This window comes from Shewanella oneidensis MR-1, from assembly GCF_000146165.2.
Classification (GTDB): domain Bacteria; phylum Pseudomonadota; class Gammaproteobacteria; order Enterobacterales; family Shewanellaceae; genus Shewanella; species Shewanella oneidensis.
In genome coordinates this window covers 57672-288357 of sequence record NC_004347.2, presented here as the reverse complement: position 1 = coordinate 288357, position 230686 = coordinate 57672, and the positions used below count along the sequence as shown (strand labels likewise).

General features: G+C 47.2%; 201 protein-coding genes, 7 tRNA genes, 6 rRNA genes, 4 pseudogenes and 1 riboswitch (2 of these 219 only partly in view). Of the genes and pseudogenes, 63 read left to right on the top strand and 155 right to left on the bottom strand.

Going from position 1 to position 230686, the window contains the following annotated elements; genetic code table 11:
- Window positions 1-2305, top strand: partial view of a penicillin-binding protein 1A gene (locus tag SO_RS01350; protein ID WP_011070652.1) — the 3' portion only. The gene continues 215 nt to the left of window position 1, outside the view; the window shows 2305 of its 2520 coding nt (coding positions 216-2520); the start codon falls outside the window, past its left edge; it ends in the stop codon at window positions 2303-2305.
- Between the two features lie 74 nt (window positions 2306-2379).
- Here the strand turns inward: SO_RS01350 and argH are convergent, their stop codons facing one another.
- The 5 genes from argH to argC form a co-directional block, all read right to left on the bottom strand.
- Window positions 2380-3747: an argininosuccinate lyase gene (gene argH, locus SO_RS01345; RefSeq protein WP_011070651.1), complete on the bottom strand. Its 1368-nt coding sequence runs from the start codon at window positions 3745-3747 to the stop codon at window positions 2380-2382.
- A 91-nt stretch (window positions 3748-3838) separates the two neighbouring features.
- Complete coding sequence (locus SO_RS01340) at window positions 3839-5062, bottom strand: argininosuccinate synthase (RefSeq protein WP_011070650.1); 1224 nt, start codon at window positions 5060-5062, stop codon at window positions 3839-3841.
- Window positions 5063-5121: 59 nt separating this feature from the next.
- Window positions 5122-6027, bottom strand: a complete 906-nt coding sequence (locus SO_RS01335) for an ornithine carbamoyltransferase (RefSeq protein ID WP_011070649.1) — start codon at window positions 6025-6027, stop codon at window positions 5122-5124.
- 12 nt (window positions 6028-6039) lie between these two features.
- Window positions 6040-6822 (bottom strand): acetylglutamate kinase, encoded by a 783-nt coding sequence (gene argB / locus SO_RS01330; protein ID WP_011070648.1) that lies wholly within the window; start codon window positions 6820-6822, stop codon window positions 6040-6042.
- Window positions 6823-6853: 31 nt separating this feature from the next.
- A complete protein-coding gene (gene argC / locus SO_RS01325) occupies window positions 6854-7834 on the bottom strand; it encodes an N-acetyl-gamma-glutamyl-phosphate reductase (protein WP_011070647.1) in 981 nt (326 codons plus the stop codon).
- A gap of 674 nt (window positions 7835-8508) precedes the next feature.
- Between argC and ppc the strand changes: the two genes are divergently transcribed.
- Window positions 8509-11178 carry a phosphoenolpyruvate carboxylase gene (ppc, locus tag SO_RS01320; RefSeq protein ID WP_011070646.1) on the top strand — a complete coding sequence of 890 codons (2670 nt, stop codon included), beginning with the start codon at window positions 8509-8511 and terminating at the stop codon, window positions 11176-11178.
- Window positions 11178-11723: a YceB family lipoprotein gene (locus tag SO_RS01315; RefSeq protein WP_011070645.1), complete on the top strand. Its 546-nt coding sequence runs from the start codon at window positions 11178-11180 to the stop codon at window positions 11721-11723. The genes ppc and SO_RS01315 overlap by 1 nt, the downstream gene beginning before the upstream one ends.
- A gap of 96 nt (window positions 11724-11819) precedes the next feature.
- Here SO_RS01315 and SO_RS01310 read toward each other — a convergent pair whose 3' ends face one another.
- From SO_RS01310 to SO_RS01275, 8 genes are all read right to left on the bottom strand, one after another.
- Window positions 11820-13094, bottom strand: a complete 1275-nt coding sequence (locus SO_RS01310; protein WP_011070644.1) for a CinA family nicotinamide mononucleotide deamidase-related protein — start codon at window positions 13092-13094, stop codon at window positions 11820-11822.
- A 391-nt stretch (window positions 13095-13485) separates the two neighbouring features.
- Window positions 13486-13601 (bottom strand): 5S ribosomal RNA (rrf, locus tag SO_RS01305).
- A 205-nt stretch (window positions 13602-13806) separates the two neighbouring features.
- A 23S ribosomal RNA gene (locus SO_RS01300) occupies window positions 13807-16700 on the bottom strand.
- A 310-nt stretch (window positions 16701-17010) separates the two neighbouring features.
- Window positions 17011-18553: ribosomal RNA gene (locus SO_RS01295) — 16S ribosomal RNA — on the bottom strand.
- Together the 16S, 23S and 5S rRNA genes form the textbook arrangement of a ribosomal RNA operon.
- Window positions 18554-19084: 531 nt before the next feature.
- Window positions 19085-19669, bottom strand: a complete 585-nt coding sequence (locus SO_RS01290) for a TlpA disulfide reductase family protein (RefSeq protein ID WP_011070643.1) — start codon at window positions 19667-19669, stop codon at window positions 19085-19087.
- Window positions 19666-20145, bottom strand: a complete 480-nt coding sequence (gene nrfF, locus SO_RS01285) for a heme lyase NrfEFG subunit NrfF (RefSeq protein WP_011070642.1) — start codon at window positions 20143-20145, stop codon at window positions 19666-19668. The genes SO_RS01290 and nrfF overlap by 4 nt, the downstream gene beginning before the upstream one ends.
- The gene (locus SO_RS01280) at window positions 20142-20696 is read right to left on the bottom strand and encodes a DsbE family thiol:disulfide interchange protein (protein WP_011070641.1); all 555 of its coding nucleotides are present in this window, start codon (window positions 20694-20696) and stop codon (window positions 20142-20144) included. The genes nrfF and SO_RS01280 overlap by 4 nt, the downstream gene beginning before the upstream one ends.
- 11 nt (window positions 20697-20707) lie before the next feature.
- Window positions 20708-22687, bottom strand: coding sequence for a heme lyase CcmF/NrfE family subunit (locus SO_RS01275; protein ID WP_011070640.1), 1980 nt, complete (start codon window positions 22685-22687; stop codon window positions 20708-20710).
- A 398-nt stretch (window positions 22688-23085) separates the two neighbouring features.
- Between SO_RS01275 and ccmI the strand changes: the two genes are divergently transcribed.
- On the top strand, window positions 23086-24333 hold the full coding sequence (gene ccmI, locus SO_RS01270) for a c-type cytochrome biogenesis protein CcmI (RefSeq protein WP_011070639.1): 1248 nt from the start codon (window positions 23086-23088) through the stop codon (window positions 24331-24333).
- A gap of 80 nt (window positions 24334-24413) precedes the next feature.
- On the opposite strand, the gene scyA is transcribed toward ccmI, so the two are convergent.
- Window positions 24414-24713, bottom strand: a complete 300-nt coding sequence (gene scyA, locus SO_RS01265) for a monoheme cytochrome c5 ScyA (RefSeq protein ID WP_011070638.1) — start codon at window positions 24711-24713, stop codon at window positions 24414-24416.
- A gap of 325 nt (window positions 24714-25038) precedes the next feature.
- On the opposite strand from scyA, the gene ccmA reads away from it, so the two are divergent.
- Genes ccmA through ccmE form a run of 5 tightly spaced genes read left to right on the top strand, consistent with a single transcriptional unit; the run spans window position 25039 to window position 27817 of the window.
- On the top strand, window positions 25039-25689 hold the full coding sequence (ccmA, locus tag SO_RS01260) for a cytochrome c biogenesis heme-transporting ATPase CcmA (protein ID WP_011070637.1): 651 nt from the start codon (window positions 25039-25041) through the stop codon (window positions 25687-25689).
- Window positions 25690-25700: 11 nt separating this feature from the next.
- Window positions 25701-26387: a heme exporter protein CcmB gene (gene ccmB / locus SO_RS01255; RefSeq protein ID WP_011070636.1), complete on the top strand. Its 687-nt coding sequence runs from the start codon at window positions 25701-25703 to the stop codon at window positions 26385-26387.
- A 1-nt stretch (window position 26388) separates the two neighbouring features.
- Window positions 26389-27135, top strand: a complete 747-nt coding sequence (locus SO_RS01250) for a heme ABC transporter permease (protein WP_011070635.1) — start codon at window positions 26389-26391, stop codon at window positions 27133-27135.
- Complete coding sequence (gene ccmD / locus SO_RS01245; RefSeq protein WP_011070634.1) at window positions 27135-27335, top strand: heme exporter protein CcmD; 201 nt, start codon at window positions 27135-27137, stop codon at window positions 27333-27335. Before SO_RS01250 ends, ccmD begins: the two co-directional genes overlap by 1 nt.
- Entirely contained in the window at window positions 27332-27817 is a 486-nt protein-coding gene (gene ccmE / locus SO_RS01240; protein ID WP_011070633.1) for a cytochrome c maturation protein CcmE, read from the top strand. The genes ccmD and ccmE overlap by 4 nt, the downstream gene beginning before the upstream one ends.
- Before the next feature lie 39 nt (window positions 27818-27856).
- Here the strand turns inward: ccmE and SO_RS01235 are convergent.
- The 46 genes and pseudogenes from SO_RS01235 to SO_RS01010 all read right to left on the bottom strand — a co-directional run bounded on the left by SO_RS01235 (window position 27857) and on the right by SO_RS01010 (window position 61554).
- Window positions 27857-29075, bottom strand: a pseudogene (locus SO_RS01235) (transposase family protein).
- A gap of 94 nt (window positions 29076-29169) precedes the next feature.
- The gene (gene rplQ, locus SO_RS01230) at window positions 29170-29565 is read right to left on the bottom strand and encodes a 50S ribosomal protein L17 (protein ID WP_007644470.1); all 396 of its coding nucleotides are present in this window, start codon (window positions 29563-29565) and stop codon (window positions 29170-29172) included.
- Between the two features lie 40 nt (window positions 29566-29605).
- Window positions 29606-30595 (bottom strand): DNA-directed RNA polymerase subunit alpha, encoded by a 990-nt coding sequence (locus tag SO_RS01225; RefSeq protein WP_011070632.1) that lies wholly within the window; start codon window positions 30593-30595, stop codon window positions 29606-29608.
- 24 nt (window positions 30596-30619) lie between these two features.
- A complete protein-coding gene (rpsD, locus tag SO_RS01220) occupies window positions 30620-31240 on the bottom strand; it encodes a 30S ribosomal protein S4 (RefSeq protein ID WP_011070631.1) in 621 nt (206 codons plus the stop codon).
- Window positions 31241-31271: 31 nt separating this feature from the next.
- Entirely contained in the window at window positions 31272-31664 is a 393-nt protein-coding gene (gene rpsK, locus SO_RS01215; protein ID WP_006083577.1) for a 30S ribosomal protein S11, read from the bottom strand.
- A 14-nt stretch (window positions 31665-31678) separates the two neighbouring features.
- On the bottom strand, window positions 31679-32035 hold the full coding sequence (gene rpsM / locus SO_RS01210) for a 30S ribosomal protein S13 (RefSeq protein WP_011070630.1): 357 nt from the start codon (window positions 32033-32035) through the stop codon (window positions 31679-31681).
- 114 nt (window positions 32036-32149) lie between these two features.
- Entirely contained in the window at window positions 32150-32263 is a 114-nt protein-coding gene (gene rpmJ / locus SO_RS01205; RefSeq protein ID WP_006083579.1) for a 50S ribosomal protein L36, read from the bottom strand.
- 21 nt (window positions 32264-32284) lie between these two features.
- Complete coding sequence (secY, locus tag SO_RS01200; protein WP_011070629.1) at window positions 32285-33625, bottom strand: preprotein translocase subunit SecY; 1341 nt, start codon at window positions 33623-33625, stop codon at window positions 32285-32287.
- 7 nt (window positions 33626-33632) lie between these two features.
- Window positions 33633-34067: a 50S ribosomal protein L15 gene (gene rplO / locus SO_RS01195; RefSeq protein WP_011070628.1), complete on the bottom strand. Its 435-nt coding sequence runs from the start codon at window positions 34065-34067 to the stop codon at window positions 33633-33635.
- A 3-nt stretch (window positions 34068-34070) separates the two neighbouring features.
- Entirely contained in the window at window positions 34071-34253 is a 183-nt protein-coding gene (rpmD, locus tag SO_RS01190; RefSeq protein WP_006083582.1) for a 50S ribosomal protein L30, read from the bottom strand.
- 6 nt (window positions 34254-34259) lie between these two features.
- The gene (gene rpsE / locus SO_RS01185; protein ID WP_007644438.1) at window positions 34260-34763 is read right to left on the bottom strand and encodes a 30S ribosomal protein S5; all 504 of its coding nucleotides are present in this window, start codon (window positions 34761-34763) and stop codon (window positions 34260-34262) included.
- Window positions 34764-34775: 12 nt separating this feature from the next.
- The gene (gene rplR, locus SO_RS01180) at window positions 34776-35126 is read right to left on the bottom strand and encodes a 50S ribosomal protein L18 (RefSeq protein WP_011070627.1); all 351 of its coding nucleotides are present in this window, start codon (window positions 35124-35126) and stop codon (window positions 34776-34778) included.
- 10 nt (window positions 35127-35136) lie between these two features.
- Complete coding sequence (gene rplF / locus SO_RS01175) at window positions 35137-35670, bottom strand: 50S ribosomal protein L6 (RefSeq protein WP_011070626.1); 534 nt, start codon at window positions 35668-35670, stop codon at window positions 35137-35139.
- Between the two features lie 10 nt (window positions 35671-35680).
- Window positions 35681-36073 (bottom strand): 30S ribosomal protein S8, encoded by a 393-nt coding sequence (gene rpsH, locus SO_RS01170; RefSeq protein ID WP_007644434.1) that lies wholly within the window; start codon window positions 36071-36073, stop codon window positions 35681-35683.
- Between the two features lie 24 nt (window positions 36074-36097).
- Entirely contained in the window at window positions 36098-36403 is a 306-nt protein-coding gene (rpsN, locus tag SO_RS01165) for a 30S ribosomal protein S14 (RefSeq protein ID WP_011070625.1), read from the bottom strand.
- A 10-nt stretch (window positions 36404-36413) separates the two neighbouring features.
- Window positions 36414-36953, bottom strand: a complete 540-nt coding sequence (gene rplE / locus SO_RS01160; RefSeq protein WP_011070624.1) for a 50S ribosomal protein L5 — start codon at window positions 36951-36953, stop codon at window positions 36414-36416.
- 12 nt (window positions 36954-36965) lie between these two features.
- Window positions 36966-37280 (bottom strand): 50S ribosomal protein L24, encoded by a 315-nt coding sequence (gene rplX / locus SO_RS01155; RefSeq protein ID WP_011070623.1) that lies wholly within the window; start codon window positions 37278-37280, stop codon window positions 36966-36968.
- Window positions 37281-37291: 11 nt separating this feature from the next.
- Window positions 37292-37660: a 50S ribosomal protein L14 gene (gene rplN / locus SO_RS01150; RefSeq protein WP_006083590.1), complete on the bottom strand. Its 369-nt coding sequence runs from the start codon at window positions 37658-37660 to the stop codon at window positions 37292-37294.
- Window positions 37661-37837: 177 nt separating this feature from the next.
- Entirely contained in the window at window positions 37838-38086 is a 249-nt protein-coding gene (gene rpsQ / locus SO_RS01145) for a 30S ribosomal protein S17 (RefSeq protein ID WP_011070622.1), read from the bottom strand.
- On the bottom strand, window positions 38086-38277 hold the full coding sequence (gene rpmC, locus SO_RS01140) for a 50S ribosomal protein L29 (RefSeq protein WP_007644429.1): 192 nt from the start codon (window positions 38275-38277) through the stop codon (window positions 38086-38088). Before rpmC ends, rpsQ begins: the two co-directional genes overlap by 1 nt.
- The gene (gene rplP / locus SO_RS01135) at window positions 38277-38687 is read right to left on the bottom strand and encodes a 50S ribosomal protein L16 (protein ID WP_006083593.1); all 411 of its coding nucleotides are present in this window, start codon (window positions 38685-38687) and stop codon (window positions 38277-38279) included. Before rplP ends, rpmC begins: the two co-directional genes overlap by 1 nt.
- Before the next feature lie 11 nt (window positions 38688-38698).
- Window positions 38699-39391, bottom strand: a complete 693-nt coding sequence (rpsC, locus tag SO_RS01130) for a 30S ribosomal protein S3 (RefSeq protein ID WP_011070621.1) — start codon at window positions 39389-39391, stop codon at window positions 38699-38701.
- Window positions 39392-39400: 9 nt separating this feature from the next.
- Window positions 39401-39733, bottom strand: coding sequence for a 50S ribosomal protein L22 (gene rplV / locus SO_RS01125; RefSeq protein ID WP_006083595.1), 333 nt, complete (start codon window positions 39731-39733; stop codon window positions 39401-39403).
- 15 nt (window positions 39734-39748) lie between these two features.
- On the bottom strand, window positions 39749-40027 hold the full coding sequence (gene rpsS / locus SO_RS01120) for a 30S ribosomal protein S19 (RefSeq protein ID WP_006083596.1): 279 nt from the start codon (window positions 40025-40027) through the stop codon (window positions 39749-39751).
- Between the two features lie 14 nt (window positions 40028-40041).
- A complete protein-coding gene (rplB, locus tag SO_RS01115; RefSeq protein ID WP_011070620.1) occupies window positions 40042-40866 on the bottom strand; it encodes a 50S ribosomal protein L2 in 825 nt (274 codons plus the stop codon).
- Between the two features lie 16 nt (window positions 40867-40882).
- Window positions 40883-41185, bottom strand: a complete 303-nt coding sequence (gene rplW / locus SO_RS01110; protein WP_037421480.1) for a 50S ribosomal protein L23 — start codon at window positions 41183-41185, stop codon at window positions 40883-40885.
- Entirely contained in the window at window positions 41185-41790 is a 606-nt protein-coding gene (gene rplD, locus SO_RS01105) for a 50S ribosomal protein L4 (RefSeq protein WP_011070618.1), read from the bottom strand. The genes rplW and rplD overlap by 1 nt, the downstream gene beginning before the upstream one ends.
- Before the next feature lie 17 nt (window positions 41791-41807).
- Window positions 41808-42446: a 50S ribosomal protein L3 gene (gene rplC, locus SO_RS01100; protein ID WP_011070617.1), complete on the bottom strand. Its 639-nt coding sequence runs from the start codon at window positions 42444-42446 to the stop codon at window positions 41808-41810.
- Window positions 42447-42473: 27 nt separating this feature from the next.
- Window positions 42474-42785 carry a 30S ribosomal protein S10 gene (gene rpsJ / locus SO_RS01095; protein WP_011070616.1) on the bottom strand — a complete coding sequence of 104 codons (312 nt, stop codon included), beginning with the start codon at window positions 42783-42785 and terminating at the stop codon, window positions 42474-42476.
- A gap of 331 nt (window positions 42786-43116) precedes the next feature.
- Window positions 43117-44301: an elongation factor Tu gene (gene tuf / locus SO_RS01090; protein WP_011070615.1), complete on the bottom strand. Its 1185-nt coding sequence runs from the start codon at window positions 44299-44301 to the stop codon at window positions 43117-43119.
- A gap of 71 nt (window positions 44302-44372) precedes the next feature.
- On the bottom strand, window positions 44373-46469 hold the full coding sequence (gene fusA, locus SO_RS01085) for an elongation factor G (RefSeq protein WP_011070614.1): 2097 nt from the start codon (window positions 46467-46469) through the stop codon (window positions 44373-44375).
- 78 nt (window positions 46470-46547) lie between these two features.
- Window positions 46548-47018 carry a 30S ribosomal protein S7 gene (gene rpsG / locus SO_RS01080; protein ID WP_011070613.1) on the bottom strand — a complete coding sequence of 157 codons (471 nt, stop codon included), beginning with the start codon at window positions 47016-47018 and terminating at the stop codon, window positions 46548-46550.
- 80 nt (window positions 47019-47098) lie between these two features.
- Complete coding sequence (gene rpsL / locus SO_RS01075) at window positions 47099-47473, bottom strand: 30S ribosomal protein S12 (RefSeq protein WP_011070612.1); 375 nt, start codon at window positions 47471-47473, stop codon at window positions 47099-47101.
- 179 nt (window positions 47474-47652) lie between these two features.
- Window positions 47653-51870 (bottom strand): DNA-directed RNA polymerase subunit beta', encoded by a 4218-nt coding sequence (rpoC, locus tag SO_RS01070; RefSeq protein ID WP_011070611.1) that lies wholly within the window; start codon window positions 51868-51870, stop codon window positions 47653-47655.
- Window positions 51871-51953: 83 nt separating this feature from the next.
- Entirely contained in the window at window positions 51954-55991 is a 4038-nt protein-coding gene (gene rpoB, locus SO_RS01065; protein WP_011070610.1) for a DNA-directed RNA polymerase subunit beta, read from the bottom strand.
- Between the two features lie 242 nt (window positions 55992-56233).
- Entirely contained in the window at window positions 56234-56602 is a 369-nt protein-coding gene (rplL, locus tag SO_RS01060) for a 50S ribosomal protein L7/L12 (RefSeq protein ID WP_007644333.1), read from the bottom strand.
- A 54-nt stretch (window positions 56603-56656) separates the two neighbouring features.
- On the bottom strand, window positions 56657-57157 hold the full coding sequence (rplJ, locus tag SO_RS01055) for a 50S ribosomal protein L10 (protein WP_011070609.1): 501 nt from the start codon (window positions 57155-57157) through the stop codon (window positions 56657-56659).
- Between the two features lie 265 nt (window positions 57158-57422).
- On the bottom strand, window positions 57423-58124 hold the full coding sequence (gene rplA, locus SO_RS01050) for a 50S ribosomal protein L1 (RefSeq protein ID WP_011070608.1): 702 nt from the start codon (window positions 58122-58124) through the stop codon (window positions 57423-57425).
- A 4-nt stretch (window positions 58125-58128) separates the two neighbouring features.
- The gene (rplK, locus tag SO_RS01045; RefSeq protein ID WP_011070607.1) at window positions 58129-58557 is read right to left on the bottom strand and encodes a 50S ribosomal protein L11; all 429 of its coding nucleotides are present in this window, start codon (window positions 58555-58557) and stop codon (window positions 58129-58131) included.
- A gap of 127 nt (window positions 58558-58684) precedes the next feature.
- Complete coding sequence (gene nusG, locus SO_RS01040; RefSeq protein WP_011070606.1) at window positions 58685-59236, bottom strand: transcription termination/antitermination protein NusG; 552 nt, start codon at window positions 59234-59236, stop codon at window positions 58685-58687.
- 9 nt (window positions 59237-59245) lie between these two features.
- A complete protein-coding gene (secE, locus tag SO_RS01035; protein WP_011070605.1) occupies window positions 59246-59617 on the bottom strand; it encodes a preprotein translocase subunit SecE in 372 nt (123 codons plus the stop codon).
- Between the two features lie 276 nt (window positions 59618-59893).
- Window positions 59894-61078, bottom strand: coding sequence for an elongation factor Tu (gene tuf, locus SO_RS01030; RefSeq protein WP_011070604.1), 1185 nt, complete (start codon window positions 61076-61078; stop codon window positions 59894-59896).
- Between the two features lie 115 nt (window positions 61079-61193).
- Window positions 61194-61269 (bottom strand) — tRNA-Thr (locus SO_RS01025).
- Between the two features lie 9 nt (window positions 61270-61278).
- A tRNA-Gly gene (locus tag SO_RS01020) sits at window positions 61279-61352 on the bottom strand.
- Window positions 61353-61386: 34 nt separating this feature from the next.
- Window positions 61387-61471: transfer RNA gene (locus tag SO_RS01015), tRNA-Tyr, on the bottom strand.
- A gap of 7 nt (window positions 61472-61478) precedes the next feature.
- Window positions 61479-61554: transfer RNA gene (locus SO_RS01010), tRNA-Thr, on the bottom strand.
- Between the two features lie 234 nt (window positions 61555-61788).
- Between SO_RS01010 and coaA the strand changes: the two genes are divergently transcribed.
- Complete coding sequence (gene coaA / locus SO_RS01005) at window positions 61789-62739, top strand: type I pantothenate kinase (protein ID WP_011070603.1); 951 nt, start codon at window positions 61789-61791, stop codon at window positions 62737-62739.
- A 2-nt stretch (window positions 62740-62741) separates the two neighbouring features.
- On the opposite strand, the gene birA is transcribed toward coaA, so the two are convergent.
- Together birA and murB are read right to left on the bottom strand one after the other, a co-directional pair.
- Window positions 62742-63701, bottom strand: coding sequence for a bifunctional biotin--[acetyl-CoA-carboxylase] ligase/biotin operon repressor BirA (gene birA / locus SO_RS01000; protein WP_011070602.1), 960 nt, complete (start codon window positions 63699-63701; stop codon window positions 62742-62744).
- Window positions 63694-64719: a UDP-N-acetylmuramate dehydrogenase gene (gene murB, locus SO_RS00995; RefSeq protein WP_011070601.1), complete on the bottom strand. Its 1026-nt coding sequence runs from the start codon at window positions 64717-64719 to the stop codon at window positions 63694-63696. The genes birA and murB overlap by 8 nt, the downstream gene beginning before the upstream one ends.
- A gap of 277 nt (window positions 64720-64996) precedes the next feature.
- Here murB and SO_RS00990 point away from each other — a divergent pair.
- Window positions 64997-66023 (top strand): annotated as a pseudogene (locus SO_RS00990) (IS630 family transposase).
- Between the two features lie 164 nt (window positions 66024-66187).
- Here SO_RS00990 and rrf (SO_RS00985) read toward each other — a convergent pair.
- The 5 genes from rrf (SO_RS00985) to SO_RS00965 form a co-directional block, all read right to left on the bottom strand.
- Window positions 66188-66303, bottom strand: a 5S ribosomal RNA gene (gene rrf / locus SO_RS00985).
- A 205-nt stretch (window positions 66304-66508) separates the two neighbouring features.
- Window positions 66509-69401, bottom strand: a 23S ribosomal RNA gene (locus tag SO_RS00980).
- A 274-nt stretch (window positions 69402-69675) separates the two neighbouring features.
- Window positions 69676-69751 (bottom strand) — tRNA-Ala (locus tag SO_RS00975).
- Between the two features lie 138 nt (window positions 69752-69889).
- Window positions 69890-69966 (bottom strand) — tRNA-Ile (locus tag SO_RS00970).
- A 70-nt stretch (window positions 69967-70036) separates the two neighbouring features.
- A 16S ribosomal RNA gene (locus tag SO_RS00965) occupies window positions 70037-71579 on the bottom strand.
- Between the two features lie 673 nt (window positions 71580-72252).
- Here SO_RS00965 and SO_RS00960 point away from each other — a divergent pair.
- Window positions 72253-72717, top strand: coding sequence for an RNA recognition motif domain-containing protein (locus SO_RS00960; protein ID WP_011070600.1), 465 nt, complete (start codon window positions 72253-72255; stop codon window positions 72715-72717).
- Between the two features lie 6 nt (window positions 72718-72723).
- Here the strand turns inward: SO_RS00960 and murI are convergent, their stop codons facing one another.
- The gene (gene murI / locus SO_RS00955) at window positions 72724-73545 is read right to left on the bottom strand and encodes a glutamate racemase (RefSeq protein WP_011070599.1); all 822 of its coding nucleotides are present in this window, start codon (window positions 73543-73545) and stop codon (window positions 72724-72726) included.
- 142 nt (window positions 73546-73687) lie between these two features.
- Here murI and trmA point away from each other — a divergent pair, with 142 nt between their 5' ends.
- Window positions 73688-74788, top strand: a complete 1101-nt coding sequence (trmA, locus tag SO_RS00950; RefSeq protein WP_011070598.1) for a tRNA (uridine(54)-C5)-methyltransferase TrmA — start codon at window positions 73688-73690, stop codon at window positions 74786-74788.
- A 9-nt stretch (window positions 74789-74797) separates the two neighbouring features.
- On the opposite strand, the gene SO_RS00945 is transcribed toward trmA, so the two are convergent.
- The 6 genes and pseudogenes from SO_RS00945 to fabR all read right to left on the bottom strand — a co-directional run bounded on the left by SO_RS00945 (window position 74798) and on the right by fabR (window position 79867).
- Window positions 74798-75190, bottom strand: coding sequence for a hypothetical protein (locus SO_RS00945; protein ID WP_238560540.1), 393 nt, complete (start codon window positions 75188-75190; stop codon window positions 74798-74800).
- Window positions 75191-75473: 283 nt separating this feature from the next.
- Window positions 75474-76133: a BON domain-containing protein gene (locus SO_RS00940; protein ID WP_011070597.1), complete on the bottom strand. Its 660-nt coding sequence runs from the start codon at window positions 76131-76133 to the stop codon at window positions 75474-75476.
- A gap of 135 nt (window positions 76134-76268) precedes the next feature.
- Window positions 76269-76973, bottom strand: a complete 705-nt coding sequence (locus SO_RS00935) for a hypothetical protein (protein WP_164925587.1) — start codon at window positions 76971-76973, stop codon at window positions 76269-76271.
- Window positions 76974-77031: 58 nt separating this feature from the next.
- On the bottom strand, window positions 77032-77550 hold the full coding sequence (locus tag SO_RS00930; RefSeq protein WP_202950645.1) for a DUF1269 domain-containing protein: 519 nt from the start codon (window positions 77548-77550) through the stop codon (window positions 77032-77034).
- A gap of 418 nt (window positions 77551-77968) precedes the next feature.
- Window positions 77969-79128 (bottom strand): annotated as a pseudogene (locus SO_RS00925) (IS3-like element ISSod15 family transposase).
- 124 nt (window positions 79129-79252) lie between these two features.
- Window positions 79253-79867, bottom strand: a complete 615-nt coding sequence (gene fabR, locus SO_RS00920; RefSeq protein WP_011070594.1) for an HTH-type transcriptional repressor FabR — start codon at window positions 79865-79867, stop codon at window positions 79253-79255.
- Window positions 79868-80010: 143 nt separating this feature from the next.
- Here fabR and SO_RS00915 point away from each other — a divergent pair, with 143 nt between their 5' ends.
- From SO_RS00915 to mnmH, 3 genes are all read left to right on the top strand, one after another.
- Window positions 80011-81117, top strand: coding sequence for an acyl-CoA desaturase (locus SO_RS00915; RefSeq protein WP_011070593.1), 1107 nt, complete (start codon window positions 80011-80013; stop codon window positions 81115-81117).
- A 96-nt stretch (window positions 81118-81213) separates the two neighbouring features.
- Window positions 81214-82272, top strand: a complete 1059-nt coding sequence (gene selD / locus SO_RS00910; protein WP_011070592.1) for a selenide, water dikinase SelD — start codon at window positions 81214-81216, stop codon at window positions 82270-82272.
- Window positions 82272-83402, top strand: a complete 1131-nt coding sequence (gene mnmH, locus SO_RS00905) for a tRNA 2-selenouridine(34) synthase MnmH (protein ID WP_011070591.1) — start codon at window positions 82272-82274, stop codon at window positions 83400-83402. The genes selD and mnmH overlap by 1 nt, the downstream gene beginning before the upstream one ends.
- A 77-nt stretch (window positions 83403-83479) precedes the next feature.
- Here the strand turns inward: mnmH and SO_RS00900 are convergent, their stop codons facing one another.
- From SO_RS00900 to SO_RS00850, 11 genes are all read right to left on the bottom strand, one after another.
- On the bottom strand, window positions 83480-85342 hold the full coding sequence (locus tag SO_RS00900; RefSeq protein ID WP_011070590.1) for an MFS transporter: 1863 nt from the start codon (window positions 85340-85342) through the stop codon (window positions 83480-83482).
- Window positions 85333-85944 (bottom strand): TetR/AcrR family transcriptional regulator, encoded by a 612-nt coding sequence (locus SO_RS00895; RefSeq protein WP_011070589.1) that lies wholly within the window; start codon window positions 85942-85944, stop codon window positions 85333-85335. The genes SO_RS00900 and SO_RS00895 overlap by 10 nt, the downstream gene beginning before the upstream one ends.
- A 235-nt stretch (window positions 85945-86179) precedes the next feature.
- The gene (locus tag SO_RS00890; protein ID WP_011070588.1) at window positions 86180-86623 is read right to left on the bottom strand and encodes a GNAT family N-acetyltransferase; all 444 of its coding nucleotides are present in this window, start codon (window positions 86621-86623) and stop codon (window positions 86180-86182) included.
- Window positions 86624-86630: 7 nt separating this feature from the next.
- Window positions 86631-87443 carry a 3'(2'),5'-bisphosphate nucleotidase CysQ gene (gene cysQ / locus SO_RS00885; protein ID WP_011070587.1) on the bottom strand — a complete coding sequence of 271 codons (813 nt, stop codon included), beginning with the start codon at window positions 87441-87443 and terminating at the stop codon, window positions 86631-86633.
- A gap of 69 nt (window positions 87444-87512) precedes the next feature.
- Window positions 87513-88064, bottom strand: a complete 552-nt coding sequence (gene nudE / locus SO_RS00880; RefSeq protein WP_011070586.1) for an ADP compounds hydrolase NudE — start codon at window positions 88062-88064, stop codon at window positions 87513-87515.
- A 237-nt stretch (window positions 88065-88301) separates the two neighbouring features.
- On the bottom strand, window positions 88302-95870 hold the full coding sequence (locus SO_RS00875; protein ID WP_011070585.1) for an Ig-like domain-containing protein: 7569 nt from the start codon (window positions 95868-95870) through the stop codon (window positions 88302-88304).
- 14 nt (window positions 95871-95884) lie between these two features.
- Complete coding sequence (locus tag SO_RS00870) at window positions 95885-96976, bottom strand: TIGR03032 family protein (protein ID WP_011070584.1); 1092 nt, start codon at window positions 96974-96976, stop codon at window positions 95885-95887.
- Window positions 96977-96978: 2 nt separating this feature from the next.
- Window positions 96979-98202: a S8 family peptidase gene (locus tag SO_RS00865; RefSeq protein WP_011070583.1), complete on the bottom strand. Its 1224-nt coding sequence runs from the start codon at window positions 98200-98202 to the stop codon at window positions 96979-96981.
- Window positions 98203-98257: 55 nt separating this feature from the next.
- Window positions 98258-98803: a phage tail protein gene (locus tag SO_RS00860; RefSeq protein ID WP_011070582.1), complete on the bottom strand. Its 546-nt coding sequence runs from the start codon at window positions 98801-98803 to the stop codon at window positions 98258-98260.
- Window positions 98804-98831: 28 nt separating this feature from the next.
- A complete protein-coding gene (locus SO_RS00855; RefSeq protein WP_011070581.1) occupies window positions 98832-99362 on the bottom strand; it encodes a phage tail protein in 531 nt (176 codons plus the stop codon).
- 39 nt (window positions 99363-99401) lie between these two features.
- Entirely contained in the window at window positions 99402-99953 is a 552-nt protein-coding gene (locus tag SO_RS00850; RefSeq protein ID WP_011070580.1) for a phage tail protein, read from the bottom strand.
- Window positions 99954-100038: 85 nt separating this feature from the next.
- On the opposite strand from SO_RS00850, the gene SO_RS00845 reads away from it, so the two are divergent.
- On the top strand, window positions 100039-100521 hold the full coding sequence (locus tag SO_RS00845; protein WP_011070579.1) for a GNAT family N-acetyltransferase: 483 nt from the start codon (window positions 100039-100041) through the stop codon (window positions 100519-100521).
- On the opposite strand, the gene SO_RS00840 is transcribed toward SO_RS00845, so the two are convergent.
- The 4 genes from SO_RS00840 to SO_RS00825 form a co-directional block, all read right to left on the bottom strand.
- On the bottom strand, window positions 100518-100805 hold the full coding sequence (locus SO_RS00840; protein ID WP_011070578.1) for a DUF6916 family protein: 288 nt from the start codon (window positions 100803-100805) through the stop codon (window positions 100518-100520). The genes SO_RS00845 and SO_RS00840 overlap by 4 nt on opposite strands.
- Window positions 100806-100916: 111 nt before the next feature.
- Window positions 100917-102044: a sulfotransferase family protein gene (locus SO_RS00835; RefSeq protein WP_011070577.1), complete on the bottom strand. Its 1128-nt coding sequence runs from the start codon at window positions 102042-102044 to the stop codon at window positions 100917-100919.
- Entirely contained in the window at window positions 102044-104053 is a 2010-nt protein-coding gene (locus SO_RS00830) for a phytanoyl-CoA dioxygenase family protein (protein ID WP_011070576.1), read from the bottom strand. The genes SO_RS00835 and SO_RS00830 overlap by 1 nt, the downstream gene beginning before the upstream one ends.
- Window positions 104031-104630 (bottom strand): aspartyl/asparaginyl beta-hydroxylase domain-containing protein, encoded by a 600-nt coding sequence (locus SO_RS00825; protein WP_164925807.1) that lies wholly within the window; start codon window positions 104628-104630, stop codon window positions 104031-104033. The genes SO_RS00830 and SO_RS00825 overlap by 23 nt, the downstream gene beginning before the upstream one ends.
- A gap of 130 nt (window positions 104631-104760) precedes the next feature.
- On the opposite strand from SO_RS00825, the gene yrfG reads away from it, so the two are divergent.
- On the top strand, window positions 104761-105423 hold the full coding sequence (yrfG, locus tag SO_RS00820; RefSeq protein WP_011070574.1) for a GMP/IMP nucleotidase: 663 nt from the start codon (window positions 104761-104763) through the stop codon (window positions 105421-105423).
- Window positions 105424-105482: 59 nt separating this feature from the next.
- Here yrfG and SO_RS00815 read toward each other — a convergent pair whose 3' ends face one another.
- The 12 genes from SO_RS00815 to gspC all read right to left on the bottom strand — a co-directional run bounded on the left by SO_RS00815 (window position 105483) and on the right by gspC (window position 117008).
- Window positions 105483-106244, bottom strand: coding sequence for a type II secretion system protein N (locus SO_RS00815; RefSeq protein WP_011070573.1), 762 nt, complete (start codon window positions 106242-106244; stop codon window positions 105483-105485).
- Window positions 106245-106258: 14 nt separating this feature from the next.
- Window positions 106259-106735 carry a type II secretion system protein M gene (locus tag SO_RS00810; protein WP_011070572.1) on the bottom strand — a complete coding sequence of 159 codons (477 nt, stop codon included), beginning with the start codon at window positions 106733-106735 and terminating at the stop codon, window positions 106259-106261.
- Window position 106736: 1 nt separating this feature from the next.
- The gene (gene gspL, locus SO_RS00805; protein WP_011070571.1) at window positions 106737-107924 is read right to left on the bottom strand and encodes a type II secretion system protein GspL; all 1188 of its coding nucleotides are present in this window, start codon (window positions 107922-107924) and stop codon (window positions 106737-106739) included.
- 48 nt (window positions 107925-107972) lie between these two features.
- Entirely contained in the window at window positions 107973-108971 is a 999-nt protein-coding gene (gene gspK / locus SO_RS00800) for a type II secretion system minor pseudopilin GspK (RefSeq protein WP_011070570.1), read from the bottom strand.
- Window positions 108968-109735, bottom strand: coding sequence for a type II secretion system minor pseudopilin GspJ (gspJ, locus tag SO_RS00795; RefSeq protein ID WP_011070569.1), 768 nt, complete (start codon window positions 109733-109735; stop codon window positions 108968-108970). The genes gspK and gspJ overlap by 4 nt, the downstream gene beginning before the upstream one ends.
- Window positions 109716-110084 (bottom strand): type II secretion system minor pseudopilin GspI, encoded by a 369-nt coding sequence (gspI, locus tag SO_RS00790; RefSeq protein ID WP_011070568.1) that lies wholly within the window; start codon window positions 110082-110084, stop codon window positions 109716-109718. The genes gspJ and gspI overlap by 20 nt, the downstream gene beginning before the upstream one ends.
- Entirely contained in the window at window positions 110071-110643 is a 573-nt protein-coding gene (gene gspH, locus SO_RS00785; protein WP_011070567.1) for a type II secretion system minor pseudopilin GspH, read from the bottom strand. The genes gspI and gspH overlap by 14 nt, the downstream gene beginning before the upstream one ends.
- 1 nt (window position 110644) lies before the next feature.
- Complete coding sequence (gene gspG, locus SO_RS00780; protein WP_011070566.1) at window positions 110645-111079, bottom strand: type II secretion system major pseudopilin GspG; 435 nt, start codon at window positions 111077-111079, stop codon at window positions 110645-110647.
- Between the two features lie 74 nt (window positions 111080-111153).
- Entirely contained in the window at window positions 111154-112377 is a 1224-nt protein-coding gene (gspF, locus tag SO_RS00775; RefSeq protein WP_011070565.1) for a type II secretion system inner membrane protein GspF, read from the bottom strand.
- Window positions 112378-112380: 3 nt separating this feature from the next.
- Window positions 112381-113946, bottom strand: coding sequence for a type II secretion system ATPase GspE (gspE, locus tag SO_RS00770; protein ID WP_011070564.1), 1566 nt, complete (start codon window positions 113944-113946; stop codon window positions 112381-112383).
- Window positions 113943-116057, bottom strand: coding sequence for a type II secretion system secretin GspD (gene gspD / locus SO_RS00765; protein WP_011070563.1), 2115 nt, complete (start codon window positions 116055-116057; stop codon window positions 113943-113945). Before gspD ends, gspE begins: the two co-directional genes overlap by 4 nt.
- A 24-nt stretch (window positions 116058-116081) precedes the next feature.
- A complete protein-coding gene (gene gspC / locus SO_RS00760) occupies window positions 116082-117008 on the bottom strand; it encodes a type II secretion system protein GspC (protein WP_011070562.1) in 927 nt (308 codons plus the stop codon).
- A 251-nt stretch (window positions 117009-117259) separates the two neighbouring features.
- On the opposite strand from gspC, the gene hslR reads away from it, so the two are divergent.
- The 4 genes from hslR to SO_RS00740 all read left to right on the top strand — a co-directional run bounded on the left by hslR (window position 117260) and on the right by SO_RS00740 (window position 122100).
- On the top strand, window positions 117260-117658 hold the full coding sequence (gene hslR / locus SO_RS00755) for a ribosome-associated heat shock protein Hsp15 (protein WP_011070561.1): 399 nt from the start codon (window positions 117260-117262) through the stop codon (window positions 117656-117658).
- Between the two features lie 25 nt (window positions 117659-117683).
- On the top strand, window positions 117684-118544 hold the full coding sequence (hslO, locus tag SO_RS00750; protein ID WP_011070560.1) for an Hsp33 family molecular chaperone HslO: 861 nt from the start codon (window positions 117684-117686) through the stop codon (window positions 118542-118544).
- Window positions 118545-118745: 201 nt separating this feature from the next.
- The gene (locus tag SO_RS00745) at window positions 118746-120287 is read left to right on the top strand and encodes a phosphoenolpyruvate carboxykinase (protein WP_011070559.1); all 1542 of its coding nucleotides are present in this window, start codon (window positions 118746-118748) and stop codon (window positions 120285-120287) included.
- Window positions 120288-120540: 253 nt separating this feature from the next.
- Window positions 120541-122100, top strand: a complete 1560-nt coding sequence (locus SO_RS00740; RefSeq protein WP_011070558.1) for an AbgT family transporter — start codon at window positions 120541-120543, stop codon at window positions 122098-122100.
- Between the two features lie 164 nt (window positions 122101-122264).
- Here the strand turns inward: SO_RS00740 and SO_RS00735 are convergent, their stop codons facing one another.
- Window positions 122265-122621 carry a DUF7716 domain-containing protein gene (locus SO_RS00735; protein WP_011070557.1) on the bottom strand — a complete coding sequence of 119 codons (357 nt, stop codon included), beginning with the start codon at window positions 122619-122621 and terminating at the stop codon, window positions 122265-122267.
- Between the two features lie 476 nt (window positions 122622-123097).
- Between SO_RS00735 and SO_RS00730 the strand changes: the two genes are divergently transcribed.
- The 3 genes from SO_RS00730 to SO_RS00720 all read left to right on the top strand — a co-directional run bounded on the left by SO_RS00730 (window position 123098) and on the right by SO_RS00720 (window position 128117).
- A complete protein-coding gene (locus SO_RS00730; protein WP_011070556.1) occupies window positions 123098-124336 on the top strand; it encodes a dicarboxylate/amino acid:cation symporter in 1239 nt (412 codons plus the stop codon).
- A gap of 531 nt (window positions 124337-124867) precedes the next feature.
- Window positions 124868-125992: an FUSC family protein gene (locus SO_RS00725; protein WP_011070555.1), complete on the top strand. Its 1125-nt coding sequence runs from the start codon at window positions 124868-124870 to the stop codon at window positions 125990-125992.
- A gap of 133 nt (window positions 125993-126125) precedes the next feature.
- Window positions 126126-128117 carry a M14 family metallopeptidase gene (locus SO_RS00720; protein ID WP_011070554.1) on the top strand — a complete coding sequence of 664 codons (1992 nt, stop codon included), beginning with the start codon at window positions 126126-126128 and terminating at the stop codon, window positions 128115-128117.
- Between the two features lie 25 nt (window positions 128118-128142).
- Here the strand turns inward: SO_RS00720 and SO_RS00715 are convergent, their stop codons facing one another.
- Window positions 128143-128910, bottom strand: a complete 768-nt coding sequence (locus tag SO_RS00715; protein WP_011070553.1) for a class I SAM-dependent methyltransferase — start codon at window positions 128908-128910, stop codon at window positions 128143-128145.
- Window positions 128911-129181: 271 nt separating this feature from the next.
- Between SO_RS00715 and SO_RS00710 the strand changes: the two genes are divergently transcribed.
- Window positions 129182-129958, top strand: a complete 777-nt coding sequence (locus tag SO_RS00710) for a DUF4097 family beta strand repeat-containing protein (RefSeq protein WP_011070552.1) — start codon at window positions 129182-129184, stop codon at window positions 129956-129958.
- A 1193-nt stretch (window positions 129959-131151) separates the two neighbouring features.
- On the opposite strand, the gene SO_RS00705 is transcribed toward SO_RS00710, so the two are convergent.
- From SO_RS00705 to SO_RS00695, 3 genes are all read right to left on the bottom strand, one after another.
- Entirely contained in the window at window positions 131152-131298 is a 147-nt protein-coding gene (locus tag SO_RS00705; protein WP_011070551.1) for a hypothetical protein, read from the bottom strand.
- 59 nt (window positions 131299-131357) lie between these two features.
- A complete protein-coding gene (locus SO_RS00700; protein WP_238560539.1) occupies window positions 131358-131927 on the bottom strand; it encodes a hypothetical protein in 570 nt (189 codons plus the stop codon).
- Window positions 131928-132157: 230 nt separating this feature from the next.
- The gene (locus SO_RS00695) at window positions 132158-132643 is read right to left on the bottom strand and encodes a hypothetical protein (RefSeq protein ID WP_011070549.1); all 486 of its coding nucleotides are present in this window, start codon (window positions 132641-132643) and stop codon (window positions 132158-132160) included.
- A 344-nt stretch (window positions 132644-132987) separates the two neighbouring features.
- Here SO_RS00695 and SO_RS00690 point away from each other — a divergent pair, with 344 nt between their 5' ends.
- Entirely contained in the window at window positions 132988-134202 is a 1215-nt protein-coding gene (locus tag SO_RS00690) for an IS4-like element ISSod3 family transposase (RefSeq protein ID WP_011070548.1), read from the top strand.
- A 110-nt stretch (window positions 134203-134312) separates the two neighbouring features.
- On the opposite strand, the gene SO_RS00685 is transcribed toward SO_RS00690, so the two are convergent.
- Complete coding sequence (locus tag SO_RS00685) at window positions 134313-134693, bottom strand: GIY-YIG nuclease family protein (protein WP_011070547.1); 381 nt, start codon at window positions 134691-134693, stop codon at window positions 134313-134315.
- A gap of 10 nt (window positions 134694-134703) precedes the next feature.
- Complete coding sequence (locus SO_RS00680) at window positions 134704-136839, bottom strand: S9 family peptidase (RefSeq protein WP_011070546.1); 2136 nt, start codon at window positions 136837-136839, stop codon at window positions 134704-134706.
- Between the two features lie 231 nt (window positions 136840-137070).
- A riboswitch (FMN riboswitch) is annotated at window positions 137071-137307 on the top strand.
- 194 nt (window positions 137308-137501) lie between these two features.
- Between SO_RS00680 and ribB the strand changes: the two genes are divergently transcribed.
- Window positions 137502-138155 carry a 3,4-dihydroxy-2-butanone-4-phosphate synthase gene (gene ribB / locus SO_RS00675; protein WP_011070545.1) on the top strand — a complete coding sequence of 218 codons (654 nt, stop codon included), beginning with the start codon at window positions 137502-137504 and terminating at the stop codon, window positions 138153-138155.
- 363 nt (window positions 138156-138518) lie between these two features.
- Window positions 138519-141752 carry an EAL domain-containing protein gene (locus SO_RS00670; RefSeq protein ID WP_011070544.1) on the top strand — a complete coding sequence of 1078 codons (3234 nt, stop codon included), beginning with the start codon at window positions 138519-138521 and terminating at the stop codon, window positions 141750-141752.
- Between the two features lie 357 nt (window positions 141753-142109).
- Here SO_RS00670 and ftnA read toward each other — a convergent pair whose 3' ends face one another.
- Window positions 142110-142646 carry a non-heme ferritin gene (ftnA, locus tag SO_RS00665; RefSeq protein ID WP_011070543.1) on the bottom strand — a complete coding sequence of 179 codons (537 nt, stop codon included), beginning with the start codon at window positions 142644-142646 and terminating at the stop codon, window positions 142110-142112.
- Between the two features lie 304 nt (window positions 142647-142950).
- Here ftnA and moeA point away from each other — a divergent pair, with 304 nt between their 5' ends.
- Genes moeA through SO_RS00645 form a run of 4 tightly spaced genes read left to right on the top strand, consistent with a single transcriptional unit; the run spans window position 142951 to window position 146006 of the window.
- Window positions 142951-144204 (top strand): molybdopterin molybdotransferase MoeA, encoded by a 1254-nt coding sequence (gene moeA / locus SO_RS00660; RefSeq protein WP_011070542.1) that lies wholly within the window; start codon window positions 142951-142953, stop codon window positions 144202-144204.
- An 11-nt stretch (window positions 144205-144215) separates the two neighbouring features.
- Window positions 144216-144977, top strand: a complete 762-nt coding sequence (gene moeB / locus SO_RS00655; protein ID WP_011070541.1) for a molybdopterin-synthase adenylyltransferase MoeB — start codon at window positions 144216-144218, stop codon at window positions 144975-144977.
- A gap of 49 nt (window positions 144978-145026) precedes the next feature.
- Window positions 145027-145689 (top strand): Bax inhibitor-1 family protein, encoded by a 663-nt coding sequence (locus SO_RS00650; RefSeq protein ID WP_011070540.1) that lies wholly within the window; start codon window positions 145027-145029, stop codon window positions 145687-145689.
- A gap of 26 nt (window positions 145690-145715) precedes the next feature.
- Window positions 145716-146006 carry a putative hemolysin gene (locus SO_RS00645; RefSeq protein ID WP_011070539.1) on the top strand — a complete coding sequence of 97 codons (291 nt, stop codon included), beginning with the start codon at window positions 145716-145718 and terminating at the stop codon, window positions 146004-146006.
- 42 nt (window positions 146007-146048) lie between these two features.
- Here the strand turns inward: SO_RS00645 and rlmF are convergent, their stop codons facing one another.
- The gene (gene rlmF, locus SO_RS00640; protein WP_011070538.1) at window positions 146049-147146 is read right to left on the bottom strand and encodes a 23S rRNA (adenine(1618)-N(6))-methyltransferase RlmF; all 1098 of its coding nucleotides are present in this window, start codon (window positions 147144-147146) and stop codon (window positions 146049-146051) included.
- 59 nt (window positions 147147-147205) lie between these two features.
- Window positions 147206-147616 carry a flagellar basal body-associated protein FliL gene (locus SO_RS00635; RefSeq protein WP_011070537.1) on the bottom strand — a complete coding sequence of 137 codons (411 nt, stop codon included), beginning with the start codon at window positions 147614-147616 and terminating at the stop codon, window positions 147206-147208.
- 101 nt (window positions 147617-147717) lie between these two features.
- Between SO_RS00635 and SO_RS00630 the strand changes: the two genes are divergently transcribed.
- Entirely contained in the window at window positions 147718-148287 is a 570-nt protein-coding gene (locus SO_RS00630; protein ID WP_011070536.1) for a chorismate--pyruvate lyase family protein, read from the top strand.
- Between the two features lie 56 nt (window positions 148288-148343).
- On the opposite strand, the gene SO_RS00625 is transcribed toward SO_RS00630, so the two are convergent.
- Together SO_RS00625 and SO_RS00620 are read right to left on the bottom strand one after the other, a co-directional pair.
- Entirely contained in the window at window positions 148344-151151 is a 2808-nt protein-coding gene (locus SO_RS00625) for an immune inhibitor A domain-containing protein (protein WP_011070535.1), read from the bottom strand.
- 303 nt (window positions 151152-151454) lie between these two features.
- Window positions 151455-152048 carry a YhgN family NAAT transporter gene (locus tag SO_RS00620; RefSeq protein ID WP_011070534.1) on the bottom strand — a complete coding sequence of 198 codons (594 nt, stop codon included), beginning with the start codon at window positions 152046-152048 and terminating at the stop codon, window positions 151455-151457.
- 295 nt (window positions 152049-152343) lie between these two features.
- On the opposite strand from SO_RS00620, the gene SO_RS00615 reads away from it, so the two are divergent.
- Window positions 152344-153984: a metal transporter gene (locus tag SO_RS00615; protein ID WP_011070533.1), complete on the top strand. Its 1641-nt coding sequence runs from the start codon at window positions 152344-152346 to the stop codon at window positions 153982-153984.
- Window positions 153985-154046: 62 nt separating this feature from the next.
- Window positions 154047-154847 (top strand): NRDE family protein, encoded by an 801-nt coding sequence (locus tag SO_RS00610; protein ID WP_011070532.1) that lies wholly within the window; start codon window positions 154047-154049, stop codon window positions 154845-154847.
- A gap of 21 nt (window positions 154848-154868) precedes the next feature.
- On the opposite strand, the gene SO_RS00605 is transcribed toward SO_RS00610, so the two are convergent.
- Window positions 154869-155318: a YybH family protein gene (locus SO_RS00605; protein ID WP_011070531.1), complete on the bottom strand. Its 450-nt coding sequence runs from the start codon at window positions 155316-155318 to the stop codon at window positions 154869-154871.
- A gap of 127 nt (window positions 155319-155445) precedes the next feature.
- Between SO_RS00605 and SO_RS00600 the strand changes: the two genes are divergently transcribed.
- Together SO_RS00600 and SO_RS00595 are read left to right on the top strand one after the other, a co-directional pair.
- Entirely contained in the window at window positions 155446-156006 is a 561-nt protein-coding gene (locus SO_RS00600) for a lysophospholipid acyltransferase family protein (protein ID WP_011070530.1), read from the top strand.
- 26 nt (window positions 156007-156032) lie between these two features.
- The gene (locus SO_RS00595) at window positions 156033-156656 is read left to right on the top strand and encodes a LysE family translocator (RefSeq protein WP_011070529.1); all 624 of its coding nucleotides are present in this window, start codon (window positions 156033-156035) and stop codon (window positions 156654-156656) included.
- Here SO_RS00595 and SO_RS00590 read toward each other — a convergent pair.
- Window positions 156653-157921, bottom strand: coding sequence for a mechanosensitive ion channel family protein (locus SO_RS00590; protein ID WP_011070528.1), 1269 nt, complete (start codon window positions 157919-157921; stop codon window positions 156653-156655). The two genes, SO_RS00595 and SO_RS00590, sit on opposite strands and share 4 nt — an antisense overlap.
- Window positions 157922-158129: 208 nt before the next feature.
- On the opposite strand from SO_RS00590, the gene SO_RS00585 reads away from it, so the two are divergent.
- Window positions 158130-158708, top strand: coding sequence for a hypothetical protein (locus SO_RS00585; RefSeq protein WP_011070527.1), 579 nt, complete (start codon window positions 158130-158132; stop codon window positions 158706-158708).
- A gap of 17 nt (window positions 158709-158725) precedes the next feature.
- On the opposite strand, the gene SO_RS00580 is transcribed toward SO_RS00585, so the two are convergent.
- The 4 genes from SO_RS00580 to SO_RS00565 form a co-directional block, all read right to left on the bottom strand.
- The gene (locus SO_RS00580) at window positions 158726-159118 is read right to left on the bottom strand and encodes a DUF1090 domain-containing protein (RefSeq protein ID WP_011070526.1); all 393 of its coding nucleotides are present in this window, start codon (window positions 159116-159118) and stop codon (window positions 158726-158728) included.
- 260 nt (window positions 159119-159378) lie between these two features.
- Complete coding sequence (locus tag SO_RS00575; protein WP_011070525.1) at window positions 159379-160251, bottom strand: hypothetical protein; 873 nt, start codon at window positions 160249-160251, stop codon at window positions 159379-159381.
- 648 nt (window positions 160252-160899) lie between these two features.
- Window positions 160900-161877, bottom strand: coding sequence for a transposase (locus SO_RS00570; RefSeq protein WP_011070524.1), 978 nt, complete (start codon window positions 161875-161877; stop codon window positions 160900-160902).
- A 178-nt stretch (window positions 161878-162055) separates the two neighbouring features.
- Window positions 162056-163033, bottom strand: a complete 978-nt coding sequence (locus SO_RS00565; protein WP_011070523.1) for a transposase — start codon at window positions 163031-163033, stop codon at window positions 162056-162058.
- 319 nt (window positions 163034-163352) lie between these two features.
- Between SO_RS00565 and SO_RS00560 the strand changes: the two genes are divergently transcribed.
- Together SO_RS00560 and SO_RS00555 are read left to right on the top strand one after the other, a co-directional pair.
- A complete protein-coding gene (locus SO_RS00560) occupies window positions 163353-163964 on the top strand; it encodes a DUF3157 family protein (protein ID WP_011070522.1) in 612 nt (203 codons plus the stop codon).
- 123 nt (window positions 163965-164087) lie between these two features.
- A complete protein-coding gene (locus SO_RS00555) occupies window positions 164088-165092 on the top strand; it encodes a DUF481 domain-containing protein (protein ID WP_238560538.1) in 1005 nt (334 codons plus the stop codon).
- Here SO_RS00555 and SO_RS00550 read toward each other — a convergent pair whose 3' ends face one another.
- Window positions 165093-165716 carry an MliC family protein gene (locus SO_RS00550; RefSeq protein ID WP_011070520.1) on the bottom strand — a complete coding sequence of 208 codons (624 nt, stop codon included), beginning with the start codon at window positions 165714-165716 and terminating at the stop codon, window positions 165093-165095.
- A 281-nt stretch (window positions 165717-165997) separates the two neighbouring features.
- Here SO_RS00550 and SO_RS00545 point away from each other — a divergent pair, with 281 nt between their 5' ends.
- Together SO_RS00545 and SO_RS00540 are read left to right on the top strand one after the other, a co-directional pair.
- Window positions 165998-166612, top strand: a complete 615-nt coding sequence (locus tag SO_RS00545) for a hypothetical protein (RefSeq protein WP_011070519.1) — start codon at window positions 165998-166000, stop codon at window positions 166610-166612.
- A 115-nt stretch (window positions 166613-166727) separates the two neighbouring features.
- On the top strand, window positions 166728-168071 hold the full coding sequence (locus SO_RS00540) for a M48 family metallopeptidase (RefSeq protein ID WP_011070518.1): 1344 nt from the start codon (window positions 166728-166730) through the stop codon (window positions 168069-168071).
- 92 nt (window positions 168072-168163) lie between these two features.
- On the opposite strand, the gene yedF is transcribed toward SO_RS00540, so the two are convergent.
- The 3 genes from yedF to fdhD all read right to left on the bottom strand — a co-directional run bounded on the left by yedF (window position 168164) and on the right by fdhD (window position 170573).
- The gene (yedF, locus tag SO_RS00535) at window positions 168164-168397 is read right to left on the bottom strand and encodes a sulfurtransferase-like selenium metabolism protein YedF (protein WP_011070517.1); all 234 of its coding nucleotides are present in this window, start codon (window positions 168395-168397) and stop codon (window positions 168164-168166) included.
- Window positions 168397-169611 (bottom strand): selenium metabolism membrane protein YedE/FdhT, encoded by a 1215-nt coding sequence (yedE, locus tag SO_RS00530; protein ID WP_011070516.1) that lies wholly within the window; start codon window positions 169609-169611, stop codon window positions 168397-168399. The genes yedF and yedE overlap by 1 nt, the downstream gene beginning before the upstream one ends.
- 125 nt (window positions 169612-169736) lie before the next feature.
- Window positions 169737-170573 (bottom strand): formate dehydrogenase accessory sulfurtransferase FdhD, encoded by an 837-nt coding sequence (gene fdhD / locus SO_RS00525; protein ID WP_011070515.1) that lies wholly within the window; start codon window positions 170571-170573, stop codon window positions 169737-169739.
- Between the two features lie 141 nt (window positions 170574-170714).
- Here fdhD and SO_RS00520 point away from each other — a divergent pair.
- Window positions 170715-170809 (top strand) — tRNA-Sec (locus SO_RS00520).
- Between the two features lie 69 nt (window positions 170810-170878).
- On the opposite strand, the pseudogene selB reads toward SO_RS00520, so the two are convergent.
- From selB to hutC, 9 genes and pseudogenes are all read right to left on the bottom strand, one after another.
- Window positions 170879-172696, bottom strand: a pseudogene (gene selB, locus SO_RS23475) (selenocysteine-specific translation elongation factor); the annotation flags it as partial.
- Between the two features lie 2 nt (window positions 172697-172698).
- A complete protein-coding gene (gene selA / locus SO_RS00510; protein ID WP_011070513.1) occupies window positions 172699-174120 on the bottom strand; it encodes an L-seryl-tRNA(Sec) selenium transferase in 1422 nt (473 codons plus the stop codon).
- Window positions 174121-174177: 57 nt separating this feature from the next.
- Window positions 174178-175086 (bottom strand): formate dehydrogenase accessory protein FdhE, encoded by a 909-nt coding sequence (fdhE, locus tag SO_RS00505; RefSeq protein ID WP_011070512.1) that lies wholly within the window; start codon window positions 175084-175086, stop codon window positions 174178-174180.
- The gene (locus SO_RS00500; protein WP_011070511.1) at window positions 175086-175727 is read right to left on the bottom strand and encodes a formate dehydrogenase subunit gamma; all 642 of its coding nucleotides are present in this window, start codon (window positions 175725-175727) and stop codon (window positions 175086-175088) included. The genes fdhE and SO_RS00500 overlap by 1 nt, the downstream gene beginning before the upstream one ends.
- The gene (fdxH, locus tag SO_RS00495) at window positions 175724-176638 is read right to left on the bottom strand and encodes a formate dehydrogenase subunit beta (RefSeq protein ID WP_011070510.1); all 915 of its coding nucleotides are present in this window, start codon (window positions 176636-176638) and stop codon (window positions 175724-175726) included. Before fdxH ends, SO_RS00500 begins: the two co-directional genes overlap by 4 nt.
- Before the next feature lie 2 nt (window positions 176639-176640).
- Window positions 176641-179655, bottom strand: a complete 3015-nt coding sequence (fdnG, locus tag SO_RS00490) for a formate dehydrogenase-N subunit alpha (protein ID WP_011070509.1) — start codon at window positions 179653-179655, stop codon at window positions 176641-176643.
- Between the two features lie 625 nt (window positions 179656-180280).
- The gene (hutH, locus tag SO_RS00485; RefSeq protein WP_011070508.1) at window positions 180281-181822 is read right to left on the bottom strand and encodes a histidine ammonia-lyase; all 1542 of its coding nucleotides are present in this window, start codon (window positions 181820-181822) and stop codon (window positions 180281-180283) included.
- A 64-nt stretch (window positions 181823-181886) separates the two neighbouring features.
- Window positions 181887-183557, bottom strand: a complete 1671-nt coding sequence (hutU, locus tag SO_RS00480) for a urocanate hydratase (protein ID WP_011070507.1) — start codon at window positions 183555-183557, stop codon at window positions 181887-181889.
- Between the two features lie 126 nt (window positions 183558-183683).
- Complete coding sequence (hutC, locus tag SO_RS00475; RefSeq protein ID WP_011070506.1) at window positions 183684-184391, bottom strand: histidine utilization repressor; 708 nt, start codon at window positions 184389-184391, stop codon at window positions 183684-183686.
- Between the two features lie 206 nt (window positions 184392-184597).
- Between hutC and hutI the strand changes: the two genes are divergently transcribed.
- From hutI to SO_RS00455, 4 genes are all read left to right on the top strand, one after another.
- Complete coding sequence (gene hutI / locus SO_RS00470; RefSeq protein ID WP_011070505.1) at window positions 184598-185824, top strand: imidazolonepropionase; 1227 nt, start codon at window positions 184598-184600, stop codon at window positions 185822-185824.
- A 339-nt stretch (window positions 185825-186163) separates the two neighbouring features.
- Window positions 186164-187384: a NupC/NupG family nucleoside CNT transporter gene (locus SO_RS00465; RefSeq protein ID WP_011070504.1), complete on the top strand. Its 1221-nt coding sequence runs from the start codon at window positions 186164-186166 to the stop codon at window positions 187382-187384.
- A gap of 14 nt (window positions 187385-187398) precedes the next feature.
- Window positions 187399-188109, top strand: a complete 711-nt coding sequence (deoD, locus tag SO_RS00460) for a purine-nucleoside phosphorylase (RefSeq protein ID WP_011070503.1) — start codon at window positions 187399-187401, stop codon at window positions 188107-188109.
- A gap of 158 nt (window positions 188110-188267) precedes the next feature.
- Entirely contained in the window at window positions 188268-188864 is a 597-nt protein-coding gene (locus SO_RS00455) for a Crp/Fnr family transcriptional regulator (protein ID WP_011070502.1), read from the top strand.
- Between the two features lie 164 nt (window positions 188865-189028).
- Here the strand turns inward: SO_RS00455 and SO_RS00450 are convergent, their stop codons facing one another.
- Window positions 189029-189571: a protein tyrosine phosphatase family protein gene (locus SO_RS00450; RefSeq protein WP_011070501.1), complete on the bottom strand. Its 543-nt coding sequence runs from the start codon at window positions 189569-189571 to the stop codon at window positions 189029-189031.
- Between the two features lie 271 nt (window positions 189572-189842).
- Here SO_RS00450 and SO_RS00445 point away from each other — a divergent pair, with 271 nt between their 5' ends.
- Window positions 189843-190442, top strand: a complete 600-nt coding sequence (locus SO_RS00445; protein ID WP_011070500.1) for a periplasmic protein — start codon at window positions 189843-189845, stop codon at window positions 190440-190442.
- A gap of 194 nt (window positions 190443-190636) precedes the next feature.
- Here the strand turns inward: SO_RS00445 and SO_RS00440 are convergent, their stop codons facing one another.
- Entirely contained in the window at window positions 190637-191266 is a 630-nt protein-coding gene (locus SO_RS00440; protein WP_238560537.1) for a hypothetical protein, read from the bottom strand.
- Between the two features lie 90 nt (window positions 191267-191356).
- Here SO_RS00440 and SO_RS00435 point away from each other — a divergent pair, with 90 nt between their 5' ends.
- Window positions 191357-191617, top strand: a complete 261-nt coding sequence (locus SO_RS00435) for a hypothetical protein (RefSeq protein WP_164925585.1) — start codon at window positions 191357-191359, stop codon at window positions 191615-191617.
- A 114-nt stretch (window positions 191618-191731) separates the two neighbouring features.
- Here the strand turns inward: SO_RS00435 and SO_RS00430 are convergent, their stop codons facing one another.
- On the bottom strand, window positions 191732-192154 hold the full coding sequence (locus SO_RS00430; RefSeq protein WP_165443311.1) for a hypothetical protein: 423 nt from the start codon (window positions 192152-192154) through the stop codon (window positions 191732-191734).
- Window positions 192155-192529: 375 nt separating this feature from the next.
- Between SO_RS00430 and mtnC the strand changes: the two genes are divergently transcribed.
- The gene (gene mtnC, locus SO_RS00425; protein ID WP_011070497.1) at window positions 192530-193210 is read left to right on the top strand and encodes an acireductone synthase; all 681 of its coding nucleotides are present in this window, start codon (window positions 192530-192532) and stop codon (window positions 193208-193210) included.
- A gap of 57 nt (window positions 193211-193267) precedes the next feature.
- Here mtnC and SO_RS00420 read toward each other — a convergent pair whose 3' ends face one another.
- The 3 genes from SO_RS00420 to SO_RS00410 form a co-directional block, all read right to left on the bottom strand.
- Window positions 193268-193654, bottom strand: a complete 387-nt coding sequence (locus SO_RS00420) for a carboxymuconolactone decarboxylase family protein (RefSeq protein ID WP_011070496.1) — start codon at window positions 193652-193654, stop codon at window positions 193268-193270.
- Window positions 193655-193841: 187 nt separating this feature from the next.
- Window positions 193842-194198: a MerR family transcriptional regulator gene (locus SO_RS00415; RefSeq protein WP_011070495.1), complete on the bottom strand. Its 357-nt coding sequence runs from the start codon at window positions 194196-194198 to the stop codon at window positions 193842-193844.
- A 3-nt stretch (window positions 194199-194201) separates the two neighbouring features.
- Window positions 194202-194597 carry a GFA family protein gene (locus SO_RS00410; protein WP_011070494.1) on the bottom strand — a complete coding sequence of 132 codons (396 nt, stop codon included), beginning with the start codon at window positions 194595-194597 and terminating at the stop codon, window positions 194202-194204.
- Window positions 194598-194744: 147 nt separating this feature from the next.
- On the opposite strand from SO_RS00410, the gene SO_RS00405 reads away from it, so the two are divergent.
- The 3 genes from SO_RS00405 to SO_RS00395 all read left to right on the top strand — a co-directional run bounded on the left by SO_RS00405 (window position 194745) and on the right by SO_RS00395 (window position 196349).
- Window positions 194745-195173: an acyl-CoA thioesterase gene (locus SO_RS00405; protein ID WP_011070493.1), complete on the top strand. Its 429-nt coding sequence runs from the start codon at window positions 194745-194747 to the stop codon at window positions 195171-195173.
- Window positions 195174-195234: 61 nt separating this feature from the next.
- Window positions 195235-195501: a GNAT family N-acetyltransferase gene (locus SO_RS00400; protein ID WP_011070492.1), complete on the top strand. Its 267-nt coding sequence runs from the start codon at window positions 195235-195237 to the stop codon at window positions 195499-195501.
- Window positions 195502-195545: 44 nt separating this feature from the next.
- Window positions 195546-196349: a hypothetical protein gene (locus SO_RS00395; protein ID WP_011070491.1), complete on the top strand. Its 804-nt coding sequence runs from the start codon at window positions 195546-195548 to the stop codon at window positions 196347-196349.
- Here the strand turns inward: SO_RS00395 and SO_RS00390 are convergent.
- The 6 genes from SO_RS00390 to SO_RS00365 form a co-directional block, all read right to left on the bottom strand.
- Window positions 196341-196757, bottom strand: a complete 417-nt coding sequence (locus SO_RS00390) for an acyl-CoA thioesterase (RefSeq protein WP_011070490.1) — start codon at window positions 196755-196757, stop codon at window positions 196341-196343. The two genes, SO_RS00395 and SO_RS00390, sit on opposite strands and share 9 nt — an antisense overlap.
- A gap of 119 nt (window positions 196758-196876) precedes the next feature.
- A complete protein-coding gene (locus SO_RS00385; protein WP_011070489.1) occupies window positions 196877-199363 on the bottom strand; it encodes a toxin-antitoxin system YwqK family antitoxin in 2487 nt (828 codons plus the stop codon).
- Window positions 199364-199503: 140 nt separating this feature from the next.
- On the bottom strand, window positions 199504-201297 hold the full coding sequence (locus SO_RS00380) for an AMP-dependent synthetase/ligase (RefSeq protein ID WP_011070488.1): 1794 nt from the start codon (window positions 201295-201297) through the stop codon (window positions 199504-199506).
- Between the two features lie 128 nt (window positions 201298-201425).
- Window positions 201426-202733: an ABC transporter permease gene (locus SO_RS00375; protein WP_011070487.1), complete on the bottom strand. Its 1308-nt coding sequence runs from the start codon at window positions 202731-202733 to the stop codon at window positions 201426-201428.
- A complete protein-coding gene (locus tag SO_RS00370) occupies window positions 202730-203593 on the bottom strand; it encodes an ABC transporter ATP-binding protein (RefSeq protein ID WP_011070486.1) in 864 nt (287 codons plus the stop codon). Before SO_RS00370 ends, SO_RS00375 begins: the two co-directional genes overlap by 4 nt.
- 40 nt (window positions 203594-203633) lie before the next feature.
- Window positions 203634-204005 (bottom strand): GntR family transcriptional regulator, encoded by a 372-nt coding sequence (locus tag SO_RS00365; protein WP_011070485.1) that lies wholly within the window; start codon window positions 204003-204005, stop codon window positions 203634-203636.
- 92 nt (window positions 204006-204097) lie between these two features.
- On the opposite strand from SO_RS00365, the gene SO_RS00360 reads away from it, so the two are divergent.
- The 4 genes from SO_RS00360 to SO_RS00345 all read left to right on the top strand — a co-directional run bounded on the left by SO_RS00360 (window position 204098) and on the right by SO_RS00345 (window position 207994).
- The gene (locus SO_RS00360; protein ID WP_011070484.1) at window positions 204098-205717 is read left to right on the top strand and encodes an alpha/beta hydrolase; all 1620 of its coding nucleotides are present in this window, start codon (window positions 204098-204100) and stop codon (window positions 205715-205717) included.
- 2 nt (window positions 205718-205719) lie between these two features.
- Complete coding sequence (locus SO_RS00355; RefSeq protein ID WP_011070483.1) at window positions 205720-206454, top strand: ABC transporter ATP-binding protein; 735 nt, start codon at window positions 205720-205722, stop codon at window positions 206452-206454.
- A gap of 97 nt (window positions 206455-206551) precedes the next feature.
- Window positions 206552-207691, top strand: coding sequence for an ABC transporter permease (locus tag SO_RS00350; protein ID WP_011070482.1), 1140 nt, complete (start codon window positions 206552-206554; stop codon window positions 207689-207691).
- Window positions 207692-207748: 57 nt separating this feature from the next.
- On the top strand, window positions 207749-207994 hold the full coding sequence (locus SO_RS00345) for a hypothetical protein (RefSeq protein ID WP_011070481.1): 246 nt from the start codon (window positions 207749-207751) through the stop codon (window positions 207992-207994).
- 24 nt (window positions 207995-208018) lie between these two features.
- On the opposite strand, the gene pbpC is transcribed toward SO_RS00345, so the two are convergent.
- The 6 genes from pbpC to SO_RS00315 form a co-directional block, all read right to left on the bottom strand.
- The gene (gene pbpC / locus SO_RS00340) at window positions 208019-210301 is read right to left on the bottom strand and encodes a penicillin-binding protein 1C (RefSeq protein ID WP_011070480.1); all 2283 of its coding nucleotides are present in this window, start codon (window positions 210299-210301) and stop codon (window positions 208019-208021) included.
- The gene (locus SO_RS00335; RefSeq protein WP_238560534.1) at window positions 210298-216012 is read right to left on the bottom strand and encodes an alpha-2-macroglobulin family protein; all 5715 of its coding nucleotides are present in this window, start codon (window positions 216010-216012) and stop codon (window positions 210298-210300) included. Before SO_RS00335 ends, pbpC begins: the two co-directional genes overlap by 4 nt.
- 678 nt (window positions 216013-216690) lie before the next feature.
- Window positions 216691-217224: a molybdopterin adenylyltransferase gene (mog, locus tag SO_RS00330; protein ID WP_011070478.1), complete on the bottom strand. Its 534-nt coding sequence runs from the start codon at window positions 217222-217224 to the stop codon at window positions 216691-216693.
- Between the two features lie 238 nt (window positions 217225-217462).
- Entirely contained in the window at window positions 217463-218770 is a 1308-nt protein-coding gene (locus tag SO_RS00325; protein ID WP_011070477.1) for a type II toxin-antitoxin system HipA family toxin, read from the bottom strand.
- Window positions 218767-219153 carry a toxin-antitoxin system antidote gene (locus SO_RS00320; RefSeq protein WP_011070476.1) on the bottom strand — a complete coding sequence of 129 codons (387 nt, stop codon included), beginning with the start codon at window positions 219151-219153 and terminating at the stop codon, window positions 218767-218769. Before SO_RS00320 ends, SO_RS00325 begins: the two co-directional genes overlap by 4 nt.
- A 333-nt stretch (window positions 219154-219486) precedes the next feature.
- Entirely contained in the window at window positions 219487-219951 is a 465-nt protein-coding gene (locus SO_RS00315; protein WP_011070475.1) for an NlpC/P60 family protein, read from the bottom strand.
- 264 nt (window positions 219952-220215) lie between these two features.
- Between SO_RS00315 and SO_RS00310 the strand changes: the two genes are divergently transcribed.
- The 4 genes from SO_RS00310 to SO_RS00295 are packed head-to-tail and all read left to right on the top strand — an operon-like array spanning window position 220216 to window position 224059.
- Window positions 220216-221262 carry a sensor histidine kinase gene (locus tag SO_RS00310; protein ID WP_011070474.1) on the top strand — a complete coding sequence of 349 codons (1047 nt, stop codon included), beginning with the start codon at window positions 220216-220218 and terminating at the stop codon, window positions 221260-221262.
- Window positions 221263-221952: a response regulator transcription factor gene (locus tag SO_RS00305; RefSeq protein ID WP_011070473.1), complete on the top strand. Its 690-nt coding sequence runs from the start codon at window positions 221263-221265 to the stop codon at window positions 221950-221952.
- Window positions 221953-221997: 45 nt separating this feature from the next.
- Window positions 221998-222696 carry a potassium channel family protein gene (locus SO_RS00300; RefSeq protein WP_011070472.1) on the top strand — a complete coding sequence of 233 codons (699 nt, stop codon included), beginning with the start codon at window positions 221998-222000 and terminating at the stop codon, window positions 222694-222696.
- Between the two features lies 1 nt (window position 222697).
- Window positions 222698-224059: a TrkH family potassium uptake protein gene (locus SO_RS00295; protein ID WP_011070471.1), complete on the top strand. Its 1362-nt coding sequence runs from the start codon at window positions 222698-222700 to the stop codon at window positions 224057-224059.
- Between the two features lie 111 nt (window positions 224060-224170).
- Here the strand turns inward: SO_RS00295 and SO_RS00290 are convergent, their stop codons facing one another.
- Window positions 224171-224929: a substrate-binding periplasmic protein gene (locus tag SO_RS00290; RefSeq protein ID WP_011070470.1), complete on the bottom strand. Its 759-nt coding sequence runs from the start codon at window positions 224927-224929 to the stop codon at window positions 224171-224173.
- 351 nt (window positions 224930-225280) lie between these two features.
- Between SO_RS00290 and SO_RS00285 the strand changes: the two genes are divergently transcribed.
- A complete protein-coding gene (locus tag SO_RS00285; protein WP_011070469.1) occupies window positions 225281-226996 on the top strand; it encodes a tetratricopeptide repeat-containing protein in 1716 nt (571 codons plus the stop codon).
- Between the two features lie 222 nt (window positions 226997-227218).
- Here SO_RS00285 and SO_RS00280 read toward each other — a convergent pair whose 3' ends face one another.
- The 4 genes from SO_RS00280 to SO_RS00265 form a co-directional block, all read right to left on the bottom strand.
- On the bottom strand, window positions 227219-228403 hold the full coding sequence (locus SO_RS00280; protein ID WP_011070468.1) for a BaiN/RdsA family NAD(P)/FAD-dependent oxidoreductase: 1185 nt from the start codon (window positions 228401-228403) through the stop codon (window positions 227219-227221).
- Window positions 228404-228758: 355 nt separating this feature from the next.
- On the bottom strand, window positions 228759-229775 hold the full coding sequence (gpsA, locus tag SO_RS00275; RefSeq protein ID WP_011070467.1) for an NAD(P)H-dependent glycerol-3-phosphate dehydrogenase: 1017 nt from the start codon (window positions 229773-229775) through the stop codon (window positions 228759-228761).
- A gap of 4 nt (window positions 229776-229779) precedes the next feature.
- Window positions 229780-230253, bottom strand: coding sequence for a protein-export chaperone SecB (secB, locus tag SO_RS00270; RefSeq protein ID WP_011070466.1), 474 nt, complete (start codon window positions 230251-230253; stop codon window positions 229780-229782).
- Window positions 230254-230514: 261 nt separating this feature from the next.
- Window positions 230515-230686 carry the end of a rhodanese-like domain-containing protein gene (locus SO_RS00265; RefSeq protein WP_011070465.1) on the bottom strand. The gene runs 263 nt beyond the window's last position, so only the last 172 of its 435 coding nucleotides appear in the window; the start codon falls outside the window, past its right edge — the gene reads right to left on this strand; it ends in the stop codon at window positions 230515-230517.

Genomic DNA, 230686 nt, shown 5'->3' with positions numbered 1-230686 from the left:
AGAGGTGCCCAAACCGCTGTTACAAGCCTTCCTTGCCACCGAAGATGCGCGCTTTTATGAACATGGCGGTATTGACCCTGTCGGGGTGATGCGTGCCGCAACAGTCATGCTTACAACGGGTGAAAAGAAGCAAGGTGCAAGTACCATTACCATGCAGGTAGCGCGTAACTTCTTCTTAACCCGCGACAAAACCATTATTCGTAAAGTGAAGGAAATTTTTATTTCCTACCATATCGAGCAGTTGTTAACTAAAGATGAGATTTTAGAACTTTACGTTAACCGTATTTATTTAGGCCAAAGAGCCTATGGTGTTGGCGCTGCCGCTCAAGTGTATTTTGGCAAAAACGTCCAAGATCTAACGCTTTCTGAAATGAGTATGATTGCCGGTCTGCCAAAGGCACCTTCAACGCTTAATCCAATTACCTCACCTTCTCGTGCACTCGCACGCCGCAACGTGGTGTTAATGCGGATGAACGAAGTGGGTTATATCAGCAAAGCAGAATACCAAGCCGCGCTTCAAGAGCCGTTGGTTGCCAAATATCATGGTGCCGAGATTGATCTCTACGCTCCTTATATTTCTGAAATGGCGCGGGATTACATGGTGCAAAAATACGGTGAAGAAGAAGCCTATACCAATGGCTATAACGTCTACACCACTATTTCATCCGATCTCCAACTCTTAGCCCAGCAAGCGTTACGCAATAATGTTTATGCCTATGATGAACGTCATGGCTATCGCGGTCCTGCTGCGGCTTTATGGACGGGCGCTAAGCCTGATAATGCGCAAATCCAAGCTGAACTGGCTAAAGTGACTCCTGTCCAAGAGCTTCAACCTGCGGCCGTATTAAGCGTTGAGGGCCAACAAGCGAGTGTACTAACCGCAAAAGGTGAAACCAAAGTCATCAAATGGGATGGGTTGAAGTGGGCGCGCAAATTTATCAATGATAAACGCCAAGGCGCTGTTCCGAAATCAGCCTCGGAGATACTGACCGTAGGTGAGCGCATTTGGATCCGCGACAATGGTCAGCACTTACAATTATCGCAAGTTCCCGAAGTGGCCAGTGCCACTGTGTCACTCGATCCGGAAAATGGCGCCATCCGAACGTTAGTCGGCGGTTACAGCTTTAGCCAAAGCCAATACAACCGTGTGACTCAAGCTAAACGTCAATTAGGTTCGAATATCAAGCCTTTCATCTATGCCGCGGCATTAGAAAAAGGCTTTACCCTCGCAACCTTAATTAACAACGCGCCAATTAATAAACCCGATATAAGCCAAGGTACTGCATGGCGTCCGAAGAACTCGCCCGATATTTATGGCGGCCCAACTCGTCTACGAGTGGGGTTAGCGCAATCGATCAACGTGATGTCTGTTAGGGCCATGCGCCACATTGGTTTAGATGCGGCCATTGCCGAGCTGACTAAGTTTGGCTTCGACCCTAATGACTTACCACGTAACGAGTCATTAGCACTAGGATCTCCTTCGGTGACACCACTGCAAGTGGCAACCGCTTTCAATGTGTTTGCGAACGGCGGCTTTTTGGTTGAACCTTTCTATATTGAGCGGGTAGAAGACTCCTTCGGCAATGTGATTGAAAAAGCCAATCCGACCTTAGCCTGTAAGTCTAACAACAGCCATGTGCAACCTAGCAGCGATCCAATGAGCTTTGGTGAACCAACGGCTCAAACCGATGCAGCTGTTGCCCATTGCTTTGAGCAAACTGGTCGTTATGCACCGCAAATTATCTCTGAGCAAACGGCATTCCTGATCACCGAAGCGCTCAAAAGCGTGATCTGGGGTGGTGGTGATTGGAGCAAAGGTACGGGCTGGCAAGGTACGGCTTGGCGGGCGGCTCAATTAATTAAACGCCATGATATTGCAGGTAAAACTGGTACAACCAACGAATCTCGCGATACTTGGTTCAGTGGTTTTGGCCCGACGCTCACCAGCACTTTCTGGGTCGGATTTGACGATCATGGTCGCCAATTAGGTAGAACCGCTTGGAACGCTAATGGTGAAAAGGATCAGATCACCGGGACCGAGGCTGGTGCAAAGACGGCGGGGCCTGGCTGGAACGAATTTATGAATAACGTGCTGAAAGGCGTTCCTGAAACTACGGCTATCCCACCAGAGGGGATCGTCTCGGTGCGGATCGATCTTGCTACAGGTAAGCTCACCCGTAAAACTGATTATACCAGCGCATTTGAATACTTTATATCGGGCACTGAGCCTAAGGAATACATCAGTGAAACCCAAGATGAAAATAACCTATTCATCGATGCGCCAGCGGATGATTTGTTCCAATAGCCATAAATAACCATAAAAAACGCGACCTTGAGTCGCGTTTTTTATTGCTCACCTAAGATTAACTCACTTCGCCATTAACCCGCTTTTTTAGCCGCAATCGCTTGCTTAACTTGAGTCAACGCAGTGCCACCGAGCACATCACGTTTCGCCAAACAGGCTTCGATGGTGAGGTTGGGATACACATCATCTTCGATGATATCGGCAAAGGTTTTAAACTCGGCGAGCGTAAAACCTTCCAGCGGAATTTTTTTCGCAATTGCTGCAACCACTGCCACACCGACTACATGGTGCGCTTCACGGAACGGCATGCCCTTAGACACTAAATAATCCGCCAATTCGGTCGCGTTAGCGTAACCTTGCTGCGCAGCAAGTAGTGCATTAGGGCGATTGACCACTAAGCCAGATAACACCAGCGCCGCCATATCTAAACAGATTGCCCAGCTATCGACGACATCGAATAGGCCTTCTTTATCTTCCTGCATGTCCTTGTTATAGGCCAGCGGTAGCGCCTTCATAGTGGTGAGAATACCCACTAAACTGCCATACACACGGCCTGTTTTACCGCGGATAAGCTCCAGCGCATCAGGATTTTTCTTTTGCGGCATCAAAGATGAACCTGAAGTCACTTCATCGCTCAAGGAGATAAAGCCTGCTTCACCCGTGTTGAAGAAAATCAAATCTTCTGCCATGCGGCTTAAGTGCATCATGCTGATAGAGGCGGTGGAACACAGCTCTACCACATGGTCGCGATCCGATACGCTGTCCAAACTGTTTAGTGTTGGCGAGGCAAAGTTCAGTGCCAAAGCCAGTGCATGTCTATCCATTTGATAGGCTGTGCCCGCCAGCGCGCCCGAGCCAAGCGGACAAGTATTGGCACGCTTTAGCGCATCAGTTAAGCGGCTAAAGTCACGCTCAATCATCTCAACATAGGCTAAACACCAGTGGCCGAAAGTCACAGGTTGTGCCCGCTGCAAATGGGTATAGCCCGGCATCACCGCATCAAATTCACGTTCAGCCAAAGCGATAAGTTCGCTGCGTAAAGTTTGCAGGCGAGCAACTAATGCCGCACCTTCTGATTGACACCAGAGTTTTAAGTCGGTCGCCACTTGGTCGTTACGGCTACGGCCTGTATGGAGTTTCTTACCCAGATCGCCGACTTTAGCGATCAGCGCCGATTCCACGAAGCTGTGAATATCTTCCGCTCCCGAAGCAAGAATAATCGCAGGATCGCCTTTTACTTCCACCAGCAGCTCGTTCAACGCTTTCTTCAAGTCGCTGCATTCGGTGGCAGTGATAATGCCGACGCTGGCAATCGCATCGGCCCAAGCGATAGAGCCGACCACATCCTGCTCAAACAAACGATAATCCACCGGCAGTGAATCGTTGAATAATTTAAATAGCGCGCTGGTTTCGCCCTGAAATCTTCCACCCCATAAAGCCATGCTCAATCCCCTCGGTCACTCTTTGAATACATTAAAGCCATTAAAACTTAAGATATAAAAAAGGGCGCTAGGCGCCCTTTAAGTCTGCCTATTACTTAGCGTTGAGCGCGCGGATGCGGCTCGCTAACGAGTACAGACGGATAAAACCTTCAGCGTGTTTTTGGTCGTACACTTGGTCTTCACCGAAGGTGGCAAATGCTTCAGAGTACAAGCTGTTTGGCGAGCGCTTCTTAACAGCAATCGCATGACCTTTGTAGAGTTTAACCACAACTTCACCATTAACAGACTCGGCTAATGACTCAGATGCCGCCAGCAGCGACTTACATAGAGGTGTGAACCAACGACCGTCATACACTAAGTGAGCCATTTGTGCGCCCACTTGCTCGCGCCAATTACGGCTGGTTTTATCCAGTACTAACTCTTCAATGGCACGCAGCGCGGCAAACATTACGGTGCCGCCAGGGGTTTCGTAACAACCACGGGACTTCATGCCCACTAAACGGTTTTCGGTAATGTCGATACGACCCACACCGTGAGGAGCCGCAATCGCGTTCAACTTCATCAGTGCCGCATATGGCGTTAAGGCTTCGCCATTCACTTTAGTCACACGACCATTTTCGACTTCCAATGACACATATTCTGCTTGGTTTGGCGCATCTTCTGGATCGGCAGTCAATGTCCACACACCTTTGCTTGGCTCGTTCCATGGATCTTCTAACTCACCACCTTCATGGGAGATGTGGAATGCGTTTGCATCACGGCTGTAGATCTTAGTGGCAGAAGCCGACGTCTTGATATTACGCTCAGCTAAGTAAGCCAATAGATCTTCACGGCTCTGCATGGTCCATTCACGCCATGGGGCAATCACTTTTAAATCAGGCGCTAATGCCGCAAAGCAACCTTCGAAACGCACTTGGTCGTTACCTTTACCGGTACAACCGTGACACAGGGCATCGGCGCCCACTTTACGTGCCACTTCAACCTGCGCCTTAGCGATGATTGGGCGAGCCATTGAGGTGCCGAGTAAGTAAGTCCCTTCGTAAATCGCTCCCGTTGCCATGGTTGGGTAGATATAGTCTTTTACGAATTCTTCTTTCAGATCGACGATATGGCATTCTGATGCGCCAGAGGCTAAGGCTTTTTCAGTCAAGCCAATCAGCTCTTCTTCGCCTTGGCCTACGTCAGCACAGAACGCAATAATTTCGCAGTTATCGTAGTTCTCTTTTAACCAAGGAATAATGGCCGAAGTATCTAGACCACCCGAATAGGCTAAAACGACTTTTTTCACGCCAGTGTTTTTGTTCTCAATAGACATCTTAAATTCCTATAACTCGTTTCTCACCTTGGAGAAAGTGGCTGCTAAACAGGGTTAAATTAACTAAATAGGGTTACCAATACTGCATTTTGAGCGTGCATCCGATTCTCTGCTTGTTGCAGGATCAAGGAGCATTCGCCATCCATCACCGCATCGGTGACTTCAACACCACGATGTGCTGGCAAGCAATGCATAAAGAAGTGAGCACCCGCTTTCGCCATTAACGCATTGTTGACTTGATAAGGTGCAAACTTGTCCTTAATTTCCGCTAACGGTGTTGGATCCCCCATAGAAATCCAGGTATCCGTATAGATAGCATCGTGACCTTCAATCGCATCAATATCTGAGGTCAGCACAATTTTGCCGCCATATCGGCTAGCGAGTTCTTGTACTTCAGCCACAACGTAGCCATCAGGAAAGTGACCCGCAGGGCAGATCACTGTCATGGTGGCACCGAGAATAGCCGCGCAATACATCAATGAGTTAGTGACGTTATTACCATCACCTACATACGCTAACTTAACATCACTGATATTTTCAAAGTGCTCGGCCAAGGTTAAAAAATCGGCCAGCGCTTGGCAGGGATGATACAAATCCGAGAGCGCGTTAATCACGGGCACAGTGCCAAACTCTGCTAATTGTTCGATAGTCGTGTGCGAGTATGTTCTCGCCACAATGGCATCGGCCCAACAGGATAGGTTAGAAGCAAAGTCAGCGACCGATTCCCGCTTACCTAAGGCACCATTTTGCTGGTCTAGGTATAAACAGTGGCCGCCGAACTTGTTAATACCGATATCGAAGCTAACACGAGTACGCAGGGATGGCTTTTCAAATAACATCACCACACTCTTACCATCCAGCGCATGACGATACTCGGCGGGATTCGCTTTGATCGTCTTGGCCAAGGTAATTAGATCCAACAACTGCTGCTGGGTTAACTCTTTTATCGATAGAAAATGCTTCATAACCTACTCCGCTTATGGTTGGATTTGTGTGCCCACGGCCTCACCTTTTGCTAATGCTACTAATTGGCTTGCATCACGCCATGAGGCAACTTGCACCGCCTGCCCCATCCACTGCGCCACTTCGAGCGCAGCTTCAACTTTGACTTTCATTCCCTTTTCGATCACGCCTTGCTTCACCAAATCCGCAATCTGTTGACCATTAAGAGATGGGATTAATTGACCTTTACCATCGAGCACACCTGACACATCCGATAGCAGCACCAACTTGCCACCGACCAACTTAGCTAATACCGTCGCTGCTTGGTCGGCATTCACGTTCAGCATTTGGCCATCGTCCATCATGGCAATTGAGCTACAAATCGGCATCCAACCTTGGGACAAAATAAACTTAAGGTAAGTCGCGTCCTTAGGATAAACCTCGCCCACTAAGCCTAAACGCTCATCTTTAATCTTGGCCGATACCGTGTTGCCATCGGCAAGACACATGCCCACACTCACAATCCCAGCTTTAGTCGCTGCGCCTTGGAGGATCTTGTTTGATGTTCCGGCCAGTGCACCGGCAATAATCGGCATTTGCTCAGGCGGGGTCACCCGCAAACCTTCTAACTTGACGGTTTCCATGCCGTTGGCGGCTAATTGCTCATCGACCAAACAGCCGCCGCCGTGCACCATCAGCACCTGCTGACCATTAGCGATCATTGCTGCGGCGGTATCCATTAAACGCGCCATCCCCATTTCACACTGCAGCAGCGCGCCGCCGACTTTAAGAACTAATACTGAGTTGTTGGTAGACATCTTGACGACTCTCTTAAATAAGGATGAACGGTTAAAGGTTAAAGTGAATCTTTATGCACTGCAGCGCTTGGCTTGCCGCGCCTTTCATCAAATTGTCGATGGCGCTAGCAACCACTAGGTAGCCACTGCTCTCATCAAACTTCCAACCTAAGTGGCAATTCGGTGTCAGCACCACGTCATCCACTTTAGGGAACTGGTTCTGTTTCACCGTCACCAGTGGAGCTTGGTCATACACACTGTATGCCGCAGCCACATCGGCGGTAGTAGTGCCTGGTTTTAGCTGTACCGTGATAGTTGCGAGAATACCGCGCTTAAAGTTGCCAAGGTGTGGTGTGAAAATCACCTCTTGTCCCAGTTGAGTAGCGATTTCGGGCTGATGTCTGTGGCCTAGTACACCGTAGGGTGTGAGGCTGACCTCGCAAAAACTGGTATGTAGCTGCGCCTTACGACCCGCTCCTGTTACACCGCTAACAGCGTTGATCACTGGATAGGCTGAAGTCAGTAAATTCTTTAATGGTTTCAAGGCTGTTAGTGATGCTGTTGGGTAACAACCTGGCACAGCAATCATCTTAGTGGCGGCCACGTCTTTAGCATTCCACTCAGCAAGGCCATATACGGCTTTGGCTAAAACCTCTGGATATTCATGCTCAAAGCCATACCACTTCGGATACTGCGCCACGTCACTGAAACGATAAGCACCGCTTAAATCGAATACCGCTAACCCTTGGCTATAAAACCAAGCCGCTAAATGCAAACTCACAGAATGCTCAGTCGCTAACACCACAGCATCTGCCTCAGCGACGATATTGGCCTTCGCTTCTTCGGTAAGCGGTGATAGGGTTAACTCAATGTGGCTGTAGACAGGGTACAAATCTGCTAAAGCTCTACCTTTATCTAAACTATTTTCAGAGACATACAGACCTTGAATTGATAATTCAGACTCCGCATGGACTAAAGCCGTGAGTTGTGCACCTGTGTAACCACTGGCGCCGATAATGGCGATGTTTTTCATATGTATTTTTATAAACCAAATCAAAGAGACTTAAAGAATAGATGAATAGCGTACACGCAACGGCGTATATCTATGATGACAAGACTATCGTCGTGGGAAATCGTAATGGCTTGTTATTTTATTCACTGACGGATTAACACTATACATCATGATATTTACTCTACAGCTCGCAGACTGTAACTCATCTCAACTGCTGGCTAGACTACCACAAAGATCTATTTATGCAATATATGTGAATATATATTTTTATTAAATTTTGTAATTTATCATCTCTTAAATAGAGTTAGCGGATAACTGATTGCTTCACTAACTACTTAATATTTCAATTATCTCTGATGGAAATGATGGTAAACCAGTCATTTTTGTTAACATCTAAGTCACATACTTGCAAGGCTCAAAATAATGCAGTTCATATTCACTTCCACTAAACATAATAAAATATTGCGTCAGCTCGCATTTATATTGAATATTCCTCAACAATTAACGCGATTAGTTGCATAAAAGGTAAGCCAGTCGTATAAGTTATAAGCTCTGCTGTTGACCATTGCCCTCAGTGGTGGGTATTGTGCTAGCGGGCTATATACCCAAGCTACCTGAAGATACGAGTTTCTTCATCTTCAGGTTGTTTGGGTATATACAAAGCGGATTTTTATGTTTTTCTATTCGGAGTAACTATGGCAGGTAATGTGGCAGACAATGTGACCGACATGTATGCGTCATTGAGATCGAACGTGAGTATGTTAGGTCAGATCCTAGGCGATACGATGCGCACCCACCTCGGCGATTCTTTTTTGGAGAAGGTTGAGCAAATTCGTAAGCTCGCGAAAGACTCCCGCCGAGGTGACGAAGCCGCAAGGGAGCAAATGCTAGAACTGCTCACCGCTCTCCCCGATGAAGAGTTAGTGCCGTTTGCCAAAGCCTTTAACCAATTCCTCAACTTAGCCAACCTATCTGAACAATTTCATACGATTAGCCGCAACTGTGACGAACTAGTTTGCGTGCCCGATCCCGTCGAACAGTTGCTCGGTCGTATGCTCAATGGTCGTGTCGATCAGACCAAAATGTTGGATTGCCTAAAGACGTTAGATATCGATCTCGTGCTCACCGCACACCCAACAGAAATCTCTCGCCGCACGCTGATCCAAAAATATGCCGCAATTGTGGATTGTCTCGCCGAGCAAGAAAACAACCAGTTGTCGGATAGAGAGCGCCAGCAAATTAATTTGCGCCTACGTCAGCTCATCGCCCAGATCTGGCACACCAATGAAATTCGCCGTGAGCGGCCAACGCCGGTGGATGAAGCCCGTTGGGGGTTATCCACTATCGAGGAATCCCTCTGGCATGCTGTTCCCGACTTTTTAAGGCAGCTCAACGATCAGGTGCAAGAGCGCACAGGTCAACAATTGCCAATCGATATCGCCCCTGTTCGCTTCTCCAGCTGGATGGGCGGTGATCGCGACGGCAACCCCTTCGTAACGGCTAAAGTCACTCAAGAAGTGTTAGACCGTAATCGCCATGCCGCGGCACGTTTATTCCTGAAGGATATAGTGCTGCTGGTTGGCGAACTGTCGATGGAAGAAGCCAATGATGAATTAAAGGCTTATACCAACAATAGCTGCGAACCTTATCGCTTTGTCTTGCGGTCATTAAGACAAAAACTGCGCGATACCATAGATTACTTAAACGCTCGCATTGAGGGCCACAATCCCGAGGTGGATAAGTCAACATTGATTTGGCAAGAGAGCGACCTTAAAGCACCGCTCGAAATGCTATATAAAAGCTTGTACGACTGCGGTATGAGGTTGATTGCTAATGGTTTACTGCTCGACATTCTGCGTCGTCTCGCCTGCTTCGGTATTCATATGCTCAGGCTCGATATCCGTCAAGACGCTGGCCGTCACTGTGATGTACTTGCAGAATTAACCCGCTACCTCGGTATGGGTGATTTTAATCACTGGGATGAAACCGAAAAACAAGCCTTCTTGCTACGTGAGCTCAGTAACCGTCGCCCGCTGATCCCAAGCAACTGGCAACCGTCAGCCGATGTAGCCGAAGTACTTAATACCTGTCGCTTAATTGCTAAGCATCCAGCCAAAGCATTAGGTTCGTACGTCATCTCGATGGCGAGCAAACCTTCTGACGTGTTAACGGTTTTACTGTTACTCAAAGAGACTGGCTGCACGCATCCAATGCGTGTTGTGCCGCTGTTTGAAACCTTAAGTGACTTAAACAACGCCGCGGCATGTATTACCGATTTGCTCGATATCGATTGGTATCGTGGCTATACCAAAGGCATGCAAGAGGTCATGATTGGCTACTCAGACTCAGCCAAAGATGCAGGCGTGATGGCAGCCGCATGGGCTCAATACCGCGCACAGGAGCAGTTAGTTGCTGTATGTAATCAAGCGGGCGTCAAACTGACCCTATTCCATGGCCGCGGTGGCAGTATTGGTCGCGGCGGCGGCCCAGCTCATAAGGCCATTCTGTCGCAACCACCCGGTTCGGTTGATGGCCGTATTCGCGTCACCGAACAAGGCGAGATGATCCGCTTTAAATTTGGCCTACCAAAGTTAGCAGTTCAGAGCTTAGCCCTGTACACCTCGGCGGTATTAGAAGCCACCTTGCTACCTCCGCCTGAGCCAAAACAAGAATGGCGCAATTGTATGGAGCGTATTGCTGAGGAGTCAGTAAGTGCTTACCGCGGCATTGTGCGTGAAGAACCTGATTTTGTAGCTTATTTCCGTGCCGCCACTCCGGAGGTTGAACTAGGCAAGCTTCCATTAGGCAGTCGCCCAGCCAAACGTCGCGTTGATGGTGGTATCGAGAGTCTGCGTGCGATTCCATGGATTTTTGCTTGGTCACAAAACCGCTTAATGCTGCCCGCATGGCTCGGCGCTGGCGAAGCGCTGCAAGCGGCCTGTCAACGCGGCGAAATAGGCTTGTTACAGGATATGGAACGCGAATGGCCGTTCTTTAGTACGCGGATTTCGATGCTAGAGATGGTCTATGCAAAGGCAGAACCCAACCTTGCACGCTACTACGAAACCTGTCTGGTATCGACAAATCTGCACCACTTGGGTGAAACCTTGCGCCAACGCTTAGATCTGGGCATTAAAGTCGTGCTTGAGTTGACCAAATCGGATACCTTAATGGCGCATACACCGTGGAATCGCGAGTCAGTCAAACTGCGAAATCCGTATATCGATCCATTAAACTTCTTACAAACCGAGCTGTTAGCTCGTACCCGTAAGGAAACCAGCGAAACGCCCGCCTCCGAACATGTACAGTTAGCGCTAATGCTGACCATTGCAGGTGTTGCGGCGGGCATGAGAAACACAGGTTAATGAAAAAACTCACACTTAATCTTTGCTTGGGATTGACTGTACTGCTTGGCGGCTGCGTCACGCAGTACAGCATCAGCGAGCGCGAAATGGAGCAATATCTCAGCAAAGAGATCCATTTTGAGGTGAAACAAGGCAATCAACTGATCGGTGCCCAAGTGCGCATTAACGACATCAGTGTCAGACTCGGTGAAAAGCCTGACACAATGAGCGTGAGCGCGGCGACACAAGTATCAATTACTAATCCCATTTATCCTTTAAAGGCTCAGCTCTCGGCCTCCTTTGAGGCTAAACCTTGGTATGACAATGCTACCCACAGTGTCTATCTACGCCAGCTTGAATTAGTCAAAGTAGAGTCAACACCAAAGGATATTGAAAAGGCCATTAGTAGCGCCACACCACAAGTGATGAACTATTTACGGCATTTCCTTGAAAGTCAGCCAGTGTATGTACTGGATACAAAGGATAGCAATCAGGCACTGATGGCGAAGATGACCGAAAGCATCCAAGTTGTACCAGGCAAATTAGTGCTTAAGTTCACTAAATAGCAGATTTTTTTATAAACCCTCCGCCATAAAAAATGCTCCCTCGGGAGCATTTTTTTAATCCATCTAGGTACACTTAACTCAATAAGCCTGAAAAAGTTACTTACTGAAACGCCCAATCGACTGATAATCCACAATCACAGCTTCCGACAGTAGCTCACGTCTCAACATATCATAGGCGACCGCTGCACTTAAGCTACGCACTAAATCCCGCGAACGTCTTGGCAACTTAATCATTTGGCTGTAGACACCACTACGGGTCGCCAAGGCAATGGCCACAGTGCCTACGGGTTTGTCTTCGGTTCCGCCATCCGGTCCTGCGATCCCACTGGTAGCTAAGGCAAAATCACTATCTAAAATAGCACGTGCGCCCTTCGCCATTTCTTCAACTGTAGGAATCGACACTGCGCCGTGATCATCTAACGTCGCCGGATTAACGCCCAAGACTCGCACTTTGGATTCATTACTGTAAGTCACTAAACCATGCTGTAAATAGGATGAACTTCCAGGGAAATCCACTAATTGACTGGTAATCATACCGCCAGTGCACGACTCTGCCGCACTCAGGGTCAGACCAGAATTCAGCAGTCTAAAATGAATTTCTTCAGCAAGTGTCGCTTTATCCTCAGCGACGACTGCAGTACCCAACACCATTTTGATATGCCCAGCCACCCGTGGCAGCAGAGCAATCGCCTTTTCACCTCGCGCGAAAATCTTAATTTCGATATGCGGCATTGAAGAGCGATAACCAATAGTAATGCCTTCTGGCAACTCCAACGGCTCAATTTTATCGGCAAGGGCTGATTCGCCATGGCCAATGGTCAGCAGTTTTTTAAGCGCCACCTTAGCGTCGAGATTAAACTCATCACGAATAAAGGGAATAAACTGCTCTTTAACCATATGCTTGAGTTCAAATGGCACACCTGGCGTAAAGAACAACCAAGCTCGATTTAACTTGACCCTAAATCCACAGGCAGTACCGACGGGGTTATCCACCATAACTGCCGATACTGGCAGCATCGCCTGCTTTAAATTACTCACAGGCATCTCGCGATTATTGCGCGTAAACCAATCTTCTAAACGTTGGCGCCACTCGGAATTTTCGACCAGCGATTCCCCCTTGGCCTTAGCCATCGCTTCAGCGGACATATCATCGCTTGTCGGCCCCAAACCACCATTCACTAAAATCACATCGGCATGTAAGCTGCGCTCTTGGAAAACGGCAATTAAATCCTCTAGGCGATCACCCACTGTAACGCGCCTTTGGATCTCAATGCCATGCTCCATCATAGTGCTGGCGAACCAGGCAGCATTGGTATCAACAATCTGACCCGACAGCACTTCTTCTCCAGTACAAATCATCTCTAACTTCATCATAGATCCTTAACTACCCCAAAAAGTTACAGCATAAGGTAAGTAACCTCTGAAGTAATAGCAAGAGCAAAGCTTTAGCCCAGTGTAAGGATAGGTGTGAAGAAAACAGCGCAGTAACAACAGGCTGCTCTCAATAGCCTTTAATGAAACACCTTAAACTTGGGGGGGGTATTTTTGACAATTTGAAGAGTACAACTTGATCAATCTTATCGTTTAACTGTTGGCCTCTTTGTACACCCCACAATGACCGATGCGTATTCATGTGGGGTGAAACCAGATTCTATACACAAATATATCTTTGCTGTTGGTGGCGTTACGCCGAAAAATTTAAAAAAGATAAAAACAAAAAAGCCCTAGCGGTTTATGCTAGGGCTTTTTTGTTTATTTAGGCGCTTGGCGATGACCTACTCTCACATGGGGAGACCCCACACTACCATCGGCGCGATTGCGTTTCACTTCTGAGTTCGGGATGGGATCAGGTGGGACCACAATGCTATTGTCACCAAGCAAATTCGGTATAAACAAGACTCGAGAGCGCACTGCGTGCTGCTAGGTCCTAGAACCTACTCTTGTCTTATTTATTAATTTAGAAAGCTGTATTGAGTATCACTTCTTAAGTGTTTGTATTCGTCTAAGTACTGTACGACCTCCAGGGAAGGAGGAAGTACTGGAAAATGTCTGGAACATTTTCAGTAAAACCCATCTGGGTTGTATGGTTAAGCCTCTCGAGTCATTAGTATCAGTTAGCTCAACGCCTCACAACGCTTACACACCTGACCTATCAACGTCCTAGTCTCGAACGGCTCTTTAGTGGACTTAAAGTCCAAGGGATGACTCATCTTGGGGCTCGCTTCCCGCTTAGATGCTTTCAGCGGTTATCGATTCCGAACATAGCTACCGGGCAATGCCATTGGCATGACAACCCGAACACCAGCGGTTCGTTCACTCCGGTCCTCTCGTACTAGGAGCAACTCCCCTCAATCATCCAACGCCCACGGCAGATAGGGACCGAACTGTCTCACGACGTTCTGAACCCAGCTCGCGTACCACTTTAAATGGCGAACAGCCATACCCTTGGGACCGACTTCAGCCCCAGGATGTGATGAGCCGACATCGAGGTGCCAAACACCGCCGTCGATATGAACTCTTGGGCGGTATCAGCCTGTTATCCCCGGAGTACCTTTTATCCGTTGAGCGATGGCCCTTCCATTCAGAACCACCGGATCACTATGACCTACTTTCGTACCTGCTCGACGTGTCTGTCTCGCAGTTAAGCTGGCTTATGCCATTGCACTAACCGTACGATGTCCGACCGTACTTAGCCAACCTTCGTGCTCCTCCGTTACTCTTTGGGAGGAGACCGCCCCAGTCAAACTACCCACCAGGCACTGTCCTTACCCCAGATAATGGGGCCAAGTTAGAACATCAACACTACAAGGGTGGTATTTCAAGGACGACTCCATCAGAACTAGCGTTCCAACTTCAAAGTCTCCCACCTATCCTACACATGTAGGGTCAATGTTCAGTGCCAAGCTATAGTAAAGGTTCACGGGGTCTTTCCGTCTAGCCGCGGGTATACGGCATCTTCACCGCAATTTCAACTTCACTGAGTCTCGGCTGGAGACAGCGTGGCCATCATTACGCCATTCGTGCAGGTCGGAACTTACCCGACAAGGAATTTCGCTACCTTAGGACCGTTATAGTTACGGCCGCCGTTTACCGGGGCTTCGATCATGAGCTTCTCTTGCGATAACCCAATCAATTAACCTTCCGGCACCGGGCAGGCGTCACACCGTATACTTCCTCTTGCGAGTTTGCACAGTGCTGTGTTTTTGATAAACAGTTGCAGCCACCTGGTATCTGCGACTCCCGTCAGCTTAGAGAGCAAGTCTCATCACCAACAGGAGCGTACCTTCTCCCGAAGTTACGGTACCATTTTGCCTAGTTCCTTCAGCCGAGTTCTCTCAAGCGCCTTGGTATTCTCTACCCGACCACCTGTGTCGGTTTGGGGTACGATTCCTACTAACCTGAAGCTTAGAAGATTTTCCTGGAAGCATGGCATCAACTACTTCATCCCCTTGGGGACTCGTCATCAGCTCTCAGCCTTAAGATTTCCCGGATTTGCCTAAGAAATCAGCCTACCACCTTAAACGCGGACTACCAACGCCGCGCTAGCCTAGCCTTCTCCGTCTCTCCATCGCAGTTAGCAGAAGTACAGAAATATTAATCTGTTTCCCATCGATTACGCCTTTCGGCCTCACCTTAGGGGTCGACTCACCCTGCCCCGATTAACGTTGGACAGGAACCCTTGGTCTTTCGGCGAGGGGGTTTTTCACCCCCTTTATCGTTACTCATGTCAGCATTCGCACTTCTGATACCTCCAGCGTGGGTTACCCCTTCACCTTCAACGGCTTACAGAACGCTCCTCTACCGCGCATCTCTAATGAAATGCACCCGTAGCTTCGGTGGTATGTTTAGCCCCGTTACATCTTCCGCGCAGGCCGACTCGACTAGTGAGCTATTACGCTTTCTTTAAATGATGGCTGCTTCTAAGCCAACATCCTAGCTGTCTAAGCCTTCCCACATCGTTTCCCACTTAACATACACTTTGGGACCTTAGCTGACGGTCTGGGTTGTTTCCCTTTTGACGACGGACGTTAGCACCCGCCGTCTGTCTCCCGAGTAGTACTCATTGGTATTCGGAGTTTGCAAAGGGTTGGTAAGTCGGGATGACCCCCTAGCCTTAACAGTGCTCTACCCCCAATGGTATTCGCTCGAGGCGCTACCTAAATAGCTTTCGAGGAGAACCAGATATCTCCCGGTTTGATTGGCCTTTCACCCCCAGCCACAAGTCATCCGCTAATTTTTCAACATTAGTCGGTTCGGTCCTCCAGTTGATGTTACTCAACCTTCAACCTGCCCATGGCTAGATCACCGGGTTTCGGGTCTACACCTAGCAACTCAACGCGCAGTTAACACTCGGTTTCCCTACGGCTCCGCTATTCGCTTAACCTCGCTACTAAATGTAAGTCGCTGACCCATTATACAAAAGGTACGCAGTCACGGTCTCAAGAACCGCTCCCACTGCTTGTACGTATACGGTTTCAGGTTCTATTTCACTCCCCTCACAGGGGTTCTTTTCGCCTTTCCCTCACGGTACTGGTTCACTATCGGTCAGTCAGGAGTATTTAGCCTTGGAGGATGGTCCCCCCATATTCAAACAGGATGTCACGTGTCCCGCCTTACTCGTTTTCATCAATGGTTAGTTTTCGTGTACGGGGCTATCACCCTGTGCCGCTGGACTTTCCAGACCATTCCACTAACACCCCATTGACTTAAGGGCTAATCCCCGTTCGCTCGCCGCTACTAGGGGAATCTCGGTTGATTTCTTTTCCTAAGGGTACTTAGATGTTTCAGTTCCCCTCGTTTGCCTCATGTCGCTATGTATTCACCACATGATGACCGCTTATGCGGCCGGGTTCCCCCATTCGGACATCGTTAGCTCAAATGCTTGTTACTAGCTCGCCAACGCTTTTCGCAAGTTACTACGTCCTTCATCGCCTCTGACTGCCAAGGCATCCACCGTATACGCTTAGTCGCTTAACCATACAACCCAAATGAGTTTCACATCACTTGCGCTGTTGCGACCAGCTGGTTTTACTTGTCTCATCTTCGACCAAGAAGATGGACTCGCCTTAGACTTGAATATTCAAGACACTTAAAAAGTGTGTTAAGAACTCAATTTTTTCGTATTAACACAACGACAGACATCATTGTATTAATTACTATCAGCTTTCCAAATTGTTAAAGAACAATGCAGACCGGCTCGCGGTGCATGTCGCTCTCCCCTCCCTTACAGGAAGTTCAACAAGCTATCTGTGTGAACACTCAACAAACATCAAGTTAGTCGTATAGGTAAGGAGGTGATCCAGCCCCAGGTTCCCCTAGGGCTACCTTGTTACGACTTCACCCCAGTCATGAACCACAAAGTGGTGAGCGCCCCCCCGAAGGTTAAGCTACCCACTTCTTTTGCAGCCCACTCCCATGGTGTGACGGGCGGTGTGTACAAGGCCCGGGAACGTATTCACCGTGGCATTCTGATCCACGATTACTAGCGATTCCGACTTCATGGAGTCGAGTTGCAGACTCCAATCCGGACTACGACGAGCTTTGTGAGATTAGCTCCACCTCGCGGCTTTGCAACCCTCTGTACTCGCCATTGTAGCACGTGTGTAGCCCTACTCGTAAGGGCCATGATGACTTGACGTCGTCCCCACCTTCCTCCGGTTTATCACCGGCAGTCTCCCTAGAGTCCCCACCATTACGTGCTGGCAAATAAGGATAGGGGTTGCGCTCGTTGCGGGACTTAACCCAACATTTCACAACACGAGCTGACGACAGCCATGCAGCACCTGTCTCACGGTTCCCGAAGGCACAACCGCATCTCTGCAGTCTTCCGTGGATGTCAAGAGTAGGTAAGGTTCTTCGCGTTGCATCGAATTAAACCACATGCTCCACCGCTTGTGCGGGCCCCCGTCAATTCATTTGAGTTTTAACCTTGCGGCCGTACTCCCCAGGCGGTCTACTTAATGCGTTAGCTTGAGAGCCCAGTGTTCAAGACACCAAACTCCGAGTAGACATCGTTTACGGCGTGGACTACCAGGGTATCTAATCCTGTTTGCTCCCCACGCTTTCGTGCATGAGCGTCAGTCTTTGTCCAGGGGGCCGCCTTCGCCACCGGTATTCCTCCAGATCTCTACGCATTTCACCGCTACACCTGGAATTCTACCCCCCTCTACAAGACTCTAGTTGGTCAGTTCGAAATGCGATTCCTAGGTTGAGCCCAGGGCTTTCACATCTCGCTTAACAAACCGCCTGCGCACGCTTTACGCCCAGTAATTCCGATTAACGCTCGGACCCTCCGTATTACCGCGGCTGCTGGCACGGAGTTAGCCGGTCCTTCTTCTGTAGGTAACGTCACAGATAAGTCGTATTAGGACTTACCCTTTCCTCCCTACTGAAAGTGCTTTACAACCCGAAGGCCTTCTTCACACACGCGGCATGGCTGCATCAGGGTTTCCCCCATTGTGCAATATTCCCCACTGCTGCCTCCCGTAGGAGTCTGGGCCGTGTCTCAGTCCCAGTGTGGCTGATCATCCTCTCAGAACAGCTAGGGATCGTCGCCTTGGTGAGCCATTACCTCACCAACTAGCTAATCCCACCTAGGTTCATCCAATCGCGAGAGGCCCGAAAGTCCCCCTCTTTCCCCCGTAGGGCGTATGCGGTATTAGCAGTCGTTTCCAACTGTTATCCCCCTCGACTGGGCAGATCCCTAGGCATTACTCACCCGTCCGCCGCTCGCCACCTCATGAGTAAACTCACTTGTGCTGCCGCTCGACTTGCATGTGTTAGGCCTGCCGCCAGCGTTCAATCTGAGCCATGATCAAACTCTTCAATTAAAGTTTTGTTGTTTCCGAAGAAACGGCTCAATGAATTCTGTCATTTGTTTCCGCCATCTCTTCATAAAGAGAAGAAAGCGAAACCAAAATTATGTACATATTGCTATGAACACTCGTCATCATTGATTTAATTCTTTGATTACTCGCCAAACGGCAGAGTAATTTCGATTAACTCAACACCTGTGAGTGTCCACACAGATTTCTTGTTTAGATTGTTAAAGAGCATCTCAGTCTCATCAGAGAACCTGAGCACCACACTGGGCGATTAACGCTTCCAGTTGGCTAGGGCTGCGTATTCTACGCATTTCCCTTGTCGCGTCAAGGCGTTTTTACAAACTTCTTGAGGCTTTCGAATCAACTGCACATTTTGCATTCGATTCACACTGAAACCGCATCCGCTTTCGCTGCCTGCCGTGTCAGTGGATGCGCATTATAGGCAGCTGAACTTTTTGTGCAAGGGCTTTTTAAAAGAAAAAAGATCGCATGGCGATCTTTTCTACAAACGGGTTCGATTTACACTCAAAATGCTGTTTAATTCAGCTTTTTTGCGCCTTTATCGATAAAAGTTTGGATGAGCGCTACGGCTTTTGCATCATCCCAATCGACAAATGATCGTACAAACGCGATCAACTGACCATTTTGATCGAGAATAAAGGTTGCCGGGATGGTATCAAGTGGAAACACCTGCCCTAGCTTTTGCGTAGGATCATAGTAGGAATTAAAGTTTGCCATTCCTAATGAGGTTAAAAATGGTTGCACTTGCTGCTTGCCATCCACATCGATAGAGATAGGCAATAGAGCAAACTCTTCCGCTTTAAACTTTGTCGCCAATCGCTCAATCGCAGGTAACTCCCTTACGCAGGGAGGGCACCAGGTCGCCCACATGTTAACCATCACGACTTTACCCTTGTATTGGCTAAAGTCGATAGGCTTGCCATTGACGTCACTAAAGGCAACGGGCTCGATAGGAAAGGTTTGAGGCAATACATTAATCAAGTCGGCCGTTGATTCTATCGGTTTATTTGCCTGTTGCATGCCGGGGTACGCATAAGCACTACCAGCTATAGCAACGGATAAACTTGCGAGAATTACAGCCATTAATGCGAGAGACTTCATTTACTGTCACGCTTCAATAAGGCATCTAACGCTTTTTGATCTTCGGCGCTAATCTCTAGCCCAGCAGCACCTGTGATACGTTGCTTACGAATAAAGATAAAGCCAACGATTAACCCTAGTAGCAATAAACCTACAGGACCTAACCACAATATGTAAGTTTTAGTTTCCATTTTAGGTTTGTAGAGTACGAACTCACCATAACGGCTGGTCATAAACTCGATGATCTCATCATCACCTTTACCCTCATCGACCATCTTGAACACTTCAAGACGCAAATCACTGGCAACAGGTGAATTAGAATCAATTAAATTTTGATTTTGACACTGAGGGCAGCGTAAGGAATGCGCCAATTCGAGCGCACGCTTTTGATTTTCAGGCGATTTAAACTCATAAGTGTCTACAGGTGTAGCCATTACGGTTGTCACCATACTCAGCAACAACACTAAACCACCGATGATTTTTGTCAGTGTTCTCATGCTGCACCATCCTTCGCCGCTTCAGCTTGTAGTTGTTGGATCATAGGATAGAGGGTTTCGCTCCATACACGCTGGTCAATAGGACCTGCATAGCGATAACGAATAATGCCATTATGATCAACAATAAAGCTTTCGGGTGCGCCATAAACGCCAAGATCTAAACCTAAACGACCATCTTTATCATAAATATTGATATTGTATGGATCGCCCTGACGTCTTAATTCTTCCAGTGCAGGGATACGCTCGTCGCGGTAGTTAATCCCGTAGATAGGCAGAATATTTTGGCGTTTCAGCATTACTAAGAAAGGGTGTTCATATTTACAAGATGGACACCAAGTCGCCCATACGTTGAGTAATGCCACTTTACCTTTCAGTTGCTCATTGGTAATCATCTCGTTTGGTGTTTCGAGACGTTCCAGTTGGAAAGCCGGAATAGGCTTTCCTTCCAGAGCTGAATCCAGTTTCTGTGGATTTAAAAACAATCCTTTGTATAAAAATACCCCCATGCCAAGAAAAATGACTAATGGGATAAACAGAACCAACTTCTTCATACATTCCCCAATTATTGAGCGGTAGCTAATTTCGCTTTTTCAGCTTGCGGTTTAACGGTAGCCGCGACTTTTGAGCGATAGCGTTTATCCGATGCGGCAAAGAAACCGCCGACCATCATGAATATTGCTCCGAACCATAACCAACGCACAAACGGCTTGTAGTTCAAACGCACAGCAAATTCAGTACTACTAATCGGATCGCCCATCGTCACATACAGATCGCGGAACAGACCCCAATCGATACCGGCTTCGGTCATATCCATAGTACGCACATTGTATTGGCGACGATCGGGTTTGAGCAGTGTCAGTAACTTATCGCCTTTGTAAATCTCAATTTGACCTTGCTGCGCAGTGTAATTAGGACCAACAACGTTTTTAGTTTCGAGATATTTAAAGGTGTAACCCGCTAGCTCTTGGCTTACGCCAGGCCCCATACGCACACTTTTCTCCACTGAGTAGTTAGACACCATAGTGGCACCAATAACAGACACAGCAATACCTAAGTGCGCGATGATCATACCGAGTTGGCTACGGCCCATACGTGCGATGCTTACTTCACCATCTTTAGGCTTAACGATGCTGTAAGCTGCTTTTGCGGTTGCCAAAATAATCCAAGCTGCAGCGGCGATACCGCAAGCAACCCAAGCGTTAAAGGCCCCATCGACGATAAACGGCGTGACAATACCAATCACCAGAGATACTAATGCAGGTACGAGTAACTGTCGCTTCAATTCACCAGCTTTCGATTTTTTCCAACGAATGATTGGACCGACGCCCATAAAGGCAAACAGTACAAGTACTATGGGTACAAACACAGCGTTAAAGTATGGAGGTCCAACAGAAATCTTACCCATGCCTAACGCATCGATCAGCAGTGGGTATAAAGTGCCTAACAGAACAGTACCCGCTGCAACCGTCAGTAACACGTTACAAACTAACAGCATGGTTTCTTTTGATTTCAGCTCGAAGCGTGCAGGGCTGCTCATTTCACTTGCACGGAAGGCAAACAAAGTGAGCGAACCACCGATAGCGAGACCAAGCAATAATAGAATAAACATACCGCGGCTTGGATCGGCTGCAAATGAATGCACTGAAGTCAACACACCAGAGCGTACGATAAAGGTACCGAGTAAACTTAGCGAGAATGCGAAGATAGACAGCAATACCGTCCAGTTACGGAATGCACCGCGCTTTTCCGTCACGATCAGTGAATGCACTAAAGCCGTACCCACTAGCCAAGGCATAAATGAAGCGTTTTCTACTGGATCCCAGAACCACCATCCACCCCAGCCTAATTCGTAATACGCCCACCAAGAACCTAATGCAATACCACCAGTGAGGAAAACCCAAGCGGCTAAGGTCCAAGGACGCGACCAACGAGCCCAAGCAGAATCAAGGTGACCACTCATCAAAGCTGCAATCGCAAATGCAAAACTGACTGAGAAACCCACATAACCCAAATATAACATCGGAGGGTGGAAGATTAAGCCCACATCCTGCAGCATTGGATTTAAGTCGCGGCCTTCAGCAGGCATTGGGAATATACGTTCAAATGGGCTAGAAGTGAGTAACATAAACAAGCTGAAGCCAATCACAATCAATGCCAATACCGCTAACACGCGAGCGGTGAAGACTTCTTCTAAGCCTTTACTGAATAAAGCAACAGAGGCAGCCCAAGTGGATAGCGCGAACACCCAGAATAGCAGCGACCCTTCATGACCGCCCCATACGGCCGCAATCTTAAAGAAGATAGGTAACTGAGAATTAGAGTGATGTGCCACATAGGCCACGGAGAAATCATCAACGGCGAAGCTGTAACCAAGTGATACTACGGATAAAGCGATAAAAAAGAACATTCCGTAGGCTAACGGCCAAGCATACCTCACTAGATATTGGTCTTTACGGGCAACACCTATAAGGGGAACGCTGGTTAATAAGAAGGCAAAAGCCACTCCTATTATCAGCGAAAAGTGTCCAAGTTCTGGGATCATGGGTTTTCCTCAGTCTCTAATAATAAGTTGATTTAGAAAGACTCTAAACCAACGCATAACATTCTGTTCACACAAATGCACGAAATTTGGTTCATTTTAGTATTTGCTATTGTTCCTGTCTGCCTCTTTCATACAAAACTGGGTGACTTGTCTCATTCTCAATTTTTGCCGAAAGAGAGTCACTAAAAGCCTACAGTTTTGCATGTGACAGATAAATGAGCCTTAAGTTTCATACATAAATGACTCGATGGATCAATTTGTGAACCAGTGCCCAACTATCAGTTTTCACACTAATGATGGTCTTATATTACTGTTCAATGAATAATCTTTACGTATAATCTTGCTTCCAAGCCGGCGGTAACACCGCTTTTATGCAAACTAAAGTGAATATAGAAACAATGACGACATTTTGGATTTTTATTGCGCTTGTTATGTTGATCAGCTTAACGCTGATCTGGATCCCGCATTTCAGACAGCAAAAGTTGTTGCGCACTGAAGAAGCTGGCGTTCGCAAACAAACGAACCTCGAATTGTTCAATGAGCGTCTTGCTACCCTTGAGAAAGAACTTCATGAAGAGCTACTCGACCAAGCAGAATTTGATGCGCTTAAGAAAGAACTCGAAATCAGTTTGCTCCAAGACATCAAACAAGCAAGCGATGATTCTCTCGTCAATCAAATCAAGCCTAAGAGCATCCTTTGGCCATCGGTCATGTCGGTCTGCTTGATAGCGATCTCCGGTTATCTTTATCAACATTTAGGTGCCTTTGAAAATATAGGCAACACCCAAGCTGCTAACCCGCATGCAGGTATGGATACAGCTCAAATCATGGCACAACGCGTGCAGATGATGGAAGCCCAAGTACAAGCAGAGCCTGAAAATAGTCAAGCTTGGTTTAGTCTGGGGCATGCTTATATTTCTGCGAACCAATTCGACAAAGCGGTCGCCGCATTCGACAAAGTGATAGATTTAGTAGGTAAGCATGCAGAGTTAATCGGTCCAAAAGCGACGGCATTGTATTACAAAGCTGGTCAGCAAATGACGCCACAAGTTCAAGCTTTGATCGATGAATCGTTAGCATTAGATCCGCAGGATCCGTCAACATTATTGCTAGTAGGTATGGATGCTTTCTTCACAGCTAAGTACCAAAAAGCTATCAATTCATGGCAAACCATTCTCGACAGTAACCGCCCAGATGTAGATCGCGCTGCACTGATGAATGCGATTGAAACAGCTAACTTACGTATTCAAGCCGAAACCTCTGGCATGCCTAACGATGATGTACACAAGCAGGCAAAAGTCACAAGTAAATCAGTGAGTATTGCGATTTCAATCTCACCAGAGCTTGCGGCGAAAGCTGGTCCAGATGACACTATCTTTGTATTCGCCCGTGCAACTGAAGGCCCTAAAGTACCGTTAGCAGCGACCAAGGTCAGCGCAAAATCCTTACCTGTAACGGTGACATTAGATGATAGCACTGGCATGGGGGGCGATGTTAAATTAAGCCAAACAGCAAGTGTTGAAGTCATTGCGGTCTTATCTAAGCATGGCAATATCAAACCACAAGCTGGTGATATCCAAGGAAAGATTAGCAAAGTGAATGTGGGTGAAACCGCAAACTTAGTACTGGATACTCAAGTACAATAAATCATCTACAATAGCGCTAAGTCTTGGCTTAGCGCAGGTATAAAAAAACCGGCTCATGCCGGTTTTTTTATACAGTAAAATTACTTAGCTTTAGACATAAACTCAATCGCAGCTTTGTAATCTTCATCGGTACAATCTGTACACATACCACCTGGTGGCATTGCATTTAATCCAGTTTTTACACTTTTAACTAGATTATCAACACCTTTAGCTAAACGTGGTTCCCAGTCAGCAGTATTGTGGGATTTAGGAGCACCAGCAACACCCATGCTATGGCATACGGTACATGCCTTATTATAAATAGCTTCAGCATCTTGAGCTGAAACGTTGACTGACATAGTCAAAGCGGCGACTGCAGTCATGGCTAACAGTTTTTTCATGTTCAATGTTCCTAATGCAAATACGTACAAAGCTCTCGCTGCCCTTTGAGGCAGACTCATTATAGCGGACTAAGATTACTACAAACTTCAATAAATCTCATCTTTTTGTGATTAGAATCTCAGCATAAATGATATGAGGCGACAAACGTGACAAATTCGTTAATATATTAGCAAGTATTAAAAAAGTTCGATTTGTACGAGAAATATTGCGGTTATTGGAACCATATCAAATTGCTGACATCTAGTCCTAAGCAATTGTAAACCCCGCAATAACGTTTGTGTTAGAATCACTTGTGTTTCCTTCCGGCTTGAGATAGAGGGTTCAGTGACAAATATAATTTCAGTAGACACACTGTTATCAGCGAGCAAGCTGACATGCATCCGCGAAGAACGCATCCTGTTTGATGAATTAAGTTTTGAGATTAATGCGGGCGATATCGTCCAGATTGAAGGCCCTAATGGTGCTGGCAAAACCAGTTTATTACGTATTTTGGCAGGCTTATCTCGACCCTATGCAGGGCAAACCTTTTATGTCAATGAAGACATCAACCGATGTCGCGATGAATATAATGAAGATCTGCTGTATTTAGGCCATCTTGCAGGGGTGAAATCTGAGTTAACTGCTGAAGAAAACCTTAACTTCAATTTAAGAATCAGTGGCTATGATGATTTTGATACATCTGCCATATTGGCAAAAGTGAATTTATCTGGATTTGAAGAAGCCCTTGCAGGGCATTTATCCGCAGGTCAGCATCGCAGAACAGCATTGGCAAGACTCTGGCACAATGATTGTAAAATATGGATCTTGGATGAACCTTTTACTGCGATAGATAAAAGAGGTGTCGAAGAACTTGAACAATTGTTTATTAAACATGCGGATAATGGTGGCTGCGTGATCCTTACCACTCACCAAGATATGGGCATTATCAAAGATGATAGGCTTCGTAAAATTCGTCTAGATTATCGCTTCGTATAAGGTTTGGCATAATGAAAAGAGGCATCAGCTTTACTCAAGCGTTTTTTACATTACTGCAGCGGGATCTAAAAATCGCGATTCGCCACCGCGGTGATATTTTTAACCCATTGTTATTCTTTATTATGGTTGTCACCCTATTTCCACTTGGTATTGGTCCAGAACCGCAAATGTTGGCGCGTATCGCCCCAGGGATTATTTGGGTTGCGGCATTGCTCGCGTCGATGCTATCGCTTGAGCGCCTTTTTAAAGCCGATTTTAGTGATGGCAGCTTAGAGCAGATGCTGCTTAGTCCACAACCGCTCGCCATTTTAGTATTGGCAAAAGTATTAGCTCACTGGTTACTCACGGGTGTCCCACTCATCCTTATCGCACCACTGCTAGCTGTGTTACTGAACTTAGAAGCCAACAGCTATGGAGCCTTGATTGCCACACTGGCTTTAGGCACTCCAGTGTTGTCACTCTTAGGTGCGATTGGCGTAGCATTAACCGTTGGTCTGCGCAAAGGCGGCGTACTGTTGAGTCTACTCATCCTACCACTTTATATTCCTGTGCTAATTTTCGCGACCAGTGCCATTGATGCAGCAGGAATGAATTTACCCTATGACGGTCAGCTCGCTATAATTGGCGCAATGCTGATCGGTTCGTTAACCTTGGCACCTTTTGCAATAGGTGCATCTCTGCGAGTGAGTACTAACTAAAATGTGGAAATGGTTACACCCTTACGCGGATCCTGAACGCGCTTACAAGTTATCAGGAACATTATTTCCATGGTTTGCTATCTTAGCTTGTCTTTTCATTACCGTTGGCACGGTATGGGGCTTATTGTTTGCCCCAACTGATTACCAACAGGGTGACAGTTACCGTATTATCTTTATCCATGTGCCGGCCGCTTCAATGTCAATGGCTGCTTATATGGGCATGGCGACGGCGGCATTTATTGGCCTTGTCTGGCAGGTTAAACTAGCAGACTGGGCAGCGGCTTCTATTGCACCTATTGGTGCAGTCATCACCTTTATCGCTCTCTTTACAGGTGCGACTTGGGGTAAACCTATGTGGGGCACATGGTGGGTGTGGGATGCGCGCCTAACCTCTGAATTGGTCTTACTTTTTCTCTATTTAGGTGTTATTTCGCTCTATGCTTCTTTTGAAGACAAGGTACTTGCGGCACGTGCTGCGGGGATCTTAGCAATCGTCGGCGTAATCAATATTCCGATTATTAAATACTCAGTTGAATGGTGGAGCTCACTGCATCAACCTTCAACTATTCGGATTACTGAAAAATCGACCATGTCGAGCGAAATGTTGTACCCACTTTTAATCAATATTTTAGGTTTCGGGCTTATGATAGGGGCTATCACTATTGTGAGATTTAGAGCAGAAATCTTAGCCAGAAACGGAATGCGCCCATGGGTGCGTGAACTTGCTAAAGCTGAGGAGGTCAAATAATGCAATTCGATTCTATCAGTGATTTTTTCAACATGGGTGGCTATGCCTTTTATGTATGGCTTGCCTATGGCGTGACCTTCTTCTGTTTGTCGACGCTGATCATCACAAGCGCACGCCAAAAGCGCAAAGTGCTTATTGAAATAGCGAAAAAGATGAACCGCGAAGAGCGCCTCAAAGAAACTAGGAGTAACAAATCGTGAACCCAAGACGCAAAAAGAGACTGACATTAGCTGTAGCATTAATCGGTGGCGTTGCCGCAATTGCTTCACTTTTGTTGTATGCGCTGAACTCCAACTTAAACCTATTTTATACACCGTCTGAGATTGTTAACGGCAAAACCGATACTGGTGTAAAACCCGAAGCAGGCCAACGTATTCGTGTGGGCGGCATGGTAACTGTTGGCTCTATGGTGCGTGATCCAAACAGCCTACACGTGCAGTTTGCTGTACACGATTCCTTAGGTGGCGAAATTCTAGTGACCTATGATGATCTATTACCGGATCTATTTCGTGAGGGCCAAGGTATCGTGGCACAAGGCGTATTAGGTGAAGATGGTAAGTTGGCCGCGACTGAAGTCTTAGCCAAGCATGACGAAAACTATATGCCACCTGAAGTTGCCGAGGCTATGGGCCAAAAGCATGAGAAACTTGATTACAGCCAACAGAAATCGGCAACTCAATAACGGCTCTCAATGTCACGTCTTAGGATAAATTGACAATTTCTAGGCCAGCTCCAGTAGCTGGCCTTTTCTATTATGCACCTGATTGGATGTTTCCATATCCAAACTCAGATGCGGTCTCATTTCGTTGATATCGCTATCGATTCTCTAACAAGTCTCTTATGCTCTGCCTGCGTTTTACATCGGTATATAAAAACTGCTGCTACAAATCCCGTTGACTCTTTCTGCTAACGTATTTTGATAGCCATCATAACCGTCTGTCATCGACGGCTGAATAAGGTTTTCCTGCAGTTCATATTAATAACCGGCTGAGCAGTATTCGAACCTTGGTCTGAGTGATGGACCGCATTAGCGCTACTGCGCTTGTCTTTGACCACCATTTTTAGAGCTTTAACTAGGCTTTCTACTTTCATGTCCGCACAAGCGATTGCCAACTATCTTACATGACGTGGCATCGGCCACCAGTGACCCAAAGTGCACGCCTTGATCTGATTCGAGGCAGACAATATCACTAACCAGTACATGCTCGATATCGAGTAGCCCCTCTTCCTTCAGCAGGTAGGGATGCATCTTCATCCAATGCTTGCTGAATGTCATTTTTGTGAAGCTTATCTTGGGCAAAACCCGCAAGCTTCACTTCTCAAGTAGCAATAGAACTGGTCTCGCCCTAGTTTGACATCATGTTCAACCAGCTTAGCTTGTGTCAACTCTAGAGCTTAAGCGTCCCCCATTGCGGCATATATTGACGCTCTTATTGGACCCAGTGTTTGATGGCCGATAGTTCAGCTCTTTGATTCTCCATCCGAGCGACAGCCTGAAAAATAACTTGCCGTGACATAACGATAGCCCGACTAGAAACGGCAAGGTTTATTTCGCTTTAGGTTTTGGTTTGCCTGATATACAGCATAAGAACATTTTTCTAAAGCCGCTCCATATTCACTGTCCATGATATCGACCATCGTATTGAGAATTTGGTTACGCAGTTTCTCTTCGGCTAACTCACGCACAAGGCGCTTGATGGTCTCAGCTGTTTTATTTGAATGAGGGATAAGGGGATACTGAAAGGGTTTAGACTAATCGAGTCTTCTGTGCTTTCTTAGCTATACACGAGTACAGTTTTTTTGCCCTGAATGCCAAAACAAAACTGCGCTTGTTTGTTGTTCATTTCGTCTTTTTAAACACCTTCAACAACGCCTAATTTAAAGGTTAAGGTGAAATTACGTTGAGCACGCTTATGGCTTGAGTTACTTGATGTTGTCATAAGGAAATATTTTTTATAACATATGCCATAACGGGACAGCTAAAAACAAAAAAGCCGAGCTTAGAGCTCGGCTTTTTAAACTTTGTAACCTTAATTACTCAGCAGCTTCAACATCAACAGCTTGAGCAGCTTCTGGACGACCTACTAGCTCGATGTAAGCCATTGGGGCTTTATCACCAGCACGTAAACCGCACTTAAGGATACGGGTATAGCCACCAGGACGTTCCTGGTAACGTGGACCCAATTCAGTGAATAACTTACCTACGACTTCAGCGTCGCGAGTACGTGCAAACGCTAAACGACGGTTTGCAACGCTGTCACTCTTAGCAAGTGTTATCAGAGGCTCAACTACGCGACGCAGTTCTTTCGCTTTAGCTACGGTTGTCTTGATGATCTCATGACGAACCAGTGAGCTTGCCATGTTACGGAACATAGCTTGGCGGTGACTGCTGTTGCGGTTAAGTTGACGACCACTCTTACGATGGCGCATGACCTAATCCTTATAACCTAAATCTGTACAAACCTGAGACTTATAGGTCGTCTGCTAAACTAGCTGGAGGCCAGTTTTCCAAACGCATACCTAACGACAGTCCGCGAGAAGCTAAAACGTCCTTAATTTCAGTAAGAGACTTCTTACCTAAGTTAGGGGTCTTCAGCAACTCAACTTCAGTACGCTGTACCAGATCTCCGATGTAATGAATCGCTTCGGCTTTCAAACAGTTAGCCGAACGTACAGTTAGCTCTAAATCGTCGACAGGACGCAACAGAATCGGATCGAACTCCGGCTTCTCTTCTTTCATTTCTGGCTCAGTCACGTCACGCAGCTCGACAAACGCATCCAGCTGTTCAGCTAAGATGGTTGCAGAACGACGGATAGCTTCCTCAGGATCAATAGTACCGTTAGTGGTCATATCGATAACGAGTTTATCCAAGTCAGTACGCTGTTCAACACGAGCTGCTTCTACATTGTAGGCAATACGTGCGACTGGCGAGAAAGAAGCATCAACCAGCAAACGGCCGATTGGGCGATCATCGTCTTCTGTCTGTGCACGAGCAGATGCTGGCACATAACCACGACCACGCTCAACGCGAATACGCATGCTGATATCATTGTTACCTGTTAAATGACAGATAACATGATCAGGATTCACGATAGTGACATCACCATCATGCGTGATATCTGCTGCGATGACAGGGCCTGCGCCGGACTTGCTTAATGTAAGCATAGCCTCGTCTTTACCCTCGATAGTCACTGCTAAGCCTTTCAGATTTAGCAAGATTTCAAGGATATCTTCTTGTACGCCTTCCTTACTGCTGTATTCGTGCAGTACGCCGTCAATCTCGACTTCGGTAACCGCGCAGCCGGGCATAGACGACAATAGGATGCGACGCAACGCGTTACCTAAAGTGTGGCCGAAACCACGCTCAAGCGGTTCCAAAGTAACCTTGGCACGTGTTGAGTTAACCTGCTCGATATCAACGAGACGCGGTTTAAGAAATTCTGTAACAGAACCCTGCATTGTGTCCTCTCTTGTTTGTTAGCCTTACTTAGAGTAAAGCTCGACGATCAGCTGTTCGTTAATTTCCGCAGACAAATCGCTACGTTCTGGAATACGCTTGAAAGCACCTTCCATTTTCGCGCTGTCGACTTCAACCCATGTAGGCTTCTCGCGTTGAGCAGCCACTTCTAAAGCCGCTTTGATACGAGCTTGAGTGCGTGACTTTTCACGGATGCTTACAACATCATTCGCAGACACTTTGAATGACGGAATGTTAACAACACGACCGTTAACCATAACTGATTTATGGCTTACTAGCTGACGTGATTCTGCACGAGTCGCACCAAAACCCATACGATAAACAACGTTATCTAAACGAGTTTCTAAAAGTTGTAACAGGTTTTCACCAGTGTTACCTTTTAGACGTGCAGCCTCTTTGTAGTAGTTACGGAATTGTTTTTCTAACACACCGTAAATACGACGAACTTTTTGTTTTTCGCGTAACTGTAAACCGTACTCTGACAGACGTGGCTTACGAGCGCCATGCTGTCCTGGTGCAGATTCCAGTTTACACTTAGAATCGATTGCTCTCACACCGCTTTTTAAGAAAAGGTCAGTACCTTCTCGGCGGCTGAGCTTGAGCTTGGGACCCAAGTATCTTGCCATGATCTTTCTCCAACTATCCTAATGAAACGCGTTATACACGACGCTTTTTAGGAGGACGACAACCATTATGAGGGATCGGCGTCACATCGGTAATGTTGGTAATTTTGTAACCAACAGCGTTCAGCGCACGAATGGCTGATTCACGACCTGGACCTGGACCCTTCACAAACACTTCAAGGTTTTTTAAACCGTAGTCTTGAGCAGCAGCACCTGCACGCTCAGCAGCTACCTGTGCAGCAAATGGCGTAGATTTACGTGAACCACGGAAACCTGAACCACCTGAGGTAGCCCATGACAACGCATTACCTTGACGATCTGTAATGGTGACAATTGTGTTGTTGAAAGAAGCATGGATATGAGCCATGCCATCTGCAACCTGTTTACGTACGCGCTTACGCGGAGAACGTGACGGAACTTTAGCCATTGTCTACCTTCCCGTTACTTCTTGATTGGTTTACGTGGACCTTTACGCGTACGCGCATTGGTCTTAGTACGTTGCCCACGAAGAGGCAGGCTACGACGATGGCGGAGACCACGATAACAACCAAGATCCATAAGACGCTTGATGTTCATAGAAATCTCACGACGTAAGTCACCTTCTACTAAGTATTTGGCAACTTCTTCGCGTAGGGTGTCGATTTGAGCTTCGCTCAATTCCTTGATCTTAGCAGTTTCAGCAATTGACGTAGCTGCGCAGATTGCTCTAGCGCGAGTACGGCCGATGCCGAAAATTGCAGTCAATGCGATGACTGTATGCTTTTGATCAGGAATGTTAATGCCAGCGATACGGGCCACTATGCACTCCTTAAGTTAAAGGCCAACTGCGAAAAGCCCGAAAGGATACTCGACAGTTGACAGATTTGCAAACAATATTTGTTCAGCCCAACAGTGGGCTGAACAATTTCACTTTTAGCCTTGACGCTGTTTGTGTTTTGGTTCAACACAGATAACGCGCACAACGCCACTACGCTTGACGATCTTGCAGTTACGGCAGATCTTCTTCACGGAAGCTCGAACTTTCATTTCATCACTCCGTAAAGCTACTTAGCGACCAAAACGATCTAAATTCGCTTTGTTAACTAGGTTAGCTTTCTTCATCACAGACTCATACTGATGTGACATCATATGGGTCTGAACCTGAGCCATGAAGTCCATGATTACGACTACCATAATTAGTAGTGAAGTACCGCCAAAATAGAACTGTACTTTCCACGCAATTAACATGAACTCCGGAATTAAACAGATAAAGGTAATGTATAACGCGCCTGCTAATGTCAAACGGGTCATCACTTTATCAATGTAACGCGAAGTCTGTTCTCCAGGACGGATCCCAGGGATGAATGCACCACTTTTCTTCAAGTTATCTGCTGTTTCACGTGGGTTAAATACCAACGCAGTATAGAAGAAACAGAAGAAAATAATTGCTGCCGCATATAATAATGAGTAAAGCGGTTGTCCAGGAGACACAGCCAGTGAAAAATCACTTAACCATGACATAGACTCATTTTGACCAAACCACTGAGCCAGTGTACCTGGGAACAAAATGATGCTTGACGCAAAAATTGGTGGAATTACACCAGCCATATTTATTTTCAACGGTAGGTGGGTACTTTGCGCAGCGAATACCTTACGGCCTTGCTGACGCTTAGCATAGTTAACAACGATACGACGTTGACCACGCTCCACGAATACCACGAAATAAGTCACAGCGAATATAATTACCGCAAGCAACAACAATACTAACACATTCAGGTCACCTTGACGCGCCTGCTCAGCCGTTTGGCCGATAGCGGAAGGTAATCCAGCAACAATACCTGCGAAAATTAAAATCGAGATACCATTACCTATACCTCGTTCGGTAATTTGCTCACCTAGCCACATCAGAAACATAGTTCCAGTAACTAAACTCACAACGGCAACAAAGTAGAAACCGAATCCAATATTGACCACGAGGCCTGGGACTAAGTTTGGTAACCCTGTTGCAATACCGACCGACTGGAATGTACCCAGCACTAACGTACCCCAACGTGTATATTGACTAATTTTTTTACGTCCTGACTCGCCTTCTTTTTTCAATTCAGCCAGTGCAGGATGCACAACAGTCAATAACTGCATAATAATCGATGCCGAAATGTACGGCATGATACCTAATGCAAAAATGGAAGCACGCTCAAGGGCACCACCCGAGAACATGTTAAACATGCCAAGGATGGTTCCACTTTGCTGAGCAAACAGCTCTGCTAATACAGCTGCGTCAATACCAGGAATTGGTACAAACGAACCGGCCCTAAAGACGATAATCGCACCAATCACGAACAGGAGGCGAGCTTTCAACTCAGAAAGTCCACCTTTCGCGCTTTTTAAATCAAGTCCTGGTTTTGCCATCGACGTATTATTCCTCGATCTTACCGCCAGCAGCTTCAATCGCTGCACGTGCACCTTTGGTTACCTTCAGACCTTTAACGGTCACAGGGCGCTCAATGGTACCTGAAAGAACGATTTTCGCAAACTGGATGTTGCGAGTAATAACGTTCGCATCTTTCAGAGCGTTTAAGTCGATAACATCACCGTTAACTTTAGCCAGTTCGAGTACACGAACTTCAGCTGTTACCATAGCGCGACGCGAGGTAAAACCAAATTTAGGTAAACGGATCTTAAGTGGCATTTGACCACCCTCGAAGCCTGGGCGTACACCGCCACCGCTACGAGATTTTTGGCCTTTATGACCACGACCCGCAGTTTTACCTAAGCCTGAACCCATACCACGGCCTACACGCTTTGGTGCATGCTTAGCGCCTGCAGCTGGAGATAGAGTATTTAAACGCATCTATTAATCCTCCACCTTAACCATGTAGTAGACCTTGTTGATCATACCGCGAACAGAAGGAGTATCTTCTAATTCAACAGTGTGACCAATGCGACGCAAACCAAGACCCGTTAGGGTAGCACGGTGCTTTGGTAAACGACCGATACCACTTTTAGTTTGAGTAACTTTTACAGTTTTAGTTGCCATGGTGCATTACCCCCGAATTTCGTCAACATTCAGGCCACGCTTAGCTGCGATTTGCGAAGGTGACTTCATGTGCACCAATGCATCGACAGTCGCGCGAACGATGTTGATCGGGTTAGTAGAACCGTATGCTTTAGACAGAACGTTATGAACGCCTGCAACTTCCAATACGGCACGCATTGCGCCACCGGCGATAATACCGGTACCCTGTGATGCTGGTTGCATGTATACACGTGAACCAGTATGACGACCTTTAACTGGGTGATGCAGAGTACCTGCATTCAACTCAACGGTCACCATATTACGACGGGCTTTTTCCATAGCTTTTTGAATTGCTGCTGGAACTTCGCGCGCTTTACCATAGCCGTAGCCGACCTTACCATTACCGTCACCCACTACTGTTAGTGCTGTGAAGCTAAAGATACGACCGCCCTTAACTACTTTAGAAACACGATTAACTGCAATTAATTTCTCTTGCAGATCGTCTTTTTGCTGAGCTTCTAATTTAGCCATTTTTATAACCCCTTAGAACTGGAGGCCAGCTTCACGAGCAGCATCTGCTAGAGCAGCTACACGACCGTGATACTTGAAACCAGAACGATCGAACGCAACATTCGTTACGCCTTTTTCGATCGCGCGCTCAGCAACAAACTTACCTACTGCTTTAGCCGCGTCTACGTTACCGGTACTCTTCAGTTGCTCTTTAACCGCTTTTTCCACGGTTGAAGCAGCTGCCACCACCTGAGCTTCAGGATTGATCACCTGAGCATAAATGTGACGCGGTGTACGATGTACAACCAGACGGTTCACGCCCAGCTCTTGGATCTTCTTACGAGCGCGAATAGCGCGACGTAAGCGAGATGTTTTCTTATCCATATCGCGTTACCTACTTCTTCTTAGCCTCTTTACGGCGTACTTCTTCGTCGTCATAGCGAACACCCTTGCCTTTGTATGGCTCTGGTGGACGGTATCCGCGAATCTCAGCAGCGACTTGGCCAATTAACTGTTTATCAACGCCACGTAGGACGATGTCAGTTTGGCTAGGGCACTCTGCAGTAACGCCTGCGGGCAGTTTGTGTACTAACGGATGAGAGAAACCTAAAGTCAGGTCAATGTCAGCACCGACGAGTTTCGCACGGTAACCAACGCCAACTAACTTTAATTTACGCTCAAAACCTTGAGATACACCAACAACCATGTTGTTTACTAATGCACGTGTTGTACCAGCCTGTGCCCAAGCGCCAACAGCGCCCTCAACAGGAAGGAATTTAATCACGCCATTTTCAATAACAACATTGACCGCATTGTTGATCACTCGAGTCAGACTTCCTTTCGCGCCTTTGACGGTCAGGGTCTGTTCGTTTAAGGTCACCTCTACGCCAGCTGGAATAGATACTGGTGCTTTTGCTACACGAGACATTCCTAGCTCCTTATGCTACGTAGCAGATAACCTCGCCACCCATGCCTGCAAGGCGGGCGGCACGATCAGTCATCAGGCCTTTAGAAGTGGACACAATTGCGACACCCAGTCCGCCCATCACTTTAGGAAGTTCGTTTTTACCTTTGTAAATACGAAGACCAGGACGGCTTACACGCTGGATAGTCTCAACGACTGGTTGGCCTTGGAAGTACTTTAACGTAATTTCCAATTCAGGCTTGGCTTCATCTGCTACGGCGTAATCAGCGATGTAACCTTCTTCTTTAAGCAGTTTCGCAATAGCGACTTTCAGCTTAGCAGAAGGCATCTTCACAGATACTTTGTTAGCAGCTTGGCCGTTACGAATACGGGTTAACATATCCGCAATAGGATCTTGCATGCTCATATTAGCTTACTCCGTGACAAGTGCTTACCAGCTAGCCTTACGCAGGCCAGGAACTTCACCACGCATGGTTGCTTCACGTAATTTGATACGGCTTAAGCCGAACTTACGTAGGAAACCATGTGGGCGACCAGTTTGATTACAACGATTGCGTTGACGCGATGCGCTGGAATCACGTGGTAGAGCTTGCAGCTTTAATACTGCATCCCAACGATCTTCATCAGAAGAAGCTGGACTTGCAATAATCACTTTCAGAGCAGCGCGCTTTTCAGCGAACTTAGCTACGAGCTGTGCACGCTTTGCTTCACGTGCTTTCATTGATGTTTTTGCCATTACGCTACCCTTATTTCTTGAATGGGAAGTTAAAAGCGTCTAACAAAGCACGACCTTCTTCATCAGTCTTCGCAGAGGTAGTGATAACAATATCCATACCGCGAATTTTATCGATTTTATCGTAATCGATCTCTGGGAAAATGATCTGCTCACGCACGCCCATCGCGTAGTTACCACGGCCGTCGAACGCTTTAGCGCTCAGACCACGGAAGTCACGGATACGTGGGATTGCGATGTCAACTAAACGCTCTAAGAATTCCCACATACGCTCACCGCGCAGGGTCACTTTACAGCCAATAGGGTAGCCTTCACGGATTTTAAAACCAGCAACTGATTTACGAGCAACAGTTACTACTGGTTTTTGACCAGCAATTGCAGTCATGTCACGAACAGCATGTTCCATAACTTTTTTATCTGCAACGGCTTCGCCAACACCCATGTTCAGGGTGATTTTCTCAATCCGAGGGACTTGCATGACACTGGTATAACCGAACTTTTGAGTCAGTTCAGCGACAACAGTCTCTTGATATTTATCATGCAGTTTCGCCATCGTTTACTCCAGTTACTTAACGAGTTCACTGTTCGATTTAAAGAAACGAACTTTTTTGCCGTCTTCAAATCGGAAACCAACACGATCCGCCTTGCCTGTGACAGGGTTAAAGATCGCAACATTTGATGCTTGAATCGGTGCTTCTTTCTCAACAATACCACCGGCTACACCCAGTTGTGGGTTTGGCTTTTGGTGTTTCTTGACAAGATTGATGCCTTCAACAATTAACTTACCAGTAGGTAATACTTGAGCAACTTTAGCACGCTTGCCCTTGTCTTTACCTGCTAATACGATTACTTCGTCTTGACGACGGATTTTAGCTGCCATTTTGAAGCTCCTTACAGTACTTCTGGTGCCAGCGAGACAATTTTCATAAATTGCTCATTACGCAATTCACGTGTCACTGGTCCAAAGATACGAGTACCAATCGGCTGCAGGTTGTTGTTCAAAAGAACAGCTGCATTCCGATCGAAGCGAATGACAGAACCGTCTGGACGACGTACGCCTTTCTTAGTACGGACTACCACCGCGTTATACACATCACCTTTCTTCGCTTTAGCGCGAGGAATTGCTTCTTTAACAGAAACTTTGATGATGTCGCCGATACCGGCATAACGACGATGAGAGCCACCCAAGACCTTAATACACTGAACTCTGCGTGCGCCGCTGTTACATGCGACGTCAAGAGTCGATTGCATTTGGATCATTTTAAGTGCTCCGCTATCGTTACTACACAATTCCCACTATGGGACTATAAACACCATTTTTGCTTTGAATTTAGTCAAAAATGGGGCGCAAATATAACACCATAAACATGGAATGTATAGTATTAAAAAACAAACGGCCCCAAATACTGGAGCCGTTTACCTAAATACCTAATATGATTAGGCCTTTGATACTACTTCAACCAGGGTCCAAGATTTAGTCTTAGACAAAGGACGACATTCGCGAATCGCGACTACGTCACCTTCATTGCACTGATTAGCTTCGTCATGTGCATGGATCTTAGTCGTACGCTTAATGTATTTCCCATAGATTGGGTGTTTCACTTGGCGTTCGATAGCTACAGTAATGGTTTTATCCATTTTGTTGCTAGTGACACGACCTTGCAAAGTACGGATTTTATCAGACATTATGCACCCGCCTTAGAAGTAATAATGGTCTTAACGCGCGCAATATTACGGCGCACTAATTTCAGTTGATGAGTCTGAGTCAACTGACCAGTGGCGTGTTGCATACGCAGGTTGAACTGCTCACGCAGCAGACCAAGTAGTTCAGCGTTCAGTTCTTCAACGCTCTTTTCTCTTAGTTCGCTCGCTTTCATTACATCACCGTCTTAGTTACGAAGGTAGTCTTGATTGGAAGCTTGGCAGCAGCTAAAGCAAACGCTTCACGAGCGATCACTTCAGAAACACCATTCATCTCATAAAGAACCTTACCAGGTTGAATCTGACATACCCAGTATTCAACGTTACCTTTACCTTTACCCATACGCACTTCAAGAGGCTTAGAGGTAATAGGTTTGTCCGGGAAAACTCGAATCCAAATTTGTCCCTGACGCTTAATGTGACGTGTCATGGCACGACGTGCAGATTCGATCTGACGTGCAGTTAAACGACCACGGCCGACTGCTTTCAGACCAAAAGTACCAAAGCTAACTTCGGTACCGTTCGCTAGACCGCGGTTGCGGCCTTTGAACATCTTGCGAAACTTCATACGTTTAGGTTGCAGCATTGCCGGCTCTCCTATTTACCACGAGGCTTGCGCTTAGGTTGCTGCTGTTTCGGCTCTTCAATCTGTGGCAGCATTCCGTCCAGAACTTCACCTTTGAAGATCCAAACTTTAATACCAATCACACCGTATTGAGTGTGACTTTCAGAGGTTGAATAGTCGATATCAGCACGCAGTGTGTGCAAAGGTACACGACCTTCACGGTACCACTCAGAGCGCGCAATCTCAGCACCGCCTAAACGGCCACTAACTTCAACTTTGATACCTTGAGCACCAATACGCATTGCGTTTTGTACCGCACGCTTCATCGCGCGACGGAACATAACACGGCGCTCTAATTGCTGTGCAATAGAGTCAGCAACTAACTTGGCATCTAGCTCAGGTTTACGGATCTCAGCGATGTTAATTTGAGCAGGAGTGCCAGCCAGTTTTGAAACTGCAGCACGCAATACTTCAACGTCTTCACCTTTCTTACCGATCACAACGCCTGGACGGGCAGTGTGAATAGTAACGCGGATGCTTTTCGCTGGGCGTTCAATAACAATCTTAGATACTGACGCAGCTTGCAGTTTGTCTGCAAGATACTTACGCACTTCCCAGTCGCTGTTCAGGTTATTTGCATAATCTGACTTATCTGCGTACCAGGTAGAGATCCAAGGCTTGGTGATACCCAGACGGATACCATTAGGATGTACTTTCTGTCCCATTGCTCTCTCCTAGCGATCTGATACAACCACAGTGATGTGGCTGGTACGCTTCATGATACGATCAGCGCGGCCTTTAGCACGTGGCATGATACGCTTCATAGTTGGACCCTCGTCAACGAAGACGGCGCCTACTTTTAGCTCATCAATATCCGCGCCTTCGTTGTGTTCGGCGTTTGCGATAGCTGAGTCAAGTACTTTTTTAACCAGTACGGCGGCTTTCTTTGGGCTGAAAGTCAAAATCTCGAGGGCCTTAGCAACAGGCAAACCACGAATTTGATCAGCAACGAGACGAGCCTTCTGCGCAGACGTACGGGCAAAACGATGTTTAGCTAAAACTTCCATCTTATTCCTCCCGTATTAACGCTTCTTCGCTTTCTTATCAGCAGCATGGCCGCGATAAGTGCGAGTTGGTGAGAATTCACCAAGTTTGTGGCCGATCATTTCGTCAGTTACGAACACAGGAACGTGCTGACGACCATTATGGACAGCGATGGTCAAACCAATCATATTTGGAATGATCATAGAGCGACGTGACCAAGTCTTAATAGGCTTCTTGTCACCGGCTTCCATCGCTTTCTCTACCTTCTTCAGCAAGTGCAGGTCAATGAAGGGACCTTTCTTGAGAGAACGTGGCATGGCGAATCCTCTTACTATTTATTACGACGACGTACGATGTACTTGTCAGTGCGCTTGTTACTACGGGTCTTATAACCCTTAGTTGGCACACCCCATGGAGTCACTGGGTGACGACCACCAGAAGTACGGCCTTCACCACCACCGTGTGGATGGTCTACCGGGTTCATTGCAACACCGCGAACTGTTGGGCGAATGCCTCTCCAGCGCTTAGCACCTGCTTTACCTAACTGGCGTAGCATGTGTTCGGCATTACCAACTTCACCAAATGTTGCGCGGCAATCAACTGGCACTTTGCGCATTTCGCCAGAGCGAAGACGTAAAGTTGCATATGCGCCATCACGAGCAACAACTTGCACATAAGCACCCGCTGAACGCGCGATCTGAGCACCTTTACCAGGCTTCATTTCTACAGCGTGCACAACAGAACCTACTGGAATGTTGCGCAGTGGCATTGCGTTACCGGTTTTGATTTCGGCTTCAACACCAGACTGGATTTTATCGCCAGCTTGCATACCTTTGGCAGCAAGAATATAACGACGCTCACCATCCGCATACAGTACTAAAGCGATGTGCGCAGTACGGTTTGGATCGTATTCCAGACGCTCAATTTTTGCAGGGATACCGTCTTTATCGCGTTTGAAGTCGATTAAACGGTAATGCTGCTTGTGACCGCCACCAACGTGACGAACAGTGATACGGCCAGTATTGTTACGGCCACCACTTTTAGATTTTTTTGCCAACAGGCCAGCAAAGGGTTTACCCTTATGCAGGTCAGAGTTCACCACTTTAACTACGTGGCGACGACCTGGAGAGGTTGGCTTACACTTAATAACTGCCATGATAATTCTCCTTTGCTTACTCAGCGCCGCCGACGAAATCGATGTCAGCACCTGCAGCTAAAGTAACGTAGGCTTTTTTCCAATCGCTACGACGACCAGTACGGCCACCAGTGCGTTTAGTTTTGCCTTTGCTCACTAAAGTGCGAACTGACTCAACTTCAACTTCAAATAGCTTAGCAACAGCAGCTTTAATTTCAGCTTTAGTTGCATCGATAGCTACGCGGAAAACAACAGTGTTGTGCTTCTCAGCATTCACAGTGCTCTTTTCAGAGATGTGAGGAGCAAGAATTACTTTTAGCAAACGTTCTTCGCGGATCATCATGCTAGCATCTCCTCGATTTGCTTAACTGCATCAGCAGTCACAAGCACTGTGTTGAACGCGATTAGACTTACTGGGTCTAGACCCGCAACGTCACGAACGTCAACCTTGTACAGGTTGCGAGCTGCTAAGAATAAATTCTCGTCAACTTCTGAAGTCACAATTAACACGTCTTCTAAGTTCATTGCTTTCAGTTTAGCTTTCAGCTCTTTAGTTTTAGGAGCTTCAACGCTGAATGATTCAACAACCACCAGACGGTCTTGACGTACCAGCTCAGACAGAATGCTTTTCAGCGCGCCGCGGTACATCTTCTTGTTTACTTTTTGGCTGTGATCTTGAGTTTTAGCAGCGAAAGTTACGCCACCGCCACGCCAGATTGGGCCCTTAACACCACCCGCACGAGCGCGGCCAGTGCCTTTTTGGCGCCATGGCTTTTTGCCAGAGCCAGTTACTTCCGCACGAGTCTTTTGAGCACGAGTGCCCTGACGCGCGTTTGCAGCGTATGCTACAACTACCTGATGAACCAGTGCCTCGTTAAAGTCACGGCCGAAGGTAGTTTCGGAAACTTCAAGAGCGCTTTGCGCGTCTTTCAATACCAATTCCATTACTATCTCCTCAGACCTTAAGCTTTAACTGCAGGCTTGATGATCAGGTCGCCATTAGTTGCGCCCGGAACAGCACCTTTAACCAGTAGCAGGTTACGTTCAACATCTACACGTACAACGTCTAGATTTTGAGTAGTAACACGCTCGGCACCCATGTGGCCTGACATTTTCTTGCCTTTAAATACGCGACCAGGCGTTTGGTTCTGACCGATAGAACCGTTCGAACGGTGCGACAAAGAGTTACCGTGTGTCATATCTTGAGTACGGAAGTTCCAGCGCTTAACACCGCCTTGGAAACCTTTACCTTTAGATTGACCAGTAACGTCAACTTTCGCTACATCAGCGAAGATACCTACGTTTAGCTCAGCACCAACTTCAATGCCTTCGCCTTCACCGTCTGCCAGACGCAATTCCCACAGTCCACGACCGGCTTCAACGCCGCTCTTAGCAAAGTGACCTGCTTCTGGTTTAGTGATGCGATTGGCTTTTTTGGTACCAGTAGTAACTTGAAGTGCGCGGTAACCGTCAGTTTCTAAAGTTTTCACTTGAGTAACACGGTTGCCAGCAACTTCAATTACTGTAACAGGTATAGAAACACCATCTTCAGTGAAGATGCGAGTCATACCAACTTTACGACCAATAAGACCGATAGCCATCTCTCAAACCTCTTCTAAGGATCTCAATTAACCCAAGCTAATCTGTACGTCGACACCAGCCGCAAGATCTAAACGCATTAGAGCGTCTACAGTCTTTTCAGTTGGCTCTACGATGTCAACCAGGCGCTTGTGAGTACGTAATTCGTACTGGTCACGAGCATCTTTATTAACGTGCGGAGAGATCAAAACGGTATAACGCTCTTTGCGCGTAGGTAGTGGAATAGGACCACGTACTTGGGCGCCAGTACGCTTAGCAGTTTCAACGATTTCCGCTGTAGACTGATCAATTAAGCGATGATCAAACCCTTTTAAGCGGATACGGATTCTTTGGTTCTGCATTGACCAGAGCTCCTAAAATGGACACATAAAAAATCACCCTCTAGCTTCTTCCTTACTGGAAAAGCAGAGCGAGATGATTTAACCGTTCGACTCCCAATCGGAGCCGCTATGATAATGATAAGTTCAAAGACTTATCATTTAATTCGTTAACCTTGGTCAACGAGGGGGCCATTATACTCATCTGAAATCAGATTTCAAGCCCGCTGTGTAAATAGTCATCAAAAACTATTCAACTTCAGAGTGGCGTGCATTTTACACAAATTTCAGAATAACACCAGCCCAAAATAAAAAAGGAAGCCTAGGCTTCCTTTTTTATTAATCACAATTGCTATTAAGCAATGATCTTAGCTACTACACCAGCGCCTACTGTACGGCCACCTTCGCGGATTGCGAAGCGTAAACCTTCGTCCATCGCGATTGGGCAGATCAGCGTTACAACCATCTTAATGTTGTCACCAGGCATTACCATCTCTACGCCTTCTGGCAGTTCGATAGTACCGGTTACGTCAGTTGTACGGAAGTAGAACTGTGGACGGTAGCCTTTGAAGAATGGCGTGTGACGACCACCTTCTTCTTTTGACAGTACGTAGACTTCTGATTCAAAAGTGGTGTGTGGGTTGATTGAACCTGGCTTAGATAATACTTGACCACGTTCCACGTCATCACGCTTAGTACCACGTAATAAAATACCACAGTTCTCACCTGCACGACCTTCGTCAAGCAGCTTACGGAACATTTCAACACCAGTACAGGTAGTCTTAGTAGTAGTACGGATACCTACGATTTCTACTTCATCACCAACACGTACGATACCGCGCTCAACACGACCAGTTACTACTGTACCACGGCCAGAGATTGAGAATACGTCTTCGATTGGCATCAGGAATGGCTTATCGATATCACGCTCTGGTTCTGGAATGTAAGAGTCTAAAGCTGCTGCCAGCTCAAGGATCTTCGCTTCCCACTCTGGCTCGCCTTCTAGCGCTTTCAGAGCTGAACCTTGGATTACGGGTAAGTCATCACCTGGGAAGTCGTATTCTGATAACAGTTCACGTACTTCCATTTCGACTAATTCTAACAGCTCAGCATCGTCAACCATGTCACATTTGTTCATGAATACGATGATGAATGGTACGCCTACTTGGCGAGACAGCAGGATGTGCTCACGCGTTTGTGGCATTGGACCGTCTGTAGAAGCAACTACTAATATCGCGCCGTCCATCTGTGCAGCACCAGTGATCATGTTTTTAACATAGTCAGCGTGGCCTGGGCAGTCTACGTGTGCGTAGTGGCGTGAAGGCGTGTCATATTCGATGTGAGAGGTATTGATGGTAATACCGCGCTCACGCTCTTCTGGAGCGTTATCGATTTGAGAGAAGTCTTTAGCTTCACCACCGTAGGTCTTAGCCAGTACGTGAGAGATAGCTGCAGTCAGAGTGGTTTTACCATGGTCAACGTGACCGATGGTGCCCACGTTTACGTGAGGCTTACTACGTTCAAATTTAGCTTTTGCCACGATATATTCCTTTCTTTTCAGAATAATCCTGCATTCACAGGACCATATTACATTTATGCCGTAACTGGAAATTAGCTACGAGATTCAATAATCGCTTTCGCAATGTTTTGCGGTGCATCAGTGTACTTCAAGAACTCCATAGAGTAAGAAGCACGACCCTGAGTTGCAGAACGCAAATCAGTTGCATAACCAAACATTTCAGAAAGAGGCACTACTGCATGGATTATTTTGATGCCACCAAAGCCATCATCCATACCTTCAATCAAACCACGGCGACGGTTTAAATCACCAACAACATCACCCATGTAGTTTTCTGGAGTAGTTACTTCTACTTTCATGCAAGGTTCGAGCAACACAGGTTTCGCTTCAAGCGCACCCTTTTTGAAGCCCATAGAACCCGCAATTTTGAACGCCATTTCATTCGAGTCCACATCATGATATGAACCATCGAATAGAGTGACCTTCACGTCCAACACAGGGAAGCCGGCGAGAACGCCATTCTTCATCTGTTCTTGGATACCTTTATCAACCGCAGGAATGAATTCACGTGGAACCACACCCCCAACGATTGCATTGATAAATTCGTAACCAGCGCCTTCTTCGTTAGGCTCTAGTTTTAACCAAACATGACCGAATTGTCCACGGCCACCTGATTGGCGCACAAATTTACCTTCAGCCTCAACTGATCCCCGAATGGTCTCACGGTAGGCCACTTGTGGCTTACCTACGTTGCACTCGACACCGAATTCGCGACGCATACGGTCCACGATGATGTCTAAGTGTAACTCACCCATTCCAGAAATCAGTGTTTGTGATGATTCTTCGTCTGTCTCAACCCGGAATGAAGGATCTTCAGCTGCAAGCTTTTGCAGTGCGATGCCCATTTTATCTTGGTCAGCTTTCGACTTAGGCTCAACGGCAATGGTAATTACTGGCTCTGGGAACTCCATGCGTTCCAAGATCACCTTGTGATCGTTATCACAAAGTGTGTCACCCGTGGTCACTTCTTTTAGTCCAATAGCCGCAGCAATATCACCCGCACGCACTTCTTTCAATTCTGTACGGTCGTTAGCGTGCATTTGCACGATACGGCCAATACGTTCACGTTTCTGTTTGACAGAGTTATAAACGCCAGAGCCTGATTCGAGTACGCCTGAGTAAACACGAATAAAGGTCAAAGTACCCACGAACGGGTCTGTAGCAATCTTAAATGCCAACGCCGCAAAGGGGGCATTGTCATCTGATGGGCGCTCAACTTCTTGCTCATTGTCGTCAATGCCCTTAATAGGAGGCACATCAACAGGTGCAGGCAAGAATTCTACTACCGCATCAAGAACCGCCTGAACGCCCTTGTTCTTAAATGCAGAACCACAGGTCGCTAAAACGATTTCATTATTAATAGTACGCTGACGCAGTGCCTTTTTGATCTCTTCTTCTGATAGCGTGCCTTCTTCAAGATACTTATCCATCAGTTCATCAGAGGCCTCGGCGGCTGCCTCAACCAGAAACTCATGCATTTCTTCCGCTTTAGCGGTTAAGTGTGCAGGGATCGCTTCATAAGAGAACGTCATACCCTGGTCCGCTTCGTTCCAGTTAATGGCTTTCATCTTGATTAAGTCGATCACGCCAGTGAAGTTTTCTTCTGCGCCGATGTTTAATTGGATCGGAACACAAGTTGCCCCAAGGCGAGTTCTGATTTGCTTCACTACACGTTCAAAGTCCGCGCCTGCACGGTCCATTTTGTTGACAAATACGATGCGTGGAACGCGGTATTTATCAGCTTGACGCCATACGGTTTCTGATTGAGGCTCAACACCTGAAGCGCCACAAAAAACCACAACAGCGCCGTCAAGAACGCGCAAAGAACGTTCAACCTCAATAGTGAAGTCAACGTGACCAGGGGTATCGATGATATTGATGCGGTGTTCAGTGAATTGAGCATCCATACCACGCCAGAAAGTGGTTACAGCAGCCGAGGTGATAGTAATACCACGCTCTTGCTCTTGCACCATCCAGTCAGTGGTCGCGGCGCCGTCATGCACCTCACCGATTTTATGAGACAAACCGGTATAGAACAGAACACGTTCTGTTGTGGTGGTTTTACCTGCGTCCACATGAGCACAAATACCGATATTACGATAACGCTCAATTGGGGTTGTACGAGCCACGATTATACCCTCTCGACCAAGACGGTTGTCTTGGCAATATCAACAACAATGGTGTGGGCCTAAGCCCACACCATCAGATTACCAACGGTAATGAGCAAAGGCCTTGTTAGCTTCAGCCATGCGGTGCACGTCTTCACGCTTCTTAACAGCAGTACCTTTGTTTTCAGACGCATCTAGCATTTCACCTGCTAGACGTAAAGCCATAGATTTTTCACCACGCTTACGTGCAGCTTCAACTAACCAGCGCATCGCCAGTGCGTTACGACGCACAGGACGAACTTCACATGGTACCTGGTATGTAGAACCACCAACGCGACGAGATTTAACTTCGACTGATGGGCGAACGTTGTCCAGGGCTGCTTCAAGGATGTCTAAATGGTTAGCGCCTTTCTTTTCAGCGATAACATCAAGAGCCTTGTAAATGATTTTTTCAGCAGTCGACTTTTTGCCGTCCTGCATAATGACGTTGATGAACTTAGCCAGCAACTCACTGTGAAACTTTGGATCTGGTAGGATTTTACGTTGTCCTACAACGCGACGTCTTGGCATAACAATTCTCCGTATGCTTCAGGGATTTCCAAAACTGGAATTCTCAAAATAAACTAGCTTGGCCTTACTTAACGGATACGTTAAGACTTAGGACGCTTAGCACCGTACTTAGAACGGCTTTGGCGACGTGAAGTCACGCCTGCACAGTCTAATGCGCCACGAACAGTGTGGTAGCGAACACCTGGTAAGTCTTTAACACGACCACCACGGATCAAAATCACGCTGTGTTCCTGCAGGTTGTGGCCTTCACCGCCGATGTACGAAGTTACTTCGAAACCGTTAGTTAGACGCACACGAGCTACTTTACGTAGTGCAGAGTTAGGTTTTTTAGGGGTAGTTGTGTACACACGTGTACAAACACCACGCTTTTGTGGGCACGCATTCAACGCAGGCACATTAGTCTTGTCGACTTTTGGCGCGCGTGGCTTACGTACCAACTGGTTTACAGTTGCCATGTATAGCTCCGAGTCAGTTGAATCAAACTCAACGATAAGGTGTGAAAAATCTATATCCCACAATGGTGGGACGCGGAATTTTAGAAAGGTAAAGCCTAACTGTCAAGAAATAGCCAACTTTTGCGGCATATTCCAATGAAAAAGGCGCCAACGGCGCCTTTTTGTTACAAACTGATTACTTAATCTTGGCTACCAGCCAGGTTTAAGAGGTCTGCAAGGTTTTGTTCAGCTTCGCTTGCAGTGATCTTATTCACTACAACTGGCTCGTCTTTCTTAGCACGGGCATCGTTACGGGTCTTGTGATAAGCGTAACCTGTACCGGCTGGGATCAGACGGCCAACGATAACGTTCTCTTTTAGACCACGTAAGTTATCTGACTTACCACCTACAGCAGCTTCTGTCAGTACGCGAGTTGTTTCTTGGAACGACGCTGCAGAGATAAACGATTCTGTTGCCAGAGACGCTTTGGTAATACCGAGCAGTTCACGTTCAAAGGTCGCAGGCACTTTACCTTGTTCGACAAGTTCGCGGTTAGCGATCTTAACGCGAGACACTTCGACTTGTTCGCCTTCTAAGAACTCACTGTCACCAGCAGCAGTGATCACGCACTTACGCAGCATTTGACGGATAATCACTTCGATATGTTTATCGTTGATCTTCACGCCTTGTAGACGGTAAACGTCTTGCACTTCGTTCACAATGTAGTTTGCTACGTTGTGGATGCCACGTAGACGCAGAATGTCATGCGCCGCTTCTGGACCGTCAGCAATAACTTCGCCACGTTCGACTTTTTCACCTTCGAACACGTTTAAGTTACGCCATTTCGGGATCATCTCTTCATACTGTTCGCCGCCATCCGCTGGTGTGATCACCAAACGACGCTTGCCTTTGGTCTCTTTACCAAATGAGATGGTACCAGAGATTTCCGCCAGAATTGCTGGCTCTTTTGGCTTACGGGCTTCGAACAAGTCGGCAACGCGTGGCAGACCACCCGTGATGTCGCGTGTTTTAGACGATTCCTGTGGAATACGTGCTAACGCGTCACCCACGGCGATTTGCGCGTTGTCGTCAAGGTTAACGATCGCACTGCCTGGTAAGAAGTATTGTGCAGGCACTTCAGTACCTGGGATCATCAGGTCGCTGCCGTCGGCGCCAACCAGACGGATCATTGGGCGCATTTCTTTACCCGCAGAACCACGTTGACCTACGTCGAGGATTACGATTGATGACAGACCAGTCAATTCGTCTGTTTGACGAGTCATGGTCACACCGTCGATCATATCAACGAACTTAATGCTACCCGCCACTTCAGTAATGATTGGGTGAGTATGTGGATCCCAGTTAGCGATAATATCGCCCGCTTCTACTGATGCTTCTTCTAACTTCTCGAGCACAGTCCCGTAAGGCACTTTATAACGCTCTTTCTCACGACCTAACTCGTCGATGATTGCCAGTTCAGAAGAACGAGAAACGATAACCAGCTTGCCGTCAGTGTTTGTTACGTACTTAGCGTTGTGCAGTTTCAACGAACCAGAGTTCTTCACTTGAACGTTGTTTTCTGCAGACGCACGTGACGCCGCACCACCGATGTGGAACGTACGCATCGTTAACTGTGTACCAGGTTCACCGATTGATTGTGCAGCCACAACACCGATCGCTTCACCGTGGTTGATGATATGACCACGGGCCAAGTCACGACCGTAACAAGCAGCACACACACCAAAATCGGTATCACAGGTAATGACTGAACGAACAATCACTTCATCGATTGAATGCTCTTCTAACTTGTCACACCATGCCTCATCGAGCAGCGTGTTACGTGGAGCAAGAACGTCTTCGGTGCCTGGATAGAACACATCAACTGCAACCACACGACCCAGTACGCGTTCACGTAATGGCTCAACCACGTCACCACCTTCGATCAGCGGCTTCATTGTCAGACCTTCGTGAGTACCACAATCGTCTTCGATGACCACTAAGTCTTGAGCAACGTCAACCAGACGACGAGTCAGGTAACCCGAGTTCGCTGTCTTCAATGCGGTATCGGCTAGACCTTTACGCGCACCGTGGGTTGAAATGAAGTACTGAAGAACGTTCAGACCTTCACGGAAGTTCGCTACGATTGGGGTTTCGATGATCGAACCGTCTGGCTTCGCCATCAGACCACGCATACCCGCTAACTGACGGATCTGTGCGGCACTACCACGAGCGCCCGAGTCGGCCATCATGTAAATGCTGTTGAACGAAGCTTGTTTTTCTTCAACGCCATCACGGTTAATCACTGTCTCAGTTGACAGGTTTTCCATCATCGCCTTAGAAACTTTTTCGTTCGCACTTGCCCAGATGTCGATTACTTTGTTGTAACGCTCACCCGCGGTTACCAGACCTGATTGGAACTGCTCTTGAATTTCGAGCACTTCTGCTTCAGCGTCAGCCACTAAGGTGTACTTCTCAGCTGGGATCACCATGTCGTCGATACCGACAGAGGCACCAGAGATAGTTGCGTAACGGAAACCGGTGTACATCAGTTGGTCAGCGAAGATAACCGTATCTTTCAGACCTAATTGACGGTAACAAGTGTTCAATAGTTTAGAAATCTGCTTTTTGCCCATGTTCTGGTTAACCAGATCAAATGACAAACCTGCTGGCAGAATTTGTGACAGCAGAGCACGACCAACCGTAGTATCTACGATACGGCGTTGTTCGCTGCGCTCACCGTTTTCATCAATGATGGTTTCAGTGATGCGCACTTTCACGCGGGCATGCAGTTCAGCAGCGCCCGTTGCGTAAGCTTTTTCAACTTCAGCAACAGACATAAAGTACATACCTTCACCACGGCCATTGATACGCTCACGGCTGGTGTAGTACAGACCTAATACCACGTCTTGAGACGGAGTGATTACAGGCTCGCCGTTCGCTGGTGACAGAATGTTGTTGGTAGACATCATCAGAGCACGAGCTTCAAGCTGCGCTTCCAGTGTTAACGGTACGTGTACCGCCATTTGGTCACCGTCGAAGTCGGCGTTGTATGCCGCACAAACGAGTGGGTGTAACTGGATGGCTTTACCTTCAATCAGTACAGGCTCGAACGCTTGGATACCGAGTCTGTGCAGTGTTGGTGCACGGTTAAGCATCACTGGATGTTCGCGGATCACTTCATCCAGAACGTCCCAAACTTCCGCCACTTCACGCTCAACCATCTTCTTAGCCGCTTTGATGGTAGTAGCTAAGCCACGACCTTCCAGCTTGCCATAGATGAATGGCTTGAACAGTTCCAGTGCCATCTTCTTAGGAAGACCACATTGGTGCAGACGTAAAGTTGGACCTACGGTAATTACCGAACGACCTGAATAGTCAACACGCTTACCTAACAAGTTCTGACGGAAACGACCTTGCTTACCTTTGATCATATCGGCCAAAGATTTCAGAGGACGTTTGTTAGAACCGGTAATAGCACGACCACGACGACCGTTATCTAATAGCGCATCAACAGACTCTTGTAACATACGCTTTTCGTTGCGTACGATAATGTCTGGCGCAGCTAAATCTAACAGACGCTTCAAACGGTTGTTACGGTTGATCACGCGGCGATACAGATCGTTCAGATCTGACGTCGCGAAGCGGCCACCATCGAGCGGTACCAGCGGACGTAAGTCAGGTGGTAACACAGGCAGTACTTTTAAGATCATCCACTCTGGCTTGTTGCCAGAAGTGTGGAACGCTTCCATCAACTTAAGACGCTTGGTCACTTTCTTACGACGAGTCTCAGAGTTGATTGATGGCAGCTCTTCACGCATTTGTTCGATTTCTTTTTCGAGATCGATTGCGCGTAGCAGTTCTAATACCGCTTCAGCACCCATCTTGGCTTCGAATTCGTCACCGTACTCTTCTAATGCATCCAGATAGGTTTCTTCTGTCAGCATTTGGCCGCGTTCAAGGCTGGTCATGCCAGGCTCGATCACGACAAATGATTCAAAATACAGTACGCGCTCGATATCACGCAACGTCATATCCAGCATTAAACCGATACGGGACGGCAGTGATTTCAAGAACCAAATGTGGGCAACTGGGCTAGCCAGTTCAATGTGACCCATACGCTCACGACGTACTTTAGTCTGGGTAACTTCAACGCCACACTTTTCACAGATCACACCACGGTGCTTCAAACGTTTGTACTTACCGCACAAACATTCGTAATCTTTGACTGGGCCAAAGATACGCGCACAGAACAAACCTTCACGCTCAGGCTTGAAGGTACGGTAGTTAATGGTTTCTGGCTTCTTAACTTCACCAAAAGACCAAGAACGGATCAGATCAGGCGATGCCAGACCAATTTTGATACCGTTAAATTCTTCAGTCTTGCTTTGCTGTTTCAGAAACTTTAATAAGTCTTTCACGTTTCTCTCCTGAAGGAGTTAAACCGGGTGCTCCGCGACTGCGGAGCACCATTCTGTTGCCAAACGTTACCTTAAGGCGACGCTTATTCCTGATCCAACTCGATATTAATACCGAGTGAACGGATCTCCTTCAGTAATACGTTGAAGGACTCTGGCATGCCAGGCTGCATCTGATGGTTACCGTCGACGATGTTCTTATACATCTGTGTACGACCGTTAACGTCATCCGATTTCACGGTGAGCATTTCTTGAAGCGTATAAGCGGCACCGTATGCTTCGAGTGCCCACACTTCCATCTCCCCGAAACGCTGACCACCGAACTGAGCTTTACCGCCCAATGGTTGTTGAGTCACTAAGCTGTACGAACCGGTAGAACGGGCGTGCATCTTGTCGTCAACTAAGTGGTTCAGTTTGAGCATGTACATGTAACCAACAGTTACTGGACGCTCAAATTCGTTACCGGTACGACCATCAAATAACTTCAGCTGACCAGAGGTTGGCAAGCCTGCAAGCTCAAGCATCTGCTTGATCTCTTTCTCTTTAGCACCATCGAAGGCTGGTGTAGCAACTGGGATACCGCCTTTCAGGTTGTTCGCTAAGCGCAGTAACTCATCGTCAGTGAATGAATCGATGTCAACGCGCTGCTGCACTTCGTCACCTAATTCGTACACTTGTTTGATGTAATTACGTACTTCAGCAAGTCCCTTCTCGCGCTGATCTTCCAGCATGGCAGCAATCTTGTGACCAATACCTTTAGCCGCAGCACCTAAGTGAACTTCAAGAACCTGACCGATGTTCATACGTGATGGAACACCTAGCGGGTTCAACACGATGTCCACAGGATTGCCTTGCTCGTCGTACGGCATGTCTTCAATTGGGTTAATCTTAGAGATAACACCCTTGTTACCGTGACGACCCGCCATCTTGTCACCTGGTTGGATAGTACGTTTAACCGCTAAGTAAACCTTAACGATCTTCAGTACGCCTGGTGCCAAGTCATCACCTTGGGTGATCTTGCGGCGTTTGATTTCAAACTTCTTATCGAAGTCTGCTTTCAGCTCTTCATGCTGTTCAGCTAATTGCTCAAGCTCAGTTTGTTTGGCTTCATCGTCAATGACTTGAACCAATACATCTTTACGTGGCAATGCTGCGATTTGTGCTTCAGAGAAACCGGCACTTAATAATAAGTTGCGTGCACGGCTCAATACACCTTCTTCAAGGATCTTGAACTCTTCACCTAAGTCTTTACGAGCTTGGGCAATGTGCATTTCTTCGATTTCAATGGCGCGTTTGTCTTTTTCAACGCCGTCACGGGTAAATACCTGAACGTCGATGATGGTACCTTTAACAGAGTTAGGTACACGCAGTGAGCTGTCTTTCACATCAGACGCTTTCTCACCGAAGATGGCGCGCAGTAACTTCTCTTCTGGAGTGAGTTGTGTTTCGCCTTTTGGCGTCACTTTACCAACCAGAATGTCGCCGCCCTTCACTTCTGCACCGATGTAAACGATACCTGACTCGTCGAGTTTCGACAGCGCAGATTCACCTACGTTTGGAATGTCAGCCGTGATTTCTTCGCTACCCAGCTTAGTATCACGAGCGATACAAGACAGCTCTTGAATGTGGATAGTGGTGAAACGGTCTTCCTGTGCAACACGCTCAGAAATTAAGATCGAGTCTTCGAAGTTGTAACCGTTCCAAGGCATGAACGCGATACGCATGTTCTGGCCAAGGGCTAAGTCACCTAAGTCAGTAGACGGACCGTCTGCTAACACGTCACCACGTACAACTGGCTCACCAACGCTGCAACATGGACGTTGGTTGATACACGTGTTTTGGTTAGAACGGGTGTACTTAGTCAGGTTGTAAATGTCGATACCCGCTTCGCCTGGGCGCAGCTCGTCTTCATTTACTTTAACGACGATGCGGCTCGCATCAACGTAATCGATCACACCGCCACGTTTGGCGGCAACAACTACGCCAGAATCCACAGCGAGCGTGCGTTCAATACCCGTACCTACTAGCGGCTTTTCAGAGCGCAATGTTGGTACCGCTTGACGTTGCATGTTCGCACCCATCAATGCACGGTTCGCGTCGTCGTGTTCTAAGAACGGGATCAGAGACGCAGCAACAGAAATAATCTGTTGTGGCGATACGTCCATGTATTGAATGTCAGATGCGCGCATAAAGGTAGATTCACCTTTGTGACGACATGCGATCTGCTCTTCAACCATGCGGCCTTCAGAGTCAACTTCGATGTTCGCCTGTGCAATTACATAACGACCTTCTTCAATCGCTGACAAGTATTCCACTTCGTCAGTGATCACACCGTCTACCACTTTGCGGTATGGTGTTTCTAAGAAGCCGTATGAGTTAGTACGGGCAAAGCTTGCTAATGAGTTGATTAGACCAATGTTTGGACCTTCAGGGGTCTCAATTGGACATAAACGACCATAATGCGTTGGATGTACGTCGCGGACTTCGAAGCCTGCACGTTCACGGGTCAAACCACCTGGGCCAAGAGCAGAAATACGACGCTTATGCGTTACTTCTGACAGCGGGTTGTTTTGGTCCATGAATTGTGACAGCTGAGAAGAACCGAAGAACTCTTTCACTGCAGCAGAAATTGGCTTAGCGTTGATTAAGTCTTGTGGCATCAGCTCGTTCAGATCGCCTAATGACAGACGTTCACGCACGGCGCGCTCAACACGGACCAGACCAACACGGAATTGGTTTTCAGCCATCTCACCCACAGAACGAATACGACGGTTACCTAAGTGGTCGATATCGTCCACTTCGTCGAAGCCGTTACGGATGTGAATAATGTTCTTCATTACAGCAACGATGTCTTCTTTAGACAATACACCGCTACCTTCGTCATCAGGAATGCTGAGACGACGGTTGAACTTCATACGACCGACTTTAGACAGGTCATAACGTTCTTCACTGAAGAATAAGTTTTGGAACAGTGCTTCTGCTGCATCTTTGGTTGGTGGCTCACCAGGACGCATCATACGGTAGATCTCAACTAACGCTTCTAAGCGGTTAGTGGTTGGATCAATACGCAGAGTGTCAGAGATGTAAGCACCGTGATCCAGCTCGTTAATGTATAACGTGCTCAGCTCTTTGATGCCTGCTAGTGATAACTTCGCTAAGTCTTCTAAGCTGATTTCACTGTTAGCAGAAACCAATACTTCACCTGTATCCGGATCGATGTAATCTTGAGCAGCATATTTGCCCACGATGTACTCAACTGGTACTTCGAGTTCAGTGGTGTTAGTTTTTTCAAGTTGGCGAATGTGGCGTGCAGTCACACGACGGCCCGCTTCTACCAATACAGTACCTTCAGCATCCTTGATGTCGTAGCTGGCGGTTTCGCCACGCAGACGCTCAGGGACTAAGGTCATAACCAGAGTATCTTTCTTGATCTTGAACTCAACACGTTCGAAGAACAGGTCAAGGATCTCTTGAGTAGAGTACTCTAATGCACGCAGAATGATGGTCGCTGGTAATTTACGGCGACGGTCGATACGTACGAATAGTGCATCTTTAGGATCGAATTCAAAGTCTAACCATGAACCACGGTAAGGGATGATACGTGCGTTATACAGTACCTTACCTGATGAGTGGGTTTTACCACGGTCGTGATCGAAGAATACGCCTGGGCTGCGGTGTAATTGAGAAACGATTACACGCTCAGTACCGTTGATTACAAAGGTACCGTTGTCAGTCATCAATGGGATATCACCCATGTAGACTTCTTGTTCTTTAATATCTTTTACAGTGCCGGCCGCTGCTTCACGGTCATACAACACCATGCGTAATTTAACGCGCAGTGGAGCTGAATATGTAACACCACGGATCTGACACTCTTTCACATCAAAAACAGGCTCGCCAAGCTTATAGCTGACGTATTGCAGTTCTGAGTTACCAGAAAAGCTCTTGATGGGAAAAACGCTACGGAAGGCGGCTTCAAGACCGCGCTCACCGGTAGGATCTTGATCGGTGAACTTCTTAAAAGAGTCTAACTGAATAGACAAAAGGTAAGGAATATCCAACACCTGTGGACGCTTACCAAAGTCTTTGCGAATACGCTTCTTTTCAGAATAGGAGTAAACCATGGGTTTCCTCTGCTTACGAGATGTGACCAAGACTGAATCAATAACTTAAGTTATTACATTCAGCACGTTTGCCCATCACCGTTGATGGCAAGAACCTAACCAGTAATCTCTGCTAGGGACTGCAAAATCTGGCGACAAACGGTGAAAAAAAATCGCCGGCGCATATAGCGCAAAAAAGGCCGACGGTTAAAAAACCGCCAGCCTCCACCCAAGTGGCTTGGGTGAGCAAGCTAGATAATAGCTTACTTGATTTCTACTGAAGCACCAGCTTCAACTAGTTCTTTCTTCAGAGCTTCAGCTTCTTCTTTAGAAACGCCTTCTTTAACTGCTACTGGAGCAGCTTCAGACATTGCTTTAGCTTCTTTCAGGCCTAAACCAGTTGCACCACGGATGGCTTTAATAACTGCAACTTTGTTGTCGCCGTGTGCAGTCAGAATTACGTTGAATTCTGTTTGCTCTTCAACAGCAGCAGCAGCTTCGCCACCACCAGAAACAACAGCAGCAGCGGCAGAAACGCCGAACTTCTCTTCCATTGCTTCGATCAGTTCAACAACTTCCATTACAGACATAGCTGCAAAGGCTTCTAAGATTTGGTCTTTAGTGATAGACATAACAAATGTTTCCTATTGTTCTGAATTCAATTCTATTAAGCAGCCAGCTTGAAATTAAGCGGCTTCTTGTTTTTGATCGCGCAGGGCGGCCAGTGTACGAACGAACTTGCCAGCAGATGCTTCTTTCATAGTCATCATTAACTGTGCTAGTGCTTCTTCGTATGTTGGCAGTTTCGCCAAACGATCAATGTCAGCTGCAGGGATGAAATTCCCTTCAAAGGCTGCGCCTTTAACTTCGAAGTTAGCTTGCTCTTTAGCAAAGTCTTTTAACAGACGAGCTGCAGCACCTGGGTGCTCGTTAGAGAAAGCAATCAAAGTTGGGCCAGTGAACGTTTCTGCTAGGCACTCAAATGCAGTACCTTCAACAGCACGACGAGCCAGAGTGTTACGTACTACACGTACATAAACACCAGCTTCGCGAGCTTTTTTACGCAGACCGGTCATAGCACCTACAGTTACACCGCGAGAATCAGCGGCAACTGCAGATAGCGCACCTTTGGCAGCTTCGTTGACTTCAGCAACAATCGCTTTTTTGTCTTCGAGTCTTAATGCCATTGGCTTTACTCCTGGATTCTACCTAGGGTATTCCCTAGTATTTACCATACTAAATACTTATGTATTTAGTGACTTACGGTGCAGATTATCCAGTAAAAAAATTTAGCTGGGGCCTGACACCGTCTACGCAGGAAATTAAGTAAACCGTTAAAGTAAACACCTGCGGTCTTGGACGGAAGCCTAATTAATGATGCTTTAAGCATCAAAAACAGGCTTCAACCCACAAAGTGCGCGCATTATAGACTAATGCGCGTACCTTGTAAAATTAGTTAGCTGTTTCGAGAGAAGCTTGGTCAACAGCAACACCTGCACCCATAGTGGTAGAGATGCTTACTTTTTTCACGTATACACCTTTTGCAACTGCTGGCTTAGCCTTTTTCAGTGCAGAGATTAACGCTTCCAAGTTTTCTTTCAATTGAACTGGTGTGAAATCCACTTTACCGATAGTAGTGTGGATAATACCGTTCTTGTCGTTGCGGTAACGAACTTGACCAGCTTTAGCATTCTTAACTGCTTCAGCAACGTTTGGCGTTACTGTGCCAGTTTTTGGGTTAGGCATTAAACCACGTGGGCCTAAGATTTGACCTAACATACCAACAACGCGCATTGCGTCTGGAGATGCGATAACCACGTCAAAGTTCATTTCACCGGCTTTGATTTTCTCAGCCAGATCATCCATACCAACAAGTTCAGCACCAGCAGCTTTAGCAGCTTCAGCATTTGCACCTTGTGTAAATACTGCAACGCGAACGTCACGACCAGTGCCGTGTGGTAACACAGTTGCACCACGAACGTTTTGGTCAGATTTACGTGGGTCGATACCCAGGTTAACAGCAACGTCAACACTTTCAACGAACTTAGCAGTTGCTAATTCTTTTAACAGAGCAACAGCATCGTTGATTTCGTATAATTTAGTACCGTCAACTTTCTCGCGGATTACGCGCATGCGTTTAGTTAGTTTTGCCATTATATTAACCCTCTACAACCAAACCCATTGAACGCGCAGTACCTTCGATTGAGCGAGTCATCGCTTCAACATCAGCACCAGTCATATCGGCGGCTTTCATTTCAGCAATTTCCTGAATCTTAGCACGAGCGATAGTACCTACTTTCTGAGTGTTTGGACGTGGAGAACCTGATTTCAGGCCTGCAGCAGTCTTCAGTAAGTAAGAAGCTGGTGGAGTCTTAGTTTCGAAAGTGAATGAACGGTCACTGTATACAGTGATCACGACTGGAATAGGCATGCCTTTTTCCATTTTTTCTGTACGAGCGTTAAACGCTTTACAGAATTCCATGATGTTCACACCTTTCTGACCCAGAGCTGGACCAACTGGTGGTGAAGGGTTCGCAGAACCTGATTTCACTTGTAGCTTAATATAAGCATCAATCTTTTTTGCCATCTGACATTTCCTCAGTTTGGGTTCAAACGCATATCAGCGACATGCCAACATGCTCCCCCGAAAACAACGGGTGCAGATTATATAGAAATCCGCACCCGTTGCCAAACGGATTTTGTATTTAATTTAATCAGCCTTTTTCGACCTGACTAAAATCGAGCTCAACAGGTGTAGAACGACCAAAGATCATTACTGACACTTTTACGCGGCTCTTGTCATAATCCACTTCTTCAACAGTACCGTTAAAGTCAGCAAATGGACCATCACATACACGCACCACTTCGCCCGGCTCGAAAATAACACGATGAGTTGGCGAAGCTGTGGTTTCTTGTAAGCGACGCAGAATTGCATCGGCCTCTCTATCTGAAATTGGCGCTGGGCGATCAGAAGTTCCGCCAATAAAGCCTAAAACACGCGGGATGCTTTTGACTAAATGCCAGCTGTCATCGTTCATTTCCATCTGGACCAGAACATAACCAGGGAAAAACTTACGCTCACTCTTACGACGCTGACCTGCACGCATTTCAATAACTTCTTCAGTCGGAACTAATACCTCACCGAAATACTGTTCCATGCCGTGCATTTTAATATATTCAATCAGTGACTTACAAACTCGGCCTTCATAGCCTGAGAATGCCTGCACTACATACCATCTTTTTTTAGCTTCTTTAGCTTCAGTCATTCGAGGTGCCTATACGCCAGTGATAAAATTGACAATTCGCATTAACACGGCATCCATACCCCAAAGGATAAGAGCTAAGATACCAGTTGCAGCAAGGACAATAAAAGTGGTGTTAAGCGCTTCTTGGCGTGTTGGCCATACGACCTTGCGCACTTCAATTTGCGACTCACGCGCGAAAGCTAAGGCTTTTTTACCCTTTTCTGTCTGTAGGACAATAAAACCAGCAATAGCGAATGCAACGATAACAGCTAGTGCACGGATAACAGCACTCGCCTCGCTATACATTTGATTGCCAATAACAGCAGCGGCCAGCAATAGGATTGCTAAACCCCACTTCACGATATCCAGAGAGTTAGTCTGGTTTTCAGTATTTGTTGTCATCGGTTATTCCGTTACTCAATACGGCCTGAGCTTGAGCACAATAATTAGGGGCATACGACCCAGTTACAATACGCTTTAGATACTCTGAATTCCGAATACCCTTAGAAACGCACGTTGCATAAGCTCAGGGTCAAAAATCGGCCATAGATTGTATTCTTATTCGACTTTGTTAGCAAGGATGCACAACGATTGCATCCCACAAAACCCAGTAAATAATCGACTTAAACAAAAAAGGAAGCCTAAGCTTCCTTTTTCAGCACGATAGCTAATTCGCGATTAAGCGAAAATCTTCGCTACAACACCAGCGCCTACTGTACGGCCACCTTCACGGATTGCGAAGCGTAAACCTTCGTCCATCGCGATTGGGCAGATCAGAGTCACTTTCATCTTGATGTTGTCGCCTGGCATTACCATCTCTACGCCTTCTGGCAGTTCGATAGTACCGGTTACGTCAGTTGTACGGAAGTAGAACTGTGGACGGTAGCCTTTGAAGAATGGCGTGTGACGACCACCTTCTTCTTTTGACAGTACGTAGACTTCTGATTCAAAAGTGGTGTGTGGGTTGATTGAACCTGGCTTAGATAATACTTGGCCACGTTCTACATCATCACGCTTAGTACCACGTAATAAAATACCACAGTTCTCACCTGCACGACCTTCGTCAAGCAGTTTACGGAACATTTCAACACCAGTACAGGTGGTCTTAGTTGTAGTACGGATACCAACGATTTCTACTTCGTCACCAACACGTACGATACCACGCTCAACACGACCAGTTACTACTGTACCACGGCCAGAGATTGAGAATACGTCTTCGATTGGCATCAGGAATGGCTTATCGATATCACGCTCTGGTTCTGGAATGTAAGAGTCTAAAGCTGCTGCCAGCTCAAGGATCTTCGCTTCCCACTCTGGCTCGCCTTCTAGCGCTTTCAGAGCTGAACCTTGGATTACGGGTAAGTCATCACCTGGGAAGTCGTATTCTGATAACAGTTCACGTACTTCCATTTCGACTAATTCTAACAGCTCAGCATCGTCAACCATGTCACATTTGTTCATGAATACGATGATGAATGGTACGCCTACTTGGCGAGACAGCAGGATGTGCTCACGCGTTTGTGGCATTGGACCGTCTGTAGAAGCAACTACTAATATCGCGCCGTCCATCTGTGCAGCACCAGTGATCATGTTTTTAACATAGTCAGCGTGGCCTGGGCAGTCTACGTGTGCGTAGTGGCGTGAAGGCGTGTCATATTCGATGTGAGAGGTATTGATGGTAATACCGCGCTCACGCTCTTCTGGAGCGTTATCGATTTGAGAGAAGTCTTTAGCTTCACCACCGTAGGTCTTAGCCAGTACGTGAGAGATAGCTGCAGTCAGAGTGGTTTTACCATGGTCAACGTGACCGATGGTGCCCACGTTTACATGGGGCTTAGAACGTTCAAATTTAGCTTTAGCCATGGTATTGCCTCAATCCAAGAGTCTTGGTGATGAAAACATACATATAGAAAAAATCCGATGCATATAAATGACATCGAACCGATTATTTAGGTATAGGAGCTTAATTTAGAAAGGCTGGTGCTGATAGGCAGATTCGAACTGCCGACCTCACCCTTACCAAGGGTGTGCTCTACCAACTGAGCCATATCAGCAACTAAATTTGGAGCGGGCAGCGGGAATCGAACCCGCGTTATCAGCTTGGAAGGCTGGAGTAATACCATTATACGATGCCCGCGCAACCTACTAAGGCTACCTAACTACCTAGAAAATGGTGGAGGGAGAAGGATTCGAACCTTCGAAGGCGGAGCCGTCAGATTTACAGTCTGATCCCTTTGGCCACTCGGGAACCCCTCCAGTAAAATGGTGCCGGCACCAAGAGTCGAACTCGGGACCTACTGATTACAAGTCAGTTGCTCTACCAACTGAGCTATGCCGGCAAATCATTTCGGAACGGGATATTAGGTAAATGCGTGCCTAAGTGCAAGTAAAAATCGACGATTTGTTTAAAAAAAGCAATCAAATGATGCTTTTTTACCCTTGAACTGACATTGACGGACATTTATTCAGCAAATACGATCAGATGAAATAGAAACAAAGCTTCAGGAATTGATTTTATATTGTCGATACTTAAGTCATGGTGTACTGTGCGATTCCTAAGTCGAGGAAAGCCAATGACGTCAAAGAATCCAATTCAAAAAGCACTCTATCTTGCCTTTGAGCGCGCACAATGGTCTGTTTTGAGGGACGCTGTGCCAATGACGCTGAGTGAGCAAGACTTGGAGAATCTTCGAGGGATTAATGAAAAGGTTTCCCTCTCAGAAGTCACCGATATCTATCTGCCGCTCAGCAGGCTGCTTAACTTAATTGTCAAAGCCAAACAGCAACGAGGTTTAGTCCTCGATGAATTTCTTGGTCAGAAGCCGTCAAGTAGCCCTTATATTATTAGCCTTGCAGGTAGCGTCGCTGTTGGTAAAAGCACCACTGCACGTATTTTACAGGCGTTACTAAGCCAGTGGCCCGAGCATCCTAAAGTCGATTTAGTTACGACTGACGGTTTTCTATATCCGTTGGCCGACTTAAAGCGTAAAGGCTTATTACAGCGCAAAGGCTTTCCTGAAAGTTACGATATGAAGATGTTGGTTGAATTTATTTCGGGCGTAAAATCAGGACAACCTCATGTTAATGCGCCTATCTATTCCCACGTAACCTACGACCGCATTCGTGGCCAGCATCAAACCGTCTCGCAGCCCGATATATTGATCCTTGAAGGTCTCAATGTACTGCAAACTGGATTAGATTCGCCAGTCGATATACGCAGGCCCTTTGTATCTGACTTTGTCGACTTTTCGATTTATGTCGATGCAGAAGAACATTTATTGAAACAGTGGTATCAAGAGCGCTTTTTGCAATTTCGCAAAGGGGCATTTAGTGATGAAAAGTCCTATTTCCATCACTATGCAAGCCTAACCGATGATGAGGCTAATACCATAGCCGCAAAAATTTGGGATACAATCAACGGCCCCAATTTGCAACTCAACATTCAGCCGACAAGAGAACGAGCACATCTGATCCTACAAAAAGGACAAGATCATTTGATGTCCCACGTATTGCTACGTAAATAATCTTATATTGGCCTTAAACTGATTTCTCCGCCGATATAGGCTTGTATGCCATCGGCGTTTTCTAACAATACAGCGCCCTGTTCATCAATCCCACGACAAATACCGTCAAGGTGATTCTCGCCCATCAATAAACGAATTTCTTTACCATGGAACAGATCTGCCTCCTGCCACCGCGTTTTAAAGGCTACCAGCCCTTCACGCTCAAACAACTGTATATCCCTTTTCAACTGTTTGTGTAATGCAATCACCAGGTCCGTTTTATTTGGTATACACGTCAAACCAGATAAGTCGCTCCAAGGCTGATCAATCCCTTTACCTTGGCCTTCTGACATTGCCATATTTACGCCAATACCAATAATCAATTGGCACTCACTATCTGCCTGCCCAGACATTTCAATCAAAATGCCAGCAAGTTTCTTGAAATTAAGATAAATATCGTTCGGCCACTTAACACCAACATTTTCAACACCGAAGGATTTCAGTACCTCAACTAGACTACAAGCCACGACTAAGCTTAAACCCATAGCCTGCGCCATTCCCTGTGGAAATGACCAAAACTGCGAGAAGTACAAATGATGCCCATAGGGAGACACCCAAGTCCGTCCTCTACGTCCTCGCCCTGCAGACTGATACTCAGCGACACATAGATCACCACTCTTAAGCTCACTTGTATGGCCTAACATAAAGCCGTTCGTGCTAGGAATTTCATCAAAGTAAAAGCAGCGGTTATCGATCGCCTGAATTAAACGAGATGAATCAATAAGTGAGATAGGGTTAGCTAACTTATAACCACGGCCTTTCACGCTGAAAATGGCAACACCATAGTCTTCTAGCGTATCTACATGCTTACTGACTGCTGCGCGGGAAATTCCGAGTTGTGTAGCCAACTCTTCACCCGAGACAAAATGCTCATTCGACAACAATCCCAATATTTGGCGTTTTCTTACCCAGTTGTCAGACATGTAGACTCGTCTCCCCATTCAATCCCATTATGCGTGGTTCGGCTTCAAGCATAACCCCAAAAACATCATGCACGCGAGCGATTACATGCAATGCCAATCGGCAAATATCTTGCCCAGTTGCATTGCCCAAATTCACTAACACTAATGCCTGCTTAGCATGTACTCCAGCGTTCCCCAGCACAAATCCCTTAAGGCCTGCATGTTCAATCAACCACCCCGCAGCAAGTTTCACATCACCATTAGCTTGTGCATAACCGACAATGTTTGGAAAACGTTGAGCAAGTTCAACATAAGCTGCTGCACTAATAATAGGATTCTTAAAAAAACTCCCGGCATTACCCAAGATGTGCGGATCAGGTAATTTCTCGCTTCTGACCTCACACACCCGCTCGAAAATATCCCTTGGTGTGACGGTATCTGCAGCAAAAGATTGCAATGGACCATAAGCTAATCTAGGTTGCCAAGTTTTCGGTAAGCGTAATCCAACGGCGGTAATAACAGCTTTGTCACGCAATCTGCCTTTAAAAATCGACTCGCGATAACTGAACTCACACTCGTCCACGGATAGCCTCAGTAAAAGGCCTGAATCAAGATCGAGATATTCAACCCAGTGACAAATATCGCAAAGCTCAACACCGTAGGCGCCGATATTTTGAATAGGTGCAGCACCGACAGTACCCGGGATCAGGGCTAAATTTTCCAGCCCAGCCATATGGTTATTTAGCGTGAATTCCACTAATTCATGCCAATTCTCCCCCGCCTCAATTTCAAGATAAAAATAACTTACATCTTCAGTGACGGAAATCCCTTTAGACAATACTCGCACCACCGTACCATTAAAGTCATCGGTAAAGACGATATTGCTACCACCACCTAAAACTAACATTGGCTGTTTAGACTGATATAACGGTAGACAAATAGCTTGCAGCTCTGCCTTTGAACGCACCTCAATAAGTGATAAGCACGATTGTGTCACTCCGAAGGTATTAAACGACTTTAGCGAGTATGGGAAAGACATGGCGTTGTTCTGCTACGATAAAAGCGCCATTGTAAACGCTTCCCCCTTCAATTGCAGCAAACAGGAGACTCATACATAAAGGATCATAATCTATGTTATCAATACCCGAATTGTAATGGTGATAAACACCATAAAGATAAAAGCAAATTTGCCCAATAAAGAACTGATAAAGGCGAGTAAGAAGCTATTGACGTGAACCACTAACGCACAGCAGGTGTTATACCAATCTCCTTAATTATGTGATCTAATTAGCCAACACTTTCTCAGCTTCCAGCTCATGAGCCATCCAGACATTGCTGCATTAGTTAAATCCGAGAAAAGCGCACGTATACGTATGCGCTACCTTGCCTTGCTCCATTTCAGCGAAGGTCATTCTCGTACCGCTATCGCAAGCATGCTCAAGGTCAGTAGAACCAGTGTGAATCGATGGATATCCACCTATTTAGCTCAAGGTTTGAGTGGTCTAGACGATGCGCCCAATCTGGGCCGTCCTGCGACATTGTCAACCGCACAGCAAGCCAAACTTAAAACGTTTGTACAGCACCAAAGCCTATCTGAACAAGGTGGCAGGTTGGTGGCCAAGGACGTCGGCCATTTTATCCAGACTGAATTTGGCGTGACTTTCAAGCAAACTAATCTCTACCGTTTACTACATCAACTCGGCTTTTCATGGATTACCACTCGCTCTCGCCACCCGAAACAATCCGAAGCGGCATAAGAGGCTTTTGAAAAACTTCCGGATGGCAACGAGCCTTAACATGCCAGGACATGTCGCGCTCGCTCGCATCGATGTTTGGTTTCAAGATGAAGCCCGATTTGGCCAACAGAATACAACCACCCGTATTTGGGCCAAGAAAGGCACTCGTCCACGGGCAGTCAAGCAGCAACAATTTGAATCTGTGTATCTATATGGTGCAGTGTGTCCGGCAACAGGGGCGACACAAGCGATTATTGCTCCGCATGCCAATCGCGACTATATGTACGAGCATTTAAAGCTACTCTCAACCGCAACGGCATTCGGACGCCACGCACTGGTCATCATGGACTGAGCGGGCTGGCATCAACAGGATTTGGCCGATGACTTTGATAATCTCACGCTTCTCAAATTGCCCCCATATTCACCGGAGTTGAATCCGATGGAGCTAGTCTGGCAATGGCTGCGTCAAAATGTATTGGCCAATCGTTGTTTTAGTGGTTATGGCGACATTGTCGAGCAGTGTTCCATCGCATGGAATACCTTCATTGAGAAGAAAGTAAGAGTGATAGAGTTGTGTACTAGACAATGGGCTACTATGACCAGTTAATTAATATAATTGGTATAAAGTCAGGAGATTAAGAAGATAATTTTGCAGAGTCGTAAATGTAAAAATTGAAATAACAAAAACAAAAAAGCCAGCTTATTCAGCTGGCTTTATGCTCTCTTACGAGACTGTTTGTCTTCACGTTTAAAAGTGAAATCAAATTAGGCGCTTGGCGATGACCTACTCTCACATGGGGAGACCCCACACTACCATCGGCGCGATTGCGTTTCACTTCTGAGTTCGGGATGGGATCAGGTGGGACCACAATGCTATTGTCACCAAGCAAATTCGGTATAAACAAGACTCGAGAGCGCACTGCGTGCTGCTAGGTCCTAGAACCTACTCTTGTCTTATTTATTAATTTAGAAAGCTGTATTGAGTATCACTTCTTAAGTGTTTGTATTCGTCTAAGTACTGTACGACCTCCAGGGAAGGAGGAAGTACTGGAAAATGTCTGGAACATTTTCAGTAAAACCCATCTGGGTTGTATGGTTAAGCCTCTCGAGTCATTAGTATCAGTTAGCTCAACGCCTCACAACGCTTACACACCTGACCTATCAACGTCCTAGTCTCGAACGGCTCTTTAGTGGACTTAAAGTCCAAGGGATGACTCATCTTGGGGCTCGCTTCCCGCTTAGATGCTTTCAGCGGTTATCGATTCCGAACATAGCTACCGGGCAATGCCATTGGCATGACAACCCGAACACCAGCGGTTCGTTCACTCCGGTCCTCTCGTACTAGGAGCAACTCCCCTCAATCATCCAACGCCCACGGCAGATAGGGACCGAACTGTCTCACGACGTTCTGAACCCAGCTCGCGTACCACTTTAAATGGCGAACAGCCATACCCTTGGGACCGACTTCAGCCCCAGGATGTGATGAGCCGACATCGAGGTGCCAAACACCGCCGTCGATATGAACTCTTGGGCGGTATCAGCCTGTTATCCCCGGAGTACCTTTTATCCGTTGAGCGATGGCCCTTCCATTCAGAACCACCGGATCACTATGACCTACTTTCGTACCTGCTCGACGTGTCTGTCTCGCAGTTAAGCTGGCTTATGCCATTGCACTAACCGTACGATGTCCGACCGTACTTAGCCAACCTTCGTGCTCCTCCGTTACTCTTTGGGAGGAGACCGCCCCAGTCAAACTACCCACCAGGCACTGTCCTTACCCCAGATAATGGGGCCAAGTTAGAACATCAACACTACAAGGGTGGTATTTCAAGGACGACTCCATCAGAACTAGCGTTCCAACTTCAAAGTCTCCCACCTATCCTACACATGTAGGGTCAATGTTCAGTGCCAAGCTATAGTAAAGGTTCACGGGGTCTTTCCGTCTAGCCGCGGGTATACGGCATCTTCACCGCAATTTCAACTTCACTGAGTCTCGGCTGGAGACAGCGTGGCCATCATTACGCCATTCGTGCAGGTCGGAACTTACCCGACAAGGAATTTCGCTACCTTAGGACCGTTATAGTTACGGCCGCCGTTTACCGGGGCTTCGATCATGAGCTTCTCTTGCGATAACCCAATCAATTAACCTTCCGGCACCGGGCAGGCGTCACACCGTATACTTCCTCTTGCGAGTTTGCACAGTGCTGTGTTTTTGATAAACAGTTGCAGCCACCTGGTATCTGCGACTCCCGTCAGCTTAGAGAGCAAGTCTCATCACCAACAGGAGCGTACCTTCTCCCGAAGTTACGGTACCATTTTGCCTAGTTCCTTCAGCCGAGTTCTCTCAAGCGCCTTGGTATTCTCTACCCGACCACCTGTGTCGGTTTGGGGTACGATTCCTACTAACCTGAAGCTTAGAAGATTTTCCTGGAAGCATGGCATCAACTACTTCATCCCCTTGGGGACTCGTCATCAGCTCTCAGTGTATAGTGACCCGGATTTGCCTAAGTCACCCACCTACCACCTTAAACGCGGACTACCAACGCCGCGCTAGCCTAGCCTTCTCCGTCTCTCCATCGCAGTTAGCAAAAGTACAGAAATATTAATCTGTTTCCCATCGATTACGCCTTTCGGCCTCACCTTAGGGGTCGACTCACCCTGCCCCGATTAACGTTGGACAGGAACCCTTGGTCTTTCGGCGAGGGGGTTTTTCACCCCCTTTATCGTTACTCATGTCAGCATTCGCACTTCTGATACCTCCAGTGTGGGTTACCCCTTCACCTTCTACGGCTTACAGAACGCTCCTCTACCGCGCAACCCTAATGGATTGCACCCGTAGCTTCGGTGGTATGTTTAGCCCCGTTACATCTTCCGCGCAGGCCGACTCGACTAGTGAGCTATTACGCTTTCTTTAAATGATGGCTGCTTCTAAGCCAACATCCTAGCTGTCTAAGCCTTCCCACATCGTTTCCCACTTAACATACACTTTGGGACCTTAGCTGACGGTCTGGGTTGTTTCCCTTTTGACGACGGACGTTAGCACCCGCCGTCTGTCTCCCGAGTAGTACTCATTGGTATTCGGAGTTTGCAAAGGGTTGGTAAGTCGGGATGACCCCCTAGCCTTAACAGTGCTCTACCCCCAATGGTATTCGCTCGAGGCGCTACCTAAATAGCTTTCGAGGAGAACCAGATATCTCCCGGTTTGATTGGCCTTTCACCCCCAGCCACAAGTCATCCGCTAATTTTTCAACATTAGTCGGTTCGGTCCTCCAGTTGATGTTACTCAACCTTCAACCTGCCCATGGCTAGATCACCGGGTTTCGGGTCTACGCCTTGCAACTAAACGCGCAGTTAACACTCGGTTTCCCTACGGCTCCGCTATTCGCTTAACCTCGCTACAAAACGTAAGTCGCTGACCCATTATACAAAAGGTACGCAGTCACGGTCTCAAGTACCGCTCCCACTGCTTGTACGTATACGGTTTCAGGTTCTATTTCACTCCCCTCACAGGGGTTCTTTTCGCCTTTCCCTCACGGTACTGGTTCACTATCGGTCAGTCAGGAGTATTTAGCCTTGGAGGATGGTCCCCCCATATTCAAACAGGATATCACGTGTCCCGCCTTACTCGTTTTCATCAAAGGTTAGTTTTCGTGTACGGGGCTATCACCCTGTGCCGCTGGACTTTCCAGACCATTCCACTAACACCCCTCTGACTTAAGGGCTAATCCCCGTTCGCTCGCCGCTACTAGGGGAATCTCGGTTGATTTCTTTTCCTAAGGGTACTTAGATGTTTCAGTTCCCCTCGTTTGCCTCATGTCGCTATGTATTCACCACATGATGACCGCTTATGCGGCCGGGTTCCCCCATTCGGACATCGTTAGCTCAAATGCTTGTTACTAGCTCGCCAACGCTTTTCGCAAGTTACTACGTCCTTCATCGCCTCTGACTGCCAAGGCATCCACCGTATACGCTTAGTCGCTTAACCATACAACCCAAATGAGTTTCACATCACTTGCGCTGTTGCGACCAGCTGGTTTTACTTGTCTCATCTTCGACCAAGAAGATGGACTCGCCTTAGACTTGAATATTCAAGACACTTAAAAAGTGTGTTAAGAACTCAATTTTTTTCGTATTAACACAACGACAGACATCATTGTGTTAATTACTATCAGCTTTCCAAATTGTTAAAGAACGGGCTTAAAAAAGCCAAAGATAATGTTTAAGTTTATCTTTGGCATCTCTAACCATAATGCAGTAAATGGTGGAGCTATGCGGGATCGAACCGCAGACCTCCTGCGTGCAAGGCAGGCGCTCTCCCAGCTGAGCTATAGCCCCATTTACATGCAGTGCGAGTAAATAAGATGTTCCAAACCTCTTAAAGGATTGGTTTGCCAAATCGAGTTATCCGCGGCAAATTAACGCGACGTTTAGTTCACTAAACGAGTGTTAATTTAACAAAGGAGAACGAAGATTTGGTGGGTCAGAGTGGACTTGAACCACCGACCTCACCCTTATCAGGGGTGCGCTCTAACCAGCTGAGCTACAGACCCATCTTTTACTCTATCTTCTATCAAGCAAATCTGTGTGAACACTCAACAAACATCAAGTTAGTCGTATAGGTAAGGAGGTGATCCAGCCCCAGGTTCCCCTAGGGCTACCTTGTTACGACTTCACCCCAGTCATGAACCACAAAGTGGTGAGCGCCCCCCCGAAGGTTAAGCTACCCACTTCTTTTGCAGCCCACTCCCATGGTGTGACGGGCGGTGTGTACAAGGCCCGGGAACGTATTCACCGTGGCATTCTGATCCACGATTACTAGCGATTCCGACTTCATGGAGTCGAGTTGCAGACTCCAATCCGGACTACGACGAGCTTTGTGAGATTAGCTCCACCTCGCGGCTTTGCAACCCTCTGTACTCGCCATTGTAGCACGTGTGTAGCCCTACTCGTAAGGGCCATGATGACTTGACGTCGTCCCCACCTTCCTCCGGTTTATCACCGGCAGTCTCCCTAGAGTTCCCACCATTACGTGCTGGCAAATAAGGATAGGGGTTGCGCTCGTTGCGGGACTTAACCCAACATTTCACAACACGAGCTGACGACAGCCATGCAGCACCTGTCTCACGGTTCCCGAAGGCACAACCGCATCTCTGCAGTCTTCCGTGGATGTCAAGAGTAGGTAAGGTTCTTCGCGTTGCATCGAATTAAACCACATGCTCCACCGCTTGTGCGGGCCCCCGTCAATTCATTTGAGTTTTAACCTTGCGGCCGTACTCCCCAGGCGGTCTACTTAATGCGTTAGCTTGAGAGCCCAGTGTTCAAGACACCAAACTCCGAGTAGACATCGTTTACGGCGTGGACTACCAGGGTATCTAATCCTGTTTGCTCCCCACGCTTTCGTGCATGAGCGTCAGTCTTTGTCCAGGGGGCCGCCTTCGCCACCGGTATTCCTCCAGATCTCTACGCATTTCACCGCTACACCTGGAATTCTACCCCCCTCTACAAGACTCTAGTTGGTCAGTTCGAAATGCGATTCCTAGGTTGAGCCCAGGGCTTTCACATCTCGCTTAACAAACCGCCTGCGCACGCTTTACGCCCAGTAATTCCGATTAACGCTCGGACCCTCCGTATTACCGCGGCTGCTGGCACGGAGTTAGCCGGTCCTTCTTCTGTAGGTAACGTCACAGATAAGCCGTATTAGGACTTACCCTTTCCTCCCTACTGAAAGTGCTTTACAACCCGAAGGCCTTCTTCACACACGCGGCATGGCTGCATCAGGGTTTCCCCCATTGTGCAATATTCCCCACTGCTGCCTCCCGTAGGAGTCTGGGCCGTGTCTCAGTCCCAGTGTGGCTGATCATCCTCTCAGAACAGCTAGGGATCGTCGCCTTGGTGAGCCATTACCTCACCAACTAGCTAATCCCACCTAGGTTCATCCAATCGCGAGAGGCCCGAAAGTCCCCCTCTTTCCCCCGTAGGGCGTATGCGGTATTAGCAGTCGTTTCCAACTGTTATCCCCCTCGACTGGGCAGATCCCTAGGCATTACTCACCCGTCCGCCGCTCGCCACCTCATGAGTAAACTCACTTGTGCTGCCGCTCGACTTGCATGTGTTAGGCCTGCCGCCAGCGTTCAATCTGAGCCATGATCAAACTCTTCAATTAAAGTTTTGTTGTTTCCGAAGAAACGGCTCAATGAATTCTGTCATTTGTTTCCGCCATCTTTTCATAAAGAGAAGAAAGCGAAACCAAAATTATGTACATATTGCTATGAACACTCATCACCGAAGTGATTTGGAATCATTGATTTAATTCTTTGATTACTCGCCAAACGGCAGAGTAATTTCGATTAACTCAACACCTGTGAGTGTCCACACAGATTTGCTTGATAAATTGTTAAAGAGCGTTGACCATCAGCTTTATCACAAGTGATTTCAGCGTGTCAGGGCTGCGTATTTTACGCATTCCCGTTTTTGCGTCAAGTAGTTTTTTAAACTTTCTTTTCGCTCATCAAGGACTGAATCACTTGATGAACTGGCACTTGTAACTGCGTATCGCTGTCTGCCGTGTCAGTGGATGCGCATTATAGGCAGCACAACTTTTTGTGCAAGCGCTTTTTTAAGTCCGAAAGACCGTACGCCGACATTTTAAGCATTATGTTTACTTTTTATCTATTTTGGCTTGGTTATTCGATTCTAATGTGAATTTTTATCTGATAAATGATAAATCGCGCTCAATTTTTCGGCAGCGGTCTAGTGTAAAAGTAAATAATTCATTACCATAAGACTTGCTGTTAACAGTTATTTATCATTTTCTATTTCATTCAGAGAGCATTTATATGCAAAAGTCATTTCTTATTGTTTTAGTTATTGCCATTCTTGGCGCAATTGCGCTATCTCAATTTGCAACAACATTACCTGCTTACATCGCCTTTGTTGCTGGCGTAATTATTACCACGCTTATTTTTAAATTAGTGCCTGATTCAGGCAAAGCTCAAGCAGATGATGAGCAATATGTCGGCCCAACAATGACACTTTATGTGGGTAATTTGCCCTATCGTGTTCATGAGGGAGAAGTAAAAGTCTTATTTGGTGAATTCGGCCCAGTCAATTCAGTCCGTTTAGTGCGTGATCGTAAAACAGGCCGTCGTAAAGGATTTGGTTTTGTTGAAATGTCTGAAGCTGGTGCTCAAAAAGCAATGGTTAAACTGAATGACTTTAACTTCCAAGAAAGAACGTTAAAGGTAAGGGAAGCTAAAACACAGGATTCAGAGGCAGCGGATCGAACAGGCACCGATGAATAATCTGCGTTAATCGCTGTTCGAGTTGATTGTGGTAATTCGCTCTAAAGTTGAAAAGCCACAATCAGCTAACGTTGTTGCTAGTCCTTCAGTAATTTCCGCTTTCGTATAAAACGCCCGCATTAAAGAGCCGTTCCTCTCGTACTCGCTATTATGACTGATGTTTTTACCATGGGCTAACAGTGTATCCACTCGTTTTGCGATTGCGGCTCCCGAATCAAGCAAAGTCACACCTAGGCCTAATACCTGTTGTAATTCATCGCGTAGCATTGGGAAATGAGTGCATCCAAGCACAAGTACATCTAAGTTGGCATCCACTACGGGGGATAGAATCTGAGTTAATCTCGCTATACCCAATTGACCTGTGGCAATCTTATGCTCAGCCATCATCACCAGTTCTGAGCATCCGAAGAGTTCTACATGACAATCATCGGCAAATTGACTGATTAACTCGTGAGTATAATGACGCTTCACCGTGCCAGGGGTCGCCAGCAAACCTATCCGCTTACTTTTAGATAACAGAGCAGCAGGTTTAATCGCAGGGACTACGCCGACAACAGGAATATGCAATTTTGCACGTAGCGCTGGTAGCACGACGGTACTGGCGGTATTGCAGGCTACGACGACAATGCAGGCATGAGTACGTTCAACTAATTGGCTAATAAGCGCAACACAACCAGAGACCAGTTCCTGCTCTTCTAATTCACCATAGGGCAATCTGGCATTATCAAAAACATAGCAGTAGTCATGATGGGGAAGCCGTTTGCGAATTTCAGCCAGCACTGATAGACCGCCGATACCTGAATCGAATACTAATATTGGTTGCGACAAGCCCGTCTCCAGTGAATTACTTTGCCCTATGCGCGGGCGGATTTTCCCACAGGTTTGATCAAACCGCAAAACCAAGATGCTGGACATTCGTGTCACCTAGTATAATATTTGCCCCCCCCTTTACAGTGACGGTGAATCGATAATGAATTTAGCAGCAATGGATCCCACAACCTATGATGCGCAGTTAGAGGCAAAGCGTATCAAGCTTGAGCAAGCCTTTGCCCAATTTGAGACACCGAGTATTGAAGTGTTTGCCTCTGACCCAGAGCATTATCGAATGCGTGCCGAGTTTCGCGTATGGCATGAAGGTGACGATTTATACTATTACATGTTCGATAAGGCATTAAATGATAAGGTTCGCTGTGACCAATATCTGCCTGCAAGCACCTTAATCAATGAGATGATGGCGGCCTTAATTGCCGAGCTAAAACCTAACCCCAGTCTGCGTCACAAACTCTTCCAAGTAGATTTTTTATCTACATTGAGTGGCGAGATTTTAGTGTCACTGCTGTATCACAGACAGCTTGATGACCAATGGCGCGCAGAAGCAATAGCACTTAAAGCCAAACTGAGTAGCCAATTTAAGGTCAATATCATCGGCCGTGCCCGTAAGCAAAAAATCGATTTAGATAAAGACTTTGTGGTTGAGTCACTGCAAGTCAACGACAAAGTGTTTCACTATAAACAAATTGAGAACAGCTTCACCCAACCCAATGCCAAAGTAGCGATCAAGATGTTGGAGTGGGCGATTGATGTGACTCAAAATAGCCAAGGGGATTTGCTCGAGCTGTATTGTGGTAATGGCAACTTCTCTATCGCACTGGCGCAAAACTTTAATCGCGTGTTAGCCACAGAACTGGCCAAGCCTTCAGTGGATGCAGCACAGTACAATATCGAAATCAACGGCATTGATAATCTGCAAATTATTCGCATGTCAGCGGAAGAATTTAGTGATGCGATGGCCAAAAAGCGCAGCTTCAGGCGTTTAGAAGGCATCGATCTGGATAGCTATCTCTGCAACACTATTTTTGTTGACCCCCCAAGAGCTGGTATCGACCCTGCCACATTGGACTTAGTGCAAGGTTATGAGCGGATTTTGTATATCTCGTGCAATCCCGACACCTTAAAAGACAATTTGCAGCAATTGTATAAGACTCACAAGGTGACTCGTTTTGCGCTATTCGATCAGTTCCCTTACACCGACCATATGGAAACAGGTGTACTGCTAGAGCGCATTAAGTAAGGATTTATTTCATTGCAAACACCCGAGAAAATCTCTCTGGGTACGGGAAGGATTTCGACGTCCAAAAAGCCGACTTATCTTGATGCTGGGACTGTACTGGTCAACCCAAATTGGACCGCGTGCATCGTATTGGTAACCATAGGCATAGGCACCCGTAAGATTGTTTAAGCGATTAAGCGCATTGTAATGGTAGTGAATGGTGGAATTATTCAGGCTACGGCTAAGCACGTTACCCAGTTCATCATAGTCGTAACGGCCAGTACCCCACTTACCATCGGCAGACTGTAGTCGGCCTACTCCATCGTAACTCAGGTTATTGAGGTTATTGCTGGAGTCAACGCCATCAATCAACCGGACAAGGTTGCCGTTATAGTCATAGCCGGGGTCTAAGCTATTTTTCACAGTGCCCCATTGGGTGCCTGTTAAGGCATCAGTTGGCCAAACAACATCGAAACGCTGATCAAAAAAGACGGAATATACACGTGTAGATTACGCCCCAACGCTGTCAGGATTCCGAAACAGATTGGCCACTACACTATTTAGCGTCACTTACCCATTTATATCTTTGGCTGAGGATTAAGAAAATATAAATGTGACCATCCTTTTATTCCTCTCAAGAAAAGTGGTATTCCAATTCGTAACACGCAAAAATTGGATACCACTGTTAACTATTTAAAGGGAGAATTTAGACGGCGTTGACAAGAATATTATCAGTAACCTTCCAAACGCCTGGACTATCCCATACTGCACGGCTTATAAGTTCTCGCTCAGCTAAGCTGTTTGCCTTACCGCTGAGTGTTACTTCATGATTATGAATATCAACATGTATTGCGTCAGCTTCTGCACTTGCACGTCGCTTCAGAGTTGCTTCAATATCTGTTTTTATCACAGCTGCTGTTACCACGGGTTTAAGCACGATTTGATTACTTACACCAGTTACACCTGACATATAGCGAATTGAAGACGCCGCAGTGCGTCGTTGGTAATCCGCTGTAACGTGTCCTGATAATGTTACCCAACCGCTTTCTACCATCACCCTCACAGAGTCTTTTGGAATAAAGACATTCCACTCCAGAATGTTCTGCACTGATCTGGCGATATCAGCATCTGTGCGTTTTATCGCACCATTCATTTTTACGTCAATTTCGACGGCCAGGGCTTTGACGCAACAAACTCGCTGCGCGGCTTGCTCCGCATGCCATTTCTCAGCATACGTGTCTACATGTCCGGCCAAGGTAACAATACCATCTTTGACTTCAACACCGATATTTGAAGCCTGGACTGAAGGTTCCCATTTAAGTTCTTCCAGTACATCTTTTTGAATTTGCGCATCTGTTTTTAACATGATTAATTCCTTAAAGGATTATGAGTGGCTCTATACATGTTAAAAATGCATAGAGGAAGTATTTCCTGTCCGAACTCCCAACAGAACTGCACAATCTGTGCGGTTTACATCCCGTACTGTCAGATTAATAATCTATTACTTACCTGGTTCGATGACTCGGCCAAGTTTCTCAATTTCTGTTCCAGCCCATTCCACACCTTTACCTACCTCATCAACCACGTAGCCAGTTCCTTCAACCATCTTACCGGCAAGGACTCGTGTATCTTTTGCGGTAACTGCAGCGCTATATTCCAGTTCATGGCCAGACCATTTTGCGGCTTGCTCAACCTCAGTAACGGCGCTATGCAGATAGTGTCCTGCAGTTTTATAATTGCGAGCTTGCATGGCGATACGCACTTTTGCCTGATGATCTGCTGCAAGCGCATAGACTGCTCGAGCAAATACCTGATCAATGCTCAGCAGCGTGGTGGCTTTATTGCTATGAAGCTCACTGCTAAGAGTGTCGAGCTCCTGTGCTGACTTAGTCAGAGCAGACTTCGATTTTTTATCTGCTTTACGTACCGCAATATGCAGATATCCGGCAGCTAAACACACTTCGTCAGAGGCATGCTCAAAATCTCCTTTCACAAAACTGTCTCGAGCTGAAATCAGATGCTGTGTTGGCTCGTCAACAAAACGCAACCAAACCACTTCATCGATAATCATCCACCCTGATGGCGGTTCCGGAGCGCTATCCTTTGCTTCTGCAATTTTGGCGGCTGGCTGTGGAGTCGATTGCGCGGATACTGCAAATGAGAGTGGTAGTAAGCTGATTCCAATCGCTGACGCTATTAATTTCATAGTAAAAGTCATTTTTCTGTCCTCTGGTTAAGATTAGTCTCACCTACATGACGGCTGGCTATAATAGGGCGATTGGATTCGACTCAATATCTGTTCCACCAGCTTGGCTGAGTAAGTCTCGTGCGTACGACTGTTCCCCAATGCTGCTATGCACTATGACCAGAAACTTGTCGGCTTTTATTGCTGTTTCGTATCGAATAATGGAGTCTTTGGGAATGCCAATAGCAGTTAATGCACCAAAAAGAGCGCTGACACCACCTCCCACCACAGCACCTTGAATTCCTGCCGCGAGCGTTGTAACAAGAGGACCAAGTACAACAATGTGTCCAAATACCGGAATAAATATCAGGGCAGAACCAAGCAGCATTCCAACTAATGCCCCCCAGGTTGCACCTACTTTTCCGAAAAACTTAATACGCTCTCCTGTATTAAAATAAGCCAATGGCTGCTCTTCAGTGTGATAGTCACGACCAACAATAGACAGCTCCTGCATATCAAAACCGCCTTTTTGCAGTGCCCGGATACCGCTCTCAGCCTGGTCGTGTGAGGAAAATAGTGCTGCGACGTAGTTTTTCATGGTTATGCTTGCTCCTGCAAACATGTGGTTGTGTACACCTCTTGTACACTTTGTGTTTCAGTGAGTCTGTGCGGTAATGAACACAAAAATGTTGAATAATTTCTGGAGCGGCTTCAAAAAAATATGGCGTCGTTGGGGATGATTTATCAGAATATCTGCGCATGATTCAGTGCCAACCTAAACACCGAACCATGTCTGATATTGATTAGTTCGCGAGTATGTTTTGTTGCAGAAACTCAGGTGTAAACTTAAATACGACAGAGCTGTCTGGGTGCACCAGATGATGTTTTTCACTGCGATAATCCAGTCGTGAAAGGATATCCCGCATTAGATTTAATCGAGCAAGTCTTTTGTAATCAGTGTGAAGATAATCCAGGGGCATGCTGGCTGAACCGCTCCGGTAAAACTGGACACGCGATTAAGCGACATTTTTCCGTTCATAGCTTACCGTGCTGACGTAGCCAAGGGTACCGTGCCTTCGGGTACGGTTATAATCAACCTCTATGTATTAAAATACTGCTCAGCGCATGGTTTCCCGATCCATAAGCGGCTCGTATTGAACCGCTTCCACTTTCAGCGAGTGGAAGAAACTCTCTGCACACGCGTTGTCCCAACAGTTGCCTTTGCGGCTCATACTCAACTGCAACGCGTGTAATGTTGCCAGCTTGCGATAAGCATGTGAGCAATACTGGTTGCCTCGGTCGCTATGGACTATCACTCCTGTCGGCATCCCGCGCCGGAACAAGGCCATTGTCAGTGCGTAACAAACCAACTCAGCAGTCATCCTTGAGCTCATTGACCAGCCCACCACAGCCCGGGAGTAAAGGTCTATGACAACGGCCAAATAGAGCCAGCCCTCGCTGGTCATCAGGTAAGTGATATCACTTACCCATTTCTGGTTTGTCGCTGATGCCGTAAAGTCTTGTTCCAACAAATTTGGCGCTACCGGCAGTCTATGCTCGCTGTTAGTGGTCACCTTAAATTTACGCGCCACCTTAGGCACCAGATTTTGGTGCCTTATGCTGTCGGCAATGGTCTTAATGTCAGCCTTGTCACCATTTTCAGCAAGCTCTGCCTGAATACGACGGGCACCATCACGCTGTTTGCTGGCATCAAAAGCGGCTTTGACTTTAGCATCCTGCTCATTACGTTGTCGCTTTCGCTTGCTCGGGGATGTGCCGGTGTTTCGCCAGGCATACTTACTACCCACTGCGCGATACATTGAGCACCACGGTCATGCGCTTCAACGAGAAGCGGTGCTGGTGCTCAAGCATGAACTCAAACCAGCTTATTTTTGGTTCTTCGCTAAGTAGGTGGTGGCCTTTTTTAGGATTGCAATATCCTCGGCCTGTTCAGCCAGCTGGCGCTTGAGGCGAGCCACCTCTGCCGATAACTCAGCTTCCCGTTGGCTGACGTTCATTTTCTTTTCCAAGGCAGCACGCCAGTTGTACAAGTGAGACTCGTAGAGCCCCAACTCCTTGGCTACCGCAACTATGCCTTTGATTTGATTTGCGCTAACTTCAGGGCTTCAACCTTAAATTCAGCGGTATAAGACTTGCGTTTGTTCTTTGATGTCATGGTTCACCTCGTTAAGCCATTCTACTCGCTTAGCGCGGTGTCCAAAATTACTGGTGCGGTTCATTACTTCCCATCTAAAAATATAGGAGCCTAGGGCTCCTTTATTAGTCAAACCGTATCCAAACTACCGATGTTCAACTTTATGTTGTAATGCTTCAGCGCCCTTGGCGACCATCCGCAGCTGCATCACTAATTGATCGGCGAGCACTTTACGGTCAGCACGCTTCATATCCAATGCCGATGCTCCAGCATTAAACACTAAGGTCACTAATGCTTCGGCCTGTGCTCTGGCGAGCATAGGCGTTCGCCCGGCAGTAGCTTCAGTGTAATGAGCCAGTTCAGAAATGAAGTGCTCAATCTCACGGGCAACCGCCGCCCGAAATGCCGCCGAAGTACCTGAGCGCTCATGCAGTAAGATTCGGAAGACATTTGGATTAGAATCGAGCACTTCCATAAAGGTATCGACAGAAATACGGATAACACTGCCGCCCGCCTCGGCGCGTTGACGCCCCTTACGCATCATTTGCCTCAGCGTCAGTCCGCCTTCATCAACCATGGTCAAACCGAGTTCATTCATATCCTTAAAATGACGATAAAAGGATGTGGGTGCAATGTTGGCTTCCCTCGCCACTTCTCGCAAACTTAAGCTAGAGAAACTTCGCTCAGCACTAAGCTGATTAAAAGCCGCATCAACCAATGCCCGCCGAGTTTTCTCTTTTTGCTGTGCACGAATACCCATTCTTCAATCCGCTAACTGAATGTAATGACGCGATAATACCGCTTTTACGTTTGAAACACAGCCCCATCCACCTTGACCAAATAAGATTGCTAGGCTAAATTAGCTTACAGCTGTACGCTCAAATGCGAATATTGGAAATTATAATGAAAAAACCCCCTATCATCTGGCTTAATGTCATCCTATTTAGCTTGACCTTCCTCAGTGCGGTCATCCTCGTTCCTTGGTATGGAATTGTCTACGGTTATGGTGCAAGTGAATGGATTGCTTTTGTGGTCTTAGCCTTTGCCAGTGGCCTGTCGATCACCGCAGGTTACCATAGACTCTGGTCACATAAAGCCTATAAGACACACCCTGCAATACGTTTCCTTTACGCTCTTGGTGGCGCGTTAGCATTACAAAACAGTGCGTTACATTGGGCGTCGGATCATCGTGTGCACCATAAACATGTTGATGATAATGATAAAGACCCTTACTCTGCCAAAATGGGCTTCTGGTACAGCCATATCGGTTGGATGCTACGCGAGTATCAAGCTCAGCGTTACCATGACTATCAAAACGTGCGTGATTTGCAGAACGATCGTATCGTGATGTGGCAACATAAGCACTATCTTACACTTGTGCTCCTTATGAACATTGGTCTACCGGCACTGCTAGGTTGGTTTACAGGGAATATCGCAGGCATGTTGTTGATGGCGGGGCTCCTGCGCTTAGTGGTCGTGCATCACTGTACCTTCTTTATCAACTCCCTCGCTCACGTGTGGGGCTGCCAACCCTATACCGATAAAAATACTGCCCGCGACAACGGTTTTCTGGCTGTACTGACCTACGGTGAGGGTTACCATAATTTCCACCATATCTTCGAAAACGATTACCGTAACGGCATCAAGTGGTGGCATTACGATCCCACTAAGTGGCTGATAAAGTCTTTATCTTGGGTCGGTTTAGCCAAAGATTTACGTACTAGCCCGCAGGAGCGGATAGAGAGTGCCCGCTTACAGATGCAGCTATTACATGCCAAAAACAAAGTGCTCAATTTGCCAAATGCCGATGAAATAATTGAAAAAATTCAACAAGAGTATGAGTTGATGAAACAACACTTACTCGAATATTACCAAGCCCAAAAGACACTGTTAGAGGCCAAACGTAAGCAACTGGTCGATCAGCAATTATTACAGCAAGTCGAAGAGTTGAAAACCCGATTTCTGAACCAACAAAAAAGCTGGAAGAGCCTGACAGCAACTTATAGCTAGACCACAATTCTCGGTAAAAATGATACGGCCGCCTTGCATGGTGGCCGTATCCTATTATGATGATGCCTCATTTACTTTTTACAGGATGTTAGGCTCATGTCGAATTCCACACTACCTTCTACCGATAGCATCAAACTCACCGAATATAGTCATGGTGCCGGTTGTGGCTGTAAAATTTCCCCCAAGGTACTGACGACCATTTTAGCCTCTCAGCTCCCCGTATTTACCGATCCTAATCTGCTAGTCGGTAATCAGAGTCGCGATGATGCGGCCGTGTATAAACTCAATGAGGAAGTCGGCATTATCAGCACCACTGATTTTTTTATGCCCATTGTCGACGATCCATTTACCTTTGGCCGCATCGCCGCCACCAATGCGATTAGTGATATCTACGCCATGGGTGGCACGCCGATGATGGCGATTGCCATTTTAGGTTGGCCAATCAACAAATTGCCTGCCGAAATCGCGCAGCAAGTGGTCGACGGTGGCCGTCAAGCCTGTATGGAAGCAGGCATTATGCTGGCTGGCGGTCATAGTATCGATGCACCTGAACCCATTTTTGGGCTGGCTGTGACTGGGCAAATCGCCCTTACAGATTTAAAACAAAACGATACCGCAAAAGCCGGCGATCGTTTGTATCTCACTAAGCCGATCGGGATTGGTATCCTCACCACGGCACAAAAGCAGAAGAAGCTAAAAGATGAAGATAGCCACATTGCGGTGAATGCCATGTGCCAGCTCAATAGCATAGGCGCCCAGATTGCGAAGATTAATGGCGTAAACGCCCTGACCGATGTCACTGGCTTTGGCCTTGCGGGCCATCTGCTCGAAATGTGCCAAGGCGCTAAACTCACCGCCAAATTAAAGCTCGATGCCGTGCCGCTCTTACCTCGCGCCCTCGACTACTTAGCGCAAGGCTGCGTTCCCGGTGGCACCCATCGTAACTACGATAGTTATGGCGAGCACTTGCCCGAATTAACCGATCACCAAAAAGCGATTTTGTGCGATCCCCAAACCAGTGGCGGTTTGTTAGTGGCGGTATCAAGTGAAGCCGAAGCTGAGTTAGTGGCGCTACTCAATGCCAATCAGATTGAACCTATTTGTATTGGTTCATTAGAAGCCCCCACCACCGCGACCAATGTGGTGCTATGTTAATGACAACAACGCTCATCCCGGCCCAGCAATATCGCGATATCTTTGTTGCTGGGAAGCCGTTGATCGACTTAAGGGCACCAATTGAATTTAATCGAGGCGCGTTTCCTTCCTCAGTCAATCTGCCGTTAATGGTCGATAAGGAGCGGGAAAAAGTCGGCACTTGCTATAAACAACAAGGTCAACAAGCCGCAATAGCCTTGGGCCATTCCCTTGTGCATGGCGCGGTAAAACAACAAAGAATTGATGCTTGGTTAGGATTTTTAGCAGCTCAGCCCGAGGCATACCTGTACTGCTTTCGTGGCGGCCTACGCTCACAATTAACTCAGCAATGGCTGAAAGAAGCTGGCGCTACCGTACCTTATGTACAGGGCGGCTACAAAGGCATGCGCCAATATTTAATTGGTGTAATTGAGACAACACCAAGCCAGCAACCCTTGCTAAGCCTGAGTGGCATGACGGGCAGTGGCAAAACCGATTTTTTAATACAACGCAAAGAAGCGGTCGATCTTGAGGGCATAGCCAATCATAGGGGATCGAGTTTTGGCAAAAATATCGACCCGCAACCGACACAAATTAACTTTGAAAATCAGCTCGCCATCGCACTACTCCGCCACCAACAGGACAATCATTCCTGCTTACTGCTTGAGGATGAAAGCTTTCTGATTGGCCGTTCTGCACTACCGCAATCCTTTTACAACGCCATGCAAGCTGCCGATATTTTGGTATTAGAAGAAGCCGACGACATTAGGCTAAATCGCTTACTCGATGAATATGTCCATAAAATGCATCAAGGTTTTGTTGAACGCTTAGGCATTGAGGCGGGCTTTAATGCCTTTAGCCAATATCTATTGCAAAGCCTTACGAGTATTCGTAAACGTCTCGGCGGTAAACAATATCAAGAATTGCAAGACACCATGCAACAAGCGCTGTCGCAGCAGCTCAATCAAAACCAAACATCGCAGCATTTGGCCTGGATAAACCTGCTACTGCAGAAGTATTACGATCCCATGTATGAATACCAATTAGAAAAAAAAGCACACCGAGTGCTTTTTAGGGGAAATCACCAAGCCATGCATGAGTGGTTAGATAACTTATCGCAAGATAGCTTATCGCAAGAGAATCTCGGCTAAGCGAGTACAGCTCTGCATGCTAAAAACAAGAAAACCGTGCGCCTGTTGCCACGGTTTTCTTTATCTCAATCTGCAAATTAATATTTGTGGAGCAGATGGGCGACGGCATCTCTTAAAGCGTACCGATTGGCATCTTGCCCATCAACCACATCCGTTAAATTCACCGACACTTTAGACCAAAAGCGTTTTGGCATAGTCGTTAATGCATGGCCGTCTTTATGACTGAAGTAAGAGCCCCACAAGCCATTAAGCGCCATTGGGACAACGGGCACCGGATCGCGAGCGAGTATTTTATCGATTCCGGGGCGGAACTCGCCTAATTCGCCATCCGGCGTTAAACGGCCTTCGGGGAAGATACACACTAACTCACCATTCGCTAACGCCTCATGAATCGATTCAAAAGCCTGATTGTAAGTTGCTTCACTCTGCCGAGGAGAGCAAATTGGGATCACTCCCGCATGGCGGAATAAATACTTTAGCACTGGGATTTCACTGATCGATTTATCCATCACAAATCGAATCGGTCGAGTTGAAGCTCCCATAATGATCAGCGCATCGACATAACTCACATGGTTACTGACGATAATGCCTGCACCTTCTTTAGGGATCTTATCCCGCCCAGTCACTGTCACACGATACAGCACATGGCTCAGTAAATAACTGATAAATCGCTGCGTAAACTCAGGCACTTGTGAATACACATAGAGAGCAACAACGAAATTCATCACCGCTAGCAGTAAGAACAACTGCGGAATACTCCAGCCAGCCACCCCAAGCAGCAACATAGACAACAACGCCGAAGCCACCATAAACAGCGAGTTCATAATGTTATTCGCGGCAATCGCCTGCGCACATTCCCCCTTCGCGGAGCGGGTTTGAATAAAGGCGTACAGAGGCACAATAAACAAACCGCCACTGACGCCAATCATAAAGAAATCCAGCATCACACGATAATGTTGTGATTGGGCAATAAAAGTTTGTAAGCCATAGACAAAACTTGCATCCGCAGGTGCTGGCGGAATCGCCCACAGCAGATCCACTCCAAACACGGTTAACCCGAGCACCCCAAAAGGCAGCAAACCTAATTCCACATGTCCAAAGGAAAAACGCTCACAGACAAACGAACCTACTGCAATCCCGATAGAGAACATCCCCAGCAACAGCGACACTACAGTCGCGCCAGAATGCAGATGCAACTTGGCAAAGTTAGGGAATTGGGTCAGATACGTCGCGCCCAAAAACCAGAACCAACTAATGGCGAGGATCGCCATCCAAATTGAAGGCGTTTGGCGCGCTTTTTGAATCGAGCGCCACGTACCCGATAATGGCCGAAAAGGAATCTTTTGCACTGCGCCCTGCGGCGGTAAAGCGGGAATAGCTCGGCTAGATAAATAACCTGCTAAAGCGAGAGCTGCCACCGTGAGTGCCGACCAAAGGGTCGCATTGTTGTCAGAGACTAAAATCCCCGCACCCAAGGTACCAATCAAGATTGAGAGAAATGTCCCCATCTCAACCCACGCATTACCTGTGACTAACTCATCTTCCTTTAAAGCTTGAGGTAACAGTGAATATTTGACTGGGCCAAAATAGGCAGACTGACTGCCAGTTAAAAACAGCAGCAATAACATCATCATGTAATTCTCGCTCACAATGGCAAGTGCGGCGCTGAACATAATGATGACTTCGAGCAATTTTAATCGACGGATAAGTTTCGCTTTATCCATATTGTCGGCCACCACACCCGCATGGGCCGAGAACAGGAAAAACGGCAAAATAAACACCCCAGCAGCCAAATTGACAAACATATCGACACTAATAGGGAGGTTATTGACTTGGCTAAAGGTCACCAATAACAACAGCACATTTTTGTAGATATTGTCATTAAGTGCGCCAAGGCATTGAGTCGCAAAATACGGTAAAAAACGTTTTGTTAGCAGCATGCTTCTTCCCTCTGGTAACCCATTCCCTGTAAATACCCTGTCACATGACTTTCTAGCAAAGCGGGTAAAGATACTGTATCGGCAAATAATTTATTATCCAACGATAATGCCGTCAGTCCGTGGATCCCGCCCCAGAGCACGCGACTCATTTGCAGTTGCTGCTCAATTGTCTCGTTAGGGAATAGCAGGGCTAGTTCGTTTTCAATTAACCTAAATAAGTTTGCAATAAGTTGGCCTTGGGATGCGGGTAAATGTTCAGACTCGAGTAATTGTAGCTCGAATACCAGCTTAAAACATTGGCGCTGACTATGGGCAAACTCACTGTATTTTTGCGCCATGACGATGATATGACGAAGACTGTCGTTTTCGCTCACTGCGGATAGATGGCTCATTAACAACTGTAATGTCGCCTCTGAAACTGCCAGTAATAAATAGTTATAACTGCCAAAGATATTGATCAACGTACTGGGTACATAACCAATCTCACTGGCAATCTTACGTAAACTCAGCCCTTGCACTCCCTGCTGTTGTAACAGTGCTATTGCTGCTTCAATTGCCATAACACGAATTTCATCGTGACTATGCTCTTTGCGTCTCGCCATAGGTCTCACTCCCTGTTGAATGAGGTGAGATTAACAGCCAAAAAAATAAAAAACAACGTTCAAAATAAGTTTATTTAACGTACACCACGGGAATAAACCTCAGTAAATGAGCTACACAAGCTAAATCTCTGACCCGATAACAGTATGAAATTTAATCTGAATATAAAGAAAAACGGCGCTCCCTCTCGAGAACGCCGTCTTATATGGTCAGTTAGATGCAAACCTATGGATTCACCTAACGACAGTGATAACTCATCACCACCCTATCTGCGCCAGCACCGAAATAGTTCGCTTCGACGTGGGCATCAACAAATCCCAAACGCTGGTACAAACTGCGGGCAGGGTTATGGGGATCGACGGTTAAATCAACACGCTTAACCTTAGCAGGTAACAGAGCTAAACAGCGTTGGAGCAACTGTTTGCCCAGTCCTTGACCGCGGGCTTGCTCACTGACGGCCACTGATAAAATCCACATACATTCAGGATCACTGCTTTGGGCCCCCAGTAAATAGCCTAAAAGCACGCCATTAGCATCTGCAGCAACCAGAAAATATTCAGGCCAACAATCAAATCCTTGGCGGAAGAAAAAGTCGGGATAACTGTGTTCACCAAAAATAGCCTGTTCAAGCTGAAAAACGGCGGCTAACTCAGATTTTAAAACGGGACGAATTAACTGCATTTAAAAATTATTCACCAATTAAAATTTTATCCCACGCTAAATTGGGCGCGCCAACTACAATAAAATTAGGATTTTCAAGCGTCTCGCGTTCATTGTAAGTTAAAGGTTGCAGCTCAGTATCCATCATCTGCCCGCCCGCTTCCTCGATAATGATCTGCGCAGCGCCCGTGTCCCACTCACCCGTCGGTCCCACTCGCACATAGCAATCGGCACGCCCCTCAGCAACCAAACAACTCTTTAAGGCCGCACCACCCATCACCACTAATTCGCAATGTTTAGGCTGGTTGAATAGGGTCAACACGGATTGGGGATCTTGACGGCGACTCACCGCTAACCTTAAGGACACTTGCTCGCGGTGCTGAATTTGTCGGCTACTGATCCTCACTTCCTGTTTATCAGTACGTTTATAGGCCCCTAAGCCCGCAATGGCGTAATAACACACCTGCGTCATCGGCACATAGACTACACCCATTACAGGACGGTTATGCTCCACCAGCGCAACGATCACTGAAAAATCGCCACTGCCAGCAATAAACTCCCCCGTCCCATCGAGTGGATCGACTAGCCAATAGCATTTCCACACTTCACGCACACTTAAGGGAATGTCGGCAGCCTCTTCTGACAAAATAGGGATATCGGGCGTCAAGGCTGCTAAGCGTTCACAAATCAGTTTATTCGCCGCTAAATCTGCCGAGGTGACAGGGGTATTATCAGACTTAGTTTCTCGCTCAAAATTACCCTTAAGGTAAATATCACGAATAGTGCGACCCGCATCGGTTGCTATCGCAATCACCTCGTCGATTAACTCTTCAGGCTTCATAACCACTCCAATCGCTAACATCGCGAATGATCTACAAGCACTCAATTGCTGAACGCTTTAACAAAAAGATTATTTAAGTTGTAGATGCTTCTGCGCTAAAAACAATGCACTCACACTACGGGATTCTGAAAAATCGATATTGTTGAGCAACACTTCCCACTCAGCTAAAGGCCAAGGCACCACATCAATAGGTTCGGGTTCATCACCTTCTAGGCGGCTTTCATACAAATCTTCCGCCATAAAAATTTGCATCTTGCTTGAGAAATATCCCGGAGCAAGGGTAAGTTCTTTCAACAATGTTAGCTTACGGGCACCGAAACCAATTTCTTCCTGCAACTCCCGATTGGCAGCATCAATGGCTTGTTCACCTGGATCGATTAACCCCTTAGGGAAACCTAGTTCGTAATTATCTGTTCCAGCTGCATATTCTCTAGCCAAAAGCATATTGCCTCGATGAATCGGCACCACCATCACAGCGCCACGACCGCCGCCTTTCAAGCGCTCATATTGGCGTTCGACACCATTAGAAAACTTAAGATGTACTTGTTCAATTTGAAACAAGCGGCTCTTCGCGACCACTTCGGTATGCAAGATTTCCGGCTTATGGTGCCGCTTTGACATAACTGCCCCTGGATAAAAATAGCAACAAACGAACTAGGATAAGTGACAATCTTACTATCCTGTCTTTAATCTACAACCTGAATTTAGTGCACCTATTCCCAAGACCACCAGCCAATCAGTGCGATTTACGTCACGGACCACGTTTCCGCCAGCGAGACACGGCTTAACGTTTACAACTTCACGTTACAATTTTTAGTAACAAAAAAGGGGCAAAGCCCCTTTTACTGTCGCGTTAGCTTAAAACCGATATCGCAGATTGAGCTGATAGCTCAGTAAATCATTCGGTTCGATATCGATGTATTGATAGCCGACGCCTACCGACCACGCATCGCTAAATTGGTAACTAAAGCGCACCCCGGTATACCAATCTGTGCCATCTAAATCCGTCGTTATGGTGGTGTTTCCCATGGTACTGCTGATATCAGCTTGCCAATGGAACAAGCCAACGGGCACCTCAAAGCGCCAACCCTCATGCTGCAGTAGAGTGAATCTCAGCCCCAGCATCACCCCATCGGCAAGCACGGGGGTTACCGCCTTCACCAACTCATGGTATTGCTCAGGCGTTAACGTCGCGCCCTTTATCCTCGCGCAGCCTTCACCAAAGTCAGCATAGCCTAGCTCCAGAGCCACTGTCGGTGTCCATTGGTATCCCAAACTCACCCCAAAGGCATTACCCGTATCAACAAGCTTGAGGATCTCACCCTCGCCAACTTGAACATTCAAATCGGGACGCGTTTTATCGGCTTTCGCTTGACCGATAAACCCCTCGATATACCAGTCTGTCGCCTGCGCCTGTTGAGTAACGCTCACTAATAGTAGACAACCAACAGCCCCTCTTTGCAGTGCTTGGCGGCGCATGAGCGCGCACGACAAGACGAATACCAAAGCCCATAAGCCCATACTGCCGCCCCCCGATTTATTATCAATAATCACTTCTTGATATGCTTTCACTGTGATGAGCAATTGCCCCGTTGCTTCACCACCTAGACCGTCACTGATGCGATAAGTCACGGTATCCACACCATCAAACCCAGTTTTAGGGATATAGCGCAGTTTGTTCGATTCGATAGCAACCGCGCCTTGTTGAGCCGTCGCGCTTAACAGTGTTAATGGGTTACCGTCAACGTCCGTATCATTACTCAGCACATCGATAAGCAAGCTGGTGCGATCATCAGTAGCGGCGCTATCATTTACTGTTACTGGCGCAGTATTGCCATTCACCACGATCGTCAGTTCACTACTCGCCGTACCGCCCTTACCATCAGTAATGCTATACACCAACACATCGGTGCCAATAAAATCCGCTGCTGGTGTGTAACTGAGCTGCTGATTGGCTAGCGCAGTGACAGTACCGAACTCACTGATAACTTGGGTCACAGTTAAACTATCACCATCGCTGTCAGTATCGTTAGCAAGCACGTTCACATCGATACTCTGGTTCCACGCAATCGTTGCCGAGTCAGGATTGGCAACAGGCAAGCTATTACCATTGAGCATCACGGCAACCCCACTCGGGTCGACAATGGTACGGTTCGCTACGCCATCATCATCGTTCGGGCCACCGTCTTCGATGGTCAACTGCACGCACCAATGGCCTTCGGTTAACCCTGCCGTCCAACTGCTATCACCCGGTGGAGGACAGAAACCACGCTCACCTTCGGTACTCGCAACGCTATTGTTTGCATCAATCACAAAATCTCGCCACCCCGCTTGCGCACTCAACTTGCGATAAACTGCATTCGCAGGGATAGGCGCGCGCTGTGGCAATACTAAGCTATAGCTTTGTCCCGGTTGCGGTAAGCCAGTGGCGACGAAATCGAAAATACCGCCCACATTAGCTGCAGCCTTATCTTCAGTAACTGCTTCAGGTTGTAACTGCACGCCACTCTGCCCACGGCTTAGGGCAATATTCCCCAGACGTAAGCAAACGCCCGCCTGCCCTTCGGCCAAGAAGTACACTGGCTGTAATTCGCCTTCTGGCATCACATTGCAATCGCTATTGGCATCCAAATAATCAGGAATACCATCGCTATCACTATCACGGTAACCTTCTTGAGCATCGGGAATTAAATCGCCGTCGGTATCCTCATTCGTCAATGCCGCTAAGCTGGGACGCACCACAATATAGACTGTTGCGGTACTCGACATCACGGGCGAACCATCATCGGTCACCGTTAGGCTAACGGGATAAATCCCCGCTTGTACTGCTGCAGGCGAGAAGAACATGCCAGCTCCGTCCGCTTGCAAGCTTAACGCACCGCTTTCCCACGTCAGCGTTAATGTATCTTGCTCATTGGCATCCGAGGCGGTGGCACGAATATGCACATCCCCACCATTTTGCGCGACAATGACCTGCTGCTGGCCTGCTTGAGTGACCGCTAAACTGGCCAGTGGTGCAATATTGACTTCGGTAATCATCACTTGGGTCTGTTGCTTACTACCAAGATTGAGGCTTGGATCTAAGCTGATCAACACCTCTTCATTCCCTTCACTGACACTATCGTTAAGGGTATTAAAGTGGATTTCTGCCATTTGCCCCGAGGTAATCTCAACCACGCCATCAACGAGATCATGATCACTACTATCTGCCGTTCCTGACACTGTATAAGGAATACTCAGCGGATAGCTTGGCGCCTCTCCATTAAGATGAACGCTGACAGTGACTTGATTACCTTCGCCAACCACTTGATCTTTGCTCAGCGAAATCAAAGGATTTACCTTCACTTTCTGCGCCTTAATAGCCTTGTTGCCGTCTCGATCTACTGCCTGCCAATAGGCGAGATAACTACCTGGGGCAAAGAATAAACTCTTATTCACCAATGACACCGGCAGAGGATGACCATTGCGATCAACAGCCTTGGCAAAACCGAGTTTCACCCGTGTAAATAGCCCAGTCGCATTCACCTCAACATCATCAGGTAAAGTAATAACTGGTTGATTCTCGGAATCAGTGCCTTCAATCAGCACATTCACTTTGGCAGTAGCTCGCCCTTTATTACCATCACTAATGGTATAACGCAGGCCAACAGGTCCAACATACGCCTTTGGCGCAGTAAAACTCAGCCCATCCGAGGTGATTTGCACACTGCCAATATCCGCAACAGCGCCATCAATGGTTAAGGTGTCACCGTCTACATCCACATCGTTTGCCAATACTGCCAGCAAATAGGTGTCATTCGTCGCGCTGGTTAAAGTATAGCTGTCATCGGCGGCCTGAGGATCGTCATTCACAGGCATCACTGTAATAGTGATAGTCGCAGGCTCTGAACTCTGCTCAGCATCTTTTGCAATAAAACCGATAGAATCACTGCCATTAAAGTCCTTCTCTGGCGTATACAACCACACATTGCCGTGTTGCTCTAAGGTGCCAGACACAGGCTGAGCAGTGATCTCATAGGTCAGAGGATCATTATCTGCATCTTCGCCTACAAGCGTGATCATGGCGGAACTGTCTTCTTCCAGCGTCACAACCTGATTGGTTGCAACTGGCGCATCATTAACGTTCGCCACGACTATCGTAAAGCTTTGCTCTGCCGTTAGGCCATCCACATCCGTGGCGCGTAGCACCACCGCATGACTGCCCACGTTAGCGTTACTTGGTGTTCCGCTGAGTACGCCCGTACCCGCATTGAAGTTCAGCCAGCTGGGTAAAGTCACGGCACTTAAGATCACACTGTCGCCCACATCGCTGTCGGTTACCACTAAGGTGTAGCTATAGGCCGCATCTTGGCTGGCACTGGTCAGTGCTGTTGAGGTAATAGTCGGCGCATCATTAACGTTAGCCACTACTATCGTAAAGCTTTGCTCTGCGCTGAGACCGTCAACGTCGGTTGCTCGCAGTACCACGGCATGATTGCCAACATTGGTATTGTTTGGCGTGCCACTTAACACGCCAGTGGCCGCATTGAAGTTCAGCCAGCTTGGGAGTGTGACTGCGCTTAAGGTGACACTGTCGCCCACATCGCTGTCACTCGCTACCATGGTGTAGCTATATGCCGAATCTTGGCTGGCGCTGGGCAGTGCCGTTGAAGTGATAGTCGGCGCATCATTGACGTTTGCGACCACAATGCTGAAGCTCTGCTCTGCCGTCAAACCACCCACATCGGTGGCACGTAGTACCACGGCGTGACTACTCACATTGACATTACTTGGCGTACCACTTAACACGCCAGTGGCTGCATTGAAGTTCAGCCAGCTGGGTAAGGTCACGGCGCTTAAGGTGACACTGTCGCCCGCATCACTGTCACTCGCCACTAAGGTGTAGCTATACGCCGCATCTTGGGTGGCGCTAGTTAAGGCCGTAGAGCTAATGGTCGGTGCATCATTGACGTTCGCTACCACTATCGTAAAGCTTTGCTCTGCCGTTAGGCCATCCACATCCGTGACCCGCAGCACCACCGCATGACTGCCCACGCTAGCGTTACTTGGTGTTCCACTCAGCACGCCCGTACCCGCATTGAAGCTCAGCCAACTTGGCAGTGTGACTGCGCTTAAGGTGACACTGTCACCCACATCACTGTCGCTCGCCACCAAGGTGTAGCTATAGGCCGCATCTTGGGTAGCACTGGTTATCGCGGTTGAGGTAATAATCGGGGCGCCATTAGGCTTCACTACGTTACTCGCCACAGAGGCGCTACCGGTTCCGACTGAATTTATAGCGGCAACAGTAAATGAATAAGAAGTCCCATTGGTTAATCCAGTTATAGTGATAGGTGAAGATGCACCCGATGCCGTTATACCACCAGGACTAGAGACTAAGGTGTAACCCGTAATTACCGCACCACCAGTAAATGTCGGAGCACTAAAACTGACAGTAGCTTGAGAATTCCCCGCAGTGGCAGAGCCTATTGTTGGCGCACCAGGGACAACCGCATTGACACTGAATGAACGGCTAACTTGAGTCGCCGCCAAATAACTCCCATTGCCAGCTTGATCAGCATTGATGGTGCAAGATCCCACAGCGACAAAGGCCAAGGCGCCACCGCTCGTAATAGTACACACACTGGGAGTCGATGACGTAAAGGTCGGAATCAAACCGGAATCGGACGTAGCGGCCAGTGTCGGTGAGGTACCAAAGTTTTGCGCTCCAGGATTACTGAATGTAATGGATTGGCTTGCTGCGGGCGTCACGCTATTTGATGCAGCTGACGCAGCGCCTGTACCCGCCGAGTTATCGGCAGTAACGGTGAATGTATAAGCTTGGCCATTGGTCAAGCCTGTCACTAAAATTGGCGAACTGGCACCATTAACTGGGGCAACATCCGGCGGGCTGACGCTCACGGTATATCCTGTTAGGGAGGTTCCACCCGTGTTAACCGGGGCAACAAAGGCAACACTGGCCTGAGTATCACCAGCAGTTGCTGTGCCAATTGTTGGCGCACTCGGAACAACAGGATTTACTGTAAATGTTCGGCTGACCGTGGCGGCGGCCAGATAGGACGAATTACCAGCCTGCTCAGCGTTGATGGTACAAGTACCTGCCGTGACAAAAGTCAAAGTTGAACCGCTAACCGTACATACCCCTGTGGTAGATGAGCTAAAGCTGACGGTTAAGCCTGATGTTGAGATGGCAGACAAGTTGGGCGACGTTCCAAAATTCTGCGCCCCAAGGTTAGCAAAAGTAATAGTCTGAGGCGATGCGGGTGTGACTGAATTAGAAGCCGCAGACGCAGCACCAGTCCCTGCGGAGTTAGTCGCTGTGACTGTAAAAGTGTAGGCCACTCCGTTAGTCAACCCCGTTACAGTAATCGGCGAACTTGATCCTGTACCAGTTGCACCATTGGGGCTAGCGGTGACTGTGTAGCCTCCGGCAAGGATCGGCGAGCCGCCAGTGCTTACTGGTGCCGAAAAGGTCACAGTAGCCTGAGTATCACCTGCGGTCGCAGTACCAACAGTTGAGGCACTAGGAACGACGGCATTCACAGTAAAGGTTCGGGATACCGTCGGGGCAGGGTTGGTAGCAGAGTCGCCCGCTTGGTCAGCATCGATAGTACAGCTACCGGCGGTCACAAATGCCAGGTTACCGCCGCTACTGATGGTACAAACTCCTGTGGTAGATGAGCTGAAGCTGACTGTTAAATTATCAGTTCCTGTTGCAGAGTCTGCTGTGGCTGTAAGGGTTGGCGTAGTACCAAAGTTTTGTGCAGAAGGCTGGGTAAAGGTAATGGTTTGATTGCCTTTAGGGATGGCAGAGTTAGAAGCGCCGGAAGCAACGCTGGTGCCTACTCCGTTCGTTGCAGTCACGGTAAAAGTATAAGCAGTGCCGTTATCCAATCCTGTTACTGTTGCAGTACAGGCCGCTGGCCCAGCACAGGTACCAAATGCAACACCGGGATTAGCCGTTGCGGTATAGGTCGTGATCGCCGAGCCGCCGTTATTGCTGGGCGCAGTGAAAGTAACGCTAACTTGACCATCACCAGCAGTAGCCGTCCCTATAGTTGGGACCGTAGGCGCGGTGGGAATGGCGACGTTGTGGACAGAACCGCTGGTGTAAGCAGCGGGGCCAGCGTTACCTATGCTATCGCTGATATTGGTGGACGATTTCAAATCCAGACGGAGCGTGCCATTACCGCTAATACCGTTAACCGTCACATTGACGCTAGTACCAGAGGATGCCGAGACAGCAGAGATTGTGCCAGCCGCCCCACCTGTGGAGGTCAGTTGGAAGTCATCAATCGAGATGTTATTGGCCGAGGTATCGAAGGCAACCACAAAATCGACACTGGTGGCGGTATTTGCAGGTGAGCCGCTCAGGGTAATTGAGGTCACGGCAGGTGGCACATTATCGACCACCGTAATTGTGAAGGCTTCTTCGTAAGTCGCGCTGGCATTATCAGCTGTTCGCACGCGCACGTTGTAAGTGCCCGCAGTAAGCAAAGCAGCATTGTTTACACGCAGGGAAGAACCACTGATGTTAAAACTGGCGTTATTGGTGTCGCCTGCACCGGATACTAAAGTGTAAGTATGGGAGTCACCAACATCAGCGTCGGTGCTACTTAATGTTCCCACTACAGCGTTAATCCCGCCACTTTGGTTGACACTTGTACTGGTTAGGGAGATATCTGTGGGTGCAACATTGTTACTCACCACATAAGAATTGTTATTAATCCCTCTTACGCCTGGAACCATTAGATCATCCGGGGGGGTCAACCCAGGGTAAACAAGCCTAATATCATACTGACCTGCAGGCTTCAGGCTAATGCTGGCAGTGCCATTAAAACTGGCAAGGTCACCACCGGATATCGTAATACTGTAATCAGTAGATGTGTTTTGGGTGATGCCAGTAATAGTGGCTGTAGTGCCGCCAATGTTAAAATCCGCCGCATCCACGCCTGTCACTGCAAGATCAAAAAGAAAGCGCCAGGTTAGTGTGTCAGCGTTGGTCGGCGATGTCGCAGGGGTCTGCCGATTGATCGATGCAATCTTGCAATCAGAGAACTCATAATTAGCAGGATTACAATAAAAAACGTCACTGAGACTTTTATTAAATTCACTATCCAGATTACCACTGTTCGTCGCGGCAACAACGTCGGATGATTGGAGCAATCCATTTTGTTCCAAAAAAGCCAATACATTAACTTCTTCTGGAGCCGCTTCTGCTTTTTGCTGGATGCGAGGCTGAGCGCTAAAGGAGGCAAATGCACCAGCACCTTCAAGCTGCTGCAGTGTTTTTTGCTGCTCTATTGCTACCTTAGGTGAACGATTAACCATACGACTTGATGATAGCGAGATGGATGGTGCTGCCTGCAGCGGTGAGGCCAAAAACAACAACGGCAAACTGCACTTGGTAAATATATTGTTAAACATATTCAATTCCCTCCTTAATTTTCCGACGCATAACTCAGAGGCGGAAAATTAAACACAGACATAGACAGTTCATCATCCGGCAATAGCAGCTCCGGGTACATGACACCAGATAACACGGCAACATCGTAAATTTGATCTATGTTGCCTTCAAAGCGCACAAATCCAACAACTGAGTGATCGGTCAAATTAATACACCAGATACCGCTTTGAGACTCCTCAAGTTGTTGCGCAATTGGCGCTGGTTCAGCAACTGAGCTAAAGCGAGTTTTTGACAGCCCCACAAACATCAAGGGGCCAAAAAAATCCATTCCTCGGGTAAAACCCGCTAGCTTGACCACATCGACCACTTCATTCGTACGCGGATCATAGCGGCGTACCAAGCCATGACCTGACTCGCAAAAATATACATATCCGTTGTAACAGCGCGGTGAATGCGGCATCGTCAAATTGGAAAATATCTGCTCACCGGTTTTGATGTTAATCAGTGTTCCCTGATCCTTGGCACCATCGCGCCAGGATCTTGCTGTGTCGGACTGATTAAATGTAGTGACATAGGCTGGCTCGCCATCCAACAATGCCATCCCATTCAAATGGCAACGATCCTCAGGTGCAAGCGCAGAAATAAAATCCGGCTTCCAGCGCGGCACAAAGCTATAGTCCGGTTCAAGAGTGGCGAGGCAAGAAAAAGCACTATTAGTCACCCACAAACCTTTATTGCCGTAGGCGATATCATGAATATTAATTAAGCCAGTGGTATGACAGGCACTTGCCACATAACAAGCATCTGCATGCGGGTCATCAAGCAGCGCCAATGCATCATCGCTACGTCGAAATCGCCACACCTGATTCAAGGTACCCAGAGTGATTTGTTGCGGCGTCACAGAGATGCCCATGGGGCGCACAAAATTTTTGAAGTTAACATCAATTTGGATACCATTTGAACGTACAAAAAACAATCTGTGCGCCTGATAACTCGTGACGACTAATGAAAGCTTCAATCCAGCCAATATGCCGGGAAAGTTACCGCTTGAATGACAAGAAAAGTCCAACTCATCAATGGCTGATTTATCATGATCCTGTTCTGGTAAAACGGTTTGTTGATCCATGCCTATTCCAGTATTTGAGTTAGCTTGTGTTGTATTTGCGTCAGGTTTAATGACTGATCTGCACCGATTAGCAAGGCTATATAACCAGATACGATAACTGAAGAGAGCGAACTCCCCAGAAAATAACTGTAGCCTCCATTTTCATCAGTACTAATCGTTTTTTGTCCGTAAGCCCAAATATCAACAGCGGGTCCGTAATTGCTAAATATCAATGGCTTTCCTTTTGCATTGCTTGCACCCACCACAATCGCACTGCCAATACTTGCTTCGTGCATTCCCGACGTGATCAATTTACTCTGGTTGCCAGCCGCAAATACCACTGCAATACCCTTCCCTTCACGGCCATAGCCTGCCAGTTCATCAACGACATCCTGCACCGGTTCCATCAACCACTCACTGTGCCAACTGCAGTTAATGACATCAGCCTTAGCAAGATAAGCAATATAGAAAGCCCGCAATGTATTGCTTGTCCAAGTATCCAACTGGCTGATTCCAACAAATTTGGCGTTGGGCACCAAGCCTTCGGGTTCATGCTGATTATGTTCGCCAAATAAAATGCCCAATACTTTAGTGCCGTGTTTTGCTGATACCTGTTTTTTTTTCTCATCACTTATTTGCATTAATTCTCGTGCGGCAAAATCGTAGTAAATGCTGGTATTGAGATGTGCAAACTCCGAGTGTCGCAACATAAAACCATCATCAATTACTGCTACCGTTACCCCAGCACCGCCATTACTCGGCCATACAGATTCCTGTTGAGCACGCTCAAGATAAACGGGTAATCCCACGGCGAGAATGGGTGCACCAGCAAACTCAGTATCAACAAACTCAGCGGTTGCCCTTTTCTGTTGTAAGTCCGGTTGTACCAAAAGAATAGAAGGCAAGGCCTGTAATTTTCTTAATGCGGCAAAAGACTCTTCTTCTCGGGCAAAAGCAATCAAAAAGTAGCGTGTCTCTGTTAACAAAAATACATCCGTAATTTCTGTTGCATTAGGTATTAATACTGCCAATTCAGCAGCTGTGACGGCGCGAGCAGTCTTTACTATAAGACGCGGCGCAAACTGCACTTCAAACGATGAACCGCGCAGTTTGTACAGTCCATTTTTTTGTAAATGAAAATCTACTGATACCGAAAAATTCATGAAAGAAATAGATTCTACTTTTGCCAAAGCCACTACTGGAAAAAAACAAAAAAACAGGAGCAGAACTTTTATTACATTGTTCATAGTGCAATCACCAAGGGAAGGGAGCCATAGTGATGACTCCTTTTTAAGCACTGGATTAATTGCGCGCAGGGTACTCACCCTGCAAAGCAATACAAAAGCCCAATGTCAAAAAGGGTTGTGCGTTTGGATGTGATGAACCGGAACCTGAGCTACCAATACAATTGGGTGACAAACTTGTGTCGGGTGTAGTTGTGCCTGGCAGCATGTAAAACAGATTTTCAGTGCCTCCCCCACCTCCGTCAGCAGCTAAGTATAAATTGTTCGCTGGAATCGATTGATCACCCAACATAGTTTTACCACTCAACGTATGGGTGTGAGCAGGAATGGTGCCATAGGTAAGTGTCACATCGGCTTCACCTTTAAACTCACCAATCACAACCTGCGTTAAACCTGGACCTTGCCCGGTACCAATCGGCGCCGCACTTCGAAAATCAGGTAGATTAAACATGGTCGTGCCATTGCCACCAAACGCAATACCAATCACTGAAAACAATACGGCATTTTGCTGTATCGCAATTGCCTGCCCATTACAATACGCCCAGCCGTATGGTGCATATGTATTTGCCATCATTCTAATTTCGCCAACAAATGGATCAGCCATGTGGAAACTCCTTCATTGTTAATAGGGCTTAGTTTCTGGATGGGAATATGCCGTTAAGACAAATAATGTAACTAATGCCGAGCGACGGCATGATGTTATCGTGGGGCAGGCTTCCGCCAGTTTGTACAACCGAGTTTGCTGCCAACACCGCAGGCTGATTAGTACCATTCGCTGCGACATAAATCTTGTCGCCATCGGTTTGGGCAGCAAATACCCCATTAGCGGGTGACGATGCAGTTGCAGCATCTGCCGTTGTATTAAAAGCATGATTGTGCGCAGGGAGTTGATTGGTCACCAGGCTCACACTTTCATTGCCGAAACTCTGCCCGATAATTCGATTGGTTAACCCCGGCCCCTGCCCTTGCCCCACCGGCAAACGACCACGCAAATCTGGAATACCAAAGGTATTCATACCATCGCCACCGTAAACGGTACCAATCAATGCAAATAGTGCCTCGTACTGACTGATTGGCAACAAAGAACCGTCACACAGGTGCCAATTCACAGGAGCGAAATTTCCACCAAATATGCGGACCTCGCCGATAAATGCTTCACTCATCGTAATCTCCTTTAAATTCGCCTTTAGTGCTTGTCGCGACTAGTTGCGCGAAGGGAATATGCCTTGCACGGCAATACAGAAATTTATCGCCAGTGATGGCTGGCAGTTTTGGTGAGCCGCGCCCGCGCCCTGTACGCTGACAACATCGGTAGCTAATGGAACCTGAGTAGCAGGATTATATGGAGCATAAACGTGTGAAGGTTGCCCGTTTTGTTTGTTGAGACCTGCACCAATAATATCGTTAGCCAAAGGTTTAACTGTGCCAGAAACGGTTGATGCTGCCACTAGGTGATTGTGTGCGGGCATTTGTGATTGTGTTAGGGACACATTTTCGGTTCCACCCACGGCGCCTATTTTAAAAGTTGAATAGCTTGGTGAATTTCGATCGCTAACACCCACATGCACTGGCGCGCGGCCACGTAAATCCGGCAGTGCGAAGGTAGTTGTACCATTGCCTCCGAACTGCACACCGAGTAAGGCAAATAGCGCATTATTTTGTGCAATAGACATCAAGCTGCCATCGCACTTCGCCCAACCTTTGGGTGCCCACTCAAAACTAAACATTCTAATCTCACTCAAAAATGGTTCCATTGCACTCTCCTTTTATCTTTTCACGACTCGGGTTAGGATTAACTTTTACATTACAACAGCCCGCATCATTAACTAGGATCAATCCATGACTGACTTGCAAACCAGAGTGCAACTCCGACTTTATCAGCAGAGCGATCTCCCTTTTTTATTACAACTTTATGCATCCAGCAGAGAGCACGAACTAACACAAGCTCCTTTTTCTCCAGAGCAAAAAGCCGCTTTTTTAACACAGCAGTTTTCGGCACAACTACATCACTACACCACACACTACTGCACCGAACGATTTGATATTATTCTTGTAAATCACACTGCGGCGGGTCGTTTATTTATTGATCATTGGACAACCGAAATTCGCATTGTCGATATCTGCCTATTACCTGAGTACCAACGACAGAAAATAGGTACTTATTTATTTCAATCACTCTTTGCACAAGCACAGCAACTGCAAAAACCAATTACCATTCACGTTGAACAACACAACCCTGCTCGTCGATGGTACGAAAAACTTGGTTTCAAATATAAAAGCACAGCAAATGAGGTATATCTGCTCATGGAGTGGCAGCCTTAATCGACTCTTCGATTAAATACAATTTCATATTCCAACTGACTTTTAGGGCTTATAAATAAAGTTTCAGCCCCTAATGCTGGATGCTCAAACAAATAACTACCTTGAGGGACCCGAATATTTTCCTGCCCTAACAGATAGAGTGCAAAGGCCTCCCATTCTGGAACTCTTTGTACACCTTGTTCGACACTATGAATAACCAATTGAAGACGACTGCCTTGAGAGTCAGTCAATGTGATATGTTCGCCTAATAAAGCGATTAAATTATTGATAGTATATAGTTTCATTTCCCATCCCTGAGTAAAAACTTTAATATCATTGATGTTTTTTAATCCATAAATAACTAAGTAAAGCTAGTTTATCTCTCGATAAAAAACAAGAGAATGTTAATTTTCAGTTTAAAAAAAGTAATGATATGACCGCGTGCAATAACGATAGATCTGTTGCCTTTGAATAACAGTAAAAAAACTTTGCTTAGATGGTGAATCAGCTATAAAGGGTTGCGTGGCTGTTTTAGAGTGTATTAACTGACATTGTTCGACTTGGCTGCACTCTTCTTTAGAGAGAGCCAACGAAAACCAGTTTGCGATTTTATTCGCTATTGCGGGTAACAACTCTTGATAATCCACGACCATCACTTGGTTGCGCTGACTCATCTCTAATCCATAACCCAATAACAAGCGCAATACCTTACATTGATAATCCAGTATCGACTCCCCCTCCTCTGGTACTGATAATTCAAGGAATAAAGGTCGAGACGGTTGTCGCACCATATGATATCCAGCAGACTTTTGCTGTGAGGCTAAGATCTCGACGGGGTCCCTAAGTAGCAATAACACGGGAACTTGAGGATAAAGTGATAGGATCAATGGCCAAAACTGCAAATCCCACGCATTCCATTTAATCAACAAATGCTGTTCAGGATGAAACAACTGACCTTGGGTATTAATGCAAAATATTAAAGCCGCACGTCTTTCAGTGTCTGATAGGATCATATCCAATAGCACTTGAGTCAGCAAAGGCGATTCAGATAACGCCCTGCATTTAGATAACCCCGCAAAACTGCGCGACACTAAAGTAGATCCACAGCGAGAGAGGTGAAATATAAATCCGGCAGGCTGCACTTGTTCTACTAGCCCTGAAAGATTTGGCGCTGGTAACAGAGCTGTTTGAGGTTTGATCAAGGCGGACAATAACTGACCCCGCACGGCAGAAATATGCTCCGAGTAGAAAGGATGAATCGGTTTTTCTGCGGCGGACATCCACTCTAACACTCTGCGTTTAGGGTCATAGTCTGCTGGCGCCCAAAACTGGCAGAAGAGTGAATAATCCGGCTCTATCCTTTGTCGATTACCAGTATGCAAGATGGCCAGTAACGTATCATCGCCACAGTCTGGTAAGTGCCAAAAAAGCCGCAAATATTGGCAAAAGTTGGTGAGAGTCATAACCTTGCCAAGCTCCCTCAGGGCGGTTGGATTATGAACTAACAACCAATAGCGTTGCTGCTGTTCATGAATATCAATCATTAGCTGGCCATTGGGTAGAAGTTAATGTACTGCACCATGCGTGGTAACACGCCTCGATTTGGTGTCGGTCCATGGGGCAAGGCATGGTGCCAAATGATTAAATCCCCTGCACTCGCGGCGATAGGTTTAATCGGCCACTCGTCCCAATGCTGTTGCTGCAACTCTATATCAGTCTTGTTTTGTTCCTGTAACCAAGTTTCTATTTTGAGGTGAAAACCGGGTACACAGCAAAATGCCCCTTGCTCGGCAGGGGTATCCGTAAGATAAATCAATCCTTGAGTTCCAAATGGCACAGGTAGTTGCAGTGGCATATCCCAATGCATATTTGGGCCAGGAAACTGCCAAGTGGGCGTTTCTGGGGGATTAAAACTCACTCGGTCAGTCGTCATCACTAAATCGGTACGCTGCCACAACTGTTCAAACACTTGACGGATTTTGGGGATTTGTCGATTCGCATCTAATTGCGGGTGGCGAAATAGTTGCAGCATGATTTTTTGCATCAATTCATGGGACTGATACCAGGTTGATGGATCATTTTCATTCGCGCTAAGCTGTTGCCAAATCACGGCTCGACTCGCCGCGCATTGCGCTTTAGACAAGACTTGCGGGATGACGAGATAACCTTCCCGTTGCCAAAACGTAAGCTGAGCATCGGTAAGAACCGTAGGTAAACCAAAAGCATCCGCTATGTCGGTGACGACGCTTTGTTGCTCGCCTTCGGATAAGGTGCGCAATCGTTGATTGATGCCATCAATATCCGCTGCGGTCAACTTGGTCGCTCGCTGAATAAATGCTTCAAAATCAATCTGATTATCATATCGATAGAGCGCCTTCATCCCAGGCTCTAACCCTATGCCACAAAGATCCAGCAGCGCTTTGTCTAGGCTCCATTCACTTACTGGCGCCGAGTAACACTGCCCTCGTTTTTGCAACTGGCATTTTTGCCATAGACGTTGCAAATGGAAAATCCCTAAACAGCTCAGATCCTCACTGGCGGCGAGCTCCAATTTATACTCTTGGTATTGGAAGACAAAATCAGGATGCTCGCCCTGCTGGTAGCTAAAGTCCAATCTACCCAATGGCTTAAGCCATAGTGATTTCTTATATTGGCTTAAGGTGAGTTGGGACTGGTTCTCGGCTAATACATGCTCACCATATACTCGAATTTGAGTCGTCAGTTTTAGGTTCACAGGTTGGGGAGTATAGCTTGGCAGTAATAAACTGCCGCTCAACAAATAGTCATCACCCTGAGCAAGCAAACGCGCGTTGGGTAAATCAAGGCTAAATAAGGGCCCCAGATAAGTTAGTGGTTTGTCCTTAATTTCGAGCCATGCATCCAGCTCAATCAACTCAGGGAGCAGGCAACCATCTGGTTTTAGAAAAGCTTGCAGATGCGTAAAAATTTGCACCTGCGGCTCCTGTTGCAGTAAGTGCTTCATGGTTTCAGATACAATTAAATCAAAGTCTTGCCCCGATATAGGCTGCCAACACGTCGCATCGGCACAGATCAGCATTTCCACACGGTCAGCTACGCCAAAATGCGCTAGCAGCTTAGCCACCTTATCTAACGAAGCTTGATGAATATCGAGCAAGGTTACCCGCACTTGCTCGGCCGTAAATAACGGCAATAAGGCTAAGATTAACCAAGCGAAAGGTCCGGTGCCTGCGTAGAGTATTTGCACAGGACAATCCGGCTTGGCCGCGAGCTTATCCTGTATCGCTTGATGAATTCCCTGAATAAATACCCGACTTCGTGCAGGATCTTCCGCACATTGCGCTGCGGTTGTAGGTGACACCGCTTTGCCAAAAGCCGTAATACTCGCCTCTGTATCGAGAAAAAATGCTGGATGTAGCACCAATCCCGTCAATTGGCATAACTGCGCCAATATTGGATCGATAAGCCGCTTTGCCTCTCCCGCTGAATGGGATTGCAGTAGCGCGTGTGCAAACTGCGTCAATTCAATACGTTCCCTGTTCTGCCTGATATCAGGCTTTAATCTTTGCGCCATGGATTAACTCCCTTAACCATGAATTGACTTTACAATCGATCACCAAATTGATTCTGGCGCTCGATCCTTTGTTGGCAACCCAATGGGATTGATCAGCATTGATATACCAAAGCTCCCCTGCCTGCATCGGCACCCTTTGATCATTCACATAAAAATAAAGCTGATCATGGGTTTGTAAGGGCAAATGTAATCTAGCCTCACCCTGTTCAAGGGATAATCCTTGATCCCGATGGGGTTTAATTTCAGCGCCAGCGTGTAAGCGCATAAAGCGCACGGACTTGACGGGGCAAGCAAGTGATTGGATAAAATCCAGTAATGTGGGACTCGACTCAAGCGCAGGCAAATTATCCCATTCATTGGCAGCACTAATGGAAAAGGCTTGTAAAATGGGATGGGCGGCGTGGTATTCCTCGGCACAGCGTAGTGCTAACACATCCCAACCGCCCTGAGAACCCGAGTGATAATCACGCTGGTTAATATGTGGCAACCACTCATGCTGCAACAAAGGAGTAAGTTCTTGCTGTAAACTAATGGTATTCGGGACTTGAGCAAGCAAGGCGAAAGAGCAGATATCCATATCCAAGTGTCTTATTTTAGACAAAAAATCCATTTACCAAGCCTAGCACAAAGTGTCAGGCTGGCAAGGTAGACAGATTTAATCCTAAGTAGCCACTCACTCAGGCCAATTTTATAAAACAGGAAATCCCATGTTTGACTGGAAGACAATTGATACAGTACTGCTCGATATGGACGGCACCCTACTCGATTTGCACTTCGACAACCATTTTTGGTTAAGTCTTGTACCGCAGGAACTGAGCAGGCAACGTGGACTGAGCCAAGACCAAGCGCACAAATTAGTCGTTGAATCCTATAGCAAAGTTGCGGGAACATTGAACTGGTATTGCATCGATTATTGGCAAACTGAATTGCAGCTCGACATTATGGGATTACATCGCACCTTAGTTGACCGTATTCAGCTGCGCCAAGACAGCATGCCCTTTCTTGACGCCCTCAAAGCGGCAGGAAAAAAACGCATCTTAGTCACCAATGCGCACCCTAAAAGTCTTGCCCTTAAGCTTGAACATACAGAACTTGGGAGCGGTTTGGATGCAATGATTTCGAGCCATGAAACGGGTTACCCGAAAGAGCATCCGCAATTTTGGCAAACACTGTTTAAGCAATTTGCGTTAGTACCTGAGCATTGTCTGTTTATTGATGATAGTGAACCCATTTTAAATGCAGCGCGCTTAGCTGGCGTGGGGCATCAGCTTGGGATCAGCAATCCCGATAGCCAAAAACCTGCCAAAACCTTCAATGATTTTCCGGCCATTAGCGACTATCGTGTATTGCTTAACGATCTCACAAGTTAACCCTCGGAATAGAAAAGGCACCCAAGGTGCCTTTATCAAATATCACATTTGGGGGTAGATTAAAGCCCCGGGATACGTCCCTGATAAACAATAGGGAAGTATCCATCCTCTGCGCGCTTGCCGAGAATGCTCAGAGATTTACGCATATCTTCCGGCTGCTCGTTAGTCTCCTTGATCTTAGCGGCAACCTTAACCATATTGCCTTCGTCTAACTGTAGCGTGCCAATAATCCCCAACTGGTTTTTGCTCTCATCGGTGGCGAGCTGGGCTTTACCCTCAACACAACTCAGCCCCAACTCGATATTACCCAGTGGATAATTGCCGAATTGGTTCTTCACATTAGTTTGATTTAAAAACAACTTGCCCGATAACTGCTCGCACCAAGGTTTACCTTGCTTGAGGGTTTCAACCAGCAAGCTGACTTCACCGTTAATTTCGGTCCTAAAGGGCAGTTTTGCATTGCCAATCAAGAAGCTATCGGGCGCTTCAAAGCGTAATCCTTGGGCGCTGACACCACCCATCGACCAAGTGATTAACCCTTTGGCACTCACGGGGGTTGCACGGCTACCCACTTGAAAATCAAGCGTTACTTTACCTAAAAATAACGACCAAGGGCTGAGCTCCCAACGCACTTGCTCCAGCTGACGCTGCTGAATATTCAAGGTTTCAATGCTGCCCGACCAAATACTGCCGCTCACCCCAGAAATCCCCACATTCGCAGGGAGTGGTGCGAGGCGCACAGCCACACTGGCGGGAAATAACACCACAAGAAACACGATATAAACCAGTACACCAATAATGATCTTTTTTATCAGACTCACAGCTACACCTTAATCTATTGCGCTAGTTGGATACGTCTCACTTTGACATAGCCTGGCGCGTCGGCCTCAGCCAAATCAACACTCTCAAGTGATAGGCCTTTTTTCTGCACTAAGTCACTCAAATAATTGAGCAGGGCATCGAATGGCACATCATCCATCCACACTTGGATTTTATCGCCCTGGGGCTGCATGCGAGTGATCACTAAGCCGTAACTGCCCGCTGTTTGGTTGACGACCGAACTTAAACTGCCGCTCATTGTCGGTTTAGCACCGCTTTGTTTTAAGCCAGCAATTTTGTTCGCGGTTTGTTTTACATACGTCAGGGTTTGCTGCTGCGCCGTTAAGTTGCGTAGCGCATTGGCTTCGGCATTGGCAATGGGTGTCCAGATGCCCCAGTAAAACACACCGATCACTAAGAATACGGCGCCAAAACCTACGATCTGCTGCTCGCGCGACGCAAGCCCTTGCCACCAAGCCCGCAAATTATCCATCTTATTTGCTCCTCAAGGTTAAGGTACTGGTGACCTGATCTTCACCGCTATTCATTGTGCCGCCATCCATTTGGAAACGACGACCAACAATTTCTTTAAACTTCTCAATTTGCGCGTAATTTTTAGCCGTGACCTGCATACGGATTTCATTACGGGCGCTCTCAAATCGTAAGCTATTGGGCTTTAGCTCTGGCACTTGTTTAAAGGCGTCTTGCAAACCTGCAAGCATAGAAAAAAACTCAGCACCACTGCCTTGGCCTTGGAGCGACCGTAGTTGGCTCTCCATCTGCGAGCGTAAATTCACAATACGTGTATTACCCGGCACCACTTGCTGATAAATGGCTTCACTCTGCGCTTTAAGATCGGCGATTTGGCCATTGACTTGATGAATGGTTAAGCCTTTATTCACGAGCGACAACACAATGGCAACGGCTAATACAATGGCCGCATTCTTCCATTGCAACAAGTGCTTACTGTACTCACGCTTAGGCGTATAAACCCCAGAGAGTAAGTTGATCGGCGCATGTAAAATGCCGCGCGCCAGCACCAACATAGGTAAATCCAGCGGCTGCGGCTTAAGCTCAACGCCGTCTAATTGCATCTCACTATAACTGGCGACCGACAGCTCCTCAGCTTGGGCTGTCAGTTGCTTCATCGCCACTGGCAACCAAGGTAAGGGTAAACTGTGGCCCGTTCCTAAACCCGTTCGCAGCAATAACTCATTGCCAAAACGCATTGCCGCCCATTGGCATTCCTGCAATGGCAAGGCTAGGCAATCGGGCACGATACGCTTCACTTTTAAGCCCGCGTCGGCCAAACAGCTGAGCCAAGTTTGCATTTGCTCATGGGCGACGGCCACTACGCTGAGGGCATCGCCATTGCGTGGTCCAACGGTAAAATGCATCGCATCTACATCATCGGCGATGGATTCTTCCAACATAAAAGGCAGCGCTTTCAAGGCTTGACGCTGACCTTTTTCAGGCAGGTTGACACTGGTGAGCGTCATCGCGGAAGCTGGCACCAGTACGTCAATGGGGCGATTGCCCGCGCGCTCAGTTAAGGTTGATAAACCTTGGGCATTGGCCAGTTCACCAGAGGCGATAATTTCTTGTTCTTGTTCGGACCAAACCAACCAAGAACAAGCCTGCTCTGCGGTTCTGCCTAAGCGAATAAATAGCCGTTCACTCACAGTTTTTCTCCACCAGCTTCAACCTTAAGGGATTGAGCTTGTTTGCTATTATTTTTGTCCACCAAACTGACGGGTGAGCACATCCATTTTGTTACCGCTGCCCTTTTTGAGCACACTCTCCATCCTAAAAATGGCGTTGTCGACTTTAGCGCCTGAGGCGAGGAGGAAATATTGACTGTCGATAACAAAAGTCGACTTCATCGCATCTTCCCATTTAATCGACCCCATTGAGGAGGATTCGTAAAAATCATCAATCTTGGCAAAACCATCGCCGGGTCGCTGATTGATCACGCTTTCAGCCTCACCGACGGAAATCTGATTATCCACCATAGCCGCCAGCAGCGCTGCTTGCTCGACATCTATGGTGTTGACATTCAGCAGTTGCCTGTCACTCCCAGGGATCACGCAAATATAGGGCAACAATTTCAGATAAATATCCTGCGTGTATCCCATTACTGCCCGCAGCTCACTCCGATGATTCATTAGGGTGTTGGCCGCACGGTAAGGCACATGGCGCGCTTCGTACTCGGCATCTTCAGCGCCATACGGACTCGCAACCGTATCTTCATCGATATAATCTTTTAGGGTTTGGGTGAGATGATCCGCGGTAAAATCATCCATTCCTAAACTCACTAATAATGCTTTGTATTGCTTGGCCGCCAAGGGCAATTTAGGTTGACCGTTTTCCACATCTTTTGTGGTGACAGACAAAGCATTTAAGTTAAAACACGAACGCATATCGGAGATCTTGCCAGCAATCTCGCCATATTCTGCCGGAAACACCACATCACTCATGGCCCAATATTGCTGCTTGTGCACTCGACCTTCTGAATCATCTAAATCCTGCTTGAGGATTTTCTTCGCTAGCTCTTCGGCAGAAATCGCATACCAGTAAGCCTGATCATACTGAGCCAAGTTTAAGGTTCGGCGCATCGACAGTTGATTGCGACTGGTAATATTGGTGGCGATAATCACCACCATGGCCACAATCAGTAGCACCACAATCAATGCGACTCCACGTTGTTTAGCAGGACTTTGCCTTATCATGCGCCATCCTCATTTTCTGGGTCACCTTTGCCGGGATCTTCTTCCCCGTTGCCTGAACCATCCCCGTTATTGTCCGAATCGCCGTTGTCTTCTTTATTATCTTCAGTGTTCTCGTCTTTGTTGCCTTCTTCCTTAGATTTTTCTGGCGCCGCTGCGCCCAGAGGCAACATAAACTTACGCTGGATTTTGCCTAAACCTTCAATCTCAATTTCCATCGCAATGGCTTTAGGTAACTTAGTTGCCTCGACCTTTCGCTCCCACTTATCTTCCATAAAGAAGGAATATTCGACTGACAGCACCTTGTCGATAATCACCGTCTTAATTGGCTCTGCGCCAAATTCTGGCTCAGGGTAAGGAAAATACCAGCGCTCTAATTTTCCCTCACGCACCACGTAGGCCACTGACTGCAAACTACCACGGGGCAATAAACCGTCAGGGTTAAGCCAGCCTAGGCGATAAAACACCAAAGCCTCGGATTCCGAATCTAAAATGTCATTACCCGTTTGGAACACTGTTGTTCCACGCCCACCTTCAAGTAATCTGGGGGTACGGGCAACCATCTGTCCTAAATCGCGCTCAATCGCACCAAAGCCCTGCTGTAACGCCTTTAATCGGGTCGAGAAGTTTTTTGTCACTTCATCGTTGGTCAGTACCGTGCTTAATACCGCATTGGCCGCTAACCCCAACATGGCAAAAATCGCAATTGCGATCAGCATTTCGAGCAGGGTAAACCCTCGGTGAGCATTAGTTCGTTTTGAGGACATAACTACTCACTTGTGCAGCAATACGCTGATAACGCTCATCTTCGCTGACACTAATGCGGATCATCCGAAAGTTATCGTCTGTGGTTTTCACCACCTCTTTACGCCAGTACCAATCCTTACCCGCCAGTTCTACTTGACCTTCTTTTTTGCCGATTTCCGGAAATTGAGGATCAAGCCTAGCATCGACCATTTGATTGTCTGCTACCCACTGGGCCAGAGTGCGCGACTCCAGAATCGGCATATTCGCCATTTGCTCACTCAAGCTTTTAGTGATGGAAACGGCGGCAACAGCAAACACAGCTAACGCCACGATCACTTCGAGTAACGTCATTCCCCTAGCGTATTTCATCGGGTCGCCCTAGGGTTAAACGGCCAAGGGCATCACCCACGACTAATACGTCGAGCGGCCCTTTATCTGTCTTAGTGATAAAACTCAGCTCAAAAGCGCTCATTTCACCGCTTGGGAACAGCAAAATCTGTGGCTCTGGGTGCTTTTTCTTATCTTCGCTTGAGGGCTCGATTAAGGGTTCTTCAAACCAAGATTCGTCTTGCTCGTCCTCTTGAACGAGTGGCAAACCATCGAGCACTAAATTGATGACGACACCGGGTTCCATTTGTTTCTCGGACAAAATTCTGTCCTTCTCCAATGGATTCCATTTACCATCCTTATAAAAAACAAACTGATAGCTTGTTTTTTCCACCACGATTCCGATAAATTGGCCGCTTAATACGGTTTCATCGAGCACTAACTCTGTGGCGGCAATAAATTGCTGCGCAGTCTTTTCCAGCGCCTGTTGTGGCCCTGAATTGCCAATAGACATAGTCACCCCAGCAGCGGTGAGTCCCATTAACAAAATCACCAGCATCACCTCCATTAAGGTGAAGCCGGCGTGGCGCAGCATTAACATCTTATTGGAAATTCTGTAAGTTCCAGTTACCGATATCGTCTTCGGTACCTGGCTGACTATCAGGGCCTGCGCTGAAGATATCTAACTTGCTGTTTTCGCCAGGGCTTAACAGTAAGTAGTTATTACGCCATGGATCCTGCGGTAAACGCTTCACATAACCTTCTTCACGGTAATTACGTGGCTCGGGTGAAATAGTAGGTTTTTGCACTAAGGCCTCTAAACCTTGTTCAGTCGTTGGATACACACCGTTATCTAACTTGTACATATCTAAGGCATTTTCGAGCGCGACTATGTCAGATACCGCCTTTTGTTGGTCAGCTTTATCTTTGTTGCCCATCAGGTTTGGCACCACCATAGACGCCAAAATACCGAGGATAACAATCACCACCATCACTTCGAGTAAGGTAAAACCTTTGTGCTTTTTGTTCATTTGCATCGACTACATCTCCTAAAAAACCAGCACCATTCTCTGTATTATTACTGAGAGGCAACATCCCATAAATTCAAAAACTAGCCACTAATCAAATTGTTCAGTGCCAAGATAGGTTGCAGAATGGCCATAACGATAAAGAGTACAACCCCCGCCATGCTCACCACTAACATGGGTTCGAATACGCCGAGGGCGAGCGTAACATTACTCTCGAACTCCCGATCTTGGTTATCTGCCGCGCGCTCAAGCATATCTTCGAGCTGACCACTCTTCTCCCCCGAGGCGATCATATATAACATCATCGCCGGAAACAGCTTAGTGTTAGTCAACGCAGTGCTTAAGCTAGTTCCTTCCCGTACGCGCGCCGTGGCATCATCCACCGCCGCACGCACGCGCATATTTTGCAACACTTCACTGGCAATGCGCATCCCATCTAACAAGGGCACAGAACTGGCAGATAAAATACTTAAGGTTCGGGCAAATCGCGCGGTATTTAATCCCTTACTCACTCGGCCAATCACCGGCATTTTCAGTAAAAATGTATGGAATTTCATTTTGAAAATCGGTGACTTGAGTAAACGCTGGAACACCACCAGCAAAATACCCAGAACCAAGACCACAAGCAGGCCGTAATTTTGCACAAAGTCAGAGGCTGCAATTAAAAAGCGGGTGGTGGCGGGTAACTCTGCTCCCATATGTTCAAATTGCCCAACCACTTTAGGCACCACAGCCGCTAACAATACAGACACCACACCAATGGCGACAAGTGTCAGCATAATGGGGTAAATCATCGCCTGTTGCAGTTTAGATTTAAGCTGCTGACGACGTTCGGTGTAATCGGCTAAACGATTAAGTACCACTTCCAAGTGACCGGATTTTTCTCCCGAGGCCACCATCGCGCGGTACAAGTCATCGAAAATATGCGGAAATTCGGCTAAGGAATCGGCCAGACTATAGCCTTCAACAACGCGTGAGCGCACCGCCATGATCATACTGGCCAGACGGTCTTTCTCACACTGCTGCCCGACTGCTTTAAGGGATTCCTCAATCGGCAACCCCGCAGCCACTAAGGTGGCGATTTGACGGGTGATCAGCGCGAGTTCAGCGACCGAGATTCCCCGCTTAAATAAAGCAAAGCCACTGCTTTTGGCCTTGGCTTCTTTTTCAGTAACCGGCAGAATGTCCAGCGGCATCAAGCGTTGATCGCGCAGCTGGCTGCGGGCGTGTCTGGCGGTATCCGCTTCGATCACGCCTTTAAGCTGCTTTCCTTTGGCGTCCAGCGCCTTATATTCAAATGCTGGCATGGCTTACTCCTCGCGGGTCACCCTCAAGACTTCTTCCAGAGTAGTGATACCTAAAAGCACTTTACTCATGCCATCATGGCGAATACTCGGTACCGACTGACGGATATATTTCTCAATCGCCAGTTCGCCACGGCCACCGTGAATAAGCTCGCGCACATTATCATCGACAAGCAATAGCTCGTGGATGCCGGTACGACCACGGTAACCACTACCGCCACAGGCTTTACAGCCGTTGGCACGATAAATATGGCGTGGATCATCAGCAGTAATCCCAAGTAGCTCACGTTCACGTTCATCGGGCGTATGCTCTGTCTTACATTTTGGACAGAGGGTACGGATTAAACGCTGGGCCAATACGCCGAGCAAGCTCGATGACACCAAAAATGGCTCAACACCCATGTCCTGCAAACGGGTAATCGCGCCCGAAGCGGTGTTAGTGTGAAGAGTCGAAATCACTAAGTGGCCAGTCAAAGATGCCTGCACCGCAATTTGCGCAGTTTCAAGGTCACGGATTTCCCCAATCATCACCACATCGGGGTCTTGACGCAAAATCGCCCGTAGACCACGGGCAAAGGTCATATCCGCCTTAGTGTTAACTTGAGTTTGGCCGATGCCTTCTAACTCGTATTCGATGGGATCTTCAACAGTTAAGATATTGGTATCTTTAGAGTTAATCTCAGTAAGCCCGGCATACAGCGTGGTACTCTTACCCGAACCCGTAGGACCGGTTACCAAGATAATACCGTGGGGACGACGAATAAGCTCATCGAACTTGGCTCGGATACTGTCCGTCATACCCAGTTGTTTTAAATCCAGATTACCGGCGTTTTTATCGAGTAAACGCAGCACCACCCGTTCACCGTGGCTCGATGGCATGGTCGATACCCGCACGTCCACCGCGCGGCCCGCAATCCGCAGCGAAATACGGCCGTCCTGGGGAACACGCTTCTCGGCGATATCGAGGCGCGCCATAACCTTAATCCGCGACACCAATAAAGATGACAGTTTACGGTTTGGCTTGAGCACTTCTTTGAGCACACCGTCGATGCGGAATCGCACCACCAGTTGTTTCTCATAGGTTTCGATATGAATATCCGAGGCTTCTTCTTTAATCGCCTCAGATAACAAGGCGTTAATCAGCTTAATGATCGGGGCATCATCGTCACCTTCGAGCAGGTCCTCGGTTTGTGGCAACTCTTCAGCGAGGGTGAATAAATCCATCTCGTTGCCAATATCTTCCATCAGCTGTTGTGCTTCGGAGGAATTAGCTTGGTATGCCTGAGTGAGTTTGACCTCAAACTTATTCGGCTCGAGCAACACCAAAGGTAAATCCACCCCTGAATAGCGGCGTGCCTCGAGCATAGCCGCTAATGGGGTGTGGGCGGTATAAAACAGGTTCAAGGCACCATCATCGCCATAGGCTAAAATCACCTGATGGCGATGGGCAAAGGCAAAAGGTAAACGCTCTTTGCTGCTGGAGCGAAATACCTCATCACCTTCGGCTTCAAGACCTAGTTCATTGGAAACTAAGCTTAAATCCTCGACTTGGGATACTTGTATTTCACTCATTGTGTTTTATCTTTGTTTTTGTTTTCATCCAACGACTTGAGGGTCGGGTCAGTTTTACGCATCTGAGTCTCTAACCCTTTGCCTTCTTTGTAACGCTCTAAAATATCGTTCACTTCAGGTGGCAAGTACTCAGACTGGTTCCACTCATCTAATACCGGCACTTTAGTATCAGGCATTAAATTGACACCACGCTCTTGCTGTTCAAGCTGCAACGCTCTGAAATAGTTATATTTGCGACCCGCGATACCTTCCATCGTCACACCATCACGGATGATGGTGGGCTTGATGAAGATCATCAGGTTTTTCTTGGTCTTCTTGCTAGAAGAGGATTTGAATAAGTGTCCGAGTATCGGAATATCACCAAGGAATGGCACTTTCTGGATACTTTCTTGGACTTCTTCGTTAATCAAACCACCGAGTACCACGATTTGGCCTGAATCGGCCATAACAGTGGTAGTTAACCGGCGTGTCGCGAAGGAAATATCCACCCCAGTGTTACCGTTTACGCCGGAGACTTCCTGCTCAATGGCGAGTTTAACCGCGTTGCCTTCGTTAATCTGTGGCACCACTTTTAACTTCACCCCAACCTCTTTACGCTCAACGGTTTGGAATGGGTTACTGTTGTTTGAACTGGCGGTAGAACCCGTCAGAATGGGCACTTCGTCACCGACGATGAAGGAAGCTTCTTGGTTATCTAAGGTGGTAATCGAAGGCGTTGCCAGTACGTTTGAGTTGGTATCGGCGGAGACCGCTTGTACTAAGGCACCAAAGTCACCCATGGCAACGCCCCATGCCATACCATTCACTTTACCTAAGGCCTGCGCCAATAAGGTCACATCACCCTTGGTTTTGGGGTTTTGGCCAATCACCTCACCCGTGCTCGGGTTCGTAATGTAAGTACCTTCTTTATCCTGCGCCTGCCAAATACCCGCGCCAATTTCACCAATAGTTGGGCCTAAGTTATTAAACTGAGTACCACCACCAGCTTTGGCGGCCCATTGCACACCAAAGCCCACGTTATCGCCTTCGGCGACTTCCACGATAATGGCTTCTACGAGTACCTGAGCACGACGAATATCGAGTTGGTTGATGACGCTCTCAATGGTGCGCATTTGGTCCGGCTCAGCACTGATCACTAATGCGTTAGTGTCGGTGTGGGCCATAATATTAATTTCATTACGACGTTTACCACCACCTGCAGCTTGAGCGCTCGGATCTTTTTCGCTTTCGAGCTTCTGCGCAAAGCCAGTTAACACTTCAACTAAGTCTTCGGCCTTGGCATAACGTAAATAACGTACCTTAGTGTTACCCGTGCTGGCTTGTTCAGCATCGAGACGGTGGATCAACTCAACCACACGTTGGCGGCTCTTTTCGTCACCACTCACGACGACAGCGTTAATCCGCTCATCGGCCACCACTTTGGGCGCTTGACCTGGAAGCTGCGATTGGTTAGCGGTTGCGCGGTACAGAGTATCGATAATTCGTACCATTTCACCGGCAGAGGCATATTCGAGCGGCACTACTTGTACAGAGGTATCACCCTGTTTATCGACTCGGCGAATGATTTCCACTAGCTTGTTTACGACCGCAGCGCGACCAGACAGCATCAGCACGTTTGAAGGGTCGTAGTTAACAACGTTTCCACCACCAGCGTTATCGTTTAACTGACGTAATAACGGCGCTAATTGCTTAGCCTCTGTGTTATACAGCGCCACGATACGGGTAACCATTTCATCACCCAGACCTGGGTCATTGTCATTGGCAACACGAATCGCTGCCGTTTTCGCATCTTTATCTTTGATGACTTTGATAACGTTATTTTCCATCTCGACGATGGCATAACCGTACACTTGCAGCACGTTGAGGAAAAATTGATAGTATTGCTCATCATTGAGTAGATCATAGCTGCGAACGTTGATCTTGCCGCGAATTGTTGGGTCAACGATAATGGTTTTATTCAGATTTTTACCAACAATATTGATAAATTCTTGAATATCTGTGCCCTTAAAGTTGGCCGCATATTGTTCAGACCAAACAAATTGCGAGGTCAGCATGGTGGCGCCCGCCACAACTCCAGCAATCAGTTTGCGTCGAATCCGTTTGTTATTCATTATTTTTCTTTCCCCTAACGCGTGTTATTGCGGCAAACTAAACATGATTTCAACCAATTGTCCTTCCCGCTCAACCATAATGGAAACTTCAGTTAATTCAGGTAATTGGCTCATCATTTCTAACGCCTGACTCATCACAGTCAGATCGTACCCATTAATGGTTTTCGCAAGATCATTGGGCTTAAAACCCGCTTGCTTAAATAAGTTCACATCTTTGCCCGGATTGAGGCGATAACCGACAACGCTTTCTCCCTGCTTAACGGGAGAAATCGCGATGTAATCAGTGATTTTGCTAGGATCGGCTAAGAGTTCAGTACGTGATTCAGCCAGCTCTTGAGAGATTTCAGCATTCTTGCGTTGGTCTACTCGGCTAACGACTTCAGGTTTTCCACTCTTGGCCTTCTGTAATTGTTGATTCGCGGGACTTTGGCTGGTGTAAACCAAACCATCAAGCATCAGGGTTTCATAGCGACCGGCATTGGTAATGATAATGCGGTCAGCATAGACTTCTTTTAACGAAGCGGATGTTCCCTTAATTTTATCGCCCAAGCTGTAGGTTTCTTGGCTGCCACTGGATTCAATAATCGCCAGACCTTTTTGATCGGCGGTGGATGCCACAACACCTGTCAGTTGGATAGATAAGGAGGTCTTAGGTGCATCGGTAACGGTTTCAACCACTTCGGCTTTAGGTTTATCCGTTTTGGCATCGGCTCGACCAAAAAGCGCAAGTTGCTGTAATCCATCGAGATCGATTTGCCCAGCCCCTTTACCAGTCGTAGTCACCGCAGAGGGAGACCAAGCCGTAGGAGAAGATGAGGTAGGTACGAGCTTCCATGTAATTTGCGCAGCTAAGAGTAAACTTAGGATAAAACCACACCAGAAAACGACTTGGCTCAATGGCTTATGCGGAATACCTGTAGCTTTTGCGATAACTTTATCTAATAAATCCATATTTATGTGGACCCTCTATACAGGTCTCTGTTCTGATTATAAAAATTATAATGTTCGCCACATGCTAACCTAGGCCGCATTTGGCAACAACCCCATAACAGTATTGCAATTGGCGAAAATCGGCCATTTATGCTAACTTTGCCCGCCTAAAAAGGGTGTGAAGCGCACCACCCTTTAACATAATGGCAATGCGACTTAGGCATTTTATTACTCAGCATGTGAACTCATCGAGCTTTTATCTTGGAGACACTATGACACAAAGTTCAGACGACAGTGGCAGCGTTCGACTCGATAAGTGGTTATGGGCCGCACGTTTTTATAAAACCCGTGCCATTGCCAAAGAAATGATCAACGGCGGTAAAGTACATTACAACGGCGCTCGCACCAAATCCAGTAAGAATGCAGAGATAGGTGCCATTCTTAAGATAAGGCAGGGATATGACGATAAAGAGATCGTCATAAAAAAATTATCTGAAGTGCGCCAAAGTGCATCAATAGCGCAGGAATTGTACCAAGAAACGGCCGCCAGTGCCGCTAAACGTGCGGTAAACGCCGAAGCCAGACGATTAAACATACTGAATAATCCTGCGCCCGACCGCAAACCGGATAAAAAACAGCGACGAGAGCTTATCCGTTTTAAAGAATTCTAAAAGTTACCTAACAGTGAGACACAAGATGACCCAAGATATTTTACACCGCTATCTGTTCGATAATGCCGATGTGCGTGGTGAACTCGTACAATTGCAAAACAGCTATCAACAGGTAATTGGTTCACATGCCTATCCTCCCGTGCTGCAAACCCTGCTCGGCGAATTACTGGCGGCAACCTCTTTATTAACCGCTACCCTAAAATTTAGCGGTGATATTAGCGTGCAGTTGCAAGGTAATGGTCCTGTATCGCTGGCGGTAATCAATGGCAACAATCTGCAGCAGCTTCGTGGCATAGCACGCTGGGATGGCGAGTTGGCCGATGATGCCAGCCTCGCCGATCTATTTGGCCAAGGTTATATGGTTATTACCCTCACACCCGATGAAGGTGAACGTTATCAAGGCGTGGTCGCCCTCGACAAACCGACCTTGGCCGCCTGTGTAGAAGACTACTTTAATCAGTCTGAACAATTACCTACTGCTCTATGGTTATTTGCCGATGGAAAACAAGCTGCTGGCATGTTCTTGCAAATTTTACCTAGCCAAGAAGATCACAATGCCGACTTCGAACATTTGTGTCAGCTGACTGCGACCATCAAGGCGGAGGAATTATTCACCTTAGAAGCGCAGGAAGTATTACACCGCCTATATCACCAAGAAGAAGTACGTCTGTTCGACCCTATCGAAGTGAGCTTTAAATGTACATGTTCACGTGAGCGCAGTGCGGCAGCCATTAAAACGATCGACCAAGCCGAAGTGGAAGCCATACTGGCAGAAGACGGTAATGTGGAAATGGGCTGCGAATACTGCAATGCAAAATACCTGTTCGATGCTATTGATATCGCATCAATTTATGCTAATGGCACCGCCTCAAATACCCAGCAGTAAGTAATCGTTTACTGTTAGCAGGGCACCTCAGGGTGCCCTTTTTTTACCCGCCTCAATGATCCAGCTCACACTTTAGCCGTGGATAGGATACAATCGGCACACTTTGTCCCCTAGCACGCCTCGGGCGATAAATAAAAGCAAAATCGGCAGACGATCGATAAAAAAATAACCTTACAAATACAAGTCAATGGAGACCTCACTATGGCGGATGGATTAAACCGCGTTCATTACAACCCCTCTACAGCACAACTGGTCGAATTTGCCCTGCTACGCGGCGAAGGTGAATTGACGGCTAACGGCGCACTGGTTGCTAAAACGGGTACACGTACAGGTCGCTCTCCTGGCGATCGTTTTATTGTTAAAGAACCCGGTTCAGCGGCAGATATTGAATGGGGACCAGTTAACCAAGCATTTGAACCCGGCGCGTTTGAAGGTTTATGGGCACGTGTAGAAGCATTCCTCGCCGATAAAGAGCTGTTTGTATCTGACCTCGAAGTCGGTGCAGACCCAGAACATTACCAGCCAGTGCGCGTGACGACTCAATACGCTTGGCACCAACTGTTCGCCCGCAACCTTTTTATCATCCCAGAAGAATTTAATCGTCAAAACAAACCTGTATGGCAAATCATCAACGCGCCGGACTTCGTCTGTATGCCTGAGCGTGATGGCACCAATTCAGATGCGGCGGTGATCTTAAACTTTGCTGAACGCAAAGTGTTGTTAGCGGGCCTGAAATACGCTGGCGAAATGAAAAAGTCGATGTTCTCGGTGCAAAACTTCCTATTGCCAGCACAAGGTGTATTACCAATGCACTGCTCGGCTAACGTAGGTAAAGACGGCGACACCACCCTATTCTTCGGTCTGTCAGGTACAGGAAAAACCACCCTGTCTGCCGATCCAAAACGCTTCCTGATCGGTGACGATGAGCACGGGTGGGCACCGGGCGGCGTATTCAATATCGAAGGCGGTTGCTACGCTAAATGTATCGATTTAAGCCAAAAGAACGAGCCTGTGATTTGGGATGCGATTCGCTTTGGTACTGTGCTTGAAAACGTGGTAATGGACGAGCACCGCGTGCCCAACTACAAAGACAGCAGCCTGACGGAAAACACCCGTGCAGCTTACCCACTGGAGCATATTGCTCAGCGTAAAGAAGATAATCGCGGCGCCGAGCCACATGCTGTGGTGTTCTTAACCTGCGACGTGTCTGGTGTGTTGCCTCCGGTGTCTATCCTGAGCAAGGAGCAAGCGGCTTACCACTTCCTCTCTGGTTACACCGCGAAAGTGGGTTCAACTGAAATCGGTTCAACTTCTGCAATTCAGTCAACCTTCTCAACTTGCTTCGGCGCACCTTTCTTCCCACGTCCAGCAGGTGTATATGCTGAGCTGCTGATGAAGCGTATCGAGTCATTCGGTAGCCAAGTGTACTTAGTCAACACTGGCTGGACTGGCGGTCCACACGGTATTGGTAAACGTTTCGACATCCCAACTACCCGCGCTATCATCGATGCGATCGTCAGCGGCGAGCTGAAAAACGTTGAAACCGTGCATTTAGATACCTTAAACCTCGCGGTGCCTGTGGCGGTTAGCGGTGTCGACAGTAACTTACTCAATCCAGTAAACACGTGGAGCGATAAAGCACTGTACGCTGAATACGCGCAAAAACTGGCCGCAGCTTTCACTAAAAACTTTGCTAAGTATCAAGTGTCAGACGCGATTCGCAACGCTGGCCCAAAGGCTTAATCATTTAGCTTATTTATAAGCCGCAAGATTTAATAAAAAAGCGCTGGTTCAGTAATGAATCAGCGCTTTTTATTTCCTGTGAATATCACTATTGCTTGGTTTAATGTTGTTACCATTGAATTCATAGGTACTAAAGCAATAATGAACATTTATTAAATGTATTACTCGTCAATTATCAAAACCAAGATTAAATTAATCCTGTGTTCGTATAATAACGAATATCAATAATCACGATTAGGAAGCTGCACTCATTATGGATAATCACAAACATGCCACCGGATTCCAGCGATTTCTCAATACTGTCGAAACACTAGGGAATAAACTCCCCGATCCCGCCGTATTATTTGCAATATTTCTGGGCTTGGTCTGGCTGATATCTTGGTGGTTATCGGGAGTCAGTTTTGCTGAGATAGACCCCCGCACGGGTAATCCCATTAAAGTTGTAAATATGCTCGAAGGCGGCGCATTAACCGCCTTTACTTCAACACTTGTCTCAACTTTTGTGACTTTCCCGCCGCTAGGTGTTGTGCTAGTTGCCATGCTCGGCCTTGGTGTTGCTGAACATACTGGCTTTATTAATGCCGGGCTGCGGTCAATTTTATCGGTTACGCCCAAGATGCTGCTCACTCCAGTACTGATCGCCGTGGGTATTCTTAGCCATGTGGCAGTCGATGCTGGCTATGTGTTGGTTATCCCGCTCGGCGCAGTAATTTTTTATGCCGCGGGTCGCCACCCCTTAGCTGGTATTGCGGCTGCTTTTGCGGGGGTATCGGGTGGTTTTTCAGCTACGGTTGGTGTGCCATCGAGTCTTGATCCTATGTTAGCGGGGTTAACTCAAGCGGCCGCAAGATTATCGGCCGATCCTGCAGCAGCAACATTAACCATTAACCCTCTGAACAACATATTTTTTACTTCAGCTTCAGCCATATTAATTATCTTAGTTGGCTGGTTTATTACCGATAAAGTGATCGAACCACGCCTAAAAAAGACAGCGGTTAACGGCGATCCAGCAACACTCCCGACCCTAGATGAGCTGCAGCCCAATGAGCGCCGCGGACTCAGATTTGCCATGCTATCCATGTTGTTGTGTGTATTAGGATTAGTATTAACTGCCTATGGTGACAACTCTGCTTGGCGTGGCGAAGATGGCGGACTAACCAGTGCTTCAGCACCCTTAATGCGCTCGATCGTGGCGATTATTTTTGTGTTTTTCCTCATCCCCGGCATTGTGTATGGCTATGTCGCAGGCACAGCAAATAATCACAGAGCGATTATTCAGGGCATGAGTAAATCCATGAGTGGTATGGGTTATTACATCGTCATGGCCTTTTTCTGTGCCCAGTTTATTTATGCTTTCGGCCAATCCAATTTAGGCGCGTTAATGGCGATTAAAGGCGCATTGGCCTTAAAAGAATTAGCTCTGCCCTTAAGTGTCACTCTGGTGGGCATTATTTTTCTTACTGCGCTAGTCAATCTATTAGTGGGTTCTGCGTCAGCTAAATGGGCATTGATTGGTGCCATTATGGTGCCCATGTTAATGGAGCTAGGTGTATCACCTGACTTGACTCAAGCCGCTTACCGCGTGGGCGACTCATCCACCAATATCATCACCCCGCTGATGCCTTACTTTCCATTGATTGTGGTGTTCTGCCAAAAATACGTTAAAGAATCAGGCATAGGTACGCTAATCGCTCTGATGTTGCCGTTTTCAATCAGTTTTCTACTGCTTTGGAGCGCTTTTTTATTGGTTTACTGGGCATTGGGCTTACCCCTAGGTATCGGCAGCACCCTCACTTTCCCAGCAATACCTTAGGGCGTGCAAGAGCTTGCGAAATTGAATTCATAATACACGAGCGTTCGCTACCTCAATAACCACTAAACACTACACCACTTTTCACCTCGCCTTAAACGCCAATGCCGACGCCAACCGTCGGCATTACACCTTATAAAAAAGAAAAAACAAATAAATCCAAACACTTAAATATCTATAAACGCATCTCGCTCATAGTAAAAGATAATGGCCTCAAGCAGTTCCTGCTCACTTGGCTGGGCTTTTTGCTGCTTGAGGTTATAAATAACGTCCTCAATCTGATCCGTGTTTAATAAATAGCTATAGTCATTGCGGCTCAAGCCATCTTCAAAAGCATCGATTTCTGCATCCGATAAGTCCCTCATATCATTCACTATCGGGAATAATGGCGTCGTCAGCTGCAGGGATTCGCCTTCTGCAAGATCTTGATAAACCAGCCAATAACTGAGTCCCGGTTGCTCGATACACTTGCCAATCCAGCACAGTAACGATTCGGGCTGACCAAAGAATGAAGTGATATTCATAAATTCCTCTGCGTGGGTTTGTCGTACACAAATGCAATGCGAGTCCTTTGCTTTGACAGAATAGGGCCTACGTTAGCAATCAATCTCTGGACATTCGTACTGCTTACAAAGGGTAAACTGCAGATAGAAAGCACTGTAGCTTTTTAACCAGCCCCTAAGAGTACGCAATAATATGTCTACCCAACAAAGCTAAAATCACAATTCATCAATTCGATGGATAAAACCCGCACAAAAATTAGATAAACCATATTTTACAGCGGGTATTTTTGAGCATTCTCTATATAGCATGCCTGTTATTTAGTTTTTGGTTATTTTCAAACCAAGGTTGGTGATGTTTCACAAACCCAGTGATGCCAACTGTGGTACCTTAAGCGCCCAAAAAATGTGTCAGGGCTAAGCTTTTAATGCTAAAACCAAGAGCAGCCTTTCGAATCTTAAGACACCAAATGCCGCGGTAACCGGGGAGTTTCGCAAGAATGAAGAGCAAGAGTTTATTAGGCAACATTGGTGTGCAAGTCGTGATTGCCATGATTATTGGCGCACTTGTGGGTTTTATGATGGGCGAAAGTGCGAGTATCTTCGCACCGCTGGGTACCATTTTTATCCATTTAATCAAAATGCTAGTGATCCCACTGGTATTAGTTTCAATCATTAGTGGCGCAGCCAGCTTAGGTGATAGTCCATCGGCGGGTAAGATTGGCGTGGGCACTTTCGGCTTCTTTATTATCACCTCAGGGCTTGCCGTCGCCTTGGCGTTGGTTATGGGCAGCATATTTACACCCGGCGCTGGTGTCGACTTTACCGCCCATAGCAGCAGCGACTTGATGGAAGTGACCAAGGAGCATGGCGCACTACCCGGAGTGATCGACACCTTTATCGGCATGATCCCAACCAATGTGTTCGAATCACTAAACGGTGGAAATATCCTGCAAATACTGGTGTTTAGTATTTTCTTTGGTATTGCACTGACTAAGGTCAAAGGTGATGGCGCTAAACCCATCATGGCAGCGTTAAATACCGTCGTTGACGCCTTTGTGTGGATGATCAACTGTGTGATGGTGATTGCACCGATTGGGGTATTTGGCTTGATGGCAGATTCCGTCGGCACCTTTGGTTTTGATGCCTTAGAAGTCGTATTTAAATTATTCGCGGTATTTGTCGCTGCAATCCTGATCTATGGTTTTGTGTTCTTCCCCTTAGTGGTGCAGTTATTCTCTAAGGTATCAGCGCGCCAGTTTATTTCGGCGATGAAAAAGCCACAGGTGATGGCACTGTCTACCGCGTCATCAATGGCAACGCTGCCAGTGAACATGGAAACCTGCGAAGAAGATCTTAAGGTCTCTAAGGCAACCACGGCTTTCGTACTGCCCTTAGGTGCCACCATCAATATGAGTGGTAACGCGATTTATTATGGTCTGGTCGCAATGTTTTTCGCGCAGATGTACAACATTGACCTCTCAATGACCGCATACGCCGCGATTATCTTTACCTCCACCTTAGGCGCCATTGGCCAAGCGGGTGTGCCTGGTCCCTCATTTTTAGTGGTCGCAGTGCTATTGGCTGCGGGTATTCCCATTGATGGTTTACCGCTGTTATTTGCCCTCGACCGAGTGTTTGACATGATCCGCACCGCGCTTAACATCACAGGTGATGCCGCCTGCGCAGTGATTATGGATAAATACACCGCAGAGCAACTGACTCAAGAACCGAGTTAACACGCACGCGCATCCTAAGGCTTGAATAGGCTTGCTTATTCAAGCCTTTTTTATGCACGAACCTTTTCACACGCACCTATCCAACTGATTAAATATCGCTTGCCTAGCATTAATGTGATCTTGGCGGTAGCGAGGGCCAAGCTCTAAGGGCGCCGCCTCACAATTTGCATTTCTTTACCTGTCCAGCAACACTGGCACAGTGCCTTTCTGCGATAATGGTTTAGGGCGTGTTGACGTTTCGAGATTAAATTTTGTTCGTTCTGGCAAGTTCGTGCTCGCGAAACGAGGAATGATGTGTCGTTATTCACTCAAATGACGAGCGGCTCTTATGACAGAAAGTAAGAGCAAGGGCTTGCCAAACGACCCCTTCGGGCAGCATTTGGCTGGCTTTTCTGCCGCGTTATCGTCCGTTTATGTAGAATAACTACACTGCACGGACTTTGCCTTGCATAAAAGCCAGCCAAATTGCTGCAAAAACAACCCTGAAACGTCAACACGCCCTAGTTATCACGCCCAAAGGAGTGTTGCATTATGTCCGTCTTTGCCCCTGCAAGCCCTTTCGCCGACTTTATCTATCGCCACTTTCGCGCGATTCACGCCCTTAAACTCGGCCTCGCCCTGCTGATTGCGGTCATTATTAATGCCATTTGGTCACCGCCGCATTTTATTTGGAGCATGGTGACAATTGTGATCATTATGATGAGCCTGCCACAGGTGGGCGGGGCGATTGAAAAGTCACTGCAACGGGCGGTAGGTACCTGTTTAGGTTCAGCTTACGGTGTGATGTTAGTGGCCACTATCGACAGCTATTGGTTGATTATGGGCTTGTTGATTTTAGGGGTAACGCTGATCTGTTTTATCTCGGCGGGACGTTATAGCTACGCCTATCTGGTGGCAGGATTCACCATTATTATCGTTGTTGGCGATGCCAGCCATGATACCTCTGAGGCGCTGTGGCGCACGGCCAATATTTTGCTTGGCTGTGTGATCGCCATTTTGGTGTCGTTATTTATCTTCCCGATTAAAGCTAAACACGACTGGCGTAGTCAGCTCGCTAATGCCATCAATAGTATGGCCAAAGTGCTCACCCAGCATTTACAGGCGCCCGCCAACCATGATTTAGATTTTCGTGCCGATCTCGAAGCGGCCATGAAGGCCGTATTAACCCAGAAGAAGCTGTTTTTCTCCCTCGAATGGGAAAGCCAAACCCTAAAAAAGCACAAAGTGCTGCTGGCGGAATTAGTCAACAAACAGGTGAGACTGATCACCCTGCTCGAACTCCTGCCCTTAAGTCGCTGGCAGGAGGCCGACAAAGAGGCTTACCACCAAATCAATAACGTCGCCGCCGAGCTCACCGCTTATCTGCAACGCCTTGGCGAATTTGTTGCAGGTAAAACAGCCACATTACCCACACTGCCAAACGCATTAGAGCAAGAGTTACAACACAGATTACAACTTACCTTGGCAACACCTGCGCCTGACCACACCTCTACCTCTGTGGCAAACGAGGTTGCACAAGGATTTGCCCTCACGGGGTACGGCTGGCTTATCTATCAACTCGCCATTGCCGTTGAAGCGCTTTATGCCGATATCGAGATTATCGAAGCCGCCTATAACGGACAAATCAAGTTACATAAAATCGCTAACCCTGCTTAAGCAGTGACGGCGGGGAATTGCGGCCTACAACCATGGCCGCAAACCAAGATAAACCCTTGGCAGCCCTTGCGCTGGCTGGGGGTTTAATGAAAAGATACCGCCCTAATAAAAATTCGATATATGGACTCTTTTCATGCGCTTGTTTTCCCTTTCCGTTGTCGCCATCGCATGCTTATCCGCGGGATCATTATTCACAGCCCAGTTAGCCGTTGCCGCGAATACCGAAGTCGCGCAACCCGAAGTGACTAATACTGGAGCTGCCAGCACTGAAGTTGCAAATACTGAGGCCGCTAAAACCGACGCGGTTGAAACCAGTGCTAGCAACAGCGCTTTGCCCGCGACAGAAACCGCTCCCGAAGTCGCAGCAACACCGACGCGCGCCAATACCTTTGTCAATGATGCCATTCTCCCGCCAAGCATCACTTGGCACGGTGCCAGTGAGTCGCTGTTACTTAGCGCAGATCACGAATGGGCAACCCCCTTCGAGCAAAGCAATGGCATTGAAAGCCCAAGCTATGACAATACCATCGCATGGCTCGATAGACTGGCAGCCGAAACCACTAAGTTGCAAAAAGTCAGCCTCGGCAAGAGCCCTCAAGGCCGCGATATTTGGATGTATGTCGCCAGCAGTGAAGGCATTAACGAATCGGCACAGCTGAAACAAAATGCTAAACCGACAATTCTGGTGCAAGCCGGTATCCATGCCGGTGAAATCGACGGTAAAGATGCGGGCATGATGTTGCTGCGGGATATGGTTAAAGGCGACAAAAGCGACCTGCTCGAAAAAGCCAACCTGTTGTTTGTGCCGATATTTAGCGTCGATGCCCATGAGCGCAGCGGCGAATTTAATCGTGTAAACCAACGTGGCCCAGTGAATATGGGCTGGCGTACCAATGCCAATAACCTTAACCTTAACCGTGACTACGCCAAGGCCGACACCTTAGAAATGCAGCATATGCTGCAGGCTATTAATGTGTGGCAACCAGACTTATATCTTGATGTGCATGTCACCGACGGCATCGATTACCAGTACGATATTACCTTTGGTTACAACCTCGCCCAAGGCTTGAGTCCCGCGAGCTTTCGCTGGCTCGAAAACAGCTACCGCCCAGCGGTCGAAGCGGCGCTAAGCGCCCAAGGCCATATTCCTGGCCCGCTGATTTTCGCTGCGGATAACGCAGATATCGCCAAGGGCATGTCCCTGTGGAATCCAAGCCCACGCTTCTCCAATGGTTATGGTGATGCCCGCCATCTGCCGACTATTTTGATTGAAAACCACAGCTTAAAACCCTTTAAACAACGGGTACTCGGCACCTATGTGCTGCTAGAGCAAACCCTGAAAACCGTTGGCGACCAAGCCACAAAATTAAAGAGTGCGATTCAAGAGGATAAATACCGCGCCTCACCACTGATCACGCTCACCTGGAAATCGGCGCCGCTGGCTAAGGGTTGGGATTTTAAAGGCATCGACTACAAGCTTGAGCAGAGTCCGATTAGCGGCACCGACGTAGTGCGTTGGACGGGCGAGCCAAAGCTGTACCCCAATTTACCAGTGATGGCCGAAACTGTGCCCGATATTAAAGTCACTCGCCCGAGCGCCTACTATATTCCCGCAGAATGGACGCAAGTGATTGACCGCTTGAATCTACACGGCATCCGGATGACACGTTTAAGCAAACCAACCGAGCTTAAATTGCAGCAATATAGCCTGAGCAATCCGGTGTTTAATTCCAAGGCATTCGAGGGACGACTCACAGTGAAGGCCGACTCGACACTGGCGAAACTGACCACTACCTTGCCCGCCGGCACAGTAAAAATCAGCACAGAGCAACCCTTAGGCGATCTGGCGATTTTACTACTTGAGCCACAATCACCGGACTCGTTACTGCAATGGGGCTTCTTTAACCCTATCTTTACCCGTACCGAATATATTGAGGACTATGCAGTAGAACCGCTGGCCGCCAAGATGCTGAAGGAAGATCCCAAGCTACAGGCTGAGTTTAATAAAGCACTGGAAAACCCTGAGTTTGCCGCCGATCCCGAGGCTCGCTTACGCTGGTTCTATGAGCGCAGCCCTTACTACGATAATCAATATCTTACGTATCCTGTCTACCGTAGCCGCTAATCTTAGCCATTAAAAACGGCAAGACTTAAACAGGCTTACGCGCGCTAATGCTATACACCAAGGGCACCTGTTGCCCTTGGTGTATTAACACATAACGGCCATCAGCTTGCGCCTCTAGCCCTTCGAAACAGTTATAGGGGCTAAACGCAAATTCGTGGAAAAACACTAACTCCAAACCCGCCTGCAATAACGCATTGATCACTTCAGACAAGCTATGCGACCAGCACATTAAGGTTTGCTGATCATCACTGGCATTCTCGGTATAGGTCCCTTCCTGCTCAATATCTGGCTCACCCCGATTAAAATAGCTATAACCATCGAATAGCTGCTGCGCCGGATGAAACTCGGCCATGTAAAACTGTCCGCCGGGCTTTAAACAAGCCGCAATGGTCTGCGCCCAAAGCGTTAAATCGGGCAGCCACACAATGGCACCGTAGGAGGTAAATACAATATCCTGCGGCTCAACTTTGCCTACAACGCTGTAGACATCACTACAAATAAACTCGGCAGATAACTGCGTCTGCTGCGCCAACTTGCACGCCTCCGCGATCGCCACCTCAGATAAATCGACCCCAGTCACTTTTGCGCCCATTCGCGCCCACGACAGGGTATCTAAACCAAAATGACATTGCAGATGCAGTAGACTTTTGCCCGCCACCGCAAGCTCATTTAATTCGATTTCCGTTAAGGATATTTTGCCACTCAAAAAGCCTTCAACATCATAAAAATCAGAGGTTAAATGCACCCGAGTGCGGGCATCCCAGGCGATTTTATTGGTCGTTAAATAATCCATATGAATCCTTTCTAGCAGGGCTTTAAATCAAGCGGGATTGATGGGGGCTCACAGTAACCTAATAAATGAGCAATTTCACTAATCAGTGGGCAAATCGCTCATTTTGCGGACATGTCCGCTTAAACACTAACGGACACTTCTGCAATATAATATTGATTATTAATGAATTCTAAAACTGGCATAGGATGTGCTATTACGATTTACATAAACGAAATCGCTATCAGTACGCCGCTCAGTCAATTGTCGAGTGTCAATAACAAGGAAGAATACAATGTCACTACGCCCTTTTATATTCACCCTCGGATTTATCGCCGCCTTTACAGCGGGCATTTTCCTCACGGGTTGCATCATTAATGTTAATGCCGCCGGAATGCTGGAGTTAGATCACCAGCAGCGTGAGCTGACTCTGGATGCACAAGAGGTACAAACGCTGGTCGCCAAAACGGGTGCAGGCAGTCTCGAAATTATCGGTGTCGAAGGTCTAACCCAAATTAAGTTAGTCGCTGATATCTATAGTAATGACGATAGCAAAGTCATTTTGAGCCTCGAGAAAGCGGCCAACAGAGCCGAGCTTAAGGCCAATTTTGAATCCCATAGCAGCTTTAGCAATTACTCACCCTATATCGATTTAAAACTACAAGTGCCAGCCGGATTAGCGCTGGATATTGACGATGGCTCCGGTGCGATTGTGATCAACAAGATGACTGCGGATATCAAGGTCAAGGATGGCTCAGGCGAACTGGTTATCCATGGCGGCAATAATGTCAGTATTGATGATGGCTCGGGCGCGATTGAAGTCAGCCAAGTGAACGGCAACCTCACCATTGTCGATGGCTCTGGTGGTATCCAAATCAATGATATTAAAGGCAGCATCACCATTGATGATGGTTCAGGCGAAATTGAAGTCGCTAATGTGCAAAGCACAGTCACCATTAACGATGGCTCAGGCAATATCAATGTGGTGAACACTAAGGGCTTAACCATTCTCTCGGCAGGTTTAGGGGATGTAAGCTTCGATAAAATCGATGGCCCAGTCAGCAAACAATAATTGCCAGTAAAATCAAGAGAGACTGCTCAACCGACTTCCCGGCGTAGAGACTGATGTTGTAACGGTTCCCAACCAAAATGTCAGTCTTCTACCCACCCCTTTTGCGTTACCGTTCCATGGACAATCTTATGCACTTTATGCCACTAACCCCTTGTAGTGGCATTTTTTTGCGTATGAAATTTTCTCAGACTCAATTCTGAACAGTAGGTTCGGTCATGATTCGAAGGGCTAATAGGCGGCATCATGGCTTCTGGCTATCGTATTCCCTAATTGCCTGCCGCAGGCTTTCGCACGCTCTTATATGAGCTACACCAGTGACTCGCCGTACTCATGCTTTAAAAATTGCGTCCCTGTAGGCTCTACTAAAACATCCGTGTTTTAGAAGGTCACTGGCGCAACAATGCTGGATTAGGTGCAACCATTAACAGTCGAGTAATGCCTGTCCTGACTTTTGTTCATCAACTTCGCGAAGGAAACGAGCTTCGATCCCTCGGTGCAGGCTGTTAATCCTAAAAGAGTTTTTCCAGCCCTATCATTCCTGTAAGAAAATTTAACAGTGGGTGTCTCGATAAACTCGATAAAACCTCCTATCGTACGGAGTAAATCCGTAATGGATTGGAGTATAAAGTTTAAACAACCAGATCGCAACTTGTACGGACATAGTACGGACTCTATTTTTAGATTTGTAAGTTTATCGGATGTAAGTTTATCGGACACCCATTGTTAAATTTTTGACAATGATTATCTAGATAAACTCGCTCGGTGAGCCAGTGCTAGTTTCGGTAATGGTTCGAGTTGCTAATAGGCAACATCACAGCTTCAGGCTATCGTATCCCCTAATTGCCTGCCGCAGGCGTTCACACGCTCTTATATGAGCCACACCAGTGACTCGCCGTACTCATGCTTTAAAAATCGGGTCCTTGTAGGCTCTACTAAAACATCCATGTTTTAGAAGGTCACTGGTGCAACAATGCTTGATTGGGTGCAACCATTGATAGCCAGTAATGCCTGACTTTTATTGCATCACTCACAAAATTTAACAATGGGTGTCCCGTTTAAACTTACCTTTTGTGCTCTACTAAAGAATGCAACAAAAAGCGATCCTGAAAACGCTAATACTGCAGTGATTACTGCTGCTTTTACTGTAGAATCAGATATAAAACTAGATATAAACTCAGAAAACATATTACTTCCTACTTCATCCCTTTAAATTCTTCTGAGCAGTTCTGTTTGAGTAACTGCAAGTCATCGTTCATTAAGCTGGGTTGTTCGCTATCGATTGGGCCTTGGTTATTGGTGAGTTTATCAAGACACCCACTGTTAAATTTTTTTAATAACATTAATGCCATCCCTAATTAGTAATTACAATGTCTTTTCGATGCTGATAAAACATATTACATTAACAATTCAGAGGGTCTATCCCTATACTTCGCACATGTAAAAATCTTATGGGCTCAGTAATATATTTGTTACCATTTATAATAATGGATGGTAACTGGACTGAGTAATCTTCCAATTTATACTCAATATCTCTTGATAAAATACTTATTGACGCACCAGAATTAAAATACTTTTTACCAAATAATGTGTTATATCCAAAAAAGGTATTACCCATTATCTTTGATGTTGGAATCACACGGAGATATTCATTCCCATTAGCGGGTTCAACAGAATTAGCATTTGAAACATTCTCTGGCAGTGTAATTAATTCAGTAATTCTTACATTCCATACTTTATTTATTGCATTGTCAGTAATTACAATTTCGTCGCTATCAAATTGAAAATATGTTCCAGATGGTGCAGCAATTGAAGCTGTAAAATAAAATTTTTTTGCAGAACTAGAGCTAGATACTTTGAGCTCAACTCCCCCACTAAGCGGTATTGATATTTTATCCGCAGGGCCAGAACCTCCGCAGCCACTACTGTGTGTAACTCCTTCGCTATATATTGGCTTGTAGTAATCTCTCACTACAGGCGCACACGAGACAGATATTATTGAAAGAAAAATTATAAATACATGTTTTTTGAAAAGCATATATGACGCACAATTCCCTTGAAAAAATAACGTCTTAGTGCGCATGCGAGTTAACCTCATTAGACCAGTAAAAGTACACATGGTTAATCACTTAAAATAAAATAAATTTATCAGTATTTCAATAAACACATCATCACGAAAAAAGACATTCAAACGAGCCAGCGCTATTTTAACTCTTCTTTTAGCTGCTCTATTTGCCGATCGATAGATGACACCAACGTGTCGGCCTCTTGGGCTGCAGCGACTTGTTCCTGAGCTAAGCTTTGCTGCCAGGTTGCACCAGCTAAGTTGTTATTCGCATACTGCCGACTTTCACGCAGATTACGTAAGCGCTGGTCACGCGCCGCAATCACCTTCTTGCGGTCAGCCTCAAGCCGAGAGATCTCTCGGGCAATACGTTGCCTCTCGATATAGGTACTGATTTCTTTTTTCTTATCAGAAGTAGCGCTTGAACTCACGCTTGATTGAGCGGTACTGTCACTGCTTTTAATAAAGCTACCGACGCCACTTAAATCAACTGGCTTGCTCGTTTCATTACAGGGATCAGCCTGATATTTTCCATCAGCACATTTATAGACTTCGGCAAAGACCGTAAAAGTAGGACCGCCCGTTAACACCAGCGTGAATAGTATTAAAGATATTCTATCCATAGATCACCTCAATGTTTATTGAACAATCATATCACCAGCGGGTAACCACAAAGCAACTTTTTAAACTCGATGATCCCATAGTGAACCGTTTTAATTATCGAGGCACCCACTATTAAATTTTGCGGCGTAACTACAGAATTGGGGCATGTAGGACTAAAAGAATACTCAGTGGTTAATTGGATTAAGCACTGACATGGAAGTGACCGTTGGCGGCATGGATGCCGCCGTCGAGCACTGAAGAATCCCCTGATGATTTTCAGATAAATCATTAAATTAGAGTGAACTTGCACCTTGAAGTGTGATCAGATGGAAGTGCGAACAAACATCAATCACAGGGCATCAAGGTGCAAGTGTTAACTATCTTACATCAATCTCTCTATCAACATTGTCCAGAAATCCATCAAAAGCGACTGAATACACTCATGGTCGCCTGCAAAGCCCTCATCAACGCGGATTGTCTCACCCTCACGCATTTAGGGCGGCACATTGATGGCACCAGCACTCATACTAAACACTCAATAAAACGCATGGATAGATTATTGGGCAACCCGCACCTTCACCATGAAAGACTGGCTGTTTATCAGTGGCATGCAAAGTGGCTGCTAACAGCACATACGATGCCGACCATACTGGTGGATTGGTCTGATATGCGTGAAGGTCGTGAACTGATTGCACTACGCGCCTCTATTGCGATTAAGGGCCGCTCTATCACGCTCTACGAGCGAACATTTCCGTTAGTACTACAAGGCACACAAACTGCCCATAATCAGTTTCTGAATGAACTCCATAAAGTGTTACCTGACAATATTACCCCGCTGATAGTCACTGACGCGGGCTTCCGTAATCCATGGTTTCGAAAAGTCGAGCAGCTCGGTTGGTATTGGCTGGGTCGTGTCAGAGGATTAAGTGTCTATCGGCTGCACCCCTTCGGTCGCCAATTTTCGCTAAAAGCGCTTTATCCCAAAGCCAGTCGTCGCGCAAAACATGTTGGGCGAGTGGCGTTATCGGTAAAGAAACCCTTGTTATGCGAGATGGTATTGTTCAGGGCTCCAAGTAAAGGCAGAAAAGGTCAGCGAAGTACGACAACAGACTGTCACCATACGGCGCAATGGACGTATGAACTGACCGCCAAAGAGCCTTGGGCACTGGTGACCAACTTGACCATAGAAGCCATGTCGCCTCAAAAACTGGTTAATATTTACCAAAAACGGATGCAAATAGAAGAAACCTTTAGAGATTTAAAAAGCCCCGCTTATGGCTTTGGTTTACGTCATAGCAGAACACGTTATGCGGCGAGGATGGACATACTGCTATTGATAGCATTATTGGTACAACTGGCATTTTGGTGGGTAGGATTATACGGAGAAACACAGCAATTACAGCGGCACTTCCAAGCCAACACGGTAAAGAAAAGGAATGTGCTATCAACAATCAGGATGGGCAAAGAACTGCTGCGGCGACGGCATGACTACCCCATATCAGCAGATGATTTGCTTTGTGCTGCGAAGAAACTAGCCCAACTCTCATTAACTCATGGTTGTTGGGGCTATGAATTATGAGGGGATCCTACAGCGTCGAGCATACAAGGACGTACTTGCTGCGCGTCACTGAAATGACAGTGCTTAATCATTACACGCGTACACCAATGATTTAGCTCTTTTATCTCGCACTATCTATGTTCAGCTGATTCAATCAACACCAACTTCTGAGCGCGACTCAGCTTTTTAACTGCAATCTCACGCCGTAGTGCATCACCCTGACTGCCGACTTGTTCTTGATACATCAGGGTTAATGGCCCTTTGCCACGCAGATATTTTGCCGTCTTGGGGCCATTGGATTGATGTTCGTTAAACCGGCGTGCGACATCTGTGGTGATGCCGGTGTACAAGTGGCCATTGGCGCAGCAGATAAGGTACAGATACCACGCTGATGCTTGCACTATCTCTGACGTCGCGCCTTGCTCCGAAGTCACAGCTTGTGCTTGGCTAGCCCCTTGTTTGGGGCTAGCCGAGGGAGTTGAATTAGCGGCTTCAATCACTAAATCGGTCACCCGGTAGCACCTACTTAGTCATGCCGAGCAGGCTTAAGAAGAAGGCATATTCCTGCGCTGTATCTTGGTACTGGCGGTAACGACCACTCTTTCCACCGTGGCCGGCATCCATATCAACGTGGAATAACAACACCTTATCGTCCAGTTTGTACCATTTGTTTTGCACTTCACGCAGTTTTGCTACCCATTTAGCGGGCTCGAAATACTGCACCTGTGAATCATGCAAACCTGTGGTCACCAATAGGTGGGGATACTCATGGTCGGCAACATTGTCGTAGGGTGAGTAGCTGAGCATATAGTCGAAATAGGTCTTGTCGTTTGGATTACCCCATTCATCGTACTCGTTGGTAGTCAGCGGAATCGACTCATCGAGCATGGTCGTGACCACATCCACAAAGGGCACGTGCGCTGCAATGGCAAAGTACTTTTCAGGTGCCATATTGGCAATCGCGCCCATTAACAGCCCACCAGCACTGCCGCCCGCGGCTACCACTTTATTTTTATCGCCATAACCTTGCTCGGTTAAGGCCGTAGTTACATCGATAAAGTCATAAAAGCTATTCTTTTTATTCAGCAACTTGCCCGCATCGTACCAAGGGCGGCCGAGCATTTCACCGCCGCGCACATGGGCAATGGCATACACAAAGCCGCGGTCGAGCAGACTGATAACCGACGACGAAAAGTCAGGCTCTACCGTATAACCATATGAACCATAACCATATTGATACAGTGGATTGGTGCCGTCTTTCTTGAATTTATCCTTACGATACACCAAGGACACTGGCACCTTAGCGCCATCGCGGGCGGTGACAAATACGCGTTCGGCGCGGTACGCTCCGGCATCAAAACCGCCAAGCACTTGTTCCTGCTTGAGCAGATCGCGTCTATCAGGATTACTTAAGTGGTACTCATAAATCGTCTCGGGCGTGGTCAGGCTCGAGTAGAAAACCCGTAACTTATCGCTATCTTGCTGGGCATTAACATCCAAGCCGAGCACATAAGCGGGTTCATCAAAACTCAGTTCAAAGGGCTTTTGACCATTGAATGGCATCACTTTAATCCGTGTCAGGCCATTTTCACGGGTTTGAATAATCAGGTAATCCTTTAGCACCAGTTCATCTTCAAGCCGCGCATTGGGATTGTGAGCAACCACTTCCTGCCATTTGGATTTATCGGCAGCATCCTTAATCGCCACTTTCATTAAGCGAAAGTTTGTCGCCTGCCAGTTGGTGAGGACGTAATAGCTGTCGCCCAGTTTAGAAACGCTATATTCATGGCCTTCTTCCCGCGCAAGCACAGGTTTGAACAGGCTTAAAGGATCGTTAGCATCCAGCACTGACACTTCGCTAGTGGTGGTGCTCTCGTGGAACAACACAATTTGCGACTCGTCTAAACTCTTGCCGAGGGAGATGTAATAAGCATCATCTTGCTCCTCATACACCAGCACATCACGGGACTGTGGCGTACCGAGTTCATGGCGATATACCCGGTTGCCGAGCAGGGTTTGCAAATCTTTAGCGATGTAAAACACATGGCGATTATCATTGCCCCAAACGATTCGACCCTCTGTGTTTTCAAGCACATCGGTGATCATGGCGCCGGATTCGATATCTTTAAAATAGATGTTATACACGCGGCGGCTTAACACATCTTCACCAAAGGCCAGCATGGTTTCATCTGGGCTGACGCTGACGCCACCTAAACCATAAAACTCATGGCCCTTGGCACGCTCATTCACATCGAGCATCAGTTGCTCAACACCCTTGCTCCCCTTGCGGGCGATCAACGGATATTCGCTGCCCTCTTGATATCGGCGGTAATAGCTATGCTGATGCCATTGGTACGGCACGCTCGACTCATCAGCCACTAACCGCCCAGTCAGCTCGTTAAACAATCCATCCTGCAATGACTTAAGCGGCTTAAAGTAAGCTTGGGTATAACGATTCTCGGCCTTAAGGTGCGCTAACACTTTGGGATCTTGGCGTTTATCGTCGCGCATCCAATAGTAATCATCAGTGCGCGTGACGCCATGCAAGGTCATCACATGGGGGATTTTTTCCGCAACGGGCGCAGAAACTTGCCCTTTTTGAGTGGAGCAGCCGGGTAATAACATAACAAGACCTAAAGTAAGCAACAGAGTGCGCATGTATACGTCCTTGTGACGTCCAAAAACCATCGTAAGATACGACGGCAAGCCAATAAGTGAATGTGCCGGATATGATATACCCAAGCTAGCTCAAGTTGCGAGTTTCCTAAAGATGAGGCTTACTTCAACAATTGTGCGCTTGCGCAAACATTGCCCAATTTCAGGCGTGATGTTATTGCCATCACCATTAATTAGGCGCAACATAACCGCGTTTTTAGGCCAAAGCCTATCAACAATTCTCAGGGCGGGGTGAAACTCCCCACCGGCGGTAAATAGTGAGGTAAAAGAGATTTTCCCACGCTAAAGCCCGCGAGCGCCCGAACGCAATTTCGGGGTCAGCAGATCTGGTGCCCTAGCATGTCTCGCCATGGTTAACGCCAAACGAGACCGCGCTATTATTCCAGAGCCGACGGTAATGGACTGTTTGCCACTAGCGACAGTACTGAGTCCGGATGGAAGAGAATGTAAGACAACACTCGGATAATTGGCATTAACTTTGGCTAAGTATCCAAGCTGTTAGCCTCATATTTTGCAATCACGTTTTTAAGCCTGCGCTTAAAGGGGTCGATTGCTACAGCACAATCCCCTTTGGGGTAATGGCTGTATTTCTGTACGCCCTGATTCTGGATATTCCCATGTCGTATTTTTGAAGGATATTAACCATGAATCAGTCTTTACTTGCTCCTTTTGGTACTGCTATCGAACGCGTTGAAGCGGGCCTTAATGCCCTGCGCCAAGGCCTAGGTGTGTTGGTGGTCGATGACGAAGATAGAGAAAACGAAGGCGACTTAATTTTTGCCGCCGAGTCGCTGACCAATGCGCAAATGGCCATGCTTATTCGCGAATGCAGCGGTATCGTGTGTTTGTGTTTACCGGACGAAAAGGTCAAAGCCCTTGCGCTGCCACCTATGGTAGAAAACAACTCAAGCCAATATGGCACCGCGTTTACCGTGAGTATCGAAGCCAAAGTGGGTGTAACCACTGGGGTTTCAGCCGCAGACCGTGTCACCACCATTAAAACCGCCATCGCTGACCATGCTAAACCAAGCGATTTGGCTCGCCCAGGCCATGTGTATCCACTTCGCGCTCAACCCGGTGGTGTGTTAACTCGCCGTGGTCATACCGAAGGCACTATCGATTTAATGCAACTGGCCGGACTCAAGCCCGCAGGCGTGTTATGTGAAGTCACCAACCCCGACGGCACTATGGCGCGTCTGCCTGAGATTATCGCCTTTGGTGCCCTGCATAATATGCCCGTACTCACGATTGAAGATATCGTGGTTTACCGTAAATCCTTATTGGCCAACGTAGGCTAAATTTGGCCCCATAAACGGGATTCGACTTAAAGGACGTGCGCTTAGGCCCGCGTCCTTTTTATTTAACGCCTATAAAACACTTGGGTTATTTGGTTAAGTGTCAAATCACGCTAAATATCACAGACAAAAAAACAATGAATCTGCTAGGAGGAAAATTAATCAATAAAAATATAACCTTAGATGTATATAATAATTAGCTGAATTTCGTGAGCTAGATTAGATATCCATAAATCAAGGGTCGCGAGCGACAGGCTTCTATGTTAAAAATTCGCCCCCAGTGCCTGACTTTTTCGCTTTCAACTCATCAAGGTAACCCCTTGATTTTTTATGTCTCCAATCAGGCCAATCTAGGAGAAAGTTTGCATGCCATCCACGCTACAGCATCTCAGCCTGAAACAGAAACTGATTCTGTTTTCGCTGCTACCTTTGCTGATGATGAGTATTTTTGTGCTGTCGCGAATGTATATGCTTGTGAAGGAATACCGGTTTGCCAATCAGAATCATTTAGCGATAAGGGCAACGGTACAAACGACAGACTTCCTGTTTCAACTCCATAATGAGTACGGACTCAGTACCCAATTACTCCCAGCCACTACGCCTCAAGATGAAACTCGCCTACTGCAACAGCAACAAATTACTTCGGCTGCACTAGAGGCACTGCTTAAGAGCCCTGCTTTAATTGAATTGAACGCCACCTTAAGTGACCAACAAGCATCGACACAATTACAGGAAAAACTCACCAACTTGACGCTGCTAAGCCATAAGTTAGCATCCAGTCGCCAAGAGGCACTCGACCAGCATCCATCTTCATTTATTGTTTTATATCAGCAGTTTAACTCTTCATTATTACAGTTGGTCCAACAGCTACAATTACTCACTAATGACATAACACAATCAAGGGCCTATGCGGATTTACTCAATTTATTGATGGTGCAAGAGCTAGCGGTTAAGGAGCGCAGCGCGATTAATCGTATGTTGTTGTCAGATAGCCTCAGCATTAATGACTATAAAGCCATCAACACAATTATGTACGAGTATGGCCAAGCTATTTCCCATGCGAGTAATGCCTCAATATCTGACAGACACTCCCTTATCCGCCAAATACAAGCCTCACCTGAAAGCCTACGAATACTGAAAATCAGCCAGCAAATCGAGCAACAAATCCATATCAGTACCTTAGTGCAAAGTATCAATGCGCATTTAGGTTATGAGGGGTTAATCGATAGTTTTCAGGATTACTTATTAACGGGCAGCCCAGCATCGCTTGCAAAGTTCACTAAAGCCTTAACCACGATCCAGCAAAAACTCGATGAACTTAACCGCGAAACGGTAAACCTTCCCTCACTTGCGCCTGCCGTACAAAGCATCGAAGAGAGCATCAACCAGTATCAATTCTGCATGTCTAAGATAGTGCAGTTAAAAGATCAAAAGCTGTCGCTCGCAGAAATCACCGCCCTTGCCCATATCAACAATAGCGAGCTCTCTGCCGCCATTGATAAATTATTGATGCCACCCCATCCAGTAAGCAGCAAACATTGGTGGACATTAACGACGGATAGAATCAATAAACTGAATGCACTCAGTAATGAAATCACCCTCTCCATGGCTCGCCAGAGTGATATACAACAACATCATGCGCTCATGTTATTAGGCATTTATCTGCTGTCTGCCTTATTTACCGCCACGATCACCCTGTGGCTGGGCCGCAAAATCATTCGCAGTTTTATGTTTAAAATCACCCAAATTGCCAATGATATGCAGCAAATGGCCGCCGATCCTCAGCTAAATATCCATATTGATGTGTCAGGCTCCGATGAACTGGCTCGCATGTCTCGGGCAATGAACCGCATGCTGAGTGAGCGCCAAAAAGCCAATCAGGCCCTTAGCCGCGCCGCAGCGGTATTTAACTATTCGGCCGAAGGCATTATGGTCACAGATGCCGATAATCATATCGAGTTAGTGAACCCCGCCTTTAGCCAGATCACAGGCTACAGCCTTGAAGACGTCAAAGGTCGCAGCCCCTCGATGTTGAGTTCTAAACGCCACCCAAGCCATTTCTACACTGCCATGTGGGAAGCGCTGCAAAAAGACAGCAAATGGGAAGGCGAGATCTGGAATAAACGCAAAGATGGCCAAGTGTATCCCGAGTATTTGGCCATTACCGTGGTGCGTAATGAACGGGGTGAAATCATCCAGCATATTGGTTTGTTTATGGATATTAGTAAACGTAAGCAATATGAGCAGGATCTTTGGTATCAGGCACATTTCGATACGCTGACAGGCTTACCTAATCGCAAATTGTTTAATGAGCGACTCCAACATGAAATCCAGCTCGCCCAACATGACTCCCGCAAACTGGCGATTCTGCTGATTGATTTAGACCAATTTAAGTATATTAATGACGTCCAAGGCCACGCCACAGGCGACTTACTACTGCAAGACGTGGCTAAGCGACTAGAAAATATTGCCGGAAAGAATGATTTGATCGCACGCATCGGTGGGGATGAATTTGTACTTATCCTTCCCCGAGTCACCAATGAGTTCGCGATTGAGCATATGGCAAGCCGTATCATCGAAACCCTGTCGACGCCCTTTAACTTGAATGAACGGGAAATCCAAATTTCCGCCAGCTTTGGGATTGGTGTTTACCCAGAAGACGGCCTGGATGTTAGCTCGCTAACCCGCAATACCGAAATGGCCATGTATCAGGCAAAAGATGCCGGACGCAATAACTTCAAATACTTCACCTCGGGAATGAACCAAGCCATGTTTGCCCGCATGGAGCTGGAACAGCGGCTACGCCGCGCCGTGGCGCAGGATGAATTTACGCTACACTATCAACCCATTGTGGAAATGAAGACGGGTAAAGTCTGTAGTGTTGAAGCGCTTATTCGTTGGCAAGACCCCGATTTAGGCTTAATCCCGCCGGATCAGTTTATAGGCATCGCGGAGGAAACAGGGCTTATTGAACCCATGGGTGAATGGGTACTCAACCAAGCGATGCACGACCTAAGACAATGGCAACAACTTGGCTTACAGCTTAATGTGGCGATCAATGTCTCGAGCCGCCAATGTGTGAATGCGCGAGGTATGGGATTTGATCAGGTACTGCAGGAATGCTTTAACCGTCATCATATCAACCCAAGAAACGTGCATATTGAGATCACCGAAAGCATGCTAATGGGCGATGCCAGCCACTGCTTAAGCACCTTAGAAGCCATTCGCCGTTTAGGCTCGCAGATTTATATCGACGACTTTGGCACAGGCTATTCTTCATTGAGTTATTTGAAGAAATTCCCTATCTCTGTGATAAAAATCGATCGTAGCTTTGTGGAAAATGCCCTGAGCAACAACTCAAATACCAATTTGGTGAAAGCCATTGTGATGATGGGGCAAAGCCTTGAAATGGAACTGGTGGCCGAAGGAATTGAAACCGAAGCCCAATGGAATTTACTGCGCGACTTAGGTTGCCACTACGCCCAAGGGTATTTGATCTCAAAACCGTTGCCATTCGCAGCCATTACCCCACTGCTAAGCCAAACACTACCGAGACTATTGCAGCCACAAGCGCCACGCGAAAAGTGTGTTAATGCTTAGGGCGTGTTGACGTTTCAGAGTTATTTTTGCAGCAGTTTGGCTGGCTTTTATGCAAGGCAAAGTCCGTGCTGTTTAGTTATTCTACATAAACGGACGATAACGCAGCAGAAACGTCAGCCAAATGCTGCCCGAAGGGTTCGTCTGGCAAGCCCTTGCTCTTACTTTCTGTCATAAGAGCCGCTCGTCATTTGAGTAGAATAACGACACATCATTCCTCGTTTCGCGAGCACGAACTTGCCAGAACGAACAAAATTTAATCTCGAAACGTCAACACGCCCTAATAGCTTTCCCCAAACCACGATCTTTGCCCATAAAAAAAGCAGCCTAGGCTGCTTTTTTTATACCAAAGTGGCGCGCTTAAGCTTGCGGCTGGCTTTGGGCGTTCATAATACTTTCACCACCCTTTGAGGCTAATTTGGCGAGGTCTTTATCGATAAAGAACAATGCCTTGCCATCTTCACCGACTAAACGGATCTTATCGACAATTGACTTAAACAACTTTTCTTCTTCGTGCTGTTCAGCCACATACCATTGCAGGAAATTAAAGGTGGAATAATCTTGATTCGAAAATGCAGTGTGGGCTAACGCGTTAATCTGGCGAGTAATTAACTGTTCGTGCTCATAGGTCAGCTCGAATAAGGCCAGCAGAGAATTGAACTGTGACTGTGGCGCTTCAATTGCGCCCAGTAACGGTAAACCACCGGTTTCGCTCACATAGGTGAACAAACGGCGCATATGGCCCATTTCTTCATCAGCATGTTCGCGCATAAATTTTGCTGCGCCTTCAAAGCCTTGATCTTCGCACCATGCACTCATTTGCAGGTATAAATTAGAGGAGAAAAACTCCATATTAATTTGTTCATTCAACTTTTCGATCATGGTTGCAGACAGCATAGTAAATCCTCTTTGGCCTTCGAACTGAAATCATCGGTTCACATTGTCATGAAGGCCGTCGCCAAAAGCAACAAAATTTACCTTTGTTGATTTAGCTAAGTTAATGATTAGTTGATAAAAATGATTTTCATTTGTTCATAGACTCGTGTTTAGCACCGCATAAAGGGGACTGCAAAATCATCTATTAGAAGAGTTAACTGCCTTACAAATCACATAAACTCCTATGCAGATCATAGCCAAGCAAGCACAGCGTGGCATAATAGCCCCTATATTTACCCAACCCTTTGCCCATAAGGAAGACCCGATGTCCGTGAAAGCCGATCCTTGTTCGCAACCTAGCTTAATGCATCCAGATCAAGCCATTCCCCTTATGCTTGAGCAGGTTAGCCCAGTGTCAGACACCGAAGTCGTTTCACTTCCCCATGCGCTTGGCCGCGTTTTAGCAGAGGATTTGGCCTCTTGTATCGATTTACCCCCCTTCGATAACTCATCGATGGATGGCTACGCTTTTCGCTTTGCCGATTTAACCAGCGAAGCCAAGCAAACCACACTGACGCTGATCGGCAGTTCCTTCGCTGGCCATGGCTTTGAGGGTAGAATTACCCCAAACTCCTGCGTGCGTATTATGACTGGCGCTCCCGTTCCTGCTGGTTATGACACAGTGCAAATGCAGGAAGAAACCCAAGCTAATGGCGATCAAATCCAAATAAATCACCCCAAGGCCAAGGGCGTGAATGTTCGCTGCCAAGGTGAAGAACTGTTACAAGGGACCAAAGTCCTGAAAGCAGGTATCGAAATTAACGCCGCAGAACTTGGCGTATTAGCCACCATTGGTGTGAGCCAAGTGCGCGTTTACCGCCAACTCAAAGTCGCGTTTTTCTCCACCGGGGATGAACTGCGCCCTGTGGGTAGCGACTTAGCGCCAGGGCAAATTTACGATTCAAACCGTTATTCTATCCAAGGATTACTCAGCCGCGCCAATGTGGAATGGCTGGATTTAGGCGTAGTAAGCGACGATCCCGAGGCCATTCGCCACGCATTTCGTCATGCAGCAAGCCAAGCAGATATGGTATTAACTTCGGGTGGTGTATCGGTCGGTGAAGCAGACTTTACTAAGCAAATTCTGGATGAAGAAGGCAAGATCACCTTCTGGAAACTCGCCATAAAACCGGGCAAGCCCTTTGCTATGGGGCGTATAGGCAAAGCGATATTCTGTGGTTTACCGGGCAATCCCGTCTCCTCCATGGTCACCTTCTACAAACTGGTGTGGCCAATCTTAAATAAGATGCAGGGCTTAACCCCAAAAGCGCCGCTGATGTTATCGGCGACCCTGACGACACCGGTGCGTAAGCAACCTGGGCGCGTGGAATATCAACGCGGTATTTTATCCCGCAATGCACAGGGCGAATTAGAAGTCGCCATCACCGGCAGCCAAGGCTCGGGCATGTTAACTTCGATGAGTCTGGCAAATTGCTTCGTCCAGTTGGAGCAGTTCCAAGGTGACACCCCTGCGGGTTCACAAGTGACGGTAGAACCTTTTAACTCAGTGCTTTGCTAAGGCGCGAATCGATGAATGAACAAGTAGACATCCTCAGCGACAGCGAACTTACCCGCTATAGCCGCCAAATCTCAATCAAGGCGATGGATATCGACGGCCAAGAACGCCTAAAACTCGCCAAAGTGCTGATGATAGGCGCAGGCGGTTTAGGCTGCGCTGCAGGACAATACCTTACCGTTGCAGGCATTGGCGAGCTGACCTTAGTGGATTTCGATACGGTTGAGCTCTCTAACCTACAGCGCCAAGTATTACATCAGGATGCCAATATCGGCCAACCTAAGGTCGAATCGGCCAAACAAAGCCTGAATCAGCTCAATCCCCATGTAAAAATCAATCCAATCAATGCGGTATTGGATGATCATGAGATTGATGCGCTTGTCGCCAGTCACAGTATCGTGGTCGATTGTACCGATAATGTCAGCGTGCGTGAGCAGTTAAACCAGAGCTGTTTTAAGCATAAAGTCCCTTTAGTTTCGGCCGCTGCAATTCGTATGGAAGGCATGGTCACTGTTTTTGACTATCAAGCACAAACACCTTGTTATCATTGCTTTAGTTCACTCTTTGGTGAGCAACAACTCAGCTGTGTCGAATCCGGTATTCTTGCACCTGTCGTCGGTATGGTCGGCTGTTTGCAGGCAGTAGAAGCCATTAAAGTCATCACAGGTATCGGCAAAACCCTAGCCGGACGGATTTTGATGATCGATGCCATGACCATGGAATTTCGTGAAATGAAATTACCTAAACAAGCTCACTGCAAGATATGTAGCCAGTAAAAGGTATATACTCAGCACACTTTACACACTTAAGGATATTAAAAATCAAATGGATACTGAAAACAGCGTATTTGACCGCCGTACAACTAATGACACCATTATTGGAGCGGGTCTCTATAACTTAGTGATTGGCCTCACCCTCGTTTGGGGATTTGCCGTAAACTATGCCATGGTCAGCCATATCGACCCCGAGGCGATAGCCAGTGTAAATCCTTGGATATTCTTTATCGGTTACTTCGCCTCCTGCTTCTTGGGGATTTATCTATTCCAAAGCTCAAGTAGCCCCATCGTCAGCTTTGTTGGCTATAACTTTGTGGTGGTGCCCTTTGGCCTGATTATTAATATGGTTGTCAGCCAATACGACCCCGCGCTCGTTACCGAAGCGATTCGGATCACGGGCTTAGTCACTATCGCGATGATGTGTTTGGGGACGCTGTTTCCGGCCTTTTTCCAAAAAATATCCGGTGTTCTCACTATCGCATTACTGCTCGTAATAGTAGTCGAACTTATTGAAATATTTATCTTTAAAACCCATCACGGCATTTTAGATTGGATAGTCGTGCTGATCTTCTGCGGCTATATTGGCTACGATTGGGGACGGGCGAACCAGATCCCGAAAACCGTCGATAATGCCGTCGATAGCGCAGCCGCTTTGTATATGGATATCATCAACCTATTTCTGCGCATTTTGCGGATTTTAGGCCGTAAATAAATGAATTAACAACAAAGGGAAACAACATGAAATTAGCATCAGCTTGGTTATTCGGTCTCATCATCTGCAGCGGCTTAGCGGGCTGTGGCGAAAAGACCGAGCCAGCAACAAACGCTCAGGCTGAAACAAAAACTGAAGCAAAAACGCAAATCGCCAACCCGGCATCAGAGTATTGCGCCTCCCTCGGTGGCACCTCGGAAATCCAAAGAACCGCAGAGGGTGAACACGGTATGTGTACCTTGCCAAACGGTGAACAGATTGAAGAGTGGGCGCTATTTCGCCGCGACCATCCACATCCACAGGAACAAAGCCAATAATTAAATCTTGATTCAAACCAACAGGCGCATTAAGCGCCTGTTTTATTCAGTCGGTGTAACAAGCTCACTGCGCCACCGCAAACGCTTTGCCTGAGAATGGAAACTCCACGCTAACACTCGGGTAACCTTATTACCCTGCTGCATCTCAATGGTTTTTACCGTATCCACACCCAGTTTTGCCAGTGCTTGATAACAAGGTTTAAGGTTTTCCTGCTTCGATACTAAGCTGGTAAACCACAGACATTGCTCAGCAAACATATGGCTTTCGCGGATCATTGTGGCCAAAAATTGCTTCTCCCCACCCTGGCACCACAGCTCCGCCGCTTGACCGCCAAAGTTTAAGGAGGCGCCAGTGGCTTTCGGTTTTTCTCCTCGACTGAGTTGTAAGTTACGCACCTTACGCTGCGAACCTTCACTCGCCTCCCGTAATGAGGCATGAAACGGCGGATTGCAGAGGGTTAACTCAAAGCGATCCGCAGCCTCGATAATACCCTTAAAAATGGCGTTTTCATCCCGCTGCCGCCTTAATGTTACATGACCTTGTAAGCAGGAATTGTTGTCGATAATGCGCTGCACATTGGCCAGAGACTGGGGATTGATATCCGAAGCGACAAACTGCCAGCCATACACTTGCTGCCCTAGGATGGCGTAAATCCCATTCGCCCCAGTGCCAATATCTAAGGCGCAGACTTGTTCAACACGCGGGGCGGTGGCCCCCTCAAATAAGAGATCTGCCAAGTAGTGCACATAATCGACCCGCCCAGGGATCGGCGGACAAAGTGCGCCTTTGGGAATATCCCAAAAATCAATCTGGTAATGCTGTTTCAGTAACGCTGCATTCAGATTTTTAACCGCTAAGGGATCGGCAAAATCAATCGATAAAGCACCATAGGCCGTAGGCCGAACAAAGGCTTTCAGCTTAGGGAAACTCGCCATTAAGGCCACAAAATCATAGCCATGAAGATGCACATTACGCGGGTGTAAGGTCTTTTTCTCCCCGAGCTTTGCTTTGGGCTTACTAGCAGCCTTAGCCGTGCTGGCTTTGAGTTTAGCAACAGATTGAGGCGTGTTTGGCTTAGCACGTTTACCTGCGGGTGACGTCGCGGGTTTAGCGGCAGTTTTTATGGCGGGTTTAGGCATAATGATTTATCACAAGGGCGGGCCAATCCAAGGATCGGCCCTTGAGCGTATTAGCGAGATTAATCGTACAGATAGGAGGTAAACAACAGGTTGACGACTAAAGGTTTACCCGCTTCTTTTGTCAGCAGGTTATTGACCATATCGAAGCATTCACGGCGGATCTCTTCACGTCCGGTGAGAGACTTAACTTTTTCTTCGGCCTGATTGCCCAGCACTTCGATAATCGCCGCCCGCAGCAGAGGATCATGGCGCTCAACGATCACTAAATCATCGGGACTCTTCACCATCAACTCGACACTGATCTTTACAAAACCTAGCTTTTTGCGGTTTGAAATATAGTTAGTCACGATTTCGGGTTCAAAACCGTAATAGGCGTACTCCGCAGCAGGAGCCGCTTCTTTCTCGTCGGCCGCATATGCGCTACACACAACAGTGAACAAGATCAGGCAGGCTGATAATAATTTTTTCATCGCGGTTTACAGCTCCCTAAAAACAATAATGGCCAATGGAAGAAACTTCCCAATCTATCTGGTAGACTGCCGACGTTTGCTTATATTGTAACGAGTATTTAATGAATGTGACCAGCTTAAGCTTTCCCTATGGCGAATCAATTCAATGGTTTTGTGCCGACAACACCAAAAATCTTCCCGCTTCTCCCCTTAAGGAATGGTTACTCGCCCCTGGTAGTCTGACACAAAAGCTCAAAGGCTGCTGTAATGAGTTTGAAGTCAGAATCCTTGGTGAAGGTCAATGCCCGCCGCTCGACGGCGAATATCCCAATCAAAGTGCCGTTTGGGTGCGCGAAGTCTTACTCTGCCTCGACGATGTGCCTTGGGTATTTGCCAGAACCTTGATCCCTCAGTCTTTGTTATCGACACGCCAAGCTGATTTTTTAGGCCTAGGAACACGACCACTGGGCGAATTATTATTTAGCCAAGATAGTTTTGTGCCGGGACGCATTGAAATTGCCCGCTTTGCCACCAATAGCCGCCTTGCCCACCTAGCGCAAAGTTTAGCGCAGAATGTAGAGCATGAGCTTTGGGGGCGACGTCGATATTTCCACCACAACGAGGAGGAAATGTTTGTCAGTGAAATGTTCCTCCCTGCCGCCGAACAGGCAATCGCTAGGCTCTGCCCCTAAGCCGATAAAACAAAAATGCCTCTGATATCAGAGGCATTTTGCTTTAACTCTCAAACTTATTGGCGCTGGCGACGCCATGCAAAACCACCGAGCAGCAGAAGACTAAGCCAACCTAAGCTACCTCCGCCACCAGAACCTTCCGATGGGGGGGCGATGGGGGCAGATACGGTGACGCTTGAGCTACTGCTTGCGGTCGCATTTTGGGTATCTTTAACCGTGAGCGTCACGGTGTAGGTTCCCGCATTCACGTAAGTATGGGATGGTGACACCGCCGTACTTGTGGTGCCATCACCAAAGTTCCATAAATAGCTCACGCTTCCAGCTCCGCCAGTCGAGGTGTTGCTAAAGTTCACCGTTAGCAGACTCGCATTGAAACTAAAGCTGGCAGTTAACGGTAAGCTGACTACCACGGTTTTCGTGGCGGTGACTTTTGTACCTTTGGCATCGGTAACGGTTAAGGTCAGCGTATAGGTTCCAGCCGCAGAGTAGGTATAAACCGCTGTGGCCGAGGTACTTGTTGCTCCCGCTACACCGAAATCCCAAGCGTAGGAATACGCGCCTTCTCCTCCTTCTACCGCAGCAGAAACCGTCACCGCCTGCCCGTTTTGGCTCAGATTAATTGCGGCGGTTAAGGGAGTTAATGCGGGATCGGCGTTTGCATTCGCTAAACGGATCACTGCGGTGCTGTTATCACTGGCTTGAGCGACAACTTCCATCGTCAACCCAAGTTGTTGCAGTTGCATACCTGACTGAGGTTGCAGCGGCGCACTGTAATCTAAACTATCGTCAAACAGACTGATCGCATCGAGACTATTGTCACCAAAATAAGCGGTTTGTTTTACCGTGCTAAAAGCAGCATCTCGGATTTGTACATCGGTAGAGTTAGTGCCAATCATATTTTGATCAGCATCAATCACGCCAATTAAGCTTCGGCCGGGATGGTCTGACACGTTGTTATCGCTATAGCTGGCATTCTCGAGCCATAGCAGCACACCAGGATCAAACCCTTTACTCTTCAGCCCCGCATCGACACCATTGTGGCTGCGTAATTGAATAAGGTAACGGGATGAAGGGCCTGGGCGAGTGTTAGTAATGCGGCTATAACCAGCGAAAGTGGCTTTGTTTGCCGCTTCGGCATTATCGGCATACAACTCACTCGTGCCTTGTTTGATGCTGATATTGTCGATAGTAATACCTGAGCCACTAACTGCCTCATCGGTCACATAGTTAAATTCAATAGTGACAGCTTTGCCTGCATAGGCCGACAAATCATATTCCAACGCGACCCAAGCATCGTCTCCCACAGAGGTCGGGATGCTCGATGATTTACCCGTAATGATATGTCGAGCACTATTAATGGTGTTGCTGGATTGAGTGTAATTACCCGCAATCGCTGTGCCATCCACATTGACCTGCATATAGTCAAAGCTGTTTTCAATATCCCAACTCGCTTGCATGGAAAGCGTGAGTTTATCACTCGTCACTGGCAAGGTTGTAGCAAAGCTCATGCTGTTTGCCAGCATGTTTCCTTGGCCAGAATAGTACTGGTAAGTCCCTTGATAAGGCGCTTTAAAGGCAATTTGTGTCGCAGGTAGCGGAATCGATATTTGATTCACCGCATCTTGGTTTATCGCCTGATTGAGCGTGATTTCCATGCCCGATCTAGGAATGGTATCTAAGCTAATCTCACGCTCGTTAAGCCATTTACCTTTATATTTTGTCTGTAAATACGAACGCGCGTAGGGGCTAAAACCGCTTGGCTGTGCGCCAGAAATAGTTCCAGTCCAACTGCCGCCCGACATCAACGACCAATAACCAACGGGCGAACCATCTTTGTTAGCGTTATCCGTAGTATCGTATTCATCGGGAAGTCCGAGATCGTGGCCAAATTCATGGGTACACACCCCAGTCGCCGCATCTATTGGTTGAATCGTATAACCAAAGACTTTTTTGTTTGTTCCAGGCAAGGTATAACCTTGAGTGCTTTGATTTACATAATAACGGTGCGACCAAATCGCATTAGCCCCTAATTTGCCACCACCGGTTTCTTCCCCAATACTGGAGTGGAAAATCATCACATGGTCAATAATGCCATCAGCTTCATTTAAGTTACCATTACCATTTAAATCATATGGATCTTCAATATCATAGCTAGCAAGCTCCGCAGCTGACATACTGGCAACCGCCTGTGATACCGCCTCTTTAACCAGCTCGCCAACTTTGACGTCGTTGCTGGTATCAGCATCATTAGCACCATAGTAATCAGCATGTTGGCCAGCGGTATACCAACCTTTAACATCGCCAGTAAAGAAGAAGGTTTTGCCCGAAACAGCCTGGTAATACTGATAGGCCGAATCTAAACTTTGCCCCTGCGGGCCACTAAAACCGGCCGTTGAGAAGAGTAAATTCTTGTAGTGAGAGGCGGGATAACTTGAATAATACATGTCTGTATCACTCGCGGTTAAGCCGTTGTTGTTATATCTTAAATCAGGAAAATCAATCAGTACGGTTAATACCTTAACCGTTTTAGTCACATCGGCATCCGCTAAAGCACGTTGCGCAGGTGCGCGCATCATTGCTGTGGTTTTGGCTTTATGGAGGCGTTCTTGCTCGGCCTCAATCACCACTCGAGGCTCTTTAGGCTGTGCTAGGCTCGCGCGGGCAATATAGGCTTCAACGGCCGCTTGCTTGACACTGTCGCTCGCATCCTCGGAGACTTCGCCACGCTTAATTAGCCAATAGAGGATCCTTTCTTTGTTAATGACCCCCGCATCCGCTGGTGTGTGATTAGGTGCAGCGATACTGGTGCCACTTAGCAAGGCCAACATCAATCCAAACGCTGTGATACTCTTTTTACTTCGCATAACCGTATTCCTTCCGTCACAATTTGCGCTGGTATAACCAAGCTATTTTTTAAGGCTAGTGCCTATTCATACTATGGCAAGTTTGTTTATTGGTTCGCGTTCCTAATTAGGAAGGCCAACTCTAGTGGGATGTGAAAACATATCAGGACAAGATCAGTGTAACAACTTGATACAGATTGAAAGGTGATGGTTTTTGTACTTTTGTCAGCGTTTATTCAGCAAGCATTCTTCAACGCGATTTTTAACCATAAAAAACCGCACTAACTGCGTTAATGCGGTTTTCATATCGTTGAGTGCCGTCGGTTAACCAGCGGTTTTCATATAGTTTGATACCCCGTCGAGGAACATTTGCACCGATATCATTACCAACACCATACCCATCAAACGCTCAACAGCCGTTAACCCCTTTTCACCCAACATACGGGTAAAGAGTTTATAGAACATTAAGATAACCGCACTTGCTGCCCATGCAGATACTAATGCTATCGTCCAGTCCGTCATACGAGAACTATCGGTATGCGCCAATAAAATAAGCGCCGCAAGGATAGATGGCCCCGCCATTAAGGGAATCGCCATAGGTACGATAAAAGGCTCTTCTCCCGCAGCCAGCCCCACCACGCCACCCGGTTGGGGGAAAATCATCCGAATCGCGATCAAAAACAGAATAATACCGCCGGCAATACTGACCGATTCAGAACGCAGATTTAAGAAGCTTAAAATGGCCTCCCCCGCATACAGGAACGCCAACATAATCACTAATGCAAAAATCAGTTCGCGGATCAACACTCTACGACGTTTTTTAGGGTCGATATGTCGTAAAATCGACGCGAATATCGGTAAATTACCGAGGGGATCCATAATTAAAAACAACATTACCGCAGCAGAAAATATATCCATTTAACTTTATCAACACCCAAGCCAACATGAGCACACATTGTATAACTTTTTCGTATTACAGATGTGAAAATTTATCTATAAAATTCCTTATGATGGCATTAAACAACTGCACAATTGTCAATTTTGACAGTTAAGAATACCGGCCAATACCCCGATAAGTCTCTGATGATTGAATTGATTTCTGCGCTTACAATGAAAAGCAAATATCACTTTAGTAAATTGCCAGTAAGTCACTGCTCATTTAAATTACAACTGGTATACTACGGCGTTTTTTCGGCAAATTTTCGTGGAATCCATGCTCTATCTTCTTGCTAGTTGTATCGCACTCTTAATCGGACCACTGTTTTATCGCTACTTTTCATCGGGTAGCGGATTACAAAAGGGACTCGATGGTTTTATCTTCGTCTCTTTAGGCGGGTTAGTGCTGATCCATATTCTGCCTGAACTGCTTGAACACGGTGGCCTGCTAGCGATTGTATTTGTGATACTTGGTCTATGGGGACCAACGGCGAGCGAGCGATTATTCCACCGCTATTCTGAAATCACGCATAATTTTGCCCTTTTTCTAGGCATTAGTGGCTTATTGCTACATACCATCACCGATGGCACTGCCATGGTTTTAGCACAGCAAGATGGCAATTCCATTCTGTTAGCCTTGGGCGTGATACTCCATCGCCTCCCTGTCGGTTTTGCCGTGTGGTGGATACTCAAACCCCATCTTGGCGTCCGTTGGACACTGATTATTTTTGCTGCCATTATGCTATTCACCAGCATCGGCTATTTTGCCAGCGAACAGCTTTTGTCACACATGAGCATAGATAAAACGGTTTACTTACAAGCCTTTGTGACGGGTTCGATTCTGCACGTTGTATTACATCAACCCCATGGTCAACAGGATGTGGATAAACAAGGCCGATACGAATATCAGGCAGGAATCGGCAGTTTGCTCGGTATTGGCTTATTAATGATGCTGTTATTAGTGGATTCTGGCGGCCATGATCATGCCCACCACAACCACAGTGCGGAGCAGCTAACAACATGGCTCATGACAATAGCACCTGTGCTTTTACTCAGTTATGCCGTAGCAGCGCTACGATTCAAACTTGGTTTAACGCCACAGGATAATAGCCTCGCTCGCCGCTGGTTCCAACGTTTAGCAGGCCCAGAAGCGTTAGTGCTAACAGCATTGCTGCTCGGCCCTTGGTTGGCGCTGTTCCAACTCCTAGTGAGCTTTGTCATGAGCGCCTATTTGGCCAATGCGCAGGTCGAGATTACCGATCCCCACACAACATTACCGAGCAAAGCCCTGCGTTTTGGTTTTGCCCATTTGGTTGATCGCAGCGCGCCTTGGGTATTGCTCAGCTTAGTGCTAGTGAATCTGATCGGCCATCCTTCAGTGCCGTTAAATAACCCGATGTTACAGATTGCTGTGCTATTGCTGGTATTTTTACCAATGCGTTTTTGTAACTTAGGTGCTGCGGTGTTGTCGATTGCACTTGCCTATAGCGGCTGGAGCCCGTTGGCCATCATATTGCCTTTAATTGCCGCTCCCGTGTTAAGTATCGCCCAACTAAGGCTTATGAATTGGCCACAACGCGCGATTTTGCTGGCAATGATTGCTATCGCCCTCGTTGCAGCCCTTAAGTTGCCAATGTGGTTCTCGTTGATCACCTTACCTGAGGCCATCAACTTAGTAGCATTACTGATCTTATCGGCCTTATTTGCTGCGAGCTTACTGCGCCTTGGCCCCCGTAAATTCCTGCGCCGCCTTATGATGTTAAAACCCACAGCCCATGGGCATAAGCATAGCCATGATCATGCTCATACCCATGCGCATTCAACTGTTTTACCGACGCCCAATAGCCCTACTCATAGCCACGATAGCAGCCATGGCCACACCCATGATCACGCGGATAGGGATAAGCACCATCACTAAAACTGTTCATTTGGCGACAGACAGGCTAAGTTAATCCTATCCTAGGAAAAACTTAGCCTGCTATGTGCATACTCTTCATCGCGCTTAATGCTCATCCCCAGTATCCCTTGATTATTTGTGCGAATCGGGATGAGTTTCACCACAGACCCACGGCACCAGCGCAATTTTGGCCGCCTGAGCGCAATATGCTCGCGGGAAAAGACTTACAGGCGGGCGGTACTTGGTTTGGAGTGAATACACAAGGTCAACTTGCAGGGGTGACCAACTTAAGAGTCGCGCAAAAAAACCAAGAACCCATGCGTAGCCGCGGCGAACTCGTCATTCAGGCATTAAATTCTGGCTCGCTTATCTGCCCTAACTGGCTTGTGGAGCACGCACAAGATTATCAACCCTTCAACTTAGTCTTTGGCCAAGGCACCAATCTGTACTGTTTTAATAGTATTAGGCGGGAGACGGTAAAGTTAACCCAAGGATTTCATGCTATTAGCAATGGGGCAATGGATGATGTTTGGCCCAAAATGGCCAAAGGTCAGCGCTCACTCGAAGCCCTAATCCAACAATCGGCACAGCTTGAAGTCGAGTCGCTCATCAAGCTGATGCAGGATGATTCACAGCCACAGGATAATGAGTTACCCGACACTGGTGTGGGGCTAGAATGGAAGCGCCGTTTAGCCGCGATTTATATTCGTCACCCCGATTATGGCACCCGATCCACCAGCATTTTGCTACAAAATGCCCAAGGGGAAATTCAGTTCACCGAGGTGAGATACGATGGTAAGGGTCGGCGTCTGGGACAACAGGATTTCCACTTCACCCTACCGCCCCAATTACCGCCAGAGCCAGACTGTTTAGTGGTTTTTTAGCTTATCGGTCAGAGATTAACTTCAGTCTGAACTGTGGTCCATAGTGATCACCCAACGGTCATCGATTTTTTCCACCAGCAGGGTAAATACCCCTGTTGGAGTGTCCTTTAACCGTTTTAAATCCCAACGTCCAACCACCATAGCGGCATAGTTGCTGAGCATTTTGATTTCTTTAATCGTGAACTTCAGCTCACCCAATGACTCTTTATCCGGGTAATTCTTCTTATAGGCAGCAAGGGTTTCGTCCCAGCCGTTGCGAAATTTACCGTTTGAGATGAGCATAAGCTGCTCATTTTGCCAATAACCTTGCATATAAGCGTCAAGATCGCCTCGATTCCAGGCTTCCTCCTGACCTTTTAGCAGTTGGACAATATCATCGGTTGGCACCGCGCTCACCTGCCCAACAAATAGCAGCAATATCGCCGTAAGGCACTGCAAAATATGTTTTCTTATCAATCCCTGTCGCAACATAGTATCGCTCCCTCACAATCAGGTAGACTGTATTATATCTATTCGGCCCAGACTATCTTATCTAAGCCGATTTATAATTAAAAAAAGCTGATGATATTATTAATTTTTCGACTCTGAGCACCACATTATGTTTACACGTTTATGCCGCTGGCTACTAAACATTTCAGGCTGGCGAATTCAAGGAGAGCTCCCCACTCAAGCCAAATATATTGTGATTGTTGCACCACACACTAGCAACTGGGACTTTATCATTGGTGTCCTCGCTCGTGGTGCATTAAATACGCGCATCCACTTCCTTGGTAAGCATCAATTGTTTATTCCGCCCTGGGGTTGGTTCTTCCGAGCTATCGGCGGTAGCCCAGTCGATAGGCGTAAAAACAATAACTTGGTCGATTCCGTGGTGCAGCTGTTTACTACCCAGTCCGAGTATAAACTGGCACTCGCCCCCGAAGGCACCCGTAGCCCCGTCAGGCGTTGGAAATGTGGTTTTTACCATATTGCGGCTAAGGCGCAGGTCCCTATCGTCCCCGTGGGCTTAGATTTCGCCTGTAAAGCAGTGGTGATCCGCTCACCTCTACAACCAGTTGATATAGAAAAAGATATGGCGGAGATTTTAAGCTTCTACCGCAGTATTAAGGGTCGCCATCCTAAAACGATCCCTGATTATATGCCCGACAACAAACGCTAATTCCCTAATGTATAACGGAGCAGAAGATGCAAACTGAAACTTGGCTACTCTATTTTTTTGCAATTGTATTGATTGGGATTTCCCCCGGACCGATTGCGATGTTGTCGATGTCCCACGGTATACATTTTGGTAAAAAACGCAGTATTGCCACCGGACTTGGCAGTGTCAGCGCCGCACTGATCTTAATGGCGGCCTCGGCTGCAGGTTTAGGTGCGATTATCAGCGCCTCAGAATACGGCTTTACCATACTCAAATGGTGTGGCGCCGCCTATCTGGTGTTTTTGGGCATCAAATTATTGCTAACAAAACAGCAAGGGCAAACGCTAGAAGTCGTTAAAACAGAAGGGAAAGGCACACTTAAGCAACTCTTTAAACAAGCATTTTTAGTTGGGATCAGCAATCCCAAAGACTTGCTGTTTTTTGCAGCTTTATTCCCACAATTTATCGATTTAACCGCGCCACAATTACCGCAATTGACGATACTTGCCCTGACTTGGGCGCTCGTCGACTTTAGCTTTGTGATGATCTACGCCTCAATGGCAAATGTGCTGGCTCCTAGTCTTAAGGCCAGCAACAAATTGCATTGGTTTGACCGCACCAGCGGCGGCGTGTTTCTCACCCTCGCCGCGATTCTAGTCAGTCGAGACTAACCCTCGACCTTAACCGATTTGAGACTGCGGATATCGTTGCCCGTCGGCGCTTGGAAGGCCTGTAAACCAAACTCAGGCAGTACGGCAAAGATATGGTCGAAGATATCCGCTTGTATCGCCTCATAAAAAGCCCAGCGGGTATCATTGGTAAAGATATAAACCTCAATCGGTAGACCCTCGGTGGTCGGTGCTAGCTGGCGTACCATTAGGGTCATATCTTTGTGCACTTTATCGTGGCGCTGTAGATATTCCTGCAGATAGGCACGGAAGGTTCCTACGTTGGTCAGATGGCGACCATTGACCATCATATCCAGATCTGACACTTTGGCGTTCGACGCTTGGATCTCGCTGATCTTGGCGGGGAAATACTCTTTTAAGCAATTGATTTTACTGAGGCGCTTCCGATCATTTTCAGTTAAAAATTTGATGCTATTAATATCGATATTGACCGCACGCTTAATACGACGCCCGCCCGATTCGGACATGCCACGCCAGTTACGAAAAGCATCCGAAACTAGGGCATAGGCGGGGATCATGGTGATGGTCTTATCCCAGTTACGCACTTTAACTGTAGTTAAGGACACCTCCTCCACCGCACCATCGGCGCCGTACTTATCCATTTGGATCCAGTCGCCCTTGCTTACCATACGGTTCGCCGCTAACTGAATCCCCGCCACAAAACCCAAAATCGTGTCGCGGAACACTAACATCACAAAACCGGTTGCTACACCAAGTCCGCTGAGGAAGTACACGGGGGACTGATCGGCCAACACAGAAAGGCAAACGATAAGGCCGACAAAGAATAGGAACAACTTAAACAACTGCACAAAGCTTTTAACCGGCAGGCGGCGACTCACCTCATTGATATCAGAGATTTCATTGACGGCATCCAGCCCCGCGTAGATAGCGCGGATCATCAAGATCACCAACCAAATGCTCAGTAAGCGGTCAACTAAACTGCTGAGTACGGGATGTTCGGTTAACGTGATAGGCACCAGCAGATTGAGCACGATAGCGGGCACTAACATCGCCAACTTTTCGAGCACTTTGTAGCGCATAAATACATCGTCCCACGTCACTCTAGAGCGCAGGATCACCATATTGACCGCGCGGATCACCCCACGGTGCATAATAAAATAGGAGATTGCCGCCACCAGTACACAAGCAAGCAGCATAATGCTAGTTGATACACCGTCGGATGGTTGGCTATCAATTCCCAAGCCCGTTAACCATGTCGAAATTTCGAGCCGTATTTCCTGATCCACAATTCACTCCAACTTAGGCGCTAACGCAACAAAACCATACAAAGATGACGACCGAGTAACCTTCAGTTAAATTCCCTTTCAAAAACGCTCAATTTAACACACAATAAATTCACAACCATTTATTTTAAAAGAGATTTTAGCATTTTTGAATTGACCACACACAAAAGAATATGAACAATAATCAACCTGTTGCCAAAGAAGCTATCCCATGTATCGCCATTCATCAAAGTTCGCCTATCTTAGCATTGGACTACTAGGTCTATGCCAACCATTACAGGCAACAGAATATAACACTACGACGAATCTGATTGTGCCAAATAAATCAGATGAAACGACCAATACTCCCTATGTCGCCCTGATGCTCGATTACGTTCCAGCAACAGATAATCTCTACGGAATCACCTTTGCGCCTTATCATTTTGATGATGATTACCAGCGATGGGGTTATTACCTTGGTTATGCTCGCAGCCGTGAAACCGATATTCCAGTGCCAGAACCCGCACTATCCCATCGGCAAGAAAGCCTTTGGCGCTTGGGGTTAAGCTACAGTTTAACGGCTGACTTAAGCTTTTATGTAGGTGGCAGTGCCTATATCAGCACCACAGCTTATACCAACAATATTTCACCCCGAATTGTCGATGGTAAACCCACGTGGGAAGAAGATAAAACCACTCAATGGGGCGCAGAAGCAGGCCTTAGATACCGCATCACAGAGCATATCATTCTCAGTGCTGGCTATAACTCCAGCACTGAATCGACCATTTTTAGCATAGGATACGCGGGGTAAACCGAAAGTGCCTGAACTTATTGCGTAAGTTCCGCTCGCACCTTAGCAAGCTCAGATTCGACTTCTGCAATTTTTTGGCGTTTTTTATTAATTTTATCCATAGGCTTACCATCAGCAATCGCTTCGGTAAGCTCATGTTGGCGCTCGGCTAATTTAACTTCTAAAGCCTCAACCTTGGCTAAACGTTCGACCGCTAAACGGTCATCAGCACAATGGTTAACAACCTCTGCATAGGCTTTTTCAAGTCCAGCCACTTTATGCTGATTACCAGCCGCCTTAGCCTCGGCAAGCTCAGCGTTAATAGTCGCTAATTTGGCAGCACAGCCCGTTGTAGCGAGTTCATCAGCCCAAGCTAGACCACTAAAAACCAAGCCAAAAACCAATATATAAGTATGATATTTGATGAGCATTTTACTCTCCTCAAGTGCACTAAGTCATACACGAACTGACTGTTTTGATTATTGAGTGTGACTTAATCGTACAACCTCCACTCAAAAGCACACAACTCACTTTGGGACATTTCCGAGTTAAACTTCTAGCCCTAATTAGTGAGTTTCAGATTAACATTTCTATGGGTAACGCCTGAGCTTAGGTGCGTTTGAGGCAATGCCTGTTTTGCGGAAGCAAAAATGGGTAGCGGGTCAAACGTCACCTGCAGCGACTTGTTAGGTTACTGCTCACCAGAAGCCTCGGGGCCATTGCCAGTAAGATAACTGTTGAGCAACAAATAACGTATTGCCAATTTACTGTTCCCCTCATTCTGATGAATCAACAATTGAGTTGCCGCAAATTCTCTTGCTTTCTCCAGCAATGGAAGCCCACCGTTGCTTAATATGCCACCCCACAGGGCATCTCCCAAATAATGAAGAACTTGCACACCATCGACGTCATGGGAAATCATCTCTGAACAAATGCTTCCCATCAATTTTAGATATTTTTCTTCATTGGTTTTGGGTTCACTAATTGCTGCATGAGTTTCAACATATTTAGCCACGGACGGATGAACAACAATGCGGGGATATTGAGCAATTTTGCTTTCCGCCTCGTAGGCTCGACCCACAACTGGCCCAAAAAGTTCGCCGTCGGTAAGTTCAATACCACCTCCAATAGCAATACCACCCCTTACAGGTGATCCTTTTGCCAATGAGCCCAAGATCAACATTGCTGCTGCTCCTAGAGCTTTGTACACAGAGCCAATTGGAAAATGTGTCTCATCAGTCTTGAGTGGAACAAAAATTACAAGCCCATCAGAGAACCGCTGCACTTTACAGATTCGGTTCTTCATCTTCGCCCGAAATTCCGCCAACTCTTCCGGCCACGGCAGATCTGATTCATGAGAATCATGGCCAGTGAAGTAGTTCTCTACATCTTTTGAAAGATATTCGATTGACCGGATAAACTCTACGACGTTTGAGGTGAACTCGGACAGTTCCTCGCTGCCATCCGGCGGAATTTCTGCAATCTTGTCATACAGATCCCGATGCCCCAAAAGGTCGATAAATACCGCTAAGTAGTTCGCAAATTGGTACGTGGTATCAGTCATTGTTCAGTAACCTAACGTCTTAGTATTTATGCGCATGCAAGGTAAATCCGGCCAAGGTAAATCCGGCCATCCATTTTAGATCAACAACATAATGCACTTTCGATTTGTCTACAACTTGTACGAGTTAAAATTGCTTAAATGAGAGTCATCAAAAGCCGTAGGGGCAGCTTCTGAGGCAAAAAATAGCACTAATTCATTAAAAAATGATGTATTTCAGACGAGGTAAATCATCCCAGTTCTTAGGAGATACTCAGCAAGGGTTATTTTCGAAGTTATATAAGTCGTTGTCAGTTGCAGCGCAAGTGCTGGCAGCTTCATTAAATCCGGCCACCCATTTTAAATCAATAACATAATGCACTTTCGGTTTGCCTACAACCTGCCTTGGCTAATGCGGCTTGAATGAGAGTCATCAAGAATAAATCCGGCCACCCATTTTAAATCAACAACATAATGCACTTTCCGTTTACCTACAACTTGTAAAAGTTAACATTGTTTAAAAAAGTACCATCAACAGTCGTAGGGACTGCATGTAAGACAATGAATTGCGCTAATTCCTTCAAAAATGGTGTATTTCAGACGAGGTAAGTCATCCCATAGTGCTTGGGAGGTGTTCTGCAAAGGTTACTTTCGAAGTGATATAAGCAGTTGTCAGTTACAGTTAAAGTGCTGGCAGCTTGACGCAAAGTGCCGTCTTCGCTTTTCAAGATGTTCGCAGTAGTCGGTCAGCTCTTGCAAAGTTCCTACTGGGCCATGAAATAGCTTGCCAAACTCGGTTGTCAGCTTGAGCCAATTGTCATGGGGGATATTTAATCTGTTCAGTATCTTGGCGCTACTTTCGTTGATGTATCCACGTTTATCATTGCGAATAATTCGGCCAGTATCATCCACCAATTGAAGGTAATCCATCAATGAAAACGCAATGCCATTGGGTTGGTTGTCGCACTCGTTACCAATAAAAGGCAGTAGGTTGCTGGGCTGCTCACCTTTTAATGCAGCCCAAATACGTCGCTGAATACTGGTATGGTCGGATTGTTCTGGTGTATCAGCGAGTTGTGCTCTAATCGGATTTAAATCCACATAAGTCATACAGGCTAATACTGCGGCGTCATCGAGTAGGGCTTGGGATTTGAACCGCCCCTCCCAGAACCGACCTGTGCAGTTATCTTCTTGATTTGCTTGCCTTGCGATAGGTTCATTTAAGCAGCGCATAAACCAGCTAATATCGCACAAACGGCTGCGGTAAATGGCGATTGAATGTTTTAATCGGTTGACCTCATGGGCTTCAACCAATTCACCTCTGGCGAATTTTTGCGTTAATTCATCGCCTTTAAACAACTTATGCCACTGCTCTAGTACTTCACGGTCAGTCCAACGATTTGCACTGTCGATATCCACCCGCAGCACCACATGTAGATGATTCGACATCACCGCAAACGCTGCCACATCAATAGAAAAAACTGCTTCAAGTTCAAACAGTAGCGATTCTACCCAAGCGCGGCGATGGTCATAATTTTTCCCCGAATAGGCATCATCGCCACATAAAAATGCCCGGCGAACAACGCGGCTACAGCAATGGTAATAAGGCGTGTCTTCAAGGCTTATCTGAGTTCGGCGAGGGCGCGGCATACAAACCTCCTTGTTCAATGCTTAGCCAAAGCATAGTTGGAGGTTGACTACCGCGCCATTAAGGCTGGGTGTCCAGTTTTGCCTTACTTAAAAAATGGAGCATTTTAGACGAGGTAAATCATCCCAGTTCTTAGGAGATACTCAGCAAGGGTTATTTTCGAAGTGATATAAGCAGTTGTCAGTTGCGGTGAAAATGCTGGCAGCTTGCCGCAAAGTGCCGTCGTCGCTTTTCAAGATGTTCGCAGTAATCCGTCAGTTCTTGCAAGGTGCCTACTGGACCATGAAATAGTTTGCCAAACTCGGTGGTCAGCTTGAGCCAATTGTCATGGGGGATATTTAATCTGTTCAGTATCTTGGCGCTACTTTCGCTGATGTATCCACGTTTATCATTGCGAATAATTCGGCCGGTATCATCCACCAATTGAAGGTAATCCATCAATGAAAACGCAATGCCATTGGGTTGGTTGTCGCACTCGTTACCAATAAAAGGCAGTAGGTTGCTGGGCTGCTCACCTTTTAATGCAGCCCGAATACGTAGCTGAATACTGGTATGGTCGGATTGTTCTGGTGTATCAGCGAGTTGTGCTCTAATGGGATTTAAATCCACATAAGTCATACAGGCTAATACTGCGGCGTCATCGAGTAGGGCTTGGGATTTGAACCGCCCCTCCCAGAACCGACCTGTGCAGTTATCTTCTTGATTTGCTTGCCTTGCGATAGGTTCATTTAAGCAGCGCATAAACCAGCTAATATCGCACAAACGGCTGCGGTAAATGGCGATTGAATGTTTTAATCGGTTGACCTCATGGGCTTCAACCAATTCACCTCTGGCGAATTTTTGCGTTAATTCATCGCCTTTAAACAACTTATGCCATTGCTCAAGCACTTCGCGGTCAGTCCAACCATTGGCACTGTCAATATCGACCCTAAGCACCAGATGCAGATGATTCGACATCACCGCAAACGCTGCCACATCAATAGAAAAAACTGCTTCAAGTTCAAACAGTAGCGATTCTACCCAAGCGCGGCGATGGTCATAATTTTTCCCCGAATAGGCATCATCGCCACATAAAAATGCCCGGCGAACAACGCGGCTACAGCAATGGTAATAGGGGGTGTCTTCAAGGCTTATCAGGGTTCTGCGAGGGCGCGGCATACAAACCTCCTTGTTTAATGCTTAACCAAAGCATAGTCAGAGGTTAGCTACTGCGCTATTAAGAATGGGTGTCCAGTTTTGCCAATTTCAAAGTCCGTTTGTTGCGACGCTACTAACAACTTGCTAACTCATTTCGGGGCAAAAGTAAGTTAACTCAACCTATCTGTTCTGATTGCATCCTGATATAGATCAGAACTGGCTAAGTCCAGACTAATCCGCTTTATTCATCAAAACGCGACTTTGGCAGTGACTACTATGCTGCAAATTGTTTATGTTAGGCAGAATGTTGACTCAGATGAATACCGGAGCCAGAAAATCAATGCAAACCTCATTTCGCCTTAGCGCACTTAGCTCACTCTTATTGCTCTCATCTTCAGTGATGGCAGCCGATGTGGCGATAATCACCCTTGAAAATGGCGCTCAAGTCAGACTAAAAGATGACTTTACCTGGGAATATATCATCACAGAGACTAAAGCCGCTGAGATGCCCGTAGCTGTCGCTGCAGCCCCTAGCACCAACATTGTAAACACGAACACAGCCGCAGTGGCAGTCGCGCCAGTAACCACCCTTACCGCCAATGCCATCGCTAGACCTGAGCTTTTAGGATCTACCGCCAAAGACGGCATTAAAGTCAGCTTTACCGATAGCCAGTGGAAGGGTAACAAACTCGGCCTGACCTTCGAACTCGCCAGTACCAGCGGTGAGCATGTGACTTTGGTCGAGGTGGAGACCAGCTTTTTTGCCGATGACGGCTCACTGCTCAAAACCGAAAAACTGGGCGTCTGGAAAGCCATTTTCCGCATGCCAGAAACCTATCTACGTAAAGGTGAGCAACGTAAAAGCCGCGTGATTTGGATCGAAGGCGTGGATAAAAATCGTTGGCAGAAGCAACTGCTCAATCTCAAAATCACTGAAATCGAATCCCGTTGATCATATGATCAAGGTAAGGAGTTGATAGGCTTCCTGTCAATTCCTTACAATCTCCCCTTAACGCTATTGCCTTACTAGCCGTGATATAAGCTAGAATGCCAGAATCTTTGAGACCGTTTATTTTTGAGCCAACCGCAAATGCCAAATCCCAATCCTAAGTTATGTATGGCCATGCTATTGACGGGCTTAAGTGGACAAAGTCTTGCGGATAGCGTGCTACTGAGAAATGGCGATAAAATCACTGGCGAAATTAAAAGCTTTGACGAAGAACACTTGGTCATAAAACCCAGTTATTCCCCAAAAATATCCATAGAGCGCAGTGCGATTAAAAGCTTTGAAACCAACCACAATCAACATTGGAGCATCAATCGCACACTGCAAAATGTGAGTATTCGATCCTCCGATCTCGATGGGTTTGTGCTGGTTAACAATCGACAAACACCCATTAGTGAACTGGTGTATTCGGATCGTAAAAGCGACTCTGAGTGGCGCTATAGTGGCAGCGTTGAGGCCGCAATTGATGTCACTAGCAACACTAAAAATACCCAAAAACTTCATGCCAAAAGTGATCTTACCGCCGAAACCTTACAATGGCGCCATAACCTCAAAAATGAGGTTCGCTATGAGACCGAAGACAAAACCACTAAACGCAATACGCTTGAAGCTCACTACAGCCTTGACTATCTCATCAGTGAACATTGGTTATTGCGCCAAGAAGATTATTTTCACGAAGATAGACTCGACACTTCTATCCGCAATTATTACGCCGCGCTCGGGCCGGGTTATCGTTTTTGGGGGGTAGGACGAGATAAACTCGACTTTGTTGTCACTTACAACCATTTTTGGATAGATAGTCAAATATTTACCTATCAACTCAATGCTTGGGCGACCACAATCAACTACAAGCAATATTGGTTTGATGGCGTGTTGGAGACCTATGCCGATCTCCAAATCGCCTTTCCAGATACGCCAACCATTGACTATATTTCTGATGTCACACTTGGACTTAAATACCTGTTAACACAACAGATTTACCTCTCATTTAAGTATGACATTAGTGAAACTATGTCCTCCGTGCGCCATACACAAAATACGACCTACAACCTTGGCTTGGGTGTTAACTTTTAATCATTTAGGTGTTTTGACCTTACAGGTCATTTCTGGCGTTTCATATCCCCAAACGATTCTCGCTTCACCATGGTGCTCCCACAGACTCTCATTTTGGCCCTGATATTTCGCGCCACTGGCGCTGCGCTGGATAAACATCAGCGACGTTTGATCGCCACGCTCGGCAATCAGGGTCGCTGGCTCAGTTTTAAAATAACTGACCACAACTTCATTCGCAGGATTTCCATCACAGGTATAAAACACGGGGCCAGTCATTTCAACGAGGCGATATTGCGCCTGTAACTGTGCAATCCGAGTTTGGTAACTCGATTCAACGCAGGTGCGTTTATCTTCACTCTTCCAACATTCATTACGACCTTTTACCCAGCCACGTTGCATTGCTTTGAGTACAGGGGGCTGCTCATTCTTAGCTTTTTCAGTGGCCTTAGCATAAACATCCGCCAATTGCCTATCTAACTTAATTAAGCCCGCATCCCGACACACCATCTCTTCGATGCTACCCGCCTGCACTTTACCACAGTCAAAGGAAGGCGACTCTGCTGCAATAGCAGGCAGACATAAGGCCGTTGCTAAAACACCCGCAACCCCTAAAACTTGAATATTTATGATCTTGGTTAACTTCATTACTGTCACTCCCTCGCGATTTGTTGCCCCTAGCTAACGCTATCTCAGCTTAACCTAAGCTGACTAAGTCATTTTCCGACAAAGTCATTTTCGACTAAGTGTAGTGCAATCCCAAGATTTACCTCCAAAGTGTCCGCACAGCGGACAATACTACGGACACATTGAGCTTCCACCTGCGGACACAATTATTATTTATTTGAAAAATAAACATAATTTTTTTGGCACATATCCTGCCTAGTCAGGTGCACTAATCACCAACGCTCATTGATAAAGGAAGCATTATGGACACTCGTACAAAATTATTCGGTAGTTTATTGATTATCGCACTCATCCCCTGCGGCATATGGGCAACCCAGCAAACGAGCACTCAAAGTTCAGCCGAAACCAACATTTCGGTAAATAGTCAAAATTACCCAGATTTTTCTTGGATTTATGTGCATCAAGATGGTGAGATGACCATTGGTTCAGGCCAGAGTCAAGATTGGAATAAACTCAAAAGCCAAGGTAATCCCTATAAAACAAACTACCTTTGGGTCAAAACCGCGGGTAAAGCCTATGTAATCACCAAGCAAGACTTAGTAAACCAAGTCAAAGAGGCCGTGCGCCCCATGCAGCTTCAGGGCGAAAAGATGCAGCGTCTAGGTGAACAAATGCAACAACAAGGTGATGCCATTAGCGAGCAAACCAGTCAACTAATCCTTAATCTGGCCACGGGAGAAAAAGACGCTGAGGCCAACTCACAAATAGAGAACTTAGGCACATCGATGGATGTACTCGGTCAAGAGATGGAACAACTTGGCCAAGTTCAGCAAGAGTTAGCCAATGTGGCCGAAAAGCAGGTGTTCGAGCTGGCACAAAACACGATTAAACGTGGCGATGCGACACTCGCGCCCTAATTATCTTAAATTAAAAACACTAAATTATAGGTAATCCCTATTATAGAGATTGTATTTCCTAGTGAAATTGACTATTTTCACGCCGATTTGTTATTTCACTAGGAGAAGGATCAACATGGAACAAGTGGTTAACACAGGGAACGACAACCCTATTCAAATGGCCGACACTGTCTATTCGAAGGAAAAGACACTCTTCACGATTTTAGCGATTATTTCAGGACTGATTTGGGCCGTGCTGATCATAGCCACTAAAGGTCTCGCCCTGATTTATGTGCTGATGTTTTTTATTATCTACCTATTCACCCACTCGGCGTTTATCAGCTACCTCAAAGGTACCGCGGTTGAAATCAGCCCTGAGCAGTTCCCTGATTTACATAAGCAATACCTCGCCTGCTGCAAGCGTTTGGAGATTAAAGAAGCGCCCCGCGCTTACCTGTTAGCCGCCGACGGCATGTTAAACGCCCTCGCTACCCGCTTTTTACGCCGCAACTATATAGTGCTGTTTTCATCGATAGTGGATGCACTTGAGTCGGATAAAGACGCGATAAACTTCTATATAGGCCATGAGCTGGGCCATATTCGCCGTAACCATATTGGCAAAGAACCGCTGTTAGTGTTCGCTACTTGGCTGCCATTAATCGGTGCAGCCTATGCCCGCGCCTGTGAGTATACCTGCGATTTACACGGCCTACGCTGCTGCAACAGCTTACGTTCAGCCACCAATGCGGTTGCCGTACTCGCCGCAGGGGTTGAGCAGTGGAAACGGATGAATGTCGATCAATATATTCGCCAAACCCAAGAATCGAGTGGCTTCTGGATGTCCTTCCACGAACTCAATAGCAGCTATCCTTGGCTGACTAAACGAATGGCAAGAGTGCGCGCCAAAGCACAGGGCAAAGACTATTCAGCGCCTTCTCGCAGTGTGTTTGCCTATATTATTAGCCTGTTTACGCCACGTATGGGCACAGCAGGCGGCGGGATTATCATCCTTGCGGCGATTATCGGTGTGGCCGCAGCGGTCGCCATTCCCGCCTATAAGGAATACCAAGAGAAAGTGGGCGCAGCCAGCATTAACTATGATGATGCCAACAATTCCAGCAGTACACCGCAAATGGACACTGAGCCCGCTAGCGTCCCCGATGCCGCATTGGCTATCGAGCATATCGACCAGTTACATCAATCATTAGTGCCAATAACCGACGTACTCACTAAATACTATCAAAACACTAAAGGGTGGCCGACAGAGCTAGAAGTACTTGGATTAACCGATGAGCAACTGTCAACCTTCAACCTCTATACCGATGGAATTGTTGGCTTTGTCACAGGCGAAGCTCTCGGAGATTATCAAGGCTATGAGGTGTACCTATCGCCACAAGTCGACGAGCAGGATAATGTCACTTGGGTATGTAGCAGTAACGGCATTCCCGACGAATATCTGCCTGCCGACTGCCAAGGCTAAAAACCAAAAGCGCTGCTAATGCAGCGCTTTTTACTGTGTTGTGATTATTTTATTTAAAAAACCAATCAAGCCACACTGAATGTTGGATAAGACTAGCGCTGGATCAGATAACGAATCGTTGGACCATTTTGCTCAATCTCTAACACCTTGTAGCCATGATTCTTAGCATCGAGTGGAATGTTGTTGATTGACTGTGGGCAGTCACTGATCACTTCTAATATTTCCCCCGGTTTCAGTGTCGGCATCGCTTCAAGGGTGGCGACGGCTGGATAAGGGCAAGGCTCACCTACCATATCGAGTTGATAATCTGGAATATATTGACTCATTACGCCGCCTCCGCGATCAATTGTTCATCCCGCTTTGCCTTACGGGCAAAGAAACGTTTTTCCCACAGCAACATGGCCGCAAACGACAATGCCAGCAGCAAATAGGTCACTAATAAGCCACCTTTATCGCCAAAGCTGGTGAGCAGGTTAACCTTGTCCCAGTTGGTCGCTAAGGGTTGAGCCAAGTCATCCCAGTAATAGGCCAGCAGGGTTGAACCGAGCACGTTACCTAAGCCAACCCACCAGAAATGTACTTGACCTTCAACGGCACGGTACATCCAACCTGTCTCACAGCCACCAGCCAGTACAATGCCAAATCCAAACAACAGGCCACCAATCACCGCATTCGGACCAGCCCACATGATTTTGGGTGGCACACCTAATTGCACATAGCTATAAATCCCGATGGCACTCACCGCCATACCGAGAATAATCGCCTTGGCCATATGGGTGCGTCCGGTGATCCACATATCGCGAAATGCCGAGGTAAAGCAGATTTGCGCCCGCTCAATCAACAGACCAAAACCCACACCGCAGAGCATGGCGATACCCAGCTTAGGCGCATTGAACATGGTTAATAATCCCCAACCAATAATGGCTGCGAACACTAACATGCCGATGCGAAAACGCAGTCTGGCTTGGTTTTCATCCTGTTTGACCGAAGACGCTTTATCGACTTTCTTCAATTTCACCGGAATGCGGAACATGGGTAATAGCGTAAAGCGCGCACCAAAGTACGAACCCGCCGCCGTCGCGAGGGCAAAAAACCATGCGTGTAAGGAAAACTGCGGAATACCAGTAAAGAAAGCCGCTAAGTTACAGCCCATCGCCAAGCGAGCGCCAAAGCCGGCAATAATGCCGCCAATTAACGCCTGAGCGATGCGGATACGGCTCTGTGGCATACGCAGTTTAACGTTATTGGCCCAGAGCGCCGCCGCAATACAACCACCAAACATACCGATGATCATCATGCCGTCGATACGGTCTAAGGGAGAGCCTTGCAAACCTATCACCTTGAAATAACCCCAAGTTTCAGGGTTGGCGCCCACCAATTGCAGCAAATGCCCACCCCAGCGAGTAAATTCCCCCGTGACGGCCCAGAAGGTGCCTGTTAAGCCAAAATAGTAAGTAGAAAGGATACCGGCGGCGATGACCGCAGGCATAGGAGCCCAAAAACGAACCAAATATTGTTGTTTAAATTGTTGCCATGTCATGTCATTACCCTAATGAACGAGACTATAAAAAATAAGCGCAAAGCTTATACCTGTTGCCACACAAGCAAGGCACAATCCCTTAAAAAAATAAGGCGCTGAAGAGTCTTAATTGTGTAGCGGCACGCTTAAATGGCTTTCGCTAAGCTGGCACGATTCAGCCCCAATAGCCGATAGCCATGGGTGTAAAGCGTGGCTCTGCCGTTACGACAAAAACCGATAAGCGTGATGTTGCTTTTCTCTGCTAATTCCAACGCCAGTGAAGTCACGGCGGACATAGCAAACAGAATTTGGATATTGGCACTGGCGGCCTTTTGCACCATTTCGAAACTGGCACGGCTGGTAAGCAATACGGCCACAGGTCGCTTAGCGTGCCGCATTGAGCATCCACCGATTAATTTATCCAGTGCAATGTGCCGACCAATGTCCTCATAGGCGGCGATAATCTGTCCCTCTAGATCTAAACCCATGGCAGCATGGGTCGCCCCTGTGAGCTTAAAGTGATGCTGATTATCTTTGACTTGCTCGAGGGCAAACTGGAGATGATCGATATTAAATCTGGCATCCGAGTCAACGCGGATCACGGGTTTTACCGCTTCTTCAAGCTGGGCAACGCCACAGAGTCCACAGCCAGTCCGCCCCGCCATATTACGCCGCAGCTGCTTAAGCGCCATAAAACATCTTTGGGTGATTTCCACTTGAATGAGCACGCCTTCGGGAGTGAACTCAAGATCCACACCTTTGATTTCATTCACATGGGAAACAATCCGCTCCGACAAGGTAAAGCCAATGGCGAACTCTTCGAGGTTTTCGGGACTGGCTAACATCACAGTGTGGGAAATGCCGTTGTACACCAGTGCCACACGCACCTCGTTGGCGACATAATCGGTCAGATCCGATGCCTGTCCCTGCTCTAAAAGGGTCACTTTTCTTTCCGTGACCACAGTATGTGAATGATATTCCATAGCGCCCCTCTAAACTCATAAATTCAAATAAAAACAATTGGTTTACTTATGAAACACGACTTAAGTCACAAAGCGACTAACGAAATACGAATGCACTTGATTCAGGTTTACACATTTTCTACTATCAAGTTGTCTTCTATTGGAAGAACGTCGTCTCCGGTGAGGCGTCCGGATTTCAAATCCGGGTAGGGCTGCCAGCAGTCCTGGGTAGGTTCGACTCCTATGTTCTTCCGCCAATTCTCATGGGAATAAAACAGTTCCCCATCCCGAATTTCCCGACTGTTGCTGCGAAACTTCCTGCGGGTAAAACCGCTGCGGTCAAAAAACTCCAGTAATTGAATGCTTACCTTACGGCCAAGGCCAATCATGTCTTTAAACTCTGCGGTTTCGAGCTTACCGTGGGTGTCCACATGTTCTCGCACTAGATTGGCGTAGTGGCACAGCTGCTCACTCAGCAGATACCTGTCCTTCACCACCGCGGTAATAAAGCCCTGTTGCACCAGTTGAAAGCACAGCAATCGAAGTTTGGCGGGCTCGAGATCCAGATATTCCCCCATCTCAGTCACCCACACAGGGGACGTTTGCTGCGCCAGCCAAGGGGCTAAACGCTGCCAGCACTGCTGCGCCTCGCTATCGAGGACAATCCTGTGATCCGCCAGCTGTAACAAGGCACCGCGCAGCGCCATCTGCCCCTCTTGGCAGAGGCTATCGAGCACCTTATTGGCAAGCTCGCTAGGCAATACGCTATGACTCATACGTTGCAGACGATTGCGCCCCAGCCCTAATTGGTCGGGATGCTCTTGGTGATATTCACGTAACAGATCGATAAACTGCTGTTTTTCTTGCTCAAGCAACTGAGTCGATAGCCCGTAGGCGCCAATCCGAGTCAGCCCCGCCTGCGCTAACATGGCGGCAAGCCCTTCATCGGTTAGCTGCCAGCGCCAACGGATTTCATCAATACTGAGCGCCTCACTCTGGCCGAGTAGCGCCAGCACATTCACCGGATTGGTGAGCTGAGCCAGCTGTTGCAGCTTACTGACACGCTCAGGCGTACGCTTTTTACGATTGGAAACTTTTAATGCCAGCACCCGCCCAGCGCCCAGCGTTTGCTTGCCGCCAATATGCCTGAGCACTATCGGGTCGTCCTGACATAGCAGCAGCGGTTTATCGAGCACAATTTCGGCCAGATAACGCCCCTGCCCATCGGCCTCATCCAGAAGCGATACTCGCCCTAAGGTGTGGTCGGCGCCGTGGTGACAATGAACATTTTGCCAATGGGTTAAGGGTTCAAAACTGCGAATGTGTACTACAGGTCTAGCGCACAAATCAGCCTGAGGCAGACTGCTTAACCAATCACCGCGGGCAGGTGCTCTGTGGTTATCAACACCGGTAAGATTCAAAGCGACCCGAGTGCCACTTAAGGCTCTATGGACTTCCATCCCTTGGCAGTGAATGCCGCGCACCCGTAATTTCGCCTTTTGCCCTGAGCTGTAGAGGCTATCGCCAACACACACACTGCCGCTAATCACAGTGCCAGTAACCACACAGCCCACACCTTTAACGCTAAAGGCGCGATCGAGCGTCATCCTAAAACTGCTGGCATCTTCCGCTTGGGTCGATTGCTGCTCGGCAATATCCAAAATATGTTGTTTAAGGGTTTCTACCCCCGCATCACCTGCATCACTAGCGCAGACCTCAAATACGCCACTGGCCTCAATACCGTATTCTGCCAGCAGCGTTATTCCCTCTGAAGCCAACTTGGCGGCGGTTTGGTCATCGACCAAATCCCGCTTGGTCAGCACTAAGGTCAAACTATTGAGCGGTAAGAGGGCGAGGATTTGCAGATGCTCGCGGGTTTGTGGCATCACCCCGTCGTCACAGGCCAACACCAGCAGCGCGTGGCGCACATGACTCACGCCCACCAGCATGTTATTGATGAATTTTTCATGGCCGGGGACATCGATAAAAGCCAGTCGAGTGCCATCTCGCAGTGGCATAAAAGCGTAGCCGAGATCGATAGTCATGCCACGGCGTTTTTCTTCGGGGAGCCTGTCGGTGTTCATGCCCGTCAAGGCACGGATGAGCGTGCTCTTACCGTGGTCGACATGGCCCGCAGTGACCATAATCATAGCTGCACACCTAAGGTGCTGAGTTCGGCCAATAATTCGGCCTCATCATCGATACCGCGCAGGTCGAGGCGAAGTTGATCTTGGGTCATTCGACCAATCACAGGGCGCTGCGCCTGCTTAAAATGCTGCTCGAGCAGCGTTAAACTGCCACCCTCTTGCGCGTTAAAGCACAGGCCGATTGAGGGCAAAAAGGTATCTGGCTGCGAACCGCTACCGACTTGAGTTTGGCACTCGACTAACTCAAGGCCATAGCTCGGGGTAAACAGCGGCGCTAAGGCTTGCTGCAGGCGCTCACCGATTTGGCGCAACTCTGCTTGGCTGCGGGCAAATTTGGCCATAATTGGCAGTTCTTTGTCTAAGGTTTCGGGGTTGAGATAGTGGATCAGCGTTGCCTCGAGCGCCGCGAGAATCAGCTTATCGCAGCGCAATGCACGCTTTAGCGGATGACTTTGAAGCTTGTTAATTAACGCCTGTTTACCGACAATCAAGCCCGATTGCGGGCCGCCGAGGAGTTTATCGCCGGAGAAGCTCACTAAATCGACACCATCCGCCAGCATAGCTTGGGGGGTCGGTTCTTGTTTTAGACCAAAGCGGCGCAGATCAGTAAGTGAACCGCTGCCAAGATCCGAAATGAGTAATATGCCACGCTCACGGCATAACTGACCCAGCCTAGCCTCCTCCACTGCGGCGGTAAAACCACTGATATGATAGTTGCTGGTATGCACCTTCATAATGGCGGCGGTATTCTCGGTTATCGCCTGCTCATAGTCCTTAAGGTGAGTACGATTAGTACTGCCGACCTCGACTAAGGTGCAGCCCGCTTGGCGCATAATGTCTGGAATGCGAAATGCGCCGCCAATTTCCACCAGCTCACCGCGGGAGACGATCACTTCTTTACCCGCCGCTACCGCCGACAACATCAGCAACACAGCGGCGGCGTTGTTATTCACCACGCAGCAAGCTTCTGCCCCAGTCAGACGTTGGATTAACCCACTAATGGCATTATCCCTATGGCCACGCTCACCGGCGGCTAATTCAAATTCCAGCGGCGTGGGATAACGCATCACAGAGGTTACCGCACGAATGGCCGCCTCAGACTGTTGTGCACGACCAAGATTGGTATGCAAAATGGTACCGGTGAGGTTCCATACGGGTTTTAGACTATGGCTATAGTCCTTTGACAACTGATCAACCAAATATCCGTTTAGTAACGACGGGTTAGCACACCAAGCAGGTAAACGCCGCTCCTGGGCTATCAGCTCACGCGCCGTGCGTAACTGACTATCCAACGCCGCTTTTACTGCCGCTTTACCATAGCGTTGCAGCAAGGGCGCTAACACCGCATCGGCGAGCAGACTGTCCATCGAAGGCAGCGCGCGGTACAGGGCTTGGGGTGTATCGGGTACTTGGGTCATCATTTGTATCATCTTGATAAATATAAGGGGAAGGACTCGACGAGCCCTTCCCGACTTTGGTTATTGCTCAGTTTCATGGGCCAGCAGCAATGGATTGACCGTGGTCGCTCCAAAGCCCTTGGCATTTAGCTCACTGTCGAGCATCAAGGTCGCTAAGTCGTCAGCCACTACATCCATCAACGGTGACTTTTCAACGAACATCATCTTGGTGTAACCATGGCATTCGTCGCAGCTCTCGATACGCACCTGCGCCTGAGTATCGTCAAACGACCAAAGAGTCGTCCCTTTATCCTGACCACAGCTAGTGCAGTGGGCACGAATGTAATGCCATTCGCTCTCACACAAACTGCAATGTAGATAACGCAGACCCGCTCTCGGCTGGTCGACGATCACACTCGCTACGGGATGACTACCGCAAATCGGACACAGGTTCTGCTGCGCTACTTTGCGTTGATCAATCCGTTTGATCACCATAGGCGCCCAATGGGACCAATAGACCCCCATCGCCGCCCAGATAAACAAACTAAAGCGCGCAGGCACTGCGCTCATATGCCCCTGACGCAAGGAAGCACCCCAAGAGGTGAGTTGTTCTGGGGATTGCTGCATCAACAGCCGCAGCACTCGAGCCAGATCTTCACCCACCTGCGGCAGCAGATCACTTAACAGTTGTTGCAGCAGTCCTTGCCAATAGCTATCTGCCTCTGAGCCCAAGTGGGAAAGCGGAATCGCTTCATCTTTCCCCCAAGCGAGCAGCTGACCGAAGTCAGCCTCCGCCGCCAAGCGGGCCTGAATTGCAACCACTCGGCGGCATAACTCAAAGTAGTCAGCCAGCGGCGAGTCCTTAGCCAACGACAGCAAACGCTGCGCCCTTCTGTGATACACAGCTTTAGGGTCCACCGCCTTTAAGGGTTTAAGTTCCAGCGGCGATTCGCTGCCGGGGACCATAGGTATCTCGGCTGTATGACTCATTAATGTTTCTCCACGTCCGAATGTTCATCCAACATCAACGGATGATGTTTACGGCACCACGCCTTAGAGACCTTGCCGTAAAGCATGCCAGTGATAGAGCCTTCCACCCAGCTCGCCATCCAAAAGTGCACCATCACAAACATCAACATGATCAAGGCGCTAATGGCATGCAGCACAATCGCCCAGCCCACCACAGTGGCGGAAAAGTACGGCGCAAAGTAGGGTTGCCACATGATGAATCCCGTCACGGTTAAGGTGATAGAAGTCAACACAAAAGCACGGAACAGCACTTTTTGACCGGGGTTGTAATGGCCGATAGGCGGGATTTTTTCCTCGTTCTCGAACATCACATCCTTGATGGCAAGCATCCAAGCCAGATCGTGTTTTTCCCATTTGTTGTGGTGGTAATAACGCACCAACATCAACATCAAAGGTAAACACATCAACAGGCCAGCAATAGGATGAATAAACTTCGCCAATTGCGGTGTGCCCGCTATCGCGCCCAACCATTGGAAGGAGGGATAGAAGAAGGAAAAGCCCGTCAGAAAGGTGACTAGACCCACAGCCACAATGAACCAATGACAGATGCGGTCGAACAGCTTGTGACGCACTACCATTTCTTGCTTGTTATGCTTGCTCATTTCTTGGCCTCCTCTTCTTGCTTAACCTCTTCCTCTGGCGGTTGATAGCCGGGTTGGTCCTCTTCCACTATGTTGCGACCGACGGTGATCTTATGCAGGCAAGCCACAGCAGCCGTCGCAAGAAGTCCGACAGTACCCAGTGGTTTCACCCAGTCCTGCCACAGGGTGACAGACAATGGGATTTGCGGATCCTTAGGCATTTCGTAGGTTTCAGGCTGAGTGACATCATGCAATATCATCAGCATGCCAGTACCACCCACGCCCTCTGGGTTATAGAGTCCCGCCTTAGGGAAACCACGTTCTTTCAGCTCGTTAACACGCTTTTCGGAGGCGAACAGCATGTCTTCGCGCGTACCAAAACGCAGCGCACCCGTGGTACAGGACTTAACGCAGGAAGGTTCCAGCCCAACAGCCAAGCGGTCAGAACACATAGTGCACTTGTAGGCCTTGTTGTCGACGGCGCTGATCTTCGGGATATCGAATGGGCAGGCACTGGCACAATAACCACAGCCAATACATTTGTCCGAATCGAAATCCACAGTGCCATTGGCATGCTGAATGATTGCGCCAGAGGTCGAGCAAGCCTTTAAGCAAGCGGGATCGGCGCAGTGCATACAGGCAGAGTGAGTAAACTGCCAGCGCAATTTGCCTTGGTCTTCGATCTCGTTGTACTTCATCAAGGTCCAGCACTCTGGAGACAGAGATGCAGGGTTTTGATAAGTCCCTTGGAACGAACCCACCTCTTCACGCAGGTCATTCCATTCTGAGCAAGCTACCTGACAGGCTTTACAGCCATTACACTTAGTCGCGTCAAACAACTTCGCAATTTGCTTCACGCCACCCACTCTTGCCTGTGCAGGCGGAGTGGCTTGCGAAGTGCCGGAACGTTGAATGATATCTTGAGTCGCCATTATCAGACCTCCGCCTTTTCAACATTCACGAGGAACGCTTTGTACTCAGGAACACCCGTGTTGGCATCACCCATCTCAGTGGTAAGGACGTTACAACTATAGGACTTACGTGTAAGCGCGTTATGGCTACCGTGACGTGGAATACCTAGCGTGTGTACTGTTTGACCATTGACCTGCAGTGGGCGCATACGCTTAGTCACCAAGGCTTTCGTGAGAATGTGGCCGCGTTTCGAGCTCACTTTCACCCAATCGCCATTCTTGATGCCTTTTTCTGCCGCCAATTGCTCATTCATTTCGACAAAGGTCTCTGGCATGGCAATCGCCGCTAAACGGCAATGTGTCGTCCAGAAGTTAAAGTGTTCTGTGAGTGAGTAAGTGGTACAGGCGTAGGGATATTCCTCTTTAGTACCAATGGTGTCTTTTACCCCTTCGAACCAACGCAGCACAGGGCTGTGCACCACATTGGGATGCAGTGGGTTGGTGCCGATGGGCGATTCGACTGGCTCGTAATGCTCTGGGAACGGTCCTTCCTTAAGCAGTTTGAGCGCGAAGAAACGACCCACGCCGTCAGCCTGCATAATGAAAGGATGCGCACTTTCCTGTGGATTCAACTTGGCATTGAAGTCGGGTACATCTATCCCTTCCCACTTACCGTCTTTCCACTCGACAATCTTACGGTGCTCATCCCAAGGTTTACCGTTCACATCACAGGAGGCACGGTTGTAGAGGACGCGGCGGTTAAGAGGCCATGCGAAGGCCCAACCCGGCGTAATACCTTTACCCGATGGATCATGGTTATCGCGGCGAGCCATTTGGTTACCGGCTTCAGTCCAAGAACCCGCATAAACCCAACAGGCGCTCGCAGTACTACCATCGGCCTTCAATTCAGCAAAGCTGCTGATCTGACGCTTGGTAGCGACATCGTAACCATTCAACTCTTTCGTCAGCTCGATAGAGCTAGGGTTGTGCGGATCGGTATAGTTCCAGTTAATCGCTTGAATCGGCTCAGGCAGTTTGCCGCCCTCTTCGCGATATAACTTTCTCAACTCCAGCAGCAGACCAGAGACAATCTCTGAGTCCGACATCGCTTCGCCAGGAGGGTTAGCCCATTTATAGTGCCATTGCATCCAACGACCAGAGTTAACGATTGAACCTTCTTCCTCCGCAAACACTGTCGCAGGTAGGCGGAATACTTCGGTTTGAATACTGGCGGTATCGACTTCGTTAAAACCAGGCTCGTTTTGCCAGAAGGTTGCGGTTTCCGATGACAAGTTATCAAGCACTACGAGGAACTTAAGGTTACTCAGTGCTTTGATGTTCTTATTACGGTTTGGCATTGAGTTAATGGCGTTAACCCCTTGCACGATACAACCGTTCACTTTGCCACGGTACATCATGTCCAGATGCTTACCGAAGTCATACATTTGATCCCACTTAGGTAACCACTGATAACCGAACTCGTTTTCAGGCGTCGCATTCTCGCCCCAGAAGGCTTTGAGCAGGGACACATAAAACTTCGGATAGTTTTGCCAGTAGTTGGTTTGACCTGGGCGCAATGGCTTAGGTGTGTTCGCCGCCAAGTGAGCTGCTAAGGTAGGTTCTTTATCGTTTGGCAGTTTAAGGTAACCAGGTAAACTTTGAGCCAGTAGACCCATATCGGTTGAACCTTGAACGTTGGCATGACCGCGCAATGCGTTAACACCACCGCCTAACTGACCTATGTTGCCCAGTAATAACTGGATCATCGCCATAGAACGGATGTTCTGCGCACCTTTACTATGGTGGGTCCAGCCCAGCGCATACATAAATGTCGCCACACGATCTTTAGTATGAGTGCTCGCAATGGCATCACATACCACTTGGTAATCTTCTGTTGGCGTACCAGTGATATTACTTACCGTTGCAAAATCATAACGTTCTACGTGTTGTTTGAGTAAGTTCCACACACAACGCGGGTGCTCAAGTGTTTCATCCACTATGGCATAGCCGTCTTCGTCGAGTTGGTAGAACCAGGATTCTTTGTTGTACTCGCCTTTTGCTTCATCAAAGCCTGAGAATAGGCCGTCATGGAAGTCAAAATCATCCCGCACCAGATAACTGGCGTTGGTATAGGCTTTCACATAATCGAAGTTAACTTGATTGGTCGAAATCAAATAACGGATCACACCCAGAAGGAATGCAATGTCAGTTCCTGAGCGGATTGGGGCATAGTGATCTGCCAATGACGCACTGCGGTTGAAACGTGGGTCAACCACAATCAACTTAGCATTGTTATGCTGCATAGCTTCCGTAACCCAGCCGAATCCGACAGGGTGAGCTTCTGCGGCATTACCGCCCATAATAATCACTACGTTAGAATTTTTAATATCGATCCAGTGGTTGGTCATGGCACCACGCCCAAATGTTGGAGCAAGACTTGCTACCGTTGGGGAGTGTCAGTTACGTGCAATAGTATCGATAGCTACTAGGCCTAAAGCGCGAGCAAATTTTTGTGTCGCTAAGCCGCTCTCATTAGCCATACCGGATGACGTCATCATCCCAGTGGTTAACCAACGGTTAACCGTTACGCCATCGGCGTTCTTTTCAATCAGGTTCGCATCACGGTCATCTTTCATCAAACGTGCAATACGCTTAAAGGCATCTTGCCAGCTGATCCGTTCCCATTTGTTACTGCCGGGAGCGCGATATTCTGGATACTGTAAACGATGTGGGCTGTTGACATAATCCACAAGTCCTGCACCCTTCGAGCACAATGCACCTCGGTTGACGGGATGATCAGCATCACCCTCGATATGGAAAATAGCATGTTCGGAGTTTTTACCCCCACTGCCTTGGCTGTACATCAGCAGGCCGCAACCGACCGAGCAATACGGGCAGTTGTTACGGGTTTCTTTAGCTCCGAGCAGCTTAAACTCTCGCACTGCTGCATAGGCCTTTTCGGACATCAATCCCAGCGCTGAAATCGCTGAGGTTGCCGCTCCGGCCGCACACAGTTTAAAAAACTGGCGTCTGTTCATAGCGTTCTCTCACACTTTTGTCGTTATGAGTTAGATGATTGCAGTGGTAAAGCTGCAATCGTTTGAGTGAGCCAATAAAGTCCTCACTTAATTTAAGATTATCCTCAAAGTGCAAATAGATAACAAATAATGACATGAGATCAAGATCTCAAATAACCAACGACAGGATTAACACCCAAACAAACAACTTTAAGTAATAAAACAAAGAATATATAACTGACAAATCACAAAACCAAAGCCTAAAAAACCAAATACAATAAAAAGACATTTTGTCCACATTATCAAGCCCATTTTGTCCCACAATATGCAACTATGGTTATATCAAGCTTCAATATAAATACAAAACGAAATAAGCAAAGACTAAAACAGCCTCAGATTTACTTGTTTTAGATGGATAGACAGCCACAAAAACTGACAATGTAAAGATTGGATAAAAAAACACTATTCCTACGGTGTTAAACGCACCTAAAGTACAAAGTGCTAAAGCACCAAATTCTCTCCCCTAAATAAGAAAAAGGCATAGCAAATTGCTATGCCTTTCATTTTATCGATCAGTTTCCAGCCCATTAAGTCAGCTTAAGCCTCTATTTGGGCCGAACTCACCCAGCAACACTTACATTTACACTCAGAGGCTAGGTAAAACACCTAAGGGCAAATACGCATTAAAGCTGGCGGTGTAAAGTAGATCCGTGGCCGCTTCGATATCCGGTGCGAAGTATCTGTCTTTATCATAGTAGGCAACCACTTCGCGCAGCTCGGCCTTAGCCTGCGCCACCGCCTTGCTTGGCGTTAATGGTGCGCGGAAATCCAACCCTTGGGCGGCAGCTAATAATTCAATCGCTAATACGCCGCGGGTGTTTTCGCTCATATCCCGTAAACGGCGCGCCGCAAAGGTCGCCATAGAGACGTGATCTTCTTGGTTAGCCGAGGTAGGTAAACTGTCAACCGATGCTGGATGGGCGTAAGTTTTGTTTTCAGAGGCTAATGCTGCCGCCGTTACTTGAGCGATCATAAAGCCCGAGTTCACCCCGCCGTTTTTCACGAGGAAAGGTGGCAATTTAGACAGGCTAGAGTCGATGAGCAGCGCGATACGACGCTCTGCAATCGCGCCTAATTCAGCAATCGCAATCGCCAAGTTATCGGCGGCCATAGCAACTGGCTCAGCGTGGAAGTTACCGCCGGAGATAATATCGCCAGTGTCTTGGAACACCAGTGGGTTATCGGTCACGCCATTGGCTTCGGTCGCTAATACTTCGGCCGCTTGGCGGATTTGGGTCAAGCAAGCACCTAATACCTGTGGTTGGCAACGCAGTGAGTAAGGATCTTGTACCTTTTCACAGTTTGCATGGCTTAAACTGATTTCAGACTCTTCACCCAGCAGATAACGGAACACCATAGCTGAATCGATTTGACCTTTTTGACCACGGGCCGCATGGATGCGAGGATCGAACGGACTGCGGCTACCCATGGCCGCCTCGACGCTCATGGCGCCAATCACTGAGCTGGCAGCAAACAAGTCTTCAGCGTGGAACAAGCCTTCCAGCGCCAGCGCGGTAGAAGCCTGAGTACCGTTGAGCAGGGCTAAGCCTTCCTTCGCGGCTAAATCGATTGGCTTGAGGCCGGCGATTTCTAAGCCTTCGGCGGCCGAAATAATCTGCCCTTGGTAGCTCATCTCGCCTTCACCCAACAGCGGCAAACACATATGGGCTAACGGCGCTAAGTCGCCAGAGGCGCCCACAGAACCTTTTTCAGGCACGCAAGGGTAAACCTCGGCATTCACTAGGCTGATAAGGAAGTTAATCACCTCTAAACGGATACCCGAGAAGCCACGGCTTAAGGAGTTGATCTTTAACACCATCATCAGGCGCACAGTGGCGTCCTGCATATATTGGCCCGTGCCTGCTGCGTGGGATAACACGATAGAGCGTTGCAGTAATTGCAGATCCTCAGGGGCAATCTTAGTGTTGGCCAGCAGACCAAAACCTGTGTTGATGCCGTAAACGGTACGACCTTCATCCAACACCTTTTGCACGATTTGCGCGCTGATGTTGATGTCGTTTATCGCCTCTGGTGCCAGTTCGAGTGTCAGCTTATGGCGGCTGATTTCACGCAGTTGCGCCAGACTTAAACTGCCGGGCGTTAATACTAAATGATTGACTGATTTCATTTTTACATCCGTATTCTTGTCGTTGTTTTTCACGGGGTTGTTTTTCACGGTTTGTGTTGAACAGTTAGTCTTTAAGCATGGGCAGATCTAAGCCCTGCTCCTTGGCGCAATTTTTGGCGATCTCATAACCCGCATCGGCGTGGCGCATCACGCCTGTCGCGGGGTCGTTCCACAATACCCGACCAACACGTTTAGCGGCGGTCTCAGTACCGTCACACACGATCACTACACCTGAATGTTGGCTAAAGCCCATGCCGACGCCGCCGCCGTGGTGCAAGGATACCCAAGTGGCGCCGCTGGCAGTGTTTAGCAGCGCGTTCAGCAATGGCCAATCGGATACCGCATCCGAGCCATCCAGCATAGATTCGGTTTCACGGTTGGGGCTGGCAACTGAGCCTGAGTCTAAGTGGTCACGACCAATGACGATGGGCGCCGACAGCTCGCCGTTTTTCACCATCTCGTTAAAGGCTTGGGCTAAACGGGCACGGTCTTTTAAACCCACCCAGCAGATACGCGCAGGCAGACCTTGGAAGGCGATACGCTCGCGCGCCATGTCTAACCAATTGTGCAGGTGTGGGTTATCTGGGATCAGTTCTTTGACTTTAGCGTCGGTTTTGTAGATATCTTCGGGATCGCCAGACAGGGCCACCCAACGGAACGGGCCAATGCCTTCACAGAACAGTGGGCGAATATAAGCAGGCACAAAACCTGGGAAATCAAAGGCGTTTTTAACGCCAGTTTCGAAGGCCATTTGGCGAATATTGTTACCATAATCGAGCGTGGCTGCACCCGCCGCTTGCAGGTCGAGCATGGCTTGTACTTGCACCGCCATCGAGGCTTTCGCCGCTTTCACGACGGCAGCTTCATCGGTTTTACGCATGTCAGCCGCTTGCGCCATCGTCCAACCCTGTGGCAAATAGCCGTTCAGCGGATCGTGGGCAGAGGTTTGATCAGTCACCACATCAGGGGTAATGCCACGCTTTACTAATTCTGCAAACACATCGGCAGCGTTAGCTAATAAGCCCACTGATACTGGCTTGCCAGCTTGGTTAGCCGCTTCAATCATGGCTAATGCTTCATCAAGCGAAGTCGCTTTTTTATCCACGTAACGAGTACGCAGACGAAAATCGATACGCGTTTCATCCACTTCACAGGCGAGCACCGAGAAGCCAGCCATAGTCCCCGCCAGCGTTTGCGCGCCGCCCATACCACCTAAGCCGCCAGTGAGGATCCATTTGCCTTTGGAGATGCCGCCAAAGTGTTGCTTTGCGACCGACACAAAGGTTTCGTAGGTACCTTGAACAATGCCCTGAGTCCCGATATAAATCCACGAACCCGCGGTCATCTGGCCATACATCGCCAGACCTTGTTTATCTAACTCGTTGAAGTGCTCCCAATTTGCCCAATGTGGCACTAAGTTTGAGTTAGCGATTAACACGCGAGGGGCATCCGCGTGGGTGCGAAATACGCCCACAGGTTTGCCCGATTGCACCAATAAGGTTTCATCGTCTTCGAGGCGTTTTAGCACTTCGATAATCTTGTCATAGCAGTCCCAGTCGCGGGCCGCGCGGCCGATACCGCCGTAAACCACTAAATCCTCTGGGCGCTCGGCCACATCGGGGTGTAAGTTGTTCATTAACATGCGCATTGGCGCTTCGGTTAACCAACTTTTACAGCTTAATTGGCTACCATGGGGCGCAATAATACGGCGGCTTGGGTCGTGTCGCTTGTCCATTGAGATGTCCTCTTTCAACCTGTTGAACTCACTCGCCATTCGGCTAAGTGCTATTGTTTTTATTGTGTTTTTTGTCGCTAAAACCTCGGGTTAACGCCATAAACATTAACCGATTTTCGCGAGCGGTTATTTATTGAATGTCAGGTGACCACCGAGTTTAAAGCGGCTACCCGGATGTACTAATTTGGCAAAACTCACCACCCCTTGGCGTGACCAAGTGCGGCGTGAAATCTGTAAGCAGGGTTCGGTCGCCGGAATGGCTAACCTCTGCTGCAATTCGCTACTGGCGATAATGGCTTCGATGGTGTGGTGCGCCTCGGTCAGCGGAGCCACCTGCGACAGGTATTCATGGGGTGTTTGCTCGCTAAAATCCTGCACTAAGTAGTCAGGCGCAAAGGCGGGATTTACATAACGCTCCTCGACTTGCAGCGGCACGCCCTGCTCGCAATGCACTAATATTGAATGAAATACCGGACTGCCGACGTCGAGCGCCAATGCGATAGCAATCGGCGCGGTAGCGTTCACTTGCTCAAGTGCTAATTGCTGCACACTGTAACCATGGCCACGGTCTTTAATTTCATCGGCGATATTGCGGATCGCCAACATGGAGGATTGCGACTTACGCCCCGCCACAAAGGTGCCAAGCCCCTGCGAACGCTCAAGCACGCCGTTATCTGTCAGCTCTGTCAAGGCGCGACGCGCCGTCATCCGGCTACAGACAAACAGCTCAGCCAGCTGATTTTCCGAGGGCACGCGGGCATTTTCTTCCCACTCACCGGACTCGATACAGCCAGTGATGTATTGCTTTATTTCTGCAAACTTAGGCGTAGCCAAAATACTTCCTCGGTATAAAAATCTAGAATCTAGAATCTAGAATCTAGGTGCTAGGTGCTAGGTGCTAGGTGCTGGCACACTTTTAAACGTTCAAAATTGCGGCTACAATCCTAGCTTGTATATACAAGTAAATACAAGCTAGCTCACATAACTTTCGACAATAAAGAGTTTGCGGGGCCAATATGCCAACGCAGCGAGGGATAACAATGTCTTGGGATCAGGTTTGGATAGACGTAAACGTAGCAACAATGGACCCTTCCATATCAGCACCTTACGGCGCAATTACCCATGCGGCTATCGCCGTAAAAGACGGTAAAATAGCTTGGTTAGGCCCACGCAGCGAGTTGCCCGCCTTCGATGTGTTGTCCATTCCGGTTTACAGGGGCAAGGGCGGTTGGATCACCCCAGGCCTGATTGATGCCCACACCCATTTAGTGTTTGCCGGCAATCGCGCCAACGAATTCGAGCTGCGTCTAAAGGGCGCAACCTACGAGGAAATTGCTCGTGCAGGTGGCGGCATTATTTCGACCGTTAATGCCTGCCGCGAAGCGGATGAAGCAGCATTATTTGAACTCGGCCGTCAGCGTTTAAACGCGCTGGCCAAAGAAGGGGTGACTACAGTTGAGATTAAATCTGGCTATGGTTTAGATACCGAAACCGAACTCAAAATCCTACGTGTTGCCCGCGAACTGGGTAAACATCACCATGTGGATGTCAAAACCACCTTCCTCGGTGCTCACGCAGTGCCGCCCGAATATAAAGGCAACAGCGACGGCTATGTCGACTTAATTATCAATAAGATGCTGCCAGCAGTGATCAAAGAAAACCTCGCCGATGCAGTCGATGTGTTCTGTGAGAATATCGCCTTTAACCTAGAACAAACCGAACGCGTACTGAGCGCCGCCAAAGCTGCGGGCTTGCAAGTCAAACTGCATGCCGAACAATTATCCAATATGGGCGGCTCGGAATTAGCCGCACGTTTAGGAGCAAAGTCGGTTGATCATATTGAATATTTGGATGAGGCTGGCGTTAAAGCCTTAAGTGAAAGCGGCACCTGCGCCGTACTGCTGCCAGGCGCGTTTTACTTTTTGCGGGAAACCCAAAAACCACCTATCGATTTATTACGCCAATACGGCGTACCTATGGTGCTCGCCAGCGATTTCAACCCAGGTTCATTCCCCATTTGCTCGACCCTGTTGATGCTGAATATGGGTTGCACCCTATTCCGCTTAACGCCAGAGGAAGCCTTAGCTGGCCTAACACTCAATGCAGCCAAAGCACTAGGGATTGAAGATAAGGTCGGCAGCTTAGTGGTCGGCAAACAGGCGGATTTCTGTTTATGGAATATCGCCACACCAGCGCAGTTAGCCTACAGCTACGGCGTCAATCCCTGCAAAGATGTAGTGAAGAATGGCAAGCTAGTCCATCAGTAATTTCAACTACTTGGTCTATTTAACTGCAGGTCAGCAATCCTCAGTTAAATAGACCTTCTGACGATAGCGATAAGAACTCCTCGCCTGAATGCCTTGATTGCAACGGCATAATCTCGTTTTAGATGCATTAAGTTACACCACCAATCCAACACATCATCATCTAACGCACCACCATCTAACACATTGAAATAAAATGAAATTCAAACATTTCATGTGATTTTCTGCAAATAACAACATTTTTATCCTCAAATAGGAAAAATGTCCGTTTTTTTAACGAAAAAATCTTGAATGATTCATCTCTATAAAATGATCTATTGCCAGATGATGATGGATGAACCTATGTCAACAATCATGAGTTGTATCGGTATTGCTGTTCTAGTCTTTATTGGGTATCTATTCTCCGAAAATAAACGCCAAATAAAATTTAAAACCATTGCAGGAGCATTAGCACTTCAAATTTTACTGGGTGCATTTGTTATGTTTGTACCAGCAGGCGTCACCATCATTGAAGCCATGAGCAGTGGCGTCAACAGTGTGATTGCCTTTTCAAATTCTGGTTTAACCTTTGTTTTTGGCGATCTAGCTAACTATAAATTAGGCTTTGTTTTCGTTATCAACGTACTTTGCGTAGTTATATTTATCTCTGCCTTAATCTCGGTACTCTACTACCTAAAAGTCATGCAATTTATCATTAATATCATTGGTGGTGGACTCTCTAAGGTATTAGGAACAAGCAAAGCTGAATCCCTTTCTGCTACAGCAAATATCTTTGTCGGTCCGATTGAAGCCCCATCGATGGTTCGACCCTTAGTCAAAAACATGACCCGCTCCGAGTTATTTGCCGTTATGACAGGCGGATTAGCCAGTGTCGCGGGGGGAACTATGGTGGGATATATCAACCTAGGTATTGATCCTAAATATATTCTAACAGCTTGTTTTATGACCGCTCCAGCAGGCCTGTTATTTGCAAAGCTACTCTGCCCACAAACTGAACACAACTTAGTTAATAATGACAATAAAATCGAAGACGCTGATCAGCCAAAAGGATTATTAGAAGCCATAACCGATGGCTCTTTAATGGGCATGAACCAAGTCATTACTGTAACGGCGTTATTAGTTTCATTTGTAGCCATTATTGCATTATTAAATGGCATCATTGGTAGTATCGGCAATTTATTTAGTATCGATAAACTTACATTAGAAATGATTATTGGCTATCTACTATCTCCTTTAGCATTTCTCATGGGAGTCCCTTGGTCTGAGGCAATACCAGCAGCTTCAATTATTGGCCAAAAAATTGCCATTAATGAATTTGTAGCTTATATCAGCTTCTTAGAAGTATCTAATACTCTTTCAGATAAAACACAGGCCATTGTTGTCTTTAGCCTATGTGGATTTGCCAATATTGGCTCACTTGCTATGGTCGTTGGTGGTATCGCTGCCATGTGTCCAGATAAACGAGAACTTATCACTCAAATTGGCCCAAGGGTACTTTTAGCCGCAATCTTGGCCAATTTAATGTCCGGCACTATTGCTGGCGCCCTAGTGTCATTAATGTAATTTAGAGGTGAAACATGTCGACTCCACATATCAATGCGAATCCTGGTGACTTTGCAAAAACAATTATTATGTCTGGTGACCCACTCAGAGCAAAACTCATTGCAGAAACTTATTTAGAGGATGTAAAGGAAGTCACTAATGTTCGTGGAATATTAGGTTTTACTGGGAAATATAAATCTAAAGATATTTCGATTATGGGTCATGGTATGGGCGCACCTTCAGCCTCGATTTATTTTCATGAACTGATGGCAACCTACGGCGTTAAAAACTTTATTCGAGTAGGTAGTTGTGGGGCTATATCAGATAATATTCACCTGAAAGATTTAATTGTTGCCATGGGAGCCTCTACAGACTCAAAAATAAATCGTATTCGCTTTTTAGACCACGATCTTGCAGCCATTGCAAACTATGATCTGTTACAGGCGTGTATTGAAGTGTTAAAAACGACAACTGTTAACTATAAAGTAGGTAACGTGTTTTCATCTGATCTATTTTATCGACCAAATGAAAATGACTATACCCTGATGGCAAAATATGGCGTACTAGGTGTCGAAATGGAAGTAAACGCTCTTTATGCGCTTGCTGCTGAACATCAATGCCGCGCACTTGCTCTTTGTACCGTTACAGACCATATTGTCCAGCATGAACATTTAACGGCAGACGAACGCAGAACCGATCTCCATGAAATGGTCAAAGTCGCATTAGAAACAGCCATTAAGATTTAATCCATTTAATGTGGTTAAAACATATTGAATAAGTCTTAACTTAATGCGTTTTAACCACTTTCACACCAAATTCATACTCCAGGGTAGGGATTGCTATTCAATACTGCGATAGTATACTTGTATACAAATCACATGTTTTGAATATGTAACAAATACTTATGGATGATATCGCCACTATTGTTAAAGCTATTGGTATTGCCGAGATTAAATACCATAAGAACTCCTACTTACTGAGACAATCTAAGCACGTCTCTGAACTCATATTCTGTGAAAATGCCAACCTAACAGTTTCTTATATAAATTCGAGTGGTAATGAATTTATTCTTAAAGTTGAAGATAATTACTGCGGATTTTTAGGTGAAATGGAGTTTTTCCAAGAAAATAACTGTGCCTTATTTAGCATCAAAGCAAATAAATCCGGCGTAATGTATCGAATATCTAAAACTAACTTCATAAAAATTGTAGAAAAAGATTCAAATATGTTCATGTATATTACGTCATTAATTACAAAAAGATATAATCGAAATATGCACGAACTTATCAGCAATCTGACACAATCTACAAAAGTGAGCATTATCAACCAAATATTAGAAGCTAAAAACTTAGCCAGCGAAGAACAATTTAAGCTTTCGTCAACTCTAGGCGCCAAAAGACTCGGAATAACAACACGCTCATACCGTAGAATAATTAATGAACTCATCCAAGAAGGGCGAATCATTAAAACAAAGCCATTTTACAAAATAATTAACTTGTAGCGTTTATTTTTACTCTACAAAACAACTTATTTTATTGAATAAAATAGTGCCTCTAAACACTTGGTATATCAGCAGCAATAATGGCGATTTAACGCAAAATACCATCCGAGCATCAAGCGTATAACTAAGCAATCGCGCGGACGGGTTAATACTCACTTTACAGATTAAAAACCGTATTTTTGGCTAACATCCGCTAACAATGCCTGCCACTTGGGATAACTTGATAACTCCCCATTCCATGGCGCCATGGTCTTTTCTATCTCAGGCTTTTGGCCTTGCTTTAGCTGATATAAATAAGCAAACGCTGAGGCGCGATAATTAGCAAGGCAATGAACTAAAATATCTTTTCCCTTATGCTGCTCCATTGCAGCAAAAAAGGCTTCTACATCTTCTACCTTTGGATTTTGCCAATCCACAGGAATATACACATAGTCCATTCCGGCCTGAGTCACGAGTTTTCTTTCATCTGGATGGGCATCTTTACTGCTATCGGGCATAAGATTGATCACCACATCCACGCCTGCCTGTTTAAGCTGGGCAAACTGTTGCTCACTCAGCAAGCCCGAACTTAATAACTGCGGCGCTTGCTGCTGTAATGCCCTCACTTCCTTTATTTTTTCAAACGATTCAGATTCAATAGTGGCATTCACAAGTGGAGCACCTAAAAGCAGGGCAAAAACAAGGCTCGAAAGTGCGGTTTTTCTCATCAACAATTCCTTGGTTAACATAAAATCAGAGGCTTGCTCAATCCTCTGATAATCCCTTCTCAGCTAAGTTCAGCAAATAACGCAACCGATGCAAAAACCTTGAGCAAGCACTCATTTTTGGCATTAGTTGGTTTTATGAAAAATGACCTTTTAGCATTCATGATAAGGAGATGAGTATAACTAAAGCGAGTTTTCCGGATCTCATTGAATTAGCAAAGGGGAATCCTGTAAGTTAGTACAAACCAGCTAACAGGCGTGAAGAGGAGTTACTATGTTAAGGATATTTACTTTGCTGCTACTGACTTTTTCCAGCCAAAGCTTAGCCAGTTCGTGGCCTGTACCTAAGTCGATTGTGATGGTCAGCCCTGATGGAGGAGTCATTGCGCGACTCCACTCTGGCTCATTTCCCTTAGACAAACCTGAGTCAGCGCAAATGAGTATTTTTACCTGGGATGAAAAGTCTGGATATGTGCTTTCCGAGCATTACCAACTACCTTATCGTTTTGCTCCTGCTAAATTTGCAGTAAACGATAATGGATTTGTGATTACCGTGGGTAAATATGTTGCTGAAGAAACTGGCCCAGATATAGGCATTTTTAATCCTCAAGGGCTGCAAATACAGTCCTATACCTTAGAGCAGCTTTTCCCTAATACAACACAAAAACAGCTATTAATCGCGCAGTCACAAAAATTAACAAGTGAATGGCAAGAGCATCAACAAAATGTTCCTCAATGGTATTGCCTGTCGGAGCCAGAGGTCATTATGAGTAATGCTTTCTCTGTTAGGCATGAACTCGGCGCTTTGCTGATTTATGTGGATGAGAATCCATTTGAAAGCTACTTGATTGAGAGTGGATGCACTAGCCTCTGAAATAAACGGGCTAATGCGATCAAATCAATCAATGCTACTTACGCCAGGTAACCAAGATCAGACTTATGATGCGGTGCTGAGGTTGCTTTATCTGGCTGACACCAGTGGACAATGCCGCTACGAGATTGGAAGCTTGCCATGATGATGTAGGTGACCTTGCCACTTACACAGAAGAATTTATAGTCCCACTCCGTTTAATTCGCTAATCGGCGCTGATATTGACGGCTTAAGTAACGGATGACCACAAAGCCTATTACGCCTGGCAGAATCCAGGACAGTAAGCGCAAATTGCCATGATCGATAAACAAGCGGCCGCCGCCAAAGGCGAAAAAGGCAGTGTAACAGGCGATGCCAGAGCCAATCATGGCGCCTAAATGCTCAATCCACCATTCTAATTTGGTTAGCGTTGCCTTAACGCTATAACGCAAGAATCCCGCACCAACCGCAGTACCTAACAGGCCAAAAATTATCGCGAGGATCAGCTGTTCTTGATATCCCCATAGCGCCATCACAGGGCCAAGTAGCGTTAAGCTCAGCATTAACAACATATGCAGCGGCGATTTTAATTGCTGACGCAGCGCCTTATAACGCAAGACTAATACGCCATGCCTCACGGTCACTAGGGTTAATAAGCTGATATAGATGAGAAATATCCAAGCATTTTTACGATCCGCAATTTGTTCGGCTAAGGCTGCGGGAGCGGTTTCGGGCTGTTTAATCACCGCCAGTGGGTCAATCAATCCCGTGGTGGCCATCGCCACACCTGTTGCCGCGACGGTATACATGGCATAAACGTAATAACGACCAAAACGACTGTGATTCACGCTGCTTTTTTAAGCAATGCAAGTATCCAAAATAACACTAAGGCCAGTGCACTCGCGGTGATATGCACAAATTGTGATAGGGTGAAAATCGTGTTCATCTTGCTCCATCAAGGTTTGAAGCTTGATATTAGCGAACAAGGTGCGTCATCCATAAGTGCCAAAAGTCATGTTTTAATGATGGATAAAGTGGCCTGCGAGTTTGGCGGCAAAACGCTTCAACTCAAACGGAGCGCACATTTAGGAGCGATTTTTTTGTTTGTAATACTTTTGGATGGAAATTCGGTGATCTTCGGGAATATCAAATTCAACAGCACTCATTGGCTCTTACTTTTACAACTCAACTCCATTTAGGCCGATGATTTTACGGATTTTATATTGATAAGACCAATTTAGTGGCTTCTATACCCAATTAGCCTGAAGCGACCAGTTTCAGCCTCTTCAGATAGTTTGGGTAAAAATGGCTTATTAGGCATGGGAGAGCCTACGACCTCGGCGCTGCAATAATCCAAAAATGATTAACACGCCAAAAGTTGCACTAAAAAGAGTTAAGGCTCTGGCTACACCATAAAAATCCGTGAGATTAAAGGAAATCCCATCGGACCAAAGCACCAGTAAACCCAATGGCATTTGCATTGCTACTGCCGTAAACCAGTCGAATGGTAACTGCGGAAAAAGCCGTTGGTATGCAAAAAGCATCAACCCAGAGAGCAAAATTAACAGCCCGGCATCATGGGCGGCCAACCCAAGGTAAACCGGGCTATCATTGCCAAGATTGGCAACACTCCCGAGCAAGGCATGCATATAGCCCGCACTGGCAACCAGTGCAAAACTCAGAAAACTCAATACCGCCAAGAGAATACCTAAACCGAATGCGGGTAAATATTTCATAAACCGTCTCATCAATGCTGGGCACGCTCGACCTCATCCATAAAACCATAAAGTTGAATAAATTCAGTCGAAAGATAGTAAAGCTACAATAACAGCCAAAATTTCCCTTAGCTATTAAGACCATAGTCTTATGGCAAGTACACATTACTGGAGCATAGAGCCCATAAACACTGTAACAATAATCCCTATTTCAACGATATGTGTTAGATAAGTATATAAAATTACACATTTAATTAGTTTTCAGTCGATTAGTGGAGTGATGTGGAGCACAATATCCCTTGCTCTAAGGGTGAAATCCACTAGCCAATTTAGCCAATAACGCTTAGGATCAGGGTTGCATTTTTTAGCCAACATATTGTGGAGTATCAAAACATTATGGGTATCAGAGCCATAGTCGTAGACACCGCGGGCACCACGACAGACCTAACCTTTATCCAAGATGTACTATTCCCCTATTCTGTCAAAGCCTTGCCAGACTTTTTAGCGCAGAACCAACACAATGTCTTGGTGGAAAACTGCATCTGCGATACTCGAGATATCGCCCTAGAGCCCGATGCAGACTTGAATCGCGTCACCGAAATTCTGCAACAGTGGGTACGCGAAGACCGCAAAGCCACGCCACTTAAGACCCTGCAAGGATTAATCTGGAAGCAAGGTTATGCCCATGATGAGTTTAAGGGCCATATCTTCCCGGACTTTATCGAAGCAGTGAAACGTTTTAGCGCACAAAACCTGCGTATTTACAGTTTCTCATCTGGCTCAGTCGATGCCCAAAAACTGTTATTCAGCCACAGTGATGGCGGCGATTTAACCGAGATGTTTAACGGCCATTTTGATACCCGTACGGGTAACAAATTGGATAAGCAAGCTTACTGCAATATTCTCAACACCATCAGTTTAAGCCCTAAACAAGTACTGTTTGTGTCTGATGTGATTGAAGAATTAAAAGCAGCTGACGCAGCCGGCATGATGACCTGCCAAATGGTTCGCGACAGCAAGCAGCGCACTGGCGATTTTCGCACTATCAACAGTTTCGATAAGCTAGTGATCGAGTAAAAACTCACTGACTCCCTAAACAAAAGCGACCCTATGGTCGCTTTTTTTATTCTTCGACTAAACGGCACTTAACTCCCGCTCAGAAAATACGGTTTTAGCGACAAACATGCCATTAAGTGCCGCAGGAAAGCCAGCATAAACCGACATTTGCAATATCACCTCAACAATTTCCTTCGGCGTACAACCAACATTCAATGCGCCATTAATATGTACGTTTAACTGTGGCTGGCAATGTCCTAGCGCCGTTAGTGCGGCAACTGTCACTAGCTCCCGCGTCTTAAGGTCGAGCCCCTCACGCTGATAAATATCCCCAAAAGGATATTCAATAATGTACTTGCCTAAGTCAGGGCAAATATCGGCGAGACTGCGGATGACTTTCTCACCCGCCTCACCGTCAATTTCAGTTAGTTTAGCGAGGCCCTGCACATATCTTTGATTACTCATTTTTAGCTCCTGTTGGATTAAATCACAGCAAGCAGCCTAAACCTTAGAGTTAGCTCTAAGTCAATGGTTCATTGATGGATGACACAGGCAATGCGGAACTGTAAAGCGGGTCCCCAGCTCGCCGACTAGCAGCACAAACAAATATAAAACAACTGGTTAGCATTTAATCGCGACTGTTCGGCTGAACTTAACCACTAAAATGAGTTTGGTAATAGTGAATTTTTTGCTTAAGGGCAGCCAAATGCTCCTGCTCTTGGCAAATACGCTCAGCCAATTGTGTTGCATGTTGCTCGAGCAACTGCTGCCTCCGACTCGCGGTAGCATCACCTTGGGCACGCAACTCGGCATAGGTCAATATCTGCTTTAACGGCATGCCAGTTTCTTTTAAGCGATTGATAAACCCAATCCATTCCGCTTCTTTCGCCGCATAATCACGATGACCGCTGCCATTTCGAACGACAGACTGCAGTAGGCCAATTTTCTCGTAATATCTGAGCGTATGCGCCGACAGTCCAGTGAGTGCTGCAAATTGGCCTATGTTCATAATCTAACGATCCGCAGGATGGTTAACGCCATCATTCGTGGGCACATTTTCGAGATCGAATGGGTTAACCCCTTCGAGGCAACCAATGTTGTAACCATACTCATGGGGATTGGAACGCCGCTGGTGATGGGTGTAAATACCGCAGATAGAGCAAAAGTAGTGTTTGGCAGTTTTGGTATTAAATTCATAGAGTTTTAGCACATTCTCACCCTTGAGGATCTTAATCCCCGCCAGCGGCACAGAGCCAACTATTGCGCCCTTACGGCGACAGATAGAGCAATCGCAACGGCGTGGATTTTCGATGCCATTAGGCAATGACAACTCCAATACCACAGCACCACAATGGCAAGACGCAAAATGTGTTGCCTTAATAACCGTATCCCCAACCTGTTTTATCACTGCCAACTCCTTGCTTCACTTAATGTTGTATATTGCCTAAGGCTTGTCGCAGCTAGCTTATACTGCTAGTCTGGCTTCCTTAAACGAGCGTTTTAACTAGAGTTTTTGACTATGAGTAATGCAATGGAAAGTCCAACACTAAGCCCAATGGAAAAGTTTCTCGCACAGCACCCTATCGTTACCCAAATCCCCGTTGCTTGGGGCGAAATGGATGCCTTGCAGCATGTCAATAATGTCGTCTATTTCCGCTATTTTGAAACCGCACGTATCGACTTTTTCAATCGCCTCTTCCCGCTCGATGCCCTGTATAAATCCGGTGTTGGCCCTGTGATTAGTGAGAATCAGGCGCGCTATAAACGTCCAGTAACCTTCCCCGATACCCTATTGGTCAGCGTAAGTATCAGTGATATTCAAAGCGACAGATTTACCATGCATTATCAGGCCTTTAGTAAACAACAGCAGGCGGTAACAACCCTAGGCACTTCGGTCGCTGTGATGTTTAACTTTAAAACGGGTCAAAAAGCCGAACTTCCCACAGAATTGCTCACCATTCTAAAACAACACGAGCAAGCTTAAGCTAACCGAGTCGATGGCTAAACTGCCAGCACACTTTAGACCATATTCAGTAGGAGTTTGTATGTCAGAAAAAGAGCAAATGGAAACTGTTGTTGAACATCAACAGGATAAACAACGCTTTGTGATCCCCGTTGATCGGCATGAGGCAGTACTGGAATATCGACTCGATGGCAAAAATATCGATTTTAACCGCACTTATGTCCCCGACGAATTGCGTGGCAAAGGTCTTGCCGAACGTTTAGTTCGCCATGGTTTAAAGTGGGCCAAAGCCCAAGATTACGAGATAGAAGCCAGCTGCTGGTATGTGCAAAAGTTTTTGAAAAACTAATTTCACAACTACTTAATGATATCGCCGCAAAGGAATGCCACCACATGAAGCTATCTCGATTTTGCCATGGTTTACTGCTTGTAGGCCTAACGCTCTTGTCCGGCTGCCAACAACGCCAAGCCATTTTGATCGTTCAAGGTGTTGAGCCCATAAAAGTAAAGGCTATTGAAACCGCCTTAATACAATCCGGCTGGCGGGTGAGCCAAAGCCCTGTTGCTATTCCGGCAGAATTCCCTGATGCGGTGCTTGCCACCAATCCCGCTTATCGAGATACCCAAGCTATCTCTGATATTAAAAATATCCTAAAAGGCCAAGGCGTTACCGAACCGACAGAGTATAAATTTGCCGAAGGTAAGCACTTTTTCAGTACAAATAATGTCGGTATTTACTTACGCAATAGCGAGCAGACTTCACCAGCCTTACCATCATCTTTTATCAGAACAGATCGTTGCGCAGCGGGCGATGCAACCCTTAATCTCACGCCGCAAAGCCAAGCTGTACTCGAATATGAAAAGCCTATTAATGATAACTTTGAGCTAGAGCAGCACACCGGAACCTGGACTTTTGATGGCGTAAAATTGCAGGTTCAATTCAATCATGTTCAGCAAACGTTTCTGCTCACTCACGAACAAAGAGACACATGGCGTGGCCCTAGTCCTGCAGATATCTACACCCCGAGCCTAGATGCTGATATTAACGTGCTTAACTGCACCTTTGTGATTATCTATCTTGAGCAAGGGATAAACCGATGCGAGCCTAACCCTGTGCCTGCACCAATAAAAATGCATGAACTGCATAGCAGATTAATAGGATTTATACCCCGAGTAATAATATGGCGCTTAATTTGACTCACTTGGGCCACTCAGATTAGCGAGCATTCCACGAATATCTTCAGGAATTGGACGGCTTTTCTCGCTGTGATAATCGTAATGTACCAAAGTGGTTTGTACTTCGGCGGTTTTATTGCCCGCTTGCCAACAGGTTTGGGTCAGTTCAAAACTGCTATTACCGATACGGCTAACATAGGTTTTAACAGTGACATTCTTGCCGTAATAAGTCGGCGCGATAAAGGCTACAGTAAAACCCGCCACAATCAGATTCCACTGATGTAAATCCAACTCGGGATTGAAAATCTCAAAGATTGGCGTGCGTGCTGCCTCGCACCAGACTGGGATAACTGTGTTGTTAATATGGCCTAGGCCATCGGTTTCGGTGAATCTTGGCTGGATTTCGAGGCTGTATTCTGTGGCTGACATGCAAACTTCCTTTTTATAATTGTATTAATGGAAGAGCGTGGCGATTATCGCATTAAAGCCAAACCACCAAACTCATCCATTATCCTAAGCTAAACGACGTCTTACCACTAGCCTAAAACCTAGAACTGACAACTCGCGGTGTCTGGGGTTTGCTTGCCATTAGCATCGTACTTTTTCATACAGCCGGCTTTACCCATATCATAGATTTTTTCGTATTCTAACTGACCGTTACGGTAGGACTTAAACACACCATGGCTTTTGGGGTTTTCTAAGTAATAAACTTTGCGTCCTTTAATCACATTTGAAGAATCGGAGAACCCCGGTTCCTCCTGATAAATGACCCCATTGATATAACGCTTATGGACCACATGTTGCTCATCAATACGCAGCATTTCGCTGGCTAACTTACCATTCTGGTCATAACAGACTTTATCCACGGCATAATTACTGTCGAGATCCTCGATACAACTCACGGCACCATTATCAAAATATTCCCGCTGGATACCGCAACGCGCAATGGCGTTATCCCAGAAATAAGGTTCACCGTTCAAGGTTTCGCCTTCTTGCTGGCAGTAGTTCCAGATATTCTTAATCTGTCCATTTGGATAAAAACTGTAATGGGGGCCGGAGAGACGGTTATTGATAAGATGACTATATTGAGAGAGTGAGTAACCACCATCGGTGGAATAACTGATACTTGGGCCGTATTCCTTGCCCGCTTTATAGGTCTTGAAATACTTTAAACGGCCGTTGGAATCGAATCGATATTCTTTATCGACTGACCCATTAGTGTAATAGGCTAATTCGGATAGCTGGCCGCCATAATACACTCGCTGCTCACCATCTTTAATCGAGCTAGTCTCGGTATTTTTTGAGTTTAACACACCCTCACAATCGCCGGCATAGGGCTCTTTTCGCATCATACATTCATCCTGCGACGGCTTAAGTTTTACCGCTGCATTGAACTTATAATGACTTAACTGATTGAGATCGCCGTTAGGCTCGAGCCACATTTGCAGGCCATCTAACTCCCCTTGACGATAATTGGCAACATTGCTGACAATATTCGGCGCTGAATACCATAAACTTTCACCGTGGAGTCTGCCCTTATCGTAATGTTTGAGGGCGAACATAAAATTATCTTTATTAAATAACTTTGCCTCACCTTGGCGCAGGCCATTCTCATAGTTGACTTCGGTCTTGTAGAGATAAGTCACTGATTGCTTGGTGGTAAAGGCATCGTTGGCATCTGGTGTTCGGATATATACCCAAAGGCCTGAGCGTTTACCATCGAGGTAGTTGCCTTCACCGGTTTGAAAGCGATAATCCCCTTGGGTGAGTTTTTCAACCCAAGCGCCTTGTTTAACACCCTTTTGGTATTGGCCTTTGCTGCCATCAGCCTCAAGCCATTCACCGTCTTTTACGCCATTAAGATAAATGCCCTTTTCGGACAATTTCTTCGCGCCTTCGGTGCCCGAATCGTAATCAGGGGTATAAATTTCGCTCGGGCCATCGGGCACGCCCTGGTTGTAATGGATAAAACCATAGTTGTCGGCATCATCCATGACTGACTGTAAAACCCATTTACCCTGTTTTTTACCGTCGAGGTACTCACCTTCCCAATAGGTTTCACGACTGTCGGCTTCCATCCACTTACCGACTTGTTTACCCAGCTTATAGTCACCGGCATACATCACACTGCCATTGCGAGCATCATAGGCGGCGAAGTGACCATCAAGTTCGCCTTGTACATAATTGGCTTCACTGGCCACCCCTGCCCAACTACTGCCCATACTCATAAATTCGTAAAATGGACCAGTACGGGGGATTTTGGCGCCACCACTTTTCAACCAGTTGGCATCGTCGGCCTCATAACCAATGGCGACCAACATAAAACTGCCATCTTCTTCGACGTAGGCACTGCGATCAAAGGTAGCAACCAGACTATATTGGCGTTCGCGACCCTCGGCATCTTTATCAGTGCGAGTCACGGGATAACGCAGTTTGTACTCAACGGCCGTTTTCACATCCGTTGCTGCGCCTTCTGAATTTCGATAACCGATTAGGGTCGGTTTATGCTTGGAGGTACCGTCGAGAATCGCTTTGATTTCAGGATCTTTTACCCCTTCGGCCTCATAGGTCATACGATACTGCTGTGGTGGTAACTGACTTAACACCTTGCGAACCCCACCAACAGTAAAGGTGGTAATACTAGGCGCAACCTCATCAAGCACGGCTTGCAGGCGCGGCAGTTTGGTCAGCTCTTCACCCTCAAAGCCATAACCCCGCAGATGCTGACCATCGGCATCCTTGAGCATGACGATAACTTCCTTAGTACCGCCCTTATCGAAGTCATGGTAAAAAACCGCCACGATTTCAGCGCGGCCGTAATCGTCGATGCGAACTCCGGGCGCATCGCCATAGAGCATTTCGCTCCATACCTGCTGATCTTTTTGATAGAAATCGAGCCATTGACCATTAGGAAGATCCACAGGACCGTGAACCACTTTGTCGTAATCCGCTGCAACCGCAGCAGGAATAACCGCAAAAGAAGATATCAATACCGCACTGACAGCAGCACACAAACGACGAATCGAAAGTTCCATTTAACTACCCTTAACACCGACACCTTGCGCCTCGTGCGCACCAGTAAACGGGCCGAATTTTAAGCTAACTTTAATGCTTCAGGAAGTAGCAGTGACAAAAAAGGCCGCAAAGCGGCCTTTTGAGATCAAATATTTAACAATCAATTATTGTACATAGCATTTATTTCATGGACGTACTTGTGATAAATCATTTTGCGGCGCAGCTTAAGCGTCGGAGTGATTAACCCCGCCTCCATCGAAAAAGCTTCCGGCAGCAGGGTAAACTTTTTGATTTGCTCAAATCCTGCCAGTTCCTGCTGTAGATGCTTTAAGCGTTGTTCAAAATGCTCAACCACATGGCTGTGACGCAAGAGTTCAATGGGCGACTCATACTTTAAGCCCTTTTCCTTCGCCCACGCTTCGAGAGATTCAAAAGCTGGCACAATCAGCGCAGTCACATAGTTACGAGCATCGGCAATCACCGCCACCTGCTCGATAAAAGGGCAACGACCCACTGTGCCCTCAACCCGCTGCGGCGCAATGTATTTGCCGTTGGAGGTTTTCATTAATTCTTTAATGCGGTCGGTAATAAATAAATTGCCGTGGGCATCGAGTCGACCCGCATCGCCCGTCTTTAACCAGCCGTCTTCAAAGGCAGCAGCAGTATCTTCAGGGCGATTGTAATAACCGCGCATCACGGTATCGCCACGGACTAAAATCTCGTCGTCCTTACCCAGCTTAATTTGGATTTCGGGCAAGACTTTACCGTTTGATCCCGCAACACGATTGTCTAAGGTGTTACAGGTCACTGTGGCGTTTGTTTCGGTCATGCCATAACCACAAAGCACAGGAATACCAATCGCATGGAAGAAAGACGCCACATTTAAATCGAGTGCAGCACCGCCACAGGGCATAAACTTTAACCGTCCACCGAGTACAGCCTGCAACTTGCTGTAAACCAGCTTGTTCGCCAAACGCCACTGCAAAGATAACCACAAACCGCCCTTAACACGGCCTTGGCTGACTTCAAACTGACGTTCGCCAACACCCATCGCCCAAGCGAATAATTTTTTACGGCCCTCGGCAGATTTAGCGACTTTATCCTGTACGGCACTGTAAACCTTCTCAAGGAAACGCGGCACCACGCATAGGGTATGCGGACGCACAGCACTAATCGCCTCTTTTACTCTTTGGGTATTCTGCAAATACACATTGCGGCCACCGCGGCACAGCACATAGAAGCTCCAGCCACGCTCAAACACATGGCTAAGCGGCAGGAAAGCCAAAGACACATCGCCGGTTTTGAAAGGCAAAATCAGATCGTGCTGATGCACAGTCGAGGCCATATTGCGGTAATCCAGCATCACGCCCTTAGGGTCGCCAGTCGTGCCGGAGGTATAAATCAGGGTTAACAAATCATCGAGATTAGCGTCTTTTAAACGCTGTTCGAGCTCAGCACTTTGGTCATATTCCAACGCCAGTAAGCTATCTAAATGTTTATGCTGAGGTTTATCTTGAGCCAGTTGCACCGCGGCATCGAACACAATCACATGCTCTAAGGTCGGGCAAAGCGTTTGCAGCTCACAGGCCAGCGCATATTGCTTGGCATCGTCGACAAAAATCACCTTGGCAGCAGCATCGTTAACGATAAAGCTCGCCTGCTCGACAGTGCTGGTTGGATAAATCGGTACCACAATGGCGCGGCTTTTCAGGGTGCCGACATCGGCACAGGTCCATTGAGGGCAGTTTTGCGACAGAATCACGCAGCGGTCTTGCACTTGTACGCCGAGTTGAATTAACACTTGTGCGATTTTATGGCTGATTTCATCAAATGCCTGCCAACTGACTTGATGCCAAGGGGCTGCCATTTCAAAACCTTCCAGCGCAATAGCCTCCTTTAACGACTGGCTTTGCTGCTGTAATAGTCGAATTACGTGATATTGTTCGAGCGACATGAATGCCTCACCTTTTAGCTTACAAGTGTACCGCTTTTGCAGCATTCTACCTGAAGGCAAGCTAAAAACTAAGAGTTTTTGCTCTAATCTTGTGCAAATGTCGCCCAAATCACGTCATTTCTACGTGGTTAAAGCCCGTCAATATCAATCCGCCATAGCGTTTTACTGCCCCAAAACAAGGCGACCTGCCCCAACACTGCCAGTAAAATATCGCCTAATAACCAATAGTACAGATGACCATCATGCTGCATCGCTAAGCTGAGGGATACCCAAAGTGAATGTGCCAGCACCACCAACATAGTCAGGCTCACCTGTAACACGCGGCGGCACAAACAACCTAGCCCTAATACCAAGGCACAAGCCCAATAGGTGCTTATCACTAAGTGCGCCAGCAATGGCACACTCATTTCGCCGTTGAGCCAAGTAATAAAAAGGCTACAGAGCAACACACCGACACTGATGAGATACAACAATCGCTGCTGCCCGCGGGCAAAAGCATTGATTAACCCCGTTCGGCCATCAAAGCCCGGCATCAACAACAGTAACGCTGTTGCGCGCGCTCGCTGCACCCGGCTCCAATGCACCAGCGCACAGCTGATCACACAAAACTGCGCCAGTAGCAGTAACACCGGAAAATCCCAATGCATCAGCTGGAATAACACTCCAAGCACTAACGCCAACACCGGAAGCAACAAGAGTAATACGGTCAACATCGGCCCGATAAAAAAGTTAACCGGATGCAAATAACGCTCGAAACGGCTCAAAAACCGCATGGATTGCAGGTTAGGCAGCCAAAACCAGCCCATTTCTAGGCCGTTGAGGTACACACTGCGCGCCTCAACCCGCCAAGGTAACACTAGGCAGCGGCGCCAAATCAACGCGGCAAAGACAAACAACAGGGCCAAGCTTAACCACAGTGGCACTTGTTCCGCCAAAGCACTGGAAAATGGCACTAAGATAAAGAGTAAAAATGAGGAGTAAAACCATTGGGTTTGCCGCAGACACAACAGAATAAAACCTAAGCTTATCCCTTGGGCAAACACCAGTAACGACAGGCTAGCACTAAAACCAAACAATACACATAAGAGCACCGCAAGGCTAAACACACCGATAAGCATCACCTCGCACTGGATAAAGATATTTTGCCGATAACGGGGAATTAAGATTGAGCACTCATTCGCCATCAGTCGAATCAACTGCCATGCGACCGCAGCAGAAGTAGAGACAATCCCCATGCCGACAAAAATATCAAAACTGTCCTTTTGCCCGGCCCATCCCGCAAATACACTCAAGACGACACCCAATAATCCGGTGCCCAAAAAGCTCACACTGCCCACGTCAAATAACCACAGGCGCAGCATGCCGTTAAAGGGATTGATAGAATGCGTTGTTGCAGGCTTATCAGTAGGTTGCACGAGTGACTTCACGGTACTCATTTGTGTAACTCCACAAAGAGTTGCTCCAAATTAAGCGCCTCGCTTCGCTGCACGCCAGGGAGATTGAGATCGACTTCGCCCTTATCCACCAGCACAGAATCACCATCTCGGCTCAAAATGCGCACCTGCTCAGGCAACTCAGCGCCCGCCGCCAGTTTGAGTAGACGCACCTCTTCCCGCAGAGCATCGATTTCCTTAAACAACACTAATTCGCCCTGTTTAATCAGTGCCACATGACTCGCGACCCGCTCTAAATCCGAGGTGATATGGGATGAAAACAACACCGCCGAGCCGGATTCGAGGGCTAAGTCGAATAAATCGACCATAAATTTGCGCCTAACGATAGGATCAAGGCTCGCCACGGGTTCATCGAGGATTAGCAGCTCAGGGCGATAGGCCATTGCCATAATTAACGCTAGCGATTGCCTTTGCCCAACCGATAAACGCTGCACCTGTTGAGTCACATCTAACTCAAAGCGAGCGAGCCAATCTTGCTCTAACTGCATGTCCCAGTGGGGATAAAAGCTGCGGTGTAAATCGAGGGCGCGCTCGACGGTAAAACCTTCATAACCAAAAGGTTGCTGTGGCACATAGCCAAGGCGCTCCTTTGCGGCTGATGAGAGTTGCTCCGGCGTCTCACCTAAGGTGCGGATGTCACCCGAATCGGGCGATAGAATCCCTAAAGCACAACGCATTAAGGTCGATTTTCCTGCGCCATTTTGCCCCAATAAGCCAACCACCATCCCGGCTGACAAGCGCAAGGACAGATCCTTTAACGCCTGTTTTTCAACGCCATTTTTTCCACGAAAAACTTTGTTTACCTTAGAAAACTCAAGTATTGGGGGAAACTCTTGATCCATCGAATTACGTCCTTTTTATTCTCGTTTTCGCTTGGGCCGACTAGGCTTGCCAGCGCTCGTTAATCAATTGCAGCAACTCAGGCAGGCTCACGCCCAGCTGCTTGGCTTGTGCCAACAAGCCATCTAATTGTGGCTCAAGCAGACTCACGCCCGATTCCATCGCCTCGGTACGGGCAGCAACCCGAGTCGCCTGTCCACGGCGGCGCTCTAACCAGCCCTGATCCACCAATTGCTGAATCGCACGGGATACCGTCATCGGGTTTACTGCAAGGTATTCCGCAATCTGGCGTACTGAAGGTAATACGTCTTCCGCTTGCAGTTGGCCGCCCACAATCAAGCGCACGATTTGCTCGTGTAATTGCTTGTAAATTGGCTCCCCACTGCTGGGGTTGACATTTAAAAGTTCTAACATTAGGCTTTACACACTGTATTAATACATTGATACACCGATACACTGTATTTAAAGTAACACACTCATCCTGAAATGCAAAAAGGAAAGCGCTCATGAGAGATAGCATGACCCACAGGAAGTCCCATAATGCCAGCGCTTGCGTTGCGATTAAGCGCTCAAACACAGGCTGGCATAAACGTATTTCAACCAGCAAAATCATAGGCTTGAGCACACTTATGCTCGCCATGTGTAGCGCAACGGTTTGGGCAAGTGATAAACCAACTCCTCCAACAACCCCCACGAATACCTGTTATGTAGAAGGCGTCTCCGACCGCTTACAATGCGGCTTTGTGACCGTACCCGAAAACCCCAATCAGCCTGATGGCAAGCAGATCCAAGTGCATTATGTTGTCCTGCCAGCGGTAAAAAATGCCAACCATGAAGAAGCACTATTAGCCATCGCTGGCGGCCCAGGGCAATCGGCCATCGATAACGCGGCAAGCTTTAATACCGTGCTCAACAAGGTGCGCCAGCAGCGAGATATTTTGCTGATTGATCAACGTGGTACTGGCCGCTCAAACCTATTGAATTGCGATGCAGGCCCACAATCCTTACTCGCCTTCAACGATGACAATGTCGATAGCTTAGCCGAGGCGCAAAAATGCCGAGATCAATTGGCGGGTAGCGATGTAACCCAGTACGGCAGCCTTAACGCCGTCAAAGACTTCGAAGCCGTGCGCGCCCATTTAGGCTACAAAAAGCTGCATTTATACGGCATTTCCTACGGCACACGCATGGCGCAGCTCTATATGCGCTTGTATCCCGAGCATTTAGCCACTGTCACCTTAGACGGCATAGTGCCGATGCAGCAAAGCGTATTAGAAATCGGCTCGGCGATTGAGCGCGGCTTTGACTTACTGTTTAAAGACTGCCAAGAAACCGCGGCCTGCCATGCCAAGTTTCCAGAGCTCAAGGCCGAGTTTGACCAAGTGGTTGCAAGACTGACCGAAGGGCCAATCATGGAGCAAGTGCACGACCCCGTCACAGGTGAAAAGACCTTACTCACCATGACCCGTGCGAAGTTTTACGGCGCGATCAGAATGGCGCTGTATCAAACCAATGTGCGCGCCTTAGTGCCCCATGCAATTCATCAAGCCGCCAAAGGTAACTATCAACCGCTACTCGGATTGTATGCCTTAACTACCGATGGTGCAGGCATGGCAATGGGCATGCACGCCTCCGTGGTCTGTGGAGAAGACATCCATCGAATCACTCCTGCGATGCGTGAGCAAGCCAAAACCTCCTATGTCGGTAAAACCATGCTCGAAAGCCTGGAAGCATCATGCTCTGTGTGGAAAGTGCCGCCCGTCGATGCCAGCTTTAGTGAACCGATCAAGAGCGACATCCCAACACTGTTGCTCTCGGGTGAAATCGACCCAGCAACACCACCGAGTTGGGGTGAGCTTGCCATGGAAAAACTCACCAACGCTAAACACTTTATCGCGCCCTACGCCACCCATGGCGTGGCCTATCAGTCCTGCGCAAATAACTTAGTTGCCGAGTTAGTGCGTACAGGCTCAGTTAAAGATCTCGATGGTGAATGTTTGAAAAAGGATGTGCGCCGTAGCTTTTATTTAAACGCCAGCTCGGTTGAGCCACTTACCACCGAAGCCGCAACCAACTCAGCCAAAGATAAGCCCAAGGATAAGCCCAGCACTGGAGCCAAGGAGTAATTATGATCAAAGTATCCCATCTTTCTAAGCACATCGGCGAAGTGCAGGCCTTAAACGATTTGAGTTTTGTGGCCGAAAACGGCCAGATCACCGGCCTACTCGGCCCCAATGGCGCCGGTAAAACCACCTGTTTACGCACCATTTTTGGCCTGCTGAAACCCGATACCGGCACGGCTGAAATTGAAGGTATCGATGTCGCCATCGATCCGATAGGTGCTAAGCAGCAACTCGGCTTATTCCCCGATCCATTTGGCCTGTATGAGCGCCTCACACCGCGGGAATATATCCGTTACTTTGCCGAACTCAGCGGGTTATCTGCAAGCGACGCCAAGGAAGCCACCAGCAAGGTTATCGCCAAACTGCGCCTCGAAGATATTAGCGATCGCCGCTGTAAAGGCTTCTCCCAAGGGCAACGAATGAAAACCGCCCTCGCCCAAGCCATAGTCCACAGCCCGAGCAATATTATCCTCGACGAACCGACCCGTGGGCTGGATGTAATGAGTACCCGTTTGCTGCGGGATATTCTTATCGACCTTAAAAACCAAGGGCATTGCGTGCTGTTTTCCAGCCATGTGATGCAGGAAGTCGCGGCGCTGTGCGACCAAGTGATCGTGATGGCGCAAGGCCGAGTGGTGGCCATCGGCAGCCCAGAGCAACTTTGCGCACAAACGGGTAAAGCCTCACTCGAAGATGCTTTTATCCAGCTGATCGGCACCGATGAGGGCATTGCCGCATGATGACACTCAGCAAACACAGCATTAAAACTTATACAAATTGCGATAACGCCTGTTTCGACCTAATGGCGAACAGACAAACTTGGGATAAGGAATAATCATGAATAAAATCATCGCAATGGTTCGCAAGGAACTGATCGACGCCGCCCGCGATAAACGCTCTGTGATGGCGGGACTCTACTACGCCATCGGTACGCCACTGATCATGTGCGGCCTGTTTATGGTGTTAATCGGTCAGCTCACTAGCCCGGACGATCTTAAAATCAGCATCACTAATCCCGACAAAGCGCCGGACTTAGTGAGATTTTTGTCCAATAAGGGCATTACCCAAGGCGAAGCTGGCGCGAAGGATCTCAAAGCCATCGAGCTGATTATCAGCCCAGACTATGCCAAGCAAATGAACCAAGGCAAAGGCGCCGAGATCACTATCGTGGCCGATAACTCAGAGGAAAAACTGCAAAACTCGATTCGTCGTTTAGAGAAACAGTTACAGGCCTATAGCGCCGAAATGGGCAGCCTGCGCTTAATCGCCCGTGGTATCGACCCTCGCGTGGTGCAACCAATAAAAGTGAATGTGCACGACCAAGCCACGACCGACTCTAAGGGCGGGATGATCTTAGGTATCGCCATTTTCACTATGATTTACTCAGTGTTTATCTCGGGGATGAACTTGGCCATCGACACCAGCGCCGGTGAGCGTGAGCGTAACTCCTTGGCACTGTTACTTAGCCATCCACTGACCACGCGCCAATTAGTGCTCTCAAAGATCATCACTGTCGGCCTGTTTGCCCTGCTCGGTTTAGTGTTGATTTTATTAGTATCTAAGGTCGCCTATACCTTTGTGCCTTGGCAGGAACTCGGCTTTAGCGTCAGCATTACCAGTGAGTTTATGGCACTGATGCTATTGGTCGGTATCCCCGTCGCCCTGATGGCTGCCTGTTTGCAATTGTTTGTGTCCTTTATGGCCAAAACCTTTAAGGAAGCACAGTCCTACCTGACCATGGTGCTGTTTGTGCCTTTGGCACTGTCGATGGCAGCCAGCTACAACATTGCGCCCGACGTACTGCAGTGGTTGCCGGTATCCGGTCAACAACAGGCGCTGATGGACTTTATTAAAGGTAAAGACATGAACATGCTGCAATTATTAGTATCGACGCTAGGCACGCTGGCCATCGCCCTAGTGTTGGCATTCGGCATGGAAAAATCGTTAAAGAGTGAAAAAGTGATCTTCGGTTTATAACACTATCACCCGACTACAGGGCGCACCGCGCCCTTATATTGAGTTAAGGAGTTTGTTATGGAAAACGAATATGTCTTACTGGTGATTATGGTGACCTTTATTATCGGTGTAAGCGCCACAGAGATGTTTAAGCATTACTTAAAAATGCGCCAACTGGGTGACGGAAACAATCGACAACTTGAAGATAAACTCACCCAGTTGAGCCTAAAGAATCAAGTACTTATAGAACGAGTGCAAGTGCTGGAAAAAATAGTGACAGAGCCTGAATACGACTTAAAGCAAAAGATTAACGCGCTAAACTAAGGGTTAAGCATAAAACCATTAGGCTTAGTGCAATATGCTGACATTAAGATTCAAACTCGTACTACGGCCCTTATCGTCAGTGACTGATAACTTATAGTCACCCGATGTCGAGGGCCGCCATTCTAAGGCTTGCTTAGGTAAGCTTTGACCGATGAGATCCCGTCCAACAAACCAGTACAACATGCTCGCATCGGGCGCAGCATCGGCCAGCAACGCAATATGCTCATGCAAATGACTTTGCCTCAAGCTATAGGTGACATTTTTCAAAGGGGAACGAATCACAGGATCGATGTTACTGAGCTGAATAGCGTTACGACACGATTCGGGCAATTGAGGCGCTAACTTACGCGGTAACCCCGCCTGCTCAAATAAACTCGCCATGTCCGAAGGCCAGAAGGCAAAGATTTCTTGATGCTGGGTTTGGGCGTCATAGGGTGGACATACCGCCATACCCGTTTGGTTATCCACCCAAACAGGACGATGTAGCGTTGACACTTTGACGGGTGAGACGCCCGGAATAAACCATCCCTCGATCACTTTAGGGCACCACAGGTTAGGTAACTCACCAGACTCAGCACAGATGTTCACTTTTTTTACGGTATTCGGTGGTGCCCAGATTCTATCAGCGGTACTCGGCAGGCTTGCCTGCAAAGCATCAGTGATGTTAAAGAATAATGGCCCTGCGATTTCTGCCCCGATAAACGCAGCATTGGGTGTCGCATCGAAATTGCCCACCCAGACCACCAACACATAGGGGCCTGCTACCCCTGCGCTCCACGCATCATGGAATCCCCAAGAGGTCCCCGTCTTCCAAGCCACACGCCAGCCCTGCCTTGGCAACCCATCGGCACGAGGATTGTCTTTTAGCATATCCAACACCAGAAAACTCGCTGCAGGACTCAATAACTGCATGCTCGGCGGATTAATGGGCTGCTCCGTCCGCTCCCGTAAGGGATAATAACGACCTTCGCTTGCCAGCATAAGGTAGAGCCTGCCAAGTTCCATCATCGTTAGCTCGCCTCCCCCTAAGGCAAGCGCCAATCCATAATGGCTTTCCTGTCTTAATCCAAATATCTGGGCTTGTCGTAAAAAACCGTACAAATTAGGATCAGTCAACTGCCCCGCAAGCCACACGGCAGGGAGATTACGGCTTTTGATCAAAGCATCTCGAGCACTAATAGGGCCAGTGAATCGATGGTCGAAATTCTCCGGCTCGAAACTTCCAAAAGCCATTGGGGCATCTTTAAGTATGCTCTGGGGATGAATAATCCCCTGATCTAAACCTAAAGCATAGAGGAAGGGTTTGAGCGTCGAACCTGGGGAGCGGCGGGCGGTAACACCATCAACCTGACCATAAATCATGGGATTAAAAAAATCAGCAGAGCCCACCCAAGCCTTAATCGCCTGATCACGGGTATCGATCAACAGCGCGGTCGCATTATTCACCCCTAAATGGCGCTTACTCGTAATATACTGACGAATGCGCAGTTCTAGCAGTGCTTGTAACTTAGGCTCTATTGTTGTGTGAACAATCCTTGCGTCTTGGCGTAGCTGTCGACGCGCAAAATGAGGCGCCTTAAAAGGCAGCTCGTTACGTTCAGCACCGAGAGCCGTCAATACCTGCAGACCTTGATTACGAGGATCATCCGGATAAGTCTGCTGCCAAAATAGCGCCAGTCTATCTCTTGCCGCTTGAAAATCAGCCTGAAATCGTGCTCGACGCGCTGGACTCTGGGGCATCACCGCAAGGCTCAAAGCCTCGCTCAAAGACAGCTCACCAGCTACTTTATGAAAGTAAATCTGACTCGCAGCACCAACGCCCTCGATATTTCCCCCCATGGGCGCGAGGTTAAGATAAGCCTCTAATAGTTCACGTTTACTGTAGCGAGCCTCTAACCAAAACGCCGCCAAGATCTGCTCCAACTTACCCAGCACAGATCGGCTGTTAATCTCATAAACTCGTCGAACTAACTGCATCGTCAGCGTCGAGCCACCTTGACGATCACCATCAACATAAGTGGCGAAGGTGGCACGTACTAATGCGACAGGATTAACACCGAGGTGATAGTAGAAATAGCGATCCTCCTTCAACAGCATGACCTGAATCATGGTTGGAGAGATATCCTCTAAATCTTGCCATAGTCGATATTGGCCATCACTGGCTAAGGTTAAGCGCAATAACGACCCATCAGCAGCCAACACCTCACGAGAACTGGGCATCAGCTGACTCAATGGTTGCGCGGGCCAAAGCCTAAGCCCTAGCAAAATGACGGCTAGGGCGACTATGGCTAAGTAAACGGATCTCATGGCGCCGAGATGACTAATTCACTACCTTTTCCTAGTGCTTGTTGCAGAGGATCATACAGCCCTTCTGCATAGGGTGCAGGCACTTGGAAATGACCAGCATTGGTGGCGCGTGCTTTATAAGTAAACGTTCCCACATCACGGCTAGCCGTACCATACAATACGACTCGATCCTCACGGACATTGAGCCATGTAGGGGACCAATCACTCTGTTCACCAACACCTATCGGCGGCTGCCAGCCATTGAAAGCTTCGCCTTCTTCGCCGTCACCTTCTTCATCACTTTCTTCGCCTTCTTCACCTTCTTGAACAACGGTAACAACCATAACCACCTCTTTATCTCGGTATACAGGCTCAACGCCGCCTGGAAGCAAATCGATAACGACGACCTGTTCCAGTTGTTCAAAGGATGTCGCACGCAGCCTTAACCGAACCAAGAACTCCTCACCGACTTTCAATCCCTTAAGCGGCTGTCCCTTCAGGTCTAAGTAATCGCGACTCACCTCTAAACCGTGACTGAATGCGGCAACGGGCTGCTTATCGAAACCGGATTCCATCGACATGTAGAAAGCATCAGCATCACCCGTCTTTTGGACTTTGATCTTATTGGTAGTAAACGGTAACTCAGCCTTAGGCAGACTCTGAATGATCCACTTGTCCGCCACTTGTGCTGTTAACGTCAACTCACCACTGGTCGCTTGCTGATCGTAGGCAGCCAGCGCCCGCACTAACGTGCCTGCAGATAGAGAGGTATAGCGTTGTGCCGATAACCAGTTACCCACACGTTCTAACAATCCCTCAGGTAGCTTAGCAAGGCGTTCTGGGGCGTGACGGGCGACTAGGGTCAATAACTGAGCATCATGAACTAAAGGATCTAAATACAGATCAAGATGCTTTGGCGTTTTCTGCATTAATTCCCATACTTGCGCGTCCCAAAGCGGCTTAGCCAACGTCTGTTGCTGCATAAGTGTAAAACTCGCTGCTAGCCAAGCGCTCGCAATATCCGACTGCCAGTCTTTAGGATAATAACGCTGTAATCGATCGCGAATATCGGCCAGAGCACCACTGACCTGCACTCCTTGGCGGGCCAAGAGATAAGCGCCATAGGCACGCTGACGTAACTCGCTTAAACCACTACTTGGGCTGCTGCTCAGTTCAGATAAATAGCCATTGGCTCTGTCTAACATATCCTGCGGTACAGCATAACCGTTACCTTGGGCATCCAATAACATATCCACGACGTACAGGGTGACCATAGGTTCTACAACGGGATTAGCCGCCCAGCCACCGAAGGCACCTTCACTGTTCTGGCGGCTACGGAGTTGAGTCATCAGTTGATTAAAGGCTGATAAATTATCCTGCGGTTTTCCCAATACCAGTGCAGGAACCGATTTAGACACCAGCTGTTCGGTGCAAGCATGGGGATAACTCTCAAGATAAGCACTTAAGCCCTGCGCCCAGACCAAGGGACTGCTTTGAAGTCCGGCCTCTTTGCGACTAAACGGCTCAAATAACTGCCGTTCCAGCGATAATTGCTTCTCTGCACTATCCAATACTGCCGTCTGTAGTTGTACACGATGCGTTGTCAGGGGCCGGATAGAAATGCTCTCTCCAATCTTGAAGTCTCCTTGTTCCCCCTTGAGCATCCAATGTAACTTCGCCTCCCCTAAAGGCTCAATTGCCTTGAGTGTAAAACGTGCCGTTACCTCTTGCCCTGGCAGAATGTCGAATGATTGCTCAGCCCCCGCTAACGGTGCTAATCCCCCCTCCAAAGACAACGCCACTTGGACATGGGTAGACGTAGACTCAGTGTTATAGAGACCCAATGTGATTTCAGCCTCATCACCCGGAGCCATAAACGCGGGCACGTTCGGAGTCATCACAACAGGCGCCTTCACGTTTACCGAAGCTTCCGCCACCCCCATATTGCTGTCTGTCACACTGACCGCAAAAAAGTGGATTTTTCCATTAAAGGTATCGGGCACACTGTAATTAAACTGCTGTTCACCGGCACTGAGATCCTGTAATCCAGACCAATAAACGACGGGTGATGCGCGCTTACGCTTAAAGGGATTTAAATTGGCAGCAAGCAACGCTTCTGCGTCGCCACCCGGTGCGGCATTACGCATTAACACGTTAAGATCCGGTAATAACAAGTCTAAAATTTGGCTCGAGTTTACCGTCAATGCCTTTTTCGCAAAAAAGTGTCCTAATGGATCGGGAGCCTTATAGCGGGCGACCTGTAATATGCCTTCATCCACCCCAAAGACCACGACTTTTGAGTCCGTAGGCAAGTTCAAGGCTATTTTGAGATCATTACCCGGCTTCATCTGCTCCGGCAGACTTAACGACAAGGGCTGACGACGCGCGCCGAGATCGATCTTAATGGGTTTCACCCCATAGGATAACGGACTCATAAAAATCTCATCAGAATCCGGCGCACGCAAGAACTGCACGTTCACATAGGCGTTGCCTTCTATGCCCTCGGGTAATTGAATTGACTGCACAGAGCGACTACTGTCTGCATTAAACCATTCAAATGCATAAACTTTATCTCGCTCAATGGTAATAAGACCAGCACCAGTATAGGGTGCTTGAATCGCGATATTGATCATCTCACCGGGCTGATACTCATCTTTGTCTAACTTGAGCTGGAGTTCAGCATTACGCTCCAAGGCACGGCTCGCATTTCCTTGACCTGCAACACTATAGTCAATTTGGTTAAGCTGATGCCCCTCGGCATCAATGAACCTGAGTTGGTAATCACCGGGTTCACTTGTATCGAGCGCAATATCGAGTTGCCCCTTATTAAGTTGCAAGGTATTGCTTTCTAATAGCTCATCTTTACGACGAGACTCGTAACGATAGGTGCCATCACGTTGTTTCACCAACACGGAGACCCAACGCCGAGCAATACGCTCCGCCTGAAGTTGTGTGACTCGAGGTTTTAAATCTTGCCCCACAGCCACTAACTTAAGATGCCGCTCCCCATCTTTACTTATAAAACCCAAATCCCCATCGGCTTTATAACCCAGCAGGAAATCGGCGTTCGAGACCAATGCCTTATCTTGAGCGCTCACATTTCTACCTGAGCCAGCCTCATACACTTTTGCGAGCAAATGTAACTTGAATGTCGTTTGTCCAAACCGATCTAAGGCTAGATTAAGCCCAGCAACACCTTCCTCATTGGTTTTCGCTTCCGCGAGGGTCTCACGGAAGGATTCCTTCAGCTCCCCCTGTACGCCAAAGTAATAACCAGGCAATTCTTTAAAACTAATATCCGTGGGCGACAACACCATTTCGCCAGTCACGCGTCGATCACCTGCAGGTCCACCAAACAGTTGCTCAGCCTGAACTTTTGCCGACACCTCTTCGGGTTTTAACCAACCGATGCTGGTGCCGCTTTCGGTTGCGCCAAGCGTGACTCTGACCTTGATCCGGTCGGGTTCAAAATCGCGAACTTTAAAGCTCTCCTCGCCCAAACGAGTCAAATTATGTTTATCGCGAATTAATGACAGGCTCGCAGTGTACTCACCCGCAACGGCGGCTTCTGTACTACTAAAATCCAAGCTATTAAAACCACTCGAATCTAAATTAAAGGTACGATCTAATACATCAATGCCACGCGGATCGGTCACCACCATTTTGACAGGCAAGCCATCTAAAGAAGCGCCCCAACTCTGGCTCCTGACTAAACTAGCCACGTGGGCGGTTTCACCAGGGCGATATAATCCTCGGTCAGTAAACAAGTAGGCACTCAGCGTATTTGGATCTTCACTCTCGTTGCTACCGCCAATATCAAAACGCGACATATCAAGCTCGCGGCGCCAGTCGCCTATCGGCAAGAATGAAACATCGCCGGCTTTTTCTACTCGATAGAAGAGCGGTCTTTTTTCACGGCGCAATTGGCCTAATTTAGGCAAATGGACATGGCCGCCTAGATCAGTAAATCCTTCCGCCACCGACAGACCGTTGCGCCCAACTACGTCCACCTTAGCATTGGCAATCGGTAGCCCCTGGGATAAAGACTGCACAAATATATCCAAGCTGCCGTCGACACTGCGCTTAGCCAAAATCCCCATATCGGTTACGACGACAAAACGTAAATCATGTGCTTCACGTGGATAATAATCGAAGGTATCGTCATTATGATCTTCGGCGGATGTCAACTTAAGCACAAAAATGCCGCGCTTATCAGCAAAGTAGGATTTAAGATCGACCTCACCATAGGAGGTTTTAGCGGGGTCATCCGTGACAAATTTTTGGATTATTTCGGTACGTGTGACCAATCGATCGAAGAGGTTATTGTTAAAATACTGAACCTTGAAAATACCCGAATCCTCATCGACCAGTTGATGAATTTGGTCGGGCAACAGTTGAGCAACCTCAATCCTGACATCTGCAACACCTCTCACGAGATAGCCTAAACGCTGATCATCATTTAACGTCAGCAGAGCCCCCTCGCCGAGGAACGCAAGCGCCTTTGGATATTCAGGCATTCGCACCACAGAAAAAGCAGCATCACGGGACAAATAGCCCCCTTGGCCTTCCACATGCTTAGCGACCCTAACAGCAAGATAACGACCAACAGGTGCTTGAAATTTAAAACTATGTAACTGATTAAGCCCTTCAGGTCCTGGGTTTTGGATCAAAGTCACTTTTGATGCTTTGCGCAACACAGTATCAGTGATGTTTTGAGTACCCCAATAGGTATTTCCTTGTGGATCTTTTGGCGGCAGCAGCCAAGCCTCGACCTTACCCTTAAGTGCCGCATCCGCCACTGGACGAGAACTCTCCATGGTTAATACAGGCTCGGGCTCTTCTTGATCGTTTTTGGCGAAACTAATTTGAGCAGCGGAAAAACTTAACTGATAACGCCCAGGAACACTCACCTCAGTACTGTCTTCTTCGGCCGCATTACCACCGAAAGCCGCTTTAATTTTATTACTCAGTTCTAATTTAACCGTACTCGGCTCTAATGGTGTCGCTAACGGCGCAGTATGAATATAAGCATTTAAGTGTTTATCATCGAAGGTCAGTTGATAATCGCTGCCTTGGCTATAGGTTAAACCAGGGCTTAACACTACAGATAACGCCGACTTTACCGTCTGAGTTGCGACGGGATGACTAAAATGAACGGTTGCGACAACCTTTTGAATATTTGGCTGATTCGGTTCGTAGTAAAGGCGCGCATCGCTAATTTTGGCGCTGAAAGGAGCTGTCTTAAACTCAAAAATATAGTTATCCAGCAGGATATGGCTGGCTAATAATGCATCACCATCCAAAGTGAGACTGTAGGTTTTATCCACCGGCCAGTCAGCGTCAGGTTGAAACTCTAAATGTTTATCACTAGACCAACGCCATTGCCCTGCAATCTCAGGGCTCAATTTGATACCCTTATTCAAGGGTTTACCAATATTATCGAGGGGGGCAACTGAATCGCTAAAACGAATAACTAGCGGTGCAACCTCAGGCTTATCAGCCTCATAGTTAGTCAATGATGGTGCGAATATGCTCGACTGCACTGTCTGTGGCTGAGGTAAATGCTGATACCAATCCCATGCTGTCCATAGGCCAGCAGAGACGAGTAATAGGGCTAATAAGCTACCTATACTTTTACCTGGATGGGCTTTACACCAATGCATCCAAGGTGGTGATTGCCAATGACCAAAGATATTTGCTAACAGAGCCTTCATCCCTAACTTCTCCAACATTCCACCTTTTCCAACATCCCCACGGATGCATCAATTGCAGAATGACCAATACTAAGTTAAACCCCCAAACAAGCCGCGTAATATAGAACAATTAAGGGAGCATTAGCCAAACCCACCAATGTAGGAGAATTCGGAATTTGTTTATATTTTGGGCTTTTATATGACTCGCTAACTGTGTTTGATATATCCAAGACCTGCTTTCTCACCTTGATTGGTTTGCCAAGCCTATTCGCAATGGGGAGCAATGATCCATTAGCACAGACTTAATGAAATTAGCCTCAAATTTGTCAGTCAGTTTATCGCCAATCCGTTTGCTTGCATGTCATTCCCTATCACCTTCACCTCAAGGCATAGAGCAGTAAAAAGATAAAAACTTGTTACCCAGTTAACCTCTGTTCTTTGTAAATTAACCTGAACTCGGGGTAACGAGTGTCGAAAAACCTAAATTTAATAAACTAAATCAATGCTATAAATGATTATTTTGAAAAGAAAAATCTATTATCTGACTGAATGCGCAGATTTTTGCGCATATCAAGGCGCTCTGTCTAACCAAAGCGAACCTAGTAAGACTTATCACACTGTAGATGATTTAGCATGAGCTATGTCCTTCCTTACATAGCCCAGTTGCAACTAGGGCCTAGACGTACAGCAACCAAGTTAAACCTTACATCTCAATGATTACTTGGCCTTAGGTCTGAAAGGCTTTATCACCGCCTCGTTGCACTCAAGGTATGGCCCTTCCATCAGGTCGATACAGTAAGGAATCGCCGGGAATACTGCATCTAAACATTCGCGGATAGATTTAGGTTTGCCAGGTAGGTTCACAATCAGCGAATCACCACGTAAACCAGCCGTTTGGCGAGATAAAATGGCCGTCGGTACAAACTTTAACGACTCAGCACGCATCAGCTCACCAAAACCAGGCATCATACGATCACACACGGCCTCAGTCGCCTCTGGGGTGACATCGCGTTTTGCTGGGCCAGTACCGCCAGTGGTCACAATTAAGCAGCAATCCTGCTCATCGGCCATCTTGATCAGGGTGGTTTCAATCACATCCTGCTCATCGGGGATCACTTGATAAATCGGTTCCCACTCGCTGGTGAGGTAGTCATTGAGAGTATCGATAATCGCCTTGCCAGAGATATCCTCATAAATCCCCGCGCTGGCACGATCGCTCACCGTTACAATACCGATTTTTGCTTTACTCATAGGAAATCCCCAATCATGTTGAAATAAAACCATATCGACCATAAGCAGAGGAGAAACCTATGCTCCTTCGACTATAAGCCGCAGCTAAAATAGCACAAATGCTCAGCCAATGGAGCGACTAAAGCGTGATGAAGTTCGCGCAATACGTAGCATTTTTATGTATGGCGGAAATGCTATGATCACGAAGGGCAATATTGAAAAACGAACACTTTCAGCTTAGTCAATTGCAGGCAAGTTATTATCGCAGCGCAGGCCGAGTCAGAGTGCTTAATCTGGCAGTTATCCTCTCACTGATTATTTGCTTAAGCTGCTCACTACCGGGGGCATTCGCAATAACCTTATCCCGAGCTTTTGCCACTTTTTTGCCAAGGTCATTCATCAGTACTTTTCCTGCTCGTTCACCCAACCCAATCGCTTCGGCAAAGGTAATAAAATCATGGCCTGTATAGTAACCATAATGCTCATATGATGATGTACTGAATCCTCTTTCCACCTCTGACTCAAGTAACCAAATACTTAACTCACCCGAATTGTCGTATTGCCTGTAGGGAGCAACTGAGACCATGTCGTAGATGGGAGTGTACCCAGAGGCCCTGTTACTGTCACTGGCACGGCTCAGAGAAATATTTTTCAAATGCAAATCATTGTTGCCAACGATATAGGCCATTAGGACCTGCAGAAAGCCATCTTTGAGCAATTGCACATGGCCACCACTCAATTGATACGCTTCTTTAATCGCTTTTTCATAGGACAATGTATCGCTACTCTTATTTCCCGGTGCAACGTTTAGCGCAGATGCCAGATCTTCGATAAATTCATGCCTTCTGCCAGTCTCTCTATCCAGATCAAACCGTGCAGTCACATACGCCAGTTGCCCGCAGCTAAAGGGAACTAAGTGATGTTCAGCAACATTGAAACCAACGGCCTTACACAACTGCATCACCATAAATTCGTTCTCCGCCAACTCTGGAAAGTCGTTGGGAGAAGGTTTAACTATGTATGGTCCCATGCCTACGGCGTTGGTCAGTGTTTTGGGGTTGCCTTCGGCATAGGTCAGAAACATTTTAGGTTGAACACCTGAGATAGATACGCCACCTAATGATTCCATGGCCACTTCGTTAAACTCACAGCGGGGAAAATCAATTTGATAACCTTTAAGGCTTTTCATCGGAACAGCGATCACTTCTATCGCCGCTGAGATATTATCACCGCGATACTCAGTAAATACACTGACGGGTCCAATAAGCTCGGCACCATTTCCCAGCAATAAGCCAAACTTGTCATCTTGATCTAATCTGGCAATTCTCGCTTGATGACGCCTCACCCAACCTTCACTCATCAGGTTAGCAAAAAATGGCGGCAAATAGTTTCGGCGGTATGGCTCATGAGTGATTGGCAGCTTATAGCCAATCTGCGGCAGACCTGAGGCAATATACGAGGCCGCATAGGTGAAGCTGTATTCATACCCCTCTAGCGTGTTGAACTCTAGCAGTTCACCAGCAAATCGCTTGTTACTGTAGACATAACCAATTCGATTAGCTCTCATGAATTAGCCTCATTCGAAGCGCTAATTTGAACACTAACATCCGGTGCTTTCTTACCAATAAATAAATCTAACCCAATGGTATTGAGCAGTGTCTTTAGGGTGCCAATTTTTACCGACTCAAGCTTACTCATAATTTTGTAGTAAGTAGCTGGCGCAATATCGGCAAATAAGGTTAGCTCCTTCACTTTTAGCTGCCCCATATGTTCGGCCACCATCTCTTGTACTGTCTGTTGCGTTAGCGGCTGAAATCCATCACGCTTTTGTTTAAGAAGCAGTATTTGCAATTCACGATCTAACGCGGCCATCTGCCCAGCTAGCTGGTTTCTCATATTAAGCATCTGATTTATTTGAGTATCACTTTCTACGTTTTTCATATCAGACATAAGTACCACCCCAAAGTTTTACGTTTCATCATAGGTATTGCACAGCAATAACTATCACTAACACAGACTTTTCATGATGAAAACAAACAATAATTACACTATAGCAGTATAATTCAAGTTTTCATCTGCTTTAGCGATATTTTTACCGTTTAAAACAGACTTCATACACTACAGTGAAGTAAATGTGAGATTTGTCTCGAGAAAAAGGAAACAATATCGGCTCAAACCTAAAGCCAAAATGAGCTAAACTGCATTTAGTGTAGGTCAGGAGGGAAATGCACATTTTTACCCACGGGATATAGCTTCGCAGCGCCGATGCAAATAGAACAAGGTTTAAATTCGCCTAGCATTCCAATACTTAGATGCCCAATAGCTATTAAGCAGGCTCGAAATCTTCACCCCTTGGCTCGTGGAAACATGGAGAAAATTATTTTCGCCCACATAAATGCCCACATGATGCGTACTCCAGCCGGTTTTAAAAAATACTAAATCACCTTTACGCAGCTTATCCCGCGCCACAGGTTTACCAAGCGCCTGTTGTTCTTGAACAGTGCGCGGCAGTGTCATGCCCAACATTTTTTGATAGGCCACAGAAACAAAGGCTGAGCAATCAATGCCTTTTTTAGTAGCGCCCCCTAAGCGATAGGGCACGCCGCGCCATTCGGAATGCAGATCAGCGATATTGCTATCATTCCACACAGAGACAGGTTCAACTTGCTTTACCACAGGCTTAGGTTCTGGCGCGCTAGCACAGGCGCCAAGACCTAAGGCTAAGATAACGATTAATAATTTCTTCATAAACGTCATGCTCACCACAGGCTGAGTTGTACATTAACCTACTTTGACGTTTTTATCAGGTCAATTTTATATATCAAAGGTTTGACTATCTCCTCACCCAACCTGAGTTTGAAATAGCGCATAACAAGCAGAGTAAACGGTTCGATGAAGGCCACCTGCGGGTGGCCTTATCGCCTATATCCGATAAATTTTACGGATTTTTTACGCGCTATCCAAAAATGCCTTTGCTAGAGTGAGGCAAATTTTTGCAACGTCTTAGCCGTTATGACATTTGCCAATACAGCTTCCATCAACCATTACTGGCGTACGCATCCGGCGTTATTTACCGCCATGTTGTTAGTGGTCGTACTGATAACTAGCTATTTCATTGATGTATTTTCAGGATCAGCCATTGCTGTGCTGCTTATCCTGCAATTAGCTGTGGTCGTAGTGGCCCTGCAATGCAGTGCCAACTACGCCTACTTTGTTGCGGTGTTTGGCGCCGTCAGTTTCAACTTTTTATTTACCGCGCCGCGCTATTCGTTGCAGATGCTTAATGTCGAAGACATCGTTAATTTAACGGTGTTTTTACTGGCCGCCCTTACCAGCAGTAAACTGGCCAAGCATTACCGCCGCCAGCAGGATGCGCTTGAACAGGCGCAGCTGAGAAACAGTATTTTGCTCTCCGTGTCCCACGATTTACGCACGCCCTTAGCAACCATCATTGGCACCTTAACCACCTTAAAGGAATATCAGCCTAAGTTGAGCCCAGCGCAAACTGAAGAACTCATCGACTCAGCGGCCGCCGAGAGCCATAGGTTGCACCAGTATATCGAAAACCTCTTACAAGCTAATAAGTTACAACATGGCGCACTCAAATTTAGCCTAGATGAAGCCAATATCCGCGAGGTGCTACAGCGCACCATAGCGCGCTTTCAAACCGAGCAACCGAGGATCCAAATCCAAAGCGAGCCAGAGCTACCGTCATTAATGATTTGCAGTTCTTTGATTGAACAGGCGATTTTTAATGTGCTCGATAACGCCCTGCACTACTCGCCCGCCACACAGCCCGTCACTGTGAGCTTATATCGACACCAGCATATGCTGCGCATCGACATTCAAGATCAGGGCAAAGGCATAGCGCCATCCCAAACGGGGGCGATTTTCGAACTATTCTATCGCCAACATCCCACCACCGATGGTGGTGCAGGATTGGGCCTTCCGGTCGCTAAAGGCATTATTACCGCCCATAACGGCACGATCAGCGCCGAAAAAGTTGCCCATGGCAGCTTGATCCGTATTGCGTTACCGATAACCAAGGAAAGTGCATAAATGGCCTACAAGGTGTTAGTGGTTGATGACGAACCCCAAATCCACACGTTTATGCGCATCTCACTCGAGGCAGAAGGCTTTGAATACTTAAGTGCCACCAGCATTGGTTCGGCACTCAAGCAATATCGTAGCCATCAGCCGCACCTTATCGTGCTCGACCTCGGCTTGCCCGACGGCGATGGCATTGAGTTACTTCACATGCTGCGCCAGCAAGATAAAACCCCTGTGTTGGTTTTAACCGCCCGCGATCAAGAGGAAGAAAAAATCCGTCTACTTGAGGCTGGCGCTAACGATTACCTCAGCAAACCCTTTGGCATTAGGGAATTAATTGTCCGCATTAAGGTATTGATGCGCGACCTTGTTGATACCTCAATTGCTGCGGATGTGTTGCAATTTGGCCCGCTTAAATTGCAAAAGAGCAGCCACCAATGCTGGCTCAACCAACAGGAAATCGCCCTCACCAAAAAGGAATTTGCCCTGTTAGCACACTTAATGTCCCATCCGGGGCAACTGGTAAAACAGAGCGAACTGTTGCGGCGTATCTGGGGGGAGACTCACCAAGAAGATGGCCACTATCTGCGGATTTTAGTCAGCCAACTGCGTAAAAAACTCAACGACAGTGACGAACAACAACTGATCAAAACCGAGCCAGGCTTAGGGTATCGACTCACCGATCTCGGTCTTCCCTAGGCAAGCTCCCCAACACTCTCTAGTTCAACCACAAAAGGAAATGAAATGGCACATTTTACTGTCATCGGATTAGGCCGCTTTGGCGTTGCTGTGAGCCTCGAACTGATCCACTTAGGCCATACGGTCACTGGTGTCGACAGCGACCATAAAGCTGTTGAAAAATATGTAGAAGTTCTTACTGAAGCCGTAATTTGCGACTGCGCCGACGAAGCAGCGCTACGGGAACTCGATCTTGCCAGCAGCGAAGTCGTGATTGTGGCTATCGGCCTAGATATGCAATCGAGTCTCCTGTGCACGCTAGCACTTAAAAATCTCGACGTGCAAACCATTTGGGTTAAAGCCAGCAATAAGGCGCACCACACCATATTGTCTAAACTCGGCGTTGCCCGCATTATTCACCCCGAGGAGGATATGGGGATCCGCGTTGCCCAGTCACTGAACTATCCTATGGTCAATAACTTCCTCGCCATTGGTAATGGGCTTTATATTGTTGAAATCCATATTAAAGCGCATTTGAATCAAACCACAGTAGGCCTACTATTGGGTAGCTTGCATGATAATGCCAGCAATGAACAAACCAACGTTGTCCGCAACCCAAAGGGCAAAGTCGCGCCGTTGATGGTAAAACGCGAACTCACAGTCTTTAGCAAGATCGATAGCGAGTTTATCCTATACACAGAGGATGCCTTATTCCTTTGCGGTAGCCGTGCCGAGTTAAAACTGCTCGCACCAAGGTTGGTGTAACGTGGTTCAATGGCATCCTTCGCTCCCCCTTGAGCAAACTCAGAAAGCCGGTAAAAAACTCTTTGGCGCGCCGCCCTTTATCTTAAGTGCAAGCTTTGCTCTGCTGATCTTGGTTGGCACTTGTTTGCTTAAACTGCCTATCGCCACAGAGACCCCCATTTCCTGGCTGCAAAGCCTATTTACCGTTACCTCTGCAGTGACGGTTACCGGATTGGTGGTAGTCGATACGGGCACTGTATTTACCCCCTTTGGCCAAGTGATTGTCGCACTCTTAATCCAATGCGGTGGATTAGGATTAATGACCTTTGCCATCGTTACCCTCATTGCCCTTGGCGGAAAAATCGGTTTCTTGCAACAAACCGTGGCAAAAGAGGCATTTAATCAAACTGACACCTCCACCTTAGTCTCGACGGCTAAAGCGGTTTTGGTGTTTTCACTGCTGGTCGAAGCCGTAGGGATGTTGATTTTATCTGTCCATTGGAGCGACGAGCTAGGTTGGCAAACCAGCCTGTTTCATGGCTTCTTTTATACCATTAGCGCTTTTAATAACGCGGGTTTTGCCCTAAGCGCAGATAGCTTGATGCCCTATGTGGCCGACCCCGTAGTCAACCTCACCATCACAGGATTATTTATCGTCGGCGGCCTAGGGTTTTCGGTGTGGATTGATCTTCGCCGCCATAAACGTTGGTCAAAATTAACCGTCTACAGCCGCATGATGATCACCGGCACCATACTGATCAACGCCGTAGCCCTGATTGCCATTTACTTGATTGAATACAACAACCCCAACACCCTCGCGCCCTTAAGCGAACTCGGCAAATGGCTGGCCTCTTGGTTTCAAGCCGTTACCCCGCGCACCGCAGGCTTTAATACCCTGCCCATAGATAAACTCGAAGATGGCTCAGCCCTGTTAATACTGGTGCTCATGTTTATCGGCGGAGGCTCCCTCAGTACCGCCAGCGGCATTAAAGTGGTGACCTTTATGGTGTTAATTCTGGCCACCTATAGTTATTTACGTCGTGATGAAGCCGCTTATGCCTTTAAACGAGAAATCCCGAAAGAGACAATCAGTAAGGCATTAGCACTCACCATGATCTCTATAGGCGTGACATGGCTGGCGATTTTCGCCCTCGTACTCACCGAAAAAGCACCCATTTTGGATATCGCCTTCGAGGCTGTATCGGCATTCGGTACAGTGGGACTCTCCCGTGGATTAACCAGCAATTTATCGGGTGCAGGCCAAGGGATTATCATCTTTATGATGTATATGGGGCGCCTAGGCCCACTGATGCTGGCCTACTTCCTTGCCAACCCAAGGGTCAAGAAATTGCGCTATGCAGAAACTAAATTGGCGATTGGGTAAACAAGTGGATAGGTGATTTTGAGCCAGTATTTATGGGCTACCATCCGATGACGGTAGCCCTAGCACGCGACGGACCAACTGAGTCTTATATTGCTGTTGCAGGACGAAAACTCAACGCAGTCCGAGTTTGGCCTCGAAATCTCGTATTAATAGTTCATAGGTGCCGTTGTTTTTGATTTTCTGCAATCCTTCTTCGAACTGTTTGGACATCGCTTCACCCTGTGGATGAGTGCGGGAAAAGGCGAGCCAAAAGCCATCGGTTGAGATCTTTCCTACCTTGATCACTTTGCCAGTCAGTTGCCTCTGCTGGATCTGCAGGTAACCCGGCATACCATTCATCAGAATGTAGTCGACTCGGCCACGCACCAGCATTTCGAGGATCTGAGCATCCGATTTAGCCTCAAAACGGGTGATCTTAGTGTTATCCATAAAATCGGTGGGATAGGTGTAACCCAGAGTAATCCCAACCCTCTTCCCCTCTAGCGAGGAGAGTTGGAGATCTCGGTTCGGCTCGCTAGCAAGAGCGAAGATGGCAAGATCCTCTTCAAACATCGGGGTTTTATGCCAATAGTACTGGTTGCGATTTTCTTCGGTAATGGTCGCGTTGAAACAACCCACAACTTTGCCGCTTTTCGCATCGTGCATACAACGGGCGAAGGGAAGAGGACGAAAAGCAATCTCGAGTTTCTCGGTAGCAAATACCGCCTTGACCAGCTCCGGAGCCAGGCCGAGAGGTTGTCCACTCTGCTTATCCAGAGCGCAATAGGGAGCCCAGTCATCTTCGGCACCAATGACCAGAGGCTCTGCCGCAAGCGGACTGGCGGCTCCCAGTAGACAAATAAGCATTTTTTTCAAAAATTTAATCACCATGCGCTCCTCAGATAAAAAAGCAGCATTACCAGTATAGCTTAAGTCTAGTTGGCGCCATTGAGAGCATATACCCGCAGAAGTGCAACTGTGTCATGCGCCAAGTAGGCAAAAGGGAATATCTTCAAGACTTATCTGAGTTGTGCGAGAGCGCGGCATACAAACCTCCGTGTTTAATGCTTAACCAAGCCATAGCTGGAGATTAACTAACGCGCGATTAAGGCTAGGCGTCCAGTGTTGCCCATCATCTTCACTTCAGTTTACAAGGCTGCTGTCCTACGTATTGTTGTTTAGACTTGATATTTATTTTCAAAATATTTATAAAACATTAACTTAAAAATTAATGGATGGTTAATGAGTAGCTACGACGTTAAAGACCTCGCCGAATATATGCGACGAGCGAAGAGAGATAATAAACCTTTTGTTCTGTTTACCGGCGCGGGTTGCTCAAAGAGCGCTGGCATTCCACTGGCCTCTGAGCTGGTGAATGAAATTAACGAAAAGCATGCTCTCGACCTAAAAGCGCTCTCAGCAACAGATAGATATGATTATGGTCGCTGCATGGCTGCGCTGACAAAAGATGACAGACGAGAGTTACTACAAGATTATATTCAAAAGGCAAGAATTAACTGGGCTCATATTGTACAAGCCTTACTGTTGGAGAAGGGATATATCCAAAGAGTCTTGACCTTTAACTTTGATAATATCCTTTCAAGAAGCTGTGGCCTTCTCGGTCTTTACCCATCAATTTACGACTTTACCTCGGCAAACTTAGATTTATTGAGCCTGATTATCGATCCCTCGATTGTTCACCTACATGGGCAAAGTCATGGCTTTGTTCAGCTTAATACTGAGGAAGAAACTAAACGGCATGCGGAAAAGCTTAGTCAGTTTGTTGCAAACACACTGAACCAATCCCCTAGTATTTTCATTGGCTATAGCGGCAATGCAGATGCATTTTTCCCGCTTTTAAAAGATAAATTTACCGATCAGAAAAGATTATTCTGGGTTGGCCGTAGTGAGAAAGCTCCACATCATGTTAATGAGAATCTTATTGCTCCCAACAATGTTGCGCACTACTTGCACCATGAAGATGCCGATCGATTTTTTATCGAACTTGCCCAAGAATTAGAATGTTTTCCTCCAAAAGCGTTTGACGACCCATATGGCCACTTATTGGATCAGTTGGAACCAGTGCTTGAATTTCCAACCCAACAGCACAACGAACTTGATATTCTGGCTTCAACTCGAAGTATGCTAAGAAAATCTCAAGAAGAGAGAGAGCAAAGAGCGAGACCAAACTTTGAACTACTCTTGATGAAAGGTAAGTACAATGAGCTCATAGCTCTGGCCAAAGGTACAGAGCTGGACGAAGAAGAAAAAGCGGTCGTTGCGTGGGCAGAAATCGCACTTGGGGACCTATTAGTAGAACAAGCTAAAAAAGCGCAGCAGCCGAAGTTATTTGAGCAAAGTTTTGAAAAGTATCAGGCCGCTTTGGCAATTAAGCCTGACATGCATGAAGCCCTTAACAACTGGGGAAATGCCCTTTCAGACTTAGCGCAGCTTAAACAAGAGCCAGCCTTATTTGAGCAGAGTCTTGAAAAGTATCAGGCCGCGTTAGCGATTAAGCCTGACATGCATGATGCTCTTTTCAACTGGGGAAATGTACTTTCAGACTTAGCGCAGCTCAAACAAGAACCAGCCTTATTTGAGCAAAGTATTGAAAAGTATGAGGCAGCCTTGGCTATTAAGCCTGACGACCATGAAGCTATTAGCAACTGGGGGGGTGCCCTTTTAGACTTAGCGAAGCTACAACAAAAAACAGAGTTATTTGAAGAGTCAAAATCTAAGCTCATTCAAGCCCGCTCAGTCGCCAATCAACCAAACTATAACTTAGCTTGCCTATACTCTTTACTGCATGATGACTTAAATTGTAAAGAGGAACTCTTTGCCTGCTATAAGGCAAAAACCTTACCTGATAAAAACCATTTGAACACTGATACGGACTTGGATTTTGTAAGGAATAAAGAGTGGTTTAAAGAACTATTAGATACTCTACCGCAAGGCTAAAGCAGCTAAAGAGTGTGGAAACTAGAGTCCAGTTTTGTAATGTTAATTCATTAAAAATTATATAAAGCAATCTATAGTCGATGATTTATTAGAAACTGGACCTAGCGCAAAGTTGCAAGATTTTGTGTATTAAGCAATTAAACAGGCCTGATTCACTGAACCAAGCGTTTTACATTAAAAGTTGATAGAAAGATTAGCAGCACTCTTCTGTGCCGACAGAGACTACACCGCCTTTCCTGCAGCCACTCCAGATGCCCAAGCCCATTGGAAGTTAAAGCCGCCTAACCAACCGCTGACATCCATCACTTCCCCAATAAAAAACAGGCCGGGGACTTTAATGGCTTCCATGGTTTTGGAGGACAGTTCATGGGTATCCACACCGCCTAGTGTCACTTCGGCGGTGCGATAGCCTTCGGTGCCATTCATTAAGACTGTCCAGCGGTGCAGGTCGTCGACTAACTTGGCGCGCTCTGCATGAACCAGTTGATTTAAAGCTTTGTTGAGTAATACCTCATCAAATAACACTTCCACCAGCCGCTTAGGTAACCACAGGCTTAAGGTGTTGCGCAGACTCTGTTTGGGATGTGCGGCCAGTTGTTGCTCTATGGCCTGTGCGGCATCCATATTGGGTAATAGATTGATTTTTATGGTTTCGCCCGCCTTCCAATAGTTGGAAATCTGCAAAATGGCGGGGCCGGATAAGCCTCTGTGGGTAAAGAGCAAGGCTTCGCTAAAGGCGGTGCCATCTTTGGCGGTAATACGGCTCGGTACGGCAATGCCCGACAGCGGTTCGAAGCGAATTTTATCCTCGCTGTGCCAAGTAAAAGGCACTAGACCCGCGTGAGTTGGCAATACCTTAAGGCCAAACTGCTCGGCCAATTGATAACCGTAAGGCGTAGCGCCAAGTTTTGGCATAGATAAACCGCCGGTGGCGATAACTAATGAGTCACAACTTAACTCGCCATTTGAGGTGTTTAGCTCAAAGCGGCCGGCCTCGTTTTTACCAACGGATAAAATATCGGTACGCAGCTTAATACTCACGCCCGCCCATTCGCATTCGGTGAGCAGCATAGTGACTATCTCTTTAGCCGAGTCATTACAAAACAACTGGCCATGGTCGCGCTCGTGGTATTCAATGCCGTGGCGCTCAACCAGTTCGATAAACTGCTGCGAGGGATAACGCGCCAATGCCGATTTTACAAAGTGCGGGTTGCCACAGATAAAGTTGGCGGGTTCGACTTTAAGGTTGGTAAAGTTACAACGGCCGCCACCGCTGATGAGTATTTTACGCCCAGCCTGCTTGGCATTATCGAGTACCAGTACATCACGACCTCGGTAACCTGCTGTTGCTGCACACATTAATCCTGCGGCGCCGGCTCCGATAATAATCACATCATGATGTTTCACACTCATACTCCAGTCGAAAAATTGATTTGGCTATTGCCTATCATCCCATATTGTTCAAAGACTTAGTTACGGTATTGGTCTTTGATACTGGGGTAAATATTCCGCATTCAGCCTTAATGGATACAGCCAATACCCGACTGCTGCCTGTCACATTAAGGCGATGGCGATCGGACATTAATCCCCTCTTTCACCATCTGACCTCCAGGGATGGAGGAAATGCTCGTCTGATGTCGGGAACATCAAGGGCCATGGCTATCGGGGATACTTCTTGCACCAGAAGTCCATGTATAAAAAAGGGCGCTATTTTAGCACCCTTTATGTTATTCAGCATTACAGCATCATCACGGCTCGCGTTTTATTGCGTAGGCGTTTCTGATTTCTTCTCTCTACCGAGCAGTTCTTTTGCGGCATCAACTGGTGATTTACCTTGATACAAAACTTGGTAAATCTGCTCAGTGATCGGCATTTCAACACCAAGACGTTTGGCTAGCGTAAACACTTCTTTAGTATTGCGATAACCCTCAACCACTTGGCCAATTTCAACCTGGGCGGTATCCACATCGCAGCCTTTACCTAAGGCTAAACCAAAGCGGCGGTTACGGGATTGGTTGTCGGTACAAGTCAGCACTAGGTCACCTAATCCAGCCATGCCCATAAAGGTAGCGGTGCTGGCGCCTAAGGCTTCGCCTAAGCGGGTTAACTCGACTAAACCGCGGGTGATTAAAGCCGTTCTGGCGTTGGCACCAAAGCCAATACCGTCAGACATCCCCGCGCCAATCGCGATAACGTTCTTTACCGCGCCGCCTAATTGCAGGCCGATAAAGTCGTCGTTGGCGTAAACCCGTAAACGTTTAGGGCTGTGCAGCAATTCCACTAACTCAGCGGTAAATTGAGGACAAGTGCCTGCAACTGAAATCGCCGTAGGTAAACCCATGGCTAATTCCTTCGCAAAGGTTGGCCCAGACAATACCGCCAGCGGATATTGCTCGCCTAACACATCACGGGCCACATCTTGCAGCAAACGTCCGGTTTCAGGCTCGAGCCCTTTGGTCGCCCATACGATGCGTGCATCTTGGCGCAACAAAGGTTTGGCTTGGGCCAGTACCGTGCCAAACACATGGCTAGGCACGACAACCAGCACGTTATTGCTGGCGGCTAAGGCTTTGGCTAAATCGGCTTCGATATGTAAACACTCGGGAAAAGCAATACCAGGCAAGAATGCTTGGTTGCATTTATCCTCTGCAAGAGTCTGCATATGGGCAGGATCGTGCCCCCACAACAAGGTCTTATGACCATTGCTGGCTAAAGAGATGGCAAGGGCGGTGCCATATGAGCCCGCCCCTAATACCGTGATATCGGCAGAGTTATTCATGTAATTAAGCGTTAGCTTCTTCAGCGGCTGCGGCTTGACGTTGTTGCACGTATTGGGCAAACAGAGCGTCGAAGTTTACTGGCGCTAAGTTCAATTGTGGGAAAGTACCACGACCCACTAAGCTACCAACCGCTTCACGCGCATATGGGAATAGGATGTTAGGGCAGTATGCGCCTAATGAGTGAGCCAGTTGTGGCTCAGTCAGACCTGCAATTGAGAAGATACCTGCTTGCTGTACTTCACACAGGAATGCAGTTTCGCCGCCGTTTTGTGCAGTCACAGTCAAAGACAGAACCACTTCATACACGTCATCGGCTAATTTAGCGCTGCGAGTGTCTAAATCTAACTTAACTTCTGGATTCCATTCTTTTTGGAATACCGCTGGGCTGTTAGGTGTTTCGAAAGAAACATCTTTAGTGTAAACACGTTGGATGTTGAATTGTGGGGCTTGTTGTTCGTTGTTTGCTACTTCAGCCATAATTTCCTACCTATCCTATCAATGTTATGCCAGCGCTTTCATGGCTGGCTTATTTGTCTATTTCGCTCGGGCTTGTGCTTTGATGCCTGTATGAGATCTCAGTACCGTCCCAACGCTCCCTTAACGGGGTACTTTTGAAGTCAATCTAAATACTTAATTTAAGCCCTTAGTGACCGCAGGATTAGTATGCCAAACAATGATGACGCTATGGCTGCACAATTCGTTGACTATGCAGCACTGCGCATAACTGCCGCCGACAACTTATCTTTTGCTTTTTGAAACAGGCATATTGGCTGCCTGCCATTCACCCATACCACCTTTCAAGTTATACAGGTTTTCAAAACCTTGTTTACTTAAAAGCTGAGCCGCTTGAGACGAGGTCATGCCAGCATTGCATACCAGTATAATGGGACTACCTTTAAACTTTTCAAGG

Bases quoted from the DNA above. Each gene is read 5' to 3' on its own strand.
- argH (WP_011070651.1), bottom strand. From the start codon at position 3,747: ATGGCTTTATGGGGTGGAAGATTTCAGGGCGAAACCAGCGCGCTATTT.
- SO_RS01340 (WP_011070650.1), bottom strand. From the start codon at position 5,062: ATGTCTATTGAGAACAAAAACACTGGCGTGAAAAAAGTCGTTTTAGCC.
- SO_RS01335 (WP_011070649.1), bottom strand. From the start codon at position 6,027: ATGAAGCATTTTCTATCGATAAAAGAGTTAACCCAGCAGCAGTTGTTG.
- argB (WP_011070648.1), bottom strand. From the start codon at position 6,822: ATGTCTACCAACAACTCAGTATTAGTTCTTAAAGTCGGCGGCGCGCTG.
- argC (WP_011070647.1), bottom strand. From the start codon at position 7,834: ATGAAAAACATCGCCATTATCGGCGCCAGTGGTTACACAGGTGCACAA.
- ppc (WP_011070646.1), top strand. From the start codon at position 8,509: ATGGCAGGTAATGTGGCAGACAATGTGACCGACATGTATGCGTCATTG.
- SO_RS01315 (WP_011070645.1), top strand. From the start codon at position 11,178: ATGAAAAAACTCACACTTAATCTTTGCTTGGGATTGACTGTACTGCTT.
- SO_RS01310 (WP_011070644.1), bottom strand. From the start codon at position 13,094: ATGAAGTTAGAGATGATTTGTACTGGAGAAGAAGTGCTGTCGGGTCAG.
- SO_RS01290 (WP_011070643.1), bottom strand. From the start codon at position 19,669: ATGAAGTCTCTCGCATTAATGGCTGTAATTCTCGCAAGTTTATCCGTT.
- nrfF (WP_011070642.1), bottom strand. From the start codon at position 20,145: ATGAGAACACTGACAAAAATCATCGGTGGTTTAGTGTTGTTGCTGAGT.
- SO_RS01280 (WP_011070641.1), bottom strand. From the start codon at position 20,696: ATGAAGAAGTTGGTTCTGTTTATCCCATTAGTCATTTTTCTTGGCATG.
- SO_RS01275 (WP_011070640.1), bottom strand. From the start codon at position 22,687: ATGATCCCAGAACTTGGACACTTTTCGCTGATAATAGGAGTGGCTTTT.
- ccmI (WP_011070639.1), top strand. From the start codon at position 23,086: ATGACGACATTTTGGATTTTTATTGCGCTTGTTATGTTGATCAGCTTA.
- scyA (WP_011070638.1), bottom strand. From the start codon at position 24,713: ATGAAAAAACTGTTAGCCATGACTGCAGTCGCCGCTTTGACTATGTCA.
- ccmB (WP_011070636.1), top strand. From the start codon at position 25,701: ATGAAAAGAGGCATCAGCTTTACTCAAGCGTTTTTTACATTACTGCAG.
- SO_RS01250 (WP_011070635.1), top strand. From the start codon at position 26,389: ATGTGGAAATGGTTACACCCTTACGCGGATCCTGAACGCGCTTACAAG.
- ccmD (WP_011070634.1), top strand. From the start codon at position 27,135: ATGCAATTCGATTCTATCAGTGATTTTTTCAACATGGGTGGCTATGCC.
- rplQ (WP_007644470.1), bottom strand. From the start codon at position 29,565: ATGCGCCATCGTAAGAGTGGTCGTCAACTTAACCGCAACAGCAGTCAC.
- SO_RS01225 (WP_011070632.1), bottom strand. From the start codon at position 30,595: ATGCAGGGTTCTGTTACAGAATTTCTTAAACCGCGTCTCGTTGATATC.
- rpsD (WP_011070631.1), bottom strand. From the start codon at position 31,240: ATGGCAAGATACTTGGGTCCCAAGCTCAAGCTCAGCCGCCGAGAAGGT.
- rpsK (WP_006083577.1), bottom strand. From the start codon at position 31,664: ATGGCTAAAGTTCCGTCACGTTCTCCGCGTAAGCGCGTACGTAAACAG.
- rpmJ (WP_006083579.1), bottom strand. From the start codon at position 32,263: ATGAAAGTTCGAGCTTCCGTGAAGAAGATCTGCCGTAACTGCAAGATC.
- secY (WP_011070629.1), bottom strand. From the start codon at position 33,625: ATGGCAAAACCAGGACTTGATTTAAAAAGCGCGAAAGGTGGACTTTCT.
- rplO (WP_011070628.1), bottom strand. From the start codon at position 34,067: ATGCGTTTAAATACTCTATCTCCAGCTGCAGGCGCTAAGCATGCACCA.
- rpmD (WP_006083582.1), bottom strand. From the start codon at position 34,253: ATGGCAACTAAAACTGTAAAAGTTACTCAAACTAAAAGTGGTATCGGT.
- rpsE (WP_007644438.1), bottom strand. From the start codon at position 34,763: ATGGCTAAATTAGAAGCTCAGCAAAAAGACGATCTGCAAGAGAAATTA.
- rplR (WP_011070627.1), bottom strand. From the start codon at position 35,126: ATGGATAAGAAAACATCTCGCTTACGTCGCGCTATTCGCGCTCGTAAG.
- rplF (WP_011070626.1), bottom strand. From the start codon at position 35,670: ATGTCTCGTGTAGCAAAAGCACCAGTATCTATTCCAGCTGGCGTAGAG.
- rpsH (WP_007644434.1), bottom strand. From the start codon at position 36,073: ATGAGCATGCAAGATCCTATTGCGGATATGTTAACCCGTATTCGTAAC.
- rpsN (WP_011070625.1), bottom strand. From the start codon at position 36,403: ATGGCAAAAACATCAATGAAAGCACGTGAAGCAAAGCGTGCACAGCTC.
- rplE (WP_011070624.1), bottom strand. From the start codon at position 36,953: ATGGCGAAACTGCATGATAAATATCAAGAGACTGTTGTCGCTGAACTG.
- rplX (WP_011070623.1), bottom strand. From the start codon at position 37,280: ATGGCAGCTAAAATCCGTCGTCAAGACGAAGTAATCGTATTAGCAGGT.
- rplN (WP_006083590.1), bottom strand. From the start codon at position 37,660: ATGATCCAAATGCAATCGACTCTTGACGTCGCATGTAACAGCGGCGCA.
- rpsQ (WP_011070622.1), bottom strand. From the start codon at position 38,086: ATGTCTGATAAAATCCGTACTTTGCAAGGTCGTGTCACTAGCAACAAA.
- rpmC (WP_007644429.1), bottom strand. From the start codon at position 38,277: ATGAAAGCGAGCGAACTAAGAGAAAAGAGCGTTGAAGAACTGAACGCT.
- rplP (WP_006083593.1), bottom strand. From the start codon at position 38,687: ATGCTGCAACCTAAACGTATGAAGTTTCGCAAGATGTTCAAAGGCCGC.
- rpsC (WP_011070621.1), bottom strand. From the start codon at position 39,391: ATGGGACAGAAAGTACATCCTAATGGTATCCGTCTGGGTATCACCAAG.
- rplV (WP_006083595.1), bottom strand. From the start codon at position 39,733: ATGGAAGTTTTAGCTAAACATCGTTTTGCCCGTACGTCTGCGCAGAAG.
- rpsS (WP_006083596.1), bottom strand. From the start codon at position 40,027: ATGCCACGTTCTCTCAAGAAAGGTCCCTTCATTGACCTGCACTTGCTG.
- rplB (WP_011070620.1), bottom strand. From the start codon at position 40,866: ATGGCAGTTATTAAGTGTAAGCCAACCTCTCCAGGTCGTCGCCACGTA.
- rplW (WP_037421480.1), bottom strand. From the start codon at position 41,185: ATGATCCGCGAAGAACGTTTGCTAAAAGTAATTCTTGCTCCTCACATC.
- rplD (WP_011070618.1), bottom strand. From the start codon at position 41,790: ATGGAATTGGTATTGAAAGACGCGCAAAGCGCTCTTGAAGTTTCCGAA.
- rplC (WP_011070617.1), bottom strand. From the start codon at position 42,446: ATGGCTATCGGTCTTATTGGTCGTAAAGTTGGTATGACTCGCATCTTC.
- rpsJ (WP_011070616.1), bottom strand. From the start codon at position 42,785: ATGCAGAACCAAAGAATCCGTATCCGCTTAAAAGGGTTTGATCATCGC.
- rpsG (WP_011070613.1), bottom strand. From the start codon at position 47,018: ATGCCAAGACGTCGCGTTGTAGGACAACGTAAAATCCTACCAGATCCA.
- rpsL (WP_011070612.1), bottom strand. From the start codon at position 47,473: ATGGCAACTGTAAACCAGTTGGTACGTAAGCCACGCGCGCCAAAAGTC.
- rpoB (WP_011070610.1), bottom strand. From the start codon at position 55,991: ATGGTTTACTCCTATTCTGAAAAGAAGCGTATTCGCAAAGACTTTGGT.
- rplL (WP_007644333.1), bottom strand. From the start codon at position 56,602: ATGTCTATCACTAAAGACCAAATCTTAGAAGCCTTTGCAGCTATGTCT.
- rplJ (WP_011070609.1), bottom strand. From the start codon at position 57,157: ATGGCATTAAGACTCGAAGACAAAAAAGCGATTGTTGCTGAAGTCAAC.
- rplA (WP_011070608.1), bottom strand. From the start codon at position 58,124: ATGGCAAAACTAACTAAACGCATGCGCGTAATCCGCGAGAAAGTTGAC.
- rplK (WP_011070607.1), bottom strand. From the start codon at position 58,557: ATGGCAAAAAAGATTGATGCTTATATTAAGCTACAAGTGAAATCAGGT.
- nusG (WP_011070606.1), bottom strand. From the start codon at position 59,236: ATGACTGAAGCTAAAGAAGCTAAAAAAAGATGGTATGTAGTGCAGGCA.
- secE (WP_011070605.1), bottom strand. From the start codon at position 59,617: ATGACAACAAATACTGAAAACCAGACTAACTCTCTGGATATCGTGAAG.
- tuf (WP_011070604.1), bottom strand. From the start codon at position 61,078: ATGGCTAAAGCTAAATTTGAACGTTCTAAGCCCCATGTAAACGTGGGC.
- coaA (WP_011070603.1), top strand. From the start codon at position 61,789: ATGACGTCAAAGAATCCAATTCAAAAAGCACTCTATCTTGCCTTTGAG.
- birA (WP_011070602.1), bottom strand. From the start codon at position 63,701: ATGTCTGACAACTGGGTAAGAAAACGCCAAATATTGGGATTGTTGTCG.
- murB (WP_011070601.1), bottom strand. From the start codon at position 64,719: ATGTCTTTCCCATACTCGCTAAAGTCGTTTAATACCTTCGGAGTGACA.
- SO_RS00960 (WP_011070600.1), top strand. From the start codon at position 72,253: ATGCAAAAGTCATTTCTTATTGTTTTAGTTATTGCCATTCTTGGCGCA.
- trmA (WP_011070598.1), top strand. From the start codon at position 73,688: ATGAATTTAGCAGCAATGGATCCCACAACCTATGATGCGCAGTTAGAG.
- SO_RS00940 (WP_011070597.1), bottom strand. From the start codon at position 76,133: ATGTTAAAAACAGATGCGCAAATTCAAAAAGATGTACTGGAAGAACTT.
- SO_RS00935 (WP_164925587.1), bottom strand. From the start codon at position 76,973: ATGAAATTAATAGCGTCAGCGATTGGAATCAGCTTACTACCACTCTCA.
- SO_RS00930 (WP_202950645.1), bottom strand. From the start codon at position 77,550: ATGAAAAACTACGTCGCAGCACTATTTTCCTCACACGACCAGGCTGAG.
- fabR (WP_011070594.1), bottom strand. From the start codon at position 79,867: ATGGGTATTCGTGCACAGCAAAAAGAGAAAACTCGGCGGGCATTGGTT.
- SO_RS00915 (WP_011070593.1), top strand. From the start codon at position 80,011: ATGAAAAAACCCCCTATCATCTGGCTTAATGTCATCCTATTTAGCTTG.
- selD (WP_011070592.1), top strand. From the start codon at position 81,214: ATGTCGAATTCCACACTACCTTCTACCGATAGCATCAAACTCACCGAA.
- mnmH (WP_011070591.1), top strand. From the start codon at position 82,272: ATGACAACAACGCTCATCCCGGCCCAGCAATATCGCGATATCTTTGTT.
- SO_RS00900 (WP_011070590.1), bottom strand. From the start codon at position 85,342: ATGCTGCTAACAAAACGTTTTTTACCGTATTTTGCGACTCAATGCCTT.
- SO_RS00895 (WP_011070589.1), bottom strand. From the start codon at position 85,944: ATGGCGAGACGCAAAGAGCATAGTCACGATGAAATTCGTGTTATGGCA.
- SO_RS00890 (WP_011070588.1), bottom strand. From the start codon at position 86,623: ATGCAGTTAATTCGTCCCGTTTTAAAATCTGAGTTAGCCGCCGTTTTT.
- cysQ (WP_011070587.1), bottom strand. From the start codon at position 87,443: ATGAAGCCTGAAGAGTTAATCGACGAGGTGATTGCGATAGCAACCGAT.
- nudE (WP_011070586.1), bottom strand. From the start codon at position 88,064: ATGTCAAAGCGGCACCATAAGCCGGAAATCTTGCATACCGAAGTGGTC.
- SO_RS00875 (WP_011070585.1), bottom strand. From the start codon at position 95,870: ATGTTTAACAATATATTTACCAAGTGCAGTTTGCCGTTGTTGTTTTTG.
- SO_RS00870 (WP_011070584.1), bottom strand. From the start codon at position 96,976: ATGGATCAACAAACCGTTTTACCAGAACAGGATCATGATAAATCAGCC.
- SO_RS00865 (WP_011070583.1), bottom strand. From the start codon at position 98,202: ATGAACAATGTAATAAAAGTTCTGCTCCTGTTTTTTTGTTTTTTTCCA.
- SO_RS00860 (WP_011070582.1), bottom strand. From the start codon at position 98,803: ATGGCTGATCCATTTGTTGGCGAAATTAGAATGATGGCAAATACATAT.
- SO_RS00855 (WP_011070581.1), bottom strand. From the start codon at position 99,362: ATGAGTGAAGCATTTATCGGCGAGGTCCGCATATTTGGTGGAAATTTC.
- SO_RS00850 (WP_011070580.1), bottom strand. From the start codon at position 99,953: ATGGAACCATTTTTGAGTGAGATTAGAATGTTTAGTTTTGAGTGGGCA.
- SO_RS00845 (WP_011070579.1), top strand. From the start codon at position 100,039: ATGACTGACTTGCAAACCAGAGTGCAACTCCGACTTTATCAGCAGAGC.
- SO_RS00840 (WP_011070578.1), bottom strand. From the start codon at position 100,805: ATGAAACTATATACTATCAATAATTTAATCGCTTTATTAGGCGAACAT.
- SO_RS00835 (WP_011070577.1), bottom strand. From the start codon at position 102,044: ATGATTGATATTCATGAACAGCAGCAACGCTATTGGTTGTTAGTTCAT.
- SO_RS00830 (WP_011070576.1), bottom strand. From the start codon at position 104,053: ATGGCGCAAAGATTAAAGCCTGATATCAGGCAGAACAGGGAACGTATT.
- SO_RS00825 (WP_164925807.1), bottom strand. From the start codon at position 104,630: ATGGATATCTGCTCTTTCGCCTTGCTTGCTCAAGTCCCGAATACCATT.
- yrfG (WP_011070574.1), top strand. From the start codon at position 104,761: ATGTTTGACTGGAAGACAATTGATACAGTACTGCTCGATATGGACGGC.
- SO_RS00810 (WP_011070572.1), bottom strand. From the start codon at position 106,735: ATGGATAATTTGCGGGCTTGGTGGCAAGGGCTTGCGTCGCGCGAGCAG.
- gspK (WP_011070570.1), bottom strand. From the start codon at position 108,971: ATGATAAGGCAAAGTCCTGCTAAACAACGTGGAGTCGCATTGATTGTG.
- gspJ (WP_011070569.1), bottom strand. From the start codon at position 109,735: ATGTCCTCAAAACGAACTAATGCTCACCGAGGGTTTACCCTGCTCGAA.
- gspI (WP_011070568.1), bottom strand. From the start codon at position 110,084: ATGAAATACGCTAGGGGAATGACGTTACTCGAAGTGATCGTGGCGTTA.
- gspH (WP_011070567.1), bottom strand. From the start codon at position 110,643: ATGTTAATGCTGCGCCACGCCGGCTTCACCTTAATGGAGGTGATGCTG.
- gspG (WP_011070566.1), bottom strand. From the start codon at position 111,079: ATGCAAATGAACAAAAAGCACAAAGGTTTTACCTTACTCGAAGTGATG.
- gspF (WP_011070565.1), bottom strand. From the start codon at position 112,377: ATGCCAGCATTTGAATATAAGGCGCTGGACGCCAAAGGAAAGCAGCTT.
- gspE (WP_011070564.1), bottom strand. From the start codon at position 113,946: ATGAGTGAAATACAAGTATCCCAAGTCGAGGATTTAAGCTTAGTTTCC.
- gspD (WP_011070563.1), bottom strand. From the start codon at position 116,057: ATGAATAACAAACGGATTCGACGCAAACTGATTGCTGGAGTTGTGGCG.
- gspC (WP_011070562.1), bottom strand. From the start codon at position 117,008: ATGGATTTATTAGATAAAGTTATCGCAAAAGCTACAGGTATTCCGCAT.
- hslR (WP_011070561.1), top strand. From the start codon at position 117,260: ATGACACAAAGTTCAGACGACAGTGGCAGCGTTCGACTCGATAAGTGG.
- hslO (WP_011070560.1), top strand. From the start codon at position 117,684: ATGACCCAAGATATTTTACACCGCTATCTGTTCGATAATGCCGATGTG.
- SO_RS00745 (WP_011070559.1), top strand. From the start codon at position 118,746: ATGGCGGATGGATTAAACCGCGTTCATTACAACCCCTCTACAGCACAA.
- SO_RS00740 (WP_011070558.1), top strand. From the start codon at position 120,541: ATGGATAATCACAAACATGCCACCGGATTCCAGCGATTTCTCAATACT.
- SO_RS00735 (WP_011070557.1), bottom strand. From the start codon at position 122,621: ATGAATATCACTTCATTCTTTGGTCAGCCCGAATCGTTACTGTGCTGG.
- SO_RS00730 (WP_011070556.1), top strand. From the start codon at position 123,098: ATGAAGAGCAAGAGTTTATTAGGCAACATTGGTGTGCAAGTCGTGATT.
- SO_RS00725 (WP_011070555.1), top strand. From the start codon at position 124,868: ATGTCCGTCTTTGCCCCTGCAAGCCCTTTCGCCGACTTTATCTATCGC.
- SO_RS00720 (WP_011070554.1), top strand. From the start codon at position 126,126: ATGCGCTTGTTTTCCCTTTCCGTTGTCGCCATCGCATGCTTATCCGCG.
- SO_RS00715 (WP_011070553.1), bottom strand. From the start codon at position 128,910: ATGGATTATTTAACGACCAATAAAATCGCCTGGGATGCCCGCACTCGG.
- SO_RS00710 (WP_011070552.1), top strand. From the start codon at position 129,182: ATGTCACTACGCCCTTTTATATTCACCCTCGGATTTATCGCCGCCTTT.
- SO_RS00705 (WP_011070551.1), bottom strand. From the start codon at position 131,298: ATGTTATTAAAAAAATTTAACAGTGGGTGTCTTGATAAACTCACCAAT.
- SO_RS00695 (WP_011070549.1), bottom strand. From the start codon at position 132,643: ATGGATAGAATATCTTTAATACTATTCACGCTGGTGTTAACGGGCGGT.
- SO_RS00680 (WP_011070546.1), bottom strand. From the start codon at position 136,839: ATGCGCACTCTGTTGCTTACTTTAGGTCTTGTTATGTTATTACCCGGC.
- ribB (WP_011070545.1), top strand. From the start codon at position 137,502: ATGAATCAGTCTTTACTTGCTCCTTTTGGTACTGCTATCGAACGCGTT.
- SO_RS00670 (WP_011070544.1), top strand. From the start codon at position 138,519: ATGCCATCCACGCTACAGCATCTCAGCCTGAAACAGAAACTGATTCTG.
- ftnA (WP_011070543.1), bottom strand. From the start codon at position 142,646: ATGCTGTCTGCAACCATGATCGAAAAGTTGAATGAACAAATTAATATG.
- moeA (WP_011070542.1), top strand. From the start codon at position 142,951: ATGTCCGTGAAAGCCGATCCTTGTTCGCAACCTAGCTTAATGCATCCA.
- moeB (WP_011070541.1), top strand. From the start codon at position 144,216: ATGAATGAACAAGTAGACATCCTCAGCGACAGCGAACTTACCCGCTAT.
- SO_RS00650 (WP_011070540.1), top strand. From the start codon at position 145,027: ATGGATACTGAAAACAGCGTATTTGACCGCCGTACAACTAATGACACC.
- SO_RS00645 (WP_011070539.1), top strand. From the start codon at position 145,716: ATGAAATTAGCATCAGCTTGGTTATTCGGTCTCATCATCTGCAGCGGC.
- rlmF (WP_011070538.1), bottom strand. From the start codon at position 147,146: ATGCCTAAACCCGCCATAAAAACTGCCGCTAAACCCGCGACGTCACCC.
- SO_RS00635 (WP_011070537.1), bottom strand. From the start codon at position 147,616: ATGAAAAAATTATTATCAGCCTGCCTGATCTTGTTCACTGTTGTGTGT.
- SO_RS00630 (WP_011070536.1), top strand. From the start codon at position 147,718: ATGAATGTGACCAGCTTAAGCTTTCCCTATGGCGAATCAATTCAATGG.
- SO_RS00625 (WP_011070535.1), bottom strand. From the start codon at position 151,151: ATGCGAAGTAAAAAGAGTATCACAGCGTTTGGATTGATGTTGGCCTTG.
- SO_RS00620 (WP_011070534.1), bottom strand. From the start codon at position 152,048: ATGGATATATTTTCTGCTGCGGTAATGTTGTTTTTAATTATGGATCCC.
- SO_RS00615 (WP_011070533.1), top strand. From the start codon at position 152,344: ATGCTCTATCTTCTTGCTAGTTGTATCGCACTCTTAATCGGACCACTG.
- SO_RS00610 (WP_011070532.1), top strand. From the start codon at position 154,047: ATGTGCATACTCTTCATCGCGCTTAATGCTCATCCCCAGTATCCCTTG.
- SO_RS00605 (WP_011070531.1), bottom strand. From the start codon at position 155,318: ATGTTGCGACAGGGATTGATAAGAAAACATATTTTGCAGTGCCTTACG.
- SO_RS00600 (WP_011070530.1), top strand. From the start codon at position 155,446: ATGTTTACACGTTTATGCCGCTGGCTACTAAACATTTCAGGCTGGCGA.
- SO_RS00595 (WP_011070529.1), top strand. From the start codon at position 156,033: ATGCAAACTGAAACTTGGCTACTCTATTTTTTTGCAATTGTATTGATT.
- SO_RS00585 (WP_011070527.1), top strand. From the start codon at position 158,130: ATGTATCGCCATTCATCAAAGTTCGCCTATCTTAGCATTGGACTACTA.
- SO_RS00580 (WP_011070526.1), bottom strand. From the start codon at position 159,118: ATGCTCATCAAATATCATACTTATATATTGGTTTTTGGCTTGGTTTTT.
- SO_RS00575 (WP_011070525.1), bottom strand. From the start codon at position 160,251: ATGACTGATACCACGTACCAATTTGCGAACTACTTAGCGGTATTTATC.
- SO_RS00570 (WP_011070524.1), bottom strand. From the start codon at position 161,877: ATGCCGCGCCCTCGCCGAACTCAGATAAGCCTTGAAGACACGCCTTAT.
- SO_RS00565 (WP_011070523.1), bottom strand. From the start codon at position 163,033: ATGCCGCGCCCTCGCAGAACCCTGATAAGCCTTGAAGACACCCCCTAT.
- SO_RS00560 (WP_011070522.1), top strand. From the start codon at position 163,353: ATGCAAACCTCATTTCGCCTTAGCGCACTTAGCTCACTCTTATTGCTC.
- SO_RS00550 (WP_011070520.1), bottom strand. From the start codon at position 165,716: ATGAAGTTAACCAAGATCATAAATATTCAAGTTTTAGGGGTTGCGGGT.
- SO_RS00545 (WP_011070519.1), top strand. From the start codon at position 165,998: ATGGACACTCGTACAAAATTATTCGGTAGTTTATTGATTATCGCACTC.
- SO_RS00540 (WP_011070518.1), top strand. From the start codon at position 166,728: ATGGAACAAGTGGTTAACACAGGGAACGACAACCCTATTCAAATGGCC.
- yedF (WP_011070517.1), bottom strand. From the start codon at position 168,397: ATGAGTCAATATATTCCAGATTATCAACTCGATATGGTAGGTGAGCCT.
- yedE (WP_011070516.1), bottom strand. From the start codon at position 169,611: ATGACATGGCAACAATTTAAACAACAATATTTGGTTCGTTTTTGGGCT.
- fdhD (WP_011070515.1), bottom strand. From the start codon at position 170,573: ATGGAATATCATTCACATACTGTGGTCACGGAAAGAAAAGTGACCCTT.
- selA (WP_011070513.1), bottom strand. From the start codon at position 174,120: ATGATGACCCAAGTACCCGATACACCCCAAGCCCTGTACCGCGCGCTG.
- fdhE (WP_011070512.1), bottom strand. From the start codon at position 175,086: ATGAGTCATACAGCCGAGATACCTATGGTCCCCGGCAGCGAATCGCCG.
- SO_RS00500 (WP_011070511.1), bottom strand. From the start codon at position 175,727: ATGAGCAAGCATAACAAGCAAGAAATGGTAGTGCGTCACAAGCTGTTC.
- fdxH (WP_011070510.1), bottom strand. From the start codon at position 176,638: ATGGCGACTCAAGATATCATTCAACGTTCCGGCACTTCGCAAGCCACT.
- hutH (WP_011070508.1), bottom strand. From the start codon at position 181,822: ATGAAATCAGTCAATCATTTAGTATTAACGCCCGGCAGTTTAAGTCTG.
- hutU (WP_011070507.1), bottom strand. From the start codon at position 183,557: ATGGACAAGCGACACGACCCAAGCCGCCGTATTATTGCGCCCCATGGT.
- hutI (WP_011070505.1), top strand. From the start codon at position 184,598: ATGTCTTGGGATCAGGTTTGGATAGACGTAAACGTAGCAACAATGGAC.
- SO_RS00465 (WP_011070504.1), top strand. From the start codon at position 186,164: ATGTCAACAATCATGAGTTGTATCGGTATTGCTGTTCTAGTCTTTATT.
- deoD (WP_011070503.1), top strand. From the start codon at position 187,399: ATGTCGACTCCACATATCAATGCGAATCCTGGTGACTTTGCAAAAACA.
- SO_RS00455 (WP_011070502.1), top strand. From the start codon at position 188,268: ATGGATGATATCGCCACTATTGTTAAAGCTATTGGTATTGCCGAGATT.
- SO_RS00450 (WP_011070501.1), bottom strand. From the start codon at position 189,571: ATGAGAAAAACCGCACTTTCGAGCCTTGTTTTTGCCCTGCTTTTAGGT.
- SO_RS00445 (WP_011070500.1), top strand. From the start codon at position 189,843: ATGTTAAGGATATTTACTTTGCTGCTACTGACTTTTTCCAGCCAAAGC.
- SO_RS00430 (WP_165443311.1), bottom strand. From the start codon at position 192,154: ATGAAATATTTACCCGCATTCGGTTTAGGTATTCTCTTGGCGGTATTG.
- mtnC (WP_011070497.1), top strand. From the start codon at position 192,530: ATGGGTATCAGAGCCATAGTCGTAGACACCGCGGGCACCACGACAGAC.
- SO_RS00420 (WP_011070496.1), bottom strand. From the start codon at position 193,654: ATGAGTAATCAAAGATATGTGCAGGGCCTCGCTAAACTAACTGAAATT.
- SO_RS00415 (WP_011070495.1), bottom strand. From the start codon at position 194,198: ATGAACATAGGCCAATTTGCAGCACTCACTGGACTGTCGGCGCATACG.
- SO_RS00405 (WP_011070493.1), top strand. From the start codon at position 194,745: ATGGAAAAGTTTCTCGCACAGCACCCTATCGTTACCCAAATCCCCGTT.
- SO_RS00400 (WP_011070492.1), top strand. From the start codon at position 195,235: ATGTCAGAAAAAGAGCAAATGGAAACTGTTGTTGAACATCAACAGGAT.
- SO_RS00395 (WP_011070491.1), top strand. From the start codon at position 195,546: ATGAAGCTATCTCGATTTTGCCATGGTTTACTGCTTGTAGGCCTAACG.
- SO_RS00390 (WP_011070490.1), bottom strand. From the start codon at position 196,757: ATGTCAGCCACAGAATACAGCCTCGAAATCCAGCCAAGATTCACCGAA.
- SO_RS00385 (WP_011070489.1), bottom strand. From the start codon at position 199,363: ATGGAACTTTCGATTCGTCGTTTGTGTGCTGCTGTCAGTGCGGTATTG.
- SO_RS00380 (WP_011070488.1), bottom strand. From the start codon at position 201,297: ATGTCGCTCGAACAATATCACGTAATTCGACTATTACAGCAGCAAAGC.
- SO_RS00375 (WP_011070487.1), bottom strand. From the start codon at position 202,733: ATGAGTACCGTGAAGTCACTCGTGCAACCTACTGATAAGCCTGCAACA.
- SO_RS00370 (WP_011070486.1), bottom strand. From the start codon at position 203,593: ATGGATCAAGAGTTTCCCCCAATACTTGAGTTTTCTAAGGTAAACAAA.
- SO_RS00365 (WP_011070485.1), bottom strand. From the start codon at position 204,005: ATGTTAGAACTTTTAAATGTCAACCCCAGCAGTGGGGAGCCAATTTAC.
- SO_RS00360 (WP_011070484.1), top strand. From the start codon at position 204,098: ATGAGAGATAGCATGACCCACAGGAAGTCCCATAATGCCAGCGCTTGC.
- SO_RS00355 (WP_011070483.1), top strand. From the start codon at position 205,720: ATGATCAAAGTATCCCATCTTTCTAAGCACATCGGCGAAGTGCAGGCC.
- SO_RS00350 (WP_011070482.1), top strand. From the start codon at position 206,552: ATGAATAAAATCATCGCAATGGTTCGCAAGGAACTGATCGACGCCGCC.
- SO_RS00345 (WP_011070481.1), top strand. From the start codon at position 207,749: ATGGAAAACGAATATGTCTTACTGGTGATTATGGTGACCTTTATTATC.
- pbpC (WP_011070480.1), bottom strand. From the start codon at position 210,301: ATGAGATCCGTTTACTTAGCCATAGTCGCCCTAGCCGTCATTTTGCTA.
- SO_RS00335 (WP_238560534.1), bottom strand. From the start codon at position 216,012: ATGTTGGAGAAGTTAGGGATGAAGGCTCTGTTAGCAAATATCTTTGGT.
- mog (WP_011070478.1), bottom strand. From the start codon at position 217,224: ATGAGTAAAGCAAAAATCGGTATTGTAACGGTGAGCGATCGTGCCAGC.
- SO_RS00325 (WP_011070477.1), bottom strand. From the start codon at position 218,770: ATGAGAGCTAATCGAATTGGTTATGTCTACAGTAACAAGCGATTTGCT.
- SO_RS00320 (WP_011070476.1), bottom strand. From the start codon at position 219,153: ATGTCTGATATGAAAAACGTAGAAAGTGATACTCAAATAAATCAGATG.
- SO_RS00315 (WP_011070475.1), bottom strand. From the start codon at position 219,951: ATGAAGAAATTATTAATCGTTATCTTAGCCTTAGGTCTTGGCGCCTGT.
- SO_RS00310 (WP_011070474.1), top strand. From the start codon at position 220,216: ATGACATTTGCCAATACAGCTTCCATCAACCATTACTGGCGTACGCAT.
- SO_RS00305 (WP_011070473.1), top strand. From the start codon at position 221,263: ATGGCCTACAAGGTGTTAGTGGTTGATGACGAACCCCAAATCCACACG.
- SO_RS00300 (WP_011070472.1), top strand. From the start codon at position 221,998: ATGGCACATTTTACTGTCATCGGATTAGGCCGCTTTGGCGTTGCTGTG.
- SO_RS00290 (WP_011070470.1), bottom strand. From the start codon at position 224,929: ATGGTGATTAAATTTTTGAAAAAAATGCTTATTTGTCTACTGGGAGCC.
- SO_RS00285 (WP_011070469.1), top strand. From the start codon at position 225,281: ATGAGTAGCTACGACGTTAAAGACCTCGCCGAATATATGCGACGAGCG.
- gpsA (WP_011070467.1), bottom strand. From the start codon at position 229,775: ATGAATAACTCTGCCGATATCACGGTATTAGGGGCGGGCTCATATGGC.
- secB (WP_011070466.1), bottom strand. From the start codon at position 230,253: ATGGCTGAAGTAGCAAACAACGAACAACAAGCCCCACAATTCAACATC.